The organism is Cedecea davisae (assembly GCF_044095835.1).
Taxonomy (GTDB): Bacteria; Pseudomonadota; Gammaproteobacteria; order Enterobacterales; family Enterobacteriaceae; genus Cedecea; species Cedecea davisae.
In genome coordinates, this window is sequence record NZ_CP172054.1 from 3,428,068 (window position 1) to 3,656,673 (window position 228,606).

The 228,606-nt window shown below is 54.8% G+C and carries 224 protein-coding genes, 11 tRNA genes, 2 other RNA genes, 1 pseudogene and 1 riboswitch (1 of these 239 only partly in view); of the genes and pseudogenes, 104 read left to right on the forward strand and 134 right to left on the reverse strand.

Annotated elements, in window-relative coordinates; genetic code table 11:
• The 3 genes from ACG1VR_RS16350 to ACG1VR_RS16360 all read left to right on the forward strand — a co-directional run.
• Positions 1-938, forward strand: partial view of a JmjC domain-containing protein gene (locus tag ACG1VR_RS16350; protein WP_395489336.1) — the 3' portion only. It extends 184 nt beyond the left edge of the window; 938 of the gene's 1,122 nt are visible here — the last part of the coding sequence; the start codon falls outside the window, past its left edge; the stop codon is at positions 936-938.
• Positions 939-1,084: 146 nt separating this feature from the next.
• Positions 1,085-1,840, forward strand: a complete 756-nt coding sequence (locus ACG1VR_RS16355) for a MerR family transcriptional regulator (protein WP_395489337.1) — start codon at positions 1,085-1,087, stop codon at positions 1,838-1,840.
• Between the two features lie 70 nt (positions 1,841-1,910).
• The gene (locus ACG1VR_RS16360; protein WP_039898019.1) at positions 1,911-2,018 is read left to right on the forward strand and encodes a membrane protein; all 108 of its coding nucleotides are present in this window, start codon (positions 1,911-1,913) and stop codon (positions 2,016-2,018) included.
• Here the strand turns inward: ACG1VR_RS16360 and ACG1VR_RS16365 are convergent.
• From ACG1VR_RS16365 to ACG1VR_RS16380, 4 genes are read right to left on the reverse strand one after another with little or no spacing between them, the layout of a single operon-like run.
• Positions 1,999-2,730, reverse strand: coding sequence for an ABC transporter permease (locus tag ACG1VR_RS16365; protein WP_395489338.1), 732 nt, complete (start codon positions 2,728-2,730; stop codon positions 1,999-2,001). The genes ACG1VR_RS16360 and ACG1VR_RS16365 overlap by 20 nt on opposite strands.
• Positions 2,714-3,658: an ABC transporter ATP-binding protein gene (locus tag ACG1VR_RS16370; RefSeq protein WP_395489339.1), complete on the reverse strand. Its 945-nt coding sequence runs from the start codon at positions 3,656-3,658 to the stop codon at positions 2,714-2,716. Before ACG1VR_RS16370 ends, ACG1VR_RS16365 begins: the two co-directional genes overlap by 17 nt.
• Positions 3,655-4,809 (reverse strand): ABC transporter permease, encoded by a 1,155-nt coding sequence (locus tag ACG1VR_RS16375; RefSeq protein WP_395489340.1) that lies wholly within the window; start codon positions 4,807-4,809, stop codon positions 3,655-3,657. The genes ACG1VR_RS16370 and ACG1VR_RS16375 overlap by 4 nt, the downstream gene beginning before the upstream one ends.
• 16 nt (positions 4,810-4,825) lie before the next feature.
• Positions 4,826-5,737, reverse strand: coding sequence for an ABC transporter substrate-binding protein (locus ACG1VR_RS16380; protein WP_254065352.1), 912 nt, complete (start codon positions 5,735-5,737; stop codon positions 4,826-4,828).
• A gap of 281 nt (positions 5,738-6,018) precedes the next feature.
• Between ACG1VR_RS16380 and ACG1VR_RS16385 the strand changes: the two genes are divergently transcribed.
• Positions 6,019-7,437: a glutamine synthetase family protein gene (locus ACG1VR_RS16385; protein WP_395489341.1), complete on the forward strand. Its 1,419-nt coding sequence runs from the start codon at positions 6,019-6,021 to the stop codon at positions 7,435-7,437.
• 29 nt (positions 7,438-7,466) lie between these two features.
• Positions 7,467-8,879, forward strand: coding sequence for a trehalose-6-phosphate synthase (locus ACG1VR_RS16390; protein ID WP_395489342.1), 1,413 nt, complete (start codon positions 7,467-7,469; stop codon positions 8,877-8,879).
• Between the two features lie 55 nt (positions 8,880-8,934).
• Here ACG1VR_RS16390 and bglX read toward each other — a convergent pair whose 3' ends face one another.
• The gene (bglX, locus tag ACG1VR_RS16395) at positions 8,935-11,232 is read right to left on the reverse strand and encodes a beta-glucosidase BglX (protein ID WP_395489343.1); all 2,298 of its coding nucleotides are present in this window, start codon (positions 11,230-11,232) and stop codon (positions 8,935-8,937) included.
• A 178-nt stretch (positions 11,233-11,410) separates the two neighbouring features.
• Here bglX and dld point away from each other — a divergent pair, with 178 nt between their 5' ends.
• Positions 11,411-13,150 (forward strand): D-lactate dehydrogenase, encoded by a 1,740-nt coding sequence (dld, locus tag ACG1VR_RS16400; RefSeq protein ID WP_395489344.1) that lies wholly within the window; start codon positions 11,411-11,413, stop codon positions 13,148-13,150.
• A gap of 125 nt (positions 13,151-13,275) precedes the next feature.
• Positions 13,276-13,830: a GNAT family N-acetyltransferase gene (locus tag ACG1VR_RS16405; protein ID WP_395489345.1), complete on the forward strand. Its 555-nt coding sequence runs from the start codon at positions 13,276-13,278 to the stop codon at positions 13,828-13,830.
• Here the strand turns inward: ACG1VR_RS16405 and pbpG are convergent, their stop codons facing one another.
• Both pbpG and ACG1VR_RS16415 read right to left on the reverse strand, forming a co-directional pair.
• Positions 13,831-14,772 (reverse strand): D-alanyl-D-alanine endopeptidase, encoded by a 942-nt coding sequence (gene pbpG / locus ACG1VR_RS16410; protein ID WP_395489346.1) that lies wholly within the window; start codon positions 14,770-14,772, stop codon positions 13,831-13,833.
• A gap of 161 nt (positions 14,773-14,933) precedes the next feature.
• A complete protein-coding gene (locus ACG1VR_RS16415) occupies positions 14,934-15,521 on the reverse strand; it encodes a Yip1 family protein (RefSeq protein WP_039898013.1) in 588 nt (195 codons plus the stop codon).
• Between the two features lie 164 nt (positions 15,522-15,685).
• Here ACG1VR_RS16415 and ACG1VR_RS16420 point away from each other — a divergent pair, with 164 nt between their 5' ends.
• Entirely contained in the window at positions 15,686-16,249 is a 564-nt protein-coding gene (locus ACG1VR_RS16420) for a DedA family protein (RefSeq protein WP_395489347.1), read from the forward strand.
• On the opposite strand, the gene ACG1VR_RS16425 is transcribed toward ACG1VR_RS16420, so the two are convergent.
• Positions 16,246-16,812 (reverse strand): TetR/AcrR family transcriptional regulator, encoded by a 567-nt coding sequence (locus ACG1VR_RS16425; RefSeq protein ID WP_395489348.1) that lies wholly within the window; start codon positions 16,810-16,812, stop codon positions 16,246-16,248. The genes ACG1VR_RS16420 and ACG1VR_RS16425 overlap by 4 nt on opposite strands.
• Positions 16,813-16,921: 109 nt before the next feature.
• On the opposite strand from ACG1VR_RS16425, the gene ACG1VR_RS16430 reads away from it, so the two are divergent.
• From ACG1VR_RS16430 to yohP, 3 genes are all read left to right on the forward strand, one after another.
• On the forward strand, positions 16,922-17,389 hold the full coding sequence (locus ACG1VR_RS16430) for a nuclear transport factor 2 family protein (RefSeq protein ID WP_016535476.1): 468 nt from the start codon (positions 16,922-16,924) through the stop codon (positions 17,387-17,389).
• 83 nt (positions 17,390-17,472) lie between these two features.
• Complete coding sequence (locus ACG1VR_RS16435) at positions 17,473-18,210, forward strand: class I SAM-dependent methyltransferase (protein WP_395489349.1); 738 nt, start codon at positions 17,473-17,475, stop codon at positions 18,208-18,210.
• A gap of 115 nt (positions 18,211-18,325) precedes the next feature.
• Positions 18,326-18,409, forward strand: coding sequence for a small membrane protein YohP (gene yohP / locus ACG1VR_RS16440; protein WP_008456306.1), 84 nt, complete (start codon positions 18,326-18,328; stop codon positions 18,407-18,409).
• A 39-nt stretch (positions 18,410-18,448) separates the two neighbouring features.
• On the opposite strand, the gene ACG1VR_RS16445 is transcribed toward yohP, so the two are convergent.
• Positions 18,449-19,408, reverse strand: a complete 960-nt coding sequence (locus tag ACG1VR_RS16445; protein WP_395489350.1) for an MBL fold metallo-hydrolase — start codon at positions 19,406-19,408, stop codon at positions 18,449-18,451.
• Between the two features lie 79 nt (positions 19,409-19,487).
• Between ACG1VR_RS16445 and ACG1VR_RS16450 the strand changes: the two genes are divergently transcribed.
• Positions 19,488-20,402, forward strand: a complete 915-nt coding sequence (locus tag ACG1VR_RS16450; protein WP_016535473.1) for a LysR family transcriptional regulator — start codon at positions 19,488-19,490, stop codon at positions 20,400-20,402.
• A gap of 33 nt (positions 20,403-20,435) precedes the next feature.
• On the opposite strand, the gene ascB is transcribed toward ACG1VR_RS16450, so the two are convergent.
• From ascB to rhlE, 7 genes are all read right to left on the reverse strand, one after another.
• The gene (ascB, locus tag ACG1VR_RS16455) at positions 20,436-21,830 is read right to left on the reverse strand and encodes a 6-phospho-beta-glucosidase (protein ID WP_395489351.1); all 1,395 of its coding nucleotides are present in this window, start codon (positions 21,828-21,830) and stop codon (positions 20,436-20,438) included.
• Positions 21,831-21,845: 15 nt separating this feature from the next.
• Positions 21,846-23,711 (reverse strand): PTS beta-glucoside transporter subunit IIABC, encoded by a 1,866-nt coding sequence (bglF, locus tag ACG1VR_RS16460; RefSeq protein WP_395489352.1) that lies wholly within the window; start codon positions 23,709-23,711, stop codon positions 21,846-21,848.
• Between the two features lie 139 nt (positions 23,712-23,850).
• Positions 23,851-24,690, reverse strand: coding sequence for a BglG family transcription antiterminator LicT (licT, locus tag ACG1VR_RS16465; RefSeq protein WP_279044076.1), 840 nt, complete (start codon positions 24,688-24,690; stop codon positions 23,851-23,853).
• 162 nt (positions 24,691-24,852) lie between these two features.
• Positions 24,853-25,743, reverse strand: coding sequence for a 5'/3'-nucleotidase SurE (gene surE / locus ACG1VR_RS16470; protein WP_395489353.1), 891 nt, complete (start codon positions 25,741-25,743; stop codon positions 24,853-24,855).
• A 26-nt stretch (positions 25,744-25,769) separates the two neighbouring features.
• On the reverse strand, positions 25,770-27,092 hold the full coding sequence (locus ACG1VR_RS16475) for an OprD family outer membrane porin (RefSeq protein WP_395489354.1): 1,323 nt from the start codon (positions 27,090-27,092) through the stop codon (positions 25,770-25,772).
• Positions 27,093-27,386: 294 nt separating this feature from the next.
• Positions 27,387-28,322 carry a tRNA dihydrouridine(16) synthase DusC gene (dusC, locus tag ACG1VR_RS16480; protein WP_395489355.1) on the reverse strand — a complete coding sequence of 312 codons (936 nt, stop codon included), beginning with the start codon at positions 28,320-28,322 and terminating at the stop codon, positions 27,387-27,389.
• A 63-nt stretch (positions 28,323-28,385) separates the two neighbouring features.
• Positions 28,386-29,789 (reverse strand): ATP-dependent RNA helicase RhlE, encoded by a 1,404-nt coding sequence (rhlE, locus tag ACG1VR_RS16485; RefSeq protein ID WP_016535465.1) that lies wholly within the window; start codon positions 29,787-29,789, stop codon positions 28,386-28,388.
• Between the two features lie 254 nt (positions 29,790-30,043).
• Here rhlE and cecR point away from each other — a divergent pair, with 254 nt between their 5' ends.
• The 5 genes from cecR to ACG1VR_RS16510 are packed head-to-tail and all read left to right on the forward strand — an operon-like array spanning position 30,044 to position 35,714.
• Entirely contained in the window at positions 30,044-30,739 is a 696-nt protein-coding gene (gene cecR / locus ACG1VR_RS16490) for a transcriptional regulator CecR (protein WP_016535464.1), read from the forward strand.
• A complete protein-coding gene (hlyD, locus tag ACG1VR_RS16495; protein ID WP_395489356.1) occupies positions 30,729-31,736 on the forward strand; it encodes a secretion protein HlyD in 1,008 nt (335 codons plus the stop codon). Before cecR ends, hlyD begins: the two co-directional genes overlap by 11 nt.
• A complete protein-coding gene (locus ACG1VR_RS16500; protein WP_395489357.1) occupies positions 31,723-33,471 on the forward strand; it encodes an ATP-binding cassette domain-containing protein in 1,749 nt (582 codons plus the stop codon). The genes hlyD and ACG1VR_RS16500 overlap by 14 nt, the downstream gene beginning before the upstream one ends.
• Positions 33,458-34,597: an ABC transporter permease gene (locus ACG1VR_RS16505; protein ID WP_395489358.1), complete on the forward strand. Its 1,140-nt coding sequence runs from the start codon at positions 33,458-33,460 to the stop codon at positions 34,595-34,597. Before ACG1VR_RS16500 ends, ACG1VR_RS16505 begins: the two co-directional genes overlap by 14 nt.
• Positions 34,598-34,607: 10 nt before the next feature.
• Positions 34,608-35,714, forward strand: coding sequence for an ABC transporter permease (locus ACG1VR_RS16510; RefSeq protein WP_172568025.1), 1,107 nt, complete (start codon positions 34,608-34,610; stop codon positions 35,712-35,714).
• Here the strand turns inward: ACG1VR_RS16510 and ACG1VR_RS16515 are convergent.
• From ACG1VR_RS16515 to moaA, 7 genes are all read right to left on the reverse strand, one after another.
• Complete coding sequence (locus ACG1VR_RS16515) at positions 35,676-36,083, reverse strand: YbhQ family protein (RefSeq protein ID WP_395489359.1); 408 nt, start codon at positions 36,081-36,083, stop codon at positions 35,676-35,678. The two genes, ACG1VR_RS16510 and ACG1VR_RS16515, sit on opposite strands and share 39 nt — an antisense overlap.
• A gap of 208 nt (positions 36,084-36,291) precedes the next feature.
• Positions 36,292-37,002 carry a Bax inhibitor-1/YccA family protein gene (locus ACG1VR_RS16520; protein WP_016535458.1) on the reverse strand — a complete coding sequence of 237 codons (711 nt, stop codon included), beginning with the start codon at positions 37,000-37,002 and terminating at the stop codon, positions 36,292-36,294.
• 90 nt (positions 37,003-37,092) lie between these two features.
• Positions 37,093-37,545 (reverse strand): molybdopterin synthase catalytic subunit MoaE, encoded by a 453-nt coding sequence (gene moaE / locus ACG1VR_RS16525; protein WP_016535457.1) that lies wholly within the window; start codon positions 37,543-37,545, stop codon positions 37,093-37,095.
• Position 37,546: 1 nt separating this feature from the next.
• The gene (gene moaD, locus ACG1VR_RS16530) at positions 37,547-37,792 is read right to left on the reverse strand and encodes a molybdopterin synthase sulfur carrier subunit (RefSeq protein ID WP_172568028.1); all 246 of its coding nucleotides are present in this window, start codon (positions 37,790-37,792) and stop codon (positions 37,547-37,549) included.
• On the reverse strand, positions 37,785-38,270 hold the full coding sequence (moaC, locus tag ACG1VR_RS16535; RefSeq protein WP_216377085.1) for a cyclic pyranopterin monophosphate synthase MoaC: 486 nt from the start codon (positions 38,268-38,270) through the stop codon (positions 37,785-37,787). Before moaC ends, moaD begins: the two co-directional genes overlap by 8 nt.
• Positions 38,271-38,273: 3 nt before the next feature.
• Positions 38,274-38,786: a molybdenum cofactor biosynthesis protein B gene (gene moaB, locus ACG1VR_RS16540; RefSeq protein WP_172568030.1), complete on the reverse strand. Its 513-nt coding sequence runs from the start codon at positions 38,784-38,786 to the stop codon at positions 38,274-38,276.
• A 26-nt stretch (positions 38,787-38,812) separates the two neighbouring features.
• Positions 38,813-39,799 (reverse strand): GTP 3',8-cyclase MoaA, encoded by a 987-nt coding sequence (gene moaA / locus ACG1VR_RS16545; protein ID WP_071704078.1) that lies wholly within the window; start codon positions 39,797-39,799, stop codon positions 38,813-38,815.
• Positions 39,790-39,925, reverse strand: a riboswitch (molybdenum cofactor riboswitch). It overlaps the preceding gene by 10 nt.
• A 208-nt stretch (positions 39,926-40,133) precedes the next feature.
• Between moaA and yvcK the strand changes: the two genes are divergently transcribed.
• On the forward strand, positions 40,134-41,042 hold the full coding sequence (yvcK, locus tag ACG1VR_RS16550; RefSeq protein ID WP_016535452.1) for a uridine diphosphate-N-acetylglucosamine-binding protein YvcK: 909 nt from the start codon (positions 40,134-40,136) through the stop codon (positions 41,040-41,042).
• Between the two features lie 8 nt (positions 41,043-41,050).
• On the opposite strand, the gene uvrB is transcribed toward yvcK, so the two are convergent.
• A complete protein-coding gene (gene uvrB, locus ACG1VR_RS16555) occupies positions 41,051-43,066 on the reverse strand; it encodes an excinuclease ABC subunit UvrB (protein ID WP_016535451.1) in 2,016 nt (671 codons plus the stop codon).
• A 791-nt stretch (positions 43,067-43,857) separates the two neighbouring features.
• Between uvrB and ACG1VR_RS16560 the strand changes: the two genes are divergently transcribed.
• Positions 43,858-44,568 (forward strand): ABC transporter ATP-binding protein, encoded by a 711-nt coding sequence (locus ACG1VR_RS16560; protein WP_016535449.1) that lies wholly within the window; start codon positions 43,858-43,860, stop codon positions 44,566-44,568.
• Positions 44,569-44,572: 4 nt separating this feature from the next.
• On the opposite strand, the gene ACG1VR_RS16565 is transcribed toward ACG1VR_RS16560, so the two are convergent.
• The 6 genes from ACG1VR_RS16565 to bioB form a co-directional block, all read right to left on the reverse strand.
• On the reverse strand, positions 44,573-45,091 hold the full coding sequence (locus ACG1VR_RS16565) for an AlpA family transcriptional regulator (RefSeq protein WP_016535448.1): 519 nt from the start codon (positions 45,089-45,091) through the stop codon (positions 44,573-44,575).
• 14 nt (positions 45,092-45,105) lie between these two features.
• Positions 45,106-45,366 carry a hypothetical protein gene (locus ACG1VR_RS16570; RefSeq protein ID WP_395489360.1) on the reverse strand — a complete coding sequence of 87 codons (261 nt, stop codon included), beginning with the start codon at positions 45,364-45,366 and terminating at the stop codon, positions 45,106-45,108.
• 176 nt (positions 45,367-45,542) lie between these two features.
• Positions 45,543-46,226 (reverse strand): dethiobiotin synthase, encoded by a 684-nt coding sequence (bioD, locus tag ACG1VR_RS16575; RefSeq protein ID WP_395489361.1) that lies wholly within the window; start codon positions 46,224-46,226, stop codon positions 45,543-45,545.
• Entirely contained in the window at positions 46,219-46,977 is a 759-nt protein-coding gene (gene bioC / locus ACG1VR_RS16580) for a malonyl-ACP O-methyltransferase BioC (protein WP_395489362.1), read from the reverse strand. Before bioC ends, bioD begins: the two co-directional genes overlap by 8 nt.
• Entirely contained in the window at positions 46,958-48,112 is a 1,155-nt protein-coding gene (bioF, locus tag ACG1VR_RS16585) for an 8-amino-7-oxononanoate synthase (RefSeq protein ID WP_395489363.1), read from the reverse strand. Before bioF ends, bioC begins: the two co-directional genes overlap by 20 nt.
• Positions 48,109-49,149, reverse strand: a complete 1,041-nt coding sequence (bioB, locus tag ACG1VR_RS16590) for a biotin synthase BioB (RefSeq protein WP_039898011.1) — start codon at positions 49,147-49,149, stop codon at positions 48,109-48,111. Before bioB ends, bioF begins: the two co-directional genes overlap by 4 nt.
• An 89-nt stretch (positions 49,150-49,238) precedes the next feature.
• On the opposite strand from bioB, the gene bioA reads away from it, so the two are divergent.
• From bioA to ACG1VR_RS16605, 3 genes are all read left to right on the forward strand, one after another.
• Positions 49,239-50,525, forward strand: coding sequence for an adenosylmethionine--8-amino-7-oxononanoate transaminase (gene bioA / locus ACG1VR_RS16595; protein ID WP_395489364.1), 1,287 nt, complete (start codon positions 49,239-49,241; stop codon positions 50,523-50,525).
• A 163-nt stretch (positions 50,526-50,688) separates the two neighbouring features.
• The gene (locus ACG1VR_RS16600) at positions 50,689-50,928 is read left to right on the forward strand and encodes a hypothetical protein (protein WP_016535442.1); all 240 of its coding nucleotides are present in this window, start codon (positions 50,689-50,691) and stop codon (positions 50,926-50,928) included.
• Positions 50,929-51,073: 145 nt separating this feature from the next.
• A complete protein-coding gene (locus ACG1VR_RS16605) occupies positions 51,074-52,369 on the forward strand; it encodes a putative acyl-CoA thioester hydrolase (protein WP_039898009.1) in 1,296 nt (431 codons plus the stop codon).
• A 56-nt stretch (positions 52,370-52,425) separates the two neighbouring features.
• On the opposite strand, the gene pgl is transcribed toward ACG1VR_RS16605, so the two are convergent.
• Complete coding sequence (pgl, locus tag ACG1VR_RS16610; RefSeq protein ID WP_395489365.1) at positions 52,426-53,424, reverse strand: 6-phosphogluconolactonase; 999 nt, start codon at positions 53,422-53,424, stop codon at positions 52,426-52,428.
• Positions 53,425-53,556: 132 nt separating this feature from the next.
• Here pgl and ACG1VR_RS16615 point away from each other — a divergent pair, with 132 nt between their 5' ends.
• Positions 53,557-54,387 carry a pyridoxal phosphatase gene (locus ACG1VR_RS16615; RefSeq protein ID WP_395489366.1) on the forward strand — a complete coding sequence of 277 codons (831 nt, stop codon included), beginning with the start codon at positions 53,557-53,559 and terminating at the stop codon, positions 54,385-54,387.
• Here ACG1VR_RS16615 and modC read toward each other — a convergent pair whose 3' ends face one another.
• The 4 genes from modC to ACG1VR_RS16635 form a co-directional block, all read right to left on the reverse strand.
• On the reverse strand, positions 54,388-55,446 hold the full coding sequence (modC, locus tag ACG1VR_RS16620; RefSeq protein ID WP_395491121.1) for a molybdenum ABC transporter ATP-binding protein ModC: 1,059 nt from the start codon (positions 55,444-55,446) through the stop codon (positions 54,388-54,390).
• Positions 55,446-56,138, reverse strand: a complete 693-nt coding sequence (gene modB / locus ACG1VR_RS16625) for a molybdate ABC transporter permease subunit (protein ID WP_172568036.1) — start codon at positions 56,136-56,138, stop codon at positions 55,446-55,448. Before modB ends, modC begins: the two co-directional genes overlap by 1 nt.
• Positions 56,135-56,911 (reverse strand): molybdate ABC transporter substrate-binding protein, encoded by a 777-nt coding sequence (gene modA / locus ACG1VR_RS16630; protein WP_395489367.1) that lies wholly within the window; start codon positions 56,909-56,911, stop codon positions 56,135-56,137. Before modA ends, modB begins: the two co-directional genes overlap by 4 nt.
• 148 nt (positions 56,912-57,059) lie before the next feature.
• Positions 57,060-57,212, reverse strand: coding sequence for an AcrZ family multidrug efflux pump-associated protein (locus ACG1VR_RS16635; protein ID WP_016535435.1), 153 nt, complete (start codon positions 57,210-57,212; stop codon positions 57,060-57,062).
• 128 nt (positions 57,213-57,340) lie between these two features.
• On the opposite strand from ACG1VR_RS16635, the gene modE reads away from it, so the two are divergent.
• From modE to gpmA, 7 genes are all read left to right on the forward strand, one after another.
• On the forward strand, positions 57,341-58,132 hold the full coding sequence (gene modE, locus ACG1VR_RS16640) for a molybdenum-dependent transcriptional regulator (protein ID WP_016535434.1): 792 nt from the start codon (positions 57,341-57,343) through the stop codon (positions 58,130-58,132).
• Between the two features lie 77 nt (positions 58,133-58,209).
• Positions 58,210-59,688, forward strand: coding sequence for a molybdate ABC transporter ATP-binding protein ModF (modF, locus tag ACG1VR_RS16645; RefSeq protein ID WP_395489368.1), 1,479 nt, complete (start codon positions 58,210-58,212; stop codon positions 59,686-59,688).
• 226 nt (positions 59,689-59,914) lie between these two features.
• Positions 59,915-60,931: a UDP-glucose 4-epimerase GalE gene (galE, locus tag ACG1VR_RS16650; protein ID WP_039898008.1), complete on the forward strand. Its 1,017-nt coding sequence runs from the start codon at positions 59,915-59,917 to the stop codon at positions 60,929-60,931.
• Between the two features lie 9 nt (positions 60,932-60,940).
• Complete coding sequence (gene galT / locus ACG1VR_RS16655) at positions 60,941-61,987, forward strand: galactose-1-phosphate uridylyltransferase (protein ID WP_016535430.1); 1,047 nt, start codon at positions 60,941-60,943, stop codon at positions 61,985-61,987.
• Between the two features lie 2 nt (positions 61,988-61,989).
• Positions 61,990-63,138 carry a galactokinase gene (gene galK / locus ACG1VR_RS16660; protein ID WP_395489369.1) on the forward strand — a complete coding sequence of 383 codons (1,149 nt, stop codon included), beginning with the start codon at positions 61,990-61,992 and terminating at the stop codon, positions 63,136-63,138.
• Positions 63,132-64,172: a galactose-1-epimerase gene (gene galM / locus ACG1VR_RS16665; protein ID WP_395489370.1), complete on the forward strand. Its 1,041-nt coding sequence runs from the start codon at positions 63,132-63,134 to the stop codon at positions 64,170-64,172. The genes galK and galM overlap by 7 nt, the downstream gene beginning before the upstream one ends.
• A 209-nt stretch (positions 64,173-64,381) precedes the next feature.
• Positions 64,382-65,134: a 2,3-diphosphoglycerate-dependent phosphoglycerate mutase gene (gpmA, locus tag ACG1VR_RS16670; RefSeq protein WP_172568043.1), complete on the forward strand. Its 753-nt coding sequence runs from the start codon at positions 64,382-64,384 to the stop codon at positions 65,132-65,134.
• Between the two features lie 64 nt (positions 65,135-65,198).
• On the opposite strand, the gene aroG is transcribed toward gpmA, so the two are convergent.
• Positions 65,199-66,251 (reverse strand): 3-deoxy-7-phosphoheptulonate synthase AroG, encoded by a 1,053-nt coding sequence (gene aroG / locus ACG1VR_RS16675; protein WP_016535426.1) that lies wholly within the window; start codon positions 66,249-66,251, stop codon positions 65,199-65,201.
• 318 nt (positions 66,252-66,569) lie between these two features.
• Between aroG and ACG1VR_RS16680 the strand changes: the two genes are divergently transcribed.
• Both ACG1VR_RS16680 and zitB read left to right on the forward strand, forming a co-directional pair.
• Positions 66,570-66,902: a YbgS-like family protein gene (locus ACG1VR_RS16680; RefSeq protein WP_039899151.1), complete on the forward strand. Its 333-nt coding sequence runs from the start codon at positions 66,570-66,572 to the stop codon at positions 66,900-66,902.
• 108 nt (positions 66,903-67,010) lie between these two features.
• Entirely contained in the window at positions 67,011-67,946 is a 936-nt protein-coding gene (zitB, locus tag ACG1VR_RS16685; RefSeq protein ID WP_395489371.1) for a CDF family zinc transporter ZitB, read from the forward strand.
• On the opposite strand, the gene pnuC is transcribed toward zitB, so the two are convergent.
• The 26 genes from pnuC to sdhC all read right to left on the reverse strand — a co-directional run bounded on the left by pnuC (position 67,947) and on the right by sdhC (position 90,231).
• Positions 67,947-68,663, reverse strand: coding sequence for a nicotinamide riboside transporter PnuC (gene pnuC / locus ACG1VR_RS16690; protein WP_395489372.1), 717 nt, complete (start codon positions 68,661-68,663; stop codon positions 67,947-67,949). It lies immediately after the preceding gene.
• A gap of 23 nt (positions 68,664-68,686) precedes the next feature.
• Positions 68,687-69,751: a quinolinate synthase NadA gene (gene nadA, locus ACG1VR_RS16695; protein WP_395489373.1), complete on the reverse strand. Its 1,065-nt coding sequence runs from the start codon at positions 69,749-69,751 to the stop codon at positions 68,687-68,689.
• Positions 69,752-70,017: 266 nt separating this feature from the next.
• Positions 70,018-70,093: transfer RNA gene (locus ACG1VR_RS16700), tRNA-Lys, on the reverse strand.
• 49 nt (positions 70,094-70,142) lie between these two features.
• Positions 70,143-70,257, reverse strand: a non-coding RNA gene (locus ACG1VR_RS16705) — RtT sRNA.
• A 15-nt stretch (positions 70,258-70,272) separates the two neighbouring features.
• A tRNA-Lys gene (locus ACG1VR_RS16710) sits at positions 70,273-70,348 on the reverse strand.
• A gap of 44 nt (positions 70,349-70,392) precedes the next feature.
• Positions 70,393-70,506: non-coding RNA, RtT sRNA (locus ACG1VR_RS16715), on the reverse strand.
• Between the two features lie 13 nt (positions 70,507-70,519).
• Positions 70,520-70,595, reverse strand: a tRNA-Lys gene (locus ACG1VR_RS16720).
• Positions 70,596-70,759: 164 nt separating this feature from the next.
• Complete coding sequence (gene cpoB, locus ACG1VR_RS16725; RefSeq protein WP_016535421.1) at positions 70,760-71,554, reverse strand: cell division protein CpoB; 795 nt, start codon at positions 71,552-71,554, stop codon at positions 70,760-70,762.
• A gap of 9 nt (positions 71,555-71,563) precedes the next feature.
• Positions 71,564-72,085, reverse strand: coding sequence for a peptidoglycan-associated lipoprotein Pal (pal, locus tag ACG1VR_RS16730; RefSeq protein ID WP_008456172.1), 522 nt, complete (start codon positions 72,083-72,085; stop codon positions 71,564-71,566).
• A gap of 31 nt (positions 72,086-72,116) precedes the next feature.
• Positions 72,117-73,409 (reverse strand): Tol-Pal system beta propeller repeat protein TolB, encoded by a 1,293-nt coding sequence (gene tolB, locus ACG1VR_RS16735; RefSeq protein ID WP_039898006.1) that lies wholly within the window; start codon positions 73,407-73,409, stop codon positions 72,117-72,119.
• A gap of 131 nt (positions 73,410-73,540) precedes the next feature.
• Entirely contained in the window at positions 73,541-74,848 is a 1,308-nt protein-coding gene (gene tolA, locus ACG1VR_RS16740) for a cell envelope integrity protein TolA (RefSeq protein ID WP_395489374.1), read from the reverse strand.
• A 32-nt stretch (positions 74,849-74,880) separates the two neighbouring features.
• On the reverse strand, positions 74,881-75,306 hold the full coding sequence (tolR, locus tag ACG1VR_RS16745) for a colicin uptake protein TolR (protein ID WP_008456166.1): 426 nt from the start codon (positions 75,304-75,306) through the stop codon (positions 74,881-74,883).
• A 10-nt stretch (positions 75,307-75,316) separates the two neighbouring features.
• The gene (gene tolQ, locus ACG1VR_RS16750; protein WP_071704076.1) at positions 75,317-76,003 is read right to left on the reverse strand and encodes a Tol-Pal system protein TolQ; all 687 of its coding nucleotides are present in this window, start codon (positions 76,001-76,003) and stop codon (positions 75,317-75,319) included.
• Entirely contained in the window at positions 76,000-76,404 is a 405-nt protein-coding gene (gene ybgC / locus ACG1VR_RS16755) for a tol-pal system-associated acyl-CoA thioesterase (RefSeq protein WP_039898005.1), read from the reverse strand. Before ybgC ends, tolQ begins: the two co-directional genes overlap by 4 nt.
• Before the next feature lie 146 nt (positions 76,405-76,550).
• Entirely contained in the window at positions 76,551-76,844 is a 294-nt protein-coding gene (ybgE, locus tag ACG1VR_RS16760) for a cyd operon protein YbgE (protein ID WP_016535416.1), read from the reverse strand.
• Positions 76,844-76,957, reverse strand: coding sequence for a cytochrome bd-I oxidase subunit CydX (gene cydX / locus ACG1VR_RS16765; protein ID WP_008456153.1), 114 nt, complete (start codon positions 76,955-76,957; stop codon positions 76,844-76,846). Before cydX ends, ybgE begins: the two co-directional genes overlap by 1 nt.
• Before the next feature lie 14 nt (positions 76,958-76,971).
• On the reverse strand, positions 76,972-78,111 hold the full coding sequence (gene cydB, locus ACG1VR_RS16770; protein ID WP_016535415.1) for a cytochrome d ubiquinol oxidase subunit II: 1,140 nt from the start codon (positions 78,109-78,111) through the stop codon (positions 76,972-76,974).
• 15 nt (positions 78,112-78,126) lie between these two features.
• On the reverse strand, positions 78,127-79,695 hold the full coding sequence (gene cydA, locus ACG1VR_RS16775) for a cytochrome ubiquinol oxidase subunit I (protein ID WP_039898004.1): 1,569 nt from the start codon (positions 79,693-79,695) through the stop codon (positions 78,127-78,129).
• Between the two features lie 823 nt (positions 79,696-80,518).
• Positions 80,519-81,391, reverse strand: coding sequence for a succinate--CoA ligase subunit alpha (gene sucD / locus ACG1VR_RS16780; RefSeq protein ID WP_016535412.1), 873 nt, complete (start codon positions 81,389-81,391; stop codon positions 80,519-80,521).
• Complete coding sequence (gene sucC / locus ACG1VR_RS16785) at positions 81,391-82,557, reverse strand: ADP-forming succinate--CoA ligase subunit beta (protein WP_016535411.1); 1,167 nt, start codon at positions 82,555-82,557, stop codon at positions 81,391-81,393. Before sucC ends, sucD begins: the two co-directional genes overlap by 1 nt.
• Positions 82,558-82,656: 99 nt before the next feature.
• Positions 82,657-83,877 (reverse strand): 2-oxoglutarate dehydrogenase complex dihydrolipoyllysine-residue succinyltransferase, encoded by a 1,221-nt coding sequence (odhB, locus tag ACG1VR_RS16790; protein WP_016535410.1) that lies wholly within the window; start codon positions 83,875-83,877, stop codon positions 82,657-82,659.
• A gap of 15 nt (positions 83,878-83,892) precedes the next feature.
• Complete coding sequence (gene sucA / locus ACG1VR_RS16795; RefSeq protein WP_016535409.1) at positions 83,893-86,700, reverse strand: 2-oxoglutarate dehydrogenase E1 component; 2,808 nt, start codon at positions 86,698-86,700, stop codon at positions 83,893-83,895.
• Positions 86,701-86,987: 287 nt separating this feature from the next.
• Positions 86,988-87,704, reverse strand: a complete 717-nt coding sequence (locus ACG1VR_RS16800) for a succinate dehydrogenase iron-sulfur subunit (protein ID WP_016535408.1) — start codon at positions 87,702-87,704, stop codon at positions 86,988-86,990.
• Positions 87,705-87,719: 15 nt separating this feature from the next.
• Entirely contained in the window at positions 87,720-89,486 is a 1,767-nt protein-coding gene (gene sdhA / locus ACG1VR_RS16805) for a succinate dehydrogenase flavoprotein subunit (RefSeq protein ID WP_016535407.1), read from the reverse strand.
• Positions 89,486-89,833, reverse strand: coding sequence for a succinate dehydrogenase membrane anchor subunit (gene sdhD, locus ACG1VR_RS16810; protein WP_016535406.1), 348 nt, complete (start codon positions 89,831-89,833; stop codon positions 89,486-89,488). Before sdhD ends, sdhA begins: the two co-directional genes overlap by 1 nt.
• Positions 89,827-90,231 carry a succinate dehydrogenase cytochrome b556 subunit gene (sdhC, locus tag ACG1VR_RS16815; protein WP_016535405.1) on the reverse strand — a complete coding sequence of 135 codons (405 nt, stop codon included), beginning with the start codon at positions 90,229-90,231 and terminating at the stop codon, positions 89,827-89,829. Before sdhC ends, sdhD begins: the two co-directional genes overlap by 7 nt.
• Positions 90,232-90,876: 645 nt before the next feature.
• On the opposite strand from sdhC, the gene ACG1VR_RS16820 reads away from it, so the two are divergent.
• Positions 90,877-92,163, forward strand: a complete 1,287-nt coding sequence (locus tag ACG1VR_RS16820; protein WP_016535404.1) for a citrate synthase — start codon at positions 90,877-90,879, stop codon at positions 92,161-92,163.
• A gap of 45 nt (positions 92,164-92,208) precedes the next feature.
• Here ACG1VR_RS16820 and nei read toward each other — a convergent pair whose 3' ends face one another.
• The 7 genes from nei to ACG1VR_RS16855 all read right to left on the reverse strand — a co-directional run bounded on the left by nei (position 92,209) and on the right by ACG1VR_RS16855 (position 98,050).
• Positions 92,209-93,000 carry an endonuclease VIII gene (gene nei, locus ACG1VR_RS16825; protein ID WP_395489375.1) on the reverse strand — a complete coding sequence of 264 codons (792 nt, stop codon included), beginning with the start codon at positions 92,998-93,000 and terminating at the stop codon, positions 92,209-92,211.
• An 18-nt stretch (positions 93,001-93,018) separates the two neighbouring features.
• The gene (pxpC, locus tag ACG1VR_RS16830) at positions 93,019-93,951 is read right to left on the reverse strand and encodes a 5-oxoprolinase subunit PxpC (protein WP_395489376.1); all 933 of its coding nucleotides are present in this window, start codon (positions 93,949-93,951) and stop codon (positions 93,019-93,021) included.
• The gene (pxpB, locus tag ACG1VR_RS16835; protein ID WP_395489377.1) at positions 93,945-94,601 is read right to left on the reverse strand and encodes a 5-oxoprolinase subunit PxpB; all 657 of its coding nucleotides are present in this window, start codon (positions 94,599-94,601) and stop codon (positions 93,945-93,947) included. The genes pxpC and pxpB overlap by 7 nt, the downstream gene beginning before the upstream one ends.
• A 13-nt stretch (positions 94,602-94,614) precedes the next feature.
• The gene (locus tag ACG1VR_RS16840; protein WP_039899149.1) at positions 94,615-95,358 is read right to left on the reverse strand and encodes a type 2 GTP cyclohydrolase I; all 744 of its coding nucleotides are present in this window, start codon (positions 95,356-95,358) and stop codon (positions 94,615-94,617) included.
• Between the two features lie 15 nt (positions 95,359-95,373).
• Positions 95,374-96,783 carry a deoxyribodipyrimidine photo-lyase gene (gene phrB, locus ACG1VR_RS16845; protein ID WP_395489378.1) on the reverse strand — a complete coding sequence of 470 codons (1,410 nt, stop codon included), beginning with the start codon at positions 96,781-96,783 and terminating at the stop codon, positions 95,374-95,376.
• 13 nt (positions 96,784-96,796) lie between these two features.
• Complete coding sequence (locus ACG1VR_RS16850; RefSeq protein WP_279043954.1) at positions 96,797-97,753, reverse strand: 2-thiouracil desulfurase family protein; 957 nt, start codon at positions 97,751-97,753, stop codon at positions 96,797-96,799.
• A gap of 90 nt (positions 97,754-97,843) precedes the next feature.
• Positions 97,844-98,050, reverse strand: coding sequence for a YbfA family protein (locus ACG1VR_RS16855; protein WP_016535397.1), 207 nt, complete (start codon positions 98,048-98,050; stop codon positions 97,844-97,846).
• A 313-nt stretch (positions 98,051-98,363) separates the two neighbouring features.
• Here ACG1VR_RS16855 and kdpF point away from each other — a divergent pair, with 313 nt between their 5' ends.
• The 10 genes from kdpF (at position 98,364) to potE (ending at position 110,765) form a co-directional block, all read left to right on the forward strand.
• Positions 98,364-98,453 (forward strand): K(+)-transporting ATPase subunit F, encoded by a 90-nt coding sequence (gene kdpF / locus ACG1VR_RS16860; protein WP_083478380.1) that lies wholly within the window; start codon positions 98,364-98,366, stop codon positions 98,451-98,453.
• Positions 98,453-100,138, forward strand: coding sequence for a potassium-transporting ATPase subunit KdpA (gene kdpA, locus ACG1VR_RS16865; protein WP_172568059.1), 1,686 nt, complete (start codon positions 98,453-98,455; stop codon positions 100,136-100,138). Before kdpF ends, kdpA begins: the two co-directional genes overlap by 1 nt.
• 13 nt (positions 100,139-100,151) lie before the next feature.
• The gene (kdpB, locus tag ACG1VR_RS16870) at positions 100,152-102,200 is read left to right on the forward strand and encodes a potassium-transporting ATPase subunit KdpB (RefSeq protein ID WP_016535394.1); all 2,049 of its coding nucleotides are present in this window, start codon (positions 100,152-100,154) and stop codon (positions 102,198-102,200) included.
• 12 nt (positions 102,201-102,212) lie between these two features.
• Entirely contained in the window at positions 102,213-102,788 is a 576-nt protein-coding gene (gene kdpC / locus ACG1VR_RS16875; protein WP_172568060.1) for a potassium-transporting ATPase subunit KdpC, read from the forward strand.
• 12 nt (positions 102,789-102,800) lie between these two features.
• On the forward strand, positions 102,801-105,488 hold the full coding sequence (gene kdpD / locus ACG1VR_RS16880) for a two-component system sensor histidine kinase KdpD (protein ID WP_395489379.1): 2,688 nt from the start codon (positions 102,801-102,803) through the stop codon (positions 105,486-105,488).
• The gene (gene kdpE / locus ACG1VR_RS16885) at positions 105,485-106,162 is read left to right on the forward strand and encodes a two-component system response regulator KdpE (RefSeq protein WP_016535391.1); all 678 of its coding nucleotides are present in this window, start codon (positions 105,485-105,487) and stop codon (positions 106,160-106,162) included. The genes kdpD and kdpE overlap by 4 nt, the downstream gene beginning before the upstream one ends.
• Positions 106,163-106,198: 36 nt before the next feature.
• The gene (locus ACG1VR_RS16890) at positions 106,199-106,627 is read left to right on the forward strand and encodes an EamA family transporter (protein WP_038474634.1); all 429 of its coding nucleotides are present in this window, start codon (positions 106,199-106,201) and stop codon (positions 106,625-106,627) included.
• A gap of 247 nt (positions 106,628-106,874) precedes the next feature.
• On the forward strand, positions 106,875-106,979 hold the full coding sequence (speFL, locus tag ACG1VR_RS16895; protein WP_115586272.1) for a leader peptide SpeFL: 105 nt from the start codon (positions 106,875-106,877) through the stop codon (positions 106,977-106,979).
• 274 nt (positions 106,980-107,253) lie between these two features.
• The gene (gene speF, locus ACG1VR_RS16900) at positions 107,254-109,413 is read left to right on the forward strand and encodes an ornithine decarboxylase SpeF (RefSeq protein ID WP_395489380.1); all 2,160 of its coding nucleotides are present in this window, start codon (positions 107,254-107,256) and stop codon (positions 109,411-109,413) included.
• A gap of 32 nt (positions 109,414-109,445) precedes the next feature.
• On the forward strand, positions 109,446-110,765 hold the full coding sequence (potE, locus tag ACG1VR_RS16905) for a putrescine-ornithine antiporter (protein ID WP_016535387.1): 1,320 nt from the start codon (positions 109,446-109,448) through the stop codon (positions 110,763-110,765).
• 43 nt (positions 110,766-110,808) lie between these two features.
• Here the strand turns inward: potE and pgm are convergent, their stop codons facing one another.
• Both pgm and seqA read right to left on the reverse strand, forming a co-directional pair.
• Positions 110,809-112,452: a phosphoglucomutase (alpha-D-glucose-1,6-bisphosphate-dependent) gene (pgm, locus tag ACG1VR_RS16910; protein WP_395489381.1), complete on the reverse strand. Its 1,644-nt coding sequence runs from the start codon at positions 112,450-112,452 to the stop codon at positions 110,809-110,811.
• Between the two features lie 27 nt (positions 112,453-112,479).
• Positions 112,480-113,025 (reverse strand): replication initiation negative regulator SeqA, encoded by a 546-nt coding sequence (gene seqA, locus ACG1VR_RS16915; protein ID WP_395489382.1) that lies wholly within the window; start codon positions 113,023-113,025, stop codon positions 112,480-112,482.
• 174 nt (positions 113,026-113,199) lie between these two features.
• Here seqA and ybfF point away from each other — a divergent pair, with 174 nt between their 5' ends.
• The 4 genes from ybfF to fur all read left to right on the forward strand — a co-directional run bounded on the left by ybfF (position 113,200) and on the right by fur (position 115,829).
• A complete protein-coding gene (gene ybfF / locus ACG1VR_RS16920; RefSeq protein ID WP_395489383.1) occupies positions 113,200-113,976 on the forward strand; it encodes an esterase in 777 nt (258 codons plus the stop codon).
• A 132-nt stretch (positions 113,977-114,108) separates the two neighbouring features.
• Entirely contained in the window at positions 114,109-114,387 is a 279-nt protein-coding gene (ybfE, locus tag ACG1VR_RS16925) for a LexA regulated protein (RefSeq protein WP_039899144.1), read from the forward strand.
• 179 nt (positions 114,388-114,566) lie between these two features.
• Positions 114,567-115,097: a flavodoxin FldA gene (gene fldA / locus ACG1VR_RS16930; RefSeq protein ID WP_016535382.1), complete on the forward strand. Its 531-nt coding sequence runs from the start codon at positions 114,567-114,569 to the stop codon at positions 115,095-115,097.
• A 279-nt stretch (positions 115,098-115,376) separates the two neighbouring features.
• Complete coding sequence (fur, locus tag ACG1VR_RS16935; RefSeq protein WP_016535381.1) at positions 115,377-115,829, forward strand: ferric iron uptake transcriptional regulator; 453 nt, start codon at positions 115,377-115,379, stop codon at positions 115,827-115,829.
• A 103-nt stretch (positions 115,830-115,932) separates the two neighbouring features.
• Here fur and chiQ read toward each other — a convergent pair whose 3' ends face one another.
• From chiQ to nagE, 4 genes are all read right to left on the reverse strand, one after another.
• Positions 115,933-116,259, reverse strand: a complete 327-nt coding sequence (gene chiQ / locus ACG1VR_RS16940; protein ID WP_395489384.1) for a ChiQ/YbfN family lipoprotein — start codon at positions 116,257-116,259, stop codon at positions 115,933-115,935.
• 45 nt (positions 116,260-116,304) lie between these two features.
• Entirely contained in the window at positions 116,305-117,711 is a 1,407-nt protein-coding gene (gene chiP / locus ACG1VR_RS16945) for a chitoporin (protein WP_395489385.1), read from the reverse strand.
• Positions 117,712-118,174: 463 nt separating this feature from the next.
• The gene (gene glnS / locus ACG1VR_RS16950; RefSeq protein ID WP_395489386.1) at positions 118,175-119,842 is read right to left on the reverse strand and encodes a glutamine--tRNA ligase; all 1,668 of its coding nucleotides are present in this window, start codon (positions 119,840-119,842) and stop codon (positions 118,175-118,177) included.
• Positions 119,843-120,019: 177 nt separating this feature from the next.
• Positions 120,020-122,044 carry an N-acetylglucosamine-specific PTS transporter subunit IIBC gene (gene nagE, locus ACG1VR_RS16955; protein WP_039897999.1) on the reverse strand — a complete coding sequence of 675 codons (2,025 nt, stop codon included), beginning with the start codon at positions 122,042-122,044 and terminating at the stop codon, positions 120,020-120,022.
• A gap of 335 nt (positions 122,045-122,379) precedes the next feature.
• Here nagE and nagB point away from each other — a divergent pair, with 335 nt between their 5' ends.
• From nagB to ACG1VR_RS17015, 12 genes are all read left to right on the forward strand, one after another.
• Positions 122,380-123,180 carry a glucosamine-6-phosphate deaminase gene (nagB, locus tag ACG1VR_RS16960; RefSeq protein ID WP_039897998.1) on the forward strand — a complete coding sequence of 267 codons (801 nt, stop codon included), beginning with the start codon at positions 122,380-122,382 and terminating at the stop codon, positions 123,178-123,180.
• Between the two features lie 26 nt (positions 123,181-123,206).
• Positions 123,207-124,355: an N-acetylglucosamine-6-phosphate deacetylase gene (nagA, locus tag ACG1VR_RS16965; protein WP_395489387.1), complete on the forward strand. Its 1,149-nt coding sequence runs from the start codon at positions 123,207-123,209 to the stop codon at positions 124,353-124,355.
• 5 nt (positions 124,356-124,360) lie between these two features.
• Positions 124,361-125,581: an N-acetylglucosamine repressor gene (locus ACG1VR_RS16970; protein WP_395489388.1), complete on the forward strand. Its 1,221-nt coding sequence runs from the start codon at positions 124,361-124,363 to the stop codon at positions 125,579-125,581.
• Between the two features lie 63 nt (positions 125,582-125,644).
• Positions 125,645-126,400 (forward strand): HAD-IIA family hydrolase, encoded by a 756-nt coding sequence (locus ACG1VR_RS16975; protein ID WP_016535373.1) that lies wholly within the window; start codon positions 125,645-125,647, stop codon positions 126,398-126,400.
• 309 nt (positions 126,401-126,709) lie between these two features.
• Positions 126,710-128,371 carry an asparagine synthase B gene (gene asnB / locus ACG1VR_RS16980; protein WP_016535371.1) on the forward strand — a complete coding sequence of 554 codons (1,662 nt, stop codon included), beginning with the start codon at positions 126,710-126,712 and terminating at the stop codon, positions 128,369-128,371.
• 251 nt (positions 128,372-128,622) lie between these two features.
• Positions 128,623-128,699 (forward strand) — tRNA-Met (locus ACG1VR_RS16985).
• 7 nt (positions 128,700-128,706) lie between these two features.
• Positions 128,707-128,791 (forward strand) — tRNA-Leu (locus ACG1VR_RS16990).
• Between the two features lie 24 nt (positions 128,792-128,815).
• A tRNA-Gln gene (locus tag ACG1VR_RS16995) sits at positions 128,816-128,890 on the forward strand.
• 37 nt (positions 128,891-128,927) lie between these two features.
• A tRNA-Gln gene (locus tag ACG1VR_RS17000) sits at positions 128,928-129,002 on the forward strand.
• 21 nt (positions 129,003-129,023) lie between these two features.
• Positions 129,024-129,100: transfer RNA gene (locus ACG1VR_RS17005), tRNA-Met, on the forward strand.
• A 45-nt stretch (positions 129,101-129,145) separates the two neighbouring features.
• A tRNA-Gln gene (locus ACG1VR_RS17010) sits at positions 129,146-129,220 on the forward strand.
• 35 nt (positions 129,221-129,255) lie between these two features.
• Positions 129,256-129,330, forward strand: a tRNA-Gln gene (locus ACG1VR_RS17015).
• Between the two features lie 92 nt (positions 129,331-129,422).
• Here the strand turns inward: ACG1VR_RS17015 and ubiF are convergent.
• The gene (ubiF, locus tag ACG1VR_RS17020) at positions 129,423-130,598 is read right to left on the reverse strand and encodes a 3-demethoxyubiquinol 3-hydroxylase (protein ID WP_395489389.1); all 1,176 of its coding nucleotides are present in this window, start codon (positions 130,596-130,598) and stop codon (positions 129,423-129,425) included.
• A 122-nt stretch (positions 130,599-130,720) separates the two neighbouring features.
• Between ubiF and miaB the strand changes: the two genes are divergently transcribed.
• The 5 genes from miaB (at position 130,721) to lnt (ending at position 136,409) form a co-directional block, all read left to right on the forward strand.
• On the forward strand, positions 130,721-132,145 hold the full coding sequence (miaB, locus tag ACG1VR_RS17025) for a tRNA (N6-isopentenyl adenosine(37)-C2)-methylthiotransferase MiaB (RefSeq protein WP_039899143.1): 1,425 nt from the start codon (positions 130,721-130,723) through the stop codon (positions 132,143-132,145).
• A gap of 211 nt (positions 132,146-132,356) precedes the next feature.
• Positions 132,357-133,418, forward strand: coding sequence for a PhoH family protein (locus tag ACG1VR_RS17030; RefSeq protein ID WP_039897997.1), 1,062 nt, complete (start codon positions 132,357-132,359; stop codon positions 133,416-133,418).
• A complete protein-coding gene (gene ybeY, locus ACG1VR_RS17035) occupies positions 133,415-133,882 on the forward strand; it encodes an rRNA maturation RNase YbeY (RefSeq protein WP_016535366.1) in 468 nt (155 codons plus the stop codon). Before ACG1VR_RS17030 ends, ybeY begins: the two co-directional genes overlap by 4 nt.
• A gap of 99 nt (positions 133,883-133,981) precedes the next feature.
• Positions 133,982-134,860, forward strand: a complete 879-nt coding sequence (gene corC / locus ACG1VR_RS17040) for a CNNM family magnesium/cobalt transport protein CorC (RefSeq protein ID WP_016535365.1) — start codon at positions 133,982-133,984, stop codon at positions 134,858-134,860.
• Between the two features lie 7 nt (positions 134,861-134,867).
• A complete protein-coding gene (lnt, locus tag ACG1VR_RS17045) occupies positions 134,868-136,409 on the forward strand; it encodes an apolipoprotein N-acyltransferase (RefSeq protein WP_016535364.1) in 1,542 nt (513 codons plus the stop codon).
• 107 nt (positions 136,410-136,516) lie between these two features.
• On the opposite strand, the gene ACG1VR_RS17050 is transcribed toward lnt, so the two are convergent.
• Complete coding sequence (locus tag ACG1VR_RS17050) at positions 136,517-136,744, reverse strand: hypothetical protein (protein WP_395489390.1); 228 nt, start codon at positions 136,742-136,744, stop codon at positions 136,517-136,519.
• 46 nt (positions 136,745-136,790) lie between these two features.
• Between ACG1VR_RS17050 and ACG1VR_RS17055 the strand changes: the two genes are divergently transcribed.
• From ACG1VR_RS17055 to ACG1VR_RS17070, 4 genes are all read left to right on the forward strand, one after another.
• The gene (locus ACG1VR_RS17055) at positions 136,791-137,702 is read left to right on the forward strand and encodes an amino acid ABC transporter substrate-binding protein (RefSeq protein ID WP_039897996.1); all 912 of its coding nucleotides are present in this window, start codon (positions 136,791-136,793) and stop codon (positions 137,700-137,702) included.
• 199 nt (positions 137,703-137,901) lie between these two features.
• Entirely contained in the window at positions 137,902-138,642 is a 741-nt protein-coding gene (locus tag ACG1VR_RS17060) for an amino acid ABC transporter permease (RefSeq protein WP_395489391.1), read from the forward strand.
• Positions 138,642-139,316 carry a glutamate/aspartate ABC transporter permease GltK gene (gene gltK, locus ACG1VR_RS17065; protein WP_016535360.1) on the forward strand — a complete coding sequence of 225 codons (675 nt, stop codon included), beginning with the start codon at positions 138,642-138,644 and terminating at the stop codon, positions 139,314-139,316. The genes ACG1VR_RS17060 and gltK overlap by 1 nt, the downstream gene beginning before the upstream one ends.
• A complete protein-coding gene (locus tag ACG1VR_RS17070; protein ID WP_016535359.1) occupies positions 139,316-140,041 on the forward strand; it encodes an amino acid ABC transporter ATP-binding protein in 726 nt (241 codons plus the stop codon). Before gltK ends, ACG1VR_RS17070 begins: the two co-directional genes overlap by 1 nt.
• A 51-nt stretch (positions 140,042-140,092) precedes the next feature.
• Here the strand turns inward: ACG1VR_RS17070 and ACG1VR_RS17075 are convergent, their stop codons facing one another.
• The gene (locus ACG1VR_RS17075; RefSeq protein ID WP_016535358.1) at positions 140,093-140,575 is read right to left on the reverse strand and encodes a zinc ribbon-containing protein; all 483 of its coding nucleotides are present in this window, start codon (positions 140,573-140,575) and stop codon (positions 140,093-140,095) included.
• A 261-nt stretch (positions 140,576-140,836) separates the two neighbouring features.
• On the opposite strand from ACG1VR_RS17075, the gene leuS reads away from it, so the two are divergent.
• The 4 genes from leuS to nadD are packed head-to-tail and all read left to right on the forward strand — an operon-like array spanning position 140,837 to position 145,713.
• Positions 140,837-143,419, forward strand: coding sequence for a leucine--tRNA ligase (leuS, locus tag ACG1VR_RS17080; RefSeq protein ID WP_395489392.1), 2,583 nt, complete (start codon positions 140,837-140,839; stop codon positions 143,417-143,419).
• A 14-nt stretch (positions 143,420-143,433) separates the two neighbouring features.
• Complete coding sequence (gene lptE / locus ACG1VR_RS17085) at positions 143,434-144,045, forward strand: LPS assembly lipoprotein LptE (protein ID WP_395489393.1); 612 nt, start codon at positions 143,434-143,436, stop codon at positions 144,043-144,045.
• Positions 144,042-145,073 (forward strand): DNA polymerase III subunit delta, encoded by a 1,032-nt coding sequence (gene holA / locus ACG1VR_RS17090; protein ID WP_172568075.1) that lies wholly within the window; start codon positions 144,042-144,044, stop codon positions 145,071-145,073. Before lptE ends, holA begins: the two co-directional genes overlap by 4 nt.
• A complete protein-coding gene (gene nadD / locus ACG1VR_RS17095; RefSeq protein WP_016535354.1) occupies positions 145,066-145,713 on the forward strand; it encodes a nicotinate-nucleotide adenylyltransferase in 648 nt (215 codons plus the stop codon). Before holA ends, nadD begins: the two co-directional genes overlap by 8 nt.
• A gap of 46 nt (positions 145,714-145,759) precedes the next feature.
• Here nadD and ACG1VR_RS17100 read toward each other — a convergent pair whose 3' ends face one another.
• On the reverse strand, positions 145,760-145,957 hold the full coding sequence (locus tag ACG1VR_RS17100; RefSeq protein WP_395489394.1) for a hypothetical protein: 198 nt from the start codon (positions 145,955-145,957) through the stop codon (positions 145,760-145,762).
• 74 nt (positions 145,958-146,031) lie between these two features.
• On the opposite strand from ACG1VR_RS17100, the gene rsfS reads away from it, so the two are divergent.
• The 10 genes from rsfS (at position 146,032) to lipA (ending at position 155,981) form a co-directional block, all read left to right on the forward strand.
• Entirely contained in the window at positions 146,032-146,349 is a 318-nt protein-coding gene (gene rsfS, locus ACG1VR_RS17105; RefSeq protein ID WP_038474720.1) for a ribosome silencing factor, read from the forward strand.
• Between the two features lie 3 nt (positions 146,350-146,352).
• A complete protein-coding gene (rlmH, locus tag ACG1VR_RS17110) occupies positions 146,353-146,823 on the forward strand; it encodes a 23S rRNA (pseudouridine(1915)-N(3))-methyltransferase RlmH (RefSeq protein WP_008456055.1) in 471 nt (156 codons plus the stop codon).
• A gap of 27 nt (positions 146,824-146,850) precedes the next feature.
• Positions 146,851-148,752 (forward strand): peptidoglycan DD-transpeptidase MrdA, encoded by a 1,902-nt coding sequence (gene mrdA / locus ACG1VR_RS17115; protein WP_016535350.1) that lies wholly within the window; start codon positions 146,851-146,853, stop codon positions 148,750-148,752.
• A 1-nt stretch (position 148,753) separates the two neighbouring features.
• Positions 148,754-149,866, forward strand: a complete 1,113-nt coding sequence (gene mrdB / locus ACG1VR_RS17120) for a peptidoglycan glycosyltransferase MrdB (RefSeq protein WP_016535349.1) — start codon at positions 148,754-148,756, stop codon at positions 149,864-149,866.
• Between the two features lie 16 nt (positions 149,867-149,882).
• Positions 149,883-151,139: an endolytic peptidoglycan transglycosylase RlpA gene (gene rlpA / locus ACG1VR_RS17125; RefSeq protein WP_395489395.1), complete on the forward strand. Its 1,257-nt coding sequence runs from the start codon at positions 149,883-149,885 to the stop codon at positions 151,137-151,139.
• Between the two features lie 143 nt (positions 151,140-151,282).
• Positions 151,283-152,494 carry a D-alanyl-D-alanine carboxypeptidase DacA gene (gene dacA, locus ACG1VR_RS17130; RefSeq protein ID WP_016535347.1) on the forward strand — a complete coding sequence of 404 codons (1,212 nt, stop codon included), beginning with the start codon at positions 151,283-151,285 and terminating at the stop codon, positions 152,492-152,494.
• Between the two features lie 109 nt (positions 152,495-152,603).
• Positions 152,604-152,867, forward strand: coding sequence for a DUF493 family protein YbeD (ybeD, locus tag ACG1VR_RS17135; protein WP_008456041.1), 264 nt, complete (start codon positions 152,604-152,606; stop codon positions 152,865-152,867).
• A gap of 75 nt (positions 152,868-152,942) precedes the next feature.
• Positions 152,943-153,587: a lipoyl(octanoyl) transferase LipB gene (lipB, locus tag ACG1VR_RS17140; protein WP_039897993.1), complete on the forward strand. Its 645-nt coding sequence runs from the start codon at positions 152,943-152,945 to the stop codon at positions 153,585-153,587.
• Positions 153,588-153,812: 225 nt separating this feature from the next.
• The gene (locus tag ACG1VR_RS17145) at positions 153,813-154,772 is read left to right on the forward strand and encodes a YbeF family transcriptional regulator (RefSeq protein ID WP_016535345.1); all 960 of its coding nucleotides are present in this window, start codon (positions 153,813-153,815) and stop codon (positions 154,770-154,772) included.
• 243 nt (positions 154,773-155,015) lie between these two features.
• Positions 155,016-155,981 (forward strand): lipoyl synthase, encoded by a 966-nt coding sequence (lipA, locus tag ACG1VR_RS17150; protein ID WP_016535343.1) that lies wholly within the window; start codon positions 155,016-155,018, stop codon positions 155,979-155,981.
• An 86-nt stretch (positions 155,982-156,067) separates the two neighbouring features.
• Here lipA and tatE read toward each other — a convergent pair whose 3' ends face one another.
• Positions 156,068-156,271 (reverse strand): twin-arginine translocase subunit TatE, encoded by a 204-nt coding sequence (tatE, locus tag ACG1VR_RS17155; RefSeq protein ID WP_039897992.1) that lies wholly within the window; start codon positions 156,269-156,271, stop codon positions 156,068-156,070.
• Positions 156,272-156,402: 131 nt separating this feature from the next.
• Entirely contained in the window at positions 156,403-157,191 is a 789-nt protein-coding gene (locus ACG1VR_RS17160; RefSeq protein WP_016535341.1) for a deaminated glutathione amidase, read from the reverse strand.
• A gap of 101 nt (positions 157,192-157,292) precedes the next feature.
• Here ACG1VR_RS17160 and crcB point away from each other — a divergent pair, with 101 nt between their 5' ends.
• Positions 157,293-157,676, forward strand: a complete 384-nt coding sequence (gene crcB, locus ACG1VR_RS17165; RefSeq protein ID WP_039897991.1) for a fluoride efflux transporter CrcB — start codon at positions 157,293-157,295, stop codon at positions 157,674-157,676.
• A 287-nt stretch (positions 157,677-157,963) separates the two neighbouring features.
• Here the strand turns inward: crcB and cspE are convergent, their stop codons facing one another.
• The 7 genes from cspE to ACG1VR_RS17200 form a co-directional block, all read right to left on the reverse strand.
• A complete protein-coding gene (cspE, locus tag ACG1VR_RS17170) occupies positions 157,964-158,173 on the reverse strand; it encodes a transcription antiterminator/RNA stability regulator CspE (protein WP_004100146.1) in 210 nt (69 codons plus the stop codon).
• A 195-nt stretch (positions 158,174-158,368) separates the two neighbouring features.
• A complete protein-coding gene (gene pagP / locus ACG1VR_RS17175) occupies positions 158,369-158,944 on the reverse strand; it encodes a lipid IV(A) palmitoyltransferase PagP (RefSeq protein WP_016535337.1) in 576 nt (191 codons plus the stop codon).
• Positions 158,945-159,141: 197 nt separating this feature from the next.
• Complete coding sequence (locus tag ACG1VR_RS17180; protein WP_395489396.1) at positions 159,142-162,261, reverse strand: efflux RND transporter permease subunit; 3,120 nt, start codon at positions 162,259-162,261, stop codon at positions 159,142-159,144.
• On the reverse strand, positions 162,258-163,724 hold the full coding sequence (locus ACG1VR_RS17185; RefSeq protein WP_395489397.1) for an efflux RND transporter periplasmic adaptor subunit: 1,467 nt from the start codon (positions 163,722-163,724) through the stop codon (positions 162,258-162,260). Before ACG1VR_RS17185 ends, ACG1VR_RS17180 begins: the two co-directional genes overlap by 4 nt.
• A complete protein-coding gene (locus tag ACG1VR_RS17190) occupies positions 163,724-164,977 on the reverse strand; it encodes a TolC family protein (protein WP_016535334.1) in 1,254 nt (417 codons plus the stop codon). Before ACG1VR_RS17190 ends, ACG1VR_RS17185 begins: the two co-directional genes overlap by 1 nt.
• 11 nt (positions 164,978-164,988) lie before the next feature.
• Entirely contained in the window at positions 164,989-165,357 is a 369-nt protein-coding gene (locus ACG1VR_RS17195) for a copper-binding protein (RefSeq protein ID WP_172568084.1), read from the reverse strand.
• Between the two features lie 67 nt (positions 165,358-165,424).
• Complete coding sequence (locus ACG1VR_RS17200) at positions 165,425-165,838, reverse strand: DUF2946 domain-containing protein (protein ID WP_316245178.1); 414 nt, start codon at positions 165,836-165,838, stop codon at positions 165,425-165,427.
• Between the two features lie 401 nt (positions 165,839-166,239).
• Between ACG1VR_RS17200 and dcuC the strand changes: the two genes are divergently transcribed.
• The 3 genes from dcuC (at position 166,240) to ACG1VR_RS17215 (ending at position 168,765) form a co-directional block, all read left to right on the forward strand.
• Positions 166,240-167,616, forward strand: a complete 1,377-nt coding sequence (dcuC, locus tag ACG1VR_RS17205) for an anaerobic C4-dicarboxylate transporter DcuC (RefSeq protein ID WP_016535331.1) — start codon at positions 166,240-166,242, stop codon at positions 167,614-167,616.
• 91 nt (positions 167,617-167,707) lie between these two features.
• Positions 167,708-168,514, forward strand: a complete 807-nt coding sequence (gene rna / locus ACG1VR_RS17210) for a ribonuclease I (protein WP_279050756.1) — start codon at positions 167,708-167,710, stop codon at positions 168,512-168,514.
• A gap of 92 nt (positions 168,515-168,606) precedes the next feature.
• Positions 168,607-168,765 (forward strand): hypothetical protein, encoded by a 159-nt coding sequence (locus ACG1VR_RS17215; RefSeq protein WP_016535329.1) that lies wholly within the window; start codon positions 168,607-168,609, stop codon positions 168,763-168,765.
• 95 nt (positions 168,766-168,860) lie between these two features.
• Here the strand turns inward: ACG1VR_RS17215 and ACG1VR_RS17220 are convergent, their stop codons facing one another.
• Positions 168,861-169,022 (reverse strand): hypothetical protein, encoded by a 162-nt coding sequence (locus tag ACG1VR_RS17220; RefSeq protein ID WP_395489398.1) that lies wholly within the window; start codon positions 169,020-169,022, stop codon positions 168,861-168,863.
• Between the two features lie 240 nt (positions 169,023-169,262).
• Positions 169,263-170,093, reverse strand: a complete 831-nt coding sequence (locus ACG1VR_RS17225) for an alpha/beta fold hydrolase (RefSeq protein ID WP_395489399.1) — start codon at positions 170,091-170,093, stop codon at positions 169,263-169,265.
• Positions 170,094-170,378: 285 nt separating this feature from the next.
• Here ACG1VR_RS17225 and ACG1VR_RS17230 point away from each other — a divergent pair, with 285 nt between their 5' ends.
• Together ACG1VR_RS17230 and rnk are read left to right on the forward strand one after the other, a co-directional pair.
• Positions 170,379-171,755, forward strand: coding sequence for a GntP family permease (locus ACG1VR_RS17230; RefSeq protein WP_395489400.1), 1,377 nt, complete (start codon positions 170,379-170,381; stop codon positions 171,753-171,755).
• 158 nt (positions 171,756-171,913) lie between these two features.
• Positions 171,914-172,324 (forward strand): nucleoside diphosphate kinase regulator, encoded by a 411-nt coding sequence (gene rnk, locus ACG1VR_RS17235; protein ID WP_039897988.1) that lies wholly within the window; start codon positions 171,914-171,916, stop codon positions 172,322-172,324.
• 48 nt (positions 172,325-172,372) lie between these two features.
• Here the strand turns inward: rnk and ACG1VR_RS17240 are convergent, their stop codons facing one another.
• From ACG1VR_RS17240 to ACG1VR_RS17290, 11 genes are all read right to left on the reverse strand, one after another.
• Complete coding sequence (locus tag ACG1VR_RS17240) at positions 172,373-173,197, reverse strand: C40 family peptidase (protein WP_395489401.1); 825 nt, start codon at positions 173,195-173,197, stop codon at positions 172,373-172,375.
• Between the two features lie 19 nt (positions 173,198-173,216).
• Positions 173,217-174,164, reverse strand: coding sequence for a putative lateral flagellar export/assembly protein LafU (gene lafU / locus ACG1VR_RS17245; protein WP_395489402.1), 948 nt, complete (start codon positions 174,162-174,164; stop codon positions 173,217-173,219).
• Positions 174,164-175,027 carry a flagellar motor stator protein MotA gene (gene motA / locus ACG1VR_RS17250; protein WP_016535320.1) on the reverse strand — a complete coding sequence of 288 codons (864 nt, stop codon included), beginning with the start codon at positions 175,025-175,027 and terminating at the stop codon, positions 174,164-174,166. Before motA ends, lafU begins: the two co-directional genes overlap by 1 nt.
• 24 nt (positions 175,028-175,051) lie before the next feature.
• Entirely contained in the window at positions 175,052-175,738 is a 687-nt protein-coding gene (locus tag ACG1VR_RS17255; RefSeq protein WP_172570310.1) for a FliA/WhiG family RNA polymerase sigma factor, read from the reverse strand.
• Positions 175,739-175,761: 23 nt separating this feature from the next.
• Positions 175,762-176,229 (reverse strand): flagellar basal body-associated protein FliL, encoded by a 468-nt coding sequence (gene fliL, locus ACG1VR_RS17260; protein ID WP_016535318.1) that lies wholly within the window; start codon positions 176,227-176,229, stop codon positions 175,762-175,764.
• 12 nt (positions 176,230-176,241) lie between these two features.
• On the reverse strand, positions 176,242-177,282 hold the full coding sequence (locus tag ACG1VR_RS17265; RefSeq protein WP_395489403.1) for a flagellar hook-length control protein FliK: 1,041 nt from the start codon (positions 177,280-177,282) through the stop codon (positions 176,242-176,244).
• On the reverse strand, positions 177,282-177,587 hold the full coding sequence (locus tag ACG1VR_RS17270; RefSeq protein WP_016535316.1) for a hypothetical protein: 306 nt from the start codon (positions 177,585-177,587) through the stop codon (positions 177,282-177,284). The genes ACG1VR_RS17265 and ACG1VR_RS17270 overlap by 1 nt, the downstream gene beginning before the upstream one ends.
• Positions 177,580-177,975 (reverse strand): flagellar export chaperone FliS, encoded by a 396-nt coding sequence (gene fliS / locus ACG1VR_RS17275; RefSeq protein WP_016535315.1) that lies wholly within the window; start codon positions 177,973-177,975, stop codon positions 177,580-177,582. Before fliS ends, ACG1VR_RS17270 begins: the two co-directional genes overlap by 8 nt.
• 14 nt (positions 177,976-177,989) lie before the next feature.
• Positions 177,990-179,309: a flagellar filament capping protein FliD gene (gene fliD, locus ACG1VR_RS17280; RefSeq protein WP_395489404.1), complete on the reverse strand. Its 1,320-nt coding sequence runs from the start codon at positions 179,307-179,309 to the stop codon at positions 177,990-177,992.
• A 214-nt stretch (positions 179,310-179,523) separates the two neighbouring features.
• Entirely contained in the window at positions 179,524-180,366 is an 843-nt protein-coding gene (locus ACG1VR_RS17285) for a flagellin (protein ID WP_039897986.1), read from the reverse strand.
• Between the two features lie 168 nt (positions 180,367-180,534).
• Entirely contained in the window at positions 180,535-181,377 is an 843-nt protein-coding gene (locus ACG1VR_RS17290) for a flagellin (protein ID WP_039897985.1), read from the reverse strand.
• A 704-nt stretch (positions 181,378-182,081) separates the two neighbouring features.
• Here ACG1VR_RS17290 and ACG1VR_RS17295 point away from each other — a divergent pair.
• Both ACG1VR_RS17295 and ACG1VR_RS17300 read left to right on the forward strand, forming a co-directional pair.
• Positions 182,082-183,035, forward strand: a complete 954-nt coding sequence (locus ACG1VR_RS17295) for a transcriptional regulator (protein WP_172568091.1) — start codon at positions 182,082-182,084, stop codon at positions 183,033-183,035.
• Complete coding sequence (locus ACG1VR_RS17300; protein WP_395489405.1) at positions 183,028-183,474, forward strand: hypothetical protein; 447 nt, start codon at positions 183,028-183,030, stop codon at positions 183,472-183,474. The genes ACG1VR_RS17295 and ACG1VR_RS17300 overlap by 8 nt, the downstream gene beginning before the upstream one ends.
• Positions 183,475-183,962: 488 nt before the next feature.
• Here the strand turns inward: ACG1VR_RS17300 and ACG1VR_RS17305 are convergent, their stop codons facing one another.
• The 12 genes and pseudogenes from ACG1VR_RS17305 to flgB all read right to left on the reverse strand — a co-directional run bounded on the left by ACG1VR_RS17305 (position 183,963) and on the right by flgB (position 193,724).
• Entirely contained in the window at positions 183,963-184,970 is a 1,008-nt protein-coding gene (locus ACG1VR_RS17305) for a hypothetical protein (RefSeq protein ID WP_172568093.1), read from the reverse strand.
• 2 nt (positions 184,971-184,972) lie between these two features.
• The gene (gene flgL, locus ACG1VR_RS17310; protein WP_071704075.1) at positions 184,973-185,890 is read right to left on the reverse strand and encodes a flagellar hook-associated protein FlgL; all 918 of its coding nucleotides are present in this window, start codon (positions 185,888-185,890) and stop codon (positions 184,973-184,975) included.
• Between the two features lie 21 nt (positions 185,891-185,911).
• A complete protein-coding gene (gene flgK / locus ACG1VR_RS17315; RefSeq protein ID WP_172568094.1) occupies positions 185,912-187,282 on the reverse strand; it encodes a flagellar hook-associated protein FlgK in 1,371 nt (456 codons plus the stop codon).
• Positions 187,283-187,393: 111 nt separating this feature from the next.
• Positions 187,394-187,675: pseudogene (locus ACG1VR_RS17320) on the reverse strand (rod-binding protein); the annotation flags it as partial.
• Between the two features lie 11 nt (positions 187,676-187,686).
• Positions 187,687-188,778, reverse strand: a complete 1,092-nt coding sequence (locus tag ACG1VR_RS17325) for a flagellar basal body P-ring protein FlgI (RefSeq protein ID WP_172568096.1) — start codon at positions 188,776-188,778, stop codon at positions 187,687-187,689.
• 12 nt (positions 188,779-188,790) lie between these two features.
• Positions 188,791-189,456 (reverse strand): flagellar basal body L-ring protein FlgH, encoded by a 666-nt coding sequence (flgH, locus tag ACG1VR_RS17330; protein WP_016535299.1) that lies wholly within the window; start codon positions 189,454-189,456, stop codon positions 188,791-188,793.
• A 27-nt stretch (positions 189,457-189,483) separates the two neighbouring features.
• Positions 189,484-190,269, reverse strand: coding sequence for a flagellar basal-body rod protein FlgG (gene flgG / locus ACG1VR_RS17335; RefSeq protein WP_016535298.1), 786 nt, complete (start codon positions 190,267-190,269; stop codon positions 189,484-189,486).
• A gap of 18 nt (positions 190,270-190,287) precedes the next feature.
• Entirely contained in the window at positions 190,288-191,019 is a 732-nt protein-coding gene (locus ACG1VR_RS17340; protein ID WP_016535297.1) for a flagellar basal body rod protein FlgF, read from the reverse strand.
• Positions 191,019-192,212: a flagellar hook protein FlgE gene (gene flgE, locus ACG1VR_RS17345; RefSeq protein WP_016535296.1), complete on the reverse strand. Its 1,194-nt coding sequence runs from the start codon at positions 192,210-192,212 to the stop codon at positions 191,019-191,021. The genes ACG1VR_RS17340 and flgE overlap by 1 nt, the downstream gene beginning before the upstream one ends.
• Before the next feature lie 36 nt (positions 192,213-192,248).
• The gene (gene flgD, locus ACG1VR_RS17350) at positions 192,249-192,923 is read right to left on the reverse strand and encodes a flagellar hook assembly protein FlgD (RefSeq protein ID WP_016535295.1); all 675 of its coding nucleotides are present in this window, start codon (positions 192,921-192,923) and stop codon (positions 192,249-192,251) included.
• A gap of 2 nt (positions 192,924-192,925) precedes the next feature.
• On the reverse strand, positions 192,926-193,351 hold the full coding sequence (gene flgC / locus ACG1VR_RS17355) for a flagellar basal body rod protein FlgC (RefSeq protein ID WP_016535294.1): 426 nt from the start codon (positions 193,349-193,351) through the stop codon (positions 192,926-192,928).
• Between the two features lie 22 nt (positions 193,352-193,373).
• On the reverse strand, positions 193,374-193,724 hold the full coding sequence (flgB, locus tag ACG1VR_RS17360) for a flagellar basal body rod protein FlgB (protein ID WP_039897984.1): 351 nt from the start codon (positions 193,722-193,724) through the stop codon (positions 193,374-193,376).
• Positions 193,725-193,812: 88 nt separating this feature from the next.
• On the opposite strand from flgB, the gene flgA reads away from it, so the two are divergent.
• The 6 genes from flgA (at position 193,813) to ACG1VR_RS17390 (ending at position 198,289) form a co-directional block, all read left to right on the forward strand.
• A complete protein-coding gene (gene flgA / locus ACG1VR_RS17365) occupies positions 193,813-194,328 on the forward strand; it encodes a flagellar basal body P-ring formation chaperone FlgA (RefSeq protein WP_395489406.1) in 516 nt (171 codons plus the stop codon).
• A gap of 138 nt (positions 194,329-194,466) precedes the next feature.
• Positions 194,467-194,739: a flagellar biosynthesis anti-sigma factor FlgM gene (flgM, locus tag ACG1VR_RS17370; RefSeq protein ID WP_016535291.1), complete on the forward strand. Its 273-nt coding sequence runs from the start codon at positions 194,467-194,469 to the stop codon at positions 194,737-194,739.
• Between the two features lie 3 nt (positions 194,740-194,742).
• Positions 194,743-195,180 (forward strand): flagellar protein FlgN, encoded by a 438-nt coding sequence (gene flgN / locus ACG1VR_RS17375; protein ID WP_016535290.1) that lies wholly within the window; start codon positions 194,743-194,745, stop codon positions 195,178-195,180.
• Positions 195,181-195,320: 140 nt separating this feature from the next.
• A complete protein-coding gene (locus ACG1VR_RS17380) occupies positions 195,321-195,941 on the forward strand; it encodes a class I SAM-dependent methyltransferase (RefSeq protein WP_172568099.1) in 621 nt (206 codons plus the stop codon).
• A complete protein-coding gene (locus tag ACG1VR_RS17385; protein WP_395489407.1) occupies positions 195,934-197,073 on the forward strand; it encodes a CDP-glycerol glycerophosphotransferase family protein in 1,140 nt (379 codons plus the stop codon). The genes ACG1VR_RS17380 and ACG1VR_RS17385 overlap by 8 nt, the downstream gene beginning before the upstream one ends.
• Before the next feature lie 4 nt (positions 197,074-197,077).
• Complete coding sequence (locus tag ACG1VR_RS17390) at positions 197,078-198,289, forward strand: CDP-glycerol glycerophosphotransferase family protein (RefSeq protein WP_395489408.1); 1,212 nt, start codon at positions 197,078-197,080, stop codon at positions 198,287-198,289.
• 43 nt (positions 198,290-198,332) lie between these two features.
• Here ACG1VR_RS17390 and ACG1VR_RS17395 read toward each other — a convergent pair whose 3' ends face one another.
• Genes ACG1VR_RS17395 through ACG1VR_RS17445 form a run of 11 tightly spaced genes read right to left on the reverse strand, consistent with a single transcriptional unit; the run spans position 198,333 to position 209,899 of the window.
• On the reverse strand, positions 198,333-200,444 hold the full coding sequence (locus tag ACG1VR_RS17395) for a glycosyltransferase family 9 protein (RefSeq protein ID WP_395489409.1): 2,112 nt from the start codon (positions 200,442-200,444) through the stop codon (positions 198,333-198,335).
• Between the two features lie 28 nt (positions 200,445-200,472).
• Positions 200,473-200,865, reverse strand: coding sequence for an adenylyltransferase/cytidyltransferase family protein (locus ACG1VR_RS17400; RefSeq protein WP_395489410.1), 393 nt, complete (start codon positions 200,863-200,865; stop codon positions 200,473-200,475).
• Positions 200,862-201,806: a hypothetical protein gene (locus tag ACG1VR_RS17405; protein ID WP_395489411.1), complete on the reverse strand. Its 945-nt coding sequence runs from the start codon at positions 201,804-201,806 to the stop codon at positions 200,862-200,864. The genes ACG1VR_RS17400 and ACG1VR_RS17405 overlap by 4 nt, the downstream gene beginning before the upstream one ends.
• 34 nt (positions 201,807-201,840) lie before the next feature.
• The gene (locus tag ACG1VR_RS17410) at positions 201,841-203,253 is read right to left on the reverse strand and encodes a glycosyltransferase family 2 protein (protein ID WP_395489412.1); all 1,413 of its coding nucleotides are present in this window, start codon (positions 203,251-203,253) and stop codon (positions 201,841-201,843) included.
• 10 nt (positions 203,254-203,263) lie between these two features.
• Entirely contained in the window at positions 203,264-203,701 is a 438-nt protein-coding gene (gene fliJ, locus ACG1VR_RS17415) for a flagellar export protein FliJ (protein WP_016535282.1), read from the reverse strand.
• Between the two features lie 6 nt (positions 203,702-203,707).
• Complete coding sequence (gene fliI, locus ACG1VR_RS17420) at positions 203,708-205,027, reverse strand: flagellar protein export ATPase FliI (RefSeq protein WP_016535281.1); 1,320 nt, start codon at positions 205,025-205,027, stop codon at positions 203,708-203,710.
• The gene (fliH, locus tag ACG1VR_RS17425) at positions 205,020-205,766 is read right to left on the reverse strand and encodes a flagellar assembly protein FliH (RefSeq protein ID WP_395489413.1); all 747 of its coding nucleotides are present in this window, start codon (positions 205,764-205,766) and stop codon (positions 205,020-205,022) included. Before fliH ends, fliI begins: the two co-directional genes overlap by 8 nt.
• A 2-nt stretch (positions 205,767-205,768) precedes the next feature.
• Entirely contained in the window at positions 205,769-206,806 is a 1,038-nt protein-coding gene (locus ACG1VR_RS17430; protein WP_016535279.1) for a flagellar motor switch protein FliG, read from the reverse strand.
• The gene (gene fliF / locus ACG1VR_RS17435) at positions 206,778-208,466 is read right to left on the reverse strand and encodes a flagellar basal-body MS-ring/collar protein FliF (protein WP_395489414.1); all 1,689 of its coding nucleotides are present in this window, start codon (positions 208,464-208,466) and stop codon (positions 206,778-206,780) included. The genes ACG1VR_RS17430 and fliF overlap by 29 nt, the downstream gene beginning before the upstream one ends.
• A gap of 10 nt (positions 208,467-208,476) precedes the next feature.
• Positions 208,477-208,839, reverse strand: coding sequence for a flagellar hook-basal body complex protein FliE (gene fliE, locus ACG1VR_RS17440; protein WP_016535277.1), 363 nt, complete (start codon positions 208,837-208,839; stop codon positions 208,477-208,479).
• Between the two features lie 19 nt (positions 208,840-208,858).
• Complete coding sequence (locus ACG1VR_RS17445) at positions 208,859-209,899, reverse strand: sigma-54-dependent Fis family transcriptional regulator (RefSeq protein WP_016535276.1); 1,041 nt, start codon at positions 209,897-209,899, stop codon at positions 208,859-208,861.
• 505 nt (positions 209,900-210,404) lie between these two features.
• On the opposite strand from ACG1VR_RS17445, the gene ACG1VR_RS17450 reads away from it, so the two are divergent.
• Genes ACG1VR_RS17450 through ACG1VR_RS17480 form a run of 7 tightly spaced genes read left to right on the forward strand, consistent with a single transcriptional unit; the run spans position 210,405 to position 216,720 of the window.
• Complete coding sequence (locus tag ACG1VR_RS17450) at positions 210,405-211,289, forward strand: FliM/FliN family flagellar motor switch protein (RefSeq protein WP_039897982.1); 885 nt, start codon at positions 210,405-210,407, stop codon at positions 211,287-211,289.
• Positions 211,276-211,677, forward strand: coding sequence for a flagellar motor switch protein FliN (fliN, locus tag ACG1VR_RS17455; protein WP_016535273.1), 402 nt, complete (start codon positions 211,276-211,278; stop codon positions 211,675-211,677). The genes ACG1VR_RS17450 and fliN overlap by 14 nt, the downstream gene beginning before the upstream one ends.
• Positions 211,674-212,444: a flagellar type III secretion system pore protein FliP gene (gene fliP, locus ACG1VR_RS17460; protein ID WP_395489415.1), complete on the forward strand. Its 771-nt coding sequence runs from the start codon at positions 211,674-211,676 to the stop codon at positions 212,442-212,444. Before fliN ends, fliP begins: the two co-directional genes overlap by 4 nt.
• A gap of 2 nt (positions 212,445-212,446) precedes the next feature.
• Positions 212,447-212,719, forward strand: coding sequence for a flagellar biosynthesis protein FliQ (gene fliQ / locus ACG1VR_RS17465; RefSeq protein ID WP_016535271.1), 273 nt, complete (start codon positions 212,447-212,449; stop codon positions 212,717-212,719).
• Positions 212,720-212,724: 5 nt separating this feature from the next.
• Positions 212,725-213,498 (forward strand): flagellar biosynthetic protein FliR, encoded by a 774-nt coding sequence (gene fliR, locus ACG1VR_RS17470; RefSeq protein WP_395489416.1) that lies wholly within the window; start codon positions 212,725-212,727, stop codon positions 213,496-213,498.
• The gene (gene flhB / locus ACG1VR_RS17475; protein ID WP_016535269.1) at positions 213,498-214,634 is read left to right on the forward strand and encodes a flagellar biosynthesis protein FlhB; all 1,137 of its coding nucleotides are present in this window, start codon (positions 213,498-213,500) and stop codon (positions 214,632-214,634) included. The genes fliR and flhB overlap by 1 nt, the downstream gene beginning before the upstream one ends.
• Positions 214,621-216,720 (forward strand): flagellar biosynthesis protein FlhA, encoded by a 2,100-nt coding sequence (locus tag ACG1VR_RS17480; protein ID WP_395489417.1) that lies wholly within the window; start codon positions 214,621-214,623, stop codon positions 216,718-216,720. Before flhB ends, ACG1VR_RS17480 begins: the two co-directional genes overlap by 14 nt.
• A 1,175-nt stretch (positions 216,721-217,895) precedes the next feature.
• On the opposite strand, the gene ACG1VR_RS17485 is transcribed toward ACG1VR_RS17480, so the two are convergent.
• From ACG1VR_RS17485 to folD, 5 genes are all read right to left on the reverse strand, one after another.
• Positions 217,896-218,888 carry a lysozyme inhibitor LprI family protein gene (locus ACG1VR_RS17485; protein ID WP_395489418.1) on the reverse strand — a complete coding sequence of 331 codons (993 nt, stop codon included), beginning with the start codon at positions 218,886-218,888 and terminating at the stop codon, positions 217,896-217,898.
• 165 nt (positions 218,889-219,053) lie between these two features.
• Entirely contained in the window at positions 219,054-220,070 is a 1,017-nt protein-coding gene (gene malI, locus ACG1VR_RS17490) for a Mal regulon transcriptional regulator MalI (protein WP_395489419.1), read from the reverse strand.
• A gap of 70 nt (positions 220,071-220,140) precedes the next feature.
• Positions 220,141-221,640, reverse strand: coding sequence for a PTS transporter subunit EIIC (locus ACG1VR_RS17495; protein ID WP_039897981.1), 1,500 nt, complete (start codon positions 221,638-221,640; stop codon positions 220,141-220,143).
• Positions 221,641-221,961: 321 nt separating this feature from the next.
• The gene (ybcJ, locus tag ACG1VR_RS17500; RefSeq protein ID WP_016535264.1) at positions 221,962-222,174 is read right to left on the reverse strand and encodes a ribosome-associated protein YbcJ; all 213 of its coding nucleotides are present in this window, start codon (positions 222,172-222,174) and stop codon (positions 221,962-221,964) included.
• A 2-nt stretch (positions 222,175-222,176) separates the two neighbouring features.
• Positions 222,177-223,043 carry a bifunctional methylenetetrahydrofolate dehydrogenase/methenyltetrahydrofolate cyclohydrolase FolD gene (gene folD / locus ACG1VR_RS17505; protein WP_216377211.1) on the reverse strand — a complete coding sequence of 289 codons (867 nt, stop codon included), beginning with the start codon at positions 223,041-223,043 and terminating at the stop codon, positions 222,177-222,179.
• A gap of 206 nt (positions 223,044-223,249) precedes the next feature.
• Between folD and ACG1VR_RS17510 the strand changes: the two genes are divergently transcribed.
• Positions 223,250-223,326, forward strand: a tRNA-Arg gene (locus ACG1VR_RS17510).
• 306 nt (positions 223,327-223,632) lie between these two features.
• On the opposite strand, the gene ACG1VR_RS17515 is transcribed toward ACG1VR_RS17510, so the two are convergent.
• From ACG1VR_RS17515 to ACG1VR_RS17535, 5 genes are all read right to left on the reverse strand, one after another.
• Complete coding sequence (locus ACG1VR_RS17515) at positions 223,633-224,415, reverse strand: ABC transporter ATP-binding protein (protein WP_395489420.1); 783 nt, start codon at positions 224,413-224,415, stop codon at positions 223,633-223,635.
• Positions 224,416-224,447: 32 nt separating this feature from the next.
• Complete coding sequence (locus ACG1VR_RS17520) at positions 224,448-226,124, reverse strand: ABC transporter permease subunit (protein WP_265438792.1); 1,677 nt, start codon at positions 226,122-226,124, stop codon at positions 224,448-224,450.
• Between the two features lie 193 nt (positions 226,125-226,317).
• Entirely contained in the window at positions 226,318-226,539 is a 222-nt protein-coding gene (locus ACG1VR_RS17525) for a hypothetical protein (RefSeq protein WP_148374893.1), read from the reverse strand.
• 463 nt (positions 226,540-227,002) lie between these two features.
• Complete coding sequence (locus ACG1VR_RS17530; RefSeq protein WP_395489421.1) at positions 227,003-227,902, reverse strand: cation diffusion facilitator family transporter; 900 nt, start codon at positions 227,900-227,902, stop codon at positions 227,003-227,005.
• Between the two features lie 267 nt (positions 227,903-228,169).
• Positions 228,170-228,550: a DUF4354 family protein gene (locus tag ACG1VR_RS17535; RefSeq protein ID WP_172568161.1), complete on the reverse strand. Its 381-nt coding sequence runs from the start codon at positions 228,548-228,550 to the stop codon at positions 228,170-228,172.
• Between the last annotated feature and the right edge of the window lie 56 nt (positions 228,551-228,606).

Here is a 228,606-nt window from a genome sequence, read left to right on the forward strand (position 1 = left end):
ACGCCAGCAACGGTCCGTTTGAGCACTTTGATAATCTTGGCGATAGCGGCTGGTCGCTGCTGGCCCAGGCGGTGAACCACTGGCACGCGCCTGCTGCCGAACTGGTGCGCCCTTTCCGCGTGTTGCCGGACTGGCGTTTAGACGACCTGATGATCTCCTTCTCGGTGCCCGGCGGCGGCGTAGGCCCGCATATCGACAACTATGATGTGTTTATTATTCAGGGCATGGGCAGCCGCCGCTGGCGCGTGGGCGACCGTCTGCCGCTTAAGCAGTTCTGCCCGCATCCGGCGCTGCTGCACGTTGAGCCGTTTACGCCGATCATCGATGAAGATTTGGAGCCGGGCGACATTCTCTATATTCCGCCGGGCTTCCCGCACGACGGCTTCACCCATGAAACCGCACTCAACTACTCCGTTGGCTTCCGCGGGCCTAACAGCCGGGACTTGATAAGCAGCTTTGCCGACTACGTGCTGGAAAACGATCTTGGCGGCGATCACTACAGCGACCCGGATCTCACCTGCCGCGCTAATCCTGGCAAAGTGGAAAACTACGAGCTGGAACGCCTGCGCAGCATGATGACCAATCTGATAAGCCAGCCGGAAGCGTTCAACCAGTGGTTTGGCAGCTTTGTTACGACCCCGCGCCACGAACTGGATATCGCCTCCGCCGAACCGCCGTACCAGCCAGAAGAAGTGGCCGAAGCCCTGAAGTCCGGCGAAGAGCTGGTGCGCCTGAGCGGGCTGCGTGTGCTACAGGTAGGCGATGAGTTCTTTGTAAACAGCGAACCGATGGAAGTGAGCCACCGTGACGCTGCCATAGCGCTGTGCCGCTATACCCGGTTGACGAAGAGCGAGCTGGGCGATGCGGTACAGGATGAAGCATTCATCCGTCAGTTGACTGACTTAATCAACCAGGGTTACTGGTACTTCGAAGATTAATCCCTTCCTGAAGCGAAACCCGGCGAGCGCTCGTCGGGTTTCGCTTATCCGCCACTAAAGTCTGAGAGCTGGCGATAAAATCACCCGAATTCAGTAGAAGTTACTACAGTTAAATGGGGTCTTCCCGTACGGCTTGGGGTGATGACATGGCGCTTTATTCCATTGGAGAAGTGGCTGCGCTTTGCAATATCAATCCGGTAACCCTGCGCGCCTGGCAGCGACGCTACGGATTGCTGAAACCGCAGCGCAGCGACGGCGGTCATCGCCTGTTTGATAACGCCGACATCGAACGTATTCGCGAGATTCAGGCCTGGATTGAGCAAGGCGTACAGGTTGGCAAGGTGAAGGCGCTGCTTAGCGGTGAGCATCGCGATAAAGAACACGCCTGGGGAGAACGCCAGGAAACGCTGCTGCGCCACCTGCAAAGCGGTAACCCAAACCTGCTGCGCGCCTGGATTGCCGACATAGGACGCATCTATCCCGCCCAAACCCTGGTTCACCATCTTTATCTTCCGCTTCGACGCCGTCTCCACGGGCAGCAGGTTGCGCTCTGCGCCATGCTGAGCCTGCTGGACGGAGCGTTGATTAACTATATCGCCATGTGCATCGCCTCCGCCCGCAAGCAAAGCGGCAGGGATGCGTTAGTGGTGGGCTGGAACGTGCAGGACACCACCCGGCTGTGGCTGGCGGCGTGGATTGCCAGCCAGCAGGGCTGGCGGGTAGACGTCCTGGCAAACTCCCTGAACCAGCTTAAACCTGAGATGTTTGAACGCCAGACTCTGCTGGTGTGGTGCGGCGACTGCCCCGGCGAGCGCCAGATAAGCCAGCTTGAGTTGTGGCAAAGCGCAGGACTGCCGGTTTTTGCCCTTGGCGCAGGTGAACACCGGCAGCCTGCCGGATAATCCGCATTTGCAGCTTCATTAACAACCCTGCTTCCCTTTATAATCGCTTCGTTAACAAACGGAGCGAATAATGAAACTGTCTAAAATAGCCCTGGTGGGCGGAATGGTTGTCATGGCGGTAGGCGGCATCGGCGGCGTGATGCTGGTCGGCTACATCGTCATTTTGCATGGCGCGTAACGTAGCCCAACAGGCGCTCAAACAGGCGGTCGGTCACAATTGCCGCCAGCGCCACCAGCACCGCACCCTGAATAACGTAGGCGGTGTTGAAGCCGCTGAGACCAATAATAATCGGTGACCCGAGAGTATTAGCCCCGACGGTGGAGGCGATAGTCGCGGTGCCGATATTAATAATCACCGAGGTTCTGATCCCCGCCAGAATCACCGGCGCGGCCAGCGGTAGCTCAACCTTACGCAGCATCTGCCAGCGGCTCATGCCGACTCCCAGAGCAATCTCACGCGCCGACTCCGGCACCGAGCCAATCCCGGCCAGCGTCCCCTGAAGAATGGGCAGCAGCCCGTAAAGCACCAGAGCGATTATCGCCGGCTCCTGGCCGAACCCCATCACCGGGACCGCAATAGCCAGCACCGCAACCGGCGGGAATGTTTGACCGGCGGCGGTAATGGTTTCTACCAGGGAACGAAACTCTTCCCCCGCAGGACGCGTCACCAGCACGCCAAGCCCGACGCCAATCACGATAGCCACCACGCTTGAAATGCCCACCAGCGTAAGGTGGGCCAGCGCCAGCGAGGTAAAACTATCCTGCTGGTAAAGCGGCCGGGTCAGTTGCGGAAACAGCCAGCTAAACAGCCCGCTGGTGTGGGGCAGCAGCTCAAGCAGGCCAACAAACAGGATGATGAGCCAAAGCAGCGGGTCACGTAGCAGGCGCATTTTCCCCCCTCACCAGATCGCTGAAGTGCAGCACGCCGCAGGGCTGGTTATCCGCATCCACCACCGGGAGCCGCTGGCACTGGCGGTCAATAAACAGAGACAGCGCTTCGCGCAGCGTCATGTCGGCGCGAATAGGCTCCCCATCCAGCCGCTCGTCGGAGCGAATGCTGTCCGCTACATAGCGCAGCGACAGCAGCCTTACGCCCAGCTCGCTGCGGCCAAAGAAGTCGCGCACAAAGTCGTTGGCCGGGCGGGTTAACAGTTCCAGCGGCGTGCCCTGCTGAATCACCTTCCCCCCGTCCATCAGCACAATGTTATCCGCCAGGATAAGCGCCTCGTCGATGTCGTGCGTGACCAGCACAATGGTGCGCCCGAGCAGTTGGTGAATGCGGATCATTTCTTGCTGCAAGGTGGCTCGGGTTACCGGGTCAAGCGCGCCAAAAGGTTCGTCCATCAGCAGCACTTCCGGGTCAGCCGCCAGCGCTCGCGCAACGCCCACACGCTGCTGCTGGCCGCCGGAAAGCTGGTGCGGGTAGCGGTCGCGGAACAGGTCGGCATCGAGGCCAAGCAGCTCAAGAAGTTCATCAATACGTTCGGCAACGCGTGCCTTCGGCCACTTCAGCAGCTCCGGCACGGTGGCAATATTCTGCGCCACCGTCCAGTGCGGGAACAGGCCAATCGACTGAATGGCGTAGCCCATGCGGCGGCGCAACGCTTTCGGGTCGAAGCTGCGAATTTCAGCTCCGGCAAAGCGAATCAGACCTTCGTCATGCTCGACGAGGCGGTTAATCATCTTCAGCGTGGTGGATTTTCCCGAGCCGGAGGTGCCTATCAGCACGGTAAACTGCCCTTCGCGAATATTGAGCGTCAGGTCGCTGACCGCCGCTTCGCCGTGGAAGTATTTGCTGACGCGATCGAACTCGATCATTGTTTTGCCTCCAGCAATGAAATAAACAGCTTAAACAGCGCGTCGATAATCACCGCCAGGGCAATTACCGGCATGACGCCGAGCAGAACCAGATCCAGCGCGCTGCTGAGCAGCCCCTGGAAAATTATCGAACCAAAACCACCCGCGCCAATCAGCGCGGCGATAACCGCCATACCGATAGTTTGCACGCAAACCACGCGCAGGCTGCGCAGCAGCACGGGGAGCGCCAGCGGCACTTCGGCACGCCAGAAAATCTGCACACGGGACATTCCCATGCCGAGCGCGCTTTCCACAATATTGCGGGGCACATGTTCCAGTCCGGCCACCACGCCGCGCACCAGCGGCAGCAGCGCATAGAGCACCAGGGCAATCAGAGCGGGCGCAACGCCAATTCCGCTAACGCCGATTTTGCCAAGCCACGGCAGCCAGGCTGCCAGCCCGGCCAGCGGCGCAATCAGCAGGCCAAACAGCGCCACGGACGGCACGGTTTGAATCACGTTAAGCACGGAGAATACGCCGGACTGCCACGCCGGACGACGGTAGCAGAGAATACCGAGCGGAACGCCAATCACCAGCGCGGGAACTAATGTGCCGAGCAGCAGCGCAAGGTGGCGGCTCAGGGCATCATCGAACACATCCTGACGGTTGACGTACTCCTTCATCAGCGAAAGAGAGTCAAAATAGCCGCTTGCCAGCAGCGCTATCGGGACAATCCAGATTTGCAGGTTGAGCAGCAGACGCCACAGCGGCTTCGGCGTCAGGCGATTAGCCGCGTCGGCGCACAATAGCAGGCTAAGGGCTAACATCAGCCACAGGCCGCTGCCGGGCGAGGTGCGGGCAAGCGAGCTGCCCTCCTGAGCAAACTGGCTCGCGCTGTGCCCCATCAGTACCAGCAGGCCGATAAACAGCAATTCACCGGTAATAATGGTCGCCAGCAGGAAGCCTGGATGCCGGGGGGCCAGCGTTAAAGCGGCGAGAACCACAAGCGGAAGCACCAACCAATAGTGCAGCGTACCGGTGAGCTGGGTTATCCCCAGCGGTTCACCGGATACCAGGCGGTTTGGCGCATGATTGATGATCGGGAGCAACATCAAGGCTGCCGCCAGCAGTAACACCAGCAGCAGCAAAACCCTGTTATGAATTTTTAGCAAACGTCATTCCAGCAGGCTATTTAACGAAGCCTTTTTGTTTTAAGTAATCGGCAGCCACTTTTTTGGCATCCTCTCCTTCCACCGCAATTTTAGCATTCAGCTGTTGCAGGGTTTTCTGGTCAAGAGAGGTGAATACCGGTTTCAGCCAGTCTGCGATTTGCGGATACTCTTTCAGCACCGCTTCACGCACAACGGCGGTCGGCGCGGAAACGGCCTGCACGCCTTTCGGGTCGGTCAGCGTTTCCAGGCCCAGCGCGGCTACCGGGCCGTCCGTGCCGTAGGCCATGGCTGCGTTAACGCCGGATGTCTGCTGCGCCGCCGCTTTAATCGTTACCGCCGTGTCGCCGCCAGCCAGAGAAAGCAGCTGGCTTTGATCCAGCTTGAAGCCGTAGGCTTTTTCAAAAGCAGGCAGGGCGTCGGAGCGCTCGATAAACTCGGCGGAAGCCGCCAGCTTAAAGGTGCCGCCCTTCTTCAGATATTCGCTAAGATCGGCGAGCGAAACCAGATGATTTTTCTCTGCCAGGTCCTTGCGTACCGCAATGGTATAAGTATTGTTGGCCGGAGACGGGGTCAGCCAGACCAGGTGGTTCTTGTCGTAGTCGAGCTGCTTAACTTTTTCGTAGCCTTTTTGCGCATCTTTCCAGGCCGGGTCGTTCTCGTCTTTAAAGAAGAACGCGCCGTTGCCGGTATATTCAGGGTAGATATCCAGCTCTCCGGAGGTGATAGCCCCGCGGACTACCGGCGTCGTGCCGAGCTGGACTTTGTTGATGGTTTTAACGTCGTGGCTTTCCAGCACCTGCAAAATGATATTGCCTAGCAGCGAGCCTTCGGTATCGATTTTTGAGCCTACTTTCACCGGCTCCGCTGCCTGCGCACCCGCCGCCAACATCACTAAACCCGCCATGCCCCAACGTGTTGATAAGTTCATAGTTATTCCTCGTTGTTCTTTACTTAAAAATCATGCAGTAAACAAAGAATAGCCGAGTTTTAACAAGCGGGGGAAAGCACTAAGCGGTATATGATATGCGCGGACGTTTGGATGATTAGGGGCCAACGCCGCGCGCCCCAACGGGCCCGACTTCGCGGCTATTCCCCTGGTTTTAGTGCCATTTATATTTTTTTTATCCGCCGCCCGGCAATTTTTACCTTCTTTTTATACCCCAGTGAATATGCTCTGTTCATCGCCGCGAGGCTCAGACAAAGAACATCATGAACTCACTTATTAATCATTCACTTGTCAAAAATATCTTCACGCTTTTCGCTTTTCCTCAGACTTCATCTAACGACGAAGTCGGGAGCCGGTCTGCGGCATCAAAACCTGCCGCAGAGCGCGCAAAAGAGTTTGCCGGAGAAGTGCAGCGCTATCTGCTGGCTCACCCCGACACTAAGCATGTTGATATCTATCTGAATGACGTAAACGGCACGTTTCGCGGCAAGCGTATTGCGGTGGACAGCCTGCTGGCGCTCTCTTCCGGCTGTTATTTCCCGCAGTCTGTTTACGCTATGGATCACGAGGGAAAGCCGTTCAGCCACGCCGACGGCAGCCATGAAAACGATGAGCCCGACGGTCTTTGTCTCCCGGTGGCGGGCACGCTGAGGCCCTGCGTTCACGATCCGCGCCATAATGCGCAGCTGCTGCTAACCATGAAGCAAAACGACGGCACCGGGTATGCGCTGGAGCCGAGAGTGGTGCTGGAAAACGTGCTGCATAAGTTTCATTATCACGGACTTTACCCGGTGGCCGCTCCTGAAATTGAGTTCTATCTGGTGAGTAAAGCCCCGCAGGAGACCCCGACGCAGGGCTGCTTCTATATGCCCGTCCCTTCCGATTACACCGCCTTTATTGAAGAACTGGAGCAAGCCGCTGCCGCCCAGGGTCTGCCGCTGAGCGCCATCGTTTGTGAAGCCGAAGCCGGGCAGTTTGAGCTGAACCTGAAGCATTCACGCAAGGTGGTGGAAATCTGCGAGAACGTGCTGGCCCTGCGCCGGTTGACCAGCATCGTGGCGGATAAGTTTGGCTACCAGGCTAACTTTATGGCGAAGCCGTTTTCCCATCTCGCCGGTAACGGCCTGCATTTTCATATCAGCCTCAATGACCGCAACGGCGATAATGTGTTCGCCTCCCCGGCCGAAGCCCTGAACGAGATGGCGCAGCTTTGCCTGGCCGGGATGCTGCAATTGATGCCCGCCACCGTTGCGGTCATCGCGCCCCACGTTAACTCTTTCAGAAGACTACGCAAAAACCTTAACGAGCCGCTGTTTAGCTCCTGGGGCTATAACAAACGCAGCGCCGCGCTGCGTATCCCCTGCTCTGACGACGGTAACCGCCGTATTGAGTACCGCCTTGCCGGGGCCGATGTAAACCCCTATCTGGCGATGGCCGCCATTCTCACCGGCATGCTTTACGGGCTGGAGAACATCGACAGCGATACGCTAAAAAATACCGCCCTGTTCGCCCCCGAGCTGCCGCTGTTCCAGAACACGGCTATCGAAGAATTCCGCCAGAGCACCTATATGAGCGCCAATCTCGGCGAAGCCTTTGCGCAGCAGTGGGTGACCCACAAGCTAACGGAGCTGGCGCGGTTTGAAACCATCGTCACGCCGGAAGAAGCGGCTTTTAGCCGTTAAAACGCCTGAACATCGACCCGAGGTGATTTATGTCTCGTCTTATTATGCTGTCTAATCGCTGCGAGCCTGAGCACGGCCAAAGCGGCAGCCTCCTCCCTGCGGCGCTGGGTTCAATCTTTAGAAAACGCCCCGGGATCTGGTTTGGCTGGAACGGTGAAATCAGCCCCGGTAAAAAATACAGGAAAGATCGATGCAGTCACCATTCCGGCTACCGGCAGCACAGCTGGGGGCTGACGCCGGGAGAATATGACAATTTCTATCAGGGCTATATACATAACGTTCTGTGGCCGGTGTTTCACAACCGCCCGGACCTTATTCACTATAAGAAAGAGTATTTCACCTGTTGGAAAAATTATAATCACGATGTAAAAGAAAGAGTTGCCGCCGAGATTGGCGAGGGCGATGTGGTCTGGGTGCAGGATTATCATTTATTGCTGAGCGGGAAGATGCTCAGAGAAGACGGCCACGCCAACCGCTGCGGCTTCTTTCTGCACCAGCCTTTCCCGCCGGGAGAGATCCTGCGCTCGGTTCCCGAGCACGACGCGATTATGCAGGCGTTTTTTAGCTACGACCAGCTCGGATTCCAGTCCAGCGGAGACGTAAATAATTTCCTTGCCTACGCGCTGAGGTTTTACCGCGTTGAGCGGCTGGCGGATAACCTGATTCAGCTGAATGGGCACGCGATCAAGCTCGGTATTTTTCCCTGCGGCATTGATAAAGAAACGCCTCCGCTTACGCAAAACGGCGCGGAGGCGATGAACAACTATCATCGCCAGATTATTATCAGCAATGACACTATCAGCGATATTAGCGGCGTGCATTACCATTTGGACGCAATGGAGATTTTTCTTCATAGCCACCCTGAATTTTTGCGCGACGTCAGCCTGCTGCAACTCTCCGACACGTCCAGAGGTTACCCCTATTCAGCGCACGATCTTTGCGCCCGGCTTGAGCGCCAGTGCGGGGAAATTAACGGCAAATTTGGCGATGCGTCCTGGTACCCGGTCAACTATATCCGCAATAACCTGTGCCACCCTGACCTGATTTATGCCCTTTACCGCAAGGCGCACGTGGCGATGTTCACTCCTCTTTGCGAGGCGATGAACTTGCGGGCTAAAGCGTTTATTCTCGCCCAGGACCCGGAAGATCCCGGCGTGTTGATGCTCTCCGCCTTTACCGGCACGGCGGAACAGCTGGGCGAGGCGGTGCTGGTCAACCCTTATGACGCTGCCGAGGTCAGCCGCGCGCTTTATTCGGCGCTGACCATGCCTTTGCACGAGCGCAAACGCAGGCATCATCAGTTGCTGGCAAAAGTGGAAAGATACGACGCCCAGTGGTGGGCCAGAGCGTTTCTGGATGAACTCTGCGCCGAACCGGCTCCCGCCGCCGCGCCCTTCCGCACCTCTCATCACGGTATTTTTACGCCGCAGAGAATTTATTAGCGGCAAAAAAAAGCCACCTTCATTCAGGAAGGTGGCTTTCATCACTCAGCGCGGCTTATTTCAGCTCAAATTCGCCCTGTTTCACGCGGGCGGAGTCCAGCCCGATAAACACGTTGAATTTGCCAGGTTCCGCCTCGTACTTCATCTTCGCGTTCCAGAACTTCAGCGCGTTAACGTCGATTGGGAAACTGATGGTCTGGCTTTCGCCCGCTTTCAGCGTCACTTTCTTAAAGCCCTTCAGCTCTTTCACCGGGCGGCTCATCGAAGCAGTCACGTCCTGGAGGTACATTTGCACCACGGTCGCGCCTTCACGATCGCCGCTATTGGTGACCGTAACGGAGGCTTCAACTTTGCCGTCACGCTTCATTACCGGCGAGGACAGCTTAACGTCTGAGACGTTGAACGTGGTGTAGCTCAGGCCATAGCCAAACGGATACAGCGGCCCGTTTGCTTCATCGAAGTAGCGGGAAGTGTATTTATTTGGCTTTTCCGGATTATACGGGCGACCGGTGTTCAGGTGGCTGTAGTAAGTCGGAATTTGCCCAACCGAGCGCGGGAAGGACATCGGCAGCTTGCCGGACGGGTTGTAGTCGCCAAACAGGACGTCGGCGATGGCGTTCCCGCCCTCGGTGCCGCCGTACCAGGCTTCAAGCAGCGCGTCTGCCTGCTGGTCTTCTTTCACCAGCGCCAGAGGACGGCCGTTCATCAGGACCAGCACCAACGGCTTGCCGGTCGCCTTCAGGGCGGCAATCAGGTCGCGCTGGCTTTGCGGCAGCGTCAGGTCAGTGCGGCTTGATGCTTCGTGCGCCATGCCCTGGGCTTCGCCGACCACCGCCACCACGACATCGGCACTTTTCGCGGTATTAACCGCTTCGTCGATCATCTCTTTTGGCGTACGCGGGTCAACGGTAACCGCCGGCTCGTACTGGTTCAGGAAGGCCACAATGTCTTTTTCATCGGTGACGTTCGCGCCTTTGGCAAACACCACTTTGCCCTGCTGGCCCACTGCATTTCTGATGCCTTCCAGCGGAGTAACGGACTGGGCGGCAACGCCCGCGGCAGACCAGCTGCCCATTGCATCACGCTTGCTGTCGGCCAATGGCCCTATCACCGCTACGGTTGCGCTCTTTTTCAGCGGCAGCGTTTGCAGGCGGTTTTTCAGCAGCACCATGCTTTCACGCGCCACTTCGCGAGCTTCTTTGCGGTGCAGGCGGCTTTCGGCGTTGGTGTCCTGCGGGTCAGAATCTTTCGGGCCAAGATGGCTGTACGGATCGTTAAACAGCCCCATATCGTATTTCACGTTCAGTACGTGGCGGGTAGCGTCGTCCAGCTCTTTCATCGGCACCGCGCCGCTTTTCACCAGCTCAGGCAGGTATTTGCTGTAATACTCGTCGCTCATACTCATGTTGATGCCGGAGTTCAGGGCAATGCGCACCGCGTCTTTCGGGTCGCTGGCAACGCCGTGCTTGATAAGCTCTTTAATTGCCCCGTGGTCAGAAATGGTAATGCCTTTAAACTTCCATTCGTCGCGCAGCAGATCTTTCAGCAGCCAGCTGTCTGCCGAGGCTGGCGTACCGTTCAGTGAGTTCAGGGCAACCATCACGCCGCCGCTGCCCGCGTCCAGGGCGGCTTTGTACGGCGGCATATAGTCGTTGAACAGCCGCTGCGGGCTCATATCAACGGTGTTGTACTCTTTACCGCCCTCAACCGCGCCGTAAGCGGCGAAGTGTTTCACGCTGGTCATTACCGAGTAGCGATCCGCCGGGCTTTTGCCCTGCATCGCTTCAACCATGGTGCGACCCATAGTGGCGGTCAGGTATGTGTCTTCCCCAAAGCCTTCTGAAACGCGGCCCCAGCGCGGGTCACGCGAGACGTCAACCATCGGCGCCCAGGTCATGTTCAGGCCATCATCGGCGGCTTCATAGGCCGAGATACGGCCCACGGTTTTCACCGCGTCGAGGTTAAAGGAGGAGGCGAGGCCGAGGCTTATCGGGAACACGGTACGCTGGCCGTGAACCACATCGTAGGCGAAGAACAGAGGGATTTTCAGGTGGCTGAGCTGCATCACCTGGTCCTGCATAGCGCGGATGTCCTGGCGGGTGACGGTGTTAAAGATTGCCCCAACCTGCCCGTCTTTGATCATCTCGCGGATAGCTTCTTTTGGGTTATCCGGGCCGACGCTGATTAAGCGCAGCTGACCGATTTTTTCATCGGTGGTCATTTTTTTGAGCAGGCCGGTGACGAAGGCATCACGCGCTTCCGGCGTTAAAGGGTGCGGGCCAAACATCTCGTCGGCCAGCGCAGGCTGAAGCGCCATGCTTACCGCGACACCTACAGAACAGAGCCATTTCATCGGATTTACTCTCTACACAAGCTTTTGTTAAGGGGTGCAGTTTGCCACATCACCCGAAGGGTAAGAAGAGCGTAGCAGAGGCTATGTTCTGATTTCGTAGATATTTCCTCGTTACGCTCACGTTTTTCGGCGCTATGCTTAACGGCAGGCTTTTTGCTGCCACCAAAGGAGTGGATACATGTCTGTTCTGATGACTTCCGATAATAAAACGTTAATAAACGAACTCGCTCGCCACGTTGGCTCTCACCACGTCTTGACCGACCCCGCTAAAACCGCACGCTACCGCAAGGGCTTCCGCTCCGGGCAGGGCGAGGCGCTGGCGGTGGTCTTCCCCGGCTCGCTGCTGGAACTGTGGCGCGTACTCAGCGCCTGCGTGGCGGCCGACAAAATAATCTTGATGCAGGCCGCCAATACCGGCCTGACCGAAGGCTCCACGCCGAGCGGTAACGACTACGACCGCGATATCGTCATTATCAGCACCCTGCGCCTTGATAAATTACATCTGCTGGACAAAGGTGAGCAGGTGCTGGCTTTCCCCGGCACCACTCTCTATTCGCTGGAAAAAGCGCTTAAGCCGCTGGGGCGTGAGCCGCATTCGGTGATTGGTTCTTCCTGCATTGGCGCGTCGGTGATTGGCGGGATTTGTAATAACTCGGGCGGCTCGCTGGTGCAGCGCGGCCCGGCCTATACCGAGATGTCGCTGTTTGCCCGCATCGACGAAAACGGCAAGCTTCAGCTGGTGAACCATCTGGGCATTAATCTTGGCGCCACGCCGGAGCAGATCCTCAGCACGCTGGACGACGAGCGCGTGAAGGATAGCGACGTACAGCACGACGGCCGCCACGCTCATGACCATGATTATATTACCCGCGTGCGCGACGTTGAAGCCGATACTCCGGCCCGCTATAACGCCGACCCTGACCGCCTGTTTGAGTCCTCCGGCTGCGCCGGAAAGCTGGCCGTTTTTGCGGTACGCCTCGACACCTTCCCGGCGGAAAAACGCCAGCAGGTGTTCTACATCGGCACCAGTCAGCCCGCCGTGTTGAGCGAAATTCGCCGCCATATTCTGGCTAACTTCGAAAACCTGCCGGTTGCCGGAGAGTATATGCACCGCGATATTTACGATATTGCGGAGAAGTACGGCAAGGATACCTTCCTGATGATCGATAAGCTCGGCACCGACAAAATGCCGTTCTTCTTCACCATGAAGGGCCGTGCCGATGCCCTGCTGGACAAGGTTCCACTGTTTAAACCGCATTTCACCGACCGCTTTATGCAAAAGCTTGGCGGCGCGTTCCCGGCGCACCTGCCGGAGCGCATGAAAACCTGGCGCGATAAATATCCTCACCATCTGCTGCTAAAAATGGCGGGCGACGGAATCGATGAGGCCAAAGCCTGGCTGACCGAGTATTTCAAAACCGCCGAGGGCGATTTCTTCGTCTGCACGCCGGAAGAAGGCAGCAAAGCTTTCCTTCATCGTTTTGCCGCCGCAGGCGCGGCCATTCGCTACCACGCGGTTCATGCCGATGAGGTGGAAGACATTCTGGCGCTGGATATTGCGCTGCGCCGCAACGACAGCGACTGGTTCGAAGAGCTGCCGCCGGAAATTGGCGATAAGCTGATCCACCGCCTCTACTACGGCCATTTTATGTGCCATGTTTTCCACCAGGATTACATTGTTAAGAAAGGCGTTGATGTTCATGAGTTGAAAGAGCAGATGCTGGCCCTGCTGCAAGAGCGCGGGGCGCAATACCCGGCGGAGCACAACGTGGGCCATCTCTATAAAGCGCCGGAAACGCTGAAGCAGTTCTATAAAGCCAACGATCCGACCAACAGCATGAACCCCGGTATCGGCAAAACGACGAAACGTAAAGGCTGGGCTGAGGATAATTGCGGCTGCGGCAAGGAACATGGCTGACCGGGCAGGAGATAAGTTTCTCCTATGACCACCAGCCTATGTTTCGCTCTTTTTTCGGCATAGATTAAAAAGACTGGGTGAAGATTTTTCTTCACCCTTTTTTCCTGCCAGGGGGCGAAACAGACATGTCTGCAATAGCAGTATTACCTTCCACACTGCCGGGGATAAGGGAGGCCACTCCAGACGATATCCCGGCAATAAAAAGCATTTATCAATGGCATGTGCTAAACGGCAGAGGCTCTTTCGAAGAGACGCCGCCTGGCGAGCAGCAAATGGCCGAGCGCCTCGCGGCAGTTCGTGGCTATGGCCTGCCGTGGCTGGTTGCGGTTATAGATGGCAGGATTGTCGGCTACTGCTACGCCACTGTTTATCGCCCTCGCCCCGGCTACCGCTACACCATCGAAGACTCCGTTTATATCGACACCGGCATGACGGGGCGCGGCATCGGCAAAGCTTTGCTCGGCGAGCTAATAGCGCGCTGTGAGCAAGGGCCGTGGCGGCAGATGATTGCCGTGATTGGTGATGGCGAAAATAACGAGGGATCTTGCAGATTACACAGCCAGCACGGGTTTGAAACGGTAGGACGGCTGCGCAGCGTCGGGTTCAAGCTTGGAGACTGGCGCGATACGGTAATGATGCAGCGCCCGCTCAACGGCGGAGACCAGACGCTGCCTCAATAATTACTCTTCTTCCCCGGCGGAAACGGTGTTGTTTGCCATTTGCGCCGCTTTTGAACGCTTGTAGCTTAATGCCGCAGCGGGAACCGGCGTTATCTTCCCGGTTTCCATCCAGTTGCGCAGGCGGTTAGCGTCGGCAAAATGAGTATATTTCCCGAAGGCATCCAGCACGACCAGCGCCACCGGGCGCCCTTTAATCACGGTGCGCATCACCAGACAGTGGCCGGCATTATTAGTAAAGCCGGTTTTCGTCAGCTGAATATTCCAGTTTTCGCGGTACACCAGATGGTTAGTGTTGCGGAACGGCAGCGTGTAAGAAGGGTTGCTGAAGGTCGCCATATCTTCATGAGTGGTGCTGAGCTGCCCGAGCAGGGGATATTTCTGGGTGGCAATCAGCAGTTTGGTCAAATCGTTGGCGGTCGAGACGTTTTCAATCGACAGGCCGGTTGGCTCCACGTAACGCGTGTGGGTCATGCCCAATGACTTAGCCTTGGCGTTCATCGCACGAATAAACGCGTCGTAGCCGCCAGGGTAGTGGTGCGCCAGGCTCGCTGCCGCGCGGTTTTCAGAAGACATCAGCGCCAGCAGCATCATATTTTTACGGCTGATCTCGCTGTTCAGACGCACGCGAGAGTAAATCCCCTTCATCTCCGGCGTATGGCTGATGTCCACTTTTAGCATTTCATCCATCGGCAGATGCGCGTCCAGCACCACCATCGCCGTCATCAGCTTGGTAATCGAGGCGATAGGACGAACCAGATCCGGATGGCTGGAATAGAGAATTTTGTTGCTTTGCAAATCGACAATCATGGCGCTGCCGGAGGCAATCTCCTGACCGGCGCTGGCCGCCTGAGTGACGGCCTTACTGGCTTCTGCCTGCGGGGCAAAAGGCACAGTCATCATCAGCGCAAGGCTGAACAACGATAAACGGATTTTTGTCGGCATGGTGACACTTCTGTAATGATTCCGGAAAAGTATAGGCTCACCGCAGACATTTATCTGAATAAACAAAGACGCGGGGCGCCAGAATCATACTCCGGCGCCCCGTTAAACTACCAGTTAAGAATGGTAACGTTATATCAAAAGTTTCTAAAAATTACGCACCGTCAGAACAGGCGATAGCCGTACCCCCACAGCACTACCGCCGCCGCCAGCAGCACCTCCAGCACCAGTACGCCGATTGCCAGAGTTGAGCTGGCGAAGCTCATGCCCTCTTCCCTGTCGATCCCGAGGAAATCAGGCACGCCGACATAGAGCAGGTAGCCGGTGTAAACCAGCGCCAGAGCGCCTACCGCTACGCACAGCCAGACCAGCGGATAAAGCGCCACAATCCCGCTCAGGAACAGCGGCGTGGCGACATAGCCAGCAAAGACCATACAGCTGGCAAGGGATGGCCTCTGCGGGTAGTTACGCGCCATCCACCAGATGACTCGCCCCATCACCGCAACGCCCGCCAGCATCAAGGCGTAGAAAAGTATGCCGAGATAAAGGCCGGTGAACATCGAAAGCTGCACGTAGCTACCGTCGCCAAAATTCCAGCCAATTTGCGTGGTGCCGATAAACGCGCAGATGACGGGTATCGCCGCCATCAACAGCACATGGTGAGTGTAGTGGTGCGAGACGGATTCGTTCTCGCGCTTAATTTCCTGCATTTCGCGATTAGGATGGGAAAACAATCCCCAGACGTGGCTCATACAACCTCCTGACCTGCAGCGCAAATGCTTGCAATAGCCTAAGTATAATTCACCGTGCGGTTAATATTTAGCCAGGTGAAAAATATCTGCGTTTATTTGCAAACCGGGCGGCTATGGGTTGTATGCTTTAGGGAAACAATGAACATGGAGATGAGTCCGGGCTGATGGATATCAACGGTTTAATAGAGCAGTACGGCTATGCGGCGCTGATTGTCGGCAGCATGGCGGAAGGCGAAACGATTACTCTGCTGGGCGGCGTGGCCGCGCATCAGGGGTTACTCAAATTTCCTCTGGTGGTTGCCGCCGTCGCGCTTGGCGGCATGATTGGCGACCAGGTTCTGTTTCTGGTGGGCAGGCATTTTGGCGGCTCGCTGCTGGCACGGTTCAAAAAACACCACAAGAAAATTGCTAAGGCTCAGGCGCTGATTAACCGCCATCCTTATCTGTTTGTGATTGGCAGCCGCTTTATGTACGGATTTCGTATCGTCGGGCCGATTATTATCGGTGCCAGCAAGCTGCCGCCTAAGCTGTTTATTCCGCTGAATATCTGTGGTGCGATCCTCTGGGCAACGCTGTTTACCACTCTCGGCTATCTGGGCGGCGAAGTGGTCGGCCCATGGCTGCATAACCTCGACCAACATCTCCGACACTGGATATGGCTGATAGCCGTCGTCGCGCTGGTGATAGGCGTGCGGTTATGGTTTAAACACCGCCAGAGAGAGGATTAATTCTCCGCTGCGGGCAACAGCGCCAGCCAGGCCCGCAGTTGTATCAGCGCCTCTTTCCCGTCGCCGTCACGCTGGGCTTTGACTATCGCCCCGTCTATAACCAGCGCCAGCATTTCGGCCTGCTGCTTTCCGGCTTCATTGTGCGGCAGATAGCCCGCAAGGCACTCTACCATCGCCTGTTTATGCGCCCGGGCGATGGGTAATGTTTCAGGCAGGGCCTCCGCCATTTCAACCGCCGAGTTAATAAACGCACATCCGCGAAATGCCTCGTCGTCAAACCAGTTTTCTAACGTTGCCGCCAGAGACTGCACCAGACTTCCCGTGCGGGCCATTTCCTGCTTAAGCGTTTCGCTAAACCACGCCATCCAGCGCCGGTGCCGGTAATCCAGAAAAGCCCCAATCAGGTCATTCTTAGCCGGAAAATGCCGATAAAAGGTCACCTTAGTCACGCCAGCTTCTTTGATTATCCGATCGATGCCGGTGGCGCGAATGCCGTCCCGGTAGAACAGGTTATGCGCAGTATGCAGGATTCGGTCGCGCGCGCTTAGGGTCACTGTGCTCATGCTGGCTCCTTTGAAAAATCTATCATGCCGTATGTAGACAAATCTGTCTACCCAGGGTAGCGTTAACCTTGTAGACAAACCTGTCTACATATCCACAGGAGTTCTGAATATGACCGTAAAGCCCCCGTTACCGCCGTTTACTCTTGAAACGGCAAAGCAGAAAGTCCGCATGGCGGAAGATGCGTGGAACAGCCGTGACCCCGAGCTTGTATCAAAGGTCTATGCCCTGAATACCCACTGGCGAAATCGGGCAGAGTTTGTTGATGGCCGCGAAGCGGTGGTTGGTTTTCTGCAACGTAAGTGGCAACGCGAGCTGGACTACCGCCTGATCAAGGAGATTTGGGCGCACGACGGAAACCGCATCGCGGTCCGCTTTGCCTACGAGTGGCACGACGACTCGGGCAACTGGTTCCGCAGCTACGGCAACGAAAACTGGGAGTTTAATGAGCAGGGCCTGATGATCAACCGTCACGCCTGCATTAACGACAGCCCGATTAAAGAGAGCGAGCGAGCCTTCTTCTGGCCGCTGGGCCGCCGCCCGGACGAGCACCCAGAGCTCAGCCACTACGGCTTTTAACTATCTGGCGCACTTTTCTTTCCGGTGGCAAAGCGTCTAAAATTCCTGCTGGCCAATAATGGCCTTACATCTGCGGAGGATTTATGACGCAAAATATCTACGACGATCCGGCATTTTTTGCCGGATATGCCACTCTCGATCGCTCGATAAAGGGTCTGGATGGCGCGCCTGAATGGGCAAAAGTTAAAAGTATGCTGCCGCCGCTGGCTGGCAAGCAGGTGCTTGATCTTGGCTGCGGCTACGGCTGGTTCTGCCGCTATGCGCGTGACGCCGGGGCAGAAAAGGTTGTAGGGCTGGACGTTTCAAGCCTGATGCTCGCCAAAGCGCGTGAAATGACCGACGGCACCGGCATTGAGTATCGGCAGGAAGATCTTTCCGCGCTAAGGCTACCGGCAGAGAGTATAGACGTGGCCTATAGCTCGCTGGCGCTGCATTATCTGGAAGATATTCAGCCACTCTTTACCACTCTGAATCAGGCGCTCGTGCCCGGAGGCAAGCTGGTATTTACCGCCGAACACCCGGTCTATACCGCGCCGTTGCAGCAGGGCTGGCTTAAAGATCAGGCGGGGCAACGCAGCTGGCCGGTGAACCATTATCAGCAGGAAGGCGAGCGCATCAGCAACTGGTTTGCCGAGGGCGTGAAAAAGCAGCATCGCAAACTGGCCACCTGGATTAATGCTCTGATTGAAAGCGGCTTTATCATTGAGAAACTGGACGAATGGGGGCCAGATGAAGAACAAATTGCCCGTAACCCTGGCCTTGCCGAAGAGGCTGAACGCCCGATGATTTTCCTGCTGTCGGCCAGTAAACCTCGGCCTTAATCCCGTCTGTTAGAAATCTTTTTTATCCATTATTCCGTTTACGGGGAGGCAACTCCCCCCGTCTGCTCATCCTTGCCTATACTCAAAAGACCAAACCAAAAGGTAAGGAGTGCTAATGAAAATTATTTTATGGGCGATTCTGATAATTTTTCTCATTGGTTTGCTGGTAGTCACCGGCGTATTCAAAATGATCTTCTGACGACGGCGGGTGCCACCCCTGCGTGGCACCTTTACCCTGTTATTTACCGGCCTGGCTACTGTAGTTAACCGGCACCCAGCGATAGCCGTTACCTTCCGCTTTCACATGGCCAAACCCCGGGAAAGCAATATGCGCCGCGGCCACCCAATCCCCTTCCTGCGAAGCAAGCCTTAATACCCGTTCACGCGTGGCAATAGCCTGCTGCTGGTTGACATCAAAATGGATGGCAACGTCCGGGTCCGGCATTTGTACGGCTTTGGCATGAATAATATCGCCCCACATCATCATCGTTTGCCCGCCCCGGCTGATGCGATAAACCACGCTGCCTGGCGTATGGCCCGCAGCCGGTATGGCCTCGATACCCGGAATAATTTCTGCCGGTGCCGTAAAAGGTTTCAGCCTGCCTGCGTCAATCACCGGGCGCAGCGAGCGTTCTGACTCGGCAAAAGTATGCTGCTGGCTTTTTTCTACCTCACCGATATTCGCCGGGTTAAGCCAGAAATCGACGTCTTTCTGTTCGACGCGCACTGTCGCATCAGGGAAAGCCGGTTTGCCCCGATATTCCACGCCGCCGGAGTGGTCGGCATGGATGTGGGTCAGCAGCACCAGGCTAATATCTTGCGGCCTTATTCCGGCTGAGCGTAAATTTTCCAGCAAGTGCCCACCCGCGCGACCAAACAGCGGGCCGGCACCGGTATCAACCAGAATCAGCCGTTTACCGGTGTTAATCACAAAAGCGTTGATTGAAGTTTCTGCCGCAGGCGTCATGGCCTCCGCCGCCATGCGCTCACTCAGCTTCTGCGGCGTAATGTGGGTGAGCAGCTTATCCAGGGGCACGACCACCGTTCCGTCAGATACGGCGGTAATTTGCCAGTCTCCTAGCATCATGCGGTAGTAGCCGGGAGCCTGCTGCTGAGAGATTGGCTGCGGTGCGGCCGCGGCGTGAGCCGCCAGAGCGCCACCGCAAAGCAGGGCTAACAGAGTTAATGCCGTTTTCATTTTTTATCCTCGGGCAGGTGTTCAACTTGCCGTCAGTATCCGCCCCGGCGTATCATCACTCCAATTGATTGGAGAAATAATGACTATCAAAGAAAATGATTTCCGCAAAATCGATCTCAACTTATTGATCGCTTTTGCGGTGCTGTTCCGGGAGCAGAGCGTCTCGCTGGCCGCGGATAAACTACACCTGGGGCAACCTGCGGTTAGCGGCGCGCTGGCTCGCCTGCGCGATATGTTCGACGACCCGCTGTTTATTCGCAGCGGCCACCGCATGCAGCCCACCGCCCGCGCCAGTGAATTGCACACGGAGCTAATGCCGCTGCTGGAACAGCTACAGAGTGCCTTATTCCAGCAGGCCGAATTTTCGCCTGCAAGCGCCAGAGCCACGGTGACCATCGGCATGACCGACTGGGTAGAAATGTGGCTGATGCCGAAGCTGATCCCTGCCCTGAAGCAGGAAGCACCGGGTATGCATATCAACGTGGTGGCAAGCGATCCGTTCACCGACGCACAGCGGCTGGAAGGCGGCGAGCTGGATATGGCAATCAGCGTGGCAAACCACAGCGCACGCTGGCTGGAGCGGGAAGTGCTGAAGGAAATGGATTTTGTTACGCTCTGGCATCCGCAGCAGGTTGCCGCCAGCCCCGCGCTGAAAATAGAAGATTACGTTGCCCACCAGCATGTGCTGGTCAGCTACCGCGAAGCGACCAGCAGCCAGATAGACACCCTGCTGGCAAAGATTGGGCAAACAAGAAGCGTAAGTTATACCACGCCGCATTTTGCCGCCCTGCCCGGCCTGCTACAGCAAATGCCCGCCCTGGCAACCGTGCCGTCGGGGCTATCGGAAAGCTGGCAAAAAAACTGGGGTCTGGCCGCCAGCCCGGTGCCGCTGGATGTTCCCCCGTTTGAGGTGGCGCTGCTGTGGCACCAGCGCCATAACAGCGACGCGGCGCTAATGTGGCTACGAGGATTTATTCACAGGCTGGTCAACTAAAGATTAGCGGGAGAAGCTCCCGCTAATTCGTGCTTAAGGCTTCAGGCTTGCGCCGTCGGTGGCAATCACTTCCCTGTACCAGTAGAAGCTGTTTTTACGTGAGCGAGCCAGCGTGCCGTTGCCCTGGTCATCAAGATCGACATAGATAAAGCCGTAGCGTTTAGACATCTCGGCTTTTGACGCGCTCACCAGATCTATCGGCCCCCAGCTGGTATAGCCCATGACATCAACCCCGTCTTTCAGCGCCTCGCCCACCTGCACCAGATGATCGTTAAGGTAGCGAATGCGATAATCGTCATTTACCGTGCCGTCCGCCTCCGGGCTGTCCTTCGCGCCCAGTCCGTTCTCAACGATAAACAACGGCTTCTGATAACGATCCCAAAGCATATTGAGGATAATACGCAGCCCGGTTGGGTCGATTTGCCAGCCCCATTCGGAACTCGGCAGATGGGGGTTGGACACCATGCTGAGAACGTTACCGCGGATCTTCTCGTTTAACTCTTCATCCGTGGTCGCGCAGCCGGTGGTGTAGTAGCTGAAGGAGATAAAATCGACGGTATTTTTCAGGATCTCAGCATCGGATTCAGTTATGTTGAGCTGGATACCTTTTTCCCGGAAGTAGCGCAGCATATAGCCCGGATAACTGCCGCGGCACTGCACGTCGCCGAAGAACAGCCAGCCGTTGTTTTTCTCCCAGGTTTTCAGCATATCTTCCGGCTTGCAGGTCAGCGGATACATCAGCCCGCCGAGCAGCATATTGCCAATACGCGCATCGGGCACAATTTCGTGACAGGCTTTCACCGCCAGGCTGCTGGCAACCAACTGATGATGGACGGCCTGATAAATCTCACCTTCATCCGGCGAGCCTTCCAGCCCGATGCCCGTTAGCGGCGAATGCAGCGCCATATTGATTTCATTAAACGTCAGCCATAGTTTGACCTTGTGCTGATAGCGCTCAAAAACGCAGCGGGCGTAACGCTCGAAATAGCCAATAACCCTGCGGTCACTCCAGCCACCGTAGTTCTTCACCAGGCCCAGCGGCATTTCGAAGTGCGAGAGCGTCACCATGGGGCGGATATTGTGTCTTGCCAGCTCGTCGAACAGCCGGTCGTAATACGCCAGACCCGCCTCATTTGGCTCCTGCTCGTCGCCCTGGGGGAAAATACGCGTCCAGGCAATGGAAACCCGCAGGCAGCGGAACCCCATCTCGGCAAATAGCTCAATATCCTGCGGGTAGCGGTGATAAAAATCGATGGCAACGTCTTTAATACAGCTCTCGCCCTCCGCTCGCTCTTTCGCTGCCCCTAGTACGCCGTGGGGCTGTATGTCTGAAGTGGAAACGCCTTTTCCTTCTTCAAGCCATGCGCCTTCGACCTGATTGGCAGCAATAGCGCCGCCCCATAGAAATGATTTTGGAAATGCTGTCATATCACTCTCCTTTGCTTAACGACGTACCGCCAAAAACGGCATGCCTGAATCGAGGGTTGAATGCTGCGTTACGCGCTTAACTTCGCGGTACTTATCGCTATTGCTGACGATTATCGGGGTTGCGAGATCGAACCCGGCGGCAATAATTGCCAGGCGATCGAACTCGATCAGCAGATCGCCAGATTTTATTTTTTCGCCCACCCGAACGTGAGCCGTGAAGTGCCGGCCGTCGAGCTTGACGGTGTCAATCCCGATATGAATTAACACTTCAATACCGCTCTCGCTTTGCAGGCCAATCGCGTGGTGGGTCTTAAACAGCGACACAACTTCACCGCTGAATGGCGCACGAAGCTGGTTGGTCACAGGAATGATAGCCGCGCCCTGGCCGAGTAAACCGCCGGCAAAAGTGGCATCCGGCACCTGCTCCATCGCCAGCACGGTGCCGCTCATCGGGGCAAGAATGTCATTTTCCCCGGTTTCACCCGGCTCAACGGCTGGCTCGTCAGGCTGCGGGGTGCGCGGCACGCCAAACGCCCAGGTAAGCACGCATGCTAAAACCAGCGCCAGCACTGTGCCGCTAATCGCGCCCCAAACGCTGGCATCAACGCCGCCCGGCGGGATCATTTGTGCGAGAGTGAAAATATTGGCGAGGCCAAAAGAATAGACATGGCTCTGGAAGTAACCCGCAATCGCGGCGCCAATCGCGCCGGATATGCAGCCAAAGATGAACGGGCGGCGGCCGGGCAATGTGACACCATATACAGCCGGCTCGGTAATGCCGAAAATGCCCGCTGTTGCCGCAGAGCCAGCCAGCATTTTCATTCGCGGATCGCGAGTAGCAAACAGAACGCCAAGGGTTGCGCCTACCTGGCCCATAACCGCCGGAAGTAATAAAGCAGACAGCGTGTCCTGGCCGAATACCGTCAGGTTATTAATTGCGATGGGTATCAGGCCCCAGTGAAGCCCAAAGATAACGCAGACTTGCCAGATTGCGCCTAATACCGCACCGGCCAGCCACGGAGCAAAGGCATAAATTATTTGGTAGCCTGCGGCAAGCACCTGACTAAGCCATGTCGCGGCCGGGCCAATAATCAAAAATGTCATTGGCACAACAATGGTCAGGCAAATGAGCGGCGTGAATAAATTGCGTATTGCGGAAGGCAGCAGCCGATTACTCTGTTTCTCAAGCCAGCAGCTCACCCAGGAAGCCAGAATTATCGGGATGACCGACGAGCTGTAATTGATAAACGAGATGGGAACTCCGAGGAAATGCTCGCTCGCCGTTCCCGGAACGGACGTCGCTTCGAAGGCCTGCATGATCATAGGATGAGTCAGTGCTCCACCTATCGCCATGGTAATAAACGGGCTGCCGCCGAATTTTTTACCCGCCGTATAGCCCAGCACCAGCGGGAAGAAATAGAACAGTGAATCACTGGCAGCAAACCAAATTTTATAGGTTCCTGATGCTGTACTTAGCCACCCGCAGACCACGCTCAAAGCCAGTAATCCCTTCATGATGCCCGAGGCCGCCATCACGCCAAGGAAAGGGGTGAATATTGCAGAAACAATATCTATTAACCGATTAAGCAGATTCTCTTTCTTACCGCTGCTTTCGGGTGGTCCCGCCTCGTCGTTAATTCCCGCCGCAGCGCACACCGAAACATAAACATCGTGAACGTGGTTGCCGATAACGACCTGAAACTGCCCGCCGCTTTCCACCACCATAATGACGCCGGGGTTACGCTTTAGTCCCTCAGGATCTGCCCGTTTATTATCTTTGAGTTTGAAACGCAGCCGGGTGGCGCAATGCACCAGGCTTACAATATTTTCCCGTCCGCCCACATGTTTAAGAATTTCGTTGGTCAGCTCTTGATGGCCCATAACCGCTTTCCTTTTGCGTCACGCCCCGAGGGCGAAATGTGCTGAGTAAGGTAAAAAAAAACCTGAGCAGGCTGCCCTCTCGCGGGGGAAACCAATGCTCAGGTTTTGCCTGCCGAAGCAGTAACAATCCTTTCAGTGTTTAAGCCTTGTGGCTTTCTTTGCGTACCCGCTCGATATGAATCGCGAGGAACATAATTTCTTCGTTGCTCAATTCACGTTGATAGTTTTTTGCAAGATGGTTCCGGAGCTTCTCGGCGCAGCGCCAGGCACAAGAATAGTTCTCTTTCACTGCCGCATGCAGCGTGATGTCGTCATCCGTTACCGTATTACGGGCCAGCATTCGCTGGGCAAAAAATTTCAGATGCGTCACAAAACGCTGATAGCTCAGGCTCTCCTCGTGATACTCGATTTGCAGTTGGTATTTGACGATATGCAGAGTCTCCTGCATGACGCGCGTGACCTCCATCACCTCCGGCATTTCGCCGTTCAGCTGCGCGGTGACCAGATGGAGGGCAATAAAGCCCGCCTCGTCTTCGGCAAGCTTTACTTCCAGCCGTGCCTCGATAATCTCCAGCGCTTCCAGCCCCAGCTGAAACTCCCTGGGGTAAAGACGCTTGATTTCCCAAAGCTGTGCATTGCGGATCGACACCCCCTTGCTCTGCCGTTCTATAGCAAAATGGCAGTGATCGGTCAGAGAGATGTAGAGGCTTTCCTGAAGTTTGCCCAGCCGCTCGCGAGCGCGCTGAATAATACGATCGCAGGTGGTCATGACCTCCAGCGGGATCTGGTTGAGTAATTCGCTCAGCCTGGCAACCAGCTCATCACTTTGCAGAGAAAAGACCTTTTCAATTTTTTCACGCTCGAGGGCATCTCCCGGCTGCTTTTGAAAGCCCAACCCACGGCCCATGACGACCTGTTCTCGCTGATTTTCATCAAGGATAACCACGACGTTATTGTTGAGTATTTTGGCTATTTTCATGGCTACCCCGGAAACAAAAAAACCTGACCTCCGGCTAAGCCAGATAATCAGGTTTTGCCTGCACGATGCAGTAACAATCCAACCAGCCCAATCTACCAGAAGAAGCACGCCACTCAACCTTACGGTCGATAAAGCGTGAGGCCGATCTTATCTGGTAGCGGTTTATTGGGTGTCGATTAATCCGGCCAGGCGCTGGCGATACTGCGGCTGGAAGTGCGAGGCATTCCACTCGCCGTCAAAAATAGTCCAGGTTATATAGCCGCGGTTCAGCCAGCCGGTGTCCGTGCCGTTATCAACCGGGGTCAGCACATCCTGGCTCATAATCTGCTGCGCTTTTCCATCTGGCAAAATTTTGTAGAAATGCTGTGCTATCGGGAATTGTTCGTTCTCCACAAACTTCATACCGCGAATGGCACGTTTCTCAAGCGGGGGATAATTAATGCTCAGACCGGAACCGATAGGTAATACCGGCAGGCCAGGACGCCAGCTTTTGCCCAGTTCATCCACGACGCCAACAATATAGTCAACCGAATCCGGCCAGTATTTCTGAGTGCTTGGCCAGCCACCTTTCATCTCTTTTTCATTAAGAAGGTAGCCAATGCTGGCGGCTATCGCCGGGTAGCCGTAGCGTACAGCGCGTGCAGCCGCGCCAATGGTGCCTGAGTTAAGCTGCGCCACGCCGGTATTCGGCCCGTCGTTAACGCCCGATATGACCAGGTCCGGCAGAGCATCTTTCATCACGCCCAGTAAAGCAAAATCAACGGAATCTGCCGGCGTGCCGGGGAAGCAATAGCGCTTTTCAGCCACTTTTTTGACGTCAAAAATCTTATTCGGCTTAAAGCTTATGGCCGAGCCAATGCCGCTTTGGTTGGTCGCAGGAGCCACCATCCAGACGTCATAACCTTTCTCCTGCAATTTGTCCTGCAAAGAAGTTGTGCCTACGGACTGGCAGCCGTCGTCATTAACCAGCAGAATTCGCATAGGGCGCTCAGCCGCACCGGCAGGTCCCGCTATGAGGGCTACAGCTAATAAAACGAAAAGTTTACTTTTCATTATTTACATCTCCTTGTAGTTTCTCTTCAGAATAAATTAAAAAGATATTCCACACGCACGGTGCCACCCACCCCTTTAGCCCGGCGATAAGTTTTCCCGTCGTGAGTGAGTAAAGGGTCCTGTTTTGCATTTATTTTCCAACCATAGGCTGGACCAAATCCGGAGAAGATATTCAAACCTTTAATTTGGGGAACATCCCAGGATATAAAACCGCCGTACTCCCACTCTTTTAACGACACGCCTTCATATTTCATGCCATAACCATAATTGCCATATATACCGACCTGAAGCGCAGGGCTAATTCGGTACTGGCTATATAAATAAACCATGCTTTCGCCGTCTTTTACATAATCATTACCCTCACCGTCAGCTTTGCTATTAAAAGCGCCGCGGGTGTTTTTACCAAACTGCCAGTAGAACTGCCCAAGACCATTATTAAGCCTGGCTCGGGTATACGACCAGCCAACGCCTGATTCAGAGGCACCGAATTGATAGCCCACCAGGCCAAACCAATGCTGGGCGCTATGGGTAAAGGCTCGTACCCCTTCCCACTCTCCAAGGCCCCGGGCGTAGTAATAAACGCCGCGAGCCAGCAAATTGGCTTTGGGGCTTAGCGCGACGACGGTATTCGCTTCCAGCCCGTGGCGTAACAAATAGTTTTTGCTTTCAGCGGTAATAAAACTGACTTTACTGCCTTTTTCTGGAACCCAGCTCAGCTCCCCGGTGGCGATATAGTCGATGCGCTTATTGCTTTTCAGGGTCATAAAGCGGCGTTTTTCCGGCTCGTCCCGCTCGGAAAAACGATCCACCAGCGCGGCTTTGGCGGTGAACTTATCCCAGACCAGCTCCGAGCTAATCCCCTGCCAGCTGCTCGGCACCGCGCGGCTGCGTGTGACGCTCAAAGCGCCCAATTTGTAGAGCTGTTTCCAGCCGGCCCAAAGAGATAAGTGCAGCCGTTGATCGCCCCAGCGTGCTTTGGCGTAAACTTGCCCGAATTTGTTAAACCCTTCGGCCCGGCCGTTGTTGTCCCTCAGCAGATCACGCCCGGCAAAGTCTTTATTAGCGTACAGCTTGCTGGCACCGTACCACGAAGCATCAAAACCAACGCTGTCCCACGCCCAGCCGCTCTGCCAGTCAAGATGTATGCCCTGCGCCCAGGCGTTTTGATTGCTGACTCCAAGCTCCGAGAAGGTATCGGTGGTGTTGAGCATCCAGACATTGCTCAGTTTCAGACCAAGATGGCTGCCGGATATAAAATTGCTGCCGGGGAGGCTGGCCTGCAACCGGGGTAAAAAACCTGCGCCGAGCAGAAGAATAAAACCGCTGATTATTTTTAGCTGTGTTTTCATAATAAACATCCGTTGTTGTTTATTTAGTAAATAAGAAGCAAAAAAAAACCTAAGTGCCTGGCACCCCTTTCGGGAGCAGACACTTAGGTTTTGCCTGTTAGACAGTAACAATCCTGGAAATAGTTTACGCGCTCATACTCTCACCGCAATAAAATAACATCCAGAAAAAATATTATAAAAAATACAAAACTGTGAGATACATTCAGCAATAAAGCCAAAGTCATTAATAAAGATAAGCCAGCCAGCTCATGCCCGTTAATAATAGAATAGTTAACAGGCACAAGTAAATATAAGCTATTTTTGATTGCAAATTACATCAGCTATTTCGCCAGATCTTTTCAGCGTACGGATCGTTGAGAATAACTCCGTGGCCTCCACGTATTCTTTACGCAAGTAGCCCAGCCACTGCTTAATGCGCGCTACGTGATACATACCGGTATCGCCCTGTTTTTCCAGGCGGCTGTATTTTTGCAATAACTTAACCACTTCCGGCCAGGGCATGCGCGCTTCGTTATATTTAATGACCCGGCTCAGGTTTGGCACGTTCAATGCGCCGCGGCCAATCATCACGGAGTCACAGCCGGTTGCCGCCAGGCAGTCCTGAGCGCTTTGCCAGTCCCAGATTTCACCGTTAGCGATAACCGGAATCGACAGGCGCTGACGAATTTCGCCGATAGCGCCCCAGTTGATCAGCTCGGCTTTATAGCCGTCTTCTTTGGTTCTGCCGTGAACCACCAGCTCCGTCGCTCCCGCCTGCTGTACCGCATCGGCAATTTCAAACTGCCGCGCGCCGCTGTCCCAGCCGAGGCGAATTTTTACCGTGACAGGTAAATGTGAAGGTACCGCCTCACGCATGGCTTTCGCCCCGCGATAAATAAGTTCGGGATCTTTCAGCAGGGTAGCCCCACCGCCGCTACCGTTAACCAGCTTTGACGGGCAGCCGCAGTTTAGGTCAACGCCCCAGGAACCAAGTTCCACTGCGCGAGCGGCGTTTTCCGCCAACCATTGCGGGTACTGACCAAGCAGTTGGACACGCACCAGAGTGCCGGACGGCGTACGACTTGCGTGGTTAAGTTCGGGGCAAAGCTTAAGGAAGGATTTTACCGGCAATAACTGATCGACCACGCGAAGAAACTCGGTGATACAGAGATCGTAGTCGTTAACTTCGGTGAGAAGTTCGCGAACAAGGGAGTCGAGCACGCCCTCCATCGGGGCAAGAAGAACACGCATGACGTTACCAGATATAAAAAGAGGCGCTATGTTAGCGCCTCTTCGATTGAACTCAAATGTTCTTTACTGGGCAGCAGCCGGTTTACGCGGCGGGCGACGACGACGAGCGTTGTCTCCAGCCGGTTTAGCCGCACCTTCACCCTGAGGTTTACCGCTGCGGCGAGGTGCGCTGCTGCGTTCGCCGGAAGCATTAGCGTTACCGCCGTTGCCGCCGCGCCGCTGGCCTTGCCCCTGGCTCTGACCACCGCGACCGCCCTGGCCCTGGCCGCCACGACCGCCGCCGCCGCGCTGCTGGCGACCGTTCACGATAGGTTCAGCCGGGATAGACGGGTCAACATCATAGCCCGCAAGTGCCATACGCGGGATCTCACGTTTCAACAGGCGCTCGATATCACGCAGCAGTTTGTGCTCATCCACACAAACCAGAGACAGCGCTTCGCCGGTTGCCGCAGCACGGCCGGTACGACCAATACGGTGGACGTAATCTTCCGGCACATTTGGCAGCTCGTAGTTCACAACGTGCGGCAGCTCTTCGATATCCAGGCCACGGGCCGCGATGTCGGTTGCCACCAGCACGCGGATAGCTCCGCTTTTAAAGTCGGCCAATGCGCGAGTACGCGCGCCCTGGCTTTTGTTACCGTGAATAGCCGCAGCGGTAATACCGTCTTTTTGCAGCTGTTCAGCGAGGTGGTTGGCGCCGTGTTTGGTACGGGTAAAGACCAGAACCTGCTGCCAGTTACCTTCGCCAATCATCTGCGACAGCAGTTCCCGTTTACGTTTCTTATCAACGAAGTGAACGTGCTGAGTCACCTGCTCGGAAGCGGTATTGCGGCGAGCGACCTCAACTTCTTCCGGGTTATGCAGCAGCTTTTCAGCCAGCCCTTTAATATCGTCGGAGAAAGTTGCGGAGAACAGCAGGTTCTGGCGGCGGGTTGGCAGTTTTGCCAGCACGCGGCGAATGTCGTGGATAAAGCCCATATCCAGCATGCGGTCGGCTTCATCCAGAACCAGAATCTCAACCTGGTCGAGTTTAACGGCGTTCTGATGCTCAAGATCCAGCAGGCGACCCGGGGTCGCTACCAGCACATCAACGCCGCTACGCAGTTTCATCATCTGCGGATTAATGCTCACGCCGCCGAAGACCACCAGCGAACGGATATTCAAATATTTACTGTAGTCGCGGACGTTCTCGCCAATCTGAGCCGCAAGTTCACGGGTCGGAGTGAGGATCAGCGCACGAACCGGGCGACGGCCCTTAAGGTGCGGCGCGTTGTCGGTCAAACGCTGTAACAGTGGCAGGGTAAAGCCTGCGGTCTTACCGGTGCCGGTTTGGGCACTGGCCATCAGATCACGGCCTGATAACACTACCGGAATTGCCTGACGTTGGATTGGGGTAGGCTCACGATAGCCCTGCTCTTCCACCGCACGCAAAATATCGGCATTCAGGCCGAGAGAATCAAAAGACATAGGAACTCCAGAACCGCCCTGACCGCGTTTCGCGGTGTAGTTTCCAGGGGGAACATCACGCGCCAACGCAAGGCTGGCGAAGAGAGGAGGCGCAAACCACGGCGCCGTTCGGGATGCAGTGTAGCAGTTTTTGTGATCTTCCGCATAAATTCTCACTTTACCCACCGTTGACAGAATAAAGCCTTGCGCTGGACAGGGGTGATAACTTTGCTTACGCTTAATCAATCGATTGATTAACTTTTTAAGAGGTCGGTATGAACGCAGGACCGACGCCGGTCACCAGCCGCGGTGAGCAGGCAAAAAACACGCTGATATCCGCGGCTATTGCTCAGTTTGCCGAATACGGAATGCATGCGACCACGCGAGATATTGCCGCGCAGGCCGGGCAAAATATCGCCGCCATTACTTACTACTTCGGTTCCAAAGAAGAGCTGTATATGGCATCGGCCCAGTGGATTGCCGACTTTATCAGCGTTAACTTCCAGCAGCACGTTACGCAGGCCGAAACGCTTCTTGCCCAGCCCGCTCCTGATAAAGCGAAAATCCGCGAGCTTATCCATACCGCGCTTGGGCAAATGCTGGCCCTGTTGACCTCCGACAATACGCTGAACCTGAGCAAATTTATCTCCCGCGAGCAGCTTTCCCCGACCGCTGCCTACCAGTTGATCCACGCTCAGGTTATCGACCCAATGCATTCCCTGCTCACCACTCTGGTTGCCCACTACACTGGACGGGATGCTTTCGATACTGAAACTATTTTGCATACCCACACGCTGCTCGGCCAGGTGCTGGCCTTCAGGCTCGGGCGCGAAACGATTCTGTTGCGCACCGGCTGGCCGCAGTTTGACCAGGCCAAAGTGCAGCAAATAAGCCGCGTGGTGCTTAGCCACGTCGATTTCATCCTGCAGGGATTATCCATAAACGGAGGAAGAACGAGCGATGAACAATAAGAAGCCGGTTATTGTCGCCGTTGTGATTTTAGCGCTGGTAGCCGCGGCATTTGGCGGCTGGAAATGGTATCAGGGCAGGCAGGACGACGGGCTGACGCTGTACGGCAACGTCGATATTCGCACCGTTAACCTCAGCTTCCGGGTGGGGGGCCGCCTTGCCGCGCTGGAGGTGGACGAAGGCGATGCAATCAAATCCGGCGAGCCGCTGGGACTGCTCGATAAAGCCCCCTATGAAAATGCATTACGCCAGGCCGAGGCCAACGTGGCCGCAGCCCAGGCAAAATATGACTTAATTATTGCGGGCTACCGCGATGAGGAGATTGCCCAGGCTGCGGCCCAGGTGAACCAGGCTCAGGCCGCCTATGATTACGCTCAGAACTTTTATCAGCGCCAGCAAGGGCTGTGGGCCACACGCACCATATCTGCTAACGAATTAGAAAACGCCCGTTCCTCCAGCGAACAGGCAAAAGCCACGCTGAAAGCGGCAAAAGATAAGCTTAGCCAGTATCGCAGCGGCAACCGTCCGCAGGAAATTTCCCAGGCTCAGGCCAGTTTGCAGCAGGCAAAAGCCCAGCTCGCACAGTCTCAGCTCGACTTGCAGGACACCACGCTGATTGCGCCGTCAGACGGCACGCTGCTGACCCGCGCCGTTGAGCCAGGCAGCATGCTCAACGCTGGCAGCACGGTGCTCACGCTGTCTCTCACCCGCCCGGTGTGGATCCGCGCCTATATCAATGAGGCCAGCCTCGGCGAGGCTAAACCGGGAAGCGAGCTGCTGATTTATACCGACGGCCGTCCGGATAAGCCGTACCACGGCAAAATTGGCTTTGTCTCCCCTACGGCGGAATTCACGCCTAAAACCGTAGAAACGCCTGATTTACGCACAGACCTGGTTTATCGCCTGCGAATTCTCGTCACCGATGCGGATGACGCCCTGCGCCAGGGGATGCCGGTTACGGTGAAATTCAACGGCGGAACTCAGCATGAGCAACAATAAAGCGACAATTCGCCTCCAGGGGTTGATGAAGCGCTTTCCGGATCTGGAGAAACCCGCTGTCGCCAGCCTGGATTGCGAAATTCATGCCGGTGCGGTGACCGGTTTAGTCGGCCCGGATGGGGCGGGCAAAACGACCCTGATGAGGATGCTGGCCGGATTATTGAAACCCAGCGAAGGTACGGCTTCGGTGATTGGCCTAGACCCGATTAAAGACGATCGCGCCCTCCACGCCGAGCTCGGCTATATGCCGCAAAAATTCGGCCTGTACGAAGATTTAACGGTGATGGAAAACCTCACCTTGTATGCAGACCTGCGCGGCGTGACCGGTGAAGAACGCAAAAGCACCTTTGAAAGACTGCTGGAATTTACCTCCCTTGGGCCATTTACCGCTCGGCTCGCGGGCAAACTTTCCGGCGGCATGAAGCAAAAACTTGGCCTCGCCTGCACTCTCGTCGGCCAGCCCAAAGTGCTGCTGCTCGACGAGCCCGGCGTGGGGGTCGACCCGATATCCCGGCGTGAGCTGTGGCAAATGGTTCACGAGCTTGCCGGAGAAGGCATGCTGATTCTGTGGAGCACCTCCTACCTCGATGAAGCCGAACAGTGCCGGGAAATTTTGCTGATGAACGAAGGCGAGCTGCTGTACCACGGCGCGCCCAAAGAGCTCACGCAAAAAATGGCAGGGCGCTCTTTGCTGGTCAGCCATGAGGGCGAAAATAATCGCCAGTTGCTACAGCGGGCCCTGAAAATGCCGCAGGTAAGCGATGGCGTCATTCAGGGGCGCTCGGTGCGGCTGATCCTTGCCAAACAGGCTGATGTTAGCGATCTGGCCACGGCGCTCAATATCCCCGAGTCCGGCTTCAAAGAGACCGACCCGCGCTTTGAAGATGCGTTTATCGACCTGCTCGGCGGCGCGGGGGCTAATGAATCGCCTTTGGGCGATATTCTTCACACCGTGGAAGGCGAAGCCAGCGAGACGGTGATTCAGGCCAAGGAGCTGACCAAAAAATTTGGCGATTTCGCGGCTACCGACCACGTTAACTTCGCCGTTAAGCGCGGGGAAATCTTCGGCCTGCTGGGACCTAATGGGGCTGGGAAATCCACGACTTTCAAGATGATGTGCGGTTTGTTAGTCCCCACTTCGGGTAAAGCGCTGGTGCTGGGTATGGATCTGAAAACCAGCTCCGGCAAAGCGCGGCAGCACCTGGGCTATATGGCGCAAAAGTTTTCCCTCTACGGCAACCTGACGGTAGCGCAGAACCTGCGGTTTTTCTCCGGCGTTTACGGCCTGCGCGGGCGTGCCCAGCAGGAGAAAATTAGCCGGATGAGCGAAGCCTTTGCGCTCCAGCCGATAGCCAACAGCACCACGGACTCGCTGCCGCTCGGCTTCAAACAGCGCCTGGCGCTCGCCTGTTCGCTGATGCACGAGCCGGACATTCTGTTTCTCGACGAACCGACTTCCGGCGTCGACCCCATCACCCGCCGGGAATTCTGGCTGCATATCAACAGCATGGTGGAGAAAGGCGTTACCGTGATGGTAACCACTCACTTCATGGACGAAGCCGAATACTGCGACCGCATCGGCCTGGTTTATCGCGGCAAGCTTATCGCCAGCGGCACGCCGGACGACCTGAAGCGGCAGGTAGCGGACGATGAAACGCCTGACCCAACGATGGAGCAGGCGTTTATCGGGCTAATCCACGAATGGGATAAGGAGCATCACGATGAGCGAACATAACCAGCTGGTGTCGTGGCGTCGCGTCCGCGCTTTATGCATTAAAGAGACGCGTCAAATCGTGCGTGACCCCAGTAGTTGGCTGATTGCCGTGGTTATCCCGCTGCTGCTGCTGTTTATTTTTGGCTACGGGATTAACCTTGATTCCAGCCGCCTGCACGTCGGGGTGCTGGTGGAGCAGCAAAGCGATGAGGCGCTGGACTTCACGCACGCCATCAGCGCCTCGCCTTTTATTCAACCCACCATCAGCGATAACCGCGAGTATTTGGTTCAACTGATGCAGGCCGGGAAGATTCGTGGCCTGGTGACTATCCCGACGGATTTTGCCCAGAATATGGCTCGCCCCGGTGCCAGCGCGCCGATTCAGGTGATAACCGACGGCAGCGAACCTAATACCGCCAACTTTGTTCAGGGCTATATGCAGGGGATCTGGCAGCTTTGGCAGCAGCAGCGAGCTGAGGATCGCGGAGAGAGTTTTGAACCGCTGATTGACGTACAGCTGCGCTACTGGTTTAACCCGGCGGCCATCAGCCAGCATTTTATCATCCCCGGCGCGGTCACTATTATCATGACCGTGATAGGCGCTATCCTCACCTCTCTGGTAGTTGCCCGTGAATGGGAGCGCGGCACCATGGAAGCCCTGCTCTCTACTCAGGTCACGCGTACCGAGCTGCTGCTGTGCAAATTAGTGCCTTATTACGTGCTGGGTATGCTGGCGATGCTGCTGTGTATGCTGGTCACCGTGTTTATTCTCGGAGTGCCGTGGCGTGGCTCACTGATTTTGCTGTTCCTGATAACCAGCCTGTTTTTACTCAGTACGCTTGGCATGGGGCTGCTGATTTCCACCATCACCCGTAACCAGTTTAACGCCGCCCAGGTGGCGCTGAATGCGGCATTTCTGCCCTCGATTATGCTTTCCGGCTTTATCTTCCAGATAGACAGCATGCCGGCGATTATTCGGGCGGTGACTTATGTTATCCCGGCTCGTTATTTTGTCAGCACCCTGCAAAGCCTGTTCCTGGCGGGGAATATTACCTCGGTGCTGATCGTGAATACGCTGTTTTTAATTGCCTCGGCGGTGATGTTTATTGGCCTGACGGCGCTGAAAACCAAACGTCGGCTCGAGTAAGGGAGAAGGCATGTTTTATCGTTTATGGACGTTGATACGCAAAGAACTTCAGTCGCTGCTGCGTGAACCTCAGACCCGCGCCATCCTTATTCTGCCGGTGCTGATTCAGGTAATCCTGTTTCCTTTTGCCGCCACGCTGGAGGTGACAAATGCCACCATTGCCATCTACAACGAAGATAACGGCAGCCAGTCTGTGGAGTTGACCCAGCGCTTTGCCCGCGCCAGCGCCTTTAGCAACGTGCTGCTGCTGAAAAGCCCGCAGGAGATCCAGCCGACTATCGACAACCAGAAAGCACTGCTGCTGATTCGTTTTCCGGCTAACTTTTCACGCGATCTGGCAAGCCAGCAGCCTGCCAAACTGCAAATACTGCTGGACGGGCGCAACTCCAACAGCGCGCAAATCGCCGCCAATTATCTCCAGCAGATAGTCAACAACTACCAGCAGGAGCTGATGACGGGCATGCCAAAGCCGAACAACAGCGAGCTGGTTGTCCGCAACTGGTATAACCCAAATCTTGATTACAAATGGTTCGTGGTGCCGTCGCTGATTGCCATGATAACCACCATTGGCGTAATGATCGTAACGTCACTTTCCGTGGCACGCGAACGCGAACAGGGCACGCTCGACCAGCTGTTGGTATCTCCCCTGGCAACGTGGCAAATATTCATCGGCAAGGCTATTCCCGCGCAAATAGTGGCGCTGGTGCAGGCAACTATCGTGCTGGCTGTGGGCATTTGGGGTTACCACATTCCCTTCTCCGGCTCGCTGCTGCTGTTTTACTTCACGATGATTATTTACGGGCTGTCGCTGGTCGGATTTGGGCTGCTGATTTCGGCCCTGTGCTCAACGCAGCAGCAGGCGTTTATCGGGGTATTTGTCTTTATGATGCCCGCCATCCTGCTTTCAGGCTATGTTTCGCCGGTGGAAAACATGCCGGTATGGCTGCAAAACCTGACGTGGATTAACCCGATTCGCCACTTCACGGATATAACCAAGCAGATTTACCTGAAGGATGCGAGCTTTGGCATTGTGTGGCAGAGTTTGTGGCCGCTGCTGGTGATAGCGGCCACGACCGGCTCAGCGGCGTACTGGATGTTTAGGCGCAAGATTGCCTGATTTGTCTTTAGCGAGCAGGGAGTAAATCGCGGGCCCGGCCAGCATAGCCAGGCCTGCCAGCACTAAAACGAGGTGACTTTGCACCACTCTTGAAAGCAGCCATAGGGCAATCATCGCGGTGCCGAAGTACCAGGTAGTGGTCAGCTCTTCAAGAAAATCGCCGATGTCGCGCAGGCGACCCGCCTGGAAGCGCTGGAAGGTAAACATCAGCACTACCGTGAGAACATAAAGCAGGCACAGCCCTACCCCCACCGGGATCAGGGTTGCGGTTTTCCAGCCAACGAGCAGGGCAGCAACCACCGCAAGATGCAGCATAATCTGCCAGCAACCCAGTCCGGTTCTCACTCTTACACGTTGTTGCCACTTCATGGTTTATCTCCTGGAGTATTTCTTCCTGTTAATCAGAGTACGCAAGTGTACGGAAATTTCCTCAATACGCCCCCTTTTTGTGACAGGTATTGCAATATATTTCCGTTCAGGCTGGCAAAAGTGCTGGAGGAAAAACCAACAAAAGGATGGACTGCGGGGCCAAAAGCGTACTGAGATAGCCCTCTCCCCAAAGAGAGAGGGCATAATATTAGCGGCGGTTACCAAAAATACGCAGCAGCATCAGGAACAGGTTAATAAAGTCCAGATACAGCGTCAGCGCGCCAACAATTGAGTATTTACGCAGCATTTGTGCGTCGCGGGTATCTATCTGCTCGCCAATATTTTTCAGCTTCTGCGTGTCATAGGCGGTGAGGCCAACAAACACGATAACCCCGATGTAGGTAATCGCCCACATTAGCGCATCGCTCTTAAGCCAGAAGTTAACCAGCGACGCCAGCACGATACCGATAAGCGCCATAAACAGCATATTACCGAAGCCGCTCAGGTCGCGTTTCGTGGTGTAACCATACAGGCTCATCGCGCCGAACATCCCGCCGGCAACCACGAAGGTGCTGGCAATGGACGAATAGGTATACACCAGGAAAATGCTCGCCATTGTCAGGCCGGTAAGCGCCGAATAGAGCATAAACAGCGTGGTAGCAACGCCTGCGCTAAGTCTGTTTACCATGCCGGAAATGACAAACACCAGCGCCAGCTGAGCGATAATCAGGCCAAAGAAAGTAATTTTGCTGGAGAAAACGAACTCCATCACTGCCGGAGTGTTCGCCGCATACCAGGCGATAAATGCGGTAAGCAGCAGGCCGCAGGTCATCCAGCCGTAGACTTGCGCCATAAAGGTCTGGAGGCCGGTATTGGCACGCTGCACGATAGTCTCATTGGGACGCGGGAATCGGTCCATGATGCTTCCTCTGTATGGTAAATTAAGCTTCTGACGCGAGCTGTTTAGCTCACTCGCTTTAAGATTAACACATCCCGGCAGCCGCGCACCCTACCAGCGTTTAGCCGCCTGCTTATCGCTGTCTCTTGCTTCTACCCAGCGGTCGCCCTGCTGCGTGGCTTCCCGTTTCCAGAATGGCGCACGGGTTTTCAGGTAATCCATAATAAACTGCGCCGCATCAAAGGCCGAGCTGCGGTGCGCCCCGGTCACGCCGACAAAAACTATCTCATCGCCGGGCCACAGTTCGCCGATGCGGTGAATAACCGTAACCCGCTGTAGCGGCCAGCGGCTTCTGGCTTCGACGACGATTTCTTCCAGCGCTTTCTCCGTCATCCCCGGGTAATGCTCCAGCGTAAGGGCGCTGACGCTGTCCCCGAGGTTATGATTGCGGACCTTGCCGGTGAATGTGACTACCGCACCGTCTTCGTCACATTGGGAAAGCCACTGGTACTCTTCCCCGACGTTAAAATTCTCGCGGCCAACGACTATGCGCGTGCTGTCCATTTTATCCTCCGGTTACCGGCGGGAAGAAAGCGACTTCATCGCCTTCGGCCAGCGGATGGTCAAAACTCACCAGCGTCTGGTTCACCGCAGCCAGCAATTTGCCGGACTCCAGCGCCAGCTCCCAGCGGCTCCCTTTCGCGGCCAGCGCCGCGCGCAGCTGTTCTACATCGCTATAGACTGCATCAACCGCCACGCTATCGCAGCCAACCAGCTCGCGAACCTGGGCAAAAAACAGTACGTTAAGCATCGTCATCCACCCTGAAATCTCCGGATTTCCCGCCGCTTTTTGCCAGCAGGCGAACCGGGCCAATCACCATATCTTTTTGCACCGCTTTGCACATGTCATAAATGGTTAGCGCCGCTACCGAGGCCGCCGTCAGGGCTTCCATCTCAACGCCGGTTTTACCGGTCAACCGGCACAGGGACTCAATGCGCACGCGGTTATGCTCCGGCTGAGCCTCCAGCTTCAGCTCAACTTTACTGAGCATGAGCGGGTGGCACAGCGGGATAAGCTCCCAGGTCCGTTTGGCGGCCTGAATACCTGCGATACGCGCCGTCGCAAAGACATCGCCTTTGTGATGGCTGCCTTCGATAATCATCGCCAGCGTTTGAGGGAGCATGGTGACAAAAGCTTCCGCGCGGGCTTCCCGCACCGTTTCGGCCTTGGCGGAAACATCCACCATGTGCGCCTCTCCGGCGGCGTTAATATGGGTTAATTGCGACATAACTTATTTCTTAAGATGTGGATGGAAATTGCAAGGACGCTGGCGGGCATCCAGCTGCGCCTGAATAATATTTTCCCACGCGGTGCGGCAGGCTTTGGTCGAGCCGGGCATGGCAAAAATCAGCGTTTTGTTCGCCATACCCGCTACGGCGCGAGATTGCAGCGTAGAGGTGCCTATCTCTTCGAACGACAGCATGCGGAACAGCTCCCCAAACCCTTCAACTTCACGGTCAAACAGCGGGAGCAACGCCTCGGGCACCTGGTCGCCGTCGGTAAAACCGGTGCCGCCGTTAACCAGCACCACCTGAACTTGCTCATCGGCAATCCACCGGGATACTTCGGCGCGAATGGCGTAGCGATTTTCTTTAACGATAGCTTTATCCACGACCTGATGTCCGGCTTCGGTTGCCGCTTCGCGCAGATAGTGCCCCGAGGTGTCGTCCTCTTCACCACGACGGCTGGATACCGTCAAAATAGCAATACGTGCCGCGATAAACTCCTGGCTTACCTGACTCATCGGTATTCTCCTTGTGGGCTGGCGTGTTAGCCGCCGATATACGACAGATTCTGAGTGATGCCGGTATTACCGTCATGCAGGAAATGGGTCTGCTTTTTCATCGCCAGCGCGGAAGAAATTCGCCCTTCCAGCTCGGCCTGCTGTTCATCCCCTGAGAGCAAGTCGCGTAGCGCAATGCCCTGCTCGCCGAACAGGCAAAGATGCAGGTTGCCGATAGACGAGACGCGTAGCCGATTACAGCTGGCACAGAAATCGCTCTCGTAAGGCATGATGAGGCCAATCTCCCCGGCATAATCGGGATGGCAGAACACCTGAGCGGGGCCGTCGCTGCGCTGGCGCAGTTGATGCACCCAGCCGCGGGCCAGAAGCTGATCGCGGATGGTTTTGCCTGAGATATGGTGCTTGCGGAACAACTCGCCGCCGTCGCCGGTTTCCATAAGCTCAATAAAGCGCAGCTGAATAGGACGCGGTTTGATCCATGCCAGAAACGTTTCCAGCTGGTGATGATTTACATCGCGCATCAGCACGGTATTCACCTTCACCCGCTCAAACCCGGCGCTAAAAGCGGCATCAATGCCCTCCATCACCTGGCGGAATTTATCCTGGCCGGTTATGGCGTGGAACTGGCGGGCGTCCAGGCTATCGACGCTGACGTTAACCGCAGTCAGGCCAGCGTCACGCCAGGCGTTGATATCCCGGGCCAGACGGTAGCCGTTGGTGGTCACCGCCAGTTGGCGGATAGAGGCGTTTTCACGCACTGCGGCGATAATTTCGGTGAAGTCGCGGCGAAGGGAGGGTTCCCCGCCGGTGAGACGCACTTTTTCGGTGCCCAGAGCGGAAAATGCCCGGGTCACGCGGCGGATTTCATCGACGTTGAGGAAGCTTTTATTGGCTACGCCGTGCGGCTTGTAGCCGTCAGGCAGGCAATAACTGCAGCGAAAGTTGCAGACGTCGGTAATGGATAAACGTAAGTAATAGAACTTACGCGCAAAAGCATCGGTAAGCTGGGACACTGAATACACCTTTCCAAATACGGGAGATGCAGTCATTTCTTCCTGCACCCTGGCGACCTCATGGGCCGCGGCCAGGGCCCCCTATCTTGCGACTTAGGTACCATGGCTTGAGTGTGTGTTACTCGGATAGTAGCGCGACATAGCGGTTCACGCCATATCAGTTTTCGCTATATAAATCCATGCATAACGAGTTGTTTGTTCAATTTCGCAACAGAATACTTAAAAAGGTAACTTTTACTTTGATATACATCATCATCCCCGGAGCGAGAATCGTCTTTTAGGCACTTTTACGCTACCTTAAGCCGGTATATGCCTCTTAAGGATTATCTTATCTATGCGTAATCGCACGCTTGCGGATCTTGATCGGGTTGTCGCGCTAGGCGGCGGCCACGGGCTGGGCCGCGTAATGTCCTCGCTTTCCTCTCTGGGTTCACGTTTAACCGGCATCGTCACCACCACCGATAATGGCGGCTCAACTGGACGCATTCGGCGCTCGGAAGGCGGCATTGCCTGGGGCGACATGCGTAACTGTCTGAATCAGTTAATTACCGAACCCAGCGTCGCCTCAACCATGTTTGAGTACCGTTTTGGCGGGAATGGTGAGCTTTCAGGGCATAACCTCGGAAACCTGATGTTGAAGGCTCTGGATCACCTAAGCGTGCGCCCTCTTGAGGCTATAAATTTAATTCGAAATCTGCTTAAAGTAGATGCTCAGTTGATCCCAATGTCCGAGCTTCCGGTCGATTTGATGGCGACTGACGATCAGGGCAACGCGGTTTACGGCGAAGTGAGCATCGATCAGCTTATCAATCCACCTCAGGATCTGGCCGTCTACCCCAAGGCACCCGCCACGCGAGAGGCGCTGGAGGCTATTGCGGAAGCGGACTTAATTCTCATCGGCCCCGGCAGTTTTTACACCAGCCTGATGCCTATCCTGCTGCTTGAAGAGATGGATCAGGCGCTGCGCCGCACGCCTGCGCCAATGGTGTATATCGGCAATCTGGGTAAAGAGCTAAGCCCGGCCGCCGCAAGCCTGTCTCTACGCCAGAAGCTTGAGCTGATGGAACAACACATCGGCAAGCGCGTAGTGGACGCCGTGGTCGTTGGGCCGCAGGTTGACACCAGCGAAGTGACAGGAAGAGTGGTTATCCAGCAGCCGCTGGAAGCCAGCGATATTAAATATCGCCATGACCGGAAGCTGCTGCGGGCCGCGCTGGAACAGGCCTTACAGCAGCTCGGCTAAACGGAGTATCAGGAAGCGGCGATAAACAACTCTCGCAGCTGATGAAGCTGGTCGCGAATCTGCGCCGCCTCCTCAAACTCCAGATTTTGCGCATGCTCCAGCATTTTCGCTTCCAGCTGATGAATTTTCTGCTGGAGCGCTTTCGGCGTCAGGACGATTTCATCATCTTCAATCACGCTGCGCGCTTTGGTCTTCATCCTGCCTTTAGTTTTAGCCATGCCTTCGCCAAGCTTCAGCACGTCCACCACGCGTTTATTCAGGCCCTGCGGCGTAATGCCGTGCTCTTCGTTGTAGCGCTGCTGTTTCTCGCGGCGGCGCTCGGTCTCGCCAATGGCCTTCTCCATCGAGGCGGTAATTTTATCGCCGTAGAGAATGGCTTTACCGTTAACGTTACGCGCGGCGCGGCCAATCGTCTGGATCAGCGAACGCTCGGAACGCAGGAAACCCTCTTTATCGGCATCGAGAATCGCCACCAGCGAGACTTCCGGCATATCCAGGCCTTCTCGCAGCAGGTTGATCCCTACCAGCACGTCAAACTCGCCGAGACGCAGATCGCGGATTATTTCCATGCGTTCGACGGTGTCGATATCCGAGTGCAGATAGCGCACGCGCTCGCCGTGCTCTTCCAGATATTCGGTAAGATCTTCCGCCATGCGTTTGGTGAGCGTGGTAACCAGCACGCGCTCGTTGATGGCAACGCGCTTGCGGATTTCCGACAGCAGATCGTCAACCTGAGTCGCCACCGGACGCACTTCAATAATCGGATCCAGCAGCCCTGTAGGACGCACCACCTGATCGACAATTTCACTGCCGGATTTATCCAGCTCGTAGTTGCCGGGCGTTGCAGAAACATAAATGGTTTGCGGCGCGAGTGCCTCGAATTCTTCAAACTTCAGCGGGCGGTTATCCAGCGCCGACGGCAGGCGGAAGCCATATTCCACCAGCGTCTCTTTACGCGCGCGGTCACCGCGATACATACCGCCGATTTGTGGAATGGTCACGTGGGACTCATCCACCACCAGCAGCCCGTCCGCCGGGAGATAGTCAAACAACGTCGGCGGCGGCTCGCCAGGCCCGCGCCCGGAAAGATAGCGGGAGTAGTTTTCAATCCCAGAGCAGTAACCCAGCTCGTTCATCATCTCGAGATCGAACTGGGTACGCTGGGCAATACGCTGTTCTTCCAGCAGTTTATTGTCGGCCAGCAGCACCTTACGGCGGTCGGCCAGCTCAACTTTAATGTCTTCCATCGCCTGCACGATACGCTCTCGCGGGGTAACGTAATGCGACTTTGGATAGATGGTAAAGCGCTGGATGGTTTGGGAAATTTGGCCCGTCAGCGGATCGAACAAAGACAGCCTTTCAACTTCCTCATCAAATAATTCAACGCGCAGCGCCAGGTCATCTGACTCTGCCGGGAAGATATCGACCACCTCTCCCCGCACGCGGAAAGTACCGCGCTGGAAAGCCTGATCGTTGCGCGTGTATTGCAGTTCGGTGAGGCGGCGAAGGATCGCTCTCTGATCGATTATCATGCCCTTCGTCAGGTGCAGCATCATCTTCAAATAGAGATCCGGATCGCCCAGACCGTAAATTGCCGAAACCGAAGCCACCACAATCACGTCCCGGCGTTCGAGCAGCGCTTTAGTGGCAGACAGGCGCATCTGCTCGATATGTTCGTTCACCGAAGCATCTTTCTCGATAAAAGTATCGGAGCTGGGGACGTACGCTTCCGGCTGGTAGTAGTCGTAGTAAGAGACAAAAAACTCAACCGCATTGTCCGGGAAAAACTCTTTCATCTCGCCGTACAGCTGAGCAGCCAGCGTTTTATTAGGCGCCAGCACCATTGTTGGACGCTGCAAGTCAGCAATAACGTTTGCGACGGTGAAGGTTTTACCGGAACCCGTAACGCCAAGCAGCGTCTGGTGCGCCAGGCCATCTTCCAGCCCTTCTTTCAGGCGACTAATGGCCTCAGGCTGGTCGCCTGAAGGTTTAAATGCAGAATTAAGTTTGAACGCTTTACTCATGAACGGGCTACCTGATGAAGAAACGAGCGGGCCGGAGTGTAATTTTACCCGGCAACGCGATTTTTTCCAGTGAAAAACTGTATAAAACACCAGTTCTCATTTTTACTAAGCCTGCCAGCCAATGATTTTAACCGCTTAGTCCGCCCACAATTTCCCCCTTCGCCAGATAAATCTCCAGTGACTGAGGGTTATCCCCAAATTTTTTCGCCTTTTAACATTTGTCAAGGGAGGTAAGGAGATGACGGCCTCGATGTTTGACACTTTTATTGCAGCAGTTGATTTTATTCAACGTATTGAATCTAAATAAATATTTCACAAAGACCGGTTTAACGCCAATTTGGTCGCAGGCCGCGCCCGCTCTAGCTTTCGTCAAGTTTTCTAACTCTAATGCACAAGGTTATCCACAGGAATGGTGGATAACTGCGGCAAGCCCTTTTAGCTAGCCGCTCGGAAAAACCCATATCTTTTCTGTGCCAGGGGTGAAAAAAAAATTTCGCTAATTTTTTTGCTTTTATTCATTCGATTTCGCTATACCCCGCAGCTTTGAGCCAGATCCCGAAATCAAGATATATCCTGAGGTTAAAACGCTTTTTGTTGCACCAAACTTGCACTTTTTAAGCACTCGCCGGGTGCAGCGAACCGGCAAAAAATACCCAGGCACGGCATTGTGAGGATCTAAATTCTGCGTTTTATCCTGGAATTGGGGATTTTTTCAGGCTTTATCGCCTTGCTGGCAAGCTAATTGCAGAATTCTGATGGGGGAGTCCTCCACCCGAGCAAGGAGATAAACAATGCTGAGCCTTCGCGCAGTGAATCAGTTCTACGGCGACAATCATATATTATGGAACCTCGACCTTGAGCTGGCTCCGGGTGAATGCACCTGCGTGCTTGGCGCCCCCGGGCAGGGAAAAACCACGCTGGTAAACTGCATTGCGGGTTATTTACCCGTGCAGAGCGGAAGCATGCTGTGGCAGGAGGCTGGCCACCCGCCCGAAAACATGCTGGACAAACCTGTCGAAGGACGTACTGCCCTGGGTATCGGGTATGTACCGCAGGATCGGCGTATTTTTTCCCAGCTCACCGTCGAAGAGAACCTACAAATCGCCATGATGGCAGGCCAGCAGGCTCCTGGCGTTATTCCCCCGCTTATCTATGATCTGTTCCCCGAGCTATACGGCCTGCGGCAGGTCAGGAGCGGTGAACTACAGGTTGATACGCGCCAGCAGCTGGCGCTGGCACGGGCCCTTGTCCTGCAGCCTAAATTGCTGATTCTGGACGAGCCCACGCTCGGCAGTGGCCAGAGGTTTATCAATGAAATGGTCAACCTTATCCGCCGCTTAAATCACGATTTTGGGCTGACTATTTTGCTGGTCGAACAGCGGCTGCCGTTTATTCGCCGGGTTGCGGACAAGTTCTGCCTGCTGCATAAGGGCAGGAATGTTGCTCAGGGCGATGTCGCACAGCTTGATGACAGGCTTGTCTCCGACTGGCTGGAGCCGTGAAGCGCTAAAGATTATCCAGTTGGTGTTGAAATGCCGGATTAAGCGCGCCCAGCGCACGGCGCAGATTGCACTGGCGGGTGACGACTGCAATTTCCAGCAGCGGCGCAGGCACCGCCATTACCCGATTGGCTCGCATCCAGCGCAGTACGGTTTCCAGATTCCAGAGCGCTGTTTTACCGTCGTGTACCGGCAGCGGAAAAGCTTCTCGCGTTACCATAACTTTGCGGATGTACTGCCGAGTGAATCCCAGCAGCTCGGCCACATCCGTCAGGCCAACCAGGTCCGGCGCGGCTTCAACTAAGGTTGCCCCAGGAACGGCTCTTAATACGTCCTGTATTGCGCTAACCAGCGCTTCTTCGGCATTTGCCGCCTCGCGAATGAAGTTCAACGCTACACGCCCGGTAACGCCAATGCCGATAAGCGCGTCATCGCAGCCACCGGCGCCCAGCGCGGCAACCCACTGTTCCGGATCCTTCTGGTTATTCGGCAGGCTGAAAATCAACGTGAAGGTATATTCCGCCATGTTTAGCTCTCCTTTTAGTGCAGCACATTTTGGGATGTAGTATTTGCACACCCGTCCACTACCCTACGGATTTGCCTGGCGTGATTTCCCTCGCTTCGTGGAGTACTCCACACGCAGCTGATGCAAAACTCGCCGCAGCGGCACGTCTTATCGTTCCACGGGCATAGAAGCTTGCCCCAGCAGTGCGATCCGCCTTGTTTAACCCGCCATCCCTGAAATTCGGCATAGCATAATGCCGCTTCTATATCTTTTACCGGGTGCTTTCTTCTTGCCATATTCCCTCCGGCTAAATAAGCATCTCACAATGGTTGTCCAGTGACAACTCTAACGATGAAATACTCTACGCTCCCTATCGTTTTGGAAGAAGGTTTGTTTTTCGGGGAAGTTCAAAAGTGGAAGAAGGCCCGAAGCCGGGCAGCGAGCCTTACTTTTTTTGCGGAAATGATGCGAGTCAGACCGCAATCACGGAGAGGTCGATATAGTGACCCAGCGGCGTTTCTTCGCTAATTTGTGGTTGCCACGGAATTTCTCCCAGTAGCGGAGCCGCCAGCCGCTGTTTTAGCGTCACCATATATTCCGCATGCCGTTTACCCGCGGGTTGTACGCCGTTGGCAACCCAGCCAGCCAGCGTTAAACCAGCAGACTGCACGGCGTGTGCGGTCAACAGCGCGTGATTAATGCAGCCGAGCTTCACGCCGACGACGAGAATCACCGGCAATTGCTCTGTAGCCACCCATTGCGCAAAGGTTGTGGTTTCAGACAGCGGCGTGAGCCAGCCTCCCGCTCCCTCTACCAGAACCCAGTCGGCCTTAGTCGTCAGGTTCTCCAGCCCTTCGGACATGGCGGAAAAAGTGATAGGCCGCTGCTCTTCGGCGCTAACAATGTGCGGTGAAGTCGGTTCGATGAATGCCAGAGGATTAATCTGCGGATAGGGAACCAGCACCGAACTGTTGCGCTGGAGCGCGAGTGCATCACTGTTGCGGATCCCTTCAGGCGTCATTTCGCTGCCTGATGCAACTGGCTTATAGCCCACCGAGCGGTATCCTGCGGCGGTTGCCGCCTGAAGAAGCGCGCAGCTGGCAACGGTTTTACCTACTTCAGTATCGGTTCCGGTGACAAACCATTTTTTAATCACGTTCTATTACTCCAAAAATTATCTGCCAGCTAAGGGCATACTGCCCTTCGTGCTGCGGCCATGCCTCACTCAGGCGTTGAAGCTGCCCGCGGGTCATTAGCGTATTTTTTCTGCCGTCATGCAGGTGCGTCGCGCCAACGCCCTTGAGCGAGCGCATGGCGCTCATTACGTCTGGAAACGTTTGGCTTATCGTTCGGCTCGTTAATGCTGTTCGCCACGGGCTACAGGCATGCTCGACTTCGGCAACGGATAAAAACTTATTGGCATGCGGCCGCTCGTCCACTCCCAGCCAGGCCTGTTGCAATTCAGGCAATGAGCCGCTCGCCAGAGTAGTAAAAGCTACGCTGCCGCCGGGTTTAGTCACCCGATAAAGCTCGGCCAGGCCCTGATGGAGGCTGCTACACCACTGCACGGCGAGGTTGCTCCAGGCCAGATCCACCGTCTCTGACGGCAGCGGGATTGACTCAATATCCCCTTCGATAAACCGATGTGCGGACTGCGTTTGCTGGCACTGGAGCAGCATTTCACGCGAGAGATCGAGCGCCAGAACTTCGCTTCCTCTGGCCCGCCAGACCCGGCTATACCAGCCGGTGCCGCACCCGGCGTCCAGCACGCGCCCTGCGGGTCTGTTCTCCAGACTCTCTAACAAATAATCACCGCTCATTCGCTGTAGGTCGGCGAAGCGTTCATAGCTTCCCGCCGCCCGCCCGAATGCGGCCGCCACCGCGGCTTTATCGACCCGCTTCGTCATGGAGCGCCTCCAGCAGTTCGTCGATATCATTTTCCGTATGCGACGCGGTGAGAGTAATGCGCAGGCGGGCGCTGCCGGGCGGGACGGTTGGCGGGCGGATAGCCGTGAGCCAAAAACCACGCTCGCGCAGGCAGGCTGCCAGATCCAAAGTTCGCTGATTTTCACCAACTATCAGCGGCTGAATGGCGCTGTTTGAGTCGGCCAGAGCCAGGGAGAGCTGCTCCGCACCGCGCCGAAAACGCTGGATGTTAGCCTTAAGTTGCTCGCGCAAGGCATCACCCTTCTGAACAACCGTTAACGCCGCATTTAAAGCCGCAGCCTGGGCCGGAGGCATTGAGGTGCTGTAAATCAGATGGCGGGCAAATTGCAGCAAATAATCCGCCACATCCTGACTACAGAGCACGGCAGCACCGCTGGCACCAAAAGCTTTACCGAAAGTGACGACCAGTATTTCCGGCCGAATAGACTGAGCATGACAGCTGCCGCGCCCCTCATCGCCCACTACGCCGATGCCGTGGGCGTCATCCACCATCAGCCAGCCGCCGGCCTGCCGCACGATGTTACTCATATCCTGGAGTGGCGCAGCGTCACCATCCATGCTGAAAATCCCTTCGCTCAGCACCAACTGCTCACCGCCATGAGATTTATCAAGCAGAGCGGTAAGCGCCTCAACATCGTTATGCCTGAATCTGCGTAATTGCGCCGGACTTTGCATCGCCGCCTCCATCATGGAGGCGTGGCAGAGCTTATCCGCGATGATGCTGTCCGGTTTTTGCCCGAGGGCGGAGATCGCCGCCTGGTTGGCGCTATAGCCGGAAATGAACAACAGCGCCCGTTCAAAACCTAACCACTGCGCCAGCCGCTGCTCAAAACGCTGGTGCTCGATGCTGTACCCGGTAACGTGCCCGGAACCTCCGCTGCCAACGCCGTACTGCGCGGCACCTTTTTGCCAGGCGTTTACAATTTCTGGGTGCTGGCTTAGCCCCAGGTAGTCATTGCTGGAAAAATTAAGATACTGGCGACCGTTACAGGAGAAAAAACGCCCGTTTCCGGCCGTACTGGCCTGCCTGGTGCGAAAGCTGGCGCTGGCGCGGCGCTCGCTTAATGCTGCTTCGATGCGCTGCTGCCAGCTCATACCGCCGCCGCGTTGTAATAACTGTCGGTATCGGCGTTCAGAAGCTGGCCAGCCAGTTGCTCCTGCTGCTCGTTATCACCCATTTCGGTGGTCGTTTGCTGCGGATTCAGGCCCAGCTTGCGGAACAGCTGGAGATCTTTGTCTTCTTCCGGGTTTGGCGTGGTGAGCAGTTTGCAGCCATAGAAAATCGAGTTTGCCCCGGCCATGAAACACATAGCCTGGGTCTGCTCGCTCATCTGCTCGCGCCCGGCGGAAAGACGAACATAAGACTGCGGCATCATAATGCGGGCAACGGCAATAGTACGAATAAAATCAAACGCATCCACATCTTCATTATCCGCCAGCGGCGTGCCTTTAACCTTCACCAGCATATTAATCGGCACGCTTTCCGGCGGAGTCGGTAAATTCGCTAATTGCAGCAGCAGCCCGGCACGGTCGGTCACGGTTTCACCGAGGCCTACTATCCCCCCCGAGCAAACCTTAATCCCGGCGTCACGAACTTTACCCAGCGTGTCCAGGCGTTCCTGGTAGGTTCTTGTGGTAATGATGTTGCCGTAGAACTCAGGCGAGGTGTCCAGATTGTGGTTGTAGTAATCCAGCCCCGCCGACGCAAGGCGCTGGGCCTGGCCCTCGGTTAACGTGCCGAGCGTCATGCAGGTTTCCAGCCCCATAGCACGAACTCCCTGCACCATTTGCTCGAGATAAGGCATATCGCGCTCATGCGGGTTTTTCCACGCCGCCCCCATGCAGAATCGGGTAGAACCCGCGTTTCGCGCTTTGCGGGCAGACTCGAGAACCTGCTCAACTTCCATTAATCTCTCAGCCTCAAGGCCGGTTTTGTAGCGCGAGCTTTGCGGGCAATATTTGCAGTCTTCCGGGCAGGCACCGGTCTTTATAGACAACAGCGTGCTGACCTGAACCTGCCGCGAGTCGAAGTGTTGACGGTGAATCTGCTGAGCTTCAAACAGTAAATCCAGCAGAGGTTTTTGAAATAAAGCAGTAACCTGCGACATTGACCAGCGTGCGTGGTGAGCCATTGGGCATCTCCAAAAAGGGTGTTATAGACCATCGATTGACGTTATACTTGTAAACCTAAATCTTTTTTAAATGGTTTACAAGTCACCCTATGACCCCTGCTGATTTAGCGTTCGACCAACATCATATCTGGCATCCTTACACTTCAATGAGCCAGCCGCTGCCGGTTTATCCGGTAGTTGCCGCCGCCGGATGCGAGCTACAACTTGCCGATGGCCGCAGGCTTGTGGACGGTATGTCCTCCTGGTGGGCCACGATTCACGGCTATAACCACCCGCGCCTGAACCAGGCGATGAAACAGCAAATCGACAGCATGTCGCATGTGATGTTTGGCGGGATTACTCATCCCCCGGCTGTAGAGCTGTGCCGCAAACTCGTTGCCATGACGCCCGCCCCGCTGGAATGTGTATTTCTGGCGGACTCAGGTTCCGTAGCGGTTGAAGTGGCGATGAAAATGGCGCTGCAATACTGGCACGCTAAAGGCGAACCGCGTCAGCGCTTCCTCACCTTCCGCAACGGCTACCACGGCGACACCTTTGGCGCGATGTCGGTGTGCGATCCTGAAAACTCGATGCATAGCCTGTGGCAGGGTTATCTGCCGGAGAATATTTTTGCTCCCGCTCCGCAGTGCGGTTTTGAGGATGACTGGGATGAAATGGATATCGTGCCTTTTGCACGACTGATGGCCGCTCATCGACACGAAATTGCCGCCGTTATCCTGGAGCCAGTGGTTCAGGGTGCGGGAGGAATGCGTTTCTACCATCCGGAATGGCTACGCCGCATCCGACGCATGTGCGACCGCGAGGGCATATTGCTGATAGCCGATGAGATAGCGACCGGCTTCGGGCGTACCGGGAAGCTGTTCGCCTGTGAACACGCGGGAATTGCGCCGGATATTCTTTGCCTGGGCAAAGCCCTGACCGGCGGGACCATGACTCTTTCAGCCACTCTGGCCACGCGCAACGTTGCGGAGACCATCAGCAACGGCGAAGCCGGATGCTTTATGCATGGCCCCACATTTATGGGCAACCCGCTCGCCTGTGCGGTGGCAAGCGAAAGCCTCGCGCTGCTGGAAAGCGGCGACTGGCAACACCAGGTTGAGTCCATCGAAACCAGGCTACGCGAAGGTTTGCTGCCGCTGGCATCAGGTGAGCAAGTTGCGGATGTGCGGGTACTCGGCGCAATAGGCGTTGTAGAAACCCACCGCCCGGTCAACATGGCGGCGTTGCAGCGCTTCTTCGTTGAACACGGCGTGTGGATACGTCCATTTGGCCGCCTGATTTACCTGATGCCGCCTTATGTTATTGAGCCGGAACAGCTTGATAAGCTTATTGATGCGGTTTCGCTGGCCGTAGAAAATCCTGACTTCTTTATCTGAATCCTGCCTTACCCGGCTGGCAGAGCTTGCCAGCCCTCTCTTGCTGTTTCGCTAATCTGTTTCTGAAATTAATTTGTACAAATAAATCCAGTTAAGTCATTAATTAAATGCCGCTTCGCTGCCGATTAACTTTGCACCAGTTTCACATCACAGAGAGACAGAAATGAAGAGAACAGTTGTACTCGGCTTCTGCCTGCTGGCGGGCAGCGCTTTTGCAGATACCGGTTCACCGCAGCTTAAGGCGGAGTCGCAGTCGGTTATTCGCCAGGCGGGTTTTCAGTGCGATACCGTCAACAGCGTCTATCCTGCGGCTTTCGGCGGGTCGCTCACGGTCTCCTGCGACAGTGACCATAAATACATTATTCGTAAGAAAAACGGCCAGTTCAGCGTAGAAAAAGAATAACAAAAAACTTTTTCCCGCCTCCTTACCCGTAATCCCTCCTTTTCTGAAGCCGATTTGAACAATCGGCTTCCCGTTTCGCTCAACTTAGTATAAAAAAGCAGGCTTTGAGATAACCCTCTATTCCATCGTACAGCAAGGAGCAACCTTGAACACATTATCGGTTTCTCGTCGCGTCGCGGCGCTGGCTTTTGCCGTGGCCCTGAGCGCATGTAGCTCAACCCCACCGCAGGACAAACCGTCTACTCAGGTGGCGCCGGGAACCCAGTCCCGCCCGATCCTGGCGGCTGACGAAGCACAGAACTTTGTTGCGGCGCGCTATTTTACTTCTATGAATCCAAATGAAGCGCCGTGGACTCCCTCTTCCATTCGCACCCCGCAGCAGCCTGATTTCGTGGTTGGCCCTGCCGGTACGGCTGGCGTTACCCATACGTCTATTCAGGCCGCGGTGGATGCCGCCATCATTAAGCACAGCAGCTCCCGCGTTTATATCGCGATTATGCCGGGTGAATATGAAGGAACCGTGTACATCCCAGCTGCTTCCGGCAGCGTGACGCTGTACGGCACTACCGGCAACGCGGACGATGTTAAAATCGGCCTGACGCTGGACTCCGAAATTGACCCAACAACCTGGCGTCGTACCGTTAACCCGGCGGGTAAATACATGCCGGGCAAGCCAGCCTGGTATATGTTTGACAGCTGCCAGACTCGCCGTAGCGCAACGGTTGGTGTGATGTGCTCTGCCGCCGTCTGGTCGCAGAACAACGGCCTGCAATTGCAGAACCTGACTATCCAGAATACCCTCGGCGACAGCGCTGATGCCGGTAATCACCAGGCAGTTGCGCTGCGCAGCGACGGCGATAAAGTCCAGTTGAACAATGTTCACCTGCTGGGCCGCCAGAATACCTTCTTCGTCACCAACAGCGACGTGCAGAACCGTATGCTGCCTAATCGCCAGACTCGCACTCTGGTGACTAACAGCTATATCGAAGGGGATGTGGATGTGGTTGCCGGTCGCGGCGCGGTAGTGTTCGACAACACCGATTTCCGCCTGGTAAACAGCCGCACTAAAGAAGGTTACGTGTTTGCTCCGGCAACGCTGCCTAACCTTTATTACGGCTTCCTGGCCGTAAACAGCCGCTTCACCGCGGCCGGTGACGCGCAGTTAGGCCGTTCATGGGATCTGGGCAGCACTGAAAACGGTTATACCGCAGGCCAGTCCGCTAACGGCCAGGTTGTTATTCGCGACAGCGTTATCAATGAAGGCTTCAATACGGCAAAACCATGGGGTGATGCGCTGGCCTCTAAGCGTCCTTTCGCCGGTAACATCGGCACAAAAGGCGATAAAGACAGCATTAAGCGTGACCTGAATGACCCAAGCTTTAACCGCATGTGGGAGTTCAACAACCGTGGCCTGGGTAGCCCGGTAGTCGCCGAGAAGTAACCCGCTCTGTTAAAACAAAAAACCTCGCCGCGGCGAGGTTTTTTTATGCATGAAAATCAGTGCGCGTTAACCACAACCCACATTGGGCCCTGGCCGACGGCATAGCGCCCTTTCTCTTCCAGCAGGCCCTGTTCGCCGTTAATTTTATACACGGCAGCGTGGTGCGATTTTTGCCCCACGGCAATCAGGTATTTACCGCTGTGGTCAACGTTGAAACCGCGTGGCTGGGTTTCGGTTGGCTGGTAGCCTTCGATGCTCAGCACGCTGCCGTCTTCGGAAACGCTAAATACGGTGATGATGCTGGCGGTACGGTCGCAGGCATACAGGTGGCGGCCATCCGGAGTGATATGAATATCCGCAGCCCAGCGGGTGTCAGAGAAACCTGGCGGCATAATGTCCAGCGTCTGGACGCATTCAATTTTGCCGTGCGGGTCGCGCAGTTCCCAAACATCCACGCTGCTATTCAGCTCGTTTACGCAGTATGCGTATTGCTGATTTGGATGGAACACGATATGGCGAGGGCCAGCGCCTTCAACGGTATTCACTTCGGCCGGGTTTTGAGCGACCAGCTTACCGTCGTCAGACAATGTGAACAGGCAAATGCGATCCTGTTTCAGAGCCGGAGTCCAGAGCGTGCGGTTGTCCGGGGAAATATTAGCCGAGTGGCAACCTTCAAGCCCTTCAACCACGTCAACCGTTTCACCCGGCAGGCCGTCGTTTTCAAGGCTGATAACCGCGACGTTTGCCGCATTGTAAGAGGCGCTGAACAGGAAGCGGCCTTTACGATCGGTGGAAATATGGGTCGGGCTACCCGGCAGCGTAGCAACGCCCGCCTCGGTCAGGGAGCCATCGTCCGGCGTAATGCGGTAGGCGATGACGCGGAACTCAGGGCGCACGCCTACATAAAGAAAACGCTTGTCCGGGCTGATAACCATCGGCTGAACCTGGCCCGGGGCATCCACAACCTGTACCAGGGTCATTTCACCGCTGGCATGCAGCGTCCAGACGTGGATCTGCTGGCTTTCCGGGCTGGCGGTATAGACTGTCTGTTTCATGAGTTCACTCTCCTCCCTACTCGTAAGTAATAGTCACAAGGTTGGCCCCACCCGGCCGGAGAGCAATTTTGCGCTGCGACGCTGGCGGTGTACCATCGGTACAAACCTTATGAATAATGACTGGAACCCTAAATGAGTTATCGCGTAATCGCTCTCGATCTCGACGGCACCCTGCTGACCCCGCAAAAAACCATTCTTCCGGAGTCTCTTACGGCCCTTCACCGCGCCCGTGAGGCGGGAGTGAAAGTGGTTATCGTGACGGGTCGCCATCATGTCGCCATCCATCCTTTTTATCAGGCACTGGCGTTAGATACACCTGCAATTTGCTGCAATGGCACTTATTTGTATGATTATCATGCAAAAAAGGTTCTGGCGTCGGATTCATTACGCGCCGAACAGGCCACGCAGCTGATTGACTTGCTTGACGCCCACCGGGTGCATGGCCTGATGTACGTCGACGACGCAATGCTTTATCTCGACAGTTCCGATCACGTTAAAGCCCACGTTACGCGAACCCAAAACTGGGCGCAGTCTTTACCGGAAGCCCAGCGCCCGGTGTTCCGCAGCGTGGCCTCTCTGAAGCAGGCCGCTCAGGAAGTTGATTCCATCTGGAAATTTGCCCTGACCGATGCGGACATTCCAAAGCTCAGGCAGTTTACCCGGGCGGTTGAAAGCGAGCTGAACCTGGCCTGCGAGTGGTCGTGGCACGATCAGGTGGATGTCGCCCAGCGCGGAAACAGCAAAGGTGCGCGCCTGGCGCAGTGGGTAAAATCTCAGGATATCCCGATGAACGAGGTCATTGCCTTTGGCGATAACTACAATGACCTGAGCATGCTGGAAAGCGTGGGCATGGGCGTGGCGATGGGCAATGCCGACGAAGCGATTAAGGCTCGAGCCGACATGACCATCGGCACGAATCTGGAAACAGGAATTTCCGAAACGCTCTATAAATACGTGCTTTAATCAGGCGGTAATTGACACGCTTTTCACCTGCGCATACAGCCACTGGCCGGGCTTAACCGCCAGCTCATCCCTCGCCCAGGGGCTGATGCACGCCCACAGGGTGCGGGAACCGACTTCCAGCTGAACTTCAACCTGGCCGTCATCGTCAAAACATTGGGCCACTTTCGCCCGCAGCACGTTACGAATGCTGCTATTAACCGGCGGTTGTAGCGCCAGCGACACGTCTGAAGCCTGAATGCGGATGCGCAGCGGCGCCTGCAATGGCTTATCGAGCTTGTTGACCCACAGATGCTGGTCGCCCAGCGCCAGCGCCGTCATGGCGTAATGCGGATGGTGCTCCAGAACCGTCACTTTCAGCACGCTGCTTTGCTGCTCTTTGGGGAGCCACGGATGCATCACGCTGCTGCCCCAGACCTCTTCGAGATTGCCAAAGGCTTTGACCTTCCCGCCATCCAGCACCAGCACCTTATCGGCCAGATGTAAAATCTCTTCCAGCGAGTGGCTGACGTACAGCATGGGAATATTGATTTCGCTCGCCAGCCTTTGCAGATACGGCAACAGCTCACGCTTACGCGGGATATCGAGCGACGCCAGAGGCTCGTCCAGCAACAGTAGTTCCGGCGCGGTTAACAGCGCCCGGCCAATAGCAACGCGCTGTTTCTCACCGCCGGACAGGCTCCAGGGAAAGCGATCCAGTAAAGATTCAATGCCGAGCAGCGCCACCAGCTTATCGAACTGGCCAGCCATGCTTTTTGCCATACCGTACTTCAGGTTGCCGCGCACCCGATAATGCGGAAACAGCCGTGCGTCCTGAAACACATAGCCCACGCGGCGTTTCTCCGGCGGCAGGTAAAACTGTTTTCCGGCATCCGTAAGCACACGCTCGTTGAGGACAATGCGACCCTCCTCAGGCCGGGTAAGGCCGCTAATCGCATTGATAAGCGACGTTTTCCCCGCGCCGGACACGCCAAACACGGCGGTAATGCCCTGGCCGGGCAGGGTTTCATTTATTTCGAGCCGGTGAGTCCCCAGCGTCTGGGAGAAGTTAAGCTCCAGCATCAGTTCGCCCCCATACGTTTGCGGCTTACCCTCGCCAGCCATTCGGCCACCAGCAGGGAAGCCATCGCCAGCGCAATCGCTATAAGGCACAGGCGCGCGGCTGCGGTTTCACCGCCCGGCGTCTGAATAAGGGTATACATTGCAGAAGGCAGAGTGCGGGTTTCGCCAGGAATATTGGACACAAAGGTAATGGTTGCCCCGAACTCACCCAACGAGCGGGCAAATGCCAGCACCGTACCGGCGATAATGCCGGGCAGCGTCAGGGGGAGCGTTATAGTACAGAACACCCGCCAGCGCCCTGCTCCGAGGGTTCTGGCCGCCTGCTCAAGACGCATATCTACGCCCTCAAGCGCCAGACGGATGGCGCGCACCATTAGCGGGAAAGACATCACCGCAGCGGCAAGCACAGCGCCGCGCCAGCTAAAGGCGAAGGTAATGCCGAACCAGTCATACAGCCAGGAGCCGATAAAACCGCGGCGGCCGAAGGCCACCAGCAGGAGATAGCCCACCACCACCGGCGGCAGAACCAGGGGGAGATGAATCAGGCTATCGAGCAAGGCTTTGCCCGGGAAGCGGCAACGCACCAGCACCCAGGCAAAGAAGATCCCGACAGGTAGACTAAACAGCACCGCGATAGATGAAACTTTCAGGCTTAACAGTACCGCCTGCCATTCGGGATCGCTCAATATCATTGTAGGGTCGTGAATCCGTATTTTTGGAAGACTTTAGCCGCTTCCGCTCCTTTCAGATAACTGTAGAACGCGGTAACGGTTGGGTTATCGTGGCCTTTAACAATCGCAATCGGGTATTCCACTTTCTGATGAGAGCCTTCCGGGAAGGTGCCCACCACTTTCACACCTTTGCCAGCGACGGCGTCGGAACCGTAAACAATACCCAGCGGCGCTTCGTCTCGTTCAACCAGCGCCAGCGCGCCGCGAACGTCTTCTGCCGGAGCAAGTTTAGCGGACAACGTGTCCCACGCGCCCAATTTTTGCAGCGCTTCCTTCGCATAAATACCGGCAGGTACGTGCTCAGGATCACCCACCGCCAGACGGCCGCCTTTCAGCAACGTAGCCCAGTCGGTTTTTGCATCAATGGTAATATCGCCCTGCTTGCTGGCTTTTGGCGCGACAACCACCAGGCTATTGCCGAGCAGCGTTTCACGAGTATCGGCTTTAATGGTGTCTTTGCTTACCGCGTAATCCATCCATTTCTGATCGGCTGAAATAAACAGATCCGCAGGCGCGCCCGCTTCAATCTGGCGAGCAAGAGTAGAAGAAGAGGCAAAAGAGGAGGCAATTTCGACTTTCTTCTCTTTTTGATACTGAGCCGCAATATCCTGCATGGCATTGGTTAATGAAGCCGCTGCAAAGACGGTAATTTTGCCGCTGTCTGCCAGGGCCTGGCCTGCCAGGCTAACCGATAAAGCCGCGCCAAGTGCGAGGCGAATCCAGGGTTTATTCATGACTTAACTCCGTTTGTTTCGTTATGTAGGCTGAAATATAACGATTGCTAAGCGGAAGATACAGAATTTATCGGCAGAAGTGGCGGGGGCTTTAAAGTTCTTGATGGGGATCAAAAGAAAGCCCGGCATTTGCCGGGCGTTCGGGGAATCAGTGATGCTGTTTCGAAGGTTGGTCGCGATGACCGACTTTTGAGAAGACGTTAAACACTTCACCCAATCCATAGATGAGACCGAGGATCACCGCCATGACAACCGGCACCATGACCACGGCAAACACCAGGCTTTTCAATAACTCGAACATAACTGCCTCCGGCAAAAGCGAGAATGAATATTCTAGCGGTAGTTGAGAAAAACGCACTCTCCTTTTGTGCCATTTGCCCGGATAGCCACAATAGAGGAAAATGAAGGTTTTCCCGACCCGGAGAGGTTATGCAAGCTGAAATCTTATTAACGCTGAAGCTGCAGCAGCGGCTGTTCGCCGACCCGCGGCGCATCGCGCTGCTCAAGCAAATTCGCCACACCGGCTCTATCAGCCAGGGGGCGAAACTTGCCGGCATCAGCTACAAGAGCGCCTGGGATGCCATTAATGAGATGAATCAGCTGGCCGAGCAGAGCCTTGTAGACCGGGCTACGGGCGGTAAAGGTGGCGGCGGCGCGGTGCTGACTCGCTACGGTGAACGCCTGATCCAGCTTTACGAGTTGCTGGCGCAAATTCAGCAAAAAGCCTTTGACGTATTGCAGGACGACGCCCTGCCGCTGGACAGCCTGCTTGCCGCTATTTCCCGCTTTTCGCTGCAAACCAGCGCCCGTAACCAGCTATTTGGCACCGTTTTAAAACGCGATGATGAGCAGGTGCAGCAGCATATCGACATCTTGCTGGCAGACGGTGAAACCCGTTTAAAAGCGGCTATTACTCGCCAGAGCGCCGAACGTCTGGGCCTTGATGAAGGCAAAGAAGTGCTGGTGCTGATTAAAGCGCCGTGGATTGATATCGCCACCAGCCGCAGTGAAGCAGGCAGCGCGGATAACCAGCTTGCGGGCAAAATCAGCAGCGTTGAGCAGGGTAAAGATCACAGCGAAGTGCTGGTGGAATTAGCCGACGGCCAGACGCTGTGCGCCACGCTTCCCAACCTGCGCGTTGAGCAGCAGGCGCTGGTAGAAGGTGCTGAGGTAACAGCATTTTTCAATGCGGATAGGGTTATCGTCGCCACACTCTGCTAAAAGCGACGGGTCGATTGACATCGAAGCCGACAAACCGTATTTCTGTAGCTTCATCGCTGCAAAATATGGGATAAAACATGTCTTCGTTGCATATTTCGCAAGGTACGTTTCACCTTAGCGACATAAAAACTCTCACCCTCAACGATCTTACCCTGCGCGCCGGAGAAAGCTGGGCGTTTGTGGGCGCCAACGGCAGCGGCAAGTCCGCTCTGGCCCGCGCGTTGGCCGGTTCGCTTACGCTACAAAAAGGCGAGCGACATTGCGATTTTACACGCATCGCCCACCTCTCTTTTGAGCAATTGCAAAAGCTGGTCAGCGACGAATGGCAGCGCAACAATACCGATTTACTCAGCGCCGATGAGGACGACACCGGCCGCACCACGGCGGAAATCATCCAGGACGAAGTCGCGGATGAAGGGCGCTGCCGGGAGCTTGCAGCCTTATTTGGCATTGAGCATTTACTCTCCCGCCGCTTCAAATATTTATCCACCGGTGAAACGCGCAAGACATTGCTCTGCCAGGCGCTGATGGCGCAGCCTGACCTGCTGATCCTCGATGAGCCATTCGACGGGCTGGACGTAAAGTCTCGCCAGCAGTTGGCTGAGTTATTAGCCGGGCTAAGCGCACAGGGTTATACCCTGGTGCTGGTGCTCAACCGCTTTGATGAGATCCCGGAATTTGTGCAGTATGCTGGCGTGCTGGCCGACTGCACCTTGACGGAAAGCGGAGAAAAACAGGCTCTGCTGGAGCAGACGCTTATTGCTCAACTGGCCCACAGCGAGAAGCTGGCGGGCGTTGCGCTACCCGAAGCGGACGACCCGAGCGCCCGCTACGCTTTACCTGAAAACGAACCGCGCATCGTACTGAAAGACGGCGTGGTTGAGTATAACGACCGCCCTATCCTGCATCATCTCAGTTGGACAGTTAACCCCGGGGAACACTGGCAGATCGTCGGGCCTAACGGCGCAGGGAAATCAACATTGCTGAGCCTGGTAACCGGCGATCATCCGCAGGGTTACAGCAATAACCTGACGCTGTTTGGCCGTCGTCGCGGCAGCGGAGAAACCATCTGGGATATCAAAAAACATATCGGTTACGTCAGCAGCAGCCTGCATCTGGATTATCGCGTCAGCACCACGGTGCGTAACGTTATCCTTTCCGGCTACTTTGACTCAATCGGTATCTATCAGGCGGTGTCGGACAGACAGCAGAAGCTCACTCGCGAATGGCTGAACATGCTGGGTATGAACAATGCCACTGCCGATGCCCCTTTCCACAGCCTATCGTGGGGACAGCAGCGCCTGGCGCTGATTGCCAGAGCGCTGGTAAAACACCCGACCCTGTTGATTCTGGATGAACCGCTTCAGGGGCTGGACCCGCTTAACCGCCAGCTGGTACGCCGTTTTGTCGATATTTTGATTGGCGAGGGCGAGACGCAGCTGCTGTTTGTCTCCCACCACGCCGAAGATGCCCCAGAGTGTATTACCCGGCGCTTAACTTTTGTCCCCGACGGTGACGGATACGGTTATCAAATCGAAGACGTTGTTCCTGCATAATCCCTGAAGGCGCTACGGCGCCTTTTATTCCTCAACTGCGGCGCGTAGACTTTCGGAATTGCCGCATCCTTTCCTTTAATGGCATTTGTTTTACAATGCGTTATGGCAATGCTGATTGAATCGAAATCCATTGTGTAAACGATACCACTAATTTAGCACATATCACATTTTTGACCGCTCTGTTATGCTATGGTTATCCCAACCCATAGGCTATATGGAGCGAAAAATGAGAGTTCTGGTTACAGGTGGTAGCGGTTACATTGGCAGTCATACCTGCGTGCAGCTGCTGCAAAACGGGCACGATGTGGTGATCCTCGACAACTTGTGTAACAGCAAGCGCAGCGTGCTGCCGGAGATCGAACGTCTGGGCGGTAAACACCCGCTGTTTATCGACGGTGACATCCGCGACGAAGCGCTGCTGGCCGAAATCTTCCACGATCATAAAATCGATGCGGTCATCCACTTTGCCGGGCTAAAAGCCGTAGGCGAGTCCGTCAACAAGCCGCTGGAGTACTACGACAACAACGTGACCGGCACATTGAAGCTCATCTCCGCGATGCGCGCCGCCAACGTTACCAACTTCATCTTTAGCTCCTCCGCCACCGTTTACGGCGACCAGCCCAAAATCCCATATGTAGAAAGCTTCCCTACCGGCAAACCTGCCAGCCCTTACGGCCAAAGCAAACTGATGGTCGAACAGATCCTGACCGACCTGCAAAAGGCTCAGCCGGACTGGAGCGTTGCTCTGCTGCGCTACTTTAACCCGGTAGGCGCTCATCCATCGGGCGATATGGGTGAAGATCCGCAGGGCATTCCAAACAACCTGATGCCTTACATTGCCCAGGTTGCCGTTGGCCGCCGCGATTCTCTGGCTATCTTTGGTAACGATTACCCAACCGAAGACGGTACCGGCGTGCGCGACTACATCCACGTTATGGATCTTGCCGACGGCCACGTTGCCGCTATGCAGGCGCTGGAAGGCAAGCCCGGGGTGCATATTTACAATCTCGGCGCTGGCGTTGGCAGCAGCGTGCTCGACGTGGTTAACGCTTTCAGCAAGGCCTGCGGTAAGCCGGTGAACTACCACTTCGCCCCACGCCGCGACGGCGACCTGCCCGCCTACTGGGCCGATGCCACCAAAGCCGATAAAGAACTCAACTGGCGTGTCAGCCGTTCGCTGCAGGAAATGGCAGACGATACCTGGCGCTGGCAGTCACGCCACCCCCAAGGTTATGAAGACTAAGGACATGTGATGGAGCAGTTTAATCCGGTCGATCATCCGCATCGCCGCTATAACCCGCTAACGGGTCAATGGATTCTGGTTTCTCCGCATCGCGCGAAGCGCCCCTGGCAGGGTGCACAGGAAACGCCCTCGCAGGATAAGCTGCCGGTTCACGATCCGGACTGCTTTCTCTGCCCGGGCAATACCCGCGTCACCGGAGATAAGAACCCGAATTACACCGGTACTTTCGTTTTCACTAACGATTTTGCCGCGTTAATGACGGACACGCCGGACGCCCCCGCAAGCCAGGATCCTCTGATGCGTTGCGAAAGCGCGCGCGGAACCAGCCGGGTTATCTGCTTCTCCCCCGATCACAGTAAAACGCTGCCGGAGCTAACGCTTACCGCGCTTGCAGAGGTAGTAAAAACCTGGCAACAGCAAACAGCCGAACTGGGCAAAAGCTACCCGTGGGTGCAGGTATTTGAAAATAAAGGCGCGGCTATGGGCTGCTCTAACCCTCACCCTCACGGCCAGGTTTGGGCAAACAGCTTTTTACCTAACGAAGTGGCCCGTGAAGACAATTTACAGCGTGAATATTTTGCCCACCAGGGCAAGCCCATGCTGCTGGATTACGTCCAGCGCGAGCTGGCTGACGGAAGCCGCACCGTTGTAGAAACAGAACACTGGTTAGCCGTGGTTCCTTACTGGGCAGCGTGGCCGTTCGAAACGCTGCTGCTGCCAAAAGCCCATGTAATACGCATCACGGATTTAAGCCCGGAGCAAAGCGCCGACCTGGCGCTGGCGCTGAAAAAGCTCACCAGCCGCTACGACAATCTGTTCCAGTGCTCATTCCCCTACTCCATGGGCTGGCACGGCGCGCCGTTTAACGGAGCTGATAATCAACACTGGCAGCTGCATGCCCATTTCTATCCGCCGCTGCTGCGTAGCGCCACGGTCCGCAAATTTATGGTCGGCTATGAAATGCTGGCAGAAACACAAAGAGATTTAACCGCAGAGCAAGCCGCAGAACGCTTGCGCGCAGTCAGTGACGTACATTTCCGCCAATCGGGAGTTTAATTATGAGTCTGAAAGAAAAAACCCAACATCTGTTTGCTGAACAATTTGGCTACCCGGCTACCCACACTATTCAGGCTCCGGGCCGCGTAAATCTGATTGGCGAACACACCGACTACAACGACGGCTTTGTTCTACCGTGCGCCATTGATTACCAGACGGTAATTAGCTGCGCTAAACGCGACGACCGCACCGTGCGCGTGATTGCCGCCGACTACGACAACCAGCAGGATAGCTTCTCGCTTGATGCCCCTATCCTCGCGCATGAGTCTCAGCAATGGGCAAATTACGTGCGCGGCGTGGTCAAGCACCTGCAAAAACGCGACAAGAATTTTTCCGGCGTCGATATGGTCATCAGCGGCGACGTGCCACAGGGTGCTGGCCTCAGCTCTTCCGCCTCGCTTGAAGTTGCGGTTGGCAAGGTCTTGCAACAGCTTTATCACCTGCCGCTCGACGGCGCTCAGCTGGCGCTCAACGGCCAGGAAGCGGAAAACCAGTTCGTTGGCTGCAACTGCGGCATCATGGATCAATTGATTTCCGCGCTCGGCAAAAAAGACCACGCCCTGCTTATCGACTGCCGCACGTTGGGTACGAAAGCCGTTTCCATGCCGAAGGGCGTGGCGGTCGTTATCATCAACAGTAACTTTAAACGCACCCTGGTCGGCAGCGAGTACAACACCCGCCGCGAGCAGTGTGAGACAGGCGCTCGTTTCTTTAGCCAGAAGGCGCTGCGTGACGTTGAGTTAGCAAAATTCAACGAAGTTGCCCACCAGCTTGACCCGGTAGTTGCCCGGCGTGTACGTCACGTTCTGACCGAAAACATTCGTACCGTTGAGGCGGCAGATGCGCTGGCAAAAGGCGATTTACTCCGTATGGGACAGTTGATGGAAGAGTCACACGCTTCAATGCGCGATGACTTCGAAATCACCGTTCCGCAGATTGATACTCTGGTAGATATCGTGAAAGCGACCATCAGTGACAAAGGCGGCGTACGCATGACCGGCGGCGGCTTCGGCGGCTGCATCGTGGCGCTGGTGCCTGAAGATCTCGTCCCGGCGGTAAAACAGGCCGTGGCGGAACAATATGAGAGCAAGACCGGCATTAAAGAGACGTTTTACGTTTGCAAAGCCTCCGAAGGAGCAGGCCAATGCTAAAACAGACGCCGACTCCTGCCCCGGACGGCCAACCTTTTCGCCTCACCACCCTGCGCAACGGCGCGGGGATGGTGGTCACGCTGATGGACTGGGGCGCAACGCTGCTCTCCTGCCGCGTGCCGATGAAAGATGGCAGCGTGCGTGAAACGCTGCTTGGCTGCGCTTCACCCGAGCAATATTTGCAGCAAAATGCCTATCTGGGAGCGACCATAGGCCGTTACGCGAACCGCATCGCCGGAGGCAAGTTAAAATTTAAAGAGACGACTCTCCAGTTGCAAACCAACCAGGGCGATAACCAGCTGCACGGCGGCCCCGAAGGGTTCGATAAAAGACGCTGGCGCATCGTGGCTCAAAATGAACACGAAGTTATCTATGCGCTCGACTCAAACGACGGGGATCAAGGCTTCCCGGGCGAGCTTAAAACGACGGCACGTTATGCGCTGACGGAAGATAACCGCATCAGCATTGAGCTGCGGGCAAGCGTCGATAAACCCTGCCCGGTGAACCTGACTAACCATGCCTATTTCAACCTCGACGGCAGCCAGGGTGATATCCGTCAGCATCGGCTACAGCTGCTGGCGGACAGCTACCTGCCGGTTGACGCTAACGGTCTTCCTCAGGTTGGCCTTAAAGACGTTGCCGGCACCAGCTTCGACTTCCGCGAGCCAAAGCTTATCGGGCAGGATTTCCTGAGCGATGCCGATCAGCAGGCGGTTAAAGGCTACGATCATGCATTCTTATTGCAGGCAAAAGGCGACATCAGCCAGCCGGTAGCCAGGGTCTGGTCAAGGGACAATAAGCTGGAAATGAAGGTTTATACCACCGCGCCTGCTCTGCAATTCTACAGCGGTAACTATCTCGCAGGCACGCCCGCACGCGAGCAAGGGAGCTATAGCGACTGGAACGGCCTGGCGCTGGAAAGCGGGTTCCTTGCCGATAGCCCAAACCACCCGGAATGGCCGCAGCCTGACTGCTGGCTCCGGCCGGGTGAGGCTTATCTCAGCGTCACGGAGTACCTGTTCCTCGCCCGGTAATCCCTATTGCCCTTTTCATAAAGGGCAATTTCTCACCAAATCGCTGGCTTTAGCGCCAAATCGCGCCAAAAATATAACAACCTTTTACAACCACCTTACACTCCACGCGCTTTTTCGCTATGTTAAACGTTTATCATTGCCGTGCCTGATGACACGGCAATATAATGATAATTGTTATCATTAATCCCAGGCTCATTAAGGAGTAAATTATGGCAGTTACTAAGCTGGTTCTGGTGCGCCACGGCGAAAGTCAGTGGAACAACGAAAACCGCTTCACCGGTTGGTATGATGTTGACTTGTCTGATAAAGGTCGTACTGAAGCCAAGGCTGCGGGTCAGTTGCTGAAGGAAGAAGGCTTCGCTTTTGACTTCGCTTACACTTCAGTGCTGAAACGTGCCATCCACACTCTCTGGAACATCCTCGATGAACTGGACCAGGCCTGGCTCCCGGTTGAGAAATCCTGGAAACTGAACGAGCGTCACTACGGTGCCCTGCAGGGTCTGAACAAAGCTGAAACCGCTGAAAAATACGGTGACGAGCAGGTTAAACAGTGGCGTCGCGGCTTCGCGATTACTCCGCCTGAACTGTCTAAAGACGACGAGCGTTTCCCGGGCCACGATCCACGTTACGCAAGCCTGAGCGACAAAGAGCTGCCAACTACCGAAAGCCTGGCGCTGACCATCGATCGCGTAACCCCGTTCTGGAACGAATCTATTCTGCCACGCATGAAATCCGGCGAGCGCGTAATCGTTGCTGCTCACGGTAACTCCCTGCGTGCGCTGGTGAAATATCTGGATAACCTGAGCGAAGACGAGATCCTCGAGCTGAACATCCCAACCGGCGTGCCGCTGGTGTACGAGTTCGACGAAAACTTCAAGCCGCTGAAACGTTACTACCTGGGCAACGCTGACGAAATCGCAGCCAAAGCCGCCGCGGTAGCAAACCAGGGTAAAGCGAAGTAATTCGCAACCGATCAAAAAAGGCGTGGTAGAAACCACGCCTTTTTTATTGGCTATAAGTCAGGGTTCAACCGCGACGTGCTTTCACCGCCGCAGCCAGCTGACGCAGAGCAACTTCGGTATCTTCCCAGCCGATGCAGGCGTCGGTCACGCTCTTGCCGTAGACCAGCGGCTCACCGCTCTCAAGATTCTGGTTACCTTCCACCAGATGGCTTTCAATCATTACGCCGATAATCGCCTTCTCGCCGCCCGCAACCTGAGCGCAGACATCTTCAGAAACTTCCATCTGCTTCTTGAACTGCTTGCTGCTATTGGCGTGGCTGAAATCGATCATTACCTGCGCTTCAAGGCCAGCTTTAGCCAGACCGGCTTTCACTTCTTCAACATGTTTTGCGCTGTAGTTAGGCTCTTTGCCGCCGCGCAGAATAATGTGGCAGTCGCCGTTACCGCTGGTGTTCACAATCGCAGAGTGACCCCATTTGGTCACAGAGAGGAAGCAGTGCGGCGCACCCGCAGCATTGATGGCGTCAATAGCGACTTTAATCGTGCCATCGGTGCCGTTTTTGAAGCCAACCGGGCAGGAAAGACCGGAGGCCAGCTCGCGGTGTACCTGAGACTCAGTGGTACGAGCGCCGATTGCGCCCCAGCTCATCAGGTCGGCCAGATACTGCGGGGTTATCATATCAAGAAACTCACCCGCCGCAGGCAGGCCGGAGTCGTTGATATCGAGCAGCAGCTTGCGCGCAATACGCAAGCCATCGTTAATCTGGTAGCTGCTATCCATGTGGGGATCGTTAATCAGCCCCTTCCAGCCTACGGTAGTGCGCGGTTTTTCAAAATAAACCCGCATCACCACTTCCAGTTCACCCTGGAGTTCTTCACGCAGCGCAAGCAGGCGCGTGCCATACTCTTTCGCCGCTTTAACATCGTGAATTGAACAAGGCCCAATCACCACCAGCAGGCGATCGTCGCTGCCTTTGAGGATTTTATGGATTGCCTTACGTGCCTGAGAGACAGTATGGGCGGCTTTTTCGGTGGCGGGGAATTTTTCCAGCAGCGCTACAGGGGGAAGAAGCTCGTTTATCTCTTTGATTCTTAAGTCATCGTTCTGATAATTCATGATAGTTCCGGGGTCATCCTGATATTTTTCTTCGTTGCAATCCTTTCAATCTAACTCGCATAACCACAAGTGTAAACGGGCTTTTACACTTCTCACAGATTAATCCTGAAAACGGGTAAAAAACAGCTTAAACATGGTGAAAACCCGCTGAAGCACTACACTTTCCAACTGTTAACGCTGAAAAATGTTAAATTTTCAATATTGAACACTAACGTGAAGATTGGCGGCTGGACAATCCACTGCTGAAGCGAGATTTTTCAGCATTTGCCATTGCACTGTTGGAAGAAGTTATCCAGCAATAACGACCAGAACAGGAGCATCGTAATGAAAAAATTAACCACACTTCTACTGACAGCAACCCTTGCGCTGGGTAGCGGGGCGGCATTTGCAGCTGACTCCACTTCCGGGGCCAATAATGGCCAGGCAAACGCCTCCGCAGAAGCAGGCCAGGTTGCTCCGGATGCGCAGCAAAATGTGGCACCAAACGGCGTGAAAAACAGCCACATCAACAGCTCTCATCACGAGATGAGCAAAAGCGAAGTGCATAAAAACTCTATGTGCAAAGATGGACGCTGCCCGGATACCAACAAAAAAGTTGAAACCGGCAGCGGGAATGACGTCAATACCAAAGTTGATGGCACGTCTCAGTAATCCTTCCTCCCGATAAAAAGAGGGTCGTAATGACTCTCTTTTTATCAATCGGTTGATGCCAGGATGTGCTTATAATTAACTCACTGTTGCTCAATATTGTGAGAAATCATGGTGCATTCACATCAGCACGCTCCTTCCGATAATAATGCTAAACGCCTGCTGCTGGCTTTTTTAGTCACGGCGGTGTTTATGATTGCCGAAGTCATTGGAGGCCTGCTTTCCGGTTCCCTGGCCCTGCTGGCCGATGCGGGGCATATGCTCACCGATGCGGCGGCGCTGCTGTTTGCGCTGCTGGCCGTTCATTTTGCCCGCCGCGCGCCGAACGCGCGCCATACCTTTGGCTGGCTGAGGCTCACCACGCTTGCCGCATTTGTGAATGCTATCGCTCTGGTGTTGATTACCATTTTAATTGTCTGGGAAGCGATTCAGCGCTTCTCTGACCCTCAGCCAATCGCCGGCTGGGCAATGCTGATTATTGCCGTAGCGGGGTTGCTGGCAAACCTGTTCTCTTTTTGGATATTGCACCGGGGAAGTGACGAAAAGAACCTCAACGTGCGGGCAGCAGCGTTGCATGTTCTGGGCGATCTTCTCGGGTCGGTCGGCGCTATCGTTGCCGCAGTCGTCATCCTCTGGACGGGCTGGACACCTATCGACCCGATTCTCTCGGTGCTGGTTTCATGCCTTGTGTTACGTAGCGCCTGGAGCCTGCTGAAGGAGAGCGTGAACGAACTGCTGGAAGGTGCGCCGGTCAGCATCGACATTGCCGCCCTGAAGCGAAATCTTTCCCGCTCAATACCGGAGGTGAGAAATGTGCATCACGTTCATATTTGGCTGGTGGGCGAAAAGCCGCTAATGACCCTGCACGTACAGGTTATCCCGCCTCACGACCACGACGCTTTGCTGGAGAGCATTCACCATTTTCTGGCGCACGAATATCAAATTGAGCACGCTACGGTGCAAATGGAGTATCAGCCCTGCCACGGGCCGAATTGCGATTTAAATGAGCACGACCATTCGACCGGTCATGCTCATCATCACCACTGATTAAGAAAGCGCGCGCGAGCCATACTGCCGCGCGCTTTTGATCCACATGCGGCTGCCGTTTAACGCGATAAATGTCAGAATTAAATATTCCAGCGACATCGCGTACACGCCCTGGAGCGCAAAGATAACCACGCTGATAATGTTGATGACCGTCCACAGCAGCCAGTTTTCAACGTATTTGCGCGTCATCAGGATCATCGCCACAATCGACAACACCATCATGCTGGAATCCCAGAACGGGTAAGCATCCGGCTGCAACTCAGGCTGGCTGACGTTAAGCCCGATACTTTGCATCGCCGTGACGGCTATTTTGGTCAGGAAAGCAAACACAGGATCGATAAATATCGTCATCAGCCCGATAGCCGCGACGATTATCACCAGCCACGCAATCGCCTTAGGCAGCGGCAGCCAGCGAATCTGCAACAGCGCCTGGTTGTTGCTGCTTTGCCGCGACCAGGCGTACCAGCCGTAGAGATTGGCGACGAAAAAGAACAGCTGCAACAGCAGGCTGGCGTAAAGCTGGATCTGGAAAAAAATGATGGCAAACAGCGTGACGTTAATTAACCCGAAGGCGTAGTTAGCAATCTTTTCAAGGCTGGCAAGCCAGATACACAGCAAACCGGCCAGCGTACCCACGGCTTCAATCCATGATAAGTCATACCCGCCCGCCCCGATGGGGATGTGTACCAGAATGTTCTGCGTGCTTAAAAAATCCATGTATTCCCCAGAGCGTAATCTATTTACGCGTTGCCTTTTACCGTACGACGCAGTTCTGCCGCAAAGTCGAGCATGCGATTCAGCGGCACCAGAGCGCCTTCACGAAGCGCGGCATCAACTTCTATCGTGTGAGCGGCTCCGCCCTGCTCCAACCCCTCTGCAATCGCTTTAAGCCCGTTCATGGCCATCCACGGGCAATGAGCACAGCTGCGGCAGGTTGCGCCTTCCCCCGCCGTCGGCGCTGCCAGTAATTCTTTATCCGGGCACGCCTGCTGCATTTTATAAAAAATTCCGCGATCCGTCGCCACAATAAGCTGCTGATGCGGCAGCGTTTTAGCCGCATTGATAAGCTGGCTTGTCGAACCTACCGCATCGGCCATATCGACCACCGCCTGCGGAGATTCAGGGTGTACCAACACCGCGGCATCGGGGTATAGCGCCTTCATGCGCGCCAGCGCCTGGGTTTTAAATTCATCATGGACGATGCAGGCACCTTGCCAGCACAGCACGTCTGCTCCGGTCTGTTTCTGAACGTAGTTCCCCAGATGGCGGTCCGGTGCCCAGATAATTTTCTCGCCCAGGCTGTCGAGATGCTCAATTAATTCAACGGCAATGCTGGAGGTAACCACCCAATCAGCCCGCGCTTTTACCGCCGCGGAGGTATTAGCATAGACTACGACTGTTCTGTCAGGATGCTTGTCGCAAAACTCGTTAAACGCATCGATGGGGCAGCCAAGATCCAGCGAGCATTCAGCATGAAGCGTGGGCATCAATATGGTTTTTTCCGGGCTCAGGATTTTTGCCGTTTCGCCCATAAAACGAACCCCGGCGACCAGCAAAGTCGATGCCGGATGGTTAGCGCCGAAGCGAGCCATTTCCAGCGAGTCAGAGATGCAGCCCCCGGTCTCTTCCGCCAGCGCCTGAATTTCCGGGTCGGTGTAGTAGTGCGCCACCATTACCGCATCACGCTCTTTAAGCAGGCGCTTGATTTTTTCACGATAAAATTGCTTTTCGTCCACGCTTAGCGGAACCGGTTTTGGAGGGAACGGATAAATCGCGGTTTCCGGGTCAAACATTACGCTCATCATGCCTTCTCGTTTTACTGACTTAACCAAACTGGCCTTAAAGGCGTAATTCACGCGATAATTGGCCAGCATTGTTTTGTATGCTAAACAAGATAGCGAATTTTGAAAAAGATGTCGTGGATTATTACTCGATGGTCGGGGAGAGATGCAAAATGATTTTTCGGGCCTGCGGGGATGTTCGAATTTTTTTGGATTACAGCCTGCGTCAGGTTCGAACCCAACACGAATTACAAATAGCAAAAAGGCGCCTTTAGGGCGCCTTTCTACATTGGTGGGTCGTGCAGGATTCGAACCTGCGACCAATTGATTAAAAGTCAACTGCTCTACCAACTGAGCTAACGACCCGCGGTGTGCGGCTACTGCAAACTGCTTTCACAACATTCATCTTAAAAGATGGTGGGTCGTGCAGGATGATTTCACCCTTCGAGCCGTTGCTAAAGCAACGTTGTTTCGCTTTCGCTCAACTCGAACCTGCTGCAGGTTCAAACCCTTCACGATTCACTCACAACATTCATCTTAAAAGATGGTGGGTCGTGCAGGATTCGAACCTGCGACCAATTGATTAAAAGTCAACTGCTCTACCAACTGAGCTAACGACCCGCTGTGCGGTGACTGCAAACTTCTTTTACTGCTTTACTTTAAAGTGGTGGGTCGTGCAGGATGACTTCACCCTTCGGGTCGTTGCTAAGCAACGTTGTTTCGCTTTCGCTCAACTCAAACCTGCTGCAGGTTCGAACCCTTCACGCCTGACTACAGCTTATTACTTTAAAGTGGTGGGTCGTGCAGGATTCGAACCTGCGACCAATTGATTAAAAGTCAACTGCTCTACCAACTGAGCTAACGACCCACTTTTGCGTCACTTTGGGTTTGTTTCGTATCCCTTGGCAACGGCGGCATATATTACTGATTTAAGATTTTGACGCAACAATAATTTTGATGCAGATCGATCAACTGCTTATGTTTCGCACGGCAAGACCAGAAAAACGACGATATCTGGTCAGGCCGCACGCATTATTGGGCATTCAGGCGTTTTTGAGCTTGCTTTGCGCCTTCGCTACCCGGGTACTGTTTAACGACCTGCTGGTACACCGCTTTCGCTTTTGCAACGTCGCCTTTGTCCTGCATGATCACGCCGACTTTAAACATCGCGTCCGGCGCCTTCGGTGATTTCGGGTAATTTTTCACCACGGAGGCAAAATAAAACGCCGCATCATCCTTTTTCCCTTTGTTGTAATTCAACTGACCGAGCCAGTAATTGGCGTTCGGCTGATAGGTTGAATCAGGATACTTCTTCACAAAGTTCTGAAAGGCGCTGATAGCGTCGTCCTGGCGCGATTTATCCTGCACCAGAGCGATAGCCGCATTGTAATCACTATTGGCGTCGCCGCCCTGCACCGGAGCCGCAGGAGCAGCCGTAGAAGCTCCTGCATCCGGCGTGGCCGCTGCTGCGCCCTGAGAGCCATCTGCCGCAGGCTGTTGCGTGTTACCCGCGCCAGCGCTGCTGGCTTCATTCATCTGCAGCAGAATTTGCTTTTGACGCTCCACAACCTGATTAAGCTGATACTGGCTTTCCTGAATCTGACCGCGCAGGGAGTCAATGTCATTCTGGTTATCGGAGAGTTGCTGCTGGAGTTGGGTTAAAAGTTGACTGTGAGCGTTAGAAATACGCTCGAGTTGGGTGACGCGGTCTTCGACCGAGCCTGAGCCGACACTACTGATTGGCGCCTGAGCATTAGCGGCCCAGGGGGCCGCTATGCCAACCAGTAACGACAGACTCAACAAGTGATGTCTGAAGTTACTGCTCATGCGATTCTCTTAGTAAACCAGTACGGCACGACGGTTTTTAGCGTAAGCCGCTTCGTCATGACCCAGTACTGCAGGTTTTTCTTTACCGTAAGAAACGATGGAGATCTGGTCTGCAGAAACGCCTTTACCTTGCAGGTACATTTTAACAGCGTTAGCACGACGTTCGCCCAGTGCGATGTTGTACTCTGGGGTACCACGCTCATCCGCATGACCTTCTACGGTCACTTTGTAAGACGGGTTGCTACGCAGGAAGTTAGCGTGAGCATCCAGCATTGCAGCGAATTCAGAGCTAACATCGTATTTGTCCAGACCGAAGTAAACGATGTTGTTCTGCTGCAGCTGTTGCATCTGCAGACGAGCCTGCTCTTCAGAAGACATGTTGCCGTGGCCGTTAGCGTCCATACCAGTGCCGGCACCCAGCATACCTTCACCGCTCTGACCATTGTTGGCGCTCTTGTTAGAAGAACACGCCGCGATAGCCATAACCGGCAGAGCAATCATCAGCCCTTTCAGCACTTTGTTCAGTTGCATTTCTTTGATCCTTTAATAATCAATATTGTTATCACAGATACGGCGACCAGGCAGGGAATTTGACCTGTCCATCAGTTGCCGGAAGACGCGCTTTGAAACGCCCATCTGTTGAAACCAAATTCAGCACGGATCCCATCCCCTGAGAAGAGCTGTAGATTACCATAGTGCCGTTAGGTGCCAGACTTGGCGTTTCATCCAGGAACGTTGACGATAAAGTTGTTACGCCACCCGCTACCAGATCCTGTTTGGCGATGTGCTGCTGACCGCTAGCGGAGCTGACCATCACCATAAACTTACCGTCGGTGCTGACATCCCCATCCTGGTTCTGAGAACCTTCCCAGGAGAGACGTTGTGGAGCACCGCCATTAATACCGACTTTATAAATCTGTGGACGACCGGCCTGATCTGAGGTGTAGGCCAGAGTTTGGTTGTCCGGGAACCAGGTTGGCTCCGTATTGTTGCTGCGACCTTCGGTCACCTGACGAATCTGACCCGAGGCCAGGTCCATCACGTACAGCTGCAGGCTACCGGTTTTAGAAAGCGCGAACGCAAGCTTAGAACCGTCCGGAGAGAATGCCGGTGCACCGTTGTGCTGAGGGAAGGAGGCAATCTGACGCACCGCGCCGTTCGCCAGCGTCTGAACAACCAGCGCAGAGCGACCGCTTTCGAAGGTCACATAAGCCAGTTTGCTGCCGTCCGGAGACCATGCCGGAGACATCAGCGGCTGCGGAGAACGGTGAACCACAAACTGGTTGTAGCCATCGTAATCAGAGACGCGCAGTTCATACGGGAACTGGCCGCCGTTGGTCTGAACAACGTAAGCGATACGGGTACGGAATGCGCCTTTAATACCGGTCAGCTTTTCAAACACTTCATCGCTGGCGGTATGGCCTGCATAGCGCAGCCACTGCTTGTTCACTTTATAGGAGTTCTGAGCCAGAACGGTGCCCGGTGCGCCAGAGGTATCAACCAGCTGGTAAGCCACGGTGTAGCTTCCGTCACCGTTCGGGGTAACCTGGCCAACAACCACCGCATCGATGCCCAGCGCGGTCCACGCCGCAGGCTGAACTTCCTGAGCAGAACCCGGCTGCTGTGGCAGACGAGAACGATCCAGCGGATTGAATTTACCGCTGTTGCGCAGGTCAGCGGAAACAATCCCGCCGATATCTTCAGGCGCCGCACCCGGGCCTGCCCAGGTAAACGGTACCACGCCAATTGGGCGCGCTGAGTCCACGCCCTGGGTGATTTCAATACGAACTTCTGCGTGCAGCACCGCTGCCCACAGCATTAAGAAACTTAACGCTACACGAAATGCCTGCTTCATCATATCTCCCTTATCCAGGCGGAAAGCCCACGATAATTTAGCAGAATGTTAACAAACCCAAATACACAAAACTACCAAAACCCTGTAACTCAGCTTAGTGTGCTTTCCCCGCCGTGGCGGGGAAAGCCGCGTTAAGGCTTAAAGTCGATCGGTGCGTTCTTAAAGACTTCATAAACGGCTTCACTCGGCGGCTTCGGAATCTTAGCCAGACGCGCTGCCGCAATGGCAGCCTGGCAAAGGGCCGGATCGCCACCTTCGGATTTGATATCCAGCAGCAGTCCATCTGGCGCCAGCTTGACGCGCAGTGAGCAGGTCTTACCGGCAAACGAAGGATCGTTGTAGAACTTACTCTCGATCGCCGCCTTTATTTGACCCGCATAGCCGCTAATTTCAGCACCCGTTGCGCCGTTGTTTTTATTATTCCCTTTTCCGGCAGCGGCTGCGGTATTACCTTTCGCCCCGCCGCCGGTTTTCGGTGCATTCTTACCTGAGCTCAAATCACCGAACAAGTCGTCAACACCCTGCGCGGCGGCTTTGTCAGAAGCCGCTTTCTCAGCAGCGGCCTTTTTCTTCGCGTCCGCTGCCGCTTTCTTATCTGCTGCGGCTTTCGCTGCGGCAGCTTTGTCGGCGGCGGCTTTCTCGGCAGCCTTTTCAGCCGCTGCTTTTTCTGCAGCAGCCTGTTTAGCCGCTTCCGCTTTCTCGGCTGCGGCCTGTTTTGCGGCCTCAGCGGCAGCTTTTTTCTCGGCGTCCTGTGCGGCTTTCTTCGCGGCAGCATCTGCGGCTTTTTTCTCAGCGTCCTGCTGAGCTTTTTTCGCTGCGGCTGCGGCTTCTGCGGCGGCTTTTTTCTCTGCGTCAGCGGCTTTCTTAGCGGCTTCTTCAGTGGCTTTCTTCTGGGCGTCGGCGGCCGCTTTCTTCGCCGCTTCTTCCGCAGCTTTTGCCTGCGCATCAGCTTGTGCTTTCGCCTGTGCATCAGCCTGAGCTTTTGCATCTGCTTTAGCCTTCGCCGCGGCGGCTTCCGCCTGCTTCTGCTGCTCCTGAGCCTGCTTCGCCGCTGCTTCAGCCTGTTTCTGCTGTTCAGCCTGCTGTTTCGCCTGCTCCTGAGCCGTTAAACGCTCTTTCTCCAGCTCTTTCAGACGCTGCTGTTCCGCAGCCTGTTTTTCCTGAAGTTCTTCGGCCTGCTGCTGCGCCTGTTTCTCGCGCTGCTCGGCCGCACGTTTGCTGCTCGCCTGCTGCTGCTGTTGGCGATTGTAGTTTTCCACTACCGCACCCGGGTCAACCATCACCGCGTCAATAGAGGAACCACCGCCACCACCCGCGGATGCATCAATGTGCTCATCAAACGAGCTCCAGATCAGGATGCCTATCAAAATGATATGCAGCACCACTGAAACGACGATCGCTCGTTTTAACTTAGCGTTTTCTTCGGTTGCCTTTGACACTATCGGTTCCCAAACGTTTTAAGCGAGATGGATCAGATTGGCTGCGTCATCAAACCGACGGATTTCACACCCGCCTGATGCAACAGATTCAGCGCTTTGATTATCTCATCATATGGAACATCTTTAGCACCGCCTATCAGGAAAACCGTTTTTGGATTCGCCTGCAAACGGCGCTGCGCTTCCGCAACAACCTGCTCTGACGGCAACTGATCCATACGGTCCTTCTCAACCACCACGCTGTACTGCCCTACCCCGGACACTTCAATAATGACCGGCGGCTCATCGTTACTGCTCACGGTCTGGGAATCTGTCGCATCCGGCAGATCCACCTCCACGCTCTGGGTGATGATTGGCGCCGTTGCCATAAAGATAAGCAACAGCACCAGCAGCACGTCCAGCAGAGGAACGATGTTAATTTCTGACTTTAGCTCACGACGACCACGTCCACGTCTGGCCATGACTTACCCCTTACTGCTTTTCGCTGCTGGTGAAAGCCTGACGGTGCAGGATAGCCGTGAACTCTTCCATGAAGTTGTCGTAATTCAATTCCAGTTTGTTCACACGTTGGTTGAGGCGGTTGTACGCCATCACTGCCGGGATAGCGGCAAACAGACCAATCGCGGTTGCAATCAGCGCTTCAGCAATACCCGGCGCAACCATCTGCAACGTTGCCTGCTTCACCGCACCGAGGGCGATAAACGCATGCATAATCCCCCACACCGTACCAAACAGGCCGATATACGGACTGATGGAACCGACGGTGCCGAGGAAAGGAATGTGGGTTTCCAGGGTTTCCAGTTCGCGGCTCATAGAAATACGCATCGCACGGGACGCGCCTTCTACTACTGCCTCAGGCGCATGAGTATTTGCGCGATGCAGCCTGGCGAACTCTTTAAAGCCGGAATAGAAGATCTGCTCGGAGCCGCTCAGGCTGTCACGGCGGCCCTGGCTCTCCTGATACAGGCGAGACAGCTCGATACCGGACCAGAATTTATCTTCAAACGCCTCTGCTTCACGTCCAGCGGCATTGAGAATACGCGTTCGCTGAATGATGATTGCCCATGATGCTATGGAAAAACCAATCAAAATCAACATGATAAATTTGACCAGAAGGCTCGCCTTCAGGAACAAATCAAGGATATTCATGTCAGTCACTGCTTGAACTCCGCGACAATAGACTTGGGAAGCGCACGAGGCTTCATTAGGTGTGGATCAACACAAACAATCAGCACTTCAGCTTGATTAAGTAACTGATTTTCAGCGTTGACTATTCGCTGCGTAAACACCATTGAAGTGCCGCGCATCGATGTAACTTCACTTTGGATTTCGAGTAAATCGTCGAGTCGGGCAGGCGCAAGATAATCAATCGTCATCCTGCGTACGACAAAGGCGACACGCTCCGCCAACAGGGAATGCTGGTTAAAGTGGTGCTGGCGCAGCATCTCAGTGCGTGCTCTTTCATAAAAAGCAACATAACTGGCGTGGTAAACCACACCACCGGCATCGGTGTCTTCGTAGTAGACACGAACCGGCCATCGAAACAGCGTTGTACTCACTTTACATCCCGGTAATGCAATTAAACGTTGCTACTATACGCAAGAGGATGAGGGTTTGGAATGGGTTGTTTTAAACGTTGCGTAAATTTTTATGGGCTTGTTAAAGCCCATAATTTTTACGGCGTCCGGAGGAGGTGCGCCAGCCTTCAGAAGAAGAAAAATAGCAGGCCGGCGATGAGCACTAAATCAGCAATTAACGGGCAGAAAATTCCCTGCCAGAAAACCTTGTTCGGGCGGAAGCCAACGCCGTGAATGACGCCGGCACAGACGCCCCACATCAGCAGAAAGCCGTGCCAGATAGCCAGCTCGCTCGTTTTTGCGGCAAAACGAGACGGGTCCCAGAAAATGCAGCCCGCCAGCACCAGCGCCATCACTAAGGAAAGAGCCCGCAAGGGGCTCTTATCCATTACCGCGTAGAGCTTCGCGATAACTTGTTCCATCAGTGTTCTTCTTTACCGGCTTTACTCGCCTCAACGTGCTCGAGAGCCAGCGCGGTAATAATCCCGAATGCACAAGCCAGAAGCGTGCCCAGAATCCATGCAAAGTACCACATAATCAGCTCCTTAATTAATACAGAGAGGTGGAGTTGCTTTCAATGTGCTCTTTGGTGATACGGCCAAACATTTTCCAGTAACACCATGTGGTGTAGAGAAGAATGATAGGCACGAACACGATAGCAACATAGGTCATCACATTCAGCGTCAGCTGGCTGGAGGTCGCATCCCACATGGTCAGGCTAGCGTTCATCATGGTGCTCGAAGGCATCACGAACGGGAACATAGCAATACCGGCGGTCAGGATCACACAGGCAAGCGTCAGCGAGGAGAAGATGAACGCCAGAGCGCCCTTCTCGATGCGCGACATCAAAATAGTCAGCAGCGGCAACACCACGCCCAGTACCGGGATAGCCCACAGCGCTGGCATATTGTTGAAGTTAACCAGCCATGCGCCAGCCTCACGAGCCACTTCTTTGGTCAGCGGGTTAGAAGCCGCATGATGGTTAAGGGCAGAAGTCACCACGTAACCGTCAATACCGTAAATAACCCATACGCCCGCCAGAGCGAAGCAAACCATCATTACCAGAGCGGCAATTTGAGCAGCGCCTTTGGCACGCAGGTGCAGTTCACCCACGGTACGCATCTGCAAGTAGGTCGCACCCTGAGCAACAATCATCGACACGCTCACCACGCCTGCCAGCAGGCCAAACGGGTTCAGCAGCTGGAAGAAGTTGCCGGTGTAGTAAAGACGCAGGTATTCGTCGATGTGGAAAGGTACGCCCTGAAGCAGGTTACCGAACGCCACGCCAATCACCAGCGGCGGCACGAAGCTACCGATGAAAATGCCCCAGTCCCACATGTTGCGCCAGCGGGTATCTTCAATCTTGGAGCGGTAGTCAAAACCGACCGGACGGAAGAACAAGGAGGCGAGCACCAGAATCATCGCCACATAGAAGCCGGAGAAGGCCGCAGCGTAGACCATTGGCCAGGCGGCAAACAGTGCGCCGCCTGCGGTTATCAGCCATACCTGGTTACCGTCCCAGTGCGGAGCAATGGAGTTAACCATAATGCGGCGCTCAACATCGGTACGACCAATAACGCGTGACAGCATGCCCACGCCCATGTCGAAGCCGTCGGTGACGGCGAAGCCAATCAGCAGTACGCCGACCAGCAGCCACCAGATAAAACGCAATACTTCATAATCAATCATTTGACGACTCCTGTCTTAGCGTGCCGGCTGAGAAGCCACGTTGGACTGCTCAAAGTGATAGCGTCCTGTTTTCAGGCTGCTCGGCCCAAGGCGAGCGAATTTGAACATCAGGAACAGCTCCGCCACCATAAACAGCGTGTAAAGACCGCAAATCAGTATCATGGAGAACAGCAGGTCGCCAACGCTCAGCGAGGAGTTTGCCACCGCGGTTGGCAGCACTTCACCTACCGCCCACGGCTGACGGCCGTACTCTGCAACAAACCAGCCGGACTCGATAGCAATCCACGGCAGCGGAATACCGTACAGCGCGGCGCGCAGCAGCCATTTTTTAGAGCCGATAGCGTTGCGGGTGACGGTCCAGAAGGACACCGCAATAATGAACAGCATCAGGAAGCCGCAGCCCACCATGATACGGAACGCGAAATACAGCGGTGCAACGCGAGGAATAGAGTCTTTGGTCGCTTTCTGAATTTGCTCTTCGGTCGCGTCGGTGACGTTTTCCGTATAGCGCTTCAGCAGCAGGCCGTAGCCGAGGTCTTTCTTCACATCGTTGAAGTTATCGCGCACGCTCTGATCGGTTGAGCCTTTACGCAGTTGCTCAAGCAAGCTGTAGGCCTTCATCCCGTTACGGATACGCTCTTCATGCTGCACCATCAGCTCTTTCAGGCCGGTAACCTGCTTATCAACAGAGCGGGTGGCGATAAGGCCCAGCGCGTAAGGGATCTGGATAGCGAAGCGGTTTTCTTGTTTATCCTGGTCAGGGATACCAAACAGCGTGAAAGCAGCCGGTGCAGGCTGAGTTTCCCACTCGGCTTCAATAGCCGCCAGTTTGGTTTTCTGCACGTCGCCCATTTCATAGCCGGACTCATCACCCAGCACGATAACGGAAAGGATGGCAGCCATACCGAAGCTTGCTGCAATGGCGAATGAACGCTTCGCAAAAGCGAAGTCGCGGCCTTTGAGCATGTAGTAAGAGCTGATACCGAGAACAAACATCGCGCCGCACACGTAGCCGGAAGCAACGGTGTGAACGAATTTAACCTGCGCAACCGGGTTCAGAACCAACTCGGCGAAGCTGACCATCTCCATACGCATGGTTTCGAAGTTGAAGTCGGAAGCGATTGGGTTTTGCATCCAGCCGTTAGCGACCAGAATCCACAATGCAGAGAGGTTGGAGCCAAGCGCCACCAGCCAGGTGACCGCCATATGTTGAACTTTGCCGAGGCGATCCCAGCCAAAGAAGAACAGACCAACGAAGGTGGACTCGAGGAAGAATGCCATCAGGCCTTCAATGGCCAGAGGCGCACCGAAGATGTCACCCACATAGTGAGAATAGTAAGACCAGTTAGTCCCGAACTGGAACTCCATGGTCAGACCGGTGGCTACCCCCAGAGCAAAGTTGATTGCAAACAACTTGCCCCAGAATTTGGTCATATCTTTATAAATCTGCTTACCTGACAGAACGTAGACCGTTTCCATAATGGCCAGCAAAAACGCCATACCGAGCGTTAATGGCACAAACAGGAAGTGGTACATCGCGGTCAAGGCAAACTGTAAGCGCGACAGTTCGACAATATCAAACATCTTGACTCCTTGCTCTTCGCATGAAGACTTCGACTGTGGTTCGCCGGGAGGCAAATCCACAAGCATGCCCTAATACAAATACATTCGCTTCCAGTCCCTTTTTTTCGCCCACTTTATTCAAATGTGAAATCAAAAGGTGAAAGGTTACAAACACGTTAATAAAATCAAAAATAACCCGTAATTATATTACCCTGCAATTCCCTTACAATAAATAGGTCCTTGCTTAATGTTTTTTACGTTTTACGATGGCGATCAATTTATAGCTAAAACACAGTTATTCGGCCAGTTTGATCTACAGCAATTTTGCTCTTTTATACCCTTCAATACCAGCTTTAAACATTGATCCAACACAATTTACGCTGACAATGTTAATTATTTTTCAAGAGAGAATTAATCGTAAATTTGTTGTTAACGATATGTTCCATCGCTTCGCTTGGCGTTAAAATAAAGGCGCTTATTATCAACATACAGCGGATATTAACGCGCAAAACTTAAATTTCCCTCCCGCTACGTCTTAAGATACCAAACGTTATTTAGCTCACATTATTTCGCCGCTTATTGGCCTTACCGTTTAATATTCACAAATATTTCACTTTTGATATAAATTAAATTAACAAAGCATTATTTTTTATAAGGTTACAGAGAGTAAATATCGCGGATGGAAACAATTATTGTTTCTGAATAGAACAGGATAAAAACGCAGAATATCGATAACGGGCCCGAACTGGCCAAAGAGAAAACATAAAAAAAGGCCACCCCAGGGCGGCCAACCATGTCGAACACTTATTATTACTGTTTCCCCCGCTTGCGCGGGGGCATCTGCTTACTGCGGCAGAATCGTTTTCAGCGCTTCGCCGATATCGGCAAGGCTGCGTACTGTTTTCACGCCAGCGGCTTCCAGAGCTGCGAATTTCTCATCCGCCGTCCCCTTACCACCCGCGATGATGGCGCCAGCATGGCCCATACGCTTGCCTTTTGGCGCGGTTACGCCAGCGATGTAGCCAACAACCGGTTTGGTTACGTGCTCTTTGATGTAAGCGGCGGCTTCTTCTTCAGCGCTCCCGCCAATCTCACCGATCATCACGATGGCTTCGGTTTTCGGGTCTTCCTGGAACATCTTCAGAATGTCGATGAAGTTAGAGCCAGGGATTGGGTCGCCGCCGATACCTACGCAGGTAGACTGGCCCAGTCCGATATCGGTAGTTTGCTTAACCGCTTCATAGGTCAGCGTGCCGGAACGGGAAACGATACCCACTTTGCCCGGCAGGTGAATGTGGCCCGGCATGATACCGATTTTGCATTCCCCTGGGGTGATAACGCCCGGGCAGTTAGGCCCGATCATGCGCACGCCAGCTTCGTCCAGTTTTACCTTCACGGTCAGCATATCCAGGGTCGGGATGCCTTCGGTGATGGTAATAATCAGCTTAATACCCGCGTCGATAGCTTCCAGAATCGAGTCTTTACAGAACGGAGCCGGAACGTAAATAACGGTGGCAGTTGCGCCGGTAGCTTCTACTGCTTCACGCACGGTATTGAACACCGGCAGGCCCAGATGAGTGGTGCCGCCTTTGCCCGGCGTTACGCCGCCAACCATCTGCGTACCGTAGGCAATCGCCTGTTCGGAGTGGAAAGTCCCCTGGCTGCCGGTGAAGCCCTGGCAAATTACCTTGGTGTTTTTATCGATCAAAATGGACATTATTTCCCCTCCACGGCAGCAACAACCTGCTGTGCTGCGTCGGTCAGACTTTTCGCTGCAATAATATTCAGGCCGCTATCCGCCAGCTTTTTAGCGCCCAGCTCGGCGTTGTTACCTTCCAGACGTACCACTACCGGGACGCTAACACCCACTTCGGCTACCGCGCCGATGATGCCGTCAGCAATCAGGTCGCAACGTACGATGCCGCCGAAGATGTTAACCAGAACGGCTTTCACTTTGTCGTCTGACAGAATGATTTTGAACGCTTCGGTTACGCGCTCTTTGGTCGCACCGCCGCCAACGTCAAGGAAGTTAGCCGGTTCGCCGCCGTGCAGCTTAACGATGTCCATGGTGCCCATTGCCAGGCCAGCGCCGTTAACCATGCAGCCGATGTTGCCGTCGAGAGCAACATAGTTCAGCTCCCACTGTGCAGCCTGAGCTTCACGCGGGTCTTCCTGAGACTGGTCGCGCATTTCACGCAGGTCAGGCTGGCGGAACAGCGCGTTGCCGTCAGCACCCAGTTTGCCGTCGAGGCAAATAAGGTCGCCCTGCTTAGTGATAACCAGCGGGTTGATTTCGATAAGCGCCAGGTCGCGCTCAAGGAAAATAGCCGCAAGGCCCATGAAAATTTTGGTGAACTGCTGAACCTGTTTGCCTTCCAGACCCAGTTTGAACGCCAGCTCACGTCCCTGGTAAGGCATTGGCCCAGCCAGCGGATCCAAAGCTACTTTGTGGATCAAGTGCGGAGTTTCTTCGGCAACTTTCTCGATTTCCACGCCGCCTTCGGTAGAAGCCATAAAGACTACGCGACGGGAGCTACGGTCAACGACTGCGCCAAGATACAGCTCTTTGTCGATGTCGGTCGCGGCTTCAACCAGAATCTGGTGTACCGGCTGGCCGGTCGCGTCAGTTTGGTAGGTCACCAGGCGTTTGCCCAGCCAGTGCTCGGCGAAAGCACGGATATCTTCTTTGCTGTTAACCACTTTCACGCCGCCCGCTTTACCGCGGCCACCGGCATGAACCTGACATTTCACCACCCACGGGCCCGAGCCAATTTTAGAAGCGGCTTCTTCCGCTTCGCGCGGTGTGGAACAGGCGTAACCGACGGGTGCCGGTAAACCATACCGAGCAAACAGCTGTTTCGCCTGATATTCGTGTAAGTTCATGAGTTCTATCCATCCAGATAAAGAGCATTAACGCTCGGGGTAAGGTTAGATTTGGTTGTAGGGGCGGGCGCCAAAGCACCCGCCAGAGTCTTATATCGACTACACGTCCAGCAGCAGACGAGTTGGGTCTTCCAGCAGATCTTTAATCGCTACCAGATAACCCACGGACTCACGACCATCAATCAGACGGTGGTCGTAAGAGAGCGCCAGATACATCATTGGCAGGATCTCTACTTTACCGTCAACCGCCATTGGGCGGTCTTTGATGGCGTGCATGCCCAGAATCGCACTCTGCGGTGGGTTGATGATTGGCGTAGACATCAGGGAGCCAAACACGCCGCCGTTGGTGATGGTGAAGTTACCGCCGGTCAGCTCTTCTACGGTCAGCTTGCCGTCACGGCCTTTCACCGCCAGTTCTTTGATGCGTTTTTCAATGTCGGCCATACCGAGGGTATCGACATCTTTCAGCACCGGCGTAACCAGACCGCGCGGAGTAGAAACCGCGATGCTCACGTCGAAGTAGTTGTGGTAAACCACGTCTTCGCCATCGATGGAAGCATTCACTTCCGGATAGCGTTTCAGCGCTTCAACAACCGCTTTAATATAGAAGGACATGAAGCCCAGACGCACGCCGTGGCGTTTTTCGAAAGCTTCACCGTACTGCTTACGCAGTTCCATGATTGGCTTCATGTTCACTTCGTTAAAGGTCGTGAGCATGGCGGTGGAGTTTTTCGCTTCCAGCAGACGCTCGGCCACGCGCTTGCGCAGGCGGGTCATAGGAACGCGTTTTTCGCTGCGGCCGGCCAGCGGTGCAACCGGAGCAGCTTCTGCCGCTTTAGCCGGTGCAGGCTGTTTAGCTTTTGCTTCGCTCAGGTGTTTTTCTACATCTTCGCGAGTGATACGCCCGCCCACGCCGCTGCCTTTAATCGCGCTGGCGTCGAGGTCATTCTCTGCAATCAGGCGGCGAATCGCCGGGCTGAGGGCATCGTTATTCTGCTCTTCGAGAGAAGCCTGCTGGCGCTGTGCCGGAGTAGACTCTTTGCTGTCGGCTTTGGCAGAGGTTTCTTTTCCGCCGCTATTGCCTTCACGCAAACGCCCCAGAATCTGACGCGAGGTAACGGTAGTGCCTTCGTCTTCCAGCACTGAGTCCAGCACGCCGTCTGCGGATGCAGGAACTTCCAGCACCACTTTGTCAGTTTCGATTTCAACCAGAACTTCGTCACGTTTGACGCTGTCGCCCGGTTTTTTATGCCAGGTTGCCACTGTCGCGTCGGCTACGGACTCAGGCAGGTCAGGAACTAGAATATCTACGCTACTCATTATTTATCCTTTAATTTATTCGACGTTCAGCGCGTCATTAACCAGATCTTGCTGTTGCTTCTGGTGAACGGACATATACCCTACCGCCGGAGAGGCGGAGGCCGGGCGACCTGCGTAACGCAGACCGGACCCAAACGGAATCACTTCGCGGAAGTGGTGCTGGCTGCAATACCAGGCGCCCTGGTTCAGAGGCTCTTCCTGGCACCAGACAAAATCATGTACATGAGCAAACGGCTTCAGCGCTTCCTGCACCGCCTGGTGCGGGAACGGATAGAGCTGCTCGATGCGCACAATCGCCACATCCTTCTGATCGTTCTTACGACGCTGCTCGAGCAAGTCGTAGTAAACCTTACCGGAACACAGTACCACGCGTTTTACGGCTTTAGGATCCAGCTCATCAATCTCACCAATTGCCGGCTGGAAGGCGCCGTTGGCCAGTTCATCGAGGGTGGAAACCGCCAGCGGATGGCGCAGCAGGGACTTAGGTGACATCACCACCAGCGGACGACGCATCCCGCGCAGCGCCTGGCGACGCAGCATGTGATACACCTGAGCCGGAGTAGACGGCACGCAAACCTGCATGTTCTGCTCGGCGCAAAGCTGGAGATAACGTTCCAGGCGAGCGGAGGAGTGCTCCGGCCCCTGGCCTTCATAGCCGTGCGGCAGCAGCATGACCAGGCCGCACATACGCCCCCATTTCTGCTCGCCGGAGCTGATGAACTGGTCAATAACAACCTGAGCACCGTTGGCAAAGTCGCCAAACTGCGCTTCCCAGATGGTCAGCGTGCGCGGCTCTGCGGTGGCGTAGCCGTACTCGAATGCCAGGACCGCTTCTTCAGACAGCACGGAGTCCCATACGTTGAAGATGCCCTGGCTGTTATGCACGTGGGCCAGCGGAATGTAGGTTGAGCCGTTGGTCTGGTTATGGATAACCGCATGGCGGTGGAAGAAGGTACCACGGCCGGCATCTTCACCGGACAGGCGGACGGACACGCCTTCATCAACCAGGGTTGCATAGGCTAGGTTTTCCGCAGCGCCCCAGTCGAACAGCTTGTTGCCGTTCGCCATTTCCTGACGGTCGCTGTAGATTTTCGCTACGCGAGACTGCATCTCCACGGATTCTGGCGCGGTGCTGATGCGCTTAGCCAGTTCCTGAACGCGTTTCATCTCAACTTTGTTCGGGTAGCTTTCGTCCCATTCGTGGTTGAGGTACGGCGACCAGGTAAAGGAGTGCATATTCATCGGACGCCACTCGCTCACTACGCACTCGCCTGCATCCAGCGCATCGCGGTACAGATTCACCATTTCGGTAGCATCTTCCAGCGTTGCCAGTTTGGCCTGCTCCAGCTTATCGGCGTAGATTTTACGCGGGGTCGGATGTTTTTTGATTTTCTGATACATCACCGGCTGAGTTGCGCTTGGCTCATCAGCTTCGTTATGACCATGGCGGCGGTAGCAAACCAGGTCAATAAACACGTCGCGCTTGAAGGTATTACGGAAATCAAGCGCCAGGCGAGTCACAAAGGCCACCGCTTCCGGGTCATCCGCGTTTACGTGGAAGATAGGTGCCATCACCATCTTACCGATATCGGTACAGTACGGCGTGGAGCGAGCATCCAGCGGGTTGGAGGTGGTGAAACCAATCTGGTTGTTGATAACAATGCGAACCGTACCGCCCACTTCATAGCCGCGAGCTTTAGACATGTTCAGCGTTTCCTGAACCACGCCCTGCCCGGCTACTGCGGCGTCACCGTGAATGGTGATCGGCAGAACCTGGTTGCTGCCTGGTTTGTCCAGACGATCCAGGCGCGCACGCACGGAGCCGATAACCACCGGGCTGACGATCTCAAGGTGCGACGGGTTAAACGCCAGCGCCAGGTGAACCAGGCCGCCTTCGGTTTCCACGTCGGATGAGAAGCCCATATGGTACTTCACGTCGCCGGTGCCGAGGTGCTCTTTATGTTTACCGGCAAATTCGTCGAACAGATCCTGCGGCTTTTTGCCCAGAACGTTGATCAGGACGTTAAGACGACCGCGGTGCGCCATACCCAGCACCACTTCACGCGTGCCGCTCTTGCCCGCGTGGCGAATCATCTCTTTAAGCATCGGCACCAGCGCGTCGCCGCCTTCCAGCGAGAAGCGTTTAGCTCCCGGGAATTTAGCGCCTAAATAACGCTCCAGGCCTTCCGCCGCGGTCAGTTCGCTCAGGAAGCGCTTTTTCTCGTCCGGCGTAAAGGTAGACTGGCCCACCACCGATTCAATGCGCTGCTGGATCCAGCGTTTTTCTTCGGTGTTGGTGATGTGCATATATTCCGCGCCGATAGAGCCGCCGTAAGTCTGCTGCAGGGCGTCAATCAGGTCGGCAAGCTTCATGGTTTCTTTGCCGCCAGCAAAAGATCCCACGTTGAAGCTTTGCTGAAGATCTTCATCGGTAAGGTTATGGAAAGCCGGATCGAGATCTGCCACGGACTCCTGCTTCCACAGGCCGAGCGGATCGAGATTCGCAGCCTGATGACCGCGGAAACGCCAGGCGTTAATCAGCTGCAGCACTTTCACTTGCTTAACGTCAGTGTCAGGATCAGTGATTGCGGTGGAGTAACGTGAGGCATCCTTCGCCAGACGACGGAAATAATCACGCGTTTTTGAATGGAATTGATCCGGTCTGGCTCCGGTTCCAGGTAACTGCTGGAACATGGTGCGCCAGTGCGCATCAACAGAGTCAGGATCGGTTAAGAAGTCTTCATAGAGCTGCTCTATGTAGGACTGGTTTGCGCCCGCCAGCCAGGAAGAGTCCAGCCAGGGCTTCATCGCGCCGTTCTGCATCGTGATCCCTTAAGCATTTATATGCTTATTTCGCCGTGGATAACTATAACGCACACCGTAGGGCATACGGGTATACGTTCCAGGGTTCACTCTCTGCGAGCATCATGAATATGGCCCGCGAAGGAACCTTTAAAAACTGTCTTAAGGGTTTCCCCTCGCCTTCCTTCTCTCCCCACTGGAGTGAGGGGGAAGGCCGTCGGCAGTTTTTAAAGATCTCCTGCAATCCGTTCCCTCTCCCTGTGGGGAGAGGGTCTGGTCGAGGGAAATAGCGCTCCCTCTCTTACTGCTTATGCACTACGTTGCAACAGCATCGACTTAATATGGCCGATAGCTTTCGTCGGGTTCAGCCCCTTAGGACATACGCTGACGCAGTTCATAATGCTGTGACAGCGGAATACGCTGAAAGCATCGCTAATGCCGTCCAGGCGCGACTCGGTTTCCGTATCGCGGCTGTCTATCAGGAAGCGGTATGCTGCCAACAGGCCAGCCGGGCCGATGAACTTGTCCGGGTTCCACCAGAATGACGGGCAGGAAGTCGAGCAGCAGGCGCAAAGAATGCACTCGTACAGACCATCCAGTTTTTCACGCTGCTCCGGCGATTGTAAATGCTCGCGAGCGGGTGGATTTTGCCCATTATTCAATAGGTAAGGCTTAATCTTCTCATATTGAGCATAGAATTGCCCCATGTCCACAACCAGATCGCGGATTACCGGCAGGCCCGGCAGAGGACGGATGACTATCTTCTGCTTACCGTTGCCAAGAGCCGAGATTGGCGTGATACAGGCCAGGCCATTTTTACCGTTCATGTTCAGGCCGTCGGAGCCGCAAACGCCTTCGCGGCAGGAGCGGCGGAACGACAGGCTTGGATCTTTTTCTTTCAGCTGCATCAGGGCGTCGAGCAGCATCATGTCGCGCCCTTCTTCCCCTTCAAGCGTGTACTCCTGCATATGCGGAGCATCATCAACGTCCGGGTTGTAACGATAAATGGAAAATTCGAGTTTCATCGCAAGTCTCCGCTATTAATAAGTACGCACTTTCGGCGGGAAGGCCGCGCGCAGTTTCGGCTGCATGTTCACCTCGCGGCGGGTCATGCTTTCCGACTCTGGCAGATACAAGCTGTGGCAAAGCCAGTTCGCATCATCCCTTTCCGGGAAGTCGAAGCGGCTGTGAGCGCCACGGCTCTCAGTGCGGAAGTTAGCGGAAACGGCCGTTGCATAAGCGGTTTCCATCAGATTATCCAGCTCCAGGCACTCAACGCGCTGGGTGTTGAATTCGCTGGAAGTATCGTCCAGACGGGCGTTTTTCAGGCGCTCGCGGATGGCTTTCAGCTGCTCAAGACCCTTGGCCATCGCATCACCTTCGCGGAATACCGAGAAGTTATGCTGCATACATTCCTGAAGCGCTTTACGGATTTCCACCGGATCTTCACCGTCACGGTTACCGTTCCAGCGGTTGAGGCGCTCAAGGGAGGCATCGATTTCGGCCTGAGTTGCGTCAAGCAGGTCGCCCTGCTCGGCAATGGATTCTTGCAGATGCAGGCCCACCGCACGACCAAACACCACCAGGTCAAGCAGGGAGTTGCCGCCCAGACGGTTTGCACCGTGTACGGATACGCAGGCTATTTCGCCCACTGCGAACAGGCCAGGGATGACGACGTCTTCGCCCTGCTCGTTCACGGTCAGCGCCTGGCCGGTTACTTTGGTCGGAATACCGCCCATCATATAGTGGCAGGTTGGGATAACCGGAATCGGCTCTTTCACCGGATCTACGTGGGCGAAAGTGCGGGACAGTTCCAGGATGCCCGGCAGGCGGGATTCCAGAACTTCTTTACCCAGGTGGTCGAGTTTAAGTTTAGCGTGCGGACCCCACGGGCCATCACAGCCGCGGCCTTCACGGATTTCGATCATGATAGAACGCGCTACCACGTCACGACCCGCCAGATCCTTCGCGTTCGGGGCATAACGCTCCATAAAGCGCTCGCCGTGTTTGTTAAGCAGGTAACCGCCTTCACCGCGGCAGCCTTCGGTAACCAGAACCCCGGCCCCGGCGATGCCGGTTGGGTGGAACTGCCACATTTCCATATCCTGCACCGGCACGCCCGCACGCAGCGCCATGCCGACACCGTCGCCGGTGTTGATGTGGGCGTTGGTAGTGGACTGATAAATACGGCCTGCACCACCGGTTGCCAGCACGGTTGCGCGGGCCTTGAAGTAAACCACTTCACCGGTTTCGATGCACAGCGCGGTACAGCCTACGACTGCGCCATCGGCGTTTTTCACCAGATCAAGCGCATACCACTCGGAGAAAATGGTGGTGTGGTTTTTCAGGTTCTGCTGGTACAGGGTGTGCAGCAGCGCGTGACCGGTACGGTCAGCTGCGGCAGCAGTACGTGCCGCCTGCTCGCCGCCGAAGTCTTTAGACTGGCCGCCAAACGGACGTTGATAGATGGTGCCATTTTCCAGACGGGAGAAAGGCAGACCCATATGGTCGAGTTCCAGAATCGCTTCCGGACCGGTTTTACACATATATTCAATGGCGTCCTGGTCACCGATGTAATCGGAACCTTTTACCGTGTCGTACATGTGCCATTCCCAGTTGTCTTCGTGGGTGTTACCCAGCGCAACGGTAATACCGCCCTGCGCAGACACGGTGTGGGAACGGGTTGGGAAAACTTTTGACAGCAGGGCGCAGGTCTGGCCCGACTGGGATATCTGTAGCGCTGCGCGCATACCTGCGCCACCGGCGCCGATAACTACGGCATCAAACTCTCTGACTGGCAAATTCATTACACACCCCACACCACAACGAATCCATAAATGACGTAAACCAACAGCGCGACAACAATCAGCAACTGTAAAGGAAGGCGAATGCCCAGCGGTTTAACGTAGTCGGTCAACACCTGCCACATGCCAATCCAGGCATGAATCAAAATAGAGAACAGCGCCAGCAGGGTGAAAACTTTGGTGAAGGCAGAGGCAAAGAAGCCGTGCCAGACGTCGTAGGTCAGCTCGCTGTTAAAAGCGAAGAAGCCAATCATATAGATGATGTACAGGGTTAATACGATGGCGGTAGCGCGAACCAGCACATAGTCGTGCACGCCATTGCGACCCAATGCGGAGGCATTGCTTACCATACGAGGACTCCTGCAAGAATTGAAAGCACGACAGTAATCACAAAGGAAATTTGTGCGGATCGTTTGCCCGCTACCAGGGTCTCTTCCAGATAGCCAAAGTCCATCAGCAGGTGGCGAACGCCCACCACGACGTGATAGGCCAGAGCAGTCAGAATGCCCCACATTATAAATTTAACGATAAAGCTGCCCATCACGGCCGAGGCAGTCAGAAAACCTTCCGGGGAGGAGAGTGATAGTCCCAGCAACCAAAGCAGAATCCCGACCGCCACAAATGTGATCACGCCGGAAACGCGGTGGAGGATGGAAGCGATTGCAGTGACGGGGAACCGGATCGTTTTAAGATCCAGATTGACAGGTCGTTGTTTTTTCACGTTTCTTATCATGAATAGCGCCCACATGCTCTTCTTATTGTTTCCTTCCTCCGGATCTGCATTCGGGGTCAGACAGCGCTAACTTTCTATAACTGTGCGTCATGCAAAAAACAGCTACATCCAGAGGCCAGAGAACTGGCTACAACGCTGGGTGGCTCCCGGTAGCAGGGTGTTCCGGAGACCTGGCGGCAGTATAGGCTCTTCACAAAATCATTACAATTAACCCACATAATGTTTGAAGGGTTTTGCTCGGAACAGTGAGCACGATCACGATAACAACATTATTTTAAATTTTAATCATCTGATTTGACAAAAGTTAAACATTCTTGTTACAAACAGGGCCAGAAAAGCCGTATAATTCGCAAAAGTTATAGGGTCAGCCTTTCACCTGAGTAATAGTTATGTAACAGTGGATGGGTATTGACCCGAGAGATCAGGACAGTTATTAGTGATATACAGGTTTGAATGATACTGATTGCTAAAACGCTGATTTGCTGTTGTTTCGCCCTCAAAGCGAGTGTTACCTGCAAGCGCCCATCGCTCTGTACCCTGGTTGTACTCCTCTAAACAGAGCCGCGAGCCAAATAAAAAACTGGTAACCAACCATTGTGGGTTCGAATGCAAATCCGGCGCCCGGCAGTCTTATGAAATAAGGCGCTAAGGAGACCGTAAATGGCTGATACTAAAGCAAACCTCACTCTTAAGGGTGAAGATGCTCTCGAACTTGATGTGCTAAAGGGCACGCTAGGTCAGGATGTAATTGATATCCGTAGTCTTGGTTCTAAAGGTGTATTTACTTTTGACCCGGGCTTCACGTCTACCGCATCCTGTGAGTCCAAAATCACCTACATCGACGGTGATGAAGGCATTCTTTTGCACCGCGGCTTCCCGATTGACCAACTGGCAACCGAATCAAGTTACCTCGAAGTTTGTTACATCCTGCTGAATGGCGAAAAGCCCACTCAGGCTCAGTTCGAAGAATTCAAAACCACCGTTACCCGCCACACCATGATCCACGAGCAGATCACCCGTCTGTTCCACGGCTTCCGTCGCGACTCGCATCCGATGGCGGTTCTGTGCGGCGTAACCGGCGCGCTGGCGGCGTTCTACCACGACTCGCTGGACGTGAATAACCCGCGTCACCGCGAAATCGCCGCCTTCCGTCTGCTCTCCAAGATGCCGACCGTAGCAGCGATGTGTTACAAATATTCGATTGGTCAGCCGTTCGTTTACCCGCGCAATGACCTCTCCTATGCCGGTAACTTCCTGAACATGATGTTCTCCACGCCGTGCGAGGACTATGAAGTTAACCCAATTCTGGAACGCGCCATGGACAGGATCCTTATCCTGCACGCGGACCACGAGCAGAACGCTTCAACCTCCACCGTGCGTACCGCAGGCTCTTCAGGCGCTAACCCGTTTGCCTGTATCGCCGCGGGTATTGCTTCCCTGTGGGGGCCGGCACACGGCGGCGCAAACGAAGCCGCGCTGAAAATGCTGGAAGAGATCAGCACCGTTGAGCACATCCCGGAATTCATCCGTCGCGCCAAAGACAAGAATGACTCTTTCCGCCTGATGGGCTTTGGCCACCGCGTGTACAAAAACTACGACCCGCGCGCCACCGTGATGCGTGAAACCTGTCATGAAGTGCTGAAAGAGCTGAACCTGAAGGATAACAACCTGCTGGAAGTGGCGATGGAGCTGGAACACATCGCGCTGAACGACCCGTACTTCATCGAGAAGAAACTCTACCCGAACGTGGACTTCTACTCCGGCATCATCCTGAAAGCGATGGGCATCCCATCTTCCATGTTTACCGTTATCTTCGCGATGGCGCGTACCGTGGGCTGGATTGCGCACTGGAACGAAATGCACGACGACGGCATCAAAATTGCCCGTCCTCGTCAGCTGTACACCGGCTACGACAAACGTGATTTCAAATCCGACCTCAAAAAGTAATATTTCAGCTTTCTGAGTAAAAAACGCGCCCGATGGCGCGTTTTTTTATTTCTGGCAGGCCGGGCACCAATAAAAAGGCCTTGATGAAAGCATCGTTTTTTCAATTATCCCACCGCAGCGTTCGCACGGCTCCCCGGCACGATGAAACACCCTGAAGCTGAAGATAGCTCCGTGATGTTTATTCTCATTAACCTGCCCTCGAGTCTGATAGGACAAACGCGGAATGGCCAGCAGAGCTGAGGCAAAACGCTCAGCCTGCTCAATGGTGAGATCTTCGGCACGATGATGAGGCGCAAGCCCGGCCTCCCAGAGAATTTCCACCCGAAGATAGTTACCCAGCCCGGCCAAAAATGCCTGATCCAGCAACAGGCCGCTGAACTGCCTGCGGCGAAAACGCGGCGACAGCAGGCGCGCTTTGACCTGCTCCACCGTTAAGGTTTCATCCAGCACATCCGGCCCTACGCGCAGCAGGAATGGATGCTTTTCAATCTGCGCCTGCTCGAGTATTTCAATATCCGAAGCGCTATACAGCAAAATAGCTTTTTCAGCCGTTTGCAGCTTAACCCGTAGCACTCGCTTAGTTTCTGGCTCTTTATCAGCCTCAACCACGCGCCAGACGCCATACAACTGGTTATGGCTGTATAATGTCAGCCCGTTAGAGAAATGCGTCAACATCGCTTTGCCGCGGGTTTCAATCCGCTCGATAGTTTTGCCCGTCAGCATGGCCTCAAACGGTTTTAGCTCCTCATAAGCAAACCAGGCTTCGGTTAACGGCTTACCGGCAACGGCGGCTTCAAGCTTGTCCGCCGCGCGGCGAATTTCCGGTCCTTCCGGCATACTACACTCCCCAAATGCTTAGTCTTCCTGCGCTAATTGCCAGGCCAGCTGTTCAAGATAGACTGCCTGTTCACGGCGCGCTTTTAGCGCCTCCTCAAGCGAGCACTGAACAAAATGAATCGGCTCGCCCAGCCTCACCTGCGCCAGGTGGTAAAGGTCAGCCTCGATAACGCAGGCAATACGCGGGTAGCCGCCGGTGGTCTGGGCGTCATTCATCAGCACAATCGGCTGGCCGTTATGCGGCACCTGAATAACACCCGGCAGCAGCCCGTGAGACAACATCTCCCGCTCGATCCCCCGTTCCAGCTCGGCCCCCTGCAATCGGTAGCCCATGCGGTTACTCTGCGGACTTATCTGCCACGGAAGCCGCCAGAAACTTTCCTGTGCGGTCTTGCTAAATTCCTGATATTCCGGCCCCGGCAGGGCGCGAATGCGGTTGCCCCAAAGCAGCTGTTTTACCCCGCGAGAATGCCGGAATTTGCGCTGCGCCGCTTTCAAAGGAATTCGATCGCCGTCGCGTAACAAGCGGCCATGATAGCCGCCAATACCCGCTTTTAAGTCGGTACTGGCTGACCCCATAACCTGCGGCACATCCAGCCCGCCCGCAACGGCAAGATAGCTCCGCATCCCGTGGGAAGGCGTTTTCAGCGTAAGGCGCTGCCCTGCTTTAACCGGCAAGCGCCATCCTGTCCAGACGGCCTTGCCGTCCAGCTCCGCATGGCAGCCCGAGCCGGTTAGCGCAAACCAGCCTGATTTTTCAAACTCTACAACGCACTGCCCGAGAGTGATTTCAAGCAGCGGCGCATCCTGCTCGTTGCCCACCAGCAAATTGGCGACACTGGCAGCCGGAGCATCGAGCGCACCGCAGCGGCTGACGCCAAACTGACGGAAACCTTCCCGCCCGGTGTCCTGCACGCTGGTCTGCATTCCGGCGCGAAGAATATTCAGCATACGCCCTCCTTCTGCGGCACAAAGCGCACGCTGTCTCCGGGTAATAATAAGGTTGGCGGCTCGCCGCCGGGGGTAAACAAGCTGAGGGAAGTCCGGCCAATAATTTGCCAGCCTCCCGGGGTTGCAAGCGGGTAAATGCCCGTCTGGCCGCCGCCGATGCCTACCGAGCCTGCGGCAACCTGAAGGCGAGGCTCCCCGCGGCGCGGCGTCGCAAGCGTCTCCGGCAGACCGCCCAGGTAAGCGAACCCCGGCTGGAAGCCAAGGAAATAGACGATGTATTCCGTGCCTGAATGAAGCGCTACCACCTGCTCCGGCGTAAGCTGGCTGTGGCGCGCCACTACGTCAAGATCCGGGCCCTGCTCGCCGCCATAAATCACCGGGATCTCAATCCGGCGGGATTCAGGGGCAAAGGCCTCACTCTCTTCCCACCAGCTTTGCAGCCACTCAATCCCGTCCAGCGCCAGGCGTTCAGGGTGTTTGAGCACCACGGTGATGTTATTCATGCCGGGAATGGCCTCGCTCACCTCATCAGAGGCGGTAAGGCGGCGCAGCAGACCCCAGATGCGTTGCTGGCTGGTTAATAAAACCGGCGGTTCCAGCTCGAGAACGACCGCCCTTTCACCTAACAAATAACAGCGAGCTCGTTGCACACGCCCTCCGGCATTAAGCGGGGTTCGGAATATCGATAAAGGTTACATCGAGGTCGGTTTCGCTATTCAGCCAGTCGCTGAGCGCCTGAATACCCCCGCGCTCTGTTGCATGATGACCAGCGGCATAGAAATGCAGCCCCTGCTCGCGAGCGGAATGAATGGTCTGCTCGGAAACCTCACCGGTGATAAATGCATCCACGCCAAAGCGTGCCGCACTGTCGATAAAGCTCTGCCCGCCGCCGGTACACCACGCCACGCGGCGAATCTGGTCGGGGCCTGTGTCGCCGCACCACAGCGGCGTGCGGCCTAAGCGCATCTCAATCCACGACGCCAGCTCAACGCCGGAAAGCGCCGTTGGGAATTCGCCCCACGGCACCAGAGGCTCAATTTCACCTTTGGTTTCAATCCCCAGCAACGCGCCAAGCTGGGCGTTATTGCCGAGCTGAGGGTGCGCGTCCAGCGGTAAGTGCCAGCCGAACAGATTGATGTCGTTAGCCAGCAGCGTTTTCAGGCGGTTACGTTTCATGCCGCGAATAACGGGTGATTCGTTTTTCCAGAAATAACCGTGGTGCACAATCACAGCATCGGCCTGCTGACGAACCGCTTCATCAAGCAATGCCTGGCTTGCGGTGACGCCGGTAATAATTTTTTTGACCTCTTCCCGGCCTTCAACCTGCAGGCCGTTTGGCGCAAAATCGCTGATGGCCGCGCTGTTCAGCTTTTCATTAATCAGGCGTTCCAGTTCACTGTTTTTCATCATTATTCTCTTCAGTTATTTTCTTGCCGCCTCATAGGCCGCAAGCGTCGCTATTCGGGCTTGTTTATGGTCGACAATCGGGCGCGGGTAGTCCAGCGTTTGCTGCTGTTTTTCGGCCCAGACCCACGGCGTATGCATCTGTTTGCCCGGCACTCCGGCGAGTTCCGGCAGCCAGTGACGGATAAAGTCGCCTTCGGCGTCAAACCGCTCGCCCTGGGTCGTTGGATTAAAAATACGGAAGTAAGGCGCGGCGTCGGTGCCCGTGGAAGCCGCCCACTGCCAGCCGCCGTTATTCGCCGCTAAATCACCGTCAATCAGCTGCGACATAAAATAATGCTCGCCCTGCCGCCAGTCGATAAGCAGGTCTTTGACCAGGAAGCTCGCCACCACCATGCGCAGGCGGTTATGCATCCAGCCGGTTTCATTCAGCTGGCGCATGGCCGCGTCCACAATCGGGTAGCCGGTTTTCCCCTGCTGCCAGGCTTCCAGCATTTTAATATCGTCGTTCCAGCGTACTTTATCGGTCCAGCCGATAAACGGCCTGTGGCAACAAAGCTTAGGGTAAGCGACCATCAAGTGGCGGTAAAACTCACGCCAGATAAGCTCATTAAGCCAGGTTGATCCCGCTTCTCCGCCCAGCGCTTTGGGGTGCTCTTTTAACAGGCGATGCAGACACTGGCGGGGGGATAAAACGCCGATAGCCAGATAAGGCGAAAGGCGGCTGGTGCCTTCGATAGCGGGAAAATCGCGCTGCTCCGGATAGCGGGCTACCGGCTCAAGGCAAAACGTGCGCAGTTGAGCAATTGCCGCCTGCTCGCCCACGGGGAAAAGGCTTGCGTCGAACTTTTCACGAGGAAAATCGAAAGAAAAATCCTCATGGAATACGGCATCGCCCCGTTTTTTGGGGGCGGGAACGCACTCCGGCAGGCCTTCGTGCAGGCGTTTGATAAAGGCCTTACTGAAGGGAGTAAACACCTTATACATTTCGCGGTTGCCGGTTGTGACGCTGCCGGGAGGCAGCAACAGGCTGTCATCAAAGCCCTGGCAGACCACATCCCGGCCGAGCGTTTTTTCCAGCGCGGCATCACGCCCGCGTTCGTTAACTTCGTATTGGTAGTTATAAAAGAGCGCATCAACTTGCTGCTGCTCGCAAAACTGTTTCACGCAGTCGAGCGATTCAGCAAAATCCGCTACTTGCCTGATGTGCAGCGTTATTCCGCGCTCTGCAAGCGCAGCACCCAACGCTTTAAGATGCTCAAAGATAAATCCCGCCTGCTTTGGCGCCATAACGTGCTGTCGCCACTGCTCGGGCGTAACGATAAATAATCCGATAACTGCCGCATCGGGATTGCGGCAGGCGGCGTGCAAAGCGTAATTATCGTGAAGACGAAGATCGTTGCGAAACCAGACCAGATGAGTGGCCATAACTCTCCCTGAATTAGTTACCGTAACGCAGGCGAAGTGCCTCGGGGTACGGTTCAAAATAGCGCTGCTGCTCGAGATAACGGTCCGGGTATTCTGCCATATAGTGCTTCAGCAGGGTGACCGGCGCCAGCAAAGGCTGAGTCCCCTGGCGATAGCGGGCAATAAGGTCAGACAGCTCCTGACGCTGGCGCGCATTAAGCTGGCGGCGGAAATAACCCTGAACATGCATCAGCACGTTAGTGTGGTTGCGGCGCGTGGCGTGGTGTGCCAGCAGGGACATTAAACGCAGGCGATACTCGACAAAAAATTCATCCAGCGATGCCCAGTTTTCGATAGAGGCCACAAAACGTCCCAGTTCCCGGTATTCCGGCTGGGAATGGGCCAGCAGCAGCAATTTATAGCGGCTGTGGAAGGCAATCAGCTTCCCGCGCGTTAAACCGCCTTTGCGCACCAGATTGAGGTCGTGCAGCGTATAGACTCGTTCGACAAAATTCTCGCGGATAGCCGGGTCGCAAAGCCGCCCATCCTCTTCTACCGGCAGCCAGGGAAACTGACGCTGAAGTTCGGTGGTAAAAATACCGGTGCCGCTTTTACGATTATTTTTGCTGTCGGCGTCGTAAACCCGTACGCGCTCCAGCCCGCAGCTCGGGGATTTGGCGCAGACGATGTAGCCGCAGAGATGTTCCAGCCCGCTCACCCGGCGCGAGGAGAAATCCTGCATCGCTGCGGTAAGGTCTCCTTCGGTCTGGTTGCTGAAACGCAGGGCAATTTCACCCTCATTGATTTTTACCAGGCGCAGCGCCGGGCGAGGTGTGGGAAGGCCAATAGCCATTTCAGGGCAGATGGCTTCGAAGCGCACCCAGGGAGCAAGATCGTTAACGGCAAACGCCATTCGCTTATGGCCGCCGTCAAAGCGAACATTTTCCCCAAGTAAACAGGCGCTGATACCAATCGGGATGCTGTCGTTCATTGTCGGCTCCTTAGTTGTTAACTAAGTGTAGCAAGACGCGGGCAACAAAAAAGCTACCCGAAGGTAGCTTTTGTCAAAACGATTCAGCTTTTAGTAAAAATCACAGGCGGCTGCTTCTGACTGCGCCATCCACACCGGTTTATCGCTGGTTTTAGACCAGACGCGATGCAGGTAGCTGTAAAAACGGGCGCGATCTTTCCAGAACAGCATCACCGGCAGGGCCAGTACGCCAGCGGTAACAGCAAACACGCGACGCAGGATGACCTGATGCGCAGGGTATTCTTTATATAAAGACATAGGCTTCTCCTTCTTAGTTTGTGACCGGCAACACAGGCCGGAAAATTGAAACTTGTTATCTGGTCAAAATAGTATCTCATTGCCTGAAAGTTTACTACTCCTCCGACCAGATATTTGTGCTTTTTTGTGCCCTGCCTGGCCTTTACTTCGTAATTAAGTTACAAAATGGTTAAATAAATACTAATCATTAGTTAACTAATGGCTTTTCCATTTTTATACTTTTTTTACACCCCGCCCCCGGACTTTTACGACATCTTTTCACCCGAAATCCTATTCTGCCGCCAAATGCTAAACGCACCGTTGGAGGTGGATTGTGAGTGCAGGCGTCATAACCGGCATCGTGCTGGTCTTCGTGCTGTTGGGTTACCTGGTTTATGCCCTGATTAAAGCGGAGGCTTTTTAATGGCTGCGTCCGGATTTTTACTGATCGCCAGCTTTCTGCTGGTGCTCTTCATTCTTGCCAGGCCTTTAGGCAGCGTGCTTGCTCGCCTGATTGAAGGTGAACCGCTGCCGGTTGTTGGCCGCATCGAGCCGCTGCTGTGGTGGCTAATCGGCAGCAAGGGTGAAGAGATGGGCTGGAAACGCTATTTAATGGCGATTCTGGCATTCAACGTTTTTGGGCTTCTGGTGCTGTTTATGGTGCTGACGTTCCAGGGCAGCCTGCCGCTTAACCCGCAGCAGCTTCCCGGGCTCTCCTGGCACCTGGCGCTGAATACGGCGGTAAGCTTCGTCTCCAATACCGACTGGCAGTCCTACGGCGGGGAAACCACGCTGAGCTACTTCAGCCAGATGGTTGGCCTGACGGTGCAAAACTTCGTTTCGGCGGCGACCGGTATTGCGGTGGTGTTTGCCCTGATTCGCGGTTTCTCGCGTCATTCAGCCAGCACGCTGGGTAACGCCTGGGTCGATTTAACTCGCGTCACGCTCTACATCCTGCTGCCTATTTCTCTGGTGATGGCGCTGTTCTTTATCAGCCAGGGCTCGCTGCAGAACTTCTCTGCTTACCAGCCTTACACCACGATTGAAGGCGTCCAGCATCTACTGCCGATGGGGCCAGTTGCCTCTCAGGAAGCTATCAAGATGCTCGGCACCAACGGCGGCGGCTTCTTTAACGCTAACTCGTCTCACCCGTTTGAAAACCCAACGGCGCTGACCAACTTCGTCCAGATGCTTGCGATCTTCCTGATCCCAACCGCGCTCTGTTTCGCCTTTGGTGAAGCGGTAGGCGACCGCCGTCAGGGCCGCGCTCTGCTGTGGGCGATGACGATAATCTTCGTGGTCTGCGCGGCGGTGGTTATGTGGGCAGAATTGCAGGGTAACCCGCACTTCGGCCAGTTCGGCGCCAACAGCAACATCAATATGGAAGGGAAAGAGAGCCGCTTCGGCATTCTCGCCAGCAGCCTGTTTGCGGTCATCACAACCGCAGCATCCTGCGGTGCGGTCAACGCCATGCATGACTCCTTTACCGCGCTCGGCGGCATGGTGCCGATGTGGCTGATGCAAATTGGCGAGGTGGTATTTGGCGGCGTCGGCGCGGGCCTGTACGGCATGCTGCTGTTCGTGCTGCTGGCGGTGTTTATCGCCGGGCTGATGATTGGCCGTACTCCGGAATACCTCGGTAAAAAAATCGACGTGCCGGAAATGAAGATGACCTCGCTTGCCATCCTGATAACCCCGGCGCTGGTTCTGCTCGGCTCGGCCCTGGCGCTAATGACCGATGCGGGCCGCAGCGGCATAGCTAACCCCGGCATTCACGGTTTCAGCGAAGTGCTTTACGCGGTTTCGTCTGCCGCCAACAACAACGGCAGCGCCTTTGCAGGCCTGAGCACCAACACCCCGTTCTGGAACGTTCTGCTGGCGGTGTGCATGTGGTTTGGCCGCTTCGCGGTCATCATCCCGGTGATGGCGATTGCCGGTTCTCTGGCAGCAAAAAAATCCCAGGCTGTCAGCATCGGTACGCTGCCAACCCACGGCCCGCTGTTTATCGGTTTACTGATTGGGACAGTGCTGCTGGTTGGCGCCCTGACCTTTATCCCCGCCCTCGCTTTAGGCCCGGTTGCGGAACACCTTTCTCTGGTTAATTTCTGAATACGAGGCTTCCATGAGTCGCAAGCAACTGGCGCTGTTTGAACCGGGTCTGATTCGTCAGGCGCTAATTGATTCCTTTAAAAAGCTCACGCCGCAGGTACAGTGGCGCAACCCGGTGATGTTTATCGTCTGGGTAGGGAGCGTTATCACTACCCTGCTGGGGATAGCGATGCTCACCGGCATGCAGCAGGGTGATGCCATATTCACCCTCGCTATCAGCGTGTGGCTGTGGTTTACCGTGCTGTTCGCTAACTTTGCTGAAGCGCTGGCCGAAGGCCGCAGTAAGGCCCAGGCCAATAGCCTGAAAGGCGTGAAAAAAACCAGCTGGGCGCGCAAGCTGCGTAGCCCACAGCACGATGCTCAAGTTGACCATATTCCGGCGGCCGACCTGCGTAAAGGCGACGTGGTACTGGTCGAAGCCGGGGATATTATCCCCTGCGACGGCGAAGTGCTGGAAGGTGGGGCATCAGTGGATGAAAGCGCCATCACCGGCGAGTCCGCGCCGGTTATCCGTGAGTCCGGCGGCGACTTCGCGTCTGTCACCGGCGGCACGCGCATCCTGTCCGACTGGCTGGTCATTCAGTGCAGCGTGAACCCGGGGGAAACCTTCCTCGACCGCATGATTGCCATGGTTGAAAGCGCTCAGCGCCGCAAAACGCCGAACGAAATCGCCCTGACCATTCTGCTGGTTGCCTTAACTATCGTGCTGCTGCTGGCAACCGCCACGCTGTGGCCGTTCTCGGCCTACGGCGGCGCCGCTGCCAGCGTAACCGTGCTGGTTGCTCTGCTGGTCTGCCTGATCCCAACCACTATCGGCGGGCTGCTTTCCGCCATCGGCGTAGCCGGGATGAGCCGCATGCTGGGTGCGAACGTTATCGCCACCAGCGGTCGTGCGGTAGAAGCTGCGGGCGACATCGACGTGCTGCTGCTGGATAAAACCGGCACCATTACGCTCGGCAACCGCCAGGCTTCCGCCTTCCTCCCGGCTCCGGGCGTGGATGAAAAAGAGCTGGCCGACGCGGCACAGCTGGCCTCACTGGCGGATGAAACGCCGGAAGGCCGCAGCATTGTGGTGCTGGCAAAACAGCGCTTCAACCTGCGTGAACGCGATGTGCAAAGCCTGCAGGCGACGTTTGTGCCGTTTACCGCCCAAACCCGCATGAGCGGTATCAACATTCAGGACCGCATGATCCGCAAAGGCTCCGTGGATGCCATTCGCCGCCACGTTGAGGTGAACAACGGGCACTTCCCGGCTCAGGTAGACACGCTGGTAGAAGGCGTTGCACGCCAGGGCGGTACGCCGCTGGTGGTTGCCGAAGGCGCTAACGTGCTGGGCGTAATCGCGCTGAAAGACATCGTTAAAGGTGGGATCAAAGAGCGTTTCGCACAGCTGCGCCAGATGGGTATCAAAACGGTAATGATTACCGGCGATAACCGCCTGACCGCCGCCGCAATTGCCGCCGAAGCCGGGGTGGATGATTTCCTGTCTGAAGCCACGCCGGAAGCCAAACTGGCGCTTATCCGCCAGTACCAGGCCGAAGGCCGCCTGGTGGCGATGACCGGCGACGGCACCAACGACGCCCCGGCTCTGGCCCAGGCTGACGTTGCGGTAGCGATGAACTCGGGGACGCAGGCGGCCAAAGAGGCTGGCAACATGGTCGACCTGGACTCCAACCCGACCAAGCTGATTGAGGTCGTGCATATCGGCAAACAGATGCTGATGACGCGCGGGTCGCTGACCACCTTCAGTATCGCCAACGACGTGGCGAAGTATTTCGCCATTATCCCGGCGGCGTTTGCGGCAACTTACCCGCAGCTTAACGCCCTGAACGTGATGCACCTGCACTCCCCTGCTTCGGCAATTCTGAGTGCGGTTATTTTCAACGCGCTGATCATTATCTGCCTGATCCCGCTGGCTCTAAAAGGCATTAGCTACAAACCGCTGAGCGCCGCCGCAATGCTGCGCCGCAACCTGTGGATTTATGGTTTAGGCGGAATAGTTGTGCCGTTCATCGGCATCAAAGTAATAGATGTGATCCTGACCGTTTGCGGTCTGGTCTAAGAGGAAGAGAACATGGCTACGCTACGCCCCGCTTTATTATTGCTGATTGTCTTAACGCTGATTACCGGAGGGGTTTACCCCCTCATCGCCACGCTGCTGGGCCAGTGGTGGTTCCCGGCCCAGGCAAACGGCTCGTTAATCGTCGAAGACGGCAAAGTTCGCGGCTCAGAACTCATCGGCCAGGACTTTACCAACGCAAAATATTTCCAGGGCCGCCCTTCTGCCACCTCGGATAGCCCCTATAATCCAATGGCATCCGGCGGCAGTAACCTTGCGGCCAGCAACCCGGAGCTGGACAAAGAGGTTAAAGCACGTATTAGCGCACTACGTGCGGCTAACCCGCAGGCAAGTCCGGCTGTACCGGTTGAACTGGTAACCACTTCCGCCAGCGGCCTCGACGGGCAGCTTTCCCCGGAAGCAACCGCCTGGCAGATCCCGCGCGTTGCTCAGGCAAGGAATCTGCCGGTTGAGCAAGTTGCTCGCCTGGTGGAAGCCAACACCACCACGCCGCTGGTTAACTTTATCGGCATGCCGGTAGTGAATATCGTTAAGCTGAACCTGGCCCTGGACAATCTACAGGCGAAGTAAAAAGGAAGCGTTATGACCGAGGAGCCGCTGCGCCCCAACCCCGACAAGCTGCTGGAGAAAGTGAATCGCCAGCCGCGTGGGAAACTGAAAATTTTCTTCGGCGCCTGCGCGGGCGTCGGGAAAACCTACGCCATGCTTCAGGAGGCGCAGCGCCTGCGGGCGCAGGGCCTCGATGTCCTGGTGGGCGTGGTTGAAACCCACGGCCGCCAGGAAACCGCCGAACTTCTTAAGGGGCTGAGTATTCAGCCCCCTCGTCGTATTCATCACCGGGGGCGTCTGGTTCAGGAGTTTGACCTCGACGCCGCCCTCGCCCGCAGCCCTGCCCTGATCCTGATGGACGAACTGGCGCACAGTAATGCGCCTGGCTCCCGCCATCCCAAACGCTGGCAGGATGTTGAAGAGCTGCTGGAAGCGGGTATTGACGTGCTGACTTCGGTCAACGTCCAGCATCTGGAAAGCCTCAACGACGTGGTTGGCGGCGTAACCGGCATTCAGGTTCGTGAAACCGTGCCGGACCCGATTTTCGACGCCGCCGACGAAGTCGTGCTGGTGGACTTGCCCCCGGACGACCTTCGCCAGCGCCTGCACGAAGGCAAAGTTTATATTTCCGGCCAGGCCGAGCGTGCAATCGAACATTTCTTCCGTAAAGGCAACCTGATTGCCCTGCGCGAGCTGGCACTGCGCCGCACCGCAGACAGAGTTGATGACCAGATGCGCGCCTGGCGGGATAACCAGGGGCAGGAGAAAGTCTGGCATACCCGGGACGCCATCCTGCTTTGCATCGGCCACAGCGCCGGAAATGAAAAGCTGGTGCGCACCGCCGCCCGCCTCGCAGCCAAGCTCGGCAGCGTCTGGCACGCCGTTTATGTTGAAACCCCGCAACTGCACCGGCTGCCGGAAAACCAGCGCAGGTCAATCCTCGGCGCACTGCGGCTGGCCCAGGAGTTAGGCGCTGAAACAGCCACTCTCGCCGACCCCAACGAAGAGAAAGCGGTGCTGCGCTACGCCCGCGAGCACAATCTTGGCAAAATTATCATCGGCCGCCATACCACGCGCCGCTGGTGGCACCGCACCTCTTTTGCCGACCGACTTGCTAAACGCGCGCCCGATCTTGATTTAGTCATCGTCGCGCTGGATGAAAAACCCGCCCCTTCTCCTGTGAGAGCGCCGGACATGCGCTCGATAAGCGAAAAATGGCGGATCCAGCTGCGAGGCTGCATTGTTGCGGTGGTGCTGTGCGCGTTTATCACTTTTATTGCCAATCAGTGGCTGGTGGCGTTCGACGCCGCAAACCTGGTAATGATCTACCTGCTGGGCGTGGTTATCGTCGCCCTGTTCTATGGCCGCTGGCCTTCGGTGCTGGCAACGATAGTTAACGTCATCAGCTTTGATTTGTTCTTTATTGCCCCGCGCGGCACGCTGGCGGTTTCCGACGTTCAGTACCTGCTGACCTTTGGCGTCATGCTTACCGTCGGGCTGGTGATTGGTAATCTCACCGCAGGGGTGCGCTACCAGGCGCGAATAGCCCGCTACCGGGAACAACGTACCCGCCATCTTTACGAAATGTCTAAAGCGCTGGCGGACGACCGCACGCCGCAGGAAGTAGCCGCCACCAGCGTGCAGTTCATCAACAACACTTTCCAGGCCCGCAGCCTGCTGTTGCTGCCGGACGAGCATGGCAAGCTGAGCCGCATTGCCGCCGAAGGCGAGCCAGCCCAGTGGGATGAAGCGATTGCGCGCTGGAGCTTTGATAAGGGGCAGCCTGCCGGCGCGGGAACCGACACATTACCGGGCGTGCCCTACCGCATCCTGCCGCTGAGCACTACCGAGCGCACGCTTGGGCTGCTGGTTGTGGAGCCGGAGAACCTGCGCCAGCTGATGATCCCCGAGCAGCAGCGCCTGCTGGAAACATTTACCCTGCTGGTTGCCACCGCCCTGGACAGGCTGCTGCTGACCGCAAGCGAAGAGCAGGCCCGCCTTTCAAGCGAACGCGAGCAAATACGCAATTCGCTGCTGGCGGCGCTCTCTCACGATCTGCGCACTCCGCTGACCGTGCTGTTCGGCCAGGCCGAAATTTTAACCCTGGATTTAGCCAGCGAAGGGTCAAAGCATGCGCCTCAGGCCAATGAGATACGTCAGCATGTGCTCAATACCACGAGGCTTGTCAATAATCTGCTGGATATGGCGCGCATTCAGTCGGGCGGCTTTAACCTGCGTAAAGAGTGGCTGACGCTTGAAGAGGTGATCGGCAGCGCGTTGAAGATGCTCGAACCGGGCCCTGGCGGCCGCCACATTGCGCTAAATATGCCCGATCCTTTAATGCTGATAGAGGTCGATGGCCCGCTGTTCGAGCGGGTGCTGATTAATCTCCTGGAGAATGCAGCCAAATATGCGGGCTACAAAGCGGAGATAGGCATCAAGGCAACGGCGGCGGCGCAGAAGCTCGACCTGGAAGTCTGGGACAGCGGGCCGGGTATTCCGGCTGGTAAAGAGCTGCTGATTTTTGATAAATTTGCCCGCGGTAACAAAGAGTCGGCTATTCCGGGCGTGGGCCTGGGGCTGGCCATCTGCCGGGCGATTGTTGAAGTTCACGGCGGCACAATTTATGCGCTTAACCGCCCCGAGGGCGGTGCCAGCTTCCACGTTGTGCTACCTTTATCGCCTCCCCCCGAACTCCCTGAAATGATTGAGGCGCTGTGACAACGGTTCTGATAATTGAGGATGAAAAAGAGATCCGCCGCTTTCTGCGTACCGCGCTGGAAGACGAATCGTTACGCGTGTTTGATGCCGAAACCTTACAGCGCGGCCTGATCGAAGCGGCAACCCGCAAGCCGGATCTGGTGATTCTGGATCTTGGCCTGCCGGACGGCGACGGCATCGATTTTATTCGCGATTTCCGCCAGTGGAGCCAGACCCCGATTATCGTTTTGTCGGCACGCAGCGACGAGCAGGCAAAAATCGCCGCGCTGGATGCGGGTGCCGATGATTTTCTCAGCAAGCCCTTTGGCATCGGCGAGCTTCAGGCGCGGCTGCGGGTGGCTCTGCGTCGCCACGCCAGCATCGTTCAGCCCGATCCTGTTTATCAATTTTCTGCAATTACGGTCGATCTCTCCTCGCGCCGCATCACCCGCGGCGAAGAGGAAATTCACCTTACCCCAATAGAATTCCGCCTGCTGGCGACGCTGCTTAACAACCACGGAAAAGTGCTGACCCAGCGCCAGTTGCTTAACCAGGTCTGGGGCCCCAACGCGGTGGAGCACAGCCACTATCTGCGTATCTATATGGGCCACCTGCGTCAGAAGCTGGAAAACGATCCCGCACGCCCCCGCCACCTACTCACCGAAACCGGCATCGGCTACCGTTTTATGCTGTGAAAGAGTAACCTCTTGTCCGTTCAAGAGGAGCCTTTTATGAGCGCATGGTTAATGTATGCCCTGCTATCTGCCGCCACGGCGGCGCTGGTAGCTATTTTTGGTAAAGTTGGTTTGCAGCATCTGGATGCCAATACCGCTACGGCCGTTCGCGCCGTAGTAATGGCGCTATTTCTGGTCGGTGTGGTGGTGGTTCAGGGCAAAATGAATCTGGTCAGCACGGTGTTTGCCGACAAAAAAGCGCTGCTGTTTATTCTGCTGAGCGGCGTGGCCGGAGCCCTTTCGTGGCTGTTTTACTTTATGGCGATTAAAAACGGCGAAGTCTCTAAGGTTGCGCCGATAGACAAGCTAAGCGTGGTGTTTGCCGTGATCCTGGCGGTGATTTTTTTCGGCGAGAAAGTTTCGCTGATTGCCGGTATCGGCGTGGCGCTGATCGCCTGCGGCGGTTTGATGGTTGCTCTGGGCTAAACTCTTCTCTCGGGCGCCTCAGGGCGCTCTCCCTCCTAACTTATTGAAATCAGATCATTTCACCACAATCAACAACATATAATAAACAATTCCACTACCATTAGATCTTTATGCAAACCTATTCACTACGTTATGCATAACCCATGAATTTTTATTTCTGTTTCACCTTTGATTTGTTGATAAAGCTCACAGTAAAAGGCTTTTCGCCAGATAAAATGGCGCTACCTTTACATAAAAGGAAAATCAAATGGAAAACAACAATCGGGTTATGCCTCATATCAGGCGCACGACGCATATTATGATGGTTTCCCACCGCAGCTGTTTCGACTTCCACTTCTTTAACGCTCTATAACCTTTCAGATAGCTGACACTGCATTAGCCTTGTTATCTCCGTTACCTGATTAATTTTGGGTGGCCAGTAACCTGCGTCTAATTTCGTCAGCAACAAAATAAAATCTTTTTATTCGCGGCTGCTGGGCCGTCGGGATTTTATTATTCAAAAAATGACCTGACCCACTGACCATTATTATTGCGTCAGCGGCACGCCATTGTCATTTTCCAGCCCCCCCCAATTGCTGAGCTATTAGCAATTGAAGGACAACTTTATCTGAAATAAAGGTTATATTATGCAATCTTTAAAAATCGCGCTTAATCGTAATTGCCCCGACTGCTTTACTACCGGGAGAGAAATCGTCAATTTATCGTCCACTGATTTCATCGACGTGGCCGCCGCCGTGCTGTCCGTGCCCGACCTGTACAGCGGCATCGTGGAGCAGATAGAGCAGACCGGCTTTGGCCTGCCGGTGTTTGTTGCGATTAACGAGAATGAAATGATCCCGGAGGAATATTACTCCCGCATCATCGGCATTTTCGAACCCAGTGAAACCAAGGCTGAATATTATGGCCGCCAGCTGGAAGCCGCGGCAGAAAAATATGAAAAAGGTTTACGCCCGCCATTTTTCGATGCCATGGTTAATTATGTCGAACAGGGAAACAGCGCTTTTGATTGCCCGGGACATCAGGGCGGCCAATTTTTCCGCCGTCATCCTACCGGGAATCAGTTCGTTAATTTCTTTGGCGAAACGCTGTTCCGTTCTGACTTATGTAATGCCGACGTTTCAATGGGCGATCTGCTTATTCACGAAGGTGCGCCAAGTACTGCGCAACAACACGCGGCTAAAGTTTTTAATGCCGACAAAACTTATTTCGTACTTAACGGAACCTCTTCATCAAATAAAGTCGTATTAAACGCGCTGTTGACGCCGGGAGATTTAGTTTTATTCGATCGTAATAACCATAAATCGAATCACCATGGCGCATTAATTCAGGCCGGTGCGACGCCGGTTTATCTGGAAACCGCCCGCAACCCGTATGGCTTTATCGGCGGCATTGACGCGCACTGCTTTGAAGAGCGTTACCTGCGTAAGCAAATCGAAGCGGTAGCGCCAAACCGCGCCCGCGAACAACGCCCCTTCCGCCTGGCGGTTATCCAGCTCGGCACCTATGACGGCACGGTGTATAACGCGCGCCAGGTGGTTGATAAAATCGGGCATCTTTGCGACTACATCCTGTTTGACTCGGCGTGGGTGGGCTATGAGCAGTTTATTCCGATGATGGAAGCCTGCTCGCCGCTGCTGCTCGAGCTGGATGAAAACGATCCGGGGATTTTGGTTACGCAGTCGGTGCATAAGCAGCAGGCTGGCTTCTCACAAACCTCCCAGATCCACAAAAAAGATAGCCATATCAAAGGCCAGGCGCGCTACGTTAATCATAAACGCATGAATAACGCCTTTATGATGCACGCTTCAACCAGCCCGTTTTATCCTCTGTTTGCCGCGCTGGACGTCAACGCCAGAATGCACGAAGGCGAAAGTGGCAAGCGCATGTGGATGAACTGCGTGGAAACCGGGATCGATACACGCAAACTGTTGCTGAAAAGCTGTAAATACCTGCGCCCGTTTGTACCGGTGCTGGTAGACGGTAAACCGTGGGAATCATTCGAAACCGAGGAAATTGCCAACGATCTGCGCTTCTTCCACTTCGTGCCCGGAGAACGCTGGCACGCCTTCGAAGGCTATGCCGAACATCAATATTTTGTAGACCCCTGCAAGCTGCTTCTCACAACGCCGGGCATTAATGCCACAACCGGCGAATATGAGGCCTTTGGCGTACCCGCCACCATCCTCGCTAACTACCTGCGCGAAAACAGCATCGTGCCCGAGAAGTGCGACCTGAACTCTATCCTGTTCCTGCTCACACCGGCGGAAGACATGGCAAAAATGCAGCATCTGGTGGCCCACCTGGTGCGCTTTGAGCATTTGCTGGAAACCGATGCCCCGCTCGCGGATGTTCTCCCGTCTTTATATCACCAGTATCAGGAACGTTACGAAGGCTACACCCTGCGCCAGCTGTGCCAGGAAATGCACGACCTGTACGCCAGCCTCAACGTGAAACAACTGCAAAAAGAGATGTTCCGCCACGACCACTTCCCACGCGTTGCGATGAATCCTCAGCAGGCAAACCTTGCGTTTGTACGCGGTGAGGTGGAGCTGGTGCCGCTGAGCGAGGTGGAAGGCCGTATTGCCGCGGAAGGCGCCCTGCCATATCCGCCGGGGGTGCTTTGCGTAGTGCCGGGGGAAATCTGGGGCGGTTCTGTACAGCACTATTTCCAGGCGCTGGAGGACGGTATTAACCAGCTTCCCGGTTTCGCACCGGAATTGCAGGGCGTGTACATCGAAGAGTGCGACGCACGTAAACGCGTCTGGAGCTATGTGCTGAAACGCTAATTTTCCACCACTTTCACGTTGAGACTTTGATTATGGCAACGCAAAAAAGCAACAAGATGGGCGTGGTGCAGCTGACTATCCTCACCACGGTAAACATGATGGGTTCGGGCATTATTATGCTGCCCACCAAGCTGGCAGAAGTCGGGACTATCTCGATTATTTCCTGGCTGGTTACCGCCGTCGGCTCGATGGCGCTGGCCTACGCCTTTGCCAAATGCGGGATGTTTAGCCGCAAATCCGGCGGTATGGGAGGGTATGCCGAATACGCTTTCGGCAAATCCGGCAACTTTATGGCCAACTACACCTACGGGGTATCGCTCCTGATTGCGAACGTCGCGATTGCTATTTCGGCGGTGGGCTACGGCAGCGAACTGTTCGGCGCGATACTGTCTCCGGTGCAAATTGCTATCGCCACTATCTGCGTACTGTGGATTTGTACCGTCGCCAACTTCGGCGGAGCACGCATAACCGGGCAGTTGAGCAGCATTACCGTCTGGGGCGTGATAATCCCGGTACTTGGGCTGTCGATAATCGGCTGGTTCTGGTTCAGCCCTTCCCTGTATGCCGAGTCGTGGAACCCGCACCAGGTTCCGTTCTTCGAGGCCGTCGGCTCGTCTATCGCCATGACGCTGTGGGCCTTCCTGGGGCTGGAGTCCGCCTGCGCCAATACCGATGTAGTGGAGAACCCGGAACGCAACGTCCCGATTGCCGTAATGGGCGGCACGCTGGGCGCAGCGGTGATTTATATTGTCTCAACCAACGTGATAGCCGGGATTGTGCCTAACGTGGATATCGCCAACTCCACGGCGCCGTTTGGCGTGGCCTTTGCCCAGATGTTTAACCCGACGGTCGGGAAGGTGATTATGGGGCTGATGGTCATGTCGTGCTGCGGCTCGCTGCTCGGCTGGCAGTTCACCATTGCGCAGGTGTTTAAATCATCCGCCGATGAGGGCTACTTCCCGAAAATCTTCTCCCGCTTGTCAAAGGCTGATGCCCCGGTAAAAGGCATGCTGACGATTGTAGTCTTCCAGAGCCTGCTGTCGCTGATGACCATCAGCCCTTCGCTGAACAAACAGTTCAACGTGCTGGTTAATCTGGCGGTGGTGACCAACATCATCCCTTATATTCTGTCGATGGCGGCGCTGGTGATTATTCAGAAACTGGCGAAGGTAGAGGCAGGTAAAGCGAGGATGGCGAATATAATTGCCCTGATTGGCGCGATTTACAGCTTCTATGCGCTTTACTCTTCCGGGCAGGAGGCGATGCTGTATGGTGCGATGGTGACGTTCCTGGGCTGGACGTTGTATGGCCTGGTGTCACCGCGTTTTGAATTAACCGACAGGCACATCTGATAAAAAAGGGAGCGGTAATTCGCTCCCTTTCTTCACAGTACTTTTACTTCGCGTTCTTCAGCACTTCGCTGACAATCTCTACCGCTTCTTTCTCTATCTGCTCGCGGTGTTCCGCGCCGAGGAAGCTTTCGCAGTAAATCTTGTAGGCGTCTTCGGTGCCGGAAGGACGGGCGGCGAACCAGCCGTTTTCGGTCATCACCTTCAGGCCGCCGATAGAAGCCCCATTGCCCGGAGCCGCAGTCAGACGAGCGGTGATTGGGTCACCAGCCAGCGTATCCGCGCTGACCATTTCAGGAGACAGCTTAGACAACGCGGCCTTCTGCGCGGAGGTCGCAGGAGCCTGAATGCGGTTGTAGCTCGGCGCGCCAAAGCGTGCGGCCAGTTCGTCATAATGCTGCTGCGGATTTTTGCCGGTTACGGCGGTAATTTCGGCCGCCAGCAGGCACATGATGATGCCGTCTTTATCGGTAGACCACGGCGTGCCGTTAAAGCGCAGGAAAGATGCCCCCGCACTCTCTTCGCCGCCGAAGCCAAAGCTGCCGTCGAACAGGCCGTCCACAAACCATTTGAAGCCCACCGGGACTTCCACCAGCTTGCGGCCCAAATCTTCTACCACGCGGTCGATCATCGCGGAAGAAACCAGGGTTTTGCCTACCGCCACCTCTTTGCCCCACTGCGGGCGATGCTGGAACAGGTAGTTGATCGCCACCGCCAGATAATGGTTAGGGTTCATCAGGCCAGCAGGCGTTACGATCCCGTGACGGTCATAATCCGGGTCGTTGGCAAACGCCAGGTCGAACTTATCGCGCAGCGCAAGCAGGCCCGCCATCGCGCATTCGGAGGAGCAGTCCATGCGGATTGCGCCGTCTTTATCGAGATGCATAAAGCGGAAGGTCTGGTCGACCTGATCGTTAACGATGGTCAGGTCAAGATTGTAGTGTTTTGCGATGCGGTGCCAGTATTCAATCCCGGAGCCGCCGAGTGGGTCAACGCCCAGCTTGAGGCCCGCTTTCTGGATGGCGGCCATATCAACGATGTCCACCAGCCCTTCGATAAACGGCTGAACCAGGTCCAGCTCTTTAACGTGGCCGCTGGCCCATGCTTTATCCAGGGAAATACGCCTCACGCCTTTCAGGCCGTCGGCCAGCAGCGCATTGGCTCTGTCCTCAACGACTTTAGTGACGTTGGTATCGGCCGGGCCACCGTTTGGCGGGTTGTATTTAATGCCGCCGTCATCCGGCGGGTTATGGGATGGCGTAATCACAATCCCGTCCGCCTGAGGGCCGGCTTTCTTGTTATGCACCAGAATCGCGTTGGAGATAGCAGGCGTCGGGGTATAGCCGTTGTCCTGCTGGACAATCACGTCCACGCCGTTGGCGGCCAGCACTTCCAGCACGGAGATAAACGCAGGTTCGGAAAGCGCGTGGGTATCTTTACCCACATAGCACGGGCCGGTTATCCCGTTTTTAGCGCGTTCCTCAGCGATGGCCTGAGCAATCGCCAGAATATGAGGCTCGTTAAAGCTGTGACGAGCCGCACTGCCGCGGTGGCCGGAGGTGCCGAACTTCACCGCGTGTTCACTATTACCCACCTCAGGTTTCAGCACGTAATACTGCGCCGTAAGCTGGGCTACGTTAATCAAATCGCTCTGTTGTGCAGGTTGACCCGCACGGTCGTGGTTAGCCATTGGCTTTTCCTTACTGACGCCAGGTTTTTAAATAGTGCCGCAAACCTTTTCAATCAGCTCCGCGGGGAACTGCATTGACTGCATGATGTGTTCAACCATGCTGCGTTTACGATCCGTATTCGTGTTGGTTATCACCCAGTACGGGGTGCCCGGAACATGTTTCGGCTTGGTTTGATTGCCGCTTGCCAGCAGCGTTTGCTCGTTACCGGCAAAGTAAACCCGGGTGCGGCCATGCAGCGATTCAGTAGCTTCGCCGAAGGTTTTTGCATCCAGTTGATAAAGCGTGGAGAGCACCATCATAAAGCGGTTAACGGCCTTATTCTGGGCGGCGTATTCGTCGGAGAGCAGCAGCTCACGCACCGCGCGAACGCGATTGCGGGCGGTATTAGCCGGTTTCTCCTCGACAACGGGCGCCGGGCGCTCCGCGGTGGCAGGTGTAGGGGTAGCTGCTGGAGTTTGTCCGGCGCTAAATTTGAGCATACGCCGTAAAATGTCGGACGCGCTTTCGCCAATATGCTTGGTTTGGCTGGCAATGTAGCGATAAAGCTCGTCATCAACTTCGATTGTTTTCATCTTAATCCAGTACGATATCTTTTCTGAATACAAGTCGTTGGGATTATAGGGGCAAATCCCAACAGCGAACAGGAGGGGCGGCTTAAAGTCAGAGTAAACTGAATATTTGCCGCACGCCCGCAGGAATGCCAACATAATACCCTAACCAAACGCCCCAAAATAAAGAACTTTGCCATGAAATTAAATGCTCGCCTGCAAACTGCGCAACAATCGAATAGCAATTCCCCTATCGTGCTGATCCACGGCCTGTTCGGCAGCCTCGACAACCTTGGCATACTGGCGCGGGATTTGGGCAAGGATCACACCCTTTTGCAGATAGATCTGCGCAACCACGGACTTTCACCGCGCAACGATGACATGAGCTATGCCGCAATGGCGCAGGACGTCATCGACACGCTCGACGCTTACAACATAGAAAAAGCAACTTTCATCGGCCACTCGATGGGCGGCAAAGTGGTGATGGCCTTAAGCGCGATTGCCCCCCAGCGCATTGATAAGCTGGTGATGATCGACATCGCACCTGTCAATTACCACGTTCGTCGTCACGACGAGATTTTCGCCGGGATCCGCGCGGTAACCGAAGCAGGCGTGAAAACGCGCCAGCAGGCCGCTCAAATAATGCGTGAGCACATTGCCGAAGAGGGCGTTATTCAGTTCCTGCTGAAATCCTTTGCCGACGGCGAGTGGAAATTCAACGTTCCGGTGCTCTGGCAACAATATGAGCATATTGTCGGCTGGCAGCCGATACCTGCCTGGCAGAAACCGGCGCTGTTTATTCGCGGCGGCGACTCGCCTTATGTTGACGAAAGTCATCGGGAAGAGCTGTTAAGGCAGTTCCCTCTGGCCCGCGCCCATGTGATTGCCGGAGCCGGACACTGGGTCCACGCCGAGAAACCGGATGCGGTTTTGCGCGCAATTCACCGATTTATCGACGCTGATGCGAAAAACTGATTAAAAACAGAACGACCGGGACGCAGAAGTCGCTAACGCGTTGGCGCGAATGGCGCGCTGATGTATGATGGCGCGCTTAATTGCACCGGCACCCTGCCCCTGCAGCCAGAATTCCCTGTCAGTATCCTAATCATGGCAAAAGAACAAACGGACCGTACTACATTAGATCTGTTCGCGGACGAGCGTCGCCCCGGGCGGCCTAAAACCAATCCGCTCTCGCGCGATGAGCAGCTGCGTATCAATAAACGCAACCAGCTAAAGCGCGATAAAGTGCGTGGTTTGAAGCGGGTAGAGCTAAAACTGAACAACGATGCGGTCGACGCCCTCAACCAGCTTGCCGACGCGCGTAATATTAGCCGTAGTGAGCTTATCGAAGAGATGTTGCTCGAGCAGCTCAAAAAGCTGGCTTAAGCGCTTTATACGCGCTTCGAGAAATCTGAAATCATAAAACGGTGAGCGAAACCATGTTGCAGACTGTGCACCAGGGCGTGATAGCTGTTTCCGCTGGCGATTCTGTTCTGCTATGATTGCCCTATACGTGGGCATTTAACGGCCAGCATACTATTTAGTTTCAAGAGGTTATTTTACTCATGGCAATCGTAGGCATTTTTTTCGGCAGCGACACCGGTAACACCGAAAATATCGCGAAAATGATTCAAAAACAGCTCGGTAAAGAAGTTGCTGAGGTGCGTGACATTGCTAAAAGCAGCAAAGAAGATCTCGAAGGTTTCGACATTCTGTTGCTCGGCATTCCAACCTGGTACTACGGCGAAGCCCAGTGCGATTGGGATGATTTCTTCCCAACCCTCGAAGAAGTCGATTTCAACGGCAAGCTGGTTGCGCTGTTCGGCTGCGGCGACCAGGAAGATTATGCAGAATACTTCTGCGACGCGCTCGGCACCATCCGCGACATCATTGAACCGCGCGGCGCGGCGATTGTTGGCCACTGGCCAACCGCAGGCTACCACTTCGAAGCCTCCAAAGGCCTCGCGGATGACGACCACTTTGTTGGCCTGGCGATTGACGAAGACCGCCAGCCAGAACTGACCGCAGAACGCGTTGAAAAGTGGGTTAAGCAGGTTTCTGAAGAGCTGAATCTGGCCGATATCATTAACGCCTGATTTCAATGGCGCAAATGATGAATTTGCGCCATCTTGATAGATTGCAGCAATGAAAATAATTGCTACAAGTTTGTAACTTTCTCGTACATCCCTGTACAATGTCTTCCTGATAGCTTGGCTGATAATTACTGTAAATGGCGACGCCGCCACGATTTTTCAGCCTTATTTTGCACCATACTTGCGGTTCCCATTTAGAAGCAGCAGTTCTATAATGAGACGCATTACTCTTAACGCTCACTGCAGTTTGAGCGAATCGTTAAGCAACAGGACAATTTCCGCATGACTGACAACAATACCGCATTAAAGAAGGCCGGCTTGAAAGTCACGCTTCCGCGATTAAAAATCCTTGAAGTGCTGCAAGAGCCGGTAAATCATCACGTCAGCGCGGAAGACTTATATAAACGACTGATCGATATGGGCGAAGAGATTGGCCTGGCGACGGTCTACCGCGTGCTGAACCAGTTTGACGATGCCGGGATCGTGACCCGTCATAATTTTGAAGGCGGCAAGTCCGTTTTTGAACTGACCCAGCAGCATCACCACGATCACCTTATCTGCCTCGACTGCGGTAAAGTGATTGAATTCAGCGATGACTCCATCGAGCTGCGCCAGCGTGAAATTGCCGCTCGTCACGGTATTCGCCTGACCAACCATAGCCTGTATCTGTACGGGCACTGCGCTGAAGGCGACTGCCGCGAAGACGAAAACGCTCACGCGCCTAAAGAGAAGTAAAGCGCTTTAGCGAACGCCGCCCTACTCTGACGGCGGCGCTCAAAAAAACAAAAACCGGTGAATCGCTTCACCGGTTTTTTTATCGACTAAAGAAAGTAAAGCCTTAGCCGTTGTTGGCGCGAATTTCCTGCCAAATTTTGTCGCAGCGTACTTTTGCCGCTTCGTCATTGCCGCTTTTTCTGGCCTGGATACATTTCTGGTAGTCCAGCACGTTAACCGTTTCCTTCTCGGCAAAGGCCTGGTGCTGTTTTTCCTGGCGCAGCACGTTCAGCACGCTCTGGCAGGCTTCAATTTTATCCGGGTTACCTTCCGCAGTATTGATACAGGCGCTATAGGCCTGCTTCAGGCGTGAGTCTTCCTTCGGAGCCGCAGGCTGAACGCAGGCGGACAGGCTAAAGGCTACGGCGGTAACCAGCAGAATCTTTTTCATATTCTATCCTTATCAAAATCGGGCGCTTTCGCGCCCGGTTTCACATCAGAAGATGGTGAATGGTGCGATAACGATGAATTTCACGTCACGCTCATCCTGGAACATGTTGCCGTAACCACCGCCCCAGCTTGGGATGTCTGAGTGGTTGTCGTACTGGGTAAAGTGCAGTTTGAACAGCGTACCTTTAGCACGACCTTCCTGCACGGTGTACATCGCGTCCAGACTGTAAGAAGACTCTTTGATTTTGTTGGCCGCAAGATCCTGACGGTTACCGGCAGCATCAAGCGCCCAGGTAGATGGTTTCGCATCCCATGCATAGACATAGGAGCCACCCACTGCCCAACCCGGCAGGTTCCAGTTGCTCAGGTCGTACATTGCGCCGAAGAATACCGCTTTTTCGCCGTTGGCGTTGAAGTCAGAGCGGTTATCCCACCACACGTCGAGACGGCCGTTGGAGGAAGCGTAGGTTGGGGTCATACGCTGCAGGAAGTACCCCTGCTGGCCTTCTGCCTTAACCATGGTTCCTTCGAGACGCAGGTCAACCTGGCCTACTTTATAGCCGAAGGTCAGTGCCTGCAGCCATGCGGTGCCGTCGTAAATATCGTTGATGGTATTATTGCTGGCTTTATCGCGGGTGCCGTAGAACTGGTAGCTGGTGCTCAGAGGGCTGCCTGCAACATCAAATTTGTAGCTGGCTTTAGCAAAATACTGGTCAACGAAGCCCTGGGCCTGGCCGAATGCCCCTTCCAGAATCAAGTCATTTTTGAAGTCATACTTCGCGCCGATGGAGTGCAGATAGTCGACTTTGGTCTTTTTGTCGTTCTGATAGAACTTATCCGTTTCCAGGTGCCATGGAGCCTTGTACTCGTTGGTCCACATGTAGGAGAAGCTCAGCGCGCCCGCATCGCCATAGTCAAAGGCAGCACCGGCTTCAGCACCCTGATAGGTACCCGGCATAAAGCTCCAGTGCGGAGCCAGCAGGGTCTGGCCGGTTGGCTGGATGTAACCCGCACGCGCCCAAACCGGGCCATATTTAAATTTAGCCGCGGCCTTATAGAGACTGATCCCGCTCTTATCGCCGGAATAATCTTCGCTGTAGCCTTTATTTTTGGAAGAGAAAGCGATTTCGTTCGGGTGGCCGCTGGCGCTATCTTCAGCCATTTCAATCGCGGTGAATGCCGCAATATCGAGACCAAACATATCGGCCGCATAGCCGGACTGGAAGTCGAGGTTGGCGTTCCAGGTGGAGTGTGACAGGTTGGTTTTGTATTTGCCGTCAGCTACATCTTTACGGTCACGCTCACGTTGCCAGTAATAGACGCCCCCGGTCAGCGTTGAGTCATCAACAAAACCAGCCGCGCTAACCTGCGGAGCAACAACAAAGCCTGAAAGAGCGGTAACGCTTGCAATAGCAAGAGCAAGCGCACTACGTTTGCCACTAAACGTACGCATAATTAAATTCCTCTTTGACGTAAAAATCATCGCCTGACGTGAAAAGCGTCATGGACGAAAAAAGTAAAATTGCCTGACGGCTAAAAAGCGGTTTTTACATTACTCACCCGCATTACTGCTGCTCATAGACTATTTTTCGCGACGCGAATTATCAATGACTTTGTATGAGAGATTTCCTGGAGTATGACAGAGAGCACATAATCTATGTGCATTTGTAACAATTTCACACCACGGATTCTTCATCCTTCATTTCATTGATTAGCCATATAAAAAACTTTTGAGAGCGCTTTCATTATATGAGTCAGAAGATTACGGGATAAACAGGAATAAAAAAGAGGGTATTTTCAGGCTCTGTAAATGAGAATTAATTCGCAACGCGAATGTGTATGAATGGTTAAAGGAGTGTTTTCAGAAAGAAAAAACGCCGCATAAAGCGGCGTTTCGGTGAAGCGATAAACGGCGGTTACTCGCCGACTTTCGCCCAGGTATCGCGCAGACCAACGGTGCGGTTAAACACCAGTTTTTCCGCCGTGGTGTAGCGGCTATCGAGGCAGAAGTAGCCTTCGCGCTCAAACTGGTAGGCCTTGCCTTTTTCCGCAGTTTGCAGGCTTGGCTCAACGAAGCCCTGCTTGATAACCAGCGACTCAGAGTTGATGGTCGCCAGGAAATCTTCCGCCGCGCCCGGGTTAGCCACGCTGAACAGGCGATCGTACAGACGGATTTCCACCGGCAGCGCGTGCGCGGCGCTAACCCAGTGAATAACACCCTTAACTTTACGCCCGTCTGAAGGATCTTTGCTCAGAGTTTCCTGATCGTAGGTGCAGTACAGTTCGGTGATATTGCCTTCCGCATCTTTTTCTACGCGTTCTGCTTTAATCACGTACGCATTGCGCAGGCGAACTTCTTTACCCAGCACCAGGCGCTTGTACTGCTTGTTCGCTTCTTCGCGGAAGTCAGCGCGGTCAATGTAAACCTCGCCGCTGAACGGCACCTGACGGCTGCCCATTTCAGGTTTATTCGGATGATTCGGCATGGTCACCGTCTCTTCCTGGCCCTGAGGGTAGTTAGTGATGATAACTTTAACCGGATCGAGAACCGCCATCGCACGCGGTGCGTTCTCGTTCAGGTCATCACGAATGCAGGACTCCAGGGCGGCCATTTCTACGGTGTTATCCTGCTTGGTCACGCCAATGCGTTTGCAGAACTCACGGATAGAAGCGGCGGTATAGCCGCGGCGACGCAGGCCGGAAATCGTCGGCATACGCGGGTCATCCCAGCCTTCAACAATCTTCTCGGTCACCAGCAGGTTCAGCTTACGCTTCGACATGATGGCGTATTCGAGGTTCAGGCGAGAGAACTCATACTGGCGCGGGTGAGCAGGAATGGTGATGTTATCCAGCACCCAGTCATACAGGCGACGGTTATCCTGGAATTCCAGCGTACACAGCGAATGAGTAATGCCTTCCAGCGCATCGGAAATGCAGTGGGTAAAGTCGTACATCGGGTAGATGCACCACTTGCTGCCGGTCTGGTGGTGATCGGCAAATTTAATGCGGTACAGAACCGGATCGCGCATCACGATAAACGGCGAAGCCATATCGATTTTTGCACGCAGGCACGCAGTACCCTCGGCGAACTCGCCGTTACGCATTTTCTCAAACAGCGCGAGGTTTTCCTCAACGCTGCGGTCGCGGAACGGGCTGTTTTTACCCGGCGCGGTCAGGCTGCCGCGGTATTCGCGAATTTGCTCAGGGCTTAGCTCATCGACATAGGCCAGTCCTTTATTAATTAGCTCAACGGCATAATTAAACAGCTGGTCGAAATAGTCTGAGGAGTAACGGACGTTACCGGACCAGTGGAAGCCCAGCCATTCAACGTCGTGCTTAATAGACTCAACGTATTCGATGTCTTCTTTTACCGGGTTAGTGTCATCGAAACGCAGGTTGCACTGCCCCTGGTAGTCCTGGGCAATGCCAAAGTTCAGGCAAATAGACTTGGCATGGCCAATATGCAGATAGCCGTTTGGCTCAGGCGGAAAACGGGTGCAAATACTGGTGTGCTTACCGTTCGCCAGGTCTTCATCAATAATCTGACGAATAAAGTTAGTTGGGCGGGCTTCAGCCTCACTCATCGCGGGTTCCTCAAAGCGTGTACCTTAGTTAACGGTGCATGATCTAATAAGCGGCCTCGGGAAACAACCTTTAGTTGCATTAATTAGGGTTATCAATCAGCGGCAAATCGCAGGCAATAAAAAAGCGGCTGACGATTTCCGTCAGCCGCTCAGGCACAATAGCTTACTCAGGAGCGATTATTTGCCTTTAATCTCATACAGCGGCGTTTGGCCGGCAACAACCTGACCTTTAGCCTGGATAACCAGACCGCTGAAGTCGTCGATGTTGCTGCAAACTACCGGGCTAATCATGGAGCGGGCGTTAGCGTTCAGGAAATCAAGATCCATTTCCAGAATCGGCTGGCCTGCAACCACTTCAGCGCCCTCTTCCACCAGGCGAGTAAAGCCCTTTCCACCCAGAGCAACGGTATCGATGCCCATGTGAACCACAATCTCAGCGCCTTTTTCGGTTTCGAGGCAGAAAGCGTGGTTGGTGTTGAAGATTTTCACGATAGTACCGGCCGCCGGAGAGACGACGGTTTTATCAGTTGGCTTAACGGCTACGCCATCGCCAACGGCTTTGCTGGCAAACGCTTCGTCAGGAACCTGCTCAAGTTCAACCACTTCGCCGGTGACCGGAGAAACCAGAGTGGCAATAGTCACGCTGGTAGCATTAGGCACGGCCTGCGGTTTAGCAGCAGCCTGTGGTGCAGCACCGGCAACCGGGGCAGCAGCTTCTACGGTGCCCGCAGTTTTCATTGCGTTAGCAATTTTTTCTGCGGCAAAGCCGACGATTATCTGCACGCTGGTTTTGTTCAGGCGGATAACGCCCGTCGCACCCAGGCGCTTAGCCAGCGCTTCATTGACTACGGAAGAGTCTTTAACGTTCAGACGCAGACGAGTGATACAGGCATCAATGCCGGTCAGGTTAGCAGAGCCACCCACGGCAGAGATGTACTGACGAGCCAGACCAGAAACGTCCTGGTTAGCATCGCCGCTCACGTTCACATCCTGGCCATCGGCTTCGTCACCGGCAACCGCCAGCTCGCGACCCGGAGTCAGCAGGTTGAATTTGGTGATGGTGAAGCGGAACACCACGTAGTAAATAACGAAGAACACCAGGCCCTGCGGGATAAGCATCCACCAGTGGGTTGCCAGCGGGTTACGGGAAGAAAGCACCATATCCACCAGACCTGCGGAGAAGCCGAAACCTGCAATCCAGTGCATGCTTGCCGCGATAAATACGGAGATACCGGTCAGGAAAGCGTGGATAACGTACAGAACCGGCGCAACGAACATGAAGGAGAATTCCAGCGGTTCGGTGATACCGGTGAAGAACGCGGCAAAAGCAGCAGCCATCATAATACCGGCAACTTTCGCTTTGTTTTCAGGACGTGCACAGTGGTAGATGGCAAGCGCTGCACCCGGCAGGCCGAACATCATAATCGGGAAGAAGCCAGCCTGGTAACGACCGGTGATACCGACAACCGCTTTACCTGCTTCGATGGACTGAGCGCCACCCAGGAAGTTAGGAATGTCGTTAATGCCCGCAACGTCGAACCAGAACACGGAGTTCAGGGCGTGGTGCAGACCAACCGGGATCAGCAGACGGTTGAAGAACGCATAGATGCCTGCGCCCGCAGAACCGAGTTTCTGAATGTGCTCACCAAAGTTCACCAGGCCATCGAAGATCATCGGCCAGACGTACATCATGATGAACGCAACGAGGATCATCAGGAAAGAGGTGAGGATCGGCACCAGACGGCGACCGCTGAAGAACGACAGCGCTTTCGGCAGCTCAACGCCGCTGAAGCGGTTGTACAGTTCCGCAGAGATAATACCGACCAGAATACCCACAAACTGGTTTTCAATTTTACCGAATGCCGCCGGAACCTGATCCGCCGGGATTTTCTGAATCATTGCAACCGCTGCCGGTGAGCAGAGGGTGGTCAGAACCAGGAAGCCAACAAAGCCGGTCAGCGCTGCTGCGCCGTCTTTATCTTTAGACATACCGTAAGCCACACCGATGGCGAACAGTACGGACATGTGATCAATGATTGCGGAACCGGATTTAATGAAGAGTGCCGCTAACGCGTTGTCTCCACCCCAACTAACTGGGTCAATCCAGTAACCAACCCCCATTAATATTGCTGCTGCTGGCAGTGTAGCCACGGGCACCATAAGTGCGCGGCCCACGCGTTGTAGATAACCTAGAATACTCACTTTATTCCCCCTATGAGACCCCGTTAAGGCTCGCTCAAGCAGTGTTTATTATTGTCTTAACAACCTTGAATGTACGGCGACTTTTACATCACACGCTGAAGTGTGAAAAAAATTAATTCGTACCGCAAATTAAACGCACCTTTTTTGTGACATTTATCACCAAATATCGCTAACCCCCTCCCCTGTTACTGGCTATCTCCGAAAACTTATTTTATGATTAAAAAAATCAAGGCGGATTGATCCCTGTTTGTTCAGGATAAAAGTGGTTTACCCTTAAGCTTTATCAAGATCGATTCAGCCAACCCAATTTTTACTCTTAACTTACGAGGTGAATGATGAGACTGATTCCCCTGGCTACCCCGGCTCAGGTCGGCAAATGGGCAGCTCGCCATATTGTAAACCGCATTAATGCATTCAAACCGACCGCGGACCGTCCGTTCGTATTAGGTCTGCCAACCGGCGGCACCCCGCTGGAAGCTTACAAAGCTCTGGTAGAGATGCATAAAGCAGGCCAGGTTAGCTTTAAGAACGTCGTCACGTTCAATATGGACGAATACGTAGGTCTGCCGAAGGAGCACCCGGAAAGTTATTATACTTTCATGCACCGCAACTTCTTTGATCACGTTGATATCCCAGCGGAAAACATTAACCTGCTGAACGGCAATGCTGAAGACGTTGACGCGGAATGCCGCCGTTACGAAGAAAAGATCCGCTCTTACGGCAAAATCAACCTGTTCATGGGCGGCGTGGGCAACGACGGCCACATCGCGTTCAACGAACCGGCTTCTTCCCTCTCTTCCCGCACCCGCATTAAAACCCTGACCCATGACACCCGTGTGGCAAACTCCCGCTTCTTCGGCGGGGACGTGACTCAGGTTCCAAAATATGCGCTGACCGTGGGCGTGGGCACGCTGCTTGATGCAGAAGAAGTGATGATTCTGGTGCTCGGCGGCGTGAAAGCGCTGGCGCTGCAGGCCGCGGTTGAAGGCAACGTTAACCACATGTGGACCATTACCTGCCTGCAGCTGCATCCGAAGGCGGTTATCGTGTGTGATGAGCCGTCCACCATGGAGCTGAAAGTGAAAACGTTGAAATATTTCAACGAGCTGGAAGCAGAAAACATCAAAGGTCTTTAAGTTTTAGTTATTACCGGGGGTAGGATATGTATGCATTAACCCACGGTCGGATTTACACCGGCCATGAAATTCTGGATGACCACGCGGTTGTTATCGCCGATGGCCTGATTGAGCGTATCTGCCCTGCCGACTCTCTGCCGGCAGGAATGGAAACTCGCGATGTGGGCGGTGCCGTCATTGCCCCCGGTTTTATTGATGTACAGCTGAACGGCTGCGGCGGCGTGCAGTTCAACGACACCGCAGAAGCCGTTTCGGTTGAAACGCTGGAGAGCATGCAGAAAGCGAACGAACGTTCGGGCTGCACCAGCTACCTGCCAACGCTTATCACCACCAGCGACGAGCTGATGATGCAGGGCGTGAAAGTAATGCGTGAATATCTGGCGAAATACAGCAACCAGGCGCTGGGCCTGCACCTTGAAGGGCCGTGGCTCAACATGGTGAAGAAAGGCACCCACAACCCAGGGTTTGTGCGTAAGCCAGACGCTAAGCTGGTTGATTTCCTGTGCCAAAACGCAGACGTCATCACCAAAGTGACTCTGGCTCCGGAAATGGTTGAGCCAGAAGTGATTGAAAAACTGGTTGCCGCGGGCATTATCGTTTCCGCCGGGCACTCCAACGCAACGGCTAAAGAAGCAAAAATCGGCTTCCGCGCGGGTATTACCTTTGCGACCCACCTTTTCAACGCCATGCCTTATATTACCGGGCGTGAACCGGGTCTTGCGGGCGCAATCTTTGATGAAGCAGACGTTTACTGCGGCATCATTGCCGATGGCCTGCATGTGGATTATGCGAATATTCGCACCGCAAAACGCGTGAAGGGCGATAAACTGTGCCTGGTCACCGACGCCACCGCTCCGGCAGGCGCGAATATCGACCAGTTCATTTTTGCCGGTAAAACAATATACTACCGTGACGGCCTGTGCGTAGATGAGAACGGAACCCTCAGCGGCTCTGCTCTGACTATGATTCAGGGCGTTCGTAATCTGGTAGAGCACGCCGCTATCGCGCTGGATGAAGTCCTGCGAATGGCAACGCTCTACCCCGCTCGCGCAATGGGCGTGGATAAACAGCTGGGTTCAGTCGAAGCCGGTAAAGTGGCGAACCTGACCGTGTTTAACCGCGACTATAAAATTATCAAGACCATCGTTAATGGTAACGAGGTCGTAACTGAGTAAATAGCATGACGACTGGCGGACAAGCCCAAATTGGTAACGTTGACCTGGTAAAACAGCTGAATAGCGCGGCGGTGTACCGCCTGATTGACCAGCATGGTCCTATCTCGCGCATTCAAATTGCCGAACAAAGCCAACTTGCGCCCGCCAGCGTAACGAAAATTACTCGCCAGCTTATTGAGCGCGGCCTGATTAAAGAAGTCGATCAGCAGGCCTCCACCGGCGGCCGCCGCGCTATCTCCATCATTACCGAAACCCGCAATTTCCACGCTATTGGCGTGCGTCTTGGCCGCCACGACGCCACCATCACGCTGTTTGACCTGAGCGCAAAGCCGCTGGCAGAAGAGCATTACCCGCTGCCTGAACGCACGCAGGAAACCCTCGAGCATGCCCTGCTCAACGCCATCGGGCATTTTCTGGAGAGCTACCAGCGTAAAATCCGCGAGCTGATTGCTATTTCGGTGATTTTACCCGGCCTGGTCGACCCGGAAAGCGGCGTGGTCCGCTATATGCCGCACATCGCGGTGAATAACTGGGCGCTGGTTCAGAGCCTGGAAAAACGCTTCAATGTGACCTGCTTTGTCGGGCACGATATCCGTAGCCTGGCGCTGGCCGAGCACTATTTCGGTGCAACACACGACTGCGAAGACTCCATTTTGGTGCGCGTTCACCGCGGCACCGGGGCCGGTATTCTGTCAAACGGCAGGATTTTTATCGGCCGTAACGGCAACGTGGGTGAGATTGGCCACATTCAGGTTGATCCTCTGGGCGAGCGCTGCCACTGCGGCAATTTCGGCTGCCTCGAAACCATCGCCGCTAACGCCGCCATTGAACAGCGGGTTCGCCACCTGCTCGAACAGGGCTATAACAGCCGCCTGACGCTGGATGACTGTGGTATTCAGGCCATCTGTAAAGCTGCCAATAAGGGCGATGCGCTGGCCTGCGAAGTGCTGGAGCACGTTGGCCGCCACCTGGGCAAAGCGATCTCTATCGCCATTAACCTGTTTAACCCGCAAAAAGTGGTGCTGGCCGGCGAGATTATAGAAGCCGAGAAAGTGCTGCTTCCCGCTATCGAAGGCTGCATCAACACCCAGGTACTGAACGCGTTCCGTAAAAACCTGCCGGTCGTCTGTTCAAAACTCGACGACCGCTCGGCAATTGGCGCATTCGCGCTGGTAAAGCGTTCGATGCTAAACGGCGTGCTGCTCCAGCATTTGCTGGAAAGTTAATACGGCCAGGGCAGCATTTTACGCTATAGTTACCGCCTTCTTTTCCGTGAGCCAGAGTTGTTAATGACCACCATTCAGAACGTAATTTGTGATATCGACGGCGTGCTGATGCACGACAATGTTGCCGTGCCGGGCGCTAATGAGTTTCTGGCACGCATCCTTGAGAAGGGATTCCCGCTGGTGTTGCTGACCAACTACCCTTCCCAGACCAGCCAGGATCTTGCCAACCGCTTTGCTTCCGCAGGCATTGACGTGCCGGAGAGCGTGTTTTACACCTCCGCAATGGCAACGGCAGATTTTCTGCGCCGCCAGGAAGGTAAAAAGGCCTATGTAGTTGGCGAAGGCGCGCTGATCCATGAGCTGTATAAAGCAGGCTTCACCATTACCGACATCAACCCGGATTTTGTCATCGTCGGCGAAACCCGCTCCTTCAACTGGGAAATGATGCACAAGGCCGCTTACTTTGTGGCAAACGGGGCGCGCTTTATTGCCACCAACCCGGACAGCCACGGCCACGGTTTTAGCCCGGCCTGCGGTGCGCTTTGCGCCGGTATCGAAAAAATCTCCGGCCGCGAGCCGTTTTATGTCGGCAAACCGAGCCCGTGGATCATCCGCGCTGCGTTGAACAAAATGCAGGCCCACTCCGAGCAAACCGTGATTGTCGGCGACAACCTGCGCACCGATATTCTGGCAGGCTTCCAGGCCGGCCTTGAAACCATTCTGGTGCTGTCCGGCGTTTCCAGCCTGAATAACGTAGACGACATGCCGTTCCGGCCGAGCTGGATTTATCCTTCGGTCGCGGAAATCGACATCTTCTAAGCGTAACGCCGGCCAATCCGCCGGCGTTTTTATTTATCCGCAAAAACCCCCGCATTTGGATGAATAAAATCTGCCTCCAAATGTTAAAAATTGCCGATCCGCTAATTTTCAGGGCCAAAACATCCGCATTTTTCAGAGATCGGCAATCCTCACTTAACTATTTATCAGCAGAACACTAAATCCCTTGCATTCCCTTCAGCGATTGAGCATTTTCATTATTAAGCAACGCAGCAAAGCCGCAGTAAAAAGCAAAAACGGCAACGCAGCATCACAACTCAAATCGCTCAGGCAAGTGTACGGAGAAGTTCTATGTGTTCTATTTTCGGCGTTCTCGATATCAAAACCGATGCAGTTGAATTGCGCAAAAAAGCGCTGGAATTATCACGTCTGATGCGCCACCGCGGCCCCGACTGGTCCGGCGTCTACGCCAGCGACAAAGCGATTCTGGTTCACGAGCGACTGTCGATTGTCGACGTCAACGCCGGTGCTCAGCCTCTGTACAACGTCGAGAAAACTCACGCCCTGGCGGTTAACGGTGAAATCTATAATCACCAGGCCCTGCGCGCTGAATACGGTGACCGCTATCAGTTCCAGACCGGCTCAGACTGCGAAGTTATCCTGGCGCTTTACCAGGAGAAAGGCCCTGAATTCCTCGACGACCTGCAGGGGATGTTTGCTTTCGCCCTCTACGACAGCGAGCAGGACGCCTACCTGATTGGCCGCGACCACATCGGCATTATTCCGCTGTATATGGGCCACGACGAGCACGGCAACATGTACGTTGCTTCCGAAATGAAAGCCCTGGTGCCGGTTTGCCGCACCATTAAAGAGTTCCCGGCCGGAAGTTACCTGTGGAGCAAAGACGGCGAAATTCGCAGCTACTACCAGCGTGACTGGTTCAGCTACGAAGAAGTTAAAGACAACGTGACGGATAAAAATGCCCTGCGCCAGGCGCTGGAAGATTCCGTGAAGAGCCACCTGATGTCCGATGTGCCTTACGGCGTGCTGCTGTCCGGCGGGCTGGACTCTTCGGTTATCTCCGCGATTACCAAGAAATTTGCCGCCCGCCGCGTTGAAGACGAAGAGCGCAGCGAAGCCTGGTGGCCGCAGCTGCACTCCTTCGCCGTGGGCCTGGAAGGTGCGCCGGATCTTAAGGCCGCTCAGGAAGTGGCAAACCATCTCGGCACGGTTCACCATGAGATTCACTTTACCGTTCAGGAAGGTCTGGACGCTATACGCGACGTTATCTACCACATCGAAACCTACGATGTGACCACCATCAGGGCCTCTACCCCGATGTATCTGATGTCGCGTAAGATCAAGGCGATGGGCATTAAAATGGTGCTCTCTGGCGAAGGTTCTGACGAAGTATTTGGCGGCTATCTGTATTTCCATAAGGCGCCAAACGCTAAAGAGCTGCACGAAGAAACCGTACGCAAACTGCAGGCGCTGCATATGTTTGACTGCGCCCGAGCCAACAAGGCGATGTCCGCCTGGGGCGTGGAAGCGCGCGTACCGTTCCTCGACAAGAAATTCCTCGACGTGGCGATGCGCATCAACCCGCAGGATAAAATGTGCGGCAACGGTAAAATGGAGAAGCACGTGCTGCGCGAATGCTTCGAGTCTTACCTGCCGGCAAGCGTCGCCTGGCGCCAAAAAGAGCAGTTCTCTGACGGCGTGGGCTATAGCTGGATTGATACGCTGAAAGAAGTGGCGGCCGAACAGATTAGCGACCAGCAGTTGGCTACCGCCAGCTACCGTTTCCCGTACAACACGCCGGGTTCTAAAGAGGCGTACCTGTACCGCGAAATCTTCGAAGAACTGTTCCCGCTGCAAAGCGCGGCTGAGTGTGTACCGGGCGGCCCTTCCGTTGCCTGTTCTTCTGCTAAAGCCATCGAGTGGGATGAGTCGTTTAAAAACATGAACGATCCGTCAGGACGCGCGGTTGGCGTGCATCAGGCCGCTTATTAATAAGCGATTTAGCGTAAAACAACGGGCCTTTTGGCCCGTTGTTGTTTCTGTATTATCGCTGAGGCTTTATCCCTGTTTTTAACCGCAATTAAAATCAAAACCCGCCGTTATTGTCGATATTTCAAGCAAGCTGTTCGCAAGTCATTCAAACGAGCATTCTGAGCGGGTTTTCGGGAAAAAACTAGTTGACGCTGTAGAGTCAACTCAGCATAATGCGCCCCGCAACGCCGATAAGGTTACGCAAAAAAGATGGCTACGTAGCTCAGCTGGTTAGAGCACATCACTCATAATGATGGGGTCACAGGTTCGAATCCCGTCGTAGCCACCATCTTTTTGCGGGAGTGGCGAAATTGGTAGACGCACCAGATTTAGGTTCTGGCGCCGCAAGGTGTGCGAGTTCAAGTCTCGCCTCCCGCACCATTTCCTTTTACCGCGTTGCACGGATGGGGTATCGCCAAGCGGTAAGGCACCGGTTTTTGATACCGGCATTCCCTGGTTCGAATCCAGGTACCCCAGCCACAATTCTTCGATATTAGCGGTTCACCGCGACGGTCATTGGGGTATCGCCAAGCGGTAAGGCACCGGTTTTTGATACCGGCATTCCCTGGTTCGAATCCAGGTACCCCAGCCATCGAAGAATATGTTAAGATTTGGCTACGTAGCTCAGCTGGTTAGAGCACATCACTCATAATGATGGGGTCACAGGTTCGAATCCCGTCGTAGCCACCATACAACGGAGTTATTGATTAAGTTCGATAAATCCTAAAAAATTGTTGGGGTATCGCCAAGCGGTAAGGCTCTGGTTTCTGATACCAGCATTCCGAGGTTCGAATCCTCGTACCCCAGCCAATTTAAAAAGTCGTTCACTTGTGAGCGCAACCCGTTGGGGTATCGCCAAGCGGTAAGGCTCTGGTTTCTGATACCAGCATTCCGAGGTTCGAATCCTCGTACCCCAGCCACACAATGAAAAGCCCGCGCAAGCGGGCTTTTTGCTTTTCTGTCAGAAACAGAGTTGCCTGATACCCTCTCCCACGGGGAGAGGGTATCAAGTTTAGAGTCCCAGAGCGTATTTCAGCGCTTTACGTTTCAGACCGCCCGCTCTTTCTGCCGCCATCAGACCAAGATTTCGCACCACGCGCAGCGGTGACAGCGTATTGCTGAACCCTGCGTAGAACAGATCCATTCCACTTTGCATCAGGAAGTTATCCGCCTGCCTGCGTGCCTGGTAGCGCTTAAGAATTGCCGAGCTCGCCCAGTCTTCCCCGTGGCTACGAGCGTTAATCATCACCTCAAGCAAAGCTTCCACATCACGATAGCCGAGATTCACGCCCTGGCCCGCCAGAGGATGGATGGTATGCGCGGCATCGCCAATCAACGCCAGCCCAGGCTGAACGTACTCTAGCGCATGGCGGCGAGTCAGAGGGAAAGCGCCGCTGGCGAGCGGAGTCACCGCCCCAAGTCGGCTCGGGAAGGCGGCCGCAATCGCTTTTTGCAGTTGCGGCATATTCATGCTTTGCAGCTGGCGAATACGCGCCGGAGTGTCGTACCAGACCAGCGAAGCCCAGTTGTCGAACAGCGGTAAAAACGCATGTGGTCCGGTCGGGGTAAAATGCTGCCAGGTGCTGTCGCCCGGGGCCGATTCGCATTTCACGGTAATCAGCATACAGGACTGACGGTACTGCCAGGCGTGAATGCCAATCCCGGCCCATTGTCTGACCTGAGAGTTCGCCCCGTCAGCGCCAATCACCATCGCCGCATCAAGCGTATCGCCCGCACTAAACTCCAGCGTCCAGCCCTGCTGGCGCCGGTGTATTTTGTTCAGACTGGCCGGGCAAAGCAGCGAAACCTGAGGGTGAGCTTCCAGCGCGCCCCAAAGCGCACGTTGCAGAACGTTATTCTCCACCATAAAACCAAGCTCGGGTAAGCCCAGTTCGGCAGCGTCGAAACCAACGTGAGCGCTCTCCCATTCCCAGGTTTCAAGGCGACGATAAGGGTGCGCACGCATTGCCAGCACGCTATCCCAGACGCCCAGAGATTTCAGCACGCCAACCGACGCGCTGCTGATTGCCGAAATTCTGACGTCAGGCTGGCTATCGGCGACAAAAGCCTCGGGAGCCTGATGCTCAATAACCGCAACCCTGAAGCCGCTTTGCGCCAGCCCCAGCGCCGCTGCCGCGCCGACCATACCGCCGCCGACAACGGCCACTTCAATTGCTTGATTTGCCATGAGTCACTTTCCTTAATTTATCTCAGCTGATTCTACTGACTTTTCCCAGGCTGGTCACATCCATGGCAAAGCATTACACTATCGGGCTTAATTCCTGGCTTCACCTGAGCAATGGCAAGTCGATGACAAAAAAACTCCATATAAAAACCTGGGGCTGTCAGATGAACGAATACGATTCATCCAAGATGGCCGACCTGCTGGATAGCACCCACGGCTTTACGCTGACCGAGAACGCTGATGAAGCGGATGTCCTGCTGCTGAACACCTGTTCCATCCGCGAAAAAGCGCAGGAAAAGGTGTTTCATCTGCTTGGCCGCTGGAAGCACATCAAAGCCAAAAGACCGGATGTTATCATCGGCGTTGGCGGCTGCGTCGCCTCCCAGGAAGGGAAAAAAATTCGCCAGCGCGCGCATTATGTGGATATCGTCTTCGGGCCGCAAACCCTGCACCGCCTGCCGGAAATGATCAACCAGGTTCGCGGTACCCGCAGCCCGGTGGTTGACGTCAGCTTCCCGGAAATCGAAAAATTCGACCGCCTGCCGGAGCCAAAAGCCGAAGGCCCAACCGCCTTTGTTTCGATAATGGAAGGCTGCAATAAATATTGCACCTACTGCGTGGTGCCGTACACCCGTGGAGAAGAGGTCAGCCGCCCGTGCGACGATATTCTGTTTGAGGTTGCCCAACTGGCGGCCCAGGGCGTGCGTGAAGTTAACCTGCTCGGCCAGAACGTTAACGCATACCGCGGCGCGTCCTACGACGGCGGTATCTGCTCTTTTGCAGAACTGCTGCGCCTGGTGGCCGCCATCGACGGCATCGATCGCATTCGTTTTACCACCAGCCACCCGATCGAATTCACCGACGATATTATCGAAGTGTATCGCGACACGCCGGAGCTGGTGAGCTTCCTGCACCTGCCGATTCAGAGCGGTGCCGACCGCGTGCTGAATATGATGGGCCGCACCCACACCGCGCTGGAATATAAATCGACTATCCGCAAGCTGCGCGCGGCGCGCCCGGATATTCAGATAAGCTCTGACTTCATCGTCGGCTTCCCGGGCGAAACCCGCCAGGACTTCGAGCAAACCATGAAGCTTATCGCCGACGTTAACTTCGATACCAGCTTCAGCTTTATCTTCTCTGCCCGCCCGGGTACACCGGCGGCGGACATGGTGGATGACGTTCCGGAAGAAGAGAAGAAGCAGCGCCTCTATATTCTGCAGGACCGCATTAACCAGCAGGTAATGGAGTGGAGCCGCAAAATGCTCGGTACGGTGCAACGTATTTTGGTTGAAGGCACCTCGCGCAAAAGCATCATGCAGCTCTCCGGGCGTACCGAAAATAACCGCGTGGTGAACTTCGAAGGCACGCCGGACATGATTGGCAAATTCGTCGATGTTGAGATAACCGAAGTCCTGACCAACTCGCTGCGCGCCACGCTGGTTCGCACCGAAGATGAGATGGGCCTGCGCATCGCCGAAACGCCGGCATCCGTTATCGCCCGTACCCGCAAAGAGAACGACTCTGGCGTAGGTTTCTACCAGCCATAATCCTTCTTTGCCGCTGCCGGAGCGCTAACATCGTGCTCCGGCAACGAATCTCATCGCCCGTACTTGCATTCTGAATACATCACCCAAATATCAATTGCGACGCTTGCGCCATCACGACACGGGATAAATAATTTCCCTGTAGCCGGAACGAAATTTTCGGCGAAGCGAGACCGTTTACTCTAACTGGCCCCGAGTGACCCAGAGGATAAGTTTGAATATCGAAACAAGAGAATTAACGCTGGAACCTGCGGATAACGCCCGCCTGCTTAGCCTGTGCGGCCCGTTTGATGACAACATCAAACAGCTGGAGCGCCGACTGGGAATTGAAATCAACCGCCGTGACAATCACTTCAGACTCACCGGCCGGGATCTCTCAGTTAACGCCGCCGCGGATATTTTGCGCCATTTGTACGTGGATACCGCGCCAATGCGCGGCCAGAGCCAGGATATCAACCCGGAGCAGATCCACCTCGCTATAAAAGAAAGCCGCGTGCTGGAGCAAACGGCGGACAGCGTTCCTGATTACGGCAAAGCAATCAACATTAAGACCAAACGTGGGGTTATCAAACCACGTACGCCTAACCAGGCACAGTACATTGCCAATATTCTCGACCACGACATTACCTTCGGCATCGGCCCTGCCGGGACGGGGAAAACCTATCTCGCCGTTGCAGCCGCGGTTGACGCGCTCGAGCGCCAGGAGATTCGCCGAATTCTGCTGACCCGCCCCGCCGTCGAAGCGGGCGAAAAGCTTGGCTTCCTGCCGGGTGATTTAAGCCAGAAGGTGGACCCTTATCTGCGCCCGCTGTACGACGCCCTGTTTGAGATGCTTGGCTTTGAGAAGGTCGAAAAGCTCATCGAGCGCAACGTCATTGAAGTCGCGCCGCTGGCCTATATGCGCGGCCGCACGCTGAACGACGCCTTTGTTATCCTCGACGAAAGCCAGAACACTACGACCGAACAGATGAAAATGTTCCTGACCCGCATTGGCTTTAACTCCAAAGCGGTTATCACCGGCGACGTCACGCAGATAGACCTGCCGCGCAACCTGAAGTCAGGCCTGCGCCACGCGATAGACGTGCTGTCAGAAGTGGACGAAATCAGCTTTAACTTCCTCAATAGCGAAGACGTGGTGCGCCACCCGGTGGTTGCCCGCATCGTTAACGCCTACGAGGCATGGGAAAGCGCCGATCAAAAACGTAAAGACGAGCTTGCGGCCGAGCGTAAACGCGAAGCCCTGGCCCTGCAAGCCAGCGCTCAGGAGAGTAAATGAGTCAGGTTATTTTAGATTTACAGAACGCCTGCGAAGACGCCAGCGGCCTGCCGGAAGAGGCTCAATTTCAGCGTTGGTTAAATGCCGTTATTCCTCAGTTCCAGGAAGAGTCGGAAGTGACCGTTCGTCTGGTTGATGAAGCCGAGAGCCACGATCTTAACCTGACCTATCGCGGTAAAGATAAGCCCACCAACGTGCTTTCTTTCCCGTTTGAAGCGCCTCCGGGCATTGAGCTGCCGCTGCTCGGCGACCTGATAATCTGCCGTCAGGTGGTTGAGCAGGAAGCCAAAGAGCAGGAGAAGCCGCTGGAAGCCCACTGGGCGCACATGGTGGTACACGGCAGCCTGCATCTGCTCGGCTATGATCATATAGAAGATGAAGAAGCCGAAGAGATGGAAGCGCTGGAAACGGAGATAATGCTTGCTCTTGGGTATGCCGATCCGTACATTGCCGAGAAAGAATAGTCGGTTCAGGGCTTTCCCTGAGCCGCAGTAAAGCGCAGGCAGCGTACCATCAGGCTGCCTGTTAGTAATTGATTAATATGAGGCCTCAAACCAAACGCCATGAGCGACGACAACTCACAGAACAGTGACACGCCTGCCAGTAAAAAGGGATTCTTTTCCCTGATTCTCAACCAGCTATTCCACGGTGAGCCAAAAAACCGTGACGATCTGCTGACGCTTATTCGTGATTCTGAGCAAAACGATCTTATAGATCAGGACACCCGCGACATGCTCGAAGGGGTAATGGACATCGCCGACCAGCGCGTTCGCGATATCATGATCCCACGTTCGCAGATGGTGACGCTCAAGCACAATCAGACCCTGGACGAGTGCCTGGACGTTATTATCGAGTCCGCCCACTCCCGCTTCCCGGTCATTAGCGAAGATAAAGATCACATCGAAGGGATTCTGATGGCGAAAGATCTGCTGCCGTTTATGCGCAGCGATTCCGAGCCGTTTAGCATGGAAAAAGTGTTACGTCAGGTGGTTGTTGTACCTGAGAGCAAGCGCGTCGACCGCATGCTGAAAGAGTTTCGCCAGCAGCGCTACCACATGGCGATTGTGATAGACGAGTTCGGCGGCGTTTCCGGCCTTGTCACCATCGAAGATATTCTTGAGCTTATCGTCGGCGAAATCGAAGATGAGTACGACGATGAGGAAGACGGCGATTTCCGTCAGCTCAGCCGCCATACGTGGACGGTTCGGGCTCTGGCTTCTATCGAAGACTTCAACGACACCTTCGACACGCACTTTAGCGACGAAGAGGTCGATACGATCGGCGGCCTGGTTATGCAGGCGTTTGGGCACCTGCCCGCTCGCGGCGAAACCATTGAAATAGATGGTTACCAGTTCAAAGTCGCCATGGCAGATAGCCGCCGTATTATTCAGGTTCATGTCAGAATTCCGGACGACTCGCCGCAACCAAAACTGGACGACTAACTCAGCTATGGCTATAGCTCAACAACTTCAACGCCAGCGCGTTCGCCTGCTGCTGGCGCTTTTCTTTGGCGCCTGCGGGACGCTGGCCTTTTCTCCCTATGACTTCTGGCCGGCGGCTATTGTCTCTCTGGCCGGTTTACAGGGGCTAACGCTAAACCGTCGCCCGACGCAAAGCGCGTGGATAGGCTTCTTCTGGGGGCTTGGCCTGTTCGGCAGCGGCATTAACTGGGTGTATGTCAGCATCGCCCAGTTTGGCGGCATGCCCGGCCCGGTTAACGTGTTCCTGGTGGTGCTTCTCGCCGCTTATCTGTCACTGTATACCGGCCTGTTTGCCGGAATACTTAGCCGCCTGTGGCCAAAAACCACCTGGTGGCGCGTCGCTATTGCCGCGCCGGTAGTCTGGCAGATAACCGAGTTTCTGCGCGGCTGGGTGCTAACGGGCTTCCCGTGGCTTCAGTTCGGCTATAGCCAGATAGACGGCCCGCTAAAAGGCATCGCGCCGATTCTGGGCGTCGATAGCATCACCTTCCTGCTGATGATTATCAGCGGCCTGCTGGTTTACGCGCTGCAAATGCGTAAATGGGCGCCTGCCGTTGTCTCCGTCGCTTTGCTGTTGCTTCCGTGGCCGCTGCGGACCATTCAGTGGTTCCAGCCGCAGAGCGAGCGTCCCGTTGAAGTCGCGATGGTCCAGGGCGATATTCCCCAGTCGCTGAAATGGAACGAAAGCCAGCTGCTCGACACGCTGAAAATCTATCTTGATAAAACTCAGCCTGAAATGGGCAAAGCGCAGCTGATTATCTGGCCAGAATCGGCTATTTCCGATCTCGAGATTAACCAGCAGCCGTTCCTGACCATGATGGACGACCTGCTGCGTTCAAAGCACAGCTCGCTGATTACCGGGATAGTCGATGCGCGCCTGAACAAGCAAAACCGCTACGACACCTACAACACCATTATTACCCTGGGTGAAGGCAGTCCGTACGGCTACACCAGCGCTAATCGCTACAACAAAAATCACCTCGTGCCGTTCGGTGAGTTTGTACCGCTGGAGTCTATTCTGCGCCCGCTGGCACCGTTCTTTGATTTACCGATGTCCTCTTTCAGCCGCGGCCCGTATGTTCAGCCGCAGCTGGAATCTAACGGAATCAAACTGACGGCGGCGATTTGCTACGAGATTATTCTTGGCGAACAGGTGCGGGATAACTTCCGCCCGGACACCGACTTCCTGCTGACCATCTCTAACGATGCGTGGTTCGGGAAATCGATTGGCCCATGGCAGCACCTGCAAATGGCGCGTATGCGTTCCCTTGAACTGGGCCGCCCACTGTTGCGCAGCACCAATAACGGCGTAACCGCCGTGGTAAATGCCGAAGGTGATATTACCAACGTGCTCCCGCAGTTCACCCGCGACGTACTGGAAGCTAAAGTGACGCCAACCCGTGGCTTAACGCCGTATGCGCGCTTCGGTTTCTGGCCGCTGTGGGTCATTACCGCCCTGTTCGGCTTCGGCGCGCTGGTGATGAGCCTGCGCAACCGTAACAAAAAGTAATCCTCCTCCCTCTATAAAGGCCAGCTTATTTGCTGGCCTTTTTCATTTCTGGCACAGCGTTTGCTAGATTTTAACTGTAAAAATCAATTTATTGGCGCGAAGACGCCTTATAAGCCGCCTGTGGACGGCGATAAAAAATTCATGCACCAAAAAGCGACATCGCAAGCACCATTACGGTGCATTGGCATATCTTTGCCTTTAAACGGTGCGGCGCGCTTCGCAAAAATAAACATTCTCTTAGCAATTTCTTTACATTCAGCTAGGTTAAATGTTAACAAAAGAGCATTGCTCGACGATTTTTGCAGCATGAAAAAACAACAAAACACAACACTCACATCGGATACCCGTGCCTCCTCTGGCACTAAGATTAAGGAGTTAGATATGCAATTACGCAAACTGGCCACGGCAATGCTGGTGATGGGCATGAGCGCAACAATCGCCCACGCAGAAGACGCCAAACCTGCGGCTCAACAGTCAACGCTGGATAAAATCAAAGCCAATGGCGTTATCGTGGTCGGCCACCGTGAATCATCTGTACCTTTCTCTTATTACGACAACCAGCAGAAAGTGGTTGGCTACTCTCAGGACTACTCCAACGCCATCGTTGAAGCGGTGAAGAAGCAGCTCAACAAACCCGATCTGCAGGTTAAGCTGATCCCAATTACCTCCCAGAACCGTATTCCGCTGCTGCAAAACGGCACCTTCGATTTTGAATGCGGCTCAACCACCAACAACCTGGAACGTCAGAAACAAGCAGCCTTCTCCGACACTATCTTTGTAGTCGGCACGCGCCTGCTGGTGAAAAAAGGCGGCCCGATTAAAGACTTCCCGGATCTGAAAGGTAAAACGGTTGTTGTGACCTCCGGAACCACCTCCGAAATTCTGCTGAACAAGCTGAACGACGAGCAAAAACTGGGCATGCGCATCATCAGCGCTAAAGACCACGGCGACTCCTTCCGTACCCTGGAAAGCGGCCGTGCCGTTGCCTTTATGATGGATGACGCCCTGCTGGCAGGCGAGCGCGCCAAGGCCAAAAAACCGGACAACTGGGAGATCCTCGGCAAGCCGCAGTCCCAGGAAGCCTACGGTTGTATGCTGCGTAAAGACGACCCTGAATTCAAAAAGCTGATGGACAGCACCATCGCCCAGGCGCAGACCTCTGGCGAAGCCGCCAAATGGTTTGATAAATGGTTCAAGCAGCCGATTCCTCCTAAGAACCTGAACATGAACTTCGACCTTTCTGACGAAATGAAAGCGCTGTTCAAGGAACCAAACGACAAAGCTCTCAACTAATTAGAAACACAGGGGCCGGAAGAATCCGCCCTCCCGATTGACGAACTGAAGCCAGGACAGACTATGCGTCGGATGGTCGTTCCCCATCCGGCGTGAAGCGCCTAAAAATGCAGACAAAGATCTGCTTACGGGCGCAGGCTTCTCATCAATCTTCGAGGGTAGCAAAAGCTACCCTCTTTTTTTTATCTCGGAGTAAGTTATGTCTATAGACTGGAACTGGGGGATCTTTCTACAGCCCGCCCCGTTCGGCAACACAACCTATTTGGGCTGGATTTGGAATGGCTTCCAGGTCACCGTAGCCCTGTCAATTACCGCATGGATAATCGCTTTCCTGGTAGGATCGCTGTTCGGTATTTTACGCACCGTTCCTAATAAATGGCTTTCAGGGCTGGGCACACTATATGTCGAGCTATTCCGTAACGTCCCCCTGATAGTGCAGTTCTTTACCTGGTATCTGGTGGTCCCTGAGCTGCTGCCGGAAAACCTCGGCATGTGGTTTAAGTCCGAGCTGGATCCCAATATTCAGTTCTTCCTTTCGTCCATGATTTGCCTCGGGCTGTTTACCGCCGCCCGCGTCTGCGAGCAGGTTCGCGCCGCCATCCAGTCTCTTCCTCGCGGGCAAAAAAACGCCGCGCTGGCAATGGGGCTGACGCTGCCGCAGGCTTACCGCTACGTGCTGCTGCCTAACGCCTACCGCGTTATCGTCCCGCCGATGACTTCCGAAATGATGAACCTGGTGAAAAACTCGGCCATCGCTTCAACCATCGGCCTGGTGGATATGGCCGCTCAGGCGGGCAAACTGCTGGACTACTCGGCGCACGCCTATGAATCCTTTACCGCAATCACCCTTGCCTACGTGCTGATTAACGCCGTCATCATGGGTGTGATGTTTATCGTGGAACGTAAAATTCGCCTGCCGGGCAATATGGGAGGCAAATAATGCACGATTTTGACTGGAGTTCTATTCTGCCCGCCCTGCCGTTTTTAATGCAGGGGCTGGTGATTACGCTGAAAATCACCGTTACCGCGGTGGTTATCGGTATTGTCTGGGGCACGCTGCTGGCGGTCATGCGGTTGTCGAGCTTTAAGCCCGTTGCCTGGTTTGCTACCGCCTACGTCAACGTCTTCCGCTCCGTGCCGCTGGTGATGGTGCTGCTGTGGTTTTACCTGGTGGTGCCGGGCTTCCTGCAGTCGGTACTCGGCCTGTCGCCAAAGACCGATATTCGCCTGATCTCCGCGATGGTGGCCTTCTCGATGTTCGAGGCCGCTTACTACTCGGAAATCATCCGCGCCGGTATCCAGAGCATTTCTCGCGGGCAGTCCAACGCCGCGCTGGCGCTGGGCATGACCCAGTGGCAGTCGATGAAGTTAATTATCCTGCCGCAGGCCTTCCGCGCGATGGTCCCGCTGCTGCTAACCCAGGGCATCGTGCTGTTCCAGGATACCTCGCTGGTTTATGTCCTGAGCCTGGCAGACTTCTTCCGTACCGCATCGACCATCGGCGAGCGTGACGGAACCCAGGTCGAGATGATCCTGTTTGCCGGTCTGGTCTATTTTGTTATTAGCCTTAGCGCGTCGTTGTTGGTCAGCTATTTGAAGAAAAGGACTGTTTAATGATTACCCTGAAAAATGTTTCTAAATGGTATGGTCACTTTCAGGTGCTGACCGACTGCTCCACCGAAGTGAAAAAAGGCGAAGTGGTGGTCGTTTGCGGGCCTTCCGGCTCCGGTAAATCCACGCTGATTAAAACCGTTAACGGCCTTGAGCCGGTACAGAAAGGCGAGATCCTGGTTAACGGCACTCAGGTGAACGACAAAAAAACCAACCTGGCGCAGCTGCGTTCGCACGTCGGCATGGTGTTCCAGCACTTTGAGCTGTTCCCGCACCTGTCGATTATCGAGAACCTGACGCTTGCCCAGGTAAAAGTGCTGAAGCGTGATAAAGCCGCTTCCCGCGCCAAAGGGCTGAAACTGCTCGAACGCGTAGGGCTTTCTGCCCATGCCGATAAATATCCGGCACAGCTTTCGGGCGGCCAGCAGCAGCGCGTGGCCATCGCTCGCGCTCTGTGTATGGATCCTATCGCCATGCTGTTTGACGAACCCACCTCCGCGCTGGATCCGGAAATGATCAACGAAGTGCTGGACGTTATGGTAGAGCTGGCTAACGAAGGCATGACGATGATGGTGGTCACCCACGAAATGGGCTTCGCCCGCAAAGTGGCGAACCGCGTTATTTTTATGGATGAGGGTAAAATTGTTGAGGACTCTAACAAAGACGACTTCTTCAATAACCCGCAGTCAGAACGCGCTAAAGACTTCCTCGCAAAAATTCTGCACTAAACAAGTCGCGTCACCAAAGTAAAAAGCCTTCCCCAACGGGAAGGCTTTCTTTTAGGGTTCGAATGGCCGGCGATGAAATTGGTTATGGCCGCACTTAGGGCAGACAGGTAAGACTTCAGGCGTGTAAATCGCAATATGATGGTGGCAATTCTCACAGACCAGATTGCCAAGCCCGACGACCTCGCCGCTGTGATAAACGCCGTGGTGGCTGAGATCTTTAAACACCTCACGCCACTCAAGCTGCGTCTTGTCGGTGATATCCGCCAGTTCCTGCCACAGGCTTTCTTTTATCACCCGCATAAAGACGCTATCGGTAAACTCCTCATGGCTTTCGCCGTAGCTGCGGGCAAATTCCTCCAGGTCACGGCGCACCGCTCGCGTCACTTCTTCTATTTCGGTTCGGGTCAGTTCGCCGGTATCGTTCATTTGTTTGCGCGCGCTGGCGACCAGCTCATCGATATCACGCTCGCCCTTGCGCAGCCGCTCGCTCAGCGACTCAACCAGTTCCCGGTAAAATTGAGCAACCTTGTTCATCGTTAGCCTGCCTCCTTGAAGGGTTCCTGCATTTGCAGTGTGGTAACCACTCTAAGAGTAGACGTTAATCGGCCAACGCTTTGTTAGTTTAGCCACACCCGGAGTAAAAAACTGCAAGTTAACCAGAACGGTGAAAAGGCCAATCGGCTCGTCGAAAGGCTGTTTTGCCGCTGTCTAATCGGCTATGCTATGCCTGTCTGAACTCAAATCACTAAAGGCTACTTTCGTAGCTGTCTTTCATTAACAGGACTACTGGCTGCCATGCAAGAGCAATACCGCCCGGAAGAGATAGAATCCAACGTCCAGCAACACTGGCAAGAGAACCGTACTTTTGAAGTGACCGAAGACGAAGGCAAAGAGAAATATTACTGCCTCTCAATGCTGCCCTATCCTTCTGGCCGACTACATATGGGCCACGTCCGCAACTACACCATCGGCGACGTTATCGCACGCTACCAGCGTATGCTGGGCAAAAACGTCATGCAGCCGATTGGCTGGGATGCGTTTGGTCTGCCTGCTGAAGGCGCAGCGGTTAAAAACAATACCGCACCGGCTCCGTGGACCTACGACAACATCAATTACATGAAAAACCAGCTCAAAACGCTGGGCTTTGGCTATGACTGGAGCCGCGAGCTGGCAACCTGTACCCCGGAATATTACCGTTGGGAACAGCAATTCTTCACTCAGCTGTACAACAAAGGCCTGGTTTACAAAAAAACCTCGGCGGTTAACTGGTGCCCGAACGACCAGACCGTGCTGGCCAACGAGCAGGTTATCGACGGCTGCTGCTGGCGCTGCGATACCAAGGTTGAGCGTAAAGAAATTCCACAATGGTTTATTAAAATCACCGCCTATGCCGACGAACTGCTGAATGACCTGGACACGCTGGACCACTGGCCGGATCAGGTTAAAACCATGCAGCGCAACTGGATTGGCCGTTCCGAAGGCGTAGAAATTACCTTCGACGTCGAAAACAGCGCCGAAAAGCTGACCGTTTACACCACCCGCCCTGACACCTTCATGGGCGTGACCTACCTGGCCGTTGCCGCGGGTCACCCTCTGGCGCAGCAGGCTGCGGTAAACAACCCGGCTCTTGCCGAGTTTATCGACGAATGCCGCAATACCAAAGTAGCCGAAGCCGATATGGCGACTATGGAGAAGAAAGGCGTTGCCACAGGCATTAACGCTATTCATCCTCTGACCGGCGAAAGCGTTCCAGTTTGGGTCGCAAACTTCGTGCTGATGGAATACGGCACCGGCGCGGTCATGGCCGTTCCGGGTCACGACCAGCGCGACTGGGAATTCGCCACTAAATACGGACTGCAAATCAAACCGGTTATCCTCAATGCCGACGGCAGCGAGCCGGACCTGTCTGGCGCAGCAATGACCGAAAAAGGCGCGCTGTTCAACTCCGGTGAGTTCAACGGCCTGGACTTCCAGCAGGCGTTCAACGCCATTGCCGATAAGTTAGCGGCTAAAGGCGTGGGCGAGCGTAAAGTTAACTTCCGTCTGCGCGACTGGGGCGTTTCCCGTCAGCGTTACTGGGGCGCACCAATCCCGATGGTGACTCTGGAAGACGGCACCGTAATGCCAACGCCTGAAGATCAGCTCCCGGTTATCCTGCCGGAAGACGTAGTGATGGACGGCATTACCAGCCCGATCAAAGCGGATCCTGAGTGGGCAAAAACCACCGTCAACGGTATGCCTGCCCTGCGCGAAACCGATACCTTCGACACCTTTATGGAGTCGTCCTGGTACTACGCGCGCTACACCAGCCCGCAGTACGACAAAGGCATGCTGGACTCCAAAGCGGCCAACTACTGGCTGCCGGTAGATATCTACATCGGCGGTATCGAACACGCCATCATGCACCTGCTCTACTTCCGCTTCTTCCACAAGCTGATGCGCGACGCGGGCATGGTCAACTCCGACGAACCGGCTAAGCAGTTGCTGTGCCAGGGCATGGTGCTGGCAGATGCCTTCTACTACACCGGCAACAACGGCGAGCGCAACTGGGTCTCTCCGGCAGAAGCCATCGTCGAGCGTGATGACAAAGGCCGCATTGTTAAAGCCCGTGACGCAGAGGGCCGTGAACTGGTCTATGCTGGCATGAGCAAAATGTCGAAGTCGAAAAACAACGGCATCGACCCGCAGGTTATGGTCCAGCGCTACGGCGCGGATACCGTGCGTCTGTTTATGATGTTTGCTTCACCGGCAGACATGACGCTCGAGTGGCAGGAATCCGGCGTGGAAGGCGCAAACCGCTTCCTGAAACGCGTCTGGAAACTGGTTTACGAGCACACCAGCCGCGGTGCAGCTCCGGCGCTGGATATTGCCGCGCTGAGCGAAGATCAGAAAGCGCTGCGTCGTGATGTGCATAAAACTATCGCTAAAGTGACCGATGATATCGGCCGCCGTCAGACCTTTAACACCGCCATCGCCGCCATTATGGAGCTGATGAACAAGCTGGCTAAAGCCCCTCAGGAAGGCGAGCAAGATCGTGCTCTGCTGAATGAAGCGCTGTTGGCCGTGGTGCGTATGCTTTATCCGTTCACCCCACACGTTTGCTTCGATATGTGGCAGTCGCTGGGCGGCGAAGGCGATGTTGACAATGCACCGTGGCCGCAGGCCGACGAACAAGCAATGGTGGAAGATTCTCGCCTGGTCGTGGTTCAGGTTAACGGTAAGGTACGCGGCAAAGTCACCGTACCAGCAGATGCTACCGAAGCGCAGGTTCGTGAGCGTGCAGGTCAGGAACATCTGGTGGCGAAATATCTTGAGGGCGTAACCGTGCGTAAAGTGATTTACGTTCCGGGTAAACTGCTCAACCTGGTTGTGGGCTAAGCGCAGGAGGAAGTGTGCGACATCCCTTTGTCACTTTGTTAGTAAGCCTGGCGGTGCTGGTCACCGCCGGATGTGGTTTTCACCTGCGTGGTAACACGCAGGTTCCTACTGAGATGAAGACGCTGATCCTCAACTCCAGCGATCCTAACGGCCCGTTGACCCGTGAGATCCGCCAACAGCTGCGCTTAAACGGCGTCACTATCGTTGACGATACGGGCACCGGCGTGCGTAAAGATATTCCATCTCTGCGCGTGGGCAGTGCCGGGGTGGGCCAGGATACCGTTTCGGTGTTCCAGAACGGCCAGACCGCGGAATACCAGATGGTGATGACCGTCAACGCTCAGGTGCTGATCCCGGGCCACGACATTTATCCTATCAGCGCGACGACCTATCGCTCGTTCTTTGATAACCCACTGACTGCCCTGGCGAAAGATGCCGAGCAGGATTTGATTATCAAAGAGATGTATACCAACGTTGCTCAACAGCTGATCCGTAAGCTGCTGGCGGTTCACGCTGCCGATCTTGATGCCACTAAGGATGCGGAAAAACCGGTAAGCACGCCAAAACCAGCCGCTCCGGCTGGCCGGGTATCCACCACTCTGTCGGCAACCTCCGGTAGCCAATGATTCGAGTGTACCCGGAACAACTCCACGCGCAGCTCAATGAAGGGCTGCGCGCGGCGTATCTGCTGGCAGGCAACGACCCTCTTCTGCTCCAGGAAAGCCAGGATGCGGTGCGCAAAAGCGCCCAGCAGCACGGCTTTGAAGAACACCACAGCGTCCAGATAGACGCCTCCACCGACTGGCAGGCTCTGTTCTCTATTTGCCAGGCGCTCAGCCTGTTCGCCAGTCGTCAAACTTTGCTTCTACTGCTGCCGGAAAACGGCCCTAATGCCGCCATTAACGCGCAGCTGGAAACCCTGGTCAGCCTGCTGCACGACGATATTCTGCTGCTGGTTCGCGGTAACAAATTCACCAAAGCGCAGGAAAATGCAGCCTGGTTTACCCAACTGGCGAACCGTTCGGTATTGGTAACCTGCCAGACCCCCGAGCAGGCAAATCTCCCGCGCTGGGTCGCTCAGCGTGCCAGGCAGATGAACCTGACGCTGGATGATGCGGCAAACCAGCTGCTCTGCTATTGCTACGAAGGCAATCTGCTGGCGCTCTCCCAGGCGCTGGAAAGGCTGTCGCTTATCTGGCCGGACGGCAAACTGACGCTGCCCCGCGTGGAACAGGCGGTGAACGATGCCGCGCACTTTACGCCTTTCCACTGGGTAGATGCCCTGCTCGCCGGGAAAAGCAAACGCGCGCTGCACATCCTCCAGCAATTGCGCCTTGAGGCCAGCGAGCCGGTCATTTTACTGCGCACGCTACAGCGAGAGCTATTGCAGCTCGTCAACCTCAAGCGTGAATCAGCGACAACCCCTCTGCGCACTCTGTTCGACCAGCAGCGGGTATGGCAAAACCGCCGCCAGTTGGTAACCGAGGCATTGAACCGGGTTTCGAGCGAGCAGCTCTACCAGGCCGTTCGCCTGCTTACCCGGGTTGAGCTAACGCTGAAACAGGATTATGGTCAGTCGGTTTGGGAAGATCTGGAAGGTCTCTCATTACTGATTTGCCACAAAGCATTACCGGAAATTTTTATCGATGTCTGACGCTTCGCTCCTGGCGCTTTATGGCGGGACCTTTGATCCCATTCATTACGGGCATCTGAAGTCAGTTGAGGCGCTTGCCCGGCAGGTTTTGCTGCGCCGGGTCACCATCATGCCGAATAATGTGCCGCCGCATCGCCCACAGCCGGAAGCCAGCAGCGAACAACGTAAAGCGATGATTGAACTGGCAATTGCCGGGAACCCGCTGTTTACCCTGGATGACCGCGAGCTGTCTCGATCCACGCCCTCGTGGACCGTTGAAACGCTTGAACAATTGCGGGCAGAAATCGGGCACTCGCAGCCGCTGGCGTTTATCATCGGCCAGGACTCTTTACTCAGCCTGCACCGCTGGAACCGCTGGGAAGAACTCCTGTCTCTGTGCCACCTGCTGGTAACGCAGCGCCCGGGCTATCCTCTGGCGATGGAAACCCCGGAACAGCAGGCATGGCTGGCGCAGAACCTCACCGATTCGGTAGCCACGCTGCACCAGCGGCCATCGGGCAACGTCTTTCTGGCACAGACGCCGCTCTACGATATTTCGGCCACCGTCATCCGCCAGCGCCTTGAAGAAAACCAGCCCTGCGACGATCTGCTACCGCCCGAGGTACTGGCTTTTATTCTGCAACATGGCCTCTATCGTTAAGCCATTCAGCGGAGTCTGAATCACCGGCGGGATGAACCGGTTTACACTATTCTAATTCACCGGAAACGACAGGCGCACGCCAGCCATTGACACCACCCCTCAGGCTGTTATGCTCCGCTGCCATAATTTCCTGCCCGTAAATCCGGCTTTTCTGAAATAGTTTTACAAAAATGGCGATGCAAACTCCGGCGCGCAATGGGATGATAGCCCGCGATCCGCGCTGGACGGCCAATTTTTCAGCCAAAGCCGCCTGCCCTGTTGGGTATAATGGTTATTTACGGGCCAAACTACACACTCTCATTCTCTCAGGGGGAACACTTGCAGGGTAAAGCACTTCAGGATTTCATCGTCGATAAAATCGACGACCTCAAAGGCCAGGATATCATCGCTATCGATGTTAAAGGCAAATCAAGCATCACGGATTGCATGGTTATCTGTACCGGAACCTCCAACCGCCACGTGATGTCCATCGCTGAACACGTTGTTCAATCCTCCCGCGAAGTTGGCCTGTCGCCAATGGGCGTGAAGGGCATCAACGCTTCCGACTGGGTTGTTGTCGATCTGGGCGAAATTATCGTTCACGTCATGCAGGAAGAGAGCCGCCAGCTGTACGAACTGGAAAAACTCTGGAGCTAACGGGTGAAGCTGCAACTGGTGGCCGTTGGAACCAAAATGCCTGACTGGGTGCAGACCGGCTTTACCGAGTACCTGCGTCGTTTCCCTAAAGACATGCCGTTTGAGCTGGTTGAAATTCCGGCTGGAAAACGCGGAAAAAATGCCGATATCAAACGTATCCTCGAAAAAGAGGGCGAAATGATGCTGGCCGCCGCGGGCAAAGGTAACCGAATCGTAACGCTGGATATCCCCGGGCAACCGTGGGATACGCCCCAGCTTGCGACGCAGCTCGAGCGCTGGAAACAGGATGGCCGCGACGTCAGCCTGCTGATTGGCGGGCCGGAGGGCTTAGCGCCAGCCTGCAAAGCCGCCGCCGAGCAAAGCTGGTCGCTTTCCACGCTCACCATGCCCCACCCGCTGGTCAGGGTGCTGGTAGCGGAGAGTCTGTACCGGGCGTGGAGCATTACCACCAATCATCCTTATCATCGTGAGTAAACCTGAGCGGGTAATACCAGGCAGCGAATGAAATTACAGAATTCTTTTCGCGACTACACTGCTGAGTCTGCGCTCTTTGTGCGCCGGGCGCTGGTCGCTTTTATCGGCATTTTGCTGCTTACCGGCGTGCTGATCGCCAATCTGTATAATTTGCAGATAGTCCGCTTCACCGATTACCAGACCCGGTCTAACGAAAACCGCATCAAGCTGGTTCCCATTCCGCCGAGCCGCGGCATTATTTACGACCGCAACGGCACGCCGCTGGCGCTCAACCGCACTATCTACCAAATAGAGATGATGCCGGAAAAGGTCGATAACGTTCAGGAAACCCTCGAGGCGCTGCGCCCGGTAGTTGACCTGACCGACGATGACATCGCCAACTTTAAAAAAGAGCGCGCCCGCTCGCACCGCTTTACCTCTATCGCGGTAAAAACCAACCTGACCGAAGTTCAGGTGGCCCGTTTCGCGGTAAACCAGTACCGCTTCCCCGGCGTAGAAGTGAAGGGCTATAAACGCCGCTACTACCCTTATGGCTCCGCCCTTACACACGTCATCGGCTATGTGTCGAAAATAAACGATAAGGATGTTGAGCGCCTGGACAAAGAAGGCAAGCTTGCCAACTACGCGTCAACTCATGACATCGGCAAGCTGGGCATCGAACGCTACTACGAAGATGTGCTGCACGGCCAGACCGGCTATGAAGAGGTTGAAGTTAACAACCGCGGCCGCGTTATCCGCCAGCTAAAAGAAGTCCCGCCGCAGGCCGGGCATGACATCTACCTGACGCTCGACCTTAAGCTTCAGACCTATATCGAAACGCTGCTCGCGGGGAGCCGTGCTGCGGTTGTCGTTACCGACCCGCGCTCCGGCGGCATCCTGGCGCTGGTTTCAATGCCAAGCTACAACCCGAACCTGTTCGTTGACGGCATCTCAAGCAAGGATTACTCCGGGCTGCTGAGCGACGCGAACACGCCGCTTATCAACCGCGCAACCCAGGGCGTCTATCCTCCGGCCTCCACCGTGAAGCCTTATATGGCGGTTTCGGCGCTGAGCGCGGGCGTAATCACGCGTAACACTTCGCTGTTTGACCCAGGCTGGTGGCAGCTGCCAGGCTCGGAAAAACGCTACCGCGACTGGAAAAAATGGGGCCACGGCCGCCTGAACGTGACCAAGTCGCTTGAAGAGTCCGCCGATACCTTCTTCTACCAAGTCGCTTATGACATGGGTATCGACCGTATCGGCGAGTGGATGAGCAAATTCGGCTATGGCCACCTCACCGGCATCGACCTTTCCGAAGAGCGTGCCGGTAACATGCCAACCCGCGAATGGAAGCTGAAACGCTTTAAAAAGCCGTGGTATCAGGGTGACACCATCCCGGTCGGCATCGGCCAGGGCTACTGGACGGCAACGCCAATTCAGATGAGCAAGGCGATGATGATCTTGATTAACGACGGCGTCGTGCGCGTGCCTCATCTGCTGATGAGCACGGTGAAAAACGGCAAACAGGTGCCCTGGCAGCAGCCGGTTGAAGCCCCGGTGGGTGATATCCACTCCGGCTACTGGGAAATTGCCAAAGACGGGATGTACGGCGTTGCCAACCGTCCAAACGGTACGGCCCACAAATACTTTGCCAATGCCCCCTATAAAGTGGCGGCGAAATCGGGTACTGCTCAGGTCTTCGGCCTGAAAGCCAACGAAACGTATAACGCGCACAAAATCGCGGAACGCCTGCGCGACCACAAGCTGATGACGGCGTTTGCCCCATATGATAATCCGCAATACACCGTGACGATGATTCTGGAGAACGGTGGCGCAGGGCCAGCGGTTGGCAGCATCATGCGCCAGATCCTCGACCACGTCATGTTGGGGGATAACAACACGGTTCTGCCTGCAGAAGCGCCGGCCGCCTCGGCCACAGAGGATCAATAGCATGACCGATAATCCAAATAAAAAGACCATTTGGGACAAGGTCCACCTTGACCCAACGTTCCTCGTTACCATTCTGGCACTGCTGGTTTTCAGCGCACTGGTCGTCTGGAGCGCCAGCGGCCAGGATATGGGCATGATGGAGCGCAAAGTCGGCCAAATCCTGATGGGGCTGGTTATCATGGTGGTGATGGCGCAGATCCCACCTCGCGTCTACGAAGGTTGGGCGCCCTATCTCTATATCTTCTGTATTATCCTGCTGGTAGCGGTGGACGCCTTCGGTGCCATTTCAAAAGGCGCCCAGCGCTGGCTGGACTTAGGGTTTGTTCGTTTCCAGCCCTCGGAAATTGCAAAAATAGCCGTCCCGCTGATGGTTGCGCGTTTTATTAACCGCGACGTTTGCCCGCCGACGCTCAAAAACACCGGCATCGCGCTGGTGCTCATCTTTATGCCTACGCTGCTGGTTGCCGCCCAGCCGGACCTCGGAACCTCCATTCTGGTTGCCGCATCCGGCCTGTTCGTGCTGTTCCTCTCGGGTATGAGCTGGCGTCTGATTCTGGTGGCGGTGCTGCTGGTTGCCGCCTTCGTCCCGATTCTGTGGTTCTTCCTGATGCACGACTACCAGCGTGCGCGCGTAATGATGCTGCTTGACCCGGAAAGCGATCCTCTGGGTGCGGGCTATCATATTATTCAGTCTAAAATTGCCATCGGCTCCGGCGGCCTGCGCGGTAAAGGCTGGCTGCACGGCACCCAGTCACAGCTGGAGTTTCTGCCCGAACGTCATACCGACTTTATCTTCGCGGTGCTGGCGGAAGAGCTGGGATTAGTCGGCATTCTGGTGCTGCTCGCACTCTACCTGCTGCTGATTATGCGCGGCCTGTTTATTGCCGCCCGGGCGCAAACCACCTTCGGGCGAGTGATGGCGGGCGGGCTGATGCTTATCTTATTCGTCTATGTATTTGTCAATATTGGCATGGTTAGTGGTATCTTGCCGGTGGTAGGCGTGCCGTTGCCGCTGGTCAGCTACGGGGGATCGGCCCTGATTGTTCTGATGGCCGGGTTCGGTATCGTGATGTCGATACACACACATAGAAAAATGTTATCAAAAAGCGTGTAACTGGATGAGGTGCGCAATGGGTAAGCAAAAACGGTGGGCTGGCGTCTGCATCGCTGCGGCGTTGTTGGCAGCATGTTCGTCAAATGATGATAACCAGCAGCCGGTTAATCAGCCGCCTCAGCCGGTGGTATGCAACGGGCCGATAGTGGAAATCAGCGGCGCTGAACCGCGCTACGAGCCTCTGAATCCTTCGGTAAACCAGGATTACCAGAACAACGGCAAGAGCTACAAGATTGTCCAGAACCCGGCAAACTTCAGCCAGTCCGGCTTTGCGGCGATTTATGATGCCGAGCCGGGCAGCAATCTGACAGCCTCCGGTGAAGCGTTTGATGCAAACGCGCTGACTGCCGCGCACCCTACTCTGCCTATCCCAAGCTATGCACGAGTGACCAACCTCGCGAATGGCCGCATGATTGTGGTACGCATTAATGACCGCGGCCCTTACGGCAACGATCGAGTGATTTCTCTTTCCCGCGCGGCGGCAGACCGACTGAATACTTCGAACAATACCAAGGTTCGCATCGACCCGATTATCGTCGCTCAGGACGGCACGATGTCCGGCCCGGGCACGGCCTGTACCACCATTGCCAAGCAAACCTATGCCTTACCGGCTCGCCCGGATTTAGGCGGCGGCATGGGCAGCGCCTCTTCACCGGCTCAGCCGGAAGCCCCGCAGGGTGATGTCCGTGCTATCAGCAATGCTACGCTGCAAAGCTCAGACAGCACCGGCGCACCGGTTCAGAGCAGCGGTTTCCTGGGGGCGCCAACGCCTCTGGCGGCTGGGGTAATTGAAACACCTGACGCCCCTGCGGCTGGGGTAATTGAAACACCTGACGCCCCTGCGGCCGTCCCTGCGGCATCTACATCCGTACCTGCCGCTGCGGCGGCAACCGTAGCCGCACCGGCCGCAACAGCAGCGGTTCAACAGCCAGCCGCCGTTCAGCCTCCGGCTCCAGCCGTTGCAGCCCCGGTTACGGCTCCGGGCTCAGTCCAGGGCCACGTCGCCCAGCGCAGCACCACTTCGGCAGCAGCGCCGGCCAACGGCCGCTATGTTGTGCAGGTTGGCGCGGTAAGCGACGGCGCAAGAGCAAGCCAGTGGCAGCAAAAGCTGAGCCAGCAGTTTGGCGTACCGGGCGCGGTTTCCCACAACGGAGCCGTTTATCGCGTACAGCTCGGGCCATTCAGCAGCCGCGGCGAGGCTACGGCCCTGCAACAGCGCCTGATGTCCGAGGCGCAGCAGCAATCATTCGTTACCAACGCCCCGTCTATGTAAAGCTGTGACTGGCATGTTTCCTGCTCGTAAATTTGCGTAAAGACCATTAACAAACTCACGCGCAAAGTCAGATGCCAGTCAAAAATGCTTTTGCTATAGTAAGGCACTTTTTTTAATTCCATCACGGACGTCGTAGTTCCATCATGAATACAGCTCTTTCTGCACGTTTTGTTAAGCGCCTGGCGCTCACCACGGCTTTCGCCTTCGCGGCCATGGCCTCTGCTCAAGCTGACGACCTCAATATTAAAACCATGATCCCAGGCGTCCCGCAGATTGATGCAGAAGCGTATATCCTGATTGACTACAACTCAGGCAAAGTTCTGGCCGAGTCCAACGCCGATGCGCGTCGTGACCCAGCCAGCCTCACCAAGATGATGACCAGCTACGTTATCGGCCAGGCGATGAAAGCCGGCAAGTTCGATGACAACGCGATGGTTACCATCGGCAAAGACGCCTGGGCGACCGGTAACCCGGTATTTAAAGGCTCCTCGCTGATGTTCCTTCAGCCGGGCATGCAGGTGCCGGTTAACAAACTGATCCGCGGTATTAACCTGCAATCAGGTAACGATGCCTGCGTGGCAATGGCAGACTTCGTGGCCGGTAGCCAGGACGCCTTCGTCAGCCTGATGAACAGCTATGTTTCCGCCCTGGGTCTGAAAAACACCCACTTCCAGACCGTACACGGCCTGGATGCAGAAGGTCAGTTCAGCTCCGCGCGCGATATGGCGCTGATTGGCCAGGCGCTGATCCGCGACGTGCCGAACGAATACTCTATCTACAAAGAGAAAGAATTCACCTTCAACAATATCCGCCAGACCAACCGTAACGGCCTGCTGTGGGATACCAGCCTCAACGTTGACGGCATCAAAACCGGCCATACCGATGCGGCAGGCTATAACCTGGTTGCTTCGGCGACCGAAGGCCAGATGCGCCTGATTTCGGCGGTTCTCGGCGGCCATACCTACAAAGGCCGTGAAACCGAAAGTAAAAAACTGCTGACCTGGGGCTTCCGCTTCTTTGAAACCGTTTCTCCGCTGAAAGCCGGGAAAGAGTTCGCCTCCGAGCCGGCCTGGTTTGGTGATAACGATCGCGCCTCTCTCGGCGTTGATAAAGACGTTTACCTGACCATCCCACGCGGACGCATGAAAGATCTGAAGGCCAGCTATGTGCTGACCACCCCTGAACTGCACGCTCCGCTGCAGAAAAACCAGGTTGTGGGCACCATTAACTTCCAGCTGGACGGCAAAACCATCGAGCAGCGTCCGCTGGTCGTGCTGCAGGAAATGCCGGAAGGGAATTTCTTTAGCCGAATCATCGACTACATCAAACTGATGTTCCACCACTGGTTCGGTTAATTATTGAACACTTGAAAGTGTCAATCTTGACCCCATATACTGAGTATCAAAGCAACTCCCGCCCGTCGGCGGGAGTTATCATTTTTATTGCCGTAACGCTGGAGCTACCATGAAAACCAAACTGAACGAACTGCTCGAATTCCCAACCTCTTTTACTTATAAAGTAATGGGCCTGGCGAAACCGGAGCTGGTTGATCTGGTCGTTGAGGTGGTGCAGCGCCACGCGCCGGGTGACTACACGCCTCAGGTTAAACCAAGCAGCAAAGGTAACTACCACTCCGTGTCGATTACCATTAATGCGACTCATATCGAGCAGGTAGAAACGCTGTACGAAGAGTTAGGCAACATCGAAATCGTTCGTATGGTGCTGTAAGGCGATGACCCGGCTAAGGCCGGGTTTTTGTTGTGATATACTTCCTCCCACCTTTTGCCTTCCGGAGACGCTGTTTTGTCTCAAGATACAATCCTGATCCGCAACCTTGGCCTGCAGCCTTACGAACCCGTATCGCAGGCAATGCATGACTTTACCGACACCCGCGACGACGCCACCGCCGACGAAATCTGGCTGGTAGAGCACCCTCAGGTATTTACCCAGGGTCAGGCGGGGAAAGCCGAGCATGTGCTTATGCCGGGAGACATCCCGGTGGTACAAAGCGATCGGGGAGGCCAGGTGACGTTTCACGGCCCTGGTCAGCAGGTAATGTACCTGCTGCTTAATTTAAAGCGCCGCAAGCTTGGCGTGCGCGAGCTGGTGACCGTACTGGAGCAGACCGTGGTGAATACGCTGGCGGAGCTAGGTATTGAGGCTTACCCGCGAGCGGACGCTCCGGGCGTTTACGTTGACGGGCGGAAAATCTGCTCGCTGGGGCTGCGCATCCGCAGAGGCTGCTCCTTCCACGGCCTGGCGCTGAACATCGATATGGATCTCACTCCTTTCCTGCGCATCAACCCTTGCGGCTATGCGGGACTGGAAATGACCCAGGTGAGCCACTTTGTTAACGGCATCTCCGTAGCCGACGTTCAGCCACGCCTGGTAGCCCATTTTATGGCGCTGCTTGATAATCCCCCTCACGAATACGCTGCCGCGGATTAAACGGCGGTAACATTGCCGCCGTCCGCGGGTAATAATCACAAGTTAGATAATTCATTGGCGTCATTATTTAAATAATGACGCCACAAATCACGCTAATTAGTGCATCAAAACGCTTTATTTTTTCGCATTCGTGCTTGCCCCGGCAAAATAGCCGTATTAATTCACCCAATACTCCTATTTTTATCTATAAATATAATATTCTTTATTTTTTACCGGAGACCGGGCATGGGGCAAAACCCACTAGCTGAAAAAAAAATCATGGATCGCGATAGTGAAAATAACTATCCCGTATTCAAAGCATTACGCAACATAGATTTAAATTTGCTGACGATTTTTGAAGCCGTATACATCCATAAAGGGATAGTGAATGCCGCTAAGGTACTGAACCTGACGCCTTCTGCTATTAGCCAATCCATCCAAAAATTACGATATATTTTCCCTGACCCGTTATTCATTCGTAAAGGCCAGGGCGTCACGCCGACCGCGTATGCGGCGCATCTTCACGAATATATCAGCCAAGGGCTGGAATCGATTCTGGGCGCGCTGGACTTTAATAGCAGCAACGATCAGCAGCGCACCATTACGCTAGCGACCCAGCCCTCTATCGGGGCGCTGGTTATTCCGAAGGTCTATTCGGCCATCCGCAAGGTCAACCCTAACCTGCTTATACGCAACGTGCCTATCAACGACGGTGAATCGCAGCTTAGCCAGTTTCAAACCGACCTGATTATCGATACCGGCCGCCACTACGCACGAACGATCACCAGCATTCCGCTCTACCAGGAAAACATTGCTGTCGTCTGCCGCGAAGGTCACCCCTGTCTTGAAAAGCGGCTGACACTCGAAGATATGCAGAATATGGAACACACCTTTCTCATCATGCAGGATGACCTGCTGCGCGACCTGCGCCAGCAAATCAGTGAACGCCTGCCCAACCGCCAGATTGCCTTTAGTAGTTACAACTATGTGACGTTATCGTCGCTGCTCGGCAGCAGCGACCTGCTGGGCTTTATGCCGTGGCGGCTGTATGAAATGTTTAAAGATACCTGGAATCTGCGCGCCGTTGACTGCGACCTGTTTTCCGATAAAACCATGGAAACCAGTATGCATTTCAACAAGCTAAGCATACGTGACACGGTATTGCAGGATATAATCAAAGCGATTCGCAACGAATTCGCCGCTTAAAAAAAGTGGTTTTCACCTCTTGCAGGGCGTTCAGGAGGTGAACGACACGGCCATTAACCTTGCATTTAGCACAAAACAACAACCCATTTACAATTCTTTCTCCATTTCATGTTGGGGTATACTGATTCTCCCTGGCCGTGATGATATACTCCCGGCCATTAATTCAAAAATAGTTGATAGATCCCAACTTAGCTTGAATTCGATTAGCCTGACTTTATTATCCGCAACTGGAATACGCACCCTATGAGCAAACCCATTGTGATGGAACGCGGCGTTAAATACCGCGACGCCGATAAAATGGCTCTGATCCCGGTTAAAAACGTGGTCACAGAGCGCCAGGAGCTGTTAAGAAAGCCGGAATGGATGAAAATCAAACTTCCGTCTGACTCAACCCGCATCCAGGGCATTAAAGCGGCGATGCGCAAAAATGGTCTGCATTCCGTTTGCGAAGAAGCCTCCTGCCCGAACCTCGCCGAATGCTTTAACCACGGCACCGCGACCTTTATGATCCTGGGCGCAATTTGCACCCGCCGCTGCCCGTTCTGCGACGTGGCCCACGGCCGCCCGGTAGCACCGGATGCCAACGAACCGGCCAAGCTGGCGCAAACCATCGCCGATATGGCGCTGCGCTATGTGGTTATTACCTCGGTTGACCGCGACGATCTGCGCGACGGCGGTGCTCAGCACTTTGCCGACTGCATCAGCGCTATCCGCGAGAAAAATCCAACCATCAAGATTGAAACCCTGGTGCCGGACTTCCGTGGCCGTATGGATCGCGCGCTGGAAATCCTTACCGCGACCCCGCCGGACGTGTTCAACCACAACCTGGAAAACGTGCCGCGCGTGTACCGCAATGTGCGCCCGGGTGCGGACTATAACTGGTCGCTGAAGCTGCTGGAGCGTTTCAAAGAAGCCCATCCACATATCCCGACTAAGTCTGGTTTAATGGTTGGCCTCGGTGAAACCAATGCGGAAATCATCGAAGTGATGCGCGACCTGCGCAGCCACGGCGTGACGATGCTGACCCTGGGTCAATACCTGCAGCCTAGCCGTCACCACCTGCCCGTGCAGCGCTATGTCAGCCCGGATGAGTTCGAAGAGATGAAAGCAGAAGCGCTGGCGATGGGCTTCACCCACGCGGCCTGTGGCCCGTTTGTGCGCTCTTCTTACCACGCTGACCTTCAGGCTAAAGGGATGGAAGTGAAGTAATCTGGTTACAGATTGTTACCTTTACGCTGTCCAAAATAAAAAACCGGCCTTATCAGCCGGTTTTTTTATTCTGCAAAGGTCAGCAATCAGTCTTTATGAATGATGCGGTCTGCAGGTGCCTGAGCTTCGGTATCGGACTTCTTGCCGTTGTCATCTTCAGCCATTGCTTTCTTAAAGCCTTTGATGGCGGAACCGAGATCGCCGCCCAGCGTGCGCAGCTTCTTAGTACCAAACAGCAATACGATCAGCGCGCCGACAACCAGCAGCTTAGTAATACTAATCTCTCCCATACCTACCTTCTTCTGTGATATGTGCCGTGACAACGGCGAATAAAAAAAACCTGATTTCATTAACGGTCATTTGTCCGCGCGACACAATAGCAATCTGTAACAAGGTGAATCAAGAGCTGATTAAAAAAACGTCATAACATTTGAGGTATCGCAAACCGTCGGTTATTAAGCACCGGCAGCATTTGCCGTACCGCTGCCACTCTGTCCGCCCTGAGTTCGGCGAAAATAAGCTCGGGCGATTCTGCCGCAGCCGCAATTGTGACGCCCAGCGGGTCAACAACCCGGCTCTGGCCGATATTTTTACTACCGCATTCGCCGCTCGCCACAAGATAGCAAGTGGTATCCAGCGCCCTGGCGGCCAACAGCGTCGCCCAGTGAGCTTCTTTGTGCGGGCCTTTTAGCCATGCTGCAGGCAGGACGATAACCTCGGCACCTGCCAGCGCCAGGCTCAGGGCCATGTCGGGGAAACGCAGATCATAGCAGGTCATCAGGCCAACTTTCATTCCGGCAACCTCAAGCAGAGGAGCCAGCTCATTTCCTGCATCCACCAGCCGGGATTCCTGAACGCTGAAGGCGTCGTACAAATGCACTTTCTGATATTGAGCCACGATTTCGCCACCCCGAAGCGCCAACAGAGTATTTGCCGCCCGTCCCTGCCGTGTCGGGATATGCAGCGTCAGCACCGTCGTCATTCCATTTTTACGGCTTTCCTCGCGTAACTGTTCCACGTAGCGGCCATCGACAGGCTGGGCCGATTTGACAGACATATCCGGGTCATTATCGTCCCGGGCGAGCACCGCCTCCGGCAACACCAGAAGGTCCGTTCCTGCCAGCCCGGCCTCGGCCATGAGCCCGACGCAGGTGGCTGCATTCTTCTGCCATTCAGGCCCCACCGCAAACTGCCCCACGGCAACCTTCATACCTGCTCCTCAGCTAAATGATTAATTACAGTATATCGCGTGTAAATCTACATGTTCGAACGCTACACTTTGCCCATCAACGTATTTAGCAAGGATTAACCGTGATTCAGATGCTGTTCGCCGTGTTTATCGGCGGCGGGATCGGCAGCGTAACGCGCTGGTTCCTGAGTTTAAAATATAACCCGATTCATATGGGCATTCCTATCGGCACGCTGATAGCCAACCTGACCGGCGCTTTTATTATCGGCCTGGGGCTGGCGCTATTTAGCCGCTTTAGTAACGTCGATCCCGTGTGGAAACTGCTTATCACCACCGGCTTTTGCGGTGGCCTGACAACCTTCTCTACCTTTTCGGCTGAAGTGGTGCTGCTGTTACAGGACGGGCGCTTTGCGTGGGCCGGAATGAACGTGCTGCTGAACCTTGTCGGCTCATTTGTTATGACCGCACTCGCATTTTGGCTGGTTTCTCTGTTTGTCACCCGGTAATAACCGCCGGGTTAATGTTAGCTTAATTTTTCTCTGCCACTATCCCGCAATGATCTTTGGGGAGATGGCAATGAAAGAGCAAGTCACCGGCTGGTTGAGCGTTCTGGTTAGCGTAGTGATTGTAGGATTGTTTCTGAAAGCTTACCTGTTCGCCTGATAGACAGAAAAAAACCGCCAGACAAAATGCCCTACAGCAGGGTCACTTCAAATCTGGCGGTTTTTACAGCCTGGTTTCAGGCAAAAAAAAAACCCGCCTTGGCGGGTTTTTATATTCTACTGGTAATGACTTAGATAGGCATTACGTTTGCAGCAGAAGGGCCTTTGGCACCGTTAGTGATTTCAAACTCAACGCGCTGGCCTTCAGCCAGGGTTTTGAAACCATTGCTCTGGATTGCAGAGAAGTGTACGAACACGTCTTTGCTGCCATCTTCCGGAGTAATGAAGCCGAAGCCTTTGGATTCATTAAACCACTTAACGTTACCTTTAATCTTAGACATCAAAATTACCTTTACATGAAAAAACGACACAAATGCTGTGTCGGGCATCAGTACAACAATTGTGGTGGCTTTTGTCCAGTCCAGAATTGAGAAAAAGTGATAAAAGTCGCGAAGTTTTTAACACCTGAAAGATTAACCCTTGTTTTTAAAGGGGTATAAAAAACCCCTTTTTCAGGACTACCGGACAAGACAAAATCAGAACTGGAACCGCAGCCAGGCGAAGTAAACGTTGCCGTTGTTGTAAGTCCCTGGAATATAGGTCATCTGGAAGGTTGCCGGGCCGTATCCTATGGAAGCCAGCGGCAGCACCAGTGGAACAGGAATGTACTTCCAGTTGTCGCGAGCGGTAACCCCTACGGTATACCCCAGCCCGAGGTGGAAGTTATCATCGCTCAGCGGTCGCCAGGTTTTCTCCCAGCCGTAGCCGCCAATCGGCTCCCATTTGTTAAAGGAATCTTTAAACGCCATCAGGTAGATGCCGTTCCAGTTCCCCTCCTCATCCCAGCGTGACTGGCCAAAACCGGCCCCCCACGGACGCTCGTTATAGCGATCGGTCTTATCTTTGTCATAGGCAAAGCGGGCATGCCAGGTGATTGCTGGAACGTAAAGATCATAATGCTCAGGCTCGTTCCAGGTCTTTGAAACATTGCTGGAAAAAGTATTCCACGCGTTAGTGAAAAACCCGCCTTCTGCGGCAAAAGCAGCGGGTGTGCTCAGCGCCAGCGCGCAAAACAAAATCAGATTCGAGAAAAATTTATTCGCGTAAGTCACGTCTTTCTTACCATATTAAAATTCGCCAGCTACCTTACTGAATTATATCTCAATGAAAGCTAAATCAGCACCAGACTTAGCTTGAAAGTTGTACTCATTTAATGTCAAGTCACAAAGGTCTTAAATACTCATAAGATATCAATGAATAGCCATGCAAATCGGGTCGCATAAAATAGGCGACCCGTGAGAGAAAAGAGTTATTTACGCCGGTGGGTCAGCATATATACCGCTGGAATAACCAACATGGAAAGCACCGGTGCGGTGACCATGCCGCCAATCATCGGCGCAGCAATACGCCTCATGACCTCTGATCCTGCGCCATTGCCCCACATAATGGGCAACAGACCGGCCATTATGGTGGCAACCGTCATCACCTTAGGCCTGACGCGCAGCACCGCCCCCTCGTGGATAGCCCGCCGCAGCAGGCCATCACTCTGCCCGCCCTCGGTTTTCAGGTGTTTATCCAGCGCCTGATTTAAATACAGCACCATTATCACACCAAATTCTGCCGCTACCCCTGCCAGAGCAATAAAACCAACCGCCCCGGCAACCGAAAGGTTATATCCCAGCATATACAACAGCCACACTCCGCCAATTAATGAGAACGGCAAAGTCCCCATAATTAATAGTGCATCTTTCACCCGGGAGAAAGTTACATACAGCAATACAAATATGATTAACAACGTAAACGGCAGCACGATTTTTAATTTTGCCGTCGCCCGCTCGAGATATTCAAATTGCCCCGACCACGAGAGCGACACGCCTTCAGGAAGTTTCACCTGCTCGGCAACCACGCGCTGCATATCTTCTACCGCTGACTTTAAATCCCGCCCGCGCAGATCAACATAAATCCAGTTAGAAAGACGGGCATTCTCGCTTTTCAGCATCGGCGGCCCCTCGGTGATAGTGATATTAGCCAGCTCGGAAAGTGCAATCTGGCTGCCGTTAGCGGTAATCACCGGCAGGTCGCGAAGTTTTTGCAGGTTATCGCGCAGTTCACGCGGGTAGCGCACGTTAATCGGATAGCGTTCACGCCCCTCGATAGTTTCCCCGATGTTTTCACCGCCGATAACCGTGGCCACCAGCGATTGCAGCTCCTTCACGGAAACGCCATAGCGGGCGGCTTTACGGCGATCGATGTCAATATCAACATAGCGCCCTCCCCCTAAGCGTTCTGCCAGCGCCGAAGTGACGCCCGGCACCTGCTTTACTACCCGCTCAATCTGCTCCGCCACCGACTCAATGGCCGCAATGTTATTGCCGTTCACCTTAATGCCCACCGGGCTTTTAATGCCGGTCGCCAGCATATCCAGGCGATTACGGATTGGCGGCACCCAAACGTTGGCTATGCCTGGAACCTTAACCACGTTATCCAGCTCGCTCACCAGCTTGTCCATCGTCATACCCGGTCGCCACTGGTCGCGAGGCTTAAAGCGAATGGTCGTTTCAATCATCGTCAGCGGTGCGGGATCGGTTGCGGTTTCGGCCCTCCCTGCCTTACCAAACACCGTTTCCACTTCCGGCACGGTTTTGATCAGGCGGTCGGTCTGCTGCAACAGCCGCCCGGCTTCACGCGCCGAAATTCCCGGCAGGGTAGAAGGCATATAAAGCAGGTCCCCCTCATCCAGCGGCGGCATAAATTCGCTGCCCAACTGGCTAAGCGGCCAGAGCGTGGCCACCAGCAGCAGTCCCGCAACTGCCAGCGTGGTTTTAGGCTTATCGAGAACCTTTTCCAGCATCGGCTCATACGCCGCAATCAGCCAACGGTTAATCGGGTTAGCCTTTTCATCGGGAATTTTGCCGCGAATAAACCAGCCCATCAGCACCGGCACAAGGGTAATTCCTAGTCCGGCTGCAACCGCCATTGAATAGGTTTTGGTGAAGGCCAGCGGCGAGAACATGCGCCCTTCCTGCGCCTCAAGCGAGAAGACCGGAATAAATGACAGCGTAATGATAAGCAGGCTACAAAACAGCGCTGGCCCGACTTCAACCGCCGCCTGCTGGGAAATTTGCCAGTAATCGGCACTGCGTGGCTGCTCGCCGGGGTGGTCGTGCCTCCACTGCTCAAGCACCTTATGCATGTTTTCGATCATCACAATGGCGGCGTCCACCATCGCGCCAATCGCAATCGCAATACCGCCAAGCGACATGATGTTGGCGTTCACTCCCTGGTAATGCATCACGATAAATGCCCCAAGAATACCGAGCGGCAGGGTAATTATCGCCACCAGCGCGGAGCGGAAGTGGAATAAGAACAGAGAGCAGATAATAGCCACCACGATGAACTCTTCCAGCAGCTTGTGGGAGAGCGTATCAATAGCGTTTTCAATCAGATGTGAACGGTCATAGACCGGAACAATTTCCACACCGGCAGGCAGGCTTTTTTGCAGTTGAGCAAGCTTCTGCTTCACCGCATTAATGGTTTCGAGGGCATTTTTCCCATAACGCATCACAATGATGCCGCCTGCAACCTCACCTTCACCATTGAATTCCGCCACGCCGCGGCGAATTTCCGGCCCCAGCCTGACGGAAGCAACGTCGGAAAGCAGCACCGGCACGCCTTCCCGACTGGTAATCACTACCTGTTTAAAATCATCCAGATTTTTGAGATACCCCGCCGTACGAACCATATATTCGGCCTCGCCCATCTCAATAACCGAGCCGCCCCCTTCCAGGTTGGCGTTTTTCACCGCGCCAATCACCTGTTCATGGGTGATGTTAAGTGCTTTCATCCGTTCAGGATCGAGCACTATCTGATACTGGCGCACCATGCCGCCCACGCTTGCTACTTCCGAAACGTCAGGCACGGTTTTTAGCTCAAACTTCAGCGTCCAGTCCTGCAACGCCCGCAGGTCGGCCAGGCTGTGCTTCCCGCTGCGATCTATCAGCGCATATTCATACACCCAGCCCACGCCGGTTGCGTCCGGCCCCAGCGAAGCTTTGGCCTCCGGCGGCAGCTGGGACTGAACCTGACTCAGGTATTCAAGCACCCGGGAACGCGCCCAGTATGGATCGGTGCCGTCATCAAACAGGATATAAACGTAGGAATCGCCGAACATCGAAAAGCCGCGCACCGTTTTTGCGCCCGGAACGGAAAGCATTGTCGTGGTCAGCGGATAAGTCACCTGATCTTCAACGATCTGCGGCGCTTTTCCAGGGTAGCTTACGCGCACGATCACCTGCACGTCGGAAAGATCGGGCAAGGCATCGAGCGGTGCACGCTGAAGCGACCATAGCCCCCAGGCCGCCATGATAATGGCCGCCAGCACTACCAGCAGCCGGTTTTTTAGCGACCAGCGAATAACGGCAGCAATCATTTGCTCGCCCCCGCCATCGGCATCAGGTGGGTAATTACCGCGCCTTCTTCGTCGTCCGTGCTAAAGCTGAACATCACCGCATCCCCCGGCTTCAGGTTGGTCGGCGACTTAAGCGCAAACGGCATTGTCATCGCCCCCCATTTAAGCGCGGGGATCGGCTGATGGGCGATGGTAATAGAATCGGCGCTAACGGCTTTCACCACGCCTTCGCCATCGTAGGTTTTTACCGTCGCCTTAGCCTGGGTTTGTGCCCCGCTCTCAGGTAAAGCGCTGCGCAGGCTGGCTTCAGAATCGATGAGGAACTGGCCTGAAGTCACCACCTTCTCACCCCCGGTGAGCCCGGAACGGATCTCCACCCAGCCTTTATCGACTATCCCCGGCACCACGTTTACCGGGCGGAAATGGCCGCCGTCTTCGGCTACCAGCACGCGGCTTTCATGGCCGGTTTCAATCAGGGATTCCTCCGGTACCGCCAGCACTGCCGCGCGCGGCTGTTGGTTAGCAAGCCTGACGCTCAGGTACATTCCCGGCTTGAGTTTCATCTGCGGGTTGTCGAGCACGATACGCGCCTTCAGGGTGCGGGTCGTGGTTTCCAGATTCGGCAGCAGCTCGCTAACCCGGCCATGGAAAGCTTCCCCCGGCCAGCTGTCGGCGCTGGCAACAATTTCGCTCCCGGGCTGCAACGCCTGAGCCTGAGACTGAGGATAATCCACTACAATCCATACCGATTGCAGGCTGGCGACCTCAAACAGCGGCGCATTCGCGCTAACCTGCTGGCCTTCACGTGCTTCGAGCTTGTTCACATATCCGGCAAGCTTCGCGCGCACGGTCACCCGCGTTTGCGGTTTGCCGCTGCGCTCAACCTGGCTAATCACCTCCGTCGGCATAAATTGCAGCTGTAGCCGCTCTCTTGCCGCCGCCGTCAACGCGCTGTCTCCCAACTTGCGCACCGCCAGATACTCCTGCTGGGCCGCCGTCCACTCAGGGAACCACAGCCGGGCCAAAGGCTCTCCGGCCTTCACGTACTGCTGCGGGGCTTTCACATACAGCGTCTCAACAATGCCATTCGCGCTGGCGGGAATAATTTGCACGCTGCGCTCGTCCAGCGTCACGGTGGCAAAAGCGGCAAAAGGAACACTCAAAGCCCGGCGCTCAACGGCTGCGGTTTTAACCCCCAGATTTTGCTGCTGGCGGCTGCTTACCGTTACGCCGCCGTCGTTCGTGACCTCATCCGCATAGCGGGCCACCAGCTCCATATCCATAAACGGTGATTTACCCGGTTTATCAAAGCGCTGCCCCGGCACCATTGGGTCATACCAGTAGAGCACTTTACGCCCGTTCTCCTGCCCTGCCTGTGGCTCTGGCTGAGCATGACCGCTTTGCTGCTTTCCGGCGTAATATCCTGCTGCCAGAGCGGCGACAACCGCGACGGCCAGCAGGGAAAAGTTAAGTGATTTTTTCATTAGTTAACGTCCTGAGGCGTGAGGTAGCGGATGGCGGCCCAGTTGGTGGCAACGGCTTTTTCAGCGCTGCTGGCGGTCAGCTCGGTGTCCAGAAGCTCGCGGCGAGCGGCCAGTAATTCCGCAAGCGTTGACTTCCCGGCGCTATATTGTGACTCCAGCAGTGACAGGCGCTGGCGCTGAAGCGGTAACGCCTGTTCCTGCTGGCGCTGCCAGACGCTTTGCGCCGCCTGATAATTCGCCACCAGCGTACGCACAAGGGCGACATGCTCCCGGCGAGCCAGCGCCAGTTGATCGTTCGCCTCCATCGAACGGGAAACATCGGCGGAATAGTCTTTGTCCTGGCGCTGGGATTTAAACAGCGGCAGGTCGACGGTAAACATCACCCCTGCCATATCGTCAAAGCCCTCGGCGCGGCGGGCGTAATAAACTTCCACTCCGACATCGGGTTTGGACGCAACCTCCGATTGTGCGGACTTCGCGCGGGCAACGTCGGCCTCTCTTGCCGCTTCAATCACCTCTGGATGCTGCACCACGCCTTCTTCAAGCACCTGCGGGTCGGCGGGTAAACGCTGGAAGCGGGGCAGAGAACCGGCAACGCTATCAACCTGCTGGCCGGTCAGTTGCAGAAGACGAGTTTTTGCCAGCGTCACGTCGCGTTCGGCAAGCGTAACCTTGTCCTGCATGGTCAGCAGCGTCATGCGGATATCCACCACGCCGGAAGCGGGCGAGCTGCCGCTGGCTACAGTGGCCTTTTGCACGCCAACCTGCCGCTCGGTTTCACTCACCAGCTTGCGGGCGGCAATGAGCACTTTTTCGGACAGAGCCAGTTCAAGCCATGCCTGCGCGGTATCGCGCTGAAGGTTGGCACGGATAGTCTCAGCTTTAGCCTTGCTGCTGGCCGACTGGGCAAGAATCGTATCGGCCTTGCGGTCGCGTTTTTCCTCGCTAACGTAATCCTGCATGATGCCGATACGCTGCATCGTCATGCCTTCGCGGGTAAAGCGATGGCTGTTGCTGCCCTGCACCGGCAGGTTCTCAATACCAAACTTCAGTTTCGGGTCGGGGAGCTGGCGAGCGGAGTCCGCCATCGCGTTCAGGGCATCGCTCTGGTTCCGGTTTGCGGACAGGGCCGCGGAGTAGTGTTCGGCTGCCAGCAGAGTCTGTTGCAGGCTGAACTCCGCCGCCGGGGCGGCGGAGACAGACGCAGCAAACAGCACCCCGCCGAGCCAAAGGCTCAGGGTGTGTCGTTTCATGGCAACCTCGGTTAGTTAAGCGGGGTTGCGGAAACCAGCTGATACCCTTGTTCGTGCTGCGCGAAGGTGAACGAAATCTTCTCCCCAACGCTTAACGCAGGCACGGAACCGTCCTTCGGCAAAGAAAAGGTCATAGTCATTGCTGGCCAGCCGAGCCCGGCGACCGGGTGATGAGCAATAGAAACGGTGTCGGCGGTAAGTTTTTTCACCACGCCTTCGGTGTGGTAAACCGTCGCGGCAGGGGCAGCTTTCGCAGGCATCGACATGCCCTGCATATCGGACATACCAGCCATATCGTGAGAGGACTCTGCGGAAAACGCAGGGAAAGAGGCAGCGGAAAGCAGCGCAATAGCTGCGGCAAAACGAAGTGCTTTTAACATGATTAATCTCCAGAAACACGGTCAAAAAGGTGAAGGGCAAAGGCCCAAAACAATGACGGTGCTGGAGTTATTCTCTGAAACGGCAAAAACGGATCGTTGCCGGAGGGCCTGTCGCGGGAGGGACAACGTGGAAAACGGACTCAATAACCTGGCTACACTGCGGTTCAACCAGCGCAAGAGAATCAACAACCGGCAGAGCCACCAGCGAACTGTGGCCGTTATCTTTCTGCATTACATCTGGAACGCAATGCTTCTCGCACAGCGGGTTGCTGATTTTCAACTGCATGGCCTGGTCGGCCATCTTCATTGAGCTGCTATGCGGGGCCGCCATAGGGCCTGCGGTCATATCGACCGGGCAATCGTAAGACGCCACCGCCACCTGACTGTTGACAAAAAGCCAGCCAAACGCCAACAGCAGCATCAAAAGATGCTTCCTGAAAAAGCGCCAGCGGCTTGTCGACCAGAAGGAGGTGTGCAGCATAAAAACCCCGCAATAAAAGTGACCCGCAGTATAGGCGGCTGCGGGCGCTATTTTAAAGATTTTTTTAAATGCTTTACGAACGCCCCCGAAATTAACAATTGCGCAAAATATCACTCATAAGACAGCAACCTTATGCTGCTTTAATCAGCTAAACTCGCTCGTCTTTTATTCCCGTTTTCAATAAGCAGTTTGAATAACTGCAATCCCGACTGCAAAAGCCACAGCGGAATTTGATCCGTTACGCGGAATATTGATGCTCATCAGAAACTACAATCCTGTTATCAGGCAAATTCGTAGCCCTTTGCAGTATCCTGCAAAGTCACTTTAATTATTCAGGCAGACGGACTTAACAGCCGCAAGCGTAAGGTGCTGCTGTGCGCCTTAACGCACTGGGGGAAATAATGCTTACAATTCTGGAACTTATTATTGGGGTAGTGGTGATTGTGGGCGTTGCCCGCTACATCATAAAAGGCTACTCGGCTACCGGCGTGCTGTTCGTTGGCGGGCTATTGCTGCTGATCGTCAGCGCCTTAATGGGCCACAAAGTCCTGCCTGCCAGTGCAGAAAGCACCGGCTATACCGCCACGGATATTTTTGAATACGTCAAAATCCTGCTGATGAGCCGCGGCGGCGATCTCGGGATGATGATCATGATGTTGTGCGGCTTTGCGGCTTATATGACGCATATCGGCGCTAACGACGTGGTGGTAAAACTGGCATCTAAGCCGCTGAAGTTCATCAACTCCCCTTATCTGTTGATGATTGCCGCCTACTTCGTCGCCTGCCTGATGTCGCTGGCCGTTTCGTCGGCTACCGGCCTCGGCGTACTGTTGATGGCCACGCTATTCCCGGTGATGGTCAACGTCGGTATCAGCCGTGGTGCCGCAGCCGCTATTTGTGCTTCCCCGGCGGCAATCATTCTCGCACCGACCTCCGGTGACGTGGTGCTGGCAGCTCAGGCTTCAGAAATGTCGCTGGTGGATTTTGCCTTTAAAACCACGATTCCTATCTCCATCGCGGCCATTATCAGCATGGCGATTGCGCACTTTTTCTGGCAGCGCTATCTCGATAAAAAAGAGCACATCAACCACGAAATGCTCGACGTGAGTGAAATCCAGACCACCGCGCCATCTTTCTATGCCCTGCTGCCTTTTACTCCAATCATCGGGGTACTTATCTTCGACGGGAAATGGGGCCCGCAGCTGCATATCATTACCATTCTGGTGATTTGTATTCTGATTGCTGCCCTGATTGAGTTTTTCCGCAGCTTCAACACCCAGCACGTCTTCTCCGGGATGGAAGTTTGCTACCGCGGAATGGCGGACGCCTTTGCCAACGTGGTGATGCTGCTGGTGGCCGCTGGCGTCTTTGCTCAGGGCCTAAGCACTATCGGCTTTATCCAGAGCCTTATCTCGATTGCCACTTCGTTCGGCTCAGCCAGTATTATCCTGATGCTGGTGCTGGTGATATTGACGATGCTGGCCGCCATGACCACCGGCTCCGGTAATGCGCCGTTCTATGCCTTCGTGGAGATGATCCCTAAGCTGGCGCACTCTTCAGGCATTAATCCGGCATACCTGACTATCCCGATGCTGCAAGCCTCCAACCTGGGCCGCACGATTTCACCGGTCTCCGGCGTGGTCGTTGCCGTGGCAGGGATGGCAAAAATCTCACCATTCGAAGTAGTGAAACGAACCTCTGTCCCGGTTGCCGTTGGCTTAATCGTGGTGATAGTTGCCACCGAGATCCTGGTACCGGCTGCGGCCCTGGTTCACTAACCGCTCTGTTCACGACGCTAAAGCGCCTGCATCGGGCGCTTTTTTTATGCTTATAATAATCGCGCCTCCCGGACTAATAAGAGAAAAAGATATGAACGCCATTGCCTGTAAGACATTGCTGCTGTGCGCCCCGCTTCTGGCCAGCCAGTTGGCACAGGCCGATCCGCTGCAACCCGCCCGTTACGGCGATTTTGACCGCTACGTGCTGGCTTTATCCTGGCAGACCGGCTTCTGCCAGAGCATGCACGACCGCAACCGCAACGTCCCCGAAGAGTGCGCCACCCAGCAGGAGCAGGCCGACAAACGCGCCTTCCTGACGGTGCATGGCCTGTGGGCCGGGCTACCAAAATCCGTTGCCGCGCGCGGCGTGGATGAGAAACGCTGGATGCGCTACGGCTGCGCAACCCGCCCGATCCCCAACATGGCGGAGGCCAGAGCCTCAAATAAATGCGCCGCTCCGGACACCGGCCTTTCGGTTGAGATGGCTTCGAAGCTCTCCGGCGTGATGCCGGGTGCGGGCGGCAACTCCTGCCTGGAACGTTACGAGTTCGCCAAACACGGCGTCTGCTTCGGCTTCAACCCGGACGACTACTTCGGCACCATGGTGCGCCTCAACGGCGAAGTCAAACAGAGCGCCTTCGGCGAATTTTTGGCTCAAAACTACGGCAAAGTTGTGACGCGTAAAGACTTTAATAAAGCCCTGAAGCAAAGCTGGGGTGGTGACGCGGTCAGCGCGGTAAAACTCACCTGCAACGGTAACCCCGCCTATCTGACGGAAATGCAGATATCCCTGCTGGCAGACAAAATTAACCAGCCGCTGCAAAGCGCCTCGTTTGCACCGCAGAAACACCCAGGCAACTGCGGGAAAAGCTTCCGTCTGGACGCCGTGGGTTACTAAAACCCATAAATACTGAAGTCATTTTTTAATCGCATCACTGTTTGTTCCGGTTTTCACGAAGTAGCCTTCAGGTATCGAATACGGAGGTGACCATGAACAGAACAAAACGCTTTTTACTGCAACTAAAAGCACAGTTTGAATGTGAAGGGAAAAAACAGAAGCTGCTGGGGTTTATCTGGCTCTCACCCCAGCAGCGCTACGAGATCCTGAAAGAGATCCTGCTGCCGCTGGCTGAAAAAAATGGCCGCTAAAGCGTTGTCGGGCCGTCGCATATACGATGGCCCGCCCACAAATATTTCGCAAAAACATTATTCCAGACGCGATAAAACCGAATTGTAAATTCAAATTAATAGCCAGCTGCTTTATTTGCCGCTTTAATTTTCTCGTTTCTCATATTCTTATCATAACCATCCTTTGCATTTAATATTTCACTCGTAGCGCTGATGAAATCGGATGCGGTACAACCGGCCAGCATAAAACTGGCGGATAACAATATAGCTCTAATCATGAAACAACTCCCCGGCAATCAAGATCATAAAAATAACCATTAACAATCAATGAATTAAAAAATTTATTACTATTAAATTCATCAATCGTGAAATGGAAAAAATCGGCCGTGGATTTTAAATTTCTTCGGGATAAAATCAAGATCTTTATTCTATTTATTAAGAACATAACCACAAAGTGGTAATTACTTCCCTGAAATAAAACCGACCTAAAAATAGGCCGATTTTAACTCAGAGCAGGATCAGTTCTTTAAAAATGCCAGCAGATCTTCATTAATCTGCTGTTTGTGCGTAGTGCAAATCCCGTGCGAACCGCCTTTGTAAACCTTCAATTCAGCATCAGGTAGCAGCTCCGCGGCAGCCTTACCGCAGGTTTCAAAAGGAACGATCTGGTCGTCATCGCCGTGAATCACCAGCGTCGGGATGGTCATTTTCCGCAGATCTTCGCGCTGATCGGTTTCGGAGAAGGCTTTGATACAGTCATACATCGCCTTGATGCTCCCCTGCATCCCCTGCGCCACGAAGCTATCACGCACGCCCTCAGATACTTTGGCATCCGGGCGGTTGTATCCATAAAACGCCAGCGTCAATTCTTTGAAAAACGCCGCACGATCTTCCACCACGCCTTTGCGGATACCGTCAAAGACGTCGAGCGAAACGCCATCTGGATTCCATTCTGTTTTCAGCATTATCGGCGGCACTGCGCCAATCAATACTGCTTTAGCCACCCGACCGGTTCCGTGACGGCCAATATAGCGGGCCACTTCACCTCCGCCGGTGGAATGCCCAACGTGCACGGCATCTTTTAAATTAAGGTGAGCAGTCAACTCAGCCAGATCGTCCGCATACTGATCCATATTATGCCCATCCCAGGGCTGGGACGAGCGGCCGTGGCCGCGCCTGTCATGAGCGATGACCCGAAAACCTTGCTGCCCAAGAAATAACATTTGGTCTTCAAACGCATCGGCGGTAAGCGGCCAGCCGTGGCTGAATACCACCGGCTGCCCCTCGCCCCAATCCTTAAAATACAGCGAGCTGCCGTCCTTCAATTTCAGTTTGTCGTACTGGCTCATGTTCTCTCCCGTCCGGTTGTCTAAGGTGTCAGAAACATCGACGTTGCCCATAAAGCGTAACGTATCTCTCGCACCTGTCAGACTTTCCCTCGCCAGACAACTCACCCGCTCACCTTTTATCCTGATTATTTCGATAGTTTGAGCTTGCTCTCAAAATGTTAACAAACATTACAGAGTTCATTTACAGGTAGCCGGATGTTACCGATATCATGTTACCGGTATCAAAATAAACAGATGACGCAAAACTGGCGCATTCATCTAAAAATTCGGCCTTGAGGAAATAATATGACCGAAATAACAACCACTTTAAGCGCAGGAACCCTTTTGGGGATTGCAGCCTGCTCCGTCGTGCTCCTGCTGGTTTTGATCATGCGCTTTCGCGTCCACGCCTTCCTGGCGCTAACCCTGGTCAGCGTCGTTGTCGCGCTCGTCACCGGCGTAGCATTCGATAAAATTGTCCCGACGATTTTGAACGGCTTCGGCAGCACTCTGGCGGGCGTTGCGCTGCTGGTTGGTCTTGGGGCGATGATTGGCCGCCTGCTGGAGATCTCCGGCGGCGCAAAAGTGCTGGCCGACACGCTAATAGGAACATTCGGATCCCACCGCGCACCGCTGGCGCTGGGCGTGGCCTCGCTGCTATTCGGCTTCCCTATCTTCTTTGACGCAGGCCTGGTTGTGATGCTGCCTATCATTTTCAGCGTGGCGAAACAGTTTGGCGGCTCTACGTTAAAATATGCTCTTCCGGCCGCGGGTGCCTTTGCCGTGATGCATGCCCTGCTGCCGCCTCATCCGGGGCCGGTTGCCGCCAGCGAACTGCTGGGCGCCAATATCGGGCTGCTGGTCGTGGTCGGCCTGATTATCGCCATCCCGACCTGGTATCTTGGTGCCTATCTGTTTGGCCTCTATGCCGGGAAAAAATTCGATATTCCTCTGCCTTCCTCTTTCCTCGGCAAAGTCGAAGTGGACGAGAACCACCGGCCGCCGTCTTTTGGCATGGTGATGGCTATTTTACTGATGCCGCTAGTGCTGATTTTCCTGGATACCGGCCTGAACACCGCAACGGTGCTCGGCTGGGTTAGCGCCGACAATACGCTGGTTAACTTCCTGCGCATGCTTGGAAAAACGCCTATCGCCCTGCTTATCACGGTATTCTTCGCCCTGATGGTGTTCAGCGGAAAACACAGCCGTCAGCATCTGGAAAAGGTCTGTGACGGCGCGCTGGGCCCAATCTGCGGCATTATTCTGGTGACCGGCGCTGGCGGCATGTTCGGCGGCGTACTGCGCGCCAGCGGCATCGGCGACGCGCTTGCCGGCGTGCTGTCCGATACCGGAATGCCGGTTATCGTCGCGGCATTTGTTATCTCTACCGCGCTGCGCGTTGCTCAGGGGTCGGCTACCGTCGCGCTCACCACCACCGCCGCTCTGGTCGCTCCGATGGTTGAAGCGACGACCGGCCTTAGCCAGTTTGACCTGTGCTTTATCGTGATAGCGATTGCGGGCGGGGCGACGGTACTCTCCCACGTTAACGATTCCGGTTTCTGGCTGGTTGGCCGCTTCCTGGAAATGGATGAAAAGACTACGCTGAAAACCTGGACGGTAATGGAAACGCTAATCGGCACCATCGCCTTCCTGCTGGCGGCGCTGGGCAGTATTATCCTTTGATGCGGGCAGGCACGCCAAAATGTGACTTATCTCCCTTTCAACGGTAAGCTAAGCTCAGTATCATCATTACAGAATCAACCCTCGCCGGTTTCGGTGAGGGTTTTTCTTTGTACGATTTTCAGCACATGAGTGCCCTGCTTTTTTACACGGAGAGAATTATGTCCAGACCTGCCATCATCATTAACGAACTAGACGCCGAACGCCTTGACCGACTGCTGGAGCAACCGCAGTACGCCAAAAGCCCGGTCGCAGAGGCGCTAAACGCCGAGCTGGATCGCGCTGAGATGTGTAGTCCGGAAAAAATGCCTGCGGATGTGGTATCCATGAACAGCCGGGTGAAGTTCCGTGACCTCAGCACTCAGGAAGAGCACGTTCGCACTCTGGTCTACCCTGCCAACCTCACGGACAGCGACAACCAGCTTTCCGTCATGGCACCGGTAGGCGCCGCGCTGCTGGGCCTGCGGGTAGGCGATAGCATTAATTGGGTAATGCCAAACGGCAGCCAGACCAACCTTGAAGTGCTTGAACTTCAGTACCAGCCCGAAGCGGCCGGCGACCTGCACCGCTAAGCGTTGAACTTCCCCTCACCCTCTTCCCAAAGGGGTGAGGGTCAGACCTTACAGAATCGCTTCCTCGGTCAAAATACGCTTCGCGCCCAAATAGTGATCCTGCCAGTAGTTGTCCGTCAGCTGGCTGATACGGATATTCAGCCCGGTTCGCGGCGCTTCAATAAACTGCCCGTCTCCGAGGTAAACGCCAACGTGATCCGCCTTGTCCTGGCTTTTAATACTGAAGAAGACCAGGTCACCGCGCTGGAGCTGCTGCTGGTTGACCCGCTTTAACTTGCTGTCCTGGAACATTCCGTTTGCGGTGCGCGGCAGCTTGCGGCTGAGTAACTGGTTATAGGCGTAATAAATGAGCCCGCTACAGTCAAACCCCTGATCCGGCGTTTGCCCGCCCCAAACATAAGGCTTGCCGAGCTGCTGCTTAAGCCGATGAATCACTTTGTAAATCGTCTCTTCTACGCGCGGGCTGACCATTTCGGCCATCAGCGACTCGGTTGCCAGCGGCAGCAGGCGCTCCGAACCGCCAAAATATCCTGGGCGCCAGCGGGCGTGCATTGCCAGCTGCTGACGATTCCAGCTGCGGCTGGCCAGTTTTTCCGCCGCCTGGCGTATCCGCTGTTCGGGCGTGAGGGGCACCACGGCAACGCGTTTTTTCGCCTTCGCGAGCAGCTTTGCGCGGTTTTTCATGCGTTCCCGGGCTTCTTTGTTCTGCGTCTGCGCGCGGCTTTGTGCCGGTTTATGTTTAACGGGCGCGGCAAATACCTGCGTGGAAAACAACACCATCAGCAGCAGAAAAAAGAATCCCGCCATGCGTCGGGAGAGTTCGGACGCAGGCGGAAAAGTGGAGACAATTGAGGTGGAAATCGAGATTAACAAAACAAAATACCTGAGAAATTTATCGTGCCGGCGACGACGTCTTAGCAACGCTTTCCGCCAGCGGTTTAATAACCTTTTCGCCGTGTTGGCCAAAGAACTGATACAGCGACTCGCTTGCCGAATGGGTTAACACCATTATCTCTATGCGGCGGTTCGCCGAGCTTAGAGGATGTTCCGGGTCGAGCAGCATCTGATCGGCCATGCCGCTAACCTGCAATATTTTGCCGCCGTCCAGCCCGCCCTTCGTCAGCGCCCTGCGCGCCTGCATGGCTCGCTCTCCGGACAGATTCCAGTTGTTGTATAACTCCTGATCGCGGAAGCGGGTTGAGTCGGTGTGGCCGGTAATAATTATCTTGTTATCGATAGAGTTCAGCGCCGTGGCGAACTCGGTCAGCAGGCGGTTAAAGAACGGCGTCAGAATGGCGCTGCTGCGCTGGAACATTTCACGCTTCTGGTCATCCTGCACCAGGATGCGCAGCCCCTGCGGAACAATCTCAATTTGCAGGTTCGACTGGGCATCATAGGCGGAGGTAATCTTCATGATGGTCCGCGCCAGATCCTCAATTTCCTGCTCTGAACGGCGGTTTACGTCCTTCAGGCTCTCGCCCAGGCTTGCCTGCTTAGCCAGCGCCTGTATCGCCTCGGCATTCTGCTTAGCATCTTTGCCGCCGTCTTCGGACTTCGGCTTGCCGGCCAGAACCGTAATGCTGCCGCCGGAGCCGTTCGGCTGGGTAATCGGCGAAGGCGACATTCCGTCAAACAAAGAGTCGCTGTTGAGCAGGGAAACAATCTCTTTACGCTCCTCTTCGGTTACCGCCCCCATAATCCAGAGCACCATAAACAGCGCCATCATCGCGAGGGTAAAATCGGCAAACGCTACCTTCCACGCGCCGCCGTGAACCGCATCATGACTTTTGCGCGAGGAGCGCTTAATTATCGTGGTATGCCCCTTCGCTTTGCCGCGCATTACGCTTCACCCGTCATCTGATTGACCCAACCATCCAGCGTGGCAAAGGTCGGCTTAGAGTCCATCGGCAGCATTTTGCGCCCTGCATCTACCGCCAGCAGCGTCGGTTTACCCGCCACATGGTTGACCAGCACGGTACGCACGCATTCCAGCACCGCCATCTGTTTTTTGGTGCGCTGTTCCATGGCGTTGGCAACCGGGTCCATCAGGCAGTAACAGATAAATACGCCGAGGAAGGTGCCGATGAGCGCCGCCGCCACTTTTACGCCGATAACCGCGATAGAGCCGTCAATCGACTGCATGGTGATGATGATTCCGAGAACCGCGGCGCAAATACCAAAGCCCGGCATCGCCTCTGCGGTACGCTGTAACGAACGGGACGGCAGGAGGAGATCTTCTTCCATCGCCACCAGTTCCTGCTCCAGAATCCCTTCCAGCTCGTGCTCGTTGATTTTGCCCATTGCCATCAGGCGGAAGTTATCCGAGATGAAGGTAATCAGCGCCTTGTCGCGCAGAATAAGCGGGTACTTCTGGAACAGCGGGCTACTTTCAGGGACTTCAATATGCTCGTCCAGCACTTTCAGGCCGCCGTCCTGCACCAGCTCAAGCAGCTCAAACAGCAGCATCAGTAGCTGGCGCTGATACTCATCGGTATGCTCGTTTTTACGCATCACGCCGCGAAACTGACGGTACATTTCGGCCAGCACCGCTTTCGGGTTGGCCAGCACCATCGCGCCCAGCCCGGCGCCCAAAATAATAATGATTTCACCGGGCTGCCAGAACGAAGCCAGGCGCCCGCCCGACATAATAAAGCCGCCCAGAACACAGACGAAAATGATCGTTAAACCTAATAATTTCTGCATGGATTTCCACTTCTCAATAAACTGCTAAAAAAAACTCTCAATCTTTTGCGCTATTTTTTTATTCAACTGGCAGATACGCGCTTCGGTCAGGTCGAGCACCAGCGCTATCTCTTTCAGGCTCATTTCCTGCTGGTAATAGAGCGTCAAAATCATTTTTTCCCTCTCATCAAGGCTTGCCAGCGCGGTTTTCAGCGTCCGGCTAACCATCACCTCGTCCTCTAAAGAGCGGCCGTTAAGCGCCACGGAGTGAGTTTCACTTCCGAGCAGCTCGTCGAGGCTCTCCATCGACTTGGCGCAGTCCAGCAGCAAATATTCCTGATACTCTTCGGCGGTAATCTCCAGCCGCCCGGCAAGGTCGGCAAACACCGGCGGCCGGCCAAGCTCGCGGGCAATTTCGCGGATGGCGTCGTTCAGCTTGTGGGTTTTCTGCCGCAGACGACGAGGACGCCAGTCAAGCTGGCGCAGCTCATCCAGCACGGCGCCGCGAATGCGGTGTACCGCATAGGCACCAAACTGCTCATCAGGATGGCCGTAACGACGCAGGGAAGAGAGCAGCCCCATCAGGGCTATCTGCTCCATATCCTCTCTGTCCATTACGCTGCTGGCCTGATAAGCAAGCTGTTTAACAACACGGTGCACCAGCGGTAAGTAAGCGTTCACATAACGCGACTCGTCCGCCGGGGTCAGTGCATCGTCAGCAATAAAATCCATCATTTTCCTTACCGCCGTGCTGCTTACTGAAAGACCATCTTGCTGATGATCACATCCCTGAACGGCATAACGCTGTTGAGGCTTTTGAAGCGCTCGCTATAGGCGGCCATAAGCTTTTCCTTTAATTGAGAAACGCTCATCGCCCGTACAGCGTCATAATGCATGTCGGACAGAAGGCTTACCGTCGCCCCGCGGATAGCGGGAGACATATCGTTAATTTTCTGCACGTTTTCCGGCTCGTGGGTCGCCAGCGCCAGCTCCAGAAGCAAATAGCGTTCTTTGCTGCCGTCGCTTTGTAGGGTGATAACGACGTTTTTAATCTCCACAAACTCAACGCCCTTCTCGTCTGAGGAGCTGAACATTGAGCTAATGAGGCTGCTCGCCCCATCGTCCTTATTCATAACGTGAGTACCCACTACCGTGAGCAAAGCCGCAAACACCGCGGCAATCAGGGCAATTAACAGCCCGAGTGAAAAAGTTTTTATAGTCATAATCTTCTGTCATTAAACGGTCAGTAGTACGGAGTCATCTTCGCGGCGCGCGCCCGCATCCGCCTCAATGGCTGCGGCGGCCTGCACATCCTGCGCCAGTTCATGCTGCGACGGGCGCTGTTGCCCCTCACGCTGCCCTCCCTGGGAGGAAACCTGGACATTAACCTGCATAAAGTTCTGCTCGGTCAGGCTCTGACGTAAGTCATTGCTGACCTGCTGAAGCGCCCGATAAACCTCACCCTGGCTGGCGTTAATCGTGACCTGCATACGGCCATTTTCGATGTGCAGCGAGATGTCTATCTTGCCCATATCCGGCGGATCGAGGCGGATGGTGGCGTGCTGGATCTGGTCCTTAACCTGAACCTGGAGGCGATCGCCCAGCGCGGACTGAAGCTGCTGTGCCCAACGCGACTCTTCGGCATCCAGCTTGATCGGGGCCGAAGCTGCCGCAACCTGAGTTACACCTCCAGACACCTGTGCTTTGCTGTCCGGCTGAGCCGCAGAGATTGCCGCGTTTTCACCAGCATGAAGCACCAATATCGGCGCTACCGGCGTCATTTCCTTAAGGCCAACGGCCTGCGGCACACCGGGTAACCCCACAGGGGTCTGCTGTTGAACCACAGGCGCAGGCACATTGCTGCTAAGCGGCAAAATGGGATCACCGCCGGGTTCAGATGAGACCTGACCCGATGCGTTGTTGATAACCGTGTTAACCGGCATCGCCGGAACCGCGTTTGCCGCCAGCAGACCATCGAGCAATTGCTGAAGCAGCGCCACCGGCGCTTCGGCATCAGCGGTTAAGGTATCGCCGTCGTCGTCACTCTCCGCGGCGGGTTCAGCATGCCCCGGTAACTGCCCGCTTTCGGCAGCGCTGGCCGGAGTAGCCTGCATCACATTCAGCAAGGCAAGAGTGAACGGCTGAGGCTGCACGGTAGCGCCAGCCTGAGCCCCAATAGCCGCAGGTGCAGCCACATCCTGCGCCCCCATCAGCGAGCCGGAAGCCGTAGTCACGGCTGCATCGTTGAGCAACACTGGAGAAGCGGTCACGTTCATCAGCGAAAATCCTCTTCATCCATAAAGACCGCGTAGGCGGCAACGCCTTCCTGGTTACGGCGCTGGAGCGCCATTTTGCGCTCCAGCTCTTCGCTCTTCAGGCGGCACTTTTCATTGACCTTGTGATGCATACGGCGCAGGTCTTCCAGCGCCACACGTTTGGCATCGGTTAGAGGATTACGCGCAAGCGCCGCCAGCAGAGAAGCAATTTGCTTATCCACCTCCTGCACCTGCGGCCAGTTTTCCTCCTCTGCCGCTACCGCCAGCGCGCGGGTCAGAAAGCGAATGACCTGAATATCATCCATGCTGCTGACCCATTTTTTGCCAGCCTTCCTGCAGATTTATAAGGATCTTTTCGACCTCCTCCACATACTCAACGGAGAGCTTATGGCTGGCGTCATACAGGCGGTAAACGCAGTAGTCGTAAAGGTTGGCGAGGCTTAATGCCAGGTCACCGCCCTTTTCATAATCCAGCGCGCTGGTGAGTGCGTTAAGAATATCGATGCACTTATTGATGCTTTGTACCTTGCGCTCATAGCGGCGGGCGGCAATGTGACTCTTCGCGCGCACCAGCTCGTCCATCAGGCCGTTAAACAGCATCAGCACCAGCTGATGAGGGCTTGCGGCAGCGGCCTGAATAGCCAGGTCCGACTGCTGATACTCACCAAAGCCCTCCCGTTCATTTCCGTACATAACTCACTTCTTCCTTAGGCAAGGCCAAACATACTCATGGTGTTATTCATCTGCGTCATAATCGACTGCAACTGGGTGAACTGTTTCAGGTAGCGGTTGTAAGAGGTGTCATACCGCGCCTGAATTTTGTCGGACCGAATATCCATTTCGCTCTGCTGGCGGTCCAGGGTTTCCTGGCGGCCTTTGAGCAAACCGTTAGACGTGTTGAGGTATTTATCCAGCGACTTATCCATGCCCTTGATAAGCCCGTCTTTACCGTTAAATAAATCGTTCAGACCCTGAGGATCTTCAGAAAGCGCCTTGTCCAGCTTGGTGCTATCGATTGACAGCGTGCCGTCGCGCGAGGCGGTAATGCCGTAATCGGTCATGTTCTTGTCGCCAAAGGTCTGGCGCAGCAGGTTGTTCATATCTCTCTCGAGCGAAGCAATACCCGCATCACCGGCAAACGCGCCACGGTCTTTGCCGTCGCTGCCGCTGTTGGTCAGCTTGCCGAGTTCCCCCTTCAGCGTATTGAAGGCATCAACAAAGGTCTGCATCTGCTCTTTGGTGGCGGTGTTATCAACCCCGACATCGATGCGCAGCGGCTCATCTCCATCCTTCTGGGCTTTGGTCAGCTTGATGGTGACGCCATCAATCAGCTTATCCAGGGTATTAGAGCTGCTTTCATAAACCTTATTGCTTTCGCCAAGTTTGAATTTGGCATTACGCGCCTGGGTGATGGTTTCGAACGTGCTGAATTTTTGTGCGCTGTTCGCGTCCATTTTGCTGGTATCCAGCTCAACCTTGTTTGCCTCGCCGCTTTCGTCGCTGCTCAGCATCAGGCTGACTTTACCGTCGGTGCGGATAAGCGAGGCGGTCACGCCGGGCGCATCTTTATCGTTATTGGTATTAATTTTTTTGGTCAGATCCGACAACGACTGCAGATCGTCCATCTCGATATCCATCGACTTGCCGTTGATGGTAATCGTCATGGTGCCGGTAGCATTTTTGATTGACTCATCGGTCATATCATCGAATGAGATCTGGTGCGCCGAGGCCAGCTGCTCCACGAAAAGGTTATAAGTCCCCTTCTGCGCGCTTGAGCTGGCGGTAACATTGGCGATGCCTTCAATGTTTGTCGTCGCCACGTTTTGCAGCATGCCGCTGTCGGTTTTGTTCAGCGCGGTCAGCGCAGTGCGGAAATCGCTCATCGCTGTACGCAGTGCAGTTAGCGCCGTTTTTTGTGCGCCAAGAGATTTGCTCTGCTTTTCCAGCGCCGCTTTCATCGCCGCAATGTCATAACCCGCCAGCTGCGTGGCGAGGTATTGAGGATCAAGACTGGTCAAATCAGACATTTTTCATCTCCAGGTATACGGGCACGCCGGGCTTACCGGGCGTTATGCGGATTTATTTAGCAATTAGCGTGCCAATTTTAAATTAAAATAAAATCAATAACTTAAATTGAAACGGGAAGGAATTCTTCCGCACAGGGGGAAGGCGGAAGGCAATACTTAGAAACAAAAACACCGCCATAAAGCGGTGTATTTGTTATGCAACTGCCTGCGGGTTTTAGCCCAGCAGGGACATCACCATGCCGGACATGCTGTTGGACTGCTTCAGCATCGACATGCTGGTCTGCGCCAGCATCTGGTTGCGGGTCATGGATGAAGCTTCGCTTGCGAAGTCCGCATCCTGAATGTTGCCCAACGCCAGTTCGGTATTGTCCTTCATGTTGGACAGATTGGCCGCGGTGTGGCCCAGACGGTTAATGTTGGCACCCAGGCTTGAACGGATGGTGCCCACGGACGCCAGGCTGGTTTCCAGGCTGCTCATCAGAGCCTGCGCACCGGATGCATCTTTGATATCCAGCTGGCTTGACAGCCCGGTAATTGCGGATGCGGTAGCGGACAGGGAACCGGACAGGCTGACGGTCATTTTTTCTTCCGCGCTGGCGCCGATCTGGAAGTTCATGTCTTTGGACAGCTTGCCGCCGGTGGCAAACAGTTTTTCGCCGCCGTAAGAAGTGTTGCTCATGATGTTGCCCAGCTCTTTTTGCAGCTCGCCCAGCTCGGAGTTGATCGCGTCGCGGTCATCCTGAGTGTTGGTGTCGTTCGCGCCCTGGGTTGCGAGGTCTTTCATGCGGTACATGATGTTGCTCACTTCGTCGAACGCGCCTTCCGCAGTTTGCAGCATTGCGGTAGCGTCAGAGATGTTGCGCTGTGCAACCGCCATACCGTTGCTCTGGCCCTGCAGGCGGGAAGCAATCTGCATACCTGCCGCATCGTCTGCCGCAGAGTTAATGCGCTTGCCGGTACCCAGACGTTCCATCGCGGTGGACAACATGCTGTTGGACTTGTTCAGCGCGTTGATGGATGCCATGGAAGAGCCGCTGGTGAAAATAGATAAAGACATAGTAAATCTCCTGGATTCTTTTCGTGTTATAGAGCTTTCGTTACTTAATCAAAGCGGCACAGCGGTCGGGATAATTAAATGGCTTAATCAAAAAAATTTAATTTTTATCGCCTGGAAGCAAAACACCGCCCGAAGGCGGTGTTTTTGTCATGCAGAGCCTCGCAGGGATTAGCCCAGCAGGGACATCACCATGCCGGACATGCTGTTGGACTGCTTCAGCATCGACATGCTGGTCTGCGCCAGCATCTGGTTGCGGGTCATGGATGAAGCTTCGGTGGCAAAATCCGCATCCTGAATGTTGCCCAACGCCAGCTCGGTGTTGTCCTTCATGTTGGACAGGTTGGCCGCGGTGTGGCCCAGACGGTTAATGTTGGCACCCAGGCTGGAACGCATAGAGCCTACAGATGCCAGGCTGCTTTCCAGGCTGCTCATCAGCGCCTGTGCGCCGGAAGCATCTTTGATATCCAGCTGGCTTGACAGCCCGGTAATCGCAGAAGCCGTTTTTGCCAGAGAGCCGGACAGGCTGACGGTCATTTTCTCGTTGGCGCTGGCGCCAATCTGGAAGTTCAGGTCGTCGGACAGCTTGCCGCCGGCCGCAAACAGCTTTTCGCCGCCGTAAGAGGTGTTGCTCATGATGTTGCCCAGCTCTTTCTGCAGTTCGCCCAGCTCGGAGTTGATCGCGTCGCGGTCGTCCTGAGTGTTGGTGTCGTTCGCGCCCTGGGTGGCGAGGTCTTTCATGCGGTACATGATGTTGCTCACTTCATCGAACGCGCCTTCCGCGGTTTGCAGCATTGCGGTAGCGTCAGAGATGTTGCGCTGCGCAACGGCCATACCGTTAGTCTGGCCCTGCAGGCGGGAAGCAATCTGCATACCTGCCGCATCGTCTGCGGAAGAGTTGATGCGCTTGCCGGTGCCCAGGCGTTCCATCGCGGTGGACAGCATGCTGTTGGATTTATTCAGCGCGTTGATGGACGCCATGGAAGAGCCGCTGGTGAAAATAGATAATGACATTTTATATTCTCCTTAATGAACCTGACCATCAGGTCCCTTGATGTTGTACTGAGATAAAACGACATCCTGTTCGGACAAATTAAATCCAGCAGCAATATTTTTTCATATCTTGCCCCCCTCCATCCTGACTCTTTATATACAGACAAATATCCCACGCCGCATTAATAGTCATTCTCATTTGCACAGGGAAATAAAAATAAAAAGCACAAAAGAAAACAATAGCGACACATTTAAGAATATTCTTAATCGATAAATAATAAAAAATTCTAAATTAAAATAATTCCCGCCTGGGCATTTCGGTTAATTACGCGGGCAACAGAAAACATCATTTTCACATTCACCGTGTTTTTTATAACATTCACCTCCACGCCTCACATCCATTAACATTCACCCAAAATATTTAATATAAATCAGAATAAATTATTCCAAATCACGTTGCCAATCACACTTTTATAGCGTAAAAAAGACACCGGGAAGGACATTTTCCTGCTTTTGCTCTGTCAACTTACATTTTATTTCCGCTTCAGCGCCGTTGAATCTGTCCTCATACATAAGAACAGGCTGTTCTTTCGTTCCCTCCGCAGCGAGCGGCAATTCAGTGATGAATTCTAAATGGACTTAATGATGACGTATTAATTAGCCTCGGCAGGCCACTGTCGGGGGCGATATCCGTTAATTATTAAAGGAATGGCTGCTGCCAAAAAATGAATAAACGCTACTGTTCTGTAAACGACTGGCTGATTGATATTAGCTCTGGTTCAATCCTCAATTTAACCAGCGGGGAGCGCAAGCGACTCGGTGAATATCAATTAAAGCTGCTTGATACCCTTACGCAAAATGCGGGAAAGATTCTCACCAGAGAAGAACTCACCACGCTAGTATGGGAGCGCAGGGTAATTGGCAATAATAGTTTACCCAATGCCATTCATGCTTTACGCACCGCTCTTGAAGATGATGGAAAACAACAAAGAATAATCAAAACCATACCCAAAAAGGGTTATTTGCTGGAGCAGGATTACTGCTGCGTTATTGAAAAAGAAGAAGAAGAGGTTCGTGATAACTCAGATGACATCCTGCAAAGCGAAAGCGTTCTCTATGAAGAACAGCCCAACGCTGAACCGGAAGTCAGAGAGGTCGCGCCGCTACAGCCGGAGCCTCTTCTCCCCCAACCAGCCCCACTGCCTGCGGTAGCAGCGGCTCGCGCCCCTCGCTGGTGGCGAAGCATGCCGGGCATTACGTTCCTGATAATCGCAGCGGTACTGATCGTTGCCAGCACGACCTGGTACTTTTTTGACGCCGGGCGGAACCGGCTGATGTATAGAGAGCAAGAGAGCAACGTCTACAGCAATATTCATCTCTACGAAATTTACCCTGCCAGCCACGATGAAGTCGGTAAAGATCAGCTTTATACCAAGCTAAAAGGCACGCTCTACCAGATGAATCAGTTGCTAAAAGGGCAGTCCGTCATGATGAATATTTACTACCAGAGTATCGACCAGACGCTGAATTACACCTTTTCGCTGGAGAGCAGCTGCGACCGTAAACAGCTGGCGATGGCCATCTACCACTGGCGCATTGACGGCAATCAACTCAACAATTTGATCCTGCGTGAAACCAGACGAAAAATTGGCGAAATGGAGGGCTGCACCGTTGGCTAAGTGGATCCTGAGTGCATTAATTGCCGTACTGGCGCTGAGTATGCTCGGCTTTTACAACTGGTCGTACAGCAGCGAGCCACCTGCCCGGCAGGCTACCGGCGACGTTCAAATGGGCTTTTATGACTTGATGTCACGCCGCAAAGAAGTTTACGACTCCCGCATGGAGATGGTGAACCACACGATTTTAACTACCATCACCAGCCCGGACGATCCGCGCTTTATGCTGAAAGGAAAATTCACCCGCATCGACTCCCGGCAAGGCCAGGAGTGGTTCTCCTGGTCGCCTATTTACTACAGCACCCCCAGCAAGGGCCTGATGATAGACGGCCTGGTGGATTTGATGATGAATATGGATGTCTGGATGCAGCCGCTGAAGCTTAACGGGCAGCCGCTGGTGGTGGGGCAAAGCGGGATCATATTTCTTTATCCGTTGCATTGAGTTTTCTCGTTGCACGGGCGAACGGAACATGACCGGGCTTGCAGGCTTGCAGCCACACTTAAACCCCATGTCGCGTTAACTCCAAAAGCCACGCTCTTGTCCCCCGGCTCTCATCGCCCCCGGCTTTGACCCAACTCAGGCGGGGTGGAGCTGCCGGGAGCAGCGAAAGAGAGCGATCGTCGGGAACGGATCGCGAACGACCCCGAATGTTTGGGTGATAGCCGGTGGGTTTACCGCTTTAGCGGCGATGAGCTCGCCGGGCGCCGGGGGTTGTCAGGGGGAATGGCGTAATTTCCCCTGACACGTTCACCGTTAGCTGTAGTGACAGAGATAATCCGCTGTATGGGTGAACGGAACATAACCGGGCTTGCAAGGGTTATCTCTTCTGGTTACAGCTGCTTATGTAGCTCCAGCACTCGTGAACGGAACATTTCGCTTAACAGGCATAAACGGTGCTGTACACGCTTACGGTCAAGCACAAGGCTATGTTATCCCAATAAATTTTTAACCGTCGCCTGCTGCACATTCGCCTGCGCACTCAGCGCGCGGTTAAGCGAAGAAAAACCGCTGCCGCTGTTTCCCAGCACTTCTCCCAGCGCTCGCGCCGTTTCCTGTGCCTGCTGCGGGCTGTACGGCGTGGCCATCTCGTCGATACGGGAACGGACTCGCTCCTGCTGCATACGCAGTTTGCCGCGCTGGCCGGTTATCTGTTCCAGCGCCTGCTGGAGTTTCAGCTGGCTTTCACGGCCGCCGTCCGGGCGGGCAACAAGCTGCTCCAGACCTTCCTGCTGCGCCATCTCCGGCCGCGCGGCCAGAACGGTAAATGAATCAGCCGGGAAATTATGCCCTTCCCCACGCACGCTAAGCTGCTGGCTCACCCGCTCCCAGCGCGACTCATCCACGCTGAAATTTAACTGCCCGTTTTTATCCTGGCTGGCGTGAATGCCCATCCGGCCAAGGCCAACGTTAAGATGAGTCAGCACTTTACGCGGCGAACCTTCTTCCGGCAGCGCTACCGCAGCCAGCTCTCGCTTCGCTCCTCCCAGCATAAACACCAGCGTTTCGCCCCCGGGAGAGCTAAGCACTTTTTCGCTACCGGGCAGAGTGAAATTCACCTGGCTCTGGCTCTGGAGCCGCACGTTGAACTGTCGGTCAACCGTGCCGCCGGAAAGCTGAGCGCGGCGGGTGAGTAGACGATCCAGCCCGGCGGCCTGCTCCTGGGCCTTGCCCTGGCCTGCGGCGTGACGCAGTTGCAGCAGCTGGGTTTCAGTGCTGGAAAGATAACTGTCCGCCTGCTGTACCGCGGTGAGCTGTTGGTTAAGCTGCACGTTATAGCGCAGAGGGCGGGTGGAAAGCAGAGCCGCTTCCGGGAACGGATTACGCGCGGCGGGCGTTTCATCGACTTTACGTGACTTAACCGACTGCGGAGCATCGATACTGCCGCGACTTAACGCGGCTGCCGAAGAGGATGTTGTTGTAGCTAAACCAACCTGCATACTTACATCACGCTAAATAAAGAGAGCTTACTGATCATGCTGTAAGCCTGGTTGGAGATTTGCACTGAATTCATAAACAGCTTGAGGTTGACCGTCGCGGTCGCCGGGTCGCTATAAGAAAGATCGCGAACCACCTGATCGTTTGCCGCGCTGACGTCGGTATGCGCGTCGCTGAGCAAGGTCAGGCGATTCTGGCGGCCGCCCACATCGGTAAACAGCGCCGAAACGTTATCACGCGTGGCCGTGGTTGCGGTCAGCATATTGTCGATATCGCTCTGGTAGTCCGCCACCGGAATAGAAGGATCCTGCATCTTTTTCGCCAGATCTTTAAGCTTGTTCAGCATGTCCAGATCGTCACCACCGGAGGAAAATGCACCAGCAACGTTGGTGTTTTCTTTGATGTTAACGCCGTTGGCCACGGTGGTTTCACGCGTGCCGTCGTTACCGGCAAAAACAAACTTCTGCGCCGCTTCGTCCCACTGCACCGGCTTGGTGCCGGTTTTAGTACCGGAAAAAAGATAGCTGCCGTTTTCATTCTGCGCGTTCATCGACGCCACCAGCGAGTCCAGCATCGAGTCCAGCTCCGCGCCGTAGCTCGCCATATCCTCCTGGCTATTGGTGCCGTTGGCCGCCGAAAGCAGTTTGTCGTTTAGCGCCAGCAGCTGGTCGTTCATCGCCTGGAGATGTGATTCCTGGCTTGCCAGCGTGCCGCTGATGCTGGTGATGTTATTCTGGTACTGACTAATCGCTGACTGCTCACGGTTTAACTGCACCAGACGGCTGGCCGCGACCGGATCGTCCGACGGCACGTTAATGCGTTTTTGCGTCGATAATTGCATCATTAATTTACTGATGCTCTCGCTGTTAGCGCCAAGCTGGTTCAGCATTTGCGAGGAGTTATAAAGGCTACTGATTCGCATAATTTTTTCTCCAAACCCTCGTTAGAACAGGTTAAGTAAGTCGCTGAAGATCTGATCGCCGGTGGCGATAACCTTCAGGTTGGCCTGATAAGACTGCATATAAATTTGCAGATTAATTGCCTCTTCATCCTCGTTGACCGCGCTCAGGTTATCGCGCTGGGTCTGCGCCTGATTGGCAACGGCAACCGCGGCTTCCTGTTCGGTTTTATTCTGGCGGCTGGCTATCCCGATACGGGAAATAATGGCCGCCGCGCCTTCGTTAAGGCTCATATTGCCCAGGCCACCGATGTCGGTTTTGCTGTTTTTCAAATCGATCAGCAGCTGCAAATTATCGCCGTTACCCGGCTCGCCCGCCGCCCCGGAGAGGGCAATTTCATCCGGCTTCAGGTCGGTAACCTGCAACATGCCCGAACTGCTACTCGGGTCGAATACAAACAGCGGCTTGCCCGGGTTGCCGTTGAGATCAAAGCCCTGGGAGAGCTGGTTATTGAACAGATCGGCCACCGCTTCTGCCATGCCCTGAACCGCACTCTGCATATCTTTCAGAGTGGTAGTTTCGTAGTCATAAAGCGCACCTAGCTGGCCGCCCGCCGACGGGTTAAGGTTAAATTCGCTGGTGGAGAACTTCAGGCTCAGGGTGCTGTTGCCGTTAGCGTCAACGTCGGCCTTTAGCTCACCCGCCGTTTTCCCGCTAACCAGCGGCTGGCCGCCCTTCAGGGCCACGGTATAACTCCCGGAGCTGTCCTCGGTGATTTTTACATCCACCTGTTCGCTAAGTTTTTTCACCAGTTCGTCACGCTGGTCGCGCAGCACGCTGGTGTTACCGCCGGTAGACTCCAGCTCGATGATTTTCTGGTTATAGCTGGCGATGCCGGAGCTGAGCGAGTTAATGCTGTCCACCGCGGCATTACGCTGGGTCGAGATAGAGTTTTTCTGGCTAGTAATAAAGTCATTCATGCTGTTAAAACGCTGGGCCAGGGAACCGGCCTGATTTAACAGCTGCTGGCGCAGCGCCGGGGATTCCGGCTGGGTAGTCAACGCGCTCAGGGCGCCGAAGAATTCATCCAGCCCGTTGCCGAGGCTGGTGGAGTCGGTGCCGATAACCTCTTCCAGCGCGCCAATATACTGCTGCCCGGCGGTGTAATAATTGGCTTTGGTATTGGTCTGCCAGACCTGATTGACCAGATACTGGTTAGAGATACGGCGAATACTGTCAACCTGCACGCCGTTTCCGGCGGAAAGCCCAACCTGCCCCATCGGCCCGATGGCGCTTTGCAGCAGGCCCTGGCGGCTGTAACCCGGCGTCAGCAGGTTAGCAATGTTCATCGAGGTAATGCTCATCCCCGTTTGTGCTGCCTGAATGCCGCTGTAGGCGATATTAATCATGCTCATTTTTTATTGCTCCTGGCCGCTACGCATTACGGGGATAACCGGGGGAGTCATTTCCTTCGGCTGCTGAACTAAAGCGGCACTTTTAGCGCTCTCCTTAACTCCGGCTGGCGTTAGCTGAGCGATAATCATGTCGGCAATCCCGCTGCTGCGCTGCGAGGCCAGGTTTGAGGCCAGCTTGTCATCATAGAAATCACGCATCATGCGCTGCTGCTTGCTGTTAAACGGGCTATCTTCCGCGGCCATCGCATCCGTCGCCTTGCGCATTTGCTGCATCATCGAACGCAGAAACATCGCTTCAAACTGCTCGGCGGCCTGCTCAATATTTTGCGGCTTTGCCTGAGCCGTAATGTCGCCCGGCAGCACGGTTTGCTGGCGGTTAATTGCGTTGATCATTGTTTTATCCCTTAAATCACAACCAGTTCGGCATCGAGCGCGCCCGCTTCATGCAGCGCCTGGAGAATCGCCATCGTGTCGTCCGGCGCGGCACCGAGGCTATTAATCGTGTTGACGATGCTGCGCAGGCTGGTTCCGGCCGGAATGGTCACCATCTGGCCACGGCCGCGGTTAACATTCACGTCGCTGTCCGGGGTCACAACGGTGCGCCCCTGGCTGAAGGCACCCGGCTGGCTGACATTGCTGCTTTCACGAATCGTCACCGTCAGGTTGCCGTGGGAAACAGCCGCAGCCCGAACCACCACGCCGTCGCCAATTACAACCGTGCCGGTGCGGGCGTTAAACACCACGCGCGGAGGCTGCTTACCGGCGTTGATTTGTACATCTTCCAGCATCGACATAAACCTTACGCGCTCACCCGGATTCATCGGCGCACGCACCGCCACGTTGGTCGCGCTTTGCGCCACGGCGGTATTTGCGCCAAATGCGCTATTCAGCGCCACCGCTACGTTATTGGCGGTTTTAAAGCTGGGCCGCTTCAGGTTGAGCATCACCTGGCTGTTATCCTGAAAGTCCGTCGGAATTTCACGCTCGATGGAACCGCCGTTCGGCACACGCCCCACGGTTGGCGTGTTAATCGTCACGCTGGAGCCGCTGTTGCCTTCCGCCTTCACGCCGCCCACCACGACGTTCCCCTGGGCCAGGGCATAAACTTCCCCGTCGGCACCGCGAAGCTGGGTCAGCAGCAGCGTCCCGCCGCGCAGGCTCTTTGCGTCGCCAATAGAGGAAACGGTCACGTCAATCGACTGCCCGCGCGCGTAGCCGGGCGGCAGCGTGGCGCTAATGGCTACCGCCGCCACGTTTTTCACTTTCGGGTCAATTTTGGTCGGCAGCTGCACGCCAAACTGGCGCAGCATGTTGGTTATTGACTGGCTGGTGAATTTCACCTGATTTTTGTCGCCGGAGCCGTCAAGGCCGACCACCAGGCTATAGCCCACCAGCTGATTGCCGCGCACACCCTGGATGTCCACGATGTTGCCCAGCGTTTCAGCCAGCAGGCTGCTGCTCCACAGGAGCGCGAGAAAAAATGCCACGTTACGCATTGTCAGCTCCGGTTAAATTGGGAACAGCGGGTGGTTGAAGATACGCGTCAACCACCCTGCTGCATTAGAGTCACTCAGCGCCCCGCGCCCCGCATACGAGATGCGGGCGTTGGCGATGCGCTGGGAAGAAACGGAGTTATCGCGCTCAACGTCGTCGGCACGGACAAGCCCGGTCACGCGCATGTACTCATCGCCCTGGTTAAGGGTGAGCCACTTCTCGCCGCGCACCGCCAGGATGCCGTTCGGCAGCACTTTAAATACCGCGACGGTAATCGACCCGCGCAGGCTATTTTGCTGCTGGGAGCTGGCGTTGCCGTTAAAATTGCGGTCGCCGTTAACCGAACCGCTTAGCTTATCAACCGATTGCCCAAAGGCTTCCGGCACGCCGATGGAGACATCGTTCTTCTTGCCGAAGTTGGTTCTCGCCTGCTTACTGGCCTGAGTAGACTCATCAAGACGTACGGTAAGAATATCCCCCACGCGATAGGCGCGGCGATCCTGAGTAAGCGACCAGTTATAGCCGCCGTTGTAGACGCCGCCGCCCTGCACTGCCGTTTCCGGCATGACGAAATCTTCCGGCGGCGCAAAGGCCGCATCGTCTTTATGCACCAGCAGCGCCGGGCTTTCACACCCGGCCAGCGCCAGCACCAGTAAACTGATAACACACTGCTTTTTCATGACTCTCTTCACTTCATTAACCCATCATCACATCGACTGGGTGACAAACTTCAGCATATCGTCGGCGGCAGAAACCATTTTGGCGTTCATTTCGTAGGCGCGCTGGACGGTTATCATGTCAACCATCTCCTCAACAACCTGCACGTTTGAACCCTCAAGCGACCCCTGCTCCAGCTGGCCAAATGCCTCCTCACCGGGAACGCCCTCAACCGCTTCGCCGCTGGCAGCGGTTTCACGATAGAGGTTGCCACCAACGGCTTCCAGACCGGCTGGGTTAACGAAATTCACCAACGTAATTTGCCCCAGCTCAACCGGATCCGTTTCGCCGCCAACCTGCGCCATCACCGTGCCGTCTTTAGCAATCTGGATCTCTTTGGTGTTGGCCGGTAGCTCAATCTGCGGCACCAGCGGCAGACCGGCGGCATTGGTAATCACGCCTTCCTGATTGCGCTGCAAATTGCCCGCGCGGGTGTAGGCAATTTCGCCGTCCGGGGTTTCAACCTGGAAGAAACCCTGCCCGGTGATTGCCACGTCAAGATCCTGCCCGGTGTTCTGGATGTTGCCGGTAGAGAACTCTTTCTGAGTCCCGATAATTTTTACACCGGTGCCGAACTGAATACCGGTCGGCGCGGTGTTGTTCTGATCGAGCTGGCCGCCGGGCGTGCGCTGGTTCTGGTAAAACAAGTCCGAGAACATCACGCGGTCGCGCTTAAACCCGGAGGTATTCACGTTGGCGAGGTTGTTGGAAATTGCGCCCATTTTGGCGTCCTGCGCCGCCAGGCCGGTTTTACTCACCCATAAAGCTGGATTCATCGCTGGTTATCCTTGTAATCAACTGCCGCGCAGCAGGCGATTGCCCGCCGTGGCCAGGTCGTCCGCCGCTTTCATCATTTTGATCTGAGCTTCGAACTGTCGGTTCAGCGCAATGCTGGAAACCATCTCGTTAATGGCCGAAACGTTGGCCGTTTCCAGATGACCCGCCGTCACCATGACCTCTTCGTTCCGGGGATTGGTCAGCGCATTGGTTACCAGAAACCCGGAACTGTTTTTCTGCAACTGTCCGGCGGGAATATCCACCAGCTTGAGCCGGTCAATATCCATCGGCACGGCAGGGCCGCCGTCGTCCGGCACGATGCTTATCACGCCATCGTCGGCAATGGAGATTTGTGAAAACGGCGGCAGGATGATGGGACCGTTGTCCCCTTCAACCGGCAGGCCGTTAATCGTCAGATCGCCTTCCGGGCCAACGTCTATTTGCCCGTTGCGGGTATAAACCTCGCGGTTGCCGCTGGCCAGGGCTATCAGGCCGCTGCCGCGCAGGGCAACGTCAAGGTCGCGCCCGGTCTGCTTTGCCGTTCCCGGCGTCATATCGATACCGCCGCTGGTCTGCTGAACCAGGAAACGAGAGTTATAACCCTCGCCCTGGATCTGCTGAGCCTGGGCGCTTTCCAGATCGCTACGAAAGCCCTGGGTATTGACGTTAGCCAGGTTGTTCGCGTGGATCTGCTGCTGAGACAGGCTACGGTTTGCGCCGCTGACCGCGGTGTAAATTAAGTGATCCATTACACGGCCTGGAACAGCGCGTTCATCATGCTGTCGTTGGTGCTGATAACTTTGGTATTGGCCTGATAATTACGCTGAGCGCTCATCAGCCCGACCAGTTCCGAAGTTAAATCAACGTTAGAAGCTTCCAGCGCGCCGGCTTTAATTGAGCCCAGCAGGCCGGTACCCGGCGCACCGGTCAACGGCGTGCCTGATGCTGCGGTCTGCGTCCAGGTCGTGCCATCCTGGGCGGCCAGGCCGTTAGGGTTAGCGAAGTTAGCCAGAATTAACTGCCCCTGAAGCATGCGCTCGCCGTTAGAGAAAGTGGCGTAAACTGAGCCATCTTCATCAATCTGCTGGCCGGTTTTCTCGCCGGATGCGTAGCCGCTGCCTTTATTCTTGCTCACGGAGAAGTCGGAGCCGTACTGCGTGGTGCCGTTATAGCTGAGATCGATGGACAGGCTCTGCGCCCCAGGAATATCCACCGTCAGATTCACGGTACCGTTCGGCGTTTTCAGCACGCCCTGATCGCTAAATTCAAGAGTCTGGGTTGCCGGGTTGCTCATCGGCTGGTCGTCCATGTAGTAATGAACTTCCCAGGTATTTTCGTCGGTTTTCACGAAATATTGGTTAATGGTGTGCTCGCGCCCCAGAGAGTCATAAACCTGCGTGGCGTAGGTGTTGTTGTAAGAGGTGTTATCTTTCGGGTCGAATACGTCGGTTTCCGGCTTCTCCGCGCGCGCGTCAAGGTTGGCGGTAAAGTCGAGGCTGTCGGTAGCCTTAGCCGGGATAGAACCGCTGCTGATAGATAAATTACCCACGCTACCCACCTGCAATACGCCGTTAGCATCTACCGGGTAGCCCTGAAGGTTCATGCCGGAGCCGTTAACCAGGTTGCCGCTGCTGTCGGTGCCGAAGTAGCCCGCACGGGTATAGGCGGTAGTTCCGGCGCTGTCGCGCACGACGAAGAAACCGTTGCCGCCAATCGCCAGATCGAGGCCATTACCGGTGGCGGTTATCGAGCCGCCACGGGTAATGCTCTGCGTCACACCGCTAACGCCAACGCCAAGAGGCTGGCTCTGGGCATACAGCGCGGCAAACTCCGCGCGGCCGGATTTAAAACCAACGGTGCCGGAGTTGGCAATGTTGTTGGAGATAGCATTCAGCTGTTCAGTAATGGCGTTGAGGCCGGAGGTAGCAATACTAAAACTCATGTTATGTCTTCCTTATTAACTCTTTCTGCCCGCCGTTCACGCCTGTGAAGAAGGAGAAGATTTTCCAAATTGGGTGATGTGGTTGTAGGCGATTTCGCCCAGGCCGGAGATATTGAGCAGCGTAGGGCTGCCGTCGAGCGGGATGCGCACGTTATTAACGATGCCGCCAAGCTCAACCGGAACTTTGTCTTCCCCGGTGTCGGTCACAACGCTGACGGTATATTTCCCTTCGGAAAGCCCCAGCTCTTTAGGATCGATGGAGAAATCCACCTGCCCTGCTTCCTGCTTGCCCAGCTCGATTTTGTGCTCGGTTCCGGCGGAGTCTTTGACGATAACCGTCACCACGCCTGCGGCGTGATCCAGCGTCAGGCGACCATCCACGTTGGTGGCACCGTCGGAGGTAAAGCTGTCGCTCTGCACCATCACTTTCTGTCCGACCAGATTGCCGGTGGTCAGCGTTTGCAGGTTATCCATCAGCACGGAACTGTTGGCCATCAACTGCGACATGGTCTCCATCGACTGAACCTGAGTCAGCTGCGCCAGCTGGCTCACGTATTCTGTACCGTCGGTCGGATTGAGCGGGTCCTGGTTTTGGATCTGGGCAACCAGCAGCTGCATAAACAGGCTATTCATACCGGCAGCGCTGCCGTTGTTAGCCACGTTGCTGTCGCTGGCTGCATTAAAAGTACTGGCGTCGTTATTGACGTTCATAATTACACTTCTCCGAGCCGCAGCAGGCTTTGCTGCATGCTTTTAACGCTGTTAAGTACATCGACGTTGGTTTCAAAACTGCGCGAGGCCGACATCATGTCCGCCATCTCTTCCACCACGTTCACATCCGGGTAATAGACATAGCCCCGGTCATCGGCCATCGGGTGGTTTGGCTCGTAGCGCTGCACCGCGTTGCCGGTTTCGACCACATCCATAATTTGCACTCTGGCCCCGGTCAGTGCCCGGTTGCCCATCAGCTCGTCGTTCTGATAAACCGAAGCAAACACCGGGCGACGCGCCTTATAAACGCCCCCCTCGGTCGCCGACGGCGAGTCGGCGTTAGCCATGTTGCTGGCAATGGTGTTCAGGCGTACGGTCTGCGCCGTCATTGCCGAGCCTGAAACACGGTAGATATTGTTGAATGCCATCGTGTGTAGTTACCTGAGTTGGTTATTTCCCTTCGATTGCCTTTTTCAGGCCAACAAATTTCATATTCAAAAATGCCAGGCTTGACTGGTAGTCCTGGACGTTTTTCGAAAACTCAGCCTGCTCAACGTCGAGAGCAACGGTGTTGCCGTCGGAAGAGGGCTGATAAGGCACGCGATATTTTTCCTGCGGCGAAGAGTCGAGAGAAAAACTCCACGCTGAACGTTGCATCTCCGCGGCAAAATCAATATCTTTAGCCTGGAAGTTTGGAGTGTCGACGTTAGCCAGGTTGGCGGATAGCAACTCTGCTCGGGAAAGTCGAAGTGCTACTGCCTGCGGATGAACACCCAATGCTTTGTCAAAAGAAATACTCACAACCCACATCCTCGTGATGAAATAACAACGGCAAAAAATCGCTAATACATCCTTTGTATAGCAATTACCGTGCCAGAGTTATAACATCATGAATCTAAACAGTTTTACCAAACAAGACAGCCGCAAAGGGAAACAAGATTTCCCCCTTACCTTCCGCCTGATGGCGCTGACGGGCGCGCTGCTGCTCTCAACCCCCCTATACGCGGCAGAACAAGAAGCCGTGGTCGCCAAAGTTGCGCTTGAGCGCGGGCATGTGTTGACCCGAGCCGACCTGCAAATGCAAACCGTTCGAGCCTCCGGCTCCCGCTCCGCTTACCTCACTAAGCCCGCTGAAGCCGTCGGTATGACGCTAAAACGCCGCCTGCGTGCGGGCCAGCCAATCTCCCTCGCGCATCTGGACTCCCCGGTGCTGGTGGAGCGCGGCCAGCGCGTGCTGATGGTTGCCCACCAGGACGGGATTGAAGCCCAGACGCTCGGCGAAGCGATGAAAAAGGGGCGCAAAGGCGAAACCATTAAGGTGAAAAATGAAAGCAGCCAGCGCGTAGTCAGTGCCGTAGTGGCCGACGCGGGCGTTGTGCGTATGCTCAACACGGCGGGGCGATAATTTTTTACTTCGCGATTAAAGTTTTGCTCTCTGCGGGTCGCTTTAACCCGGTAAGGAAATGGGAAAGATGTTTTCCTCCCCGTGGATTCACCTTGCAGCCCAATAAAAACAGACCCATAGAGCAACCGGAGAACAGCGATGAAAGTTAACCCAACTCAGTACAGCCTGGCCGTAGCCACCCTAAATACCGGTGCGACCAGCCAGACTCAGCCGCAGGCTGACGAAGGCAATAGCGTTGAAAAAACCCGCCCGGTCGATCCGGTGCTGGGGGAAGCGCAAAACCAAATAGGCGCCATGCCGGAAGTTGATATGGCGCGCGTAGAAGCGATGAAAGAAGCCATCGGCGCGGGCAAAATCAGCATCAATCTGGATGAACTGACCGACGCGATGCAGAAATATTATCAGAGGTAGTTTATGAGTAACCCGGCCCAGGGCGTGAAGCAGCTAATTGAAGATATGATTGCCGATCGTAAGCATTACACCGAGCTGAATGCCCTGCTGGAGCAGCAACGCCAGCTTATTGTCGGCCGCCAGGCCGCCGAACTGGATGAACTTAATAGCAGACTCATTCAGACCTATCAGAGCCTCGCAGCCAGCAGCCAGCAGCGGTACTCCACACTCGCTGCTCTTGGCGTTCCCGCTGGCCCTCAGGGAATTAAAGCCCTGTTCTCGCGCCTGCCAGAATCACACAAAAGCCGTGTTTTCGCCCTGTGGGAAGATTTAGAAACCCAGGCCACGCAGTGCAAGGCAACAAACGAAGGCAACGGATTACTGCTCGGCATGCAGCAGGAGATCCTCGAAAACCTGGTCAACAGCGGCGAGCCGGAAAACTGGCTTTATCAGCAGGTTTAATTCCGTTTCCTTCATCAGAGATAACAACCATGAAGTCCGTTCAGGCTGCGGCGCATCAGGCAAGCTGTAAAGTATGTCGGCACGCTGCTCCCCTACACGGCGTTTGCGATTTTAATAAAAATTGCGAGGAACGCCGGGGAATGCATTTGCCATTAAGCGGCATCCCCATCTGGTACAACCGCTGCGAACGCTGCGGCTTGTTGTTTACTACCGCTTTCGATGACTGGCAGGTTTCAGACTACCAGCAGGCTATTTATAACCAGGCCTACGAGAGGGTCGATCCGGATTATGTCTCACGGCGCGCCGAGCAGAATGCCGACATGATTGCCAGCATGCTGCCCGGAGAACGCGAAGTACGGCTAATGGATTACGGCGGCGGTAACGGCACGCTGAGCCGGCTATTGCAAGCTCGCGGGCTCGACGCCCACAGCTGGGATCCGATGAATAGCGAGCCATTTCCTCAGGACGAAACCTTCTCCGTAGTCACCGCATTTGAGGTCTTTGAGCACACTCCCGACCCGCATAAAACGCTGCACGAAGCGCTGGCGTTGCTTGAGCCGGAAGGCGTGCTGCTTTTTTCAACCTTGCTGATGGAGCAGGCCGATCGGCGGCTAATGGATCACTGGTACATCGCCCCACGCAATGGCCATATTACTCTGCATACCCGCCGGTCTCTGGCTCACCTGTTTGCCGAACACGGCTATCAGGTCAACCACCTCAGTAACAGCTTACACCTGGCTAAACGTCACCATCATGAATGAAATTGCCCCTACGCCTGCCCCGGCACCGATTGGTTTTTATATGGAAACCGCTTTTCACTACCAGGTCTATCGCTCAATTATCACCGAGCTTCTGGACCGCGGTTTTTCTTGCCGGTTAGTGATAAGCGACGGCATGCCCCCCGCTCTGCTGAAAGATATGCAGGAGTTATTGGGCAAAATCGATGAGCCACGCCTTGGCGCCTGTCTGCTGTCGAAATCCCTTGCGGTTGGCACCCCTTTCAGCTGCCTGGTCAGCCCTTATTATGCGCCGGGAACGGATCGCCTCGCTCCGGTTCATATCCGCACACTTTATGGTCTGGCAAAAGAGCAGTGGAACCACGCCTGGTGGAATGTGTTTTATTCCAAAATTCTCTGCTACAGCCACTACAGCCAGCAGGCGCTCAATATCAACGGCAACGCGGTAGCCGTCGGCAATCCTCGTTTTGACGCCTGGCACAACCAGCCGGACTCCCTTGAGGGCATTGAAGAGCTGAATCTGGATCCGCAAAAACCGACGCTGCTCTACGCCCCAACCTTTGGCTCATTGAGTTCAATTCCCCACTGGGCAAAGCAGCTCGAGCGCCTGGGCCACGACTTCAACATCATTACTAAATTGCACCATGGCACGCTGTGCCGCCCGGAAGAAGCCACCTCGTTGGCGCTCGCCCGCCGCCATTTACGCAAGCGGGTTAACGGCCATCATCTGGCCTTCCCTGCATTGCGCGTGGCCGATTATGTTCTGACCGATAATAGCGGCTTTATCTTCGATGCCATTCACGCCGGTAAACGCACTATTTTACTGAGTTGGGACAATATGGAAGCCCTGCTGGAAGGCCAGCAAACCTTCTCAAGCCAGTGGAGCCCCGATCAGAAAATCCGCTCCCTGCTGCCGGTTGCGAAAAACATTGAACAGCTGCGCGAGACGCTGGCCGCCGAGGAAAAATGGCGCGCGCTGGAGAGTGAGCTGGAACTTATTCGCTATCAATATTGCGATGCATGGCAGGACGGCAAGGCCGGTAAACGCGCGGCAAATGTGATAATTGAGGCCATAACCGCACCGGAACCGCCGGAACAAAATGCTCTGCTGCATAGCCTGCGCCAGAGGCTATTTGCCGGGAATGCGAGAGGATAAAACCATGAGTAACGAAATCATCCAGCGGCTGGCCAGCCTGTCCCAAAAGAATCGTAAAAAAAGACGGGTGCTGTTTTTCGGCCGCGAGGAGTTTAGCGACAATACTAAATACCTTTTCCTGCACGCTCTGGCGCAGGAAAAAGATTTCGAGGTTATCTGGTGCAGCACGCAGCCGGAGCTAATTAACAAGCTGCGTCAGCACGACCTTCCCTGCCATTTAATCAACAATGAAACCTCGCTGGAGTGCATTAATTTGTTTCTCAGCGCAGCGGTGGCGGTTTTCTCGGTCAACCCTTCTCAAAGCCTGAATGGCGACGAAGCGCTGTTCGCCAGCCTTCAGGGCGCCAGGCACATTCAGCTCTGGCATGGCGTTTCGGTAAAACATTTATTGCTCAAGCTGATGCCCCATATGGATGTGCTTTCCTATGACTTCCGTCGCCCGCTGGACTTCGCCTCCCGCGCGAACTGTGTGCTGAGCACCTCATCAAAGCTGGATGATTTCTTTAATGAATCTTTTGCCGCTCGCCGCATAATCCGCGCGGGCTACCCACGCAATGAAGTGCTGGTCCGTGAACCAAACAAACATGAAATGATCGGCAGCGAACTGCCGGAAGCGCTGCTACAGGCGCTGAAAAATAAAAGAAGGAAAAAGATCCTTTTTGCCCCCACCTGGCAGCGTGGGCACTCGGATCTCATCACTTCTTCGCCAGATTTTCTGATGAAGCTCATTCAGGCGGGCGATCGCCTCAACGCCGATATCTTTATAAAAAGCCACCCGATCTATGTTGAAGCAGGCGCTTCACGAGCCCTTTCACGGCAGGCTTTCTACATAAATCCTTGCACCGATCTGTATCCGTGGATGAGCCATTTTGATCTGCTGGTGACCGACTATTCGTCGATCATGTTTGATTTTCTGCTGACCGGAAACCCGGTAATGAAGTTGAAAATCGAACTGAATGATCACCGGAGCTTTGAGCCGGACTATTCGCTGATCCCGCCGTTAGATTTTGCCTATGATTTTACCGAAGAGACTTTTGCCTCTGCGATGCGTCAGGCATTGCTTAACGACACCATGCGCCTGGAGCGCCAGGCCATGTGCGATGAACTGTTCGAAACCGATGCGGATAAGGCCTGCGCCTCGCTGTTTAATTTACTCAGTCATGAAGTGGATGCATGCGTGGCGGGCGGACAACGTTTTACCGTAGAGCAATATTGAGAGTCCGCGGCTCCTTTCGTTTAAGGCGAAGGAGCCGCGCCTGTTAGCGATTCAACACAAAGCGTTCACCCGTAAGAAAACGAGTGATAGCCAGCCAGAACTCAGGGGCTGAGTACGCTTTCAGGCAGCTGTATTGCTGATTGTTGGGGCACCACTTCGCAAATGCGGCGCTATCAAGCTTAAAGCTATCTCCACGCGGCATCTGGCGGATAAACTCAGCATTCTGGATAAGGCCTCCGCACTGGCCAAAATGGCAGCCCACATCTACGCCCAGAGCATTCCAGCCCGGCTCACCGTTTCTGACAGGCAAGCGCCAGGCCGAAGGGATAAGAGAGTAAAGGGCGCAAATTGCAATTGATGTCATTCCGGCCAGCGCCACCGGCCCCGAGTCGCACGCCACCAGCAGCTGGCAGCGCCGCATCAGAGCGATGGTTTCCAGCACGGAAAATTGATTTATCGCGTCAATCACGCCCGGCAGCTCGAAGGCCATCATTTTTTTGTCGCGATGTTTATTGGTGTCGCTGCCAATCAACACCACCTTCCAGCCGCTGCTCAGAAATTCGTGAGCCAGACGGTGCCACTGTTCCAGGCCCCAGGTACGGTTCGGTGCGCCAATGTTCGGGTGCAGCAGTACGACTTTCTCTTCCTTTAATCGATGGCGCTCAATAAACGCGTCAGCCTTTGACTGCGCGGCAGCGGGAACGGCAACAGACGGTTGTTTTTGCCACTCGCTAAAGCTGCCGGGGAAGTCCTGCAAAAAAGCATCCGTCATATGCTGCGGAGCGAGGAAATGCCCCCAGGATGAGAGCGTATGCAGCTTGCCGCGTTTTCGGGCTGCAAGAATTTCAACATTCTGTTCCGCCGTCAGGGCATGGATATCCCAAAAATCATCGACCGCCGGGGAGGCATTGATCAGGTCTGCATAAAGCCCGTTGGCGGCAAAAACAAACCTCTCCGTCATATTTTCCCGCAGCGCAGTAAGACAGCCCAGGGCATAAACCACATCGCCCATCGAGGCCGTGGAATAGAAGATGCGTTGGGGTGGGCGTGAGTCGGCAAAAGCGGCAATCTCACCAAGAAAAACTACCTTTTCCCGCGCCAGCATGCCGCACTTAACGGCAACTCTCGCCGCCGCGCATTCTCCCAACTCTTCCTCGTGGGAAGCCGCCAGAACCACTTCTCTGGCCTCAAGTTTTAGCAATACCGGGCTTAGCACTCCGGCCGCGATTTTTGGTGCTAATCCCAACAGTTTCAAAGCAGCTAACGGGAAGTTATCAGGTAAAAAAAGCACATTACGGCCGAGCACCGAGGTTATTTTCTGATGCTCAGAAACGTTTTTACCCCAATAAATTACTGGAGCATCCTGCGGCCTTGTTAGCCCGGCAAGCTGCGCAAGCCAACGTTTGCCATGTACTTCCCTGGTAGAGTTAAAAAGCGGTTCCCCGCCAACCACAGTGAGACAGTCAGGATGCTGCATAAGCTCTTGTAGCGTGGAATATAATCCGGCTGGCAGAGCAAAGATTCGCAGATATAAAACACTCTGCTTCTCGTCGAGCGGAGCCAGTTCACAACAGCTCAGCCCGCAGCGTTCCAGAGGAGAAAAATTATCAAGTGCATAGCCGCTGGGGTAATAAGTCACCTGAACGGCATCCGGCCAGGCGTAATTCAGCAGCAGGCTCCAGCCGTCGCGGGTAACAAGCGCTTTTTCACCCTTCAGAGTAGCTCGCAGCGCTGAACCATAGCTTTTCAAAGCAGCTGCAAGCTCGCCTGAGGGCAAGGTTGCCATCTCGCTGCGTCCTGCCAGATCCGCGTAATCATCATCATAAATATTGAGGTGAACAACCGGAAGATGTGCGTTAAGCGTCTCAAGTAAAGGGAGTAATTCCCGACAGCTCCCTAACCCGCAGTGGATTTCCAGCAAACTGAGGTTACGCTCCGCCAGAAATGCGGCAAGCTTATCCATCATCGCCTGACAGCTATCGCCGCTGTACGGGTACACCGCAACGTTGTAAGCCTGCAAAACAGCGCTGTCTACCTGGCTATCCCTCACTAAAAAAACGGTAAAGTCGGCGGGATTAGCCAGGCCATGAACAAAATTGATTAGCTGATGCGAAAACGCTGCCTCACCGCCATCAAGAAATAGTTTAACTTTCACCGTCTCTCCCCGGACGCAAGCCAGCAGATTATAGAGATTTAACCACTTCAATTATCGACGTGGTAGAAATCGACGGTGTGCGCGGAAAGTAGACCACCCGGCACAAGGCGCTGTAGCTATCGAAGCGCCCCTGCCAGTCATCGCCCATGACCAAAATACCGGCATGATATTGCTGAATGTATTGCGCTTTCAGCTCCAGCGACTCTTCAAGAAATACGCCATCCACGCACTTCAGCCCGGCGATAATTTGCATTCTGTCCTGCTCGCTGTAGACGGGTTTACGCCCCTTCTTTTGTTCGTTGAGTGCATCCGAGGAGATCCCCACCATCAACCGCTCCCCCAGCGCTCTGGCCCGGGTAAGAATGTTCAGATGGCCAGCGTGAAACACGTCAAAAGTGCCGAAGGTGATAACCGTTGTCATAGCAAAGACAGCCCGCACAGCAGGCTGTAATCCGCACTGTTTTGCTCATCAACCTGCGCCGGGTTGGCTTTACGCCAGCTAAACCAGGCGCTGAACAGCGTGACCACATCCTGCTCCGTCAGGCTTTGATTATTGCCAAGCCAGATGGCGCTCAGCATCTTAATCTGGAAGAAGTCTTCCGCCAGAGCGAGGAAAGCCGCGCCGTAGTTTTCGCAGCCCACGCCCGGGAATACGTCATGGTAGAGTCGATAAATCAGCATATTGCGTAGAATATGCGGCTGCTCGCTGAACAAGGTATTCCCCTGCGTAGCGGACCGCAGCTCGGCCAGACGCTCGCTAAGGCGGCTGGCGGGCATAATGCCCAGCTCGCTCAGCTTCAGCATCACGCTCATTTTTTCCGCCATCGGCAGGTTGAGGCTGAGGCGCATCGCCCCCATCGCCTTCAGGGTAGCGAGGACGTTTTCTTCAATCGGCGGCAGCAGTTGAAGCTGCTGCTCCAGAACGCCGTGCTCCGCCAGCTGGGCCAGCTGCTCGCCCATTGAGGCCAGCAGAGCCGGGTCATCACTTCCCTCTTCGACATATTGCCGCGCTTTGCTTAGCAGCACGCCGATGGCGTACAGACTGCCTTCCAGAGATAACAAAGGATGAATGGCCAGGTTGATGCACTGCTGGTTTAGCGCCTCATCCCACGGCGAAAGCGCGGTCTCGCCCCGCACCCCATTCCGGGAAATATGCAGCACAAATGCCTGCGGGTTGAGCAGCAGCTCGCGGGCCACGCTTTCACAGCCCGGCTCCAGGCTGTCGCGCTGCTGCGTGTTGAGGTAAACGTTGGCCTGCGGCCAGCCCTCCGCGCCGTTAGCGCAGGCCGGGCATGAACAGGCGTCGTTCAGGGCGTCAAAGCGGGTAACAAATTCGGGTTGATAACGTTCGATGATATCCATTTCTCTCTCCGGGGCGGCCTCGGCCATCCCTTACTTAATTGTGTTTACGGAAGAACCAGTGGGTGCAGTCAACCGGCTTACCGCTTTGGCGGTCGCGCGTTTGCTGAATAAAGGCAAAGCTCGGGTAAAAACCGAGCCAGCAGTTATCCTGGAATAACGGCTGCCAGGCTTGGTCACGCGTTTGCGAAGCATTGATTGCCTCGCGGTAGGCCGCCAGCAGCGCCGGGTAAAAATTGGCATTAACGGCATAGGCACAGCCGCACTCGGCGGCGCGAACCCGCACCACGCCCTGCAGCGAGTTCATCAGCCGCAGTTCGCTGTATTTTCCGCCCAGCATCAGCGCCTGCCAGTCGAGATGCGGCAGCTTGCTTAGCAGGGCGTTAACCTGCTGAACGGAGTTTTCTTTTTTCACAAAGTTGACCGTCGCATCCAGCAGCAGCACGTTGCCCCAGCCTTCCTGCTGTGCCCGCTCGAGTATTGCGCAGTGGGTTTGCAGTTCGGCGAGGTCGGCGTCCTCGTGCTGATGAAGCGCCACCGGAAACAGCTGGCTGGCGGAAAAACCAAAGTCCATCAAATCACGGCACTGCTGCTCCAGAGCCTGCTCCTGCTGCGGGTCGTAAATAACCGCCACCTTCTCGAATACCAACCACAGCACCGACTGGTGAAGCGGCGCGCGGCTTAAACGCCGGTAATGCGCCAGCAGGTTTTGGTCTTTAACCAGGTCCTCAAGGCGTAGCTCCACCGGGATGCTGCTGCCCATAATGAAGTCTTTGTCGTAGGTATTGCTGCTGTGGGAGATGCAGACGATGGCCTTCTGCGGGTCAATTTGCAGCACCGGCGTGGTGAAGTTATTGAGGAACGCCTGCTCTTCGCCAAGCGTTGCATCGTCCTGGTAGCGGTGTCTTTTCAGCAGATTTCGGTGCAGGCCGAAGCTTCCGTTCAGCACATGCTGTTGCCCAAACGGATGCGTGAGATACATTTTGTCGAGGTGGCTGTACCAGACATAGATCTGATCGCAGCCGGAAAACAGCGCATTGTGGCCCAGCATTTCGCCAACCTGATGCGAGATTTTTTCCGGCGGGTAATAGTCGTCATCGTCAAAGCTGATGATGTATTCGCCGTTGGCCAGCTGATTAAGCATGTTGCGCTTTTTGCCCAGCGCCAGCCGCTCGGGGCTGTGAATGTAGCGAACATTTTGCTGAGCAGCGTCAACCATCATGTCAATCAAGTCCTGATTACTCTGCTCCGAGTCATCGAGGATTATCAGCTCGCGCTTGTCCGCCGGATAGTCCTGGTACTGATAGATATAAAGCAGGTACGGCAGAAATTCGCGGCGGTTCCACGTCGGGCAGACTACGCTGACAAACGGCGTTTTTGATACGGCGGCCGCACGCTGGCGCTTTAGCAAATTATCCAGCAGCGTGGCGCGGTTAGCGGTTGGTTTCATAGATTAACTCTTAGCGGTGTGCCAGCCGCTGCCGCAGCCAGCATTGTGCGGAAACCGCATCGGTGGTTTTACGTTCGCGCCGCTCGGACTCCGCCCGGCGTTCGCTACGCTTTGCTTCCAGCACCACTTCCAGGCTTTTTTCGCGCCGGGCTTCATTGAGCAGTGCGCCCTGTAGCTGCCTCGCTTCCAGGTCGGCCAGCGCCTGTTCCTGTTTTTGCCAGTCGATAACGCGCTGGATGGTGCGCTTGTAGCCGGAGTGATTAGTCATCTGCAAAGCGGATGTTCCCTCAGCCTGGGTCAGGCCAGCCGCAAGCGAGGTCAATGCGGTGATATTTTTTTCATAGCGCTGGCACAGCTGCTGCTGGGCATTCAGCTTCGCGCCGGTCTCTTTCACCGCGCGGTTGCGCAGTATATGCAGCTGTTCAAGGGTGGTTATCAGTTTGCTCATCGCCGGTTATCCCGCCTGCGCCAGCAGGCATAAATCGCTGATAGAGTTGGCAAGCGGTGCCGCATCGTGCACCTCCTGCTGGAGAAACTGCGTAATCGCCGGGGAGAGTTTTACCGCCCGGTCGGCAAGCGGGTCTGCACCCGCCACATAACCACCCAGCGGCAGCAGCGGCTTAATGTTTTGATATTCGGCATACAGCTGCTTCAGCGTTCTGGCGGCAACCTGATGCTGGCGCTCGGTGACCTGGCTCATACAGCGGCTGATGGACTGCCCGACGTCGATGGCGGGGTAATGCCCCGCTTCGGCGAGGTGGCGCGACAGCACAATGTGGCCGTCCAGCACCGCGCGGGCGCAGTCAACTATCGGATCCTGCTGGTCGTCGCCTTCGGCCAGCACGGTATAAATGGCGGTCATGGTGCCGCTCCCGGTGCTGTTCCCGGCGCTTTCTACCAGACGAGGGATCATGCCGAAGGCCGAAGGCGGGTAGCCTTTGGTTGCGGGAGGTTCCCCCAGGGAGAGGGCGATTTCGCGCTGGGCCATGGCGTAGCGGGTCAGCGAGTCCACCAGCAGCAGGACGTCTTTACCTTTATCGCGATAGTAGCTGGCGATGGTGTGGCACAGTTCGGTGGCTTTAATGCGCATCAGCGGCGACTCGTCCGCCGGCGCGGCAACGATCACCGACTTCGCCAGCCCTTCAGCCTGGAGCGAGTTCTCAATAAACTCTTTCACTTCACGGCCACGCTCGCCGATAAGCCCGACCACCACCACTTCGGCCTGGGTGTAACGGGTTATCATCCCCAGCAGCACGCTTTTGCCCACGCCGCTGCCTGCCATCAGGCCCACTCGCTGGCCTTTACCGATGGTCAGCAGGCCGTTAATGGTGCGCACGCCCACGTCCAGCGGCTGCTCCACGCCCTGGCGCGTCAGCGGGTGAACCTGGGGTAAATGCAGCGGCAGCGGGGTGTCGCCCGTCAGTTTACCTTTGTTATCCAGCGGCTCGCCGAGGCCGTTCACCACGCGCCCGAGCCAGCGGTCGCCGATCATCACGCCTTCCTGCTTGTCCGCCGGGAATACCCGCGCCCCGGCAATCAGCCCGGTGGGGTGTTTAAACGGCATCAGCCAGGTGACGTCGCGGTCAAAACCGACGACCTGGGCGTCCATAAACTCGCCTTCGGCGCTTTCGACACGGCACAGCTGCCCCACGGCAAGGCGACAGCCAACGCATTCAAGCAGAATGCCGTTAACACGCACCAGCCGCCCCGCCACGCGGGCAAGGTTGATGTTTTCAATGGAGCGCAGCGCCTGCTCGAAGTCCTGATTACTCATCCTGAGCTTCCGGCAGCAGGTTATCTTTCAGCACGTCCATGCACTGCTCGAGGCGATGCTGGCAGCCAATGTCCATTTCGCTGGTGTCGGTAACGACTTTGCACTCTCCGGCTTCAAGTTCCGGGTCGGCGCACAGCCCCCACTGGCGAGCTTTTTCCGGTTCGGCTTCGCTAATGCGCTGGTATTCATCGCTGTTGAGCAGGACGCGGATTTGATCCGGGATCTGCGGCAGTCCGTTGAGGGCCTCTTCCACCAGGGTCATCATCTGCGTAGGGTGCAGCGCCAGCTCGCAGCGGATCACCTGCCGGGTGACTTTCTCCACCAGTTGCAGCAACTCTTCACGGCGGCGCTGTTCATAGGCACCCAGATACTGGCGCAGCTCTCCCACCAGGCCGTCCAGCGGTTCGGCGGCGTCGAGGAACAGCTGGCGAGCCTGCTGCTTGCCCTCTTCCATCCCTTTGCGCATGCCCTCTTCAAAGCCGAGGCGCGCTCCTTCCTGGTAACCTTCTTCCTTGCCCTCTTCCATTCCCTGGGCAAAACCCCGGTTCAGGCCGTCCTGGAAGCCCTGCATTAACTGCTGCTGGTACTCTTCGGGGTTAAGGGTCTGGCCTGACTGCTCAAGGCTTGCCTGCTGCCAGCTCTTACGCAGCGGCGGGAATTTATGCAGCCGGGGTTTAACCACCGCCTGCCGTCGCGAAGTTAGCCTGTCGAGCGTTGCCGATCGGGTCTGTTTAAACATGCTTATTCCACCGTCTGCTCAGCGAACAGCTGAACCTGGATTTCACCGTCTTCCGCCAGCTGGCGCACGGTGCCCATAATCTCTTTACGCACCTGTTCGATACGGCTCACCGGCACCGGCCCAAGGCGGGAAGTGGTGCTTTGCAGCAGTTGAACCTGGCGCTTCGGCATCACGTTGCAGATGGCCTGACGCAGCACCGGCTCGGTGCCCTTGAGCGCTACGGCCCACTCTTCCATCGGGATCTCTTCCATCAGGCGCTGGAGGGTGTTCTGGTTCTGGCGGCTGAGGATGAAGAACTCGTACATTTCGTCCTTCAGCTCGTCCACCACGTCTTCGTCGCGCTCGCGCAGCTGATCCAGCAACTGCTGCTGGTTCTCAGGAATACGGTTCACAATGTTGGCCGCATGCTTGATGCCGGTCACTTTAGAACCGTGCTCGGAAAGCACCGCTACGCCGCGGTCGATAAGCCTGTCCAGCTCGTCGATAACGTCGCGGTTAACATCATCGAGCTTGGCGATGCGGTAGACGATTTCATCCTGACGTTCCTGCGGCAGCACGCTCAGCACGCTGGCCGCCACGTCCGGCGGCAGGAAGGCAAGGAACACCGCCTGGAGCTGTAAGTGTTCTTGCTCAATAAGCGCCGCCAGTTGCGGAACATCCACCCACTGCAGGCGAGCCATGCGGTAGCGAATTTCGTCGCCGTAGATACCGTTGATAACGCTGCGGGCGATTTCCCCGCCGAGCGCCTTCTCCAGAATGCTGCGCAGATAAGTGCGCGAAGCGCCGTTGATGCCACTCTGTTCGCGGTAGTCCTGGAAAAAGTTGTTCATCGCCTGGCGAGCCTGAGTCACTTTTACTCCGTGCAGGCGCGCCATGGTTTCGCTCAGCAAAATCACCTCTTCACGGCTTAGCTTCTGCATGACCTGAGCGGCGGCGTCTTCGCCCACGCTCAGCAGCAAAATAGCCGCCTGCTCGATGCGCGAGCGCCCGCTGTTACCGGCGCTGCTTTTACTACTCTTGCTTACTGGTGCTTCGCTCATTGCTGTTGATCCACTGTTTCAAGACTTCCGCTACACGCTCGGTTTCGCTCTGGGCGAGCATCTGCAAGTATTCGACTTTGGTTTCAAGGCCGGAGCTTTGCGGAGGGAGATTGTCATCATTCTGGAACGACGATTTCGGCAGGCCAGGCGCCAGCCCTTCTTCGGTCGTCATCATTTCGTTTTCAAGCAGCGCGCCGCTATCCAGCATCGGCTCATTGGCAGCCTCGGCAACCACCACTTCGCGGCGGCCAAAGCGCTGCGCCAGCGGGCGGACGCCAAACAATAAGGTCAGCAGCGCCAGCAGGCCTATGCCGCCGGTTTGCCCCCAATACTGCATGTGAGGATCTTGCCACCATTTCAGCACCGGGAATTCCGCGGCTTCTGGCGCGGTAAACGCCATAACATCCAGCGTTAATGAGTCGCCCCTGGCTTTATCGATACCCGCCGCGTCTTCCACCAGCCGGGTCAGGCCCGCCAGTTTCTCCGGCGTGATTTTCGCCAGCGCCGGTGCGCTCTGGTTCAGGGCAATCGCCACGCGCAGCTTCTCAAGCTGATACCCGGGATGGCGGATATGGCGAATATCGCGGTCGTAGGCGTATTTGCGCTGTTCCTGGTTGCGGCTGCTGAGGGATTGCGGAGAAGCAGACTGCGTCTGAGCGGCGTTAGCGTTAGCATTGGCGTTTGCCGGTGCGTTTGCCGCAGCGGGCTGCTGATTAACCGGACGGTTGCTCAGCGAGCCGGGCACGCCCATCGCCAGTTCGTTAGTGGTATTTTCCTGACTAATATTTTCATCGCTAACGCGGGCGTCTTTCCCCAGGCGTTCCTGGGTTTCTTCCACGCTGCTCATATCAACCTGCGGAGCGACGCTGATGCGGAAGTTGTTGTTGCCGACAAGCGAAGTCAGCAGGCCGGAGATATTCTTTTCGGTGTCGGCCTTCATCCGCTGCACAACGTCATTCGCCTGACGAATGCCCGCCAGGCCGCTATTGCCGCTCTGAATCCCTTCTGAAAGCAGATTACCGCTCTGATCGACCACCCGCACGCTGCTGGCCTTCATGCCCGGTACGCTGCCGGAAACCAGCTGCACGATGGCCGCAACCTGCGGTTCGTCCAGCGTTTTGCCGTAGCGCAGCTGGATAATGACCGAGGCGCTGCTTTCCGGCTTGTTGCTCATCACAAACGAGCTGGCTTCGCTCAGGCCGAGATGAACCCGCGCGGACTCCACCGGATCCAGCCCCATAATGCTCTTCGACAGCTCGCCTTCGAGGCTGCGTTTATAGCGAACGTTCTGCACAAACTGGCTGCTGCCGAGCATCTCTTCTTTATCCATCAGCTCGTAGCCTTCCGGCAGCGCGGCGCTGATGCCTTTTGCCGCCAGCGCCATGCGCGCCTTCGACAGCTTGTTCTCGGCCACCAGAATTTGCCCGTTGTCCGGGTTGATACGGTAGGCAATGTTCTCCGCGCCCAACACCTCAACAACCTGGGCGGTAGGCAGATTTTCCTGGGCGCCATACAGCGCGACATAGCCGCCGCTGCTGCGCCATATCGAAGCGACAATGGCGCCGGTCAGCAACACGGCTGCGGCGCCAATAAGCCATTTTTTATGATTCCCCTGCGGTACCGGCAGCGCCGCAAGCTGAGTTTTAATTTTGTTTAACAAGGTAAGGCCCTTAGAGCGGAATGTTCATCACTTCATCCAGCGCGCTGGTGAGCTTATTGCGCACCTGCATCATCGCCGTGAACGCCACGCTGGCCTTCTGGCTTTCGATCATCGCGCCGGTTAAATCATCGCTCTGCCCGGTGTCGATGGCCGTCTGCTTTGCGCTGGCGGAGTGCTGAAGTTGGTCAACGCTGTTGACGACCTGCTTCAACGCGTTGCCGAAGGAGACGGGCTGCGCGGTGCTATTCAGCGACGGAGCAAAGTTCTGCGCCGCGGCAATAGAGCCGGAACCGGCGCTGACGGCGGTACTTTGCAGGCGATTGAGCATCTCCTGCTGCGCCATCGGCATGCCTAATCCTGAAATTTTATCCATAACGGTTTCCTTCTCCTTTTCAGGAGTAACACTCAATATCAATGCCCTCTTCGCGCATCGAAGCCAGCCGGTAGCGCAGCGCACGAGGGGTTATGCCTAAGAACTGTGCGGTTTTAGATTTATTGCCCTGATGGCGCTTGAGCAGATCGATGATGTACTGGTATTCGGCCATGCGGCCATGCAGCTTCACGTTGCGGATCGCCGCCACCGCGCCGCGCACGCCGTCGTTTTTGGTTTCGTGCCAGGCCGGCATCATCTCAATGCCGGAGCTTTGCGAAGCCGCCGGGGCAAGACCAAAGTCATTGGCGGTAATTTCGCTGCCGTTGCAAAGGATCAGGCCGCGCTGAATCACGTTTTCCAGCTCGCGGACGTTGCCCGGCCAGTCATAGCTGAGCAGCGCACGGCGGGCGTCTTCGCCGAGGCGGGTATTGCCCTGGTGAAAAGTGTGATACTTGCTAATAAAGCGCTGGGCCAGCGGCACGATATCCTGCTGGCGTTCGCGCAGCGGCGTAATATGAATCGGTACCACGGAAATACGGTAGAACAAGTCCTGACGGAAACGTCCCTCGGCAATCTCAAGCTGCAAATCTTTATTCGTGGAGGCAATCAGGCGAATATCGAGCGGGATGCGTTTATGGCTTCCCAGGCGCTCAACTTCCTGTTCCTGTAATACACGTAATAGTTTCGCCTGCAGCGCCAGCGGCATATCGCCAATTTCGTCAAGCAATAACGTGCCGCCATTTGCCTGTTCGAACTTACCCGCCACGCTGGTTACCGCTCCGGTAAATGCGCCCTTTTCATAGCCGAATAAAATAGCTTCCAGCATGCTTTCAGGAATCGCTGCGCAGTTGACTCCAATATAAGGAGCATCAACGCCGGATGCGTGCTCGTGAATATACTTAGCCACGCATTCTTTACCGGTTCCTGTTTCGCCGGTAATTAATACCGACACATTGAAGTTCGCCACGCGACGAGCCAGCGCAAATACACTGACGCTGGAGGGTGCGCTGGCAACAAAGCCATTAATATTACCAGCGTCGTGTTCCACAAACATGTTCATGATGTGTTACCAACCTATAATTAATTCAGACTAATAAGGACAGCAAAACCGGCTTAATGCGCCCTTTATTACAAAGAACAATTATCAAGACCGTTTATGTTAAGCGTCTGGTATCGGCTATTTAATCGCTGGCATCTCAATGCGGCGACTATCACTGGGGGCGAGTATAATGATGTACTACGAAATGTCTTATTTTTAAGGGATATTAAAATATTAATCATTAAAATACAGTGAGTTACAAAAGTTATTAATCTTAATAACCCTCGGATAAATAATAGATTAATAAGCTACGCCCCCTTGCAACAACGGGCGTAAGCAGGTCTAATCAACGTCCTGAAAAAAAGTGATGAGATGTTTTCAAGTAATGACCCGCTGCTGCTAATAAAGAGCGCCACCTCATTCTCATAACTTAAACCTCCAGGTAATATTTTTTTTTGGCGGCTGATGAATCAATAATGAATCTCATTAGCGACGCCGTCAAATTCAATAGTTATGCGGAAGAATTATGCAGCCTGTACTACAACGACTTAGAATTCATCACCGCGATCGGCTTCCCGACCTGGTGAAGCTGGAAGTAAATAAACTTGGCCGTCCGTGGCACAAGCTGCCAAAGATCATGAATGATTGCTTCGATATTCTTGATGCGCGCTTGAGTATTTACTTCTTAAAAAAATTCAGAGTTAACGTCATGTTAAAAAACATGACATTTGCCATTGATAAAAATTATAAAAATACACAAATATTTTCCACCAACTACGGCAATCTCGCTTTCGATATTGATCGTATTTTGCTGCTGAATATTCTCCATGACTATTATGGTCTGAGCAAAGACAGCACCCAGGTGGCACCGGATCTGTCTCAGCCGGTATCAAAAACCGAAGAACGACTGAAGAATAAACTGGGCCAGGAGCTTACCGCCCTGATAGTCAATAAAGAAACCTTCGGTGAAGAGTTAGAAATTAAAAACGATTATTCGACGGTCATTAGCCAGTGGTCGTGGTGCATCACCTTTAGCCTCGAAGGTTATGACCAGGGTGGATTTACCATCCTGCTCGACCATTTTCATGTTGACCGCATGCTGGCGAAACTGAGAACGCCGGACGGCACCGAGAGCGAAAAGGAGTCGGCCCTGAGCGCCGGGCAAATTGAGCGGCTGTTCTACGACCTGCCGCTAAAGCTCAACGGCCGCCTGGCCTCGCTGAACCTGACGGTGGCGCAAATTGCCGACATTGAACCCGGAGACATTATTCCGCTTTCACTGAACCAACCCATGCCGGTCTTTATTGGCAAAGAACAGATTTTTACCGCTGAAATCGCGGAAGATCGCGGCAAATTGCTGCTGAGTGAATTTAACGATAAGACGGCCGAGAAGCACTATGAGTCAAATTGAACAAGACCTGAGCCAGTCCCTGAGCCTGGACGACCTGAACTTCGACGATGCTCCGCAGGAAGAGACGGTTGAAGGCAATATCCGTATGGATTTGCAGGACAACACGCCACGCCATAATCCAATGGACAAGATGCGCAAGATGTCTCTGTTTAGCCGCATTCCCGTTACCCTCACGCTGGAAGTCGCCTCGGTGGAGATTTCGCTGGCCGATTTAATGTCCGTCACCAACGATTCTGTGGTTGAGCTGGATAAGCTGGCCGGTGAACCGCTGGACATTAAAGTGAACGGCATTCTGTTTGGCCGCGGCGAAGTGGTGGTGCTTAACGACAAATACGGACTACGCATCATCGAATTCAACAACAAAGATCTTGGCGAGCTGGCAGGATGAAACGGCTGTTACGCTGCCTCGCGGGCAGAAAATCCGCCCTGACGGCGCTGCTGACGCTCGGCCTGTGCTTTTCGCCGCTGCTGTTTGCCGCCAACGGCGAGGTGACATTATTCAGCTCGGCTAATACCGACGCGGGCCAGGATTACAACGTTAAAATTGAAATCCTGATCCTGATGACCCTGCTCGGCCTGCTGCCGATCATGGTGCTGATGATGACCTGCTTTACCCGCTTTATCATCGTACTGGCGATTTTGCGCCAGGCGATGGGGCTGCAACAAAGCCCGCCGAATAAAATTCTCACCGGGATTGCCCTCGCCCTGACGCTGCTGGTCATGCGTCCGGTGTGGACCACGGTGTATAACGAAGCGATAGTGCCGTTCCAGAACGACAAAATTACTCTTAATCAGGCGCTGGCTACCGCCGAAGTACCGCTCAAAAAATTCATGCTGGCGCAGACCAACAACAAGGCAATGTCCCAGATGATGGAGATTGCCGGGGTGAGCGGTGACGCTCGCGAACAGGAGTTAACCGTGGTCACCCCCGCCTATCTGCTGAGCGAGCTGAAAACCGCGTTCCAGATTGGCTTTATGATTTACATTCCGTTCCTGGTTATCGACCTTATCGTCGCCAGTATCCTGATGGCGATGGGGATGATGATGCTGTCGCCGCTGATTGTCTCGCTGCCGTTTAAGCTGATGCTGTTTGTACTGTGCGACGGCTGGACGCTGATTGTCGGCACCCTGACCTCAAGCGTACAGGGGCTATAGCGATGATGAATATGGACACCGCCGGGGACATCATGGCTTCCGGCATTCAGCTGGTGCTGCTGATTTCCGCCGTCGCTATCGTGCCCAGCCTGCTGGTTGGCCTGTGCGTGAGTATTTTCCAGGCCACGACCCAGATTAATGAGCAAACCCTGAGCTTCCTGCCGCGTCTGGTTGTCACGCTGCTGGTGCTGATTTTTGGCGGTAAATGGATGCTGACCCGGCTGGTGGACTTCACCACGGCAATCTTCCACCAGGCCTCCTCGCTGGTTAGCTGAGCATTATGGGCATCAATATCCACGACTTGTTCAATCCGCTGATGGCGATGGTGCTGCCCTTCGTGCGTATTCTGGCGTTTATCCATTTTTGCCCGGTGCTCGACAACAAAGCCTTCTCCCGCCGCATTAAAATTGCCACCGCATTAACGCTCACGGCGCTGATTACCCCGATGCTGCACAACAACGTGGTGCTTAACGAACTGGTGTCGATGCGCGCTATTTTGCTTATCGGCGAGCAGCTGCTTTGGGGGCTGCTGTTTGGCATGACGATGCAGCTGGTGTTCGTCGCCTTGCAAACCGCCGGGCATATTCTGTCGATGAATATGGGGCTGGGGATGGCGATGATGAACGACCCGGTCAACGGCGGCTCGACCACGGTTATTTCGCAAATTATCTTTATTTTCTGCGCCCTGCTGTTCTTCATCATGGACGGACATCTGCTGGTAGTGACCATTCTGGTGAAGGGCTTCAGCTACTGGCCCATCGGCCAGGCTATCAACGAGCCGACGCTAAAGCAGCTGGTGCAAAGCCTCGGCTGGATAGTGGCCTCCGCCACGCTTGTCGCGCTGCCCACCACTTTTGTAATGCTGATTGTGCAGGGTGGATTTGGCCTGCTTAACCGCGTATCGCCGACCCTGAACCTGTTTTCTCTCGGCTTCCCGATAAGCATGCTGTTCGGCCTGCTGTGTATCACCATGATTGTGTCCCATATTCCCGAGCACTATCTCAATTTAACCAATGAGATCCTTGCCAGGCTTGATGCGATGCGGGTGAACTGATGTCGGCCTCAAGCGGAGATAAAAGCGAAAAACCTACCGCAGGTAAACTGCGTAAGGCGCGCCAGAAGGGAGATATTCCTCGCTCCAAAGACCTGACCATGGCGGTCGGACTGGTGGCATCCTTTATTACGCTCGGCAGCTTCTTCCCTTATTACAAAACGCTGATTGGCGAGTCGTTTTTGTCGGTCGGCACCATGGCGGGCAAGCTCGACGATAGCGGCGCGCTCGGCCAGTTTATGATGCTTAACGTGATTATCGTGCTGAAGTTTATCGCCACGTTAGTGCCGATTCCGCTGGCCTGCATTGTTTCAAGCCTTATCCCGGGCGGCTGGATATTTACCCCCAACAAGCTGCTGCCGGACTTTAAAAAAATTAACCCCATCAGCGGCTTTAAAAGAATGGTTTCCGGCAGCCACTACGTGGAGGTCGGCAAAATGCTGGCCAAGTGCGGCGTTATTCTCGCCGTGCTTTACACCATGGTGCACGACTCGCTCAACGGGCTGCTGAACCTGCAACAGCTTTACCTGCGCCAGGCCATCGACGGCGGGTTTGATATTTTCCACCACGTCATTAGCTACTTTGTGGCTGTAATTGTCGTGTTCGCCCTGCTGGACGTGCCGCTGAGCAAATTTATGTTCACCAAAAAAATGCGCATGACCAAGCAAGAAGTGAAGGAAGAACATAAGAACAACGACGGCAACCCGCAGATCAAAGGGCGTATCCGCCAGCTACAGCGCCAGATGGCGATGGGGCAAATCAATAAGTCGGTTCCGGCCGCGGACGTTATTGTGACTAACCCAACCCACTACGCCGTCGCCCTGAAATATGACCCGGATAAAGCCGAAGCGCCCTATATCGTGGCAAAAGGCGTGGACGACGTAGCGATGTTTATCCGCGAAGTGGCCCAGAACCACGGCGTGGAAATAGTTGAATTCCCTCCGCTGGCGCGTGCGGTTTATTACACCACGCGCGTCAACCAGCAGATTCCGGCGCAGCTGTTTCGCGCCATTGCTCATGTCCTGACTTACGTGATGCAGGTGAAAGCCTGGCGTGCGGGCAAAGTTGAGCAAAAACCCCGCCTTAACAGGCAGATTGATATTCCAAAAGAGGTATTAAAAGCCGATGGCGAACAGTAAGTTAACCCAGGCCGTTACCATCCTGAGGCAGACGCACGTTGGCGTGCCGATCCTGCTGCTCAGCGTGCTGGCGATGATTATCCTGCCGCTGTCTCCGCTGGTGCTGGATATCCTGTTTACCTTCAACATCGTGCTGGCGGTCATCGTGCTGCTGGTGGCGGTAAACAGCAAGCGCCCGCTGGACTTCGCGGTCTTCCCGACCCTGCTGCTTATTACCACGCTGATGCGCCTGACGCTCAACGTGGCCTCCACGCGCGTGGTGCTGCTGCACGGCCATGAAGGCGAAGGCGCGGCCGGTAAGGTTATCGAGGCTTTCGGGCAGGTCGTTATCGGCGGTAACTTCGTGGTGGGCTTCGTGGTGTTCGTCATTCTGATGATCATCAACTTCGTGGTGGTCACCAAAGGGGCGGAGCGTATTTCCGAAGTTTCGGCTCGCTTCACCCTCGACGCGCTGCCGGGTAAACAGATGGCTATCGACGCCGACCTGAATGCCGGGTTAATTAACCAGCAGCAGGCAAAAACGCGGCGTAAAGACGTAGCGAACGAAGCCGATTTTTACGGCGCAATGGACGGGGCTTCTAAGTTCGTTCGCGGCGACGCCATTGCCGGGATCATGGTGCTTATCATCAACGTGATCGGCGGGATCTGTATCGGTATTTTCAAATACGATCTCGACGCCAGCCATGCGTTCCAGCAGTACGTGCTGCTGACCATCGGCGACGGCCTGGTTGCCCAGATCCCTTCCCTGCTGCTGGCAACCGCCGCGGCCATTATCGTTACCCGCGTCAGCGACGGCGGCGACGTCAGCGATGAGATTAAAACTCAGCTGCTCGCCCGCCCGAACGTGCTCTATACCGCCGCGTTTGTGATGTTTATTCTGGCCGTAGTGCCGGGCATGCCTCACATCGCTTTCCTGAGCTTTACCGCGCTTTTGCTGTTCGCAGCCTGGCGACAGGGCAAAGTTATTCAGCCTGCCGCGCAGCAGGACGACGACATGGAGGCGATTCAGGAAGCGCTGGCCCCGGAAACAGAGCCGACCGTCAGCTGGGAGAGCATCCCGCTGGTGGAGCCAATTGGCCTGAACCTCGGCTACAAGCTGGTTTCGCTGGTGGATGCCGCCAAAGGCAGCCCGCTGTCGCAGCGTATTCGCGGCGCAAGGCAGGTTATCTCTGAGACCTGCGGCGTGCTGCTGCCGGAGATTCGCATCCGCGAAAACTTCCGCCTGAAACCCGCCCAGTACGCCATTCACATTAACGGCATCCGGGTGGCGCTGGGCGAAGTTAACGCAGAAAAGCTGATGGCTATCCCCGGCGGTGAACTGTACGGCGAAATAGACGGCGTGCTGGATACCGACCCGGCCTACGGCATGGCGATAGTCTGGATTGACCCGGAGCAAAAAGCTCGCGCCCTGAACCTGGGTTACCAGGTCGTGGACTGCGCAAGCGTAGTGGCAACTCACGTCAATAAAGTTGCGCGCCAGCATCTGCCGGAGCTGTTTAACTACGATGATATTACGCACCTGCATTCTCGCCTGGCATTGCAGGCGCCGAAGCTGGCGGAGGATTTAAACAACGCGCTTAACTTCAGTCAGTTGCTGAAGATTTACCGCCAGCTGCTGCTTGAGCAGGTTTCCCTGAAGGATATTGTCACCATCGCCGCCACGCTGCTTGAAAGTTCAGCCGTGACGAAGGACCCGCAGCTGCTATGCGCCGACGTGCGTTACGCCCTGCGTCGTGCCATTTTGCATAATATCAACGGCGACCGCAGGCAGCTCGCGGCCTACACCATTGATAACGAGCTGGAAAACCTGCTGCTGAACGCGCTAAACCAGGCCCAGCAGGCCGGTAAAGTGGCGCTGGACAGCTTCCCGGTTGACCCGAATATTCTGGCGCAGCTGCAAAACACTATGCCGATGATTTACGAGCAAATGAAGGCGAAAAGCCTGCCGCCGCTGCTGCTGGTTACGCCGCAGCTACGCCCGATTTTGTCGCGCTATGGGCGCCTGTTCAGCTCTGGTTTGCATGTGCTTTCTTATAACGAAGTGCCGGACGATAGCGATTTGAAGATTGTCGGCACGCTGGCGTAGTTCATTCCCCTCACCCCGTCCCTCTCCCCAAAGGGGCGAGGGGGGCAAAAATAGCGTTGTATCACCAGTGCCAGATCGCATTAGATTCCGCAGCCACGCCCTTGCCCCCGTCACTCCCCTGAGAACCCGGACTCCCGGCGAGATAAATCGCCGCAAGCGGTAAACCTCCGTTTTATCTCCCAGCCCTGGGTCGGCTGCGATGCGTTCCCGACGCTCACAGCCTCCGCCCGCTCCCGGCGTCCGGACCCTGGTCAGTCGGAGAGAAAACGGAGGCGATTTAAGCCGGAACAAGTGCATCGCTTCAATCCCGCAGCCATCCTGAAAGTCAGTGTTGCTTTAAGTCTCGCAGCGATGCCCTTGCTCCCGGCTCTCATCGTCCCCGGCTTTGACCCAACTCAGGCGGGGTGGAGCTGCCGGGAGCAGCGAAAGAGAGCGATCGTCGGGAACGGATCGCGAACGACCCCGAATGTTTGGGTGATAGCCGGGGGTTTACCGCTTTAGCGGCGATGAGTTTGCCGGCGCCGGGGGTTGTCAGGGGGAAAGGCGTATTTCCCCCTGACACGTTCACCGTTCGCGGAACGTGCAGGGAAAACAGATTCCCGGTGAACGGAACATAACCGTGCTCACAGAGGTTATCTCTTCTGGTTACAGTCGTGTATGCGAACCCGGAGATAATTCCGTTCACGTAATATTCCGCTGCTTATGTAGCTCCAGCACTCGTGAACGTCTCAGGGGAGTCACCGTCACTCCCCTGAGAACCCGGACTCCCGGCGAGATAAATCGCCGCAAGCGGTAAACCTCCGTTTTATCTCCCAGCCCTGGGTCGGCTGCGATGCGTTCCCGACGCTCACAGCCTCCGCCCGCTCCCGGCGTCCGGACCCTGGTCAGTCGGAGAGAAAACGGAGGCGATTTAAGCCGGAACAAGTGCAGCGCTTCAATCCCGCAGCCATCCTGAAAGTCAGTGTTGCTTTAAGTCTCGCAGCGATGCCCTTGTTCCCGGCTCTCATCGTCCCCGGCTTTGACCCAACTCAGGCGCGGTGGTGCCAGAGATAGGCAGCTATGCGAGTGAAAGGAAAAATTGCGTAGCGGCAGCTCTCCCCCTGAGGGTGAGAGAGATAAACGGAGTTTTTAGCCCCCTCTCCCTTTCAGGGAGAGGGCTGGGGTGAGGGTAAAAATTACTTCTCTAAAAACCTTAGCTTCCAGCTCTGGAGCGTGCGGGGAAGTGGCTCTTTTTCATTGCCCTTAGAACGGTAAAACTTGGCTTCCTGCACGCCGTTTTTACCCGGAGCGGTGCGGGCGGCCCACATTTTGCCTTCCGGAGTATACATAATAATTGCGGTGTGGCGGTTTGCCTGGCCTCGCACCCACATGGAGATAACCTTCGCGCCTATGTTATCTATATCATCCTGATAAATATAAATATTAGCCGTATCAACGAAGCGCTGATAATCCTCTCCGACCATCTCCCGGAAGCGGATATCCGTTGCTTCATCCGGGAAAACGCCAATTGACAGCAGCGTGGCCTTCGGACGCGGATCGGTCTGGCTCTTTACATAGCGGCCATCAACAAATACGCCGTTCGGCATCGACATATTGCAGCCCCAGTCGGCGTTGCTATGCACCTGGATAGAACCATCCTGGCGGGGAATAAACAACAGCTTACAGTTGCTGGTATCTTCCACTTTTTCCACCACAGCCATGCCGTAAAGCTTTCTCGCTTCGGCGGTGAAATCGTCATGATTAACCCCGGCCCATGCCCGGATATCAACGGTTAAAGACCACTCGGCGTTGCGGCTAAAGGTTAAGATGCCGCCGCTGCGGTTTGGTGCCGCGGTATTCCACCACTTTCCCTGCCAGTCAAAATTTTCATTAGCATCTGAAATCCGGCTAATACCTTCATAATAGGCACGCTCGATACAGCTGTCAGAGGTACAGCTTTCCAGCGATTTCTCCCACTCCAGGTACTCTTTATGTACCGCAGGGGCGTCGGAATTGATAAGCATTGCCCGATAGATAATGGTCATCGTGGCGTCAAGCCAGTGCAAATTTTCATTATTGCAGATGGTGTTTTCCAGCGGCGTTGCGGCCCGCTGGCAGTTGACTGCCAGAGCATTGCCAGAATAAAAACCGAGGAAAACCACAAAAATGAGTGCGAATCGTCTTAGCATTTTTACAGATAATTCTTAGTAACGGGATGCCAGTGTGACCCGGTTATATAACCATTGCAATATAAACGCCTTAATCATCATTAATATGGAAAATAATGAAAACCATACGTTAATAAAATGACGTTAATTATGAGTAGATTAATAACATTATTATTAATTTCAGCCTCAGGCAGATTCACGCGGAACCAGCTCTCCGGAAATAATAATGCGCTGGGCAGGCAATTCAGGCTGCTTAATTTTGCTGACGATAAGCGAGGCGGCCTGGCGGCCGGTTTCTTCGCTGGCGGCGGAAACGTAGGTAAAACTCGGTGAAGTGAGATTAATGTACATCATGTCTTCAAAGCCGATGAGCGACACCTGCTGGGTAAGAAACACATCTTTACCCACCGTGCGCCCGACCTGCTGAATACCGGTGATAGCGCCGATAATTGACGCCGGAGAATGGCACAGCATGGCGGTGATTTGGTTGCTCTTTTCCAGCATCTGCCGGGTAGCATATGCCGCTGCTGACGTGTCGTCCGCACATTCCGCCGCCCACTCTTCTCTGAACGGCAGGCCGTACTGTTGCAAGGCGCTGCGGTAGCCCGATAGTCGCTCTGCGCGGATCAGGCATGACTTACTGCCGCCGAGCCAGGCAATATTACGATGCCCGCGCTCTATCAAAAAGCGGGTGGCCTGGTTTCCGGCCTGGCGGTTGTCGCGGCCAATAACATCCCGCGAGCTGGTAATCGTGGACTCAGAGATAACCACCGTAGGCAGCGGGCAGTCGGCAATGGCCTGAGGCAGCTCGGCAGAGTGGCGGTCAGCCGCCAGATAAATCACACCGGCAACACCCTGCTGGGCAAAAGACGTCAGGCAATTCCGCAGTTGCTGCTGGTCGTCACGCGGCTGGCCAAGAAACACCATATAGCCTTGTTTCTCAAGATGCTGCACCACGCTTGCGGTGACGTTTATCGAAAAGGAGTCGTTGAAATCACGGATGATAAGACCAATCAGGTTTGAAGTGCTGGAGCGCAGGTTGGCGGCGGCGACGTTATGGACATAGCCCAGCTGCTTGATAGCCGCATTAACCTTCTCGATGGTTGCTTCGGAGATCTTCCCTTTCTGGCGCAGTACCAGCGAAACGGTAGACACCGAAACGCCCGCCAGCTCCGCAACATCAATGATATTGACCTTTTTCATTCCGCCCCTGTTAGCGCCTTTCCATAAATTTCAGCCCCCTGAAACATACAGGAGGCCGAAAGGTATTACATCACTTACCGATCATCGTCGACATCGTCTGTGCGATGAACTGTGCTCTGGCCCCGAATATCACCTGAATACCCGAGTCGCCGACGAAGACTACGCCGCGCGCGCCCAGATTGTTCAGGCCGTCTTTGTCCACCATTGTGCTGTCATCCACTTCAAGACGCAGGCGGGTAATGCACGAGCCGACGGAGTTGATGTTCGGCGCGCCGCCCAGCAGGCCGATGATATCGCCAGCCAGCTCGGTATCGGTTTTATCCCCGGCGTTGGCGGTAATTTCGGCGCGGCCCGGCGTTTTCACGTCAAAGCGGCGAATAACGAAGCGGAAGGTGAAGTAGTAAATCAGCGCCATCGGCACGCCCACCACAACCGCCATCAGGAAGTTGGTCTGGTAGCCGTTGAACGACGGCAGGATGCCGAAGGAGATATAGTCGATCATCCCGGCGGAGAAGGATTTCGCAATATGCGCATGCAGCAGGTACATACACATATAAGAAAGCCCGGCCATCACGGCGTTAAACACGTACAGGATAGGAGCCACAAAAATAAAGGTGAACTCTACCGGCTCGGTTATCCCGGTCAGGAAGCAGGTCAGCGCCGCGGAGAACAAAATACCGGAGGCAATTTTCTTATTTTTGGTGTTGGCTTCATGGTACATCGCAAGACAGGCGGCAGGCAGCGCGAACAGCATCAGCGGGAACTCGCCCTGCATGAATTTACCGGCATCCTGATAGCTGTCGCTGCTGAAGGACTTCACGCCCTCCTCCAGCATTTTGAACCAAATCGTCTGGTCGCCGTGAATAACCTGCCCGCCGTGGGTGGTGTATTCCCCGAACGAATACCAGAAGGACGGATACCAAATGTGGTGCAGGCCAAGCGGGATCAGCGCACGTTCAACCAGGCCAAAAATAAAGGTCGAAGCCGCCTGATTATCGCCATTTACCACTACGGACAACGCATCAATGCCGGACTGAATATAAGACCAGACCCACGGCAGAACCATGCCCAGCAGGAACGACAGAAACGCGGTAGCAATTGCCACGAAACGTTTGCCGGAGAAGAAGCCGAGGAATTCCGGCAACTGCATGGTGTGGAATTTGTTGTAGCACCACGCGGCAAGAATACCGGAGATAAGGCCGCCGAAGACGCCCATTTGCAGCGTCGGAATACCCACCACCATGGCGTATTTACCGCCTGCGGAGGCCATTTCCGGCGTAATGTGCATCACGGTGCCGATGGTAATATTGATGATAAACACCGAAACCGCAGCAGAAAGCGCGGCGATGCCGGATTCTGCGGCCAGGCCAACGGCGGAGCCGATAGCAAACAGCATAGGCAGGTTATCGAAAATAACCCCGCCCGCGTTCATCATTAACGGTAAGTGAAACTTATCGCCGAACGCCAACAGCAGGCCCGCGGCGGGCAGCAAAGAAATTGGCAGCATTAAGGCGCGGCCAATCATGGAAAGCTTTGATAACGATTTTACAACACTGGACAACAGACTCATGGACGTTTCCCCCGGTGCAGACGCAGTAACCGCGTTTTGTCTGTTCACGCGTTTTTATGGTTGGTAGAACGTTCTACTAGAACGTTCTACCTAGAGTGCCGAAAGGGATTTTTCCCCGCAACTGAAATCTTCGTTGTTGCCATATTGTTATCGAATATTTGAAGTCGCGCAGGTTTTGAGTAGTGGCGACAGGGTGCGGCGCTCTTCGGCCAGCCCAAGCGTTGCAGCCTGATTGGCGGAGTTTGTCTTGCGGGATTCAGTTGCAGAGCATTAAGAGAAAGCAAACCCTCAGCCGGTGAGACCGAGGGTTAAGGTCAGAGGTTAGGGCTGAACGGTAATGCTCAGGCTTTCAAAAGCCACGGTTTGCCCGGCAACGATTTTGCAGCGTTTGCGGGTTTCGACTTCGCCGTCCACCTTCACCATGCCTTCGGCAATCACCGCCTTCGCCTGCGCGCCGCTTTCGCACCAGCCTTCCAGCTTCAGCAGATCGCACAGTTCAACATGTGGGTGTTTACCTAATGAGAAGGTCGCCATTATTACTCTCCATCGACATCATGATATTCCTCGCAGGCCTGCAAGGTATTCTGGATTAGAGTGGCGACGGTCATCGGACCCACGCCACCCGGAACCGGCGTAATATACGAGGCTTTGGCGGCGGCTTCATCATAATTTACGTCGCCGACCACTTTCCCGCTTTCCAGACGGTTAATACCCACGTCCACTACGATAGCGCCTTCTTTGATCCACTCGCCCGGAATAAAGCCCGGTTTGCCTACCGCAACAATCACCAGGTCGGCGTTCTCAACGTGCTGGCGCAGGTTTTTGGTAAAGCGGTGGGTCACGGTGGTGGTGCAGCCCGCCAGCAGCAGTTCCATACTCATCGGGCGGCCAACGATGTTGGAAGCGCCAATGATGACCGCGTTCAGGCCGTAGGTGTCGATGTTGTAGCGCTCAAGCAGCGTAACGATACCGCGTGGCGTACAAGGGCGCAGGCGCGGCGCGCGCTGGCACAGGCGGCCAATGTTGTACGGATGGAAACCGTCTACGTCTTTATTCGGGTCGATACGCTCGAGCACCTTCACGTTATCAATCCCGGCAGGCAGCGGAAGCTGAACCAGGATCCCGTCGATTTCAGCATCGGCGTTCAGGTCGTCAATCAGCCCTAACAGCTCCGCTTCGCTGGTGGTTTCCGGCAAATCGTAAGAACGGGAGACAAAACCGACCTCTTCGCAAGCTTTGCGTTTGTTGGCAACATAAATCTGGGACGCAGGGTTCGCTCCCACCAATACAACGGCCAGACCAGGGGCGCGTTTTCCTGCGGCAATTCGGGCTTTTACTTTTTCAGCAACTTCAAGCCGTACCTGCTGCGCAATCGTTTTACCGTCAATAATCTTTGCTGCCATCAGAGAGAGAATTCCATCTGTAAACTTAAAGGAAGGGGATTGCTTCTATTTTGTCAGATGCGCGGCCCGCTGTCAGGCTCTGATGTGGGTTTATGCTCAATTGTCGCGCAGGTGGTTGAAAAGCCATTGACTCAAAGGGTGCTGACCGTATAATCCCACCCGCACAAAGGTGTGATTCTTCTGCAATGACACCCGCACTCCCCAGTGCGCCCTTAGCTCAGCTGGATAGAGCAACGGCCTTCTAAGCCGTAGGTCACAGGTTCGAACCCTGTAGGGCGTACCAAATTCATATCAAGAGACGTCAACCGACGTCTTTTTTTATGCCTGAAATTTAGTAAGTTGGCTAACTTTAGTGCGTCGAAAATCAGCAAGTCTGCTGCTACTAGTTAACGGCCCATATTGAATCAAAGGTATCGCCTGCCATAATCTAATCGTCGAAATATGGCAGGCGATTGAGCAGAAAAAATGAGAGTTACCATTTACCTGGTATAATGATTCTCCTCCCTATAAAACAGGTAGCTCTCAAATTTTCATAACAATATGTTAGATGCCGTGGTGACTAATATTGTCTACCGCCCTGAGTCTCCCTTCAGACACAAGATGCTATCCTGTCGTTTAGCGCATCGCTGATTTTATCCACCATTGGCGCAATACTGTCTTTGGTTCTCAGAGAACGCTCAATATCTATATGAAAGGTATCCGTGATTGTGCTGGCTTTTCCCCCCAGCAGGCAGACTCTGTCAGAAAGCATTACCGCTTCTTCGACGCTGTGAGTGACCAGCAACATCGAGCGCGTCTTAATCACACGATTTTCCCACAGCTCAATAAGATCCTGGCGTAGTTTATTACCGGTAAAAATATCCAGTGCCGAGAATGGCTCATCCATCAGCAACAGTTCCGGTTCGACGGCTAGTGCACGGGCGAATCCAACACGCTGCCGCATTCCTCCTGACAGCTCTCTCGGATAGGCTTTTTCGTACCCGGAAAGCCCTATCAGATCAAGCATGTCCATTGTCCTTTTACCCACCTCATCTGACGATAATCCCTGCGCCTGAAGCCCAAATGCCACGCTATCAAAAACGTTTAGCCAGGGGAAAAGTGCAAAAGACTGAAATACCATACTGGTATGTTTGCCTGGCCCGTTGATGGGTAAATCGCAGCAAACAATAGAGCCTATATCCGGCTCTACTAATCCAGCAACCATCCTTAATAGCGTTGACTTTCCTGAGCCGGAGCGCCCCAGTAAAGCAACGATTTCATTCTCTTTAATCTCAAGACTAATATTATCCAGCACGGTTACTTTTTGCTTACGACCTTTATTAAATGATTTTGAGACGTTCTTAATCTCTAATACTACTGATGATTTTTTCATAATAATCCCTGACATCTTTAATTTGTTAATAACTAATCAAATTTGAAGCGCGTCTCTGCGTAACGATACATAGGCTGCCAGACAAAAATAATGCACAGCAGAACCATGAAGCACATAGCCAGGCAGCCCAGAGCTTCCTGTGGGTTTTGGCCCGCATCACTGGCCAGAGAAATAAAGGCTCCGAGTCCGTGCGTCTGTAAGGTGATTTTCCCCCAGCTCAGCACTTCCGCTGCGATAGCGGTATTCCAGGCTCCACCAGCCGCAGAAATAACGCCGGTGACGATGTAGGGAAACACTGCCGGGAGCGTGAATCGGGTCCACCAGAGTAAGCCACGGAGATGAAACACCCGGCTTGCTTCCACGAGTTGACTTGGGATCATGGAAGTTCCGGCAATGACGTTAAACAGCACGTACCATTGCGTGCCCAACATAATCATTGGAATTGTCCAGGTGCCCAAATTCTGATGCCAGGCCACAATCATAAAGGCTATCAATGGATAAAAGACGTTGGCAGGCACCGCCGCCATCACCTGAATAATCGGCTGGAAAAAGCGCACAAGTTTTGGCCGCAGGCCAATCCACACACCCAGAGGTGTGAAGATAATTACGCTTAACACCATTGCTCCGATGACTCGAGCGGCGGTTAGCCCCATTAAACCAGGAAGTGAAGCCAGGTACTCCTTGGGAATAAACAGCCACAGCTGATGCCCGTAATAAATGCAGCCGACCACGATAGCCAGATACCAAAGGCTGGACCACAGCCAATTCATTTGCGCAAGGAAAGCAAAAAGTCGGTTTAGCTTTAGTCCATACCACGCTTTAGGCAGAACAAATAACCAGAATATGGACAACTTTTTACATGCGCGCCCTAAGCCAAGGCCTATATGCGATTGACTAAGGCATTGATAGAACCACGAGCCTGGAATTTTTCTGTCACTAACATCCTCATATTTGAACTGATGCGCATAGCGAACCAGCGGGCGGAATAGCAGTTGATCGAAGATGAGAATATTGATGATAAGGGCTAATACTCCCAGGATAACGCCGTTGAGGCTGCCATTCTGTAAAGCGATACCGATATACGAGCCAACCCCGGGTAAATTAGTACTGCCATCCCCTACGGTAAGCATCTCTGAAGCAACCAGCGCAAACCAGGCCGCGGACTGAGAGACCATCGTATTCCATAGCAAACCCGGGAACGAATAGATGAACCCCAGACGCCAAAATTTTTGCCATGGGTTATAACCAAAAGCCTCAGTGGCTTCGGATAACTCATCAGGCACGACCTTTAGCGTCTGATATAACGTCAGCATCATATTCCAGGCTTGTGCGGTAAAGACTGCGAAAATAGCCAGCCCTTCAAGCCCCATAACGCTGTGCGGATAAAGTCCGAGAAAAAATCCCGTCGTGAATGTCAGGAATCCGACTAAAGGCACCGACTCCATAAAATTTACGAAAGGTAAAATAACCCTCCTCATGGGAGCATATTTTGCTGCTAATACCGCAAACACTATCGAAAAGAGCATTGAGTAAAAAAGCCCAATAAGCAATCGCATAGTTGTGCGCAATGTGTAATAGGGGAGTAAATGATAGTCCAGGCTAACGTCAGGCAACGAGTGCCCGTCGAAAGGGGTGTGCATTCCCTGCCAACCATAAATGAACAAAATGATGCAGGCCGCTATAATAAAGCCAACAATCAGGTCGTTCACGACAGAAGTCTTCTTGCTTATGTGTGTTGTTAAAACATGCATAATAGGAAACTCCGCTCATTAACTTGCACGCATGAGGTTACCCTCGCTGAGCGCGAACGAATGAGACAAGATTAGATTTATTAAACCCTAAAAAGCCCTGGCGACTAAGATTTAGCCGTCAGAAACAGGCACCACCAGGGCTTATTACGAATTATGGCAATAGTGAGTTGATATTATCTTCAACGACACGTTGCCTTTTTTGTTTCAGTTTGAGCTGGAGCTTACCGGCAAATTGTCCCCATACCGTAAGCTTTTTATTGAAGGATGTATGAAATGGCGATGGTATTGACTGAACAGTGTCTGCCAACATTGAGAAAATGATTGTGCTTTTAGCATCAACATAAAACATGTAGCGCTTTGTGAGTAGCGACATACTACACCTCAACCTGAGTGCATAAAATGAAAGATCAATTTCCGGCAGTTTCATGGCAACTGCACAGACCGTCTCCATTGAATACACTGAGTCTCAATGTAGATAGTCAGCCCATATGTTCCTCTCTCGATGGAGGTTCATCAGAAATATTACAAGTCATAAATCTTCTCCTGTTCATTTTCACTTAAATGTGTGAGCGACAATTAGCGTAGCCGCGCTACCCGCCATTATATCTCTTCATCAGGGCTACCCGAGAGCTCCCCTTTTGAAAGACAGCCTATTATAACCCCTGGCATACTGTGGGAAATAAAAGAATAAGCTTCGGTTAGGAACCGTTTAGTTATGTCAAGATAGGAAATGATATGTCAAAACAATAATAATAACCGTAAATTGTGTATTACAACAATTTATAGGGAAATACATTTCAAACGGTAAAATAAATACGATAACAGTTACATAATACTTACCGGCAGTCGCTATCTTCGGGTTCAATATGGACCATGACATTGAGTACATCAAAAACGGCCATCACCCTTTTTCTGGCGTCTATCGCGATTTCATGGCCTTCCCGGATAGACAGATCCCCGTTGACTTCGATATGGACATCAACCAGAGCGTAGTCGCCCATTTTACGTGTTTTCAAATCATGAACTCCCTCCACACCTGTCGTAGACAACAGGCAAACCCTTATTTCATGTTCCAGTTCAGTATCAACAGAACGATCCATCAAATCCTGAAGAGCGTCAGAGGAGAAGTGATAGCCCATCCGGGCAATGAAGAGGCCGACAATCAGAGCAGCAATCGAGTCCATCATATGGAACCCCAGCATATTCCCGATAATGCCGATCGCCACAATGACCGACGAAGCCGCATCAGATCGAGCATGCCAGGCGTTCGCGATAAGCAAAGATGACTGAATGCGTTTGCCAACAAACAGCATATAGCGGAAAAGGGTCTCTTTTATCACCAGCGCGATTAGAGCTACCCATATTGCTAAGGGGTTTATCTCCTGAGGCAAGCTGTTATGAAGAAGTTTTCCCCCGGCCGACCAGATAGTACCCAGCCCCACTAAAAGAAGAATCGCCCCGATAATGAGCTTTCCGCCGTTTTCAAAGCGCAAATGGCCGTAGTGATGGTCGTCATCACACTCCTTCTGCCCTTTCTTATTAGCAATTAAAACGACAAAATCAGAAGAGAGATCTGAAAGAGAATGAATCCCATCTGCAATAAGCCCCTGCGAACCTGAAAAAACGCCGGCTATTATTTGGAATACAGACAGGAAAAAATTAATGCAGAGACTGACCAGCGTGCATTTTTTTGTTTCAGACGCACGTAACTGAGATTTATTATTATTTCCATTCATGACTTTCAATAACCATAATCATTCGATGGAGGTATTTTGCTGAACCTTTATTCAATTAACATTAAACACAGCGGCTTCATCAATCAGTAATTTTGTGTATTCTAAATAGTTGTCATTTACATTCTCTAATCATTCATGACTATCCATTGTCATGATATAAATTAAAAAATAGAGGATAGCCGCCAGGAGCCAAGGAAAATAAAAGAAGCGATTCAGGCTCGTTGAGTCAGTCAAAAGGTAGCAGCCCGAATGGGCTGCCAGTTACGGTTACTTACACTCACCGGAAAGGGTAATCAGCAACGCATCATTAACTTTCGCATCTTCGGAGGCGAAAACAGCGATACCTTTAGCCATTTTTCCTGCCTTCAGCTGGCCTTTAGCCAGAGCCTCATCCACGGTGTCGAGCTTAAATTCCTTATGGTCAGGAGAGATTGCTTTCAGACACACTTTGGAGAGATCAATATCCTTATCAGAGACGTTTGCAACCATCACTTCAAAGGTGTTGGTATAAGCGCTTTTTCCACCCACGGACATAGAACCGGTAGATTTATGGGTAGCATAAACGGCAATGTTTTCAGGTGTTGCAGCTACCGCGGAAAAGCAAAAACCGGCCAACGCCAGAGATGAAACAAGAGTAAGTACCTTCATCGTAAAATCCTTTCTTTAGGGTTAACATCTCAGTCACTGCGGATACCGCAGCCCAG

Coding starts and splice junctions, on each gene's coding strand:
- fur (WP_016535381.1), top strand. CDS start 115,377: ATGACTGACAACAATACCGCATTAAAGAAGGCCGGCTTGAAAGTCACG.
- flgH (WP_016535299.1), bottom strand. CDS start 189,456: ATGAAAAAGCAGTGTGTTATCAGTTTACTGGTGCTGGCGCTGGCCGGG.
- ACG1VR_RS17390 (WP_395489408.1), top strand. CDS start 197,078: ATGAGTAACGAAATCATCCAGCGGCTGGCCAGCCTGTCCCAAAAGAAT.
- tatE (WP_039897992.1), bottom strand. CDS start 156,271: ATGGGAGAGATTAGTATTACTAAGCTGCTGGTTGTCGGCGCGCTGATC.
- folD (WP_216377211.1), bottom strand. CDS start 223,043: ATGGCAGCAAAGATTATTGACGGTAAAACGATTGCGCAGCAGGTACGG.
- uvrB (WP_016535451.1), bottom strand. CDS start 43,066: ATGAGTAAAGCGTTCAAACTTAATTCTGCATTTAAACCTTCAGGCGAC.
- fliN (WP_016535273.1), top strand. CDS start 211,276: ATGAGTCAAATTGAACAAGACCTGAGCCAGTCCCTGAGCCTGGACGAC.
- ybeD (WP_008456041.1), top strand. CDS start 152,604: ATGAAAACCAAACTGAACGAACTGCTCGAATTCCCAACCTCTTTTACT.
- ACG1VR_RS16360 (WP_039898019.1), top strand. CDS start 1,911: ATGAAACTGTCTAAAATAGCCCTGGTGGGCGGAATGGTTGTCATGGCG.
- dusC (WP_395489355.1), bottom strand. CDS start 28,322: ATGCGTGTTCTTCTTGCCCCGATGGAGGGCGTGCTCGACTCCCTTGTT.
- ACG1VR_RS17405 (WP_395489411.1), bottom strand. CDS start 201,806: ATGGATATCATCGAACGTTATCAACCCGAATTTGTTACCCGCTTTGAC.
- ACG1VR_RS17485 (WP_395489418.1), bottom strand. CDS start 218,888: ATGCTAAGACGATTCGCACTCATTTTTGTGGTTTTCCTCGGTTTTTAT.
- moaC (WP_216377085.1), bottom strand. CDS start 38,270: ATGTCGCAATTAACCCATATTAACGCCGCCGGAGAGGCGCACATGGTG.
- potE (WP_016535387.1), top strand. CDS start 109,446: ATGGCAACGCAAAAAAGCAACAAGATGGGCGTGGTGCAGCTGACTATC.
- rlpA (WP_395489395.1), top strand. CDS start 149,883: ATGGGTAAGCAAAAACGGTGGGCTGGCGTCTGCATCGCTGCGGCGTTG.
- ACG1VR_RS16600 (WP_016535442.1), top strand. CDS start 50,689: ATGAAGAGAACAGTTGTACTCGGCTTCTGCCTGCTGGCGGGCAGCGCT.
- ACG1VR_RS17190 (WP_016535334.1), bottom strand. CDS start 164,977: ATGAAACGACACACCCTGAGCCTTTGGCTCGGCGGGGTGCTGTTTGCT.
- ACG1VR_RS17445 (WP_016535276.1), bottom strand. CDS start 209,899: ATGAACATGTTTGTGGAACACGACGCTGGTAATATTAATGGCTTTGTT.
- lipA (WP_016535343.1), top strand. CDS start 155,016: ATGAGCAAACCCATTGTGATGGAACGCGGCGTTAAATACCGCGACGCC.
- ACG1VR_RS17220 (WP_395489398.1), bottom strand. CDS start 169,022: ATGATTAGAGCTATATTGTTATCCGCCAGTTTTATGCTGGCCGGTTGT.
- ascB (WP_395489351.1), bottom strand. CDS start 21,830: ATGACAGCATTTCCAAAATCATTTCTATGGGGCGGCGCTATTGCTGCC.
- nadD (WP_016535354.1), top strand. CDS start 145,066: ATGTCTGACGCTTCGCTCCTGGCGCTTTATGGCGGGACCTTTGATCCC.
- flgK (WP_172568094.1), bottom strand. CDS start 187,282: ATGAGCATGATTAATATCGCCTACAGCGGCATTCAGGCAGCACAAACG.
- ACG1VR_RS16560 (WP_016535449.1), top strand. CDS start 43,858: ATGCTGAGCCTTCGCGCAGTGAATCAGTTCTACGGCGACAATCATATA.
- ACG1VR_RS17285 (WP_039897986.1), bottom strand. CDS start 180,366: ATGTCTTTATCTATTTTCACCAGCGGCTCTTCCATGGCATCCATCAAC.
- ACG1VR_RS17535 (WP_172568161.1), bottom strand. CDS start 228,550: ATGAAGGTACTTACTCTTGTTTCATCTCTGGCGTTGGCCGGTTTTTGC.
- ACG1VR_RS17295 (WP_172568091.1), top strand. CDS start 182,082: ATGAATAAACGCTACTGTTCTGTAAACGACTGGCTGATTGATATTAGC.
- ACG1VR_RS17515 (WP_395489420.1), bottom strand. CDS start 224,415: ATGAAAAAATCATCAGTAGTATTAGAGATTAAGAACGTCTCAAAATCA.
- ACG1VR_RS17290 (WP_039897985.1), bottom strand. CDS start 181,377: ATGTCATTATCTATTTTCACCAGCGGCTCTTCCATGGCGTCCATCAAC.
- flgM (WP_016535291.1), top strand. CDS start 194,467: ATGAAAGTTAACCCAACTCAGTACAGCCTGGCCGTAGCCACCCTAAAT.
- kdpA (WP_172568059.1), top strand. CDS start 98,453: ATGGCTGCGTCCGGATTTTTACTGATCGCCAGCTTTCTGCTGGTGCTC.
- fliE (WP_016535277.1), bottom strand. CDS start 208,839: ATGGATAAAATTTCAGGATTAGGCATGCCGATGGCGCAGCAGGAGATG.
- motA (WP_016535320.1), bottom strand. CDS start 175,027: ATGCAGAAATTATTAGGTTTAACGATCATTTTCGTCTGTGTTCTGGGC.
- kdpC (WP_172568060.1), top strand. CDS start 102,213: ATGGCTACGCTACGCCCCGCTTTATTATTGCTGATTGTCTTAACGCTG.
- ACG1VR_RS16475 (WP_395489354.1), bottom strand. CDS start 27,092: ATGAAAACACAGCTAAAAATAATCAGCGGTTTTATTCTTCTGCTCGGC.
- kdpB (WP_016535394.1), top strand. CDS start 100,152: ATGAGTCGCAAGCAACTGGCGCTGTTTGAACCGGGTCTGATTCGTCAG.
- ybfF (WP_395489383.1), top strand. CDS start 113,200: ATGAAATTAAATGCTCGCCTGCAAACTGCGCAACAATCGAATAGCAAT.
- ybeY (WP_016535366.1), top strand. CDS start 133,415: ATGAGTCAGGTTATTTTAGATTTACAGAACGCCTGCGAAGACGCCAGC.
- cpoB (WP_016535421.1), bottom strand. CDS start 71,554: ATGAGCAGTAACTTCAGACATCACTTGTTGAGTCTGTCGTTACTGGTT.
- ACG1VR_RS16510 (WP_172568025.1), top strand. CDS start 34,608: ATGTTTTATCGTTTATGGACGTTGATACGCAAAGAACTTCAGTCGCTG.
- ACG1VR_RS16355 (WP_395489337.1), top strand. CDS start 1,085: ATGGCGCTTTATTCCATTGGAGAAGTGGCTGCGCTTTGCAATATCAAT.
- ACG1VR_RS16515 (WP_395489359.1), bottom strand. CDS start 36,083: ATGAAGTGGCAACAACGTGTAAGAGTGAGAACCGGACTGGGTTGCTGG.
- fliR (WP_395489416.1), top strand. CDS start 212,725: ATGGGCATCAATATCCACGACTTGTTCAATCCGCTGATGGCGATGGTG.
- galM (WP_395489370.1), top strand. CDS start 63,132: ATGCTAAAACAGACGCCGACTCCTGCCCCGGACGGCCAACCTTTTCGC.
- ACG1VR_RS17230 (WP_395489400.1), top strand. CDS start 170,379: ATGACCGAAATAACAACCACTTTAAGCGCAGGAACCCTTTTGGGGATT.
- ACG1VR_RS17200 (WP_316245178.1), bottom strand. CDS start 165,838: ATGCTGCACACCTCCTTCTGGTCGACAAGCCGCTGGCGCTTTTTCAGG.
- ACG1VR_RS17180 (WP_395489396.1), bottom strand. CDS start 162,261: ATGATTGCTGCCGTTATTCGCTGGTCGCTAAAAAACCGGCTGCTGGTA.
- sdhA (WP_016535407.1), bottom strand. CDS start 89,486: ATGAATTTGCCAGTCAGAGAGTTTGATGCCGTAGTTATCGGCGCCGGT.
- asnB (WP_016535371.1), top strand. CDS start 126,710: ATGTGTTCTATTTTCGGCGTTCTCGATATCAAAACCGATGCAGTTGAA.
- flhB (WP_016535269.1), top strand. CDS start 213,498: ATGTCGGCCTCAAGCGGAGATAAAAGCGAAAAACCTACCGCAGGTAAA.
- pal (WP_008456172.1), bottom strand. CDS start 72,085: ATGCAACTGAACAAAGTGCTGAAAGGGCTGATGATTGCTCTGCCGGTT.
- odhB (WP_016535410.1), bottom strand. CDS start 83,877: ATGAGTAGCGTAGATATTCTAGTTCCTGACCTGCCTGAGTCCGTAGCC.
- flgE (WP_016535296.1), bottom strand. CDS start 192,212: ATGAGTTTTAGTATTGCTACCTCCGGCCTCAACGCCATTACTGAACAG.
- bioA (WP_395489364.1), top strand. CDS start 49,239: ATGACCCCTGCTGATTTAGCGTTCGACCAACATCATATCTGGCATCCT.
- ACG1VR_RS16615 (WP_395489366.1), top strand. CDS start 53,557: ATGAGTTATCGCGTAATCGCTCTCGATCTCGACGGCACCCTGCTGACC.
- galK (WP_395489369.1), top strand. CDS start 61,990: ATGAGTCTGAAAGAAAAAACCCAACATCTGTTTGCTGAACAATTTGGC.
- ACG1VR_RS17385 (WP_395489407.1), top strand. CDS start 195,934: ATGAATGAAATTGCCCCTACGCCTGCCCCGGCACCGATTGGTTTTTAT.
- yvcK (WP_016535452.1), top strand. CDS start 40,134: ATGCGTAATCGCACGCTTGCGGATCTTGATCGGGTTGTCGCGCTAGGC.
- fliI (WP_016535281.1), bottom strand. CDS start 205,027: ATGAGTAATCAGGACTTCGAGCAGGCGCTGCGCTCCATTGAAAACATC.
- cydA (WP_039898004.1), bottom strand. CDS start 79,695: ATGTTTGATATTGTCGAACTGTCGCGCTTACAGTTTGCCTTGACCGCG.
- ACG1VR_RS17225 (WP_395489399.1), bottom strand. CDS start 170,093: ATGAGCCAGTACGACAAACTGAAATTGAAGGACGGCAGCTCGCTGTAT.
- bglF (WP_395489352.1), bottom strand. CDS start 23,711: ATGGGCCATCAAGAGCTGACCAACGAAATTCTTAAACATGTGGGCGGA.
- surE (WP_395489353.1), bottom strand. CDS start 25,743: ATGAAAAGTAAACTTTTCGTTTTATTAGCTGTAGCCCTCATAGCGGGA.
- fliP (WP_395489415.1), top strand. CDS start 211,674: ATGAAACGGCTGTTACGCTGCCTCGCGGGCAGAAAATCCGCCCTGACG.
- speF (WP_395489380.1), top strand. CDS start 107,254: ATGCAATCTTTAAAAATCGCGCTTAATCGTAATTGCCCCGACTGCTTT.
- ACG1VR_RS17450 (WP_039897982.1), top strand. CDS start 210,405: ATGCAGCCTGTACTACAACGACTTAGAATTCATCACCGCGATCGGCTT.
- galT (WP_016535430.1), top strand. CDS start 60,941: ATGGAGCAGTTTAATCCGGTCGATCATCCGCATCGCCGCTATAACCCG.
- ACG1VR_RS17400 (WP_395489410.1), bottom strand. CDS start 200,865: ATGACAACGGTTATCACCTTCGGCACTTTTGACGTGTTTCACGCTGGC.
- cspE (WP_004100146.1), bottom strand. CDS start 158,173: ATGTCTAAGATTAAAGGTAACGTTAAGTGGTTTAATGAATCCAAAGGC.
- modC (WP_395491121.1), bottom strand. CDS start 55,446: ATGCTGGAGCTTAACTTCTCCCAGACGCTGGGGACTCACCGGCTCGAA.
- gltK (WP_016535360.1), top strand. CDS start 138,642: ATGCACGATTTTGACTGGAGTTCTATTCTGCCCGCCCTGCCGTTTTTA.
- modF (WP_395489368.1), top strand. CDS start 58,210: ATGTCTTCGTTGCATATTTCGCAAGGTACGTTTCACCTTAGCGACATA.
- ACG1VR_RS17325 (WP_172568096.1), bottom strand. CDS start 188,778: ATGCGTAACGTGGCATTTTTTCTCGCGCTCCTGTGGAGCAGCAGCCTG.
- ACG1VR_RS17265 (WP_395489403.1), bottom strand. CDS start 177,282: ATGAACGTGACCGCTTCTCCAGTGTTGCTCAACGATGCAGCCGTGACT.
- ACG1VR_RS17270 (WP_016535316.1), bottom strand. CDS start 177,587: ATGGATGATATTCAGGTCATTCGCTTTCTGACCCGCGCGCTGGCGGTA.
- ACG1VR_RS16415 (WP_039898013.1), bottom strand. CDS start 15,521: ATGAGCCACGTCTGGGGATTGTTTTCCCATCCTAATCGCGAAATGCAG.
- pnuC (WP_395489372.1), bottom strand. CDS start 68,663: ATGGATTTTTTAAGCACGCAGAACATTCTGGTACACATCCCCATCGGG.
- rnk (WP_039897988.1), top strand. CDS start 171,914: ATGTCCAGACCTGCCATCATCATTAACGAACTAGACGCCGAACGCCTT.
- ACG1VR_RS16520 (WP_016535458.1), bottom strand. CDS start 37,002: ATGGACCGATTCCCGCGTCCCAATGAGACTATCGTGCAGCGTGCCAAT.
- flgL (WP_071704075.1), bottom strand. CDS start 185,890: ATGCGAATCAGTAGCCTTTATAACTCCTCGCAAATGCTGAACCAGCTT.
- lnt (WP_016535364.1), top strand. CDS start 134,868: ATGGCTATAGCTCAACAACTTCAACGCCAGCGCGTTCGCCTGCTGCTG.
- ACG1VR_RS16890 (WP_038474634.1), top strand. CDS start 106,199: ATGAGCGCATGGTTAATGTATGCCCTGCTATCTGCCGCCACGGCGGCG.
- ACG1VR_RS16450 (WP_016535473.1), top strand. CDS start 19,488: ATGACTATCAAAGAAAATGATTTCCGCAAAATCGATCTCAACTTATTG.
- ACG1VR_RS17145 (WP_016535345.1), top strand. CDS start 153,813: ATGGGGCAAAACCCACTAGCTGAAAAAAAAATCATGGATCGCGATAGT.
- ubiF (WP_395489389.1), bottom strand. CDS start 130,598: ATGGCAAATCAAGCAATTGAAGTGGCCGTTGTCGGCGGCGGTATGGTC.
- cecR (WP_016535464.1), top strand. CDS start 30,044: ATGAACGCAGGACCGACGCCGGTCACCAGCCGCGGTGAGCAGGCAAAA.
- nadA (WP_395489373.1), bottom strand. CDS start 69,751: ATGATGAGCGTAATGTTTGACCCGGAAACCGCGATTTATCCGTTCCCT.
- malI (WP_395489419.1), bottom strand. CDS start 220,070: ATGAAAAAGGTCAATATCATTGATGTTGCGGAGCTGGCGGGCGTTTCG.
- kdpD (WP_395489379.1), top strand. CDS start 102,801: ATGACCGAGGAGCCGCTGCGCCCCAACCCCGACAAGCTGCTGGAGAAA.
- fliJ (WP_016535282.1), bottom strand. CDS start 203,701: ATGAGCAAACTGATAACCACCCTTGAACAGCTGCATATACTGCGCAAC.
- ACG1VR_RS17055 (WP_039897996.1), top strand. CDS start 136,791: ATGCAATTACGCAAACTGGCCACGGCAATGCTGGTGATGGGCATGAGC.
- modE (WP_016535434.1), top strand. CDS start 57,341: ATGCAAGCTGAAATCTTATTAACGCTGAAGCTGCAGCAGCGGCTGTTC.
- ACG1VR_RS16635 (WP_016535435.1), bottom strand. CDS start 57,212: ATGTTCGAGTTATTGAAAAGCCTGGTGTTTGCCGTGGTCATGGTGCCG.
- ACG1VR_RS17070 (WP_016535359.1), top strand. CDS start 139,316: ATGATTACCCTGAAAAATGTTTCTAAATGGTATGGTCACTTTCAGGTG.
- ACG1VR_RS17215 (WP_016535329.1), top strand. CDS start 168,607: ATGAACAGAACAAAACGCTTTTTACTGCAACTAAAAGCACAGTTTGAA.
- ACG1VR_RS17430 (WP_016535279.1), bottom strand. CDS start 206,806: ATGAGCGAAGCACCAGTAAGCAAGAGTAGTAAAAGCAGCGCCGGTAAC.
- moaD (WP_172568028.1), bottom strand. CDS start 37,792: ATGCTTAACGTACTGTTTTTTGCCCAGGTTCGCGAGCTGGTTGGCTGC.
- ACG1VR_RS16570 (WP_395489360.1), bottom strand. CDS start 45,366: ATGGCAAGAAGAAAGCACCCGGTAAAAGATATAGAAGCGGCATTATGC.
- fliL (WP_016535318.1), bottom strand. CDS start 176,229: ATGACTATAAAAACTTTTTCACTCGGGCTGTTAATTGCCCTGATTGCC.
- speFL (WP_115586272.1), top strand. CDS start 106,875: ATGGAAAACAACAATCGGGTTATGCCTCATATCAGGCGCACGACGCAT.
- ACG1VR_RS16385 (WP_395489341.1), top strand. CDS start 6,019: ATGAACTCACTTATTAATCATTCACTTGTCAAAAATATCTTCACGCTT.
- yohP (WP_008456306.1), top strand. CDS start 18,326: ATGAAAATTATTTTATGGGCGATTCTGATAATTTTTCTCATTGGTTTG.
- ACG1VR_RS16380 (WP_254065352.1), bottom strand. CDS start 5,737: ATGAACTTATCAACACGTTGGGGCATGGCGGGTTTAGTGATGTTGGCG.
- ACG1VR_RS17195 (WP_172568084.1), bottom strand. CDS start 165,357: ATGTTAAAAGCACTTCGTTTTGCCGCAGCTATTGCGCTGCTTTCCGCT.
- ACG1VR_RS16390 (WP_395489342.1), top strand. CDS start 7,467: ATGTCTCGTCTTATTATGCTGTCTAATCGCTGCGAGCCTGAGCACGGC.
- fliS (WP_016535315.1), bottom strand. CDS start 177,975: ATGTACGGAAATGAACGGGAGGGCTTTGGTGAGTATCAGCAGTCGGAC.
- ACG1VR_RS16565 (WP_016535448.1), bottom strand. CDS start 45,091: ATGGCGGAATATACCTTCACGTTGATTTTCAGCCTGCCGAATAACCAG.
- flgA (WP_395489406.1), top strand. CDS start 193,813: ATGAATCTAAACAGTTTTACCAAACAAGACAGCCGCAAAGGGAAACAA.
- modB (WP_172568036.1), bottom strand. CDS start 56,138: ATGATATTGAGCGATCCCGAATGGCAGGCGGTACTGTTAAGCCTGAAA.
- ACG1VR_RS17075 (WP_016535358.1), bottom strand. CDS start 140,575: ATGAACAAGGTTGCTCAATTTTACCGGGAACTGGTTGAGTCGCTGAGC.
- nagB (WP_039897998.1), top strand. CDS start 122,380: ATGAGACTGATTCCCCTGGCTACCCCGGCTCAGGTCGGCAAATGGGCA.
- lafU (WP_395489402.1), bottom strand. CDS start 174,164: ATGCGCGGCAAAGCGAAGGGGCATACCACGATAATTAAGCGCTCCTCG.
- bioC (WP_395489362.1), bottom strand. CDS start 46,977: ATGACGAAGCGGGTCGATAAAGCCGCGGTGGCGGCCGCATTCGGGCGG.
- aroG (WP_016535426.1), bottom strand. CDS start 66,251: ATGAATTATCAGAACGATGACTTAAGAATCAAAGAGATAAACGAGCTT.
- ACG1VR_RS17410 (WP_395489412.1), bottom strand. CDS start 203,253: ATGAAACCAACCGCTAACCGCGCCACGCTGCTGGATAATTTGCTAAAG.
- cydX (WP_008456153.1), bottom strand. CDS start 76,957: ATGTGGTACTTTGCATGGATTCTGGGCACGCTTCTGGCTTGTGCATTC.
- ACG1VR_RS17160 (WP_016535341.1), bottom strand. CDS start 157,191: ATGAAGGTTGCCGTGGGGCAGTTTGCGGTGGGGCCTGAATGGCAGAAG.
- bioF (WP_395489363.1), bottom strand. CDS start 48,112: ATGAGCTGGCAGCAGCGCATCGAAGCAGCATTAAGCGAGCGCCGCGCC.
- phrB (WP_395489378.1), bottom strand. CDS start 96,783: ATGGCCACTCATCTGGTCTGGTTTCGCAACGATCTTCGTCTTCACGAT.
- ACG1VR_RS16855 (WP_016535397.1), bottom strand. CDS start 98,050: ATGTCTTTATATAAAGAATACCCTGCGCATCAGGTCATCCTGCGTCGC.
- cydB (WP_016535415.1), bottom strand. CDS start 78,111: ATGATTGATTATGAAGTATTGCGTTTTATCTGGTGGCTGCTGGTCGGC.
- flgC (WP_016535294.1), bottom strand. CDS start 193,351: ATGGCATTCAACAATATCTACCGTGTTTCAGGCTCGGCAATGACGGCG.
- tolB (WP_039898006.1), bottom strand. CDS start 73,409: ATGAAGCAGGCATTTCGTGTAGCGTTAAGTTTCTTAATGCTGTGGGCA.
- ACG1VR_RS16850 (WP_279043954.1), bottom strand. CDS start 97,753: ATGAACGACAGCATCCCGATTGGTATCAGCGCCTGTTTACTTGGGGAA.
- flgD (WP_016535295.1), bottom strand. CDS start 192,923: ATGAACGTCAATAACGACGCCAGTACTTTTAATGCAGCCAGCGACAGC.
- sucA (WP_016535409.1), bottom strand. CDS start 86,700: ATGCAGAACGGCGCGATGAAGCCCTGGCTGGACTCTTCCTGGCTGGCG.
- pgl (WP_395489365.1), bottom strand. CDS start 53,424: ATGAAACAGACAGTCTATACCGCCAGCCCGGAAAGCCAGCAGATCCAC.
- mrdA (WP_016535350.1), top strand. CDS start 146,851: ATGAAATTACAGAATTCTTTTCGCGACTACACTGCTGAGTCTGCGCTC.
- ACG1VR_RS16370 (WP_395489339.1), bottom strand. CDS start 3,658: ATGATCGAGTTCGATCGCGTCAGCAAATACTTCCACGGCGAAGCGGCG.
- licT (WP_279044076.1), bottom strand. CDS start 24,690: ATGAAAATAGCCAAAATACTCAACAATAACGTCGTGGTTATCCTTGAT.
- sdhC (WP_016535405.1), bottom strand. CDS start 90,231: ATGTGGGCGCTATTCATGATAAGAAACGTGAAAAAACAACGACCTGTC.
- ACG1VR_RS17495 (WP_039897981.1), bottom strand. CDS start 221,640: ATGAGTCTGTTGTCCAGTGTTGTAAAATCGTTATCAAAGCTTTCCATG.
- ACG1VR_RS16425 (WP_395489348.1), bottom strand. CDS start 16,812: ATGAGCACAGTGACCCTAAGCGCGCGCGACCGAATCCTGCATACTGCG.
- ACG1VR_RS16420 (WP_395489347.1), top strand. CDS start 15,686: ATGGATATCAACGGTTTAATAGAGCAGTACGGCTATGCGGCGCTGATT.
- ACG1VR_RS17305 (WP_172568093.1), bottom strand. CDS start 184,970: ATGCAGGTTGGTTTAGCTACAACAACATCCTCTTCGGCAGCCGCGTTA.
- fliH (WP_395489413.1), bottom strand. CDS start 205,766: ATGTTTAAACAGACCCGATCGGCAACGCTCGACAGGCTAACTTCGCGA.
- ACG1VR_RS17380 (WP_172568099.1), top strand. CDS start 195,321: ATGCATTTGCCATTAAGCGGCATCCCCATCTGGTACAACCGCTGCGAA.
- leuS (WP_395489392.1), top strand. CDS start 140,837: ATGCAAGAGCAATACCGCCCGGAAGAGATAGAATCCAACGTCCAGCAA.
- sucC (WP_016535411.1), bottom strand. CDS start 82,557: ATGAACTTACACGAATATCAGGCGAAACAGCTGTTTGCTCGGTATGGT.
- ACG1VR_RS17185 (WP_395489397.1), bottom strand. CDS start 163,724: ATGAAAAAATCACTTAACTTTTCCCTGCTGGCCGTCGCGGTTGTCGCC.
- glnS (WP_395489386.1), bottom strand. CDS start 119,842: ATGAGTGAGGCTGAAGCCCGCCCAACTAACTTTATTCGTCAGATTATT.
- ACG1VR_RS16445 (WP_395489350.1), bottom strand. CDS start 19,408: ATGAAAACGGCATTAACTCTGTTAGCCCTGCTTTGCGGTGGCGCTCTG.
- ACG1VR_RS17255 (WP_172570310.1), bottom strand. CDS start 175,738: ATGGATTTTATTGCTGACGATGCACTGACCCCGGCGGACGAGTCGCGT.
- ACG1VR_RS17480 (WP_395489417.1), top strand. CDS start 214,621: ATGGCGAACAGTAAGTTAACCCAGGCCGTTACCATCCTGAGGCAGACG.
- ACG1VR_RS16435 (WP_395489349.1), top strand. CDS start 17,473: ATGACGCAAAATATCTACGACGATCCGGCATTTTTTGCCGGATATGCC.
- fldA (WP_016535382.1), top strand. CDS start 114,567: ATGGCAATCGTAGGCATTTTTTTCGGCAGCGACACCGGTAACACCGAA.
- ACG1VR_RS16820 (WP_016535404.1), top strand. CDS start 90,877: ATGGCTGATACTAAAGCAAACCTCACTCTTAAGGGTGAAGATGCTCTC.
- dld (WP_395489344.1), top strand. CDS start 11,411: ATGTCTGTTCTGATGACTTCCGATAATAAAACGTTAATAAACGAACTC.
- ybfE (WP_039899144.1), top strand. CDS start 114,109: ATGGCAAAAGAACAAACGGACCGTACTACATTAGATCTGTTCGCGGAC.
- ACG1VR_RS16430 (WP_016535476.1), top strand. CDS start 16,922: ATGACCGTAAAGCCCCCGTTACCGCCGTTTACTCTTGAAACGGCAAAG.
- bglX (WP_395489343.1), bottom strand. CDS start 11,232: ATGAAATGGCTCTGTTCTGTAGGTGTCGCGGTAAGCATGGCGCTTCAG.
- miaB (WP_039899143.1), top strand. CDS start 130,721: ATGACAAAAAAACTCCATATAAAAACCTGGGGCTGTCAGATGAACGAA.
- bioB (WP_039898011.1), bottom strand. CDS start 49,149: ATGGCTCACCACGCACGCTGGTCAATGTCGCAGGTTACTGCTTTATTT.
- mrdB (WP_016535349.1), top strand. CDS start 148,754: ATGACCGATAATCCAAATAAAAAGACCATTTGGGACAAGGTCCACCTT.
- flgG (WP_016535298.1), bottom strand. CDS start 190,269: ATGAATCCAGCTTTATGGGTGAGTAAAACCGGCCTGGCGGCGCAGGAC.
- ACG1VR_RS17340 (WP_016535297.1), bottom strand. CDS start 191,019: ATGGATCACTTAATTTACACCGCGGTCAGCGGCGCAAACCGTAGCCTG.
- dacA (WP_016535347.1), top strand. CDS start 151,283: ATGAATACAGCTCTTTCTGCACGTTTTGTTAAGCGCCTGGCGCTCACC.
- rna (WP_279050756.1), top strand. CDS start 167,708: ATGAACGCCATTGCCTGTAAGACATTGCTGCTGTGCGCCCCGCTTCTG.
- ACG1VR_RS16405 (WP_395489345.1), top strand. CDS start 13,276: ATGTCTGCAATAGCAGTATTACCTTCCACACTGCCGGGGATAAGGGAG.
- corC (WP_016535365.1), top strand. CDS start 133,982: ATGAGCGACGACAACTCACAGAACAGTGACACGCCTGCCAGTAAAAAG.
- sucD (WP_016535412.1), bottom strand. CDS start 81,391: ATGTCCATTTTGATCGATAAAAACACCAAGGTAATTTGCCAGGGCTTC.
- ybgE (WP_016535416.1), bottom strand. CDS start 76,844: ATGGAACAAGTTATCGCGAAGCTCTACGCGGTAATGGATAAGAGCCCC.
- chiQ (WP_395489384.1), bottom strand. CDS start 116,259: ATGAAAAAGATTCTGCTGGTTACCGCCGTAGCCTTTAGCCTGTCCGCC.
- dcuC (WP_016535331.1), top strand. CDS start 166,240: ATGCTTACAATTCTGGAACTTATTATTGGGGTAGTGGTGATTGTGGGC.
- ybcJ (WP_016535264.1), bottom strand. CDS start 222,174: ATGGCGACCTTCTCATTAGGTAAACACCCACATGTTGAACTGTGCGAT.
- zitB (WP_395489371.1), top strand. CDS start 67,011: ATGGTGCATTCACATCAGCACGCTCCTTCCGATAATAATGCTAAACGC.
- nei (WP_395489375.1), bottom strand. CDS start 93,000: ATGCCGGAAGGACCGGAAATTCGCCGCGCGGCGGACAAGCTTGAAGCC.
- seqA (WP_395489382.1), bottom strand. CDS start 113,025: ATGAAAACAATCGAAGTTGATGACGAGCTTTATCGCTACATTGCCAGC.
- ACG1VR_RS17060 (WP_395489391.1), top strand. CDS start 137,902: ATGTCTATAGACTGGAACTGGGGGATCTTTCTACAGCCCGCCCCGTTC.
- galE (WP_039898008.1), top strand. CDS start 59,915: ATGAGAGTTCTGGTTACAGGTGGTAGCGGTTACATTGGCAGTCATACC.
- ACG1VR_RS16365 (WP_395489338.1), bottom strand. CDS start 2,730: ATGCGCCTGCTACGTGACCCGCTGCTTTGGCTCATCATCCTGTTTGTT.
- pbpG (WP_395489346.1), bottom strand. CDS start 14,772: ATGCCGACAAAAATCCGTTTATCGTTGTTCAGCCTTGCGCTGATGATG.
- moaE (WP_016535457.1), bottom strand. CDS start 37,545: ATGGACAGCACGCGCATAGTCGTTGGCCGCGAGAATTTTAACGTCGGG.
- holA (WP_172568075.1), top strand. CDS start 144,042: ATGATTCGAGTGTACCCGGAACAACTCCACGCGCAGCTCAATGAAGGG.
- ACG1VR_RS16505 (WP_395489358.1), top strand. CDS start 33,458: ATGAGCGAACATAACCAGCTGGTGTCGTGGCGTCGCGTCCGCGCTTTA.
- flgN (WP_016535290.1), top strand. CDS start 194,743: ATGAGTAACCCGGCCCAGGGCGTGAAGCAGCTAATTGAAGATATGATT.
- ACG1VR_RS16970 (WP_395489388.1), top strand. CDS start 124,361: ATGACGACTGGCGGACAAGCCCAAATTGGTAACGTTGACCTGGTAAAA.
- pgm (WP_395489381.1), bottom strand. CDS start 112,452: ATGGCTAACCACGACCGTGCGGGTCAACCTGCACAACAGAGCGATTTG.
- nagA (WP_395489387.1), top strand. CDS start 123,207: ATGTATGCATTAACCCACGGTCGGATTTACACCGGCCATGAAATTCTG.
- rhlE (WP_016535465.1), bottom strand. CDS start 29,789: ATGTCTTTTGATTCTCTCGGCCTGAATGCCGATATTTTGCGTGCGGTG.
- ACG1VR_RS17530 (WP_395489421.1), bottom strand. CDS start 227,902: ATGAATGGAAATAATAATAAATCTCAGTTACGTGCGTCTGAAACAAAA.
- fliQ (WP_016535271.1), top strand. CDS start 212,447: ATGATGAATATGGACACCGCCGGGGACATCATGGCTTCCGGCATTCAG.
- sdhD (WP_016535406.1), bottom strand. CDS start 89,833: ATGGTAAGCAATGCCTCCGCATTGGGTCGCAATGGCGTGCACGACTAT.
- pxpC (WP_395489376.1), bottom strand. CDS start 93,951: ATGCTGAATATTCTTCGCGCCGGAATGCAGACCAGCGTGCAGGACACC.
- ACG1VR_RS16500 (WP_395489357.1), top strand. CDS start 31,723: ATGAGCAACAATAAAGCGACAATTCGCCTCCAGGGGTTGATGAAGCGC.
- ACG1VR_RS16800 (WP_016535408.1), bottom strand. CDS start 87,704: ATGAAACTCGAATTTTCCATTTATCGTTACAACCCGGACGTTGATGAT.
- ACG1VR_RS16840 (WP_039899149.1), bottom strand. CDS start 95,358: ATGAAAAACAGTGAACTGGAACGCCTGATTAATGAAAAGCTGAACAGC.
- chiP (WP_395489385.1), bottom strand. CDS start 117,711: ATGCGTACGTTTAGTGGCAAACGTAGTGCGCTTGCTCTTGCTATTGCA.
- moaB (WP_172568030.1), bottom strand. CDS start 38,786: ATGAGTCAGGTAAGCCAGGAGTTTATCGCGGCACGTATTGCTATTTTG.
- modA (WP_395489367.1), bottom strand. CDS start 56,911: ATGAATAAACCCTGGATTCGCCTCGCACTTGGCGCGGCTTTATCGGTT.
- fliD (WP_395489404.1), bottom strand. CDS start 179,309: ATGTCTGATTTGACCAGTCTTGATCCTCAATACCTCGCCACGCAGCTG.
- ACG1VR_RS16975 (WP_016535373.1), top strand. CDS start 125,645: ATGACCACCATTCAGAACGTAATTTGTGATATCGACGGCGTGCTGATG.
- hlyD (WP_395489356.1), top strand. CDS start 30,729: ATGAACAATAAGAAGCCGGTTATTGTCGCCGTTGTGATTTTAGCGCTG.
- tolR (WP_008456166.1), bottom strand. CDS start 75,306: ATGGCCAGACGTGGACGTGGTCGTCGTGAGCTAAAGTCAGAAATTAAC.
- gpmA (WP_172568043.1), top strand. CDS start 64,382: ATGGCAGTTACTAAGCTGGTTCTGGTGCGCCACGGCGAAAGTCAGTGG.
- ACG1VR_RS17525 (WP_148374893.1), bottom strand. CDS start 226,539: ATGTCGCTACTCACAAAGCGCTACATGTTTTATGTTGATGCTAAAAGC.